The sequence below is a fragment of the Flavobacterium sp. Root901 genome (assembly GCF_001429765.1).
Lineage (GTDB): Bacteria > Bacteroidota > Bacteroidia > Flavobacteriales > Flavobacteriaceae > Flavobacterium.
In genome coordinates, this window is record NZ_LMJB01000001.1 from 288,357 (window position 1) to 519,042 (window position 230,686).

General features: G+C 34.4%; 188 protein-coding genes and 10 tRNA genes (1 of these 198 running past the window's edge). 120 read left to right on the forward strand and 78 right to left on the reverse strand.

Annotation, left to right across the window (positions count from 1 at the left end):
- Together pfkA and ASE21_RS01060 are read right to left on the reverse strand one after the other, a co-directional pair.
- Nucleotides 1-943 carry the 5' portion of a 6-phosphofructokinase gene (gene pfkA, locus ASE21_RS01055; protein WP_053470187.1) on the reverse strand. 44 nt of this gene lie to the left of the window's left edge, so only the first 943 of its 987 coding nucleotides appear in the window; it begins with the start codon at nt 941-943; its stop codon lies beyond the left edge, outside the window.
- Nucleotides 944-1,254: 311 nt separating this feature from the next.
- Nucleotides 1,255-5,739, reverse strand: coding sequence for a translocation/assembly module TamB domain-containing protein (locus ASE21_RS01060; protein ID WP_057120709.1), 4,485 nt, complete (start codon nt 5,737-5,739; stop codon nt 1,255-1,257).
- Nucleotides 5,740-5,945: 206 nt separating this feature from the next.
- Between ASE21_RS01060 and tsaD the strand changes: the two genes are divergently transcribed.
- The 8 genes from tsaD (at nt 5,946) to ASE21_RS01100 (ending at nt 13,304) form a co-directional block, all read left to right on the forward strand.
- Complete coding sequence (gene tsaD, locus ASE21_RS01065) at nt 5,946-6,968, forward strand: tRNA (adenosine(37)-N6)-threonylcarbamoyltransferase complex transferase subunit TsaD (RefSeq protein ID WP_057120710.1); 1,023 nt, start codon at nt 5,946-5,948, stop codon at nt 6,966-6,968.
- 2 nt (nt 6,969-6,970) lie between these two features.
- Nucleotides 6,971-7,675, forward strand: coding sequence for a 16S rRNA (uracil(1498)-N(3))-methyltransferase (locus ASE21_RS01070; RefSeq protein WP_057120711.1), 705 nt, complete (start codon nt 6,971-6,973; stop codon nt 7,673-7,675).
- 230 nt (nt 7,676-7,905) lie between these two features.
- Nucleotides 7,906-8,544 (forward strand): DUF4159 domain-containing protein, encoded by a 639-nt coding sequence (locus ASE21_RS01075; RefSeq protein WP_057120712.1) that lies wholly within the window; start codon nt 7,906-7,908, stop codon nt 8,542-8,544.
- Between the two features lie 10 nt (nt 8,545-8,554).
- The gene (locus ASE21_RS01080) at nt 8,555-9,046 is read left to right on the forward strand and encodes a TrmH family RNA methyltransferase (RefSeq protein ID WP_057120713.1); all 492 of its coding nucleotides are present in this window, start codon (nt 8,555-8,557) and stop codon (nt 9,044-9,046) included.
- Between the two features lie 333 nt (nt 9,047-9,379).
- A complete protein-coding gene (locus ASE21_RS01085) occupies nt 9,380-10,336 on the forward strand; it encodes a zinc metalloprotease (protein ID WP_057120714.1) in 957 nt (318 codons plus the stop codon).
- A gap of 124 nt (nt 10,337-10,460) precedes the next feature.
- A complete protein-coding gene (locus ASE21_RS01090; protein ID WP_057120715.1) occupies nt 10,461-11,552 on the forward strand; it encodes an AI-2E family transporter in 1,092 nt (363 codons plus the stop codon).
- Nucleotides 11,553-11,554: 2 nt separating this feature from the next.
- Nucleotides 11,555-12,736, forward strand: a complete 1,182-nt coding sequence (locus tag ASE21_RS01095; RefSeq protein WP_057120716.1) for a THUMP-like domain-containing protein — start codon at nt 11,555-11,557, stop codon at nt 12,734-12,736.
- Between the two features lies 1 nt (nt 12,737).
- Complete coding sequence (locus ASE21_RS01100; protein WP_057120717.1) at nt 12,738-13,304, forward strand: hypothetical protein; 567 nt, start codon at nt 12,738-12,740, stop codon at nt 13,302-13,304.
- Here the strand turns inward: ASE21_RS01100 and ASE21_RS01105 are convergent, their stop codons facing one another.
- Nucleotides 13,305-13,958 carry a M15 family metallopeptidase gene (locus ASE21_RS01105; RefSeq protein WP_057120718.1) on the reverse strand — a complete coding sequence of 218 codons (654 nt, stop codon included), beginning with the start codon at nt 13,956-13,958 and terminating at the stop codon, nt 13,305-13,307. It lies immediately after the preceding gene.
- Nucleotides 13,959-14,034: 76 nt separating this feature from the next.
- Here ASE21_RS01105 and ASE21_RS01110 point away from each other — a divergent pair, with 76 nt between their 5' ends.
- From ASE21_RS01110 to ASE21_RS01115, 3 genes are read left to right on the forward strand one after another with little or no spacing between them, the layout of a single operon-like run.
- A complete protein-coding gene (locus tag ASE21_RS01110) occupies nt 14,035-15,360 on the forward strand; it encodes a CocE/NonD family hydrolase (protein WP_242410204.1) in 1,326 nt (441 codons plus the stop codon).
- A 23-nt stretch (nt 15,361-15,383) separates the two neighbouring features.
- Nucleotides 15,384-15,782 (forward strand): hypothetical protein, encoded by a 399-nt coding sequence (locus tag ASE21_RS22165; protein WP_242410211.1) that lies wholly within the window; start codon nt 15,384-15,386, stop codon nt 15,780-15,782.
- 34 nt (nt 15,783-15,816) lie between these two features.
- On the forward strand, nt 15,817-17,109 hold the full coding sequence (locus tag ASE21_RS01115; protein WP_057121153.1) for a M20 family metallopeptidase: 1,293 nt from the start codon (nt 15,817-15,819) through the stop codon (nt 17,107-17,109).
- A gap of 16 nt (nt 17,110-17,125) precedes the next feature.
- Here the strand turns inward: ASE21_RS01115 and ASE21_RS01120 are convergent, their stop codons facing one another.
- On the reverse strand, nt 17,126-18,229 hold the full coding sequence (locus ASE21_RS01120; RefSeq protein WP_057120719.1) for a fatty acid desaturase family protein: 1,104 nt from the start codon (nt 18,227-18,229) through the stop codon (nt 17,126-17,128).
- 329 nt (nt 18,230-18,558) lie between these two features.
- Between ASE21_RS01120 and ASE21_RS01125 the strand changes: the two genes are divergently transcribed.
- Both ASE21_RS01125 and ASE21_RS01130 read left to right on the forward strand, forming a co-directional pair.
- On the forward strand, nt 18,559-20,331 hold the full coding sequence (locus tag ASE21_RS01125; RefSeq protein ID WP_057120720.1) for a glycoside hydrolase family 9 protein: 1,773 nt from the start codon (nt 18,559-18,561) through the stop codon (nt 20,329-20,331).
- 11 nt (nt 20,332-20,342) lie between these two features.
- Nucleotides 20,343-21,110 carry a ThuA domain-containing protein gene (locus ASE21_RS01130; RefSeq protein WP_057120721.1) on the forward strand — a complete coding sequence of 256 codons (768 nt, stop codon included), beginning with the start codon at nt 20,343-20,345 and terminating at the stop codon, nt 21,108-21,110.
- Between the two features lie 12 nt (nt 21,111-21,122).
- Here the strand turns inward: ASE21_RS01130 and ASE21_RS01135 are convergent, their stop codons facing one another.
- Nucleotides 21,123-21,944, reverse strand: a complete 822-nt coding sequence (locus ASE21_RS01135; protein ID WP_057120722.1) for a phospholipase A — start codon at nt 21,942-21,944, stop codon at nt 21,123-21,125.
- Between the two features lie 295 nt (nt 21,945-22,239).
- Between ASE21_RS01135 and ASE21_RS01140 the strand changes: the two genes are divergently transcribed.
- The 5 genes from ASE21_RS01140 (at nt 22,240) to ASE21_RS01160 (ending at nt 26,986) form a co-directional block, all read left to right on the forward strand.
- Nucleotides 22,240-22,692 carry a hypothetical protein gene (locus ASE21_RS01140; protein ID WP_128414639.1) on the forward strand — a complete coding sequence of 151 codons (453 nt, stop codon included), beginning with the start codon at nt 22,240-22,242 and terminating at the stop codon, nt 22,690-22,692.
- Between the two features lie 79 nt (nt 22,693-22,771).
- Complete coding sequence (locus ASE21_RS01145) at nt 22,772-24,205, forward strand: Dyp-type peroxidase (protein ID WP_057120724.1); 1,434 nt, start codon at nt 22,772-22,774, stop codon at nt 24,203-24,205.
- Nucleotides 24,206-24,364: 159 nt separating this feature from the next.
- Nucleotides 24,365-24,943 carry a Crp/Fnr family transcriptional regulator gene (locus tag ASE21_RS01150; protein WP_128414640.1) on the forward strand — a complete coding sequence of 193 codons (579 nt, stop codon included), beginning with the start codon at nt 24,365-24,367 and terminating at the stop codon, nt 24,941-24,943.
- Between the two features lie 63 nt (nt 24,944-25,006).
- Nucleotides 25,007-25,975, forward strand: coding sequence for a DUF4267 domain-containing protein (locus ASE21_RS21525; protein ID WP_082603428.1), 969 nt, complete (start codon nt 25,007-25,009; stop codon nt 25,973-25,975).
- Between the two features lie 324 nt (nt 25,976-26,299).
- Nucleotides 26,300-26,986, forward strand: a complete 687-nt coding sequence (locus tag ASE21_RS01160) for a hypothetical protein (RefSeq protein ID WP_128414641.1) — start codon at nt 26,300-26,302, stop codon at nt 26,984-26,986.
- A 455-nt stretch (nt 26,987-27,441) separates the two neighbouring features.
- Here the strand turns inward: ASE21_RS01160 and ASE21_RS01165 are convergent, their stop codons facing one another.
- From ASE21_RS01165 to ASE21_RS01185, 5 genes are all read right to left on the reverse strand, one after another.
- Nucleotides 27,442-27,750 carry a hypothetical protein gene (locus ASE21_RS01165; protein WP_057120726.1) on the reverse strand — a complete coding sequence of 103 codons (309 nt, stop codon included), beginning with the start codon at nt 27,748-27,750 and terminating at the stop codon, nt 27,442-27,444.
- 175 nt (nt 27,751-27,925) lie between these two features.
- Nucleotides 27,926-28,681, reverse strand: coding sequence for a tyrosine-type recombinase/integrase (locus ASE21_RS01170; protein WP_057120727.1), 756 nt, complete (start codon nt 28,679-28,681; stop codon nt 27,926-27,928).
- A gap of 4 nt (nt 28,682-28,685) precedes the next feature.
- Nucleotides 28,686-28,970, reverse strand: a complete 285-nt coding sequence (locus ASE21_RS01175; protein WP_057120728.1) for a hypothetical protein — start codon at nt 28,968-28,970, stop codon at nt 28,686-28,688.
- A 551-nt stretch (nt 28,971-29,521) separates the two neighbouring features.
- Entirely contained in the window at nt 29,522-30,529 is a 1,008-nt protein-coding gene (locus ASE21_RS01180; RefSeq protein WP_057120729.1) for a hypothetical protein, read from the reverse strand.
- A gap of 3 nt (nt 30,530-30,532) precedes the next feature.
- Nucleotides 30,533-31,516 (reverse strand): hypothetical protein, encoded by a 984-nt coding sequence (locus tag ASE21_RS01185; protein WP_057120730.1) that lies wholly within the window; start codon nt 31,514-31,516, stop codon nt 30,533-30,535.
- 382 nt (nt 31,517-31,898) lie between these two features.
- On the opposite strand from ASE21_RS01185, the gene ASE21_RS01190 reads away from it, so the two are divergent.
- Nucleotides 31,899-33,620: an FAD/NAD(P)-binding protein gene (locus ASE21_RS01190; protein WP_057120731.1), complete on the forward strand. Its 1,722-nt coding sequence runs from the start codon at nt 31,899-31,901 to the stop codon at nt 33,618-33,620.
- A 91-nt stretch (nt 33,621-33,711) separates the two neighbouring features.
- On the opposite strand, the gene ASE21_RS01195 is transcribed toward ASE21_RS01190, so the two are convergent.
- The 12 genes from ASE21_RS01195 to ASE21_RS01250 form a co-directional block, all read right to left on the reverse strand.
- Nucleotides 33,712-34,668 carry a polysaccharide deacetylase family protein gene (locus ASE21_RS01195; protein WP_057120732.1) on the reverse strand — a complete coding sequence of 319 codons (957 nt, stop codon included), beginning with the start codon at nt 34,666-34,668 and terminating at the stop codon, nt 33,712-33,714.
- 11 nt (nt 34,669-34,679) lie between these two features.
- On the reverse strand, nt 34,680-35,180 hold the full coding sequence (locus ASE21_RS01200; RefSeq protein WP_057120733.1) for a nuclear transport factor 2 family protein: 501 nt from the start codon (nt 35,178-35,180) through the stop codon (nt 34,680-34,682).
- A gap of 39 nt (nt 35,181-35,219) precedes the next feature.
- Complete coding sequence (locus tag ASE21_RS01205) at nt 35,220-36,593, reverse strand: alginate export family protein (protein WP_057120734.1); 1,374 nt, start codon at nt 36,591-36,593, stop codon at nt 35,220-35,222.
- Nucleotides 36,594-36,628: 35 nt separating this feature from the next.
- Nucleotides 36,629-37,648: an MBL fold metallo-hydrolase gene (locus ASE21_RS01210; RefSeq protein ID WP_128414642.1), complete on the reverse strand. Its 1,020-nt coding sequence runs from the start codon at nt 37,646-37,648 to the stop codon at nt 36,629-36,631.
- A gap of 33 nt (nt 37,649-37,681) precedes the next feature.
- Entirely contained in the window at nt 37,682-39,451 is a 1,770-nt protein-coding gene (locus tag ASE21_RS01215) for an amidohydrolase (protein WP_057120736.1), read from the reverse strand.
- A 36-nt stretch (nt 39,452-39,487) separates the two neighbouring features.
- Nucleotides 39,488-40,504 (reverse strand): alpha/beta fold hydrolase, encoded by a 1,017-nt coding sequence (locus ASE21_RS01220; protein ID WP_057120737.1) that lies wholly within the window; start codon nt 40,502-40,504, stop codon nt 39,488-39,490.
- Nucleotides 40,505-40,549: 45 nt separating this feature from the next.
- Nucleotides 40,550-41,338, reverse strand: coding sequence for an alpha/beta hydrolase (locus ASE21_RS01225; protein ID WP_057120738.1), 789 nt, complete (start codon nt 41,336-41,338; stop codon nt 40,550-40,552).
- Between the two features lie 165 nt (nt 41,339-41,503).
- On the reverse strand, nt 41,504-43,453 hold the full coding sequence (locus ASE21_RS01230) for a sigma 54-interacting response regulator (protein WP_057120739.1): 1,950 nt from the start codon (nt 43,451-43,453) through the stop codon (nt 41,504-41,506).
- A gap of 13 nt (nt 43,454-43,466) precedes the next feature.
- Entirely contained in the window at nt 43,467-45,077 is a 1,611-nt protein-coding gene (locus ASE21_RS01235) for a sensor histidine kinase (protein WP_057120740.1), read from the reverse strand.
- A gap of 394 nt (nt 45,078-45,471) precedes the next feature.
- Nucleotides 45,472-45,545 (reverse strand) — tRNA-Arg (locus ASE21_RS01240).
- 35 nt (nt 45,546-45,580) lie between these two features.
- A tRNA-Pro gene (locus ASE21_RS01245) sits at nt 45,581-45,655 on the reverse strand.
- A gap of 14 nt (nt 45,656-45,669) precedes the next feature.
- Nucleotides 45,670-45,753, reverse strand: a tRNA-Ser gene (locus ASE21_RS01250).
- 241 nt (nt 45,754-45,994) lie between these two features.
- Here ASE21_RS01250 and ASE21_RS01255 point away from each other — a divergent pair.
- Together ASE21_RS01255 and ASE21_RS01260 are read left to right on the forward strand one after the other, a co-directional pair.
- Nucleotides 45,995-47,173 (forward strand): acetyl-CoA C-acyltransferase, encoded by a 1,179-nt coding sequence (locus ASE21_RS01255; RefSeq protein WP_057120741.1) that lies wholly within the window; start codon nt 45,995-45,997, stop codon nt 47,171-47,173.
- A 62-nt stretch (nt 47,174-47,235) separates the two neighbouring features.
- Nucleotides 47,236-47,997: a C40 family peptidase gene (locus tag ASE21_RS01260; protein WP_057120742.1), complete on the forward strand. Its 762-nt coding sequence runs from the start codon at nt 47,236-47,238 to the stop codon at nt 47,995-47,997.
- Nucleotides 47,998-48,023: 26 nt separating this feature from the next.
- Here the strand turns inward: ASE21_RS01260 and ASE21_RS01265 are convergent, their stop codons facing one another.
- Nucleotides 48,024-48,869, reverse strand: a complete 846-nt coding sequence (locus ASE21_RS01265) for an AraC family transcriptional regulator (protein ID WP_057120743.1) — start codon at nt 48,867-48,869, stop codon at nt 48,024-48,026.
- Between the two features lie 117 nt (nt 48,870-48,986).
- Between ASE21_RS01265 and ASE21_RS01270 the strand changes: the two genes are divergently transcribed.
- From ASE21_RS01270 to ASE21_RS01280, 3 genes are all read left to right on the forward strand, one after another.
- The gene (locus ASE21_RS01270) at nt 48,987-49,973 is read left to right on the forward strand and encodes an aldo/keto reductase (protein WP_057120744.1); all 987 of its coding nucleotides are present in this window, start codon (nt 48,987-48,989) and stop codon (nt 49,971-49,973) included.
- 369 nt (nt 49,974-50,342) lie between these two features.
- Nucleotides 50,343-50,948, forward strand: coding sequence for an NAD(P)H-dependent oxidoreductase (locus ASE21_RS01275; RefSeq protein ID WP_057120745.1), 606 nt, complete (start codon nt 50,343-50,345; stop codon nt 50,946-50,948).
- A gap of 2 nt (nt 50,949-50,950) precedes the next feature.
- Entirely contained in the window at nt 50,951-51,229 is a 279-nt protein-coding gene (locus tag ASE21_RS01280) for a putative quinol monooxygenase (RefSeq protein ID WP_057120746.1), read from the forward strand.
- 80 nt (nt 51,230-51,309) lie between these two features.
- Here ASE21_RS01280 and ASE21_RS01285 read toward each other — a convergent pair whose 3' ends face one another.
- A complete protein-coding gene (locus ASE21_RS01285; protein WP_057120747.1) occupies nt 51,310-52,017 on the reverse strand; it encodes a class I SAM-dependent methyltransferase in 708 nt (235 codons plus the stop codon).
- A gap of 209 nt (nt 52,018-52,226) precedes the next feature.
- Between ASE21_RS01285 and ASE21_RS01290 the strand changes: the two genes are divergently transcribed.
- The gene (locus tag ASE21_RS01290; RefSeq protein WP_057120748.1) at nt 52,227-53,102 is read left to right on the forward strand and encodes a LysR family transcriptional regulator; all 876 of its coding nucleotides are present in this window, start codon (nt 52,227-52,229) and stop codon (nt 53,100-53,102) included.
- A 330-nt stretch (nt 53,103-53,432) separates the two neighbouring features.
- Nucleotides 53,433-54,716 carry a DUF2130 domain-containing protein gene (locus ASE21_RS01295; RefSeq protein WP_057120749.1) on the forward strand — a complete coding sequence of 428 codons (1,284 nt, stop codon included), beginning with the start codon at nt 53,433-53,435 and terminating at the stop codon, nt 54,714-54,716.
- Nucleotides 54,717-54,782: 66 nt separating this feature from the next.
- On the opposite strand, the gene ASE21_RS01300 is transcribed toward ASE21_RS01295, so the two are convergent.
- Complete coding sequence (locus ASE21_RS01300; protein ID WP_057120750.1) at nt 54,783-55,562, reverse strand: META domain-containing protein; 780 nt, start codon at nt 55,560-55,562, stop codon at nt 54,783-54,785.
- Between the two features lie 267 nt (nt 55,563-55,829).
- Here ASE21_RS01300 and nirB point away from each other — a divergent pair, with 267 nt between their 5' ends.
- From nirB to ASE21_RS01350, 10 genes are all read left to right on the forward strand, one after another.
- Nucleotides 55,830-58,343, forward strand: a complete 2,514-nt coding sequence (nirB, locus tag ASE21_RS01305) for a nitrite reductase large subunit NirB (protein WP_057120751.1) — start codon at nt 55,830-55,832, stop codon at nt 58,341-58,343.
- A 280-nt stretch (nt 58,344-58,623) separates the two neighbouring features.
- Nucleotides 58,624-59,001 carry a nitrite reductase small subunit NirD gene (gene nirD, locus ASE21_RS01310; RefSeq protein WP_057120752.1) on the forward strand — a complete coding sequence of 126 codons (378 nt, stop codon included), beginning with the start codon at nt 58,624-58,626 and terminating at the stop codon, nt 58,999-59,001.
- Nucleotides 59,002-59,328: 327 nt separating this feature from the next.
- Complete coding sequence (locus ASE21_RS01315; protein ID WP_057120753.1) at nt 59,329-59,913, forward strand: DUF4202 domain-containing protein; 585 nt, start codon at nt 59,329-59,331, stop codon at nt 59,911-59,913.
- 9 nt (nt 59,914-59,922) lie between these two features.
- Entirely contained in the window at nt 59,923-61,734 is a 1,812-nt protein-coding gene (locus ASE21_RS01320; RefSeq protein WP_057120754.1) for an ATP-binding protein, read from the forward strand.
- A 542-nt stretch (nt 61,735-62,276) separates the two neighbouring features.
- A complete protein-coding gene (locus ASE21_RS01325) occupies nt 62,277-62,936 on the forward strand; it encodes a response regulator (RefSeq protein ID WP_057120755.1) in 660 nt (219 codons plus the stop codon).
- A 96-nt stretch (nt 62,937-63,032) separates the two neighbouring features.
- Entirely contained in the window at nt 63,033-64,517 is a 1,485-nt protein-coding gene (locus tag ASE21_RS01330) for an MFS transporter (RefSeq protein ID WP_057120756.1), read from the forward strand.
- Nucleotides 64,518-64,611: 94 nt separating this feature from the next.
- On the forward strand, nt 64,612-65,871 hold the full coding sequence (locus tag ASE21_RS01335; RefSeq protein WP_057120757.1) for an alginate export family protein: 1,260 nt from the start codon (nt 64,612-64,614) through the stop codon (nt 65,869-65,871).
- A gap of 140 nt (nt 65,872-66,011) precedes the next feature.
- Nucleotides 66,012-66,377: a hypothetical protein gene (locus ASE21_RS01340; RefSeq protein ID WP_057120758.1), complete on the forward strand. Its 366-nt coding sequence runs from the start codon at nt 66,012-66,014 to the stop codon at nt 66,375-66,377.
- Between the two features lie 194 nt (nt 66,378-66,571).
- Nucleotides 66,572-67,285, forward strand: coding sequence for an endonuclease/exonuclease/phosphatase family protein (locus ASE21_RS01345; protein WP_057120759.1), 714 nt, complete (start codon nt 66,572-66,574; stop codon nt 67,283-67,285).
- A gap of 3 nt (nt 67,286-67,288) precedes the next feature.
- On the forward strand, nt 67,289-67,909 hold the full coding sequence (locus ASE21_RS01350; protein WP_057120760.1) for a class I SAM-dependent methyltransferase: 621 nt from the start codon (nt 67,289-67,291) through the stop codon (nt 67,907-67,909).
- Between the two features lie 67 nt (nt 67,910-67,976).
- Here ASE21_RS01350 and ASE21_RS01355 read toward each other — a convergent pair whose 3' ends face one another.
- Nucleotides 67,977-68,687: a Crp/Fnr family transcriptional regulator gene (locus ASE21_RS01355; RefSeq protein ID WP_057120761.1), complete on the reverse strand. Its 711-nt coding sequence runs from the start codon at nt 68,685-68,687 to the stop codon at nt 67,977-67,979.
- Between the two features lie 174 nt (nt 68,688-68,861).
- Here ASE21_RS01355 and ASE21_RS01360 point away from each other — a divergent pair, with 174 nt between their 5' ends.
- The 3 genes from ASE21_RS01360 to ASE21_RS01370 all read left to right on the forward strand — a co-directional run bounded on the left by ASE21_RS01360 (nt 68,862) and on the right by ASE21_RS01370 (nt 74,867).
- Entirely contained in the window at nt 68,862-72,377 is a 3,516-nt protein-coding gene (locus tag ASE21_RS01360; protein ID WP_057120762.1) for a nitrate reductase, read from the forward strand.
- 116 nt (nt 72,378-72,493) lie between these two features.
- Nucleotides 72,494-73,924, forward strand: coding sequence for a rubredoxin (locus ASE21_RS01365; protein ID WP_057120763.1), 1,431 nt, complete (start codon nt 72,494-72,496; stop codon nt 73,922-73,924).
- A 286-nt stretch (nt 73,925-74,210) separates the two neighbouring features.
- On the forward strand, nt 74,211-74,867 hold the full coding sequence (locus tag ASE21_RS01370) for a hypothetical protein (protein WP_057120764.1): 657 nt from the start codon (nt 74,211-74,213) through the stop codon (nt 74,865-74,867).
- 69 nt (nt 74,868-74,936) lie between these two features.
- Here ASE21_RS01370 and moaA read toward each other — a convergent pair whose 3' ends face one another.
- The 9 genes from moaA to glp all read right to left on the reverse strand — a co-directional run bounded on the left by moaA (nt 74,937) and on the right by glp (nt 82,517).
- Complete coding sequence (gene moaA, locus ASE21_RS01375) at nt 74,937-75,944, reverse strand: GTP 3',8-cyclase MoaA (protein ID WP_057120765.1); 1,008 nt, start codon at nt 75,942-75,944, stop codon at nt 74,937-74,939.
- Nucleotides 75,931-76,845, reverse strand: a complete 915-nt coding sequence (moaCB, locus tag ASE21_RS01380) for a bifunctional molybdenum cofactor biosynthesis protein MoaC/MoaB (RefSeq protein WP_057120766.1) — start codon at nt 76,843-76,845, stop codon at nt 75,931-75,933. The genes moaA and moaCB overlap by 14 nt, the downstream gene beginning before the upstream one ends.
- Nucleotides 76,845-77,276 carry a molybdenum cofactor biosynthesis protein MoaE gene (locus ASE21_RS01385; RefSeq protein ID WP_057120767.1) on the reverse strand — a complete coding sequence of 144 codons (432 nt, stop codon included), beginning with the start codon at nt 77,274-77,276 and terminating at the stop codon, nt 76,845-76,847. Before ASE21_RS01385 ends, moaCB begins: the two co-directional genes overlap by 1 nt.
- A gap of 188 nt (nt 77,277-77,464) precedes the next feature.
- The gene (gene moeB, locus ASE21_RS01390) at nt 77,465-78,532 is read right to left on the reverse strand and encodes a HesA/MoeB/ThiF family protein (RefSeq protein WP_057120768.1); all 1,068 of its coding nucleotides are present in this window, start codon (nt 78,530-78,532) and stop codon (nt 77,465-77,467) included.
- A gap of 9 nt (nt 78,533-78,541) precedes the next feature.
- Entirely contained in the window at nt 78,542-78,778 is a 237-nt protein-coding gene (locus ASE21_RS01395) for a MoaD/ThiS family protein (RefSeq protein WP_057120769.1), read from the reverse strand.
- 2 nt (nt 78,779-78,780) lie between these two features.
- A complete protein-coding gene (gene cobA / locus ASE21_RS01400) occupies nt 78,781-79,569 on the reverse strand; it encodes a uroporphyrinogen-III C-methyltransferase (RefSeq protein WP_057121154.1) in 789 nt (262 codons plus the stop codon).
- Between the two features lie 5 nt (nt 79,570-79,574).
- Entirely contained in the window at nt 79,575-80,144 is a 570-nt protein-coding gene (locus tag ASE21_RS01405; RefSeq protein WP_057120770.1) for a molybdenum cofactor guanylyltransferase, read from the reverse strand.
- Between the two features lie 203 nt (nt 80,145-80,347).
- Nucleotides 80,348-81,094, reverse strand: coding sequence for a sulfite exporter TauE/SafE family protein (locus ASE21_RS01410; RefSeq protein WP_057120771.1), 747 nt, complete (start codon nt 81,092-81,094; stop codon nt 80,348-80,350).
- 250 nt (nt 81,095-81,344) lie between these two features.
- Nucleotides 81,345-82,517 (reverse strand): gephyrin-like molybdotransferase Glp, encoded by a 1,173-nt coding sequence (gene glp / locus ASE21_RS01415; protein ID WP_057120772.1) that lies wholly within the window; start codon nt 82,515-82,517, stop codon nt 81,345-81,347.
- 919 nt (nt 82,518-83,436) lie between these two features.
- Here glp and ASE21_RS01420 point away from each other — a divergent pair.
- The 12 genes from ASE21_RS01420 to ASE21_RS01475 all read left to right on the forward strand — a co-directional run bounded on the left by ASE21_RS01420 (nt 83,437) and on the right by ASE21_RS01475 (nt 104,910).
- Nucleotides 83,437-86,562, forward strand: a complete 3,126-nt coding sequence (locus tag ASE21_RS01420; protein WP_057120773.1) for a SusC/RagA family TonB-linked outer membrane protein — start codon at nt 83,437-83,439, stop codon at nt 86,560-86,562.
- 17 nt (nt 86,563-86,579) lie between these two features.
- A complete protein-coding gene (locus ASE21_RS01425; RefSeq protein ID WP_057120774.1) occupies nt 86,580-88,055 on the forward strand; it encodes a RagB/SusD family nutrient uptake outer membrane protein in 1,476 nt (491 codons plus the stop codon).
- Nucleotides 88,056-88,060: 5 nt separating this feature from the next.
- Entirely contained in the window at nt 88,061-89,629 is a 1,569-nt protein-coding gene (locus ASE21_RS01430) for an arylsulfatase (protein WP_057120775.1), read from the forward strand.
- Between the two features lie 271 nt (nt 89,630-89,900).
- On the forward strand, nt 89,901-91,823 hold the full coding sequence (locus tag ASE21_RS01435) for an arylsulfatase (RefSeq protein ID WP_057120776.1): 1,923 nt from the start codon (nt 89,901-89,903) through the stop codon (nt 91,821-91,823).
- A gap of 331 nt (nt 91,824-92,154) precedes the next feature.
- Complete coding sequence (locus ASE21_RS01440; RefSeq protein WP_057120777.1) at nt 92,155-93,222, forward strand: sterol desaturase family protein; 1,068 nt, start codon at nt 92,155-92,157, stop codon at nt 93,220-93,222.
- Between the two features lie 89 nt (nt 93,223-93,311).
- A complete protein-coding gene (locus ASE21_RS01445) occupies nt 93,312-94,019 on the forward strand; it encodes a thioredoxin domain-containing protein (protein WP_057120778.1) in 708 nt (235 codons plus the stop codon).
- 89 nt (nt 94,020-94,108) lie between these two features.
- Nucleotides 94,109-95,728, forward strand: a complete 1,620-nt coding sequence (locus tag ASE21_RS01450; protein ID WP_057120779.1) for a sulfatase-like hydrolase/transferase — start codon at nt 94,109-94,111, stop codon at nt 95,726-95,728.
- A gap of 12 nt (nt 95,729-95,740) precedes the next feature.
- A complete protein-coding gene (locus ASE21_RS01455; protein WP_057120780.1) occupies nt 95,741-97,003 on the forward strand; it encodes a YeiH family protein in 1,263 nt (420 codons plus the stop codon).
- 454 nt (nt 97,004-97,457) lie between these two features.
- The gene (locus ASE21_RS01460) at nt 97,458-99,113 is read left to right on the forward strand and encodes an arylsulfatase (protein ID WP_057120781.1); all 1,656 of its coding nucleotides are present in this window, start codon (nt 97,458-97,460) and stop codon (nt 99,111-99,113) included.
- 112 nt (nt 99,114-99,225) lie between these two features.
- Nucleotides 99,226-100,146, forward strand: a complete 921-nt coding sequence (cysK, locus tag ASE21_RS01465) for a cysteine synthase A (RefSeq protein ID WP_057120782.1) — start codon at nt 99,226-99,228, stop codon at nt 100,144-100,146.
- Between the two features lie 377 nt (nt 100,147-100,523).
- Nucleotides 100,524-103,505 (forward strand): SusC/RagA family TonB-linked outer membrane protein, encoded by a 2,982-nt coding sequence (locus ASE21_RS01470; protein ID WP_082603429.1) that lies wholly within the window; start codon nt 100,524-100,526, stop codon nt 103,503-103,505.
- Nucleotides 103,506-103,515: 10 nt separating this feature from the next.
- Nucleotides 103,516-104,910: a RagB/SusD family nutrient uptake outer membrane protein gene (locus ASE21_RS01475; protein WP_057121156.1), complete on the forward strand. Its 1,395-nt coding sequence runs from the start codon at nt 103,516-103,518 to the stop codon at nt 104,908-104,910.
- 123 nt (nt 104,911-105,033) lie between these two features.
- Here the strand turns inward: ASE21_RS01475 and ASE21_RS01480 are convergent, their stop codons facing one another.
- On the reverse strand, nt 105,034-105,489 hold the full coding sequence (locus ASE21_RS01480) for a DUF1810 domain-containing protein (RefSeq protein WP_057120783.1): 456 nt from the start codon (nt 105,487-105,489) through the stop codon (nt 105,034-105,036).
- A gap of 183 nt (nt 105,490-105,672) precedes the next feature.
- Nucleotides 105,673-106,926: an ornithine--oxo-acid transaminase gene (rocD, locus tag ASE21_RS01485; RefSeq protein WP_057120784.1), complete on the reverse strand. Its 1,254-nt coding sequence runs from the start codon at nt 106,924-106,926 to the stop codon at nt 105,673-105,675.
- Between the two features lie 442 nt (nt 106,927-107,368).
- Here rocD and ASE21_RS01490 point away from each other — a divergent pair, with 442 nt between their 5' ends.
- The 7 genes from ASE21_RS01490 (at nt 107,369) to ASE21_RS01520 (ending at nt 115,384) form a co-directional block, all read left to right on the forward strand.
- Nucleotides 107,369-107,821: an Lrp/AsnC family transcriptional regulator gene (locus ASE21_RS01490; RefSeq protein WP_057120785.1), complete on the forward strand. Its 453-nt coding sequence runs from the start codon at nt 107,369-107,371 to the stop codon at nt 107,819-107,821.
- A 15-nt stretch (nt 107,822-107,836) separates the two neighbouring features.
- Nucleotides 107,837-109,318 carry a M20/M25/M40 family metallo-hydrolase gene (locus ASE21_RS01495; protein ID WP_082603430.1) on the forward strand — a complete coding sequence of 494 codons (1,482 nt, stop codon included), beginning with the start codon at nt 107,837-107,839 and terminating at the stop codon, nt 109,316-109,318.
- A 14-nt stretch (nt 109,319-109,332) separates the two neighbouring features.
- Nucleotides 109,333-110,181 carry a cyanophycinase gene (locus ASE21_RS01500; RefSeq protein WP_057120787.1) on the forward strand — a complete coding sequence of 283 codons (849 nt, stop codon included), beginning with the start codon at nt 109,333-109,335 and terminating at the stop codon, nt 110,179-110,181.
- Nucleotides 110,182-110,183: 2 nt separating this feature from the next.
- Nucleotides 110,184-112,382, forward strand: coding sequence for a penicillin acylase family protein (locus ASE21_RS01505; RefSeq protein ID WP_057120788.1), 2,199 nt, complete (start codon nt 110,184-110,186; stop codon nt 112,380-112,382).
- A 98-nt stretch (nt 112,383-112,480) separates the two neighbouring features.
- The gene (locus tag ASE21_RS01510) at nt 112,481-113,254 is read left to right on the forward strand and encodes a dienelactone hydrolase family protein (RefSeq protein ID WP_057120789.1); all 774 of its coding nucleotides are present in this window, start codon (nt 112,481-112,483) and stop codon (nt 113,252-113,254) included.
- Nucleotides 113,255-113,392: 138 nt separating this feature from the next.
- Nucleotides 113,393-114,361, forward strand: a complete 969-nt coding sequence (locus ASE21_RS01515; protein WP_057120790.1) for a DUF3667 domain-containing protein — start codon at nt 113,393-113,395, stop codon at nt 114,359-114,361.
- Between the two features lie 6 nt (nt 114,362-114,367).
- On the forward strand, nt 114,368-115,384 hold the full coding sequence (locus tag ASE21_RS01520; RefSeq protein ID WP_057120791.1) for a M28 family peptidase: 1,017 nt from the start codon (nt 114,368-114,370) through the stop codon (nt 115,382-115,384).
- Nucleotides 115,385-115,568: 184 nt separating this feature from the next.
- Here ASE21_RS01520 and rho read toward each other — a convergent pair whose 3' ends face one another.
- The gene (rho, locus tag ASE21_RS01525; protein WP_057120792.1) at nt 115,569-117,383 is read right to left on the reverse strand and encodes a transcription termination factor Rho; all 1,815 of its coding nucleotides are present in this window, start codon (nt 117,381-117,383) and stop codon (nt 115,569-115,571) included.
- 184 nt (nt 117,384-117,567) lie between these two features.
- On the opposite strand from rho, the gene ASE21_RS01530 reads away from it, so the two are divergent.
- The 3 genes from ASE21_RS01530 (at nt 117,568) to ASE21_RS01540 (ending at nt 119,731) form a co-directional block, all read left to right on the forward strand.
- Entirely contained in the window at nt 117,568-117,984 is a 417-nt protein-coding gene (locus ASE21_RS01530; RefSeq protein WP_057120793.1) for a DUF4293 domain-containing protein, read from the forward strand.
- Nucleotides 117,985-118,140: 156 nt separating this feature from the next.
- Complete coding sequence (locus ASE21_RS01535) at nt 118,141-118,803, forward strand: response regulator (RefSeq protein WP_057120794.1); 663 nt, start codon at nt 118,141-118,143, stop codon at nt 118,801-118,803.
- 7 nt (nt 118,804-118,810) lie between these two features.
- Entirely contained in the window at nt 118,811-119,731 is a 921-nt protein-coding gene (locus ASE21_RS01540) for a sensor histidine kinase (RefSeq protein WP_057120795.1), read from the forward strand.
- A gap of 5 nt (nt 119,732-119,736) precedes the next feature.
- On the opposite strand, the gene ASE21_RS01545 is transcribed toward ASE21_RS01540, so the two are convergent.
- Together ASE21_RS01545 and ASE21_RS01550 are read right to left on the reverse strand one after the other, a co-directional pair.
- Complete coding sequence (locus ASE21_RS01545; RefSeq protein WP_057121157.1) at nt 119,737-120,231, reverse strand: metallophosphoesterase family protein; 495 nt, start codon at nt 120,229-120,231, stop codon at nt 119,737-119,739.
- Between the two features lie 167 nt (nt 120,232-120,398).
- Nucleotides 120,399-122,327: an SPFH domain-containing protein gene (locus ASE21_RS01550; protein ID WP_057120796.1), complete on the reverse strand. Its 1,929-nt coding sequence runs from the start codon at nt 122,325-122,327 to the stop codon at nt 120,399-120,401.
- A gap of 484 nt (nt 122,328-122,811) precedes the next feature.
- Between ASE21_RS01550 and truA the strand changes: the two genes are divergently transcribed.
- From truA to ASE21_RS01725, 35 genes are all read left to right on the forward strand, one after another.
- Nucleotides 122,812-123,546: a tRNA pseudouridine(38-40) synthase TruA gene (truA, locus tag ASE21_RS01555; RefSeq protein ID WP_057120797.1), complete on the forward strand. Its 735-nt coding sequence runs from the start codon at nt 122,812-122,814 to the stop codon at nt 123,544-123,546.
- A gap of 51 nt (nt 123,547-123,597) precedes the next feature.
- On the forward strand, nt 123,598-125,352 hold the full coding sequence (locus ASE21_RS01560; RefSeq protein ID WP_057120798.1) for an ABC transporter ATP-binding protein: 1,755 nt from the start codon (nt 123,598-123,600) through the stop codon (nt 125,350-125,352).
- 17 nt (nt 125,353-125,369) lie between these two features.
- A complete protein-coding gene (locus ASE21_RS01565) occupies nt 125,370-126,944 on the forward strand; it encodes a histidine kinase (RefSeq protein ID WP_057120799.1) in 1,575 nt (524 codons plus the stop codon).
- An 86-nt stretch (nt 126,945-127,030) separates the two neighbouring features.
- Nucleotides 127,031-129,625, forward strand: coding sequence for a zinc-dependent metalloprotease (locus tag ASE21_RS01570; RefSeq protein ID WP_057120800.1), 2,595 nt, complete (start codon nt 127,031-127,033; stop codon nt 129,623-129,625).
- Between the two features lie 15 nt (nt 129,626-129,640).
- Nucleotides 129,641-132,979: a SusC/RagA family TonB-linked outer membrane protein gene (locus tag ASE21_RS01575; RefSeq protein ID WP_057120801.1), complete on the forward strand. Its 3,339-nt coding sequence runs from the start codon at nt 129,641-129,643 to the stop codon at nt 132,977-132,979.
- An 11-nt stretch (nt 132,980-132,990) separates the two neighbouring features.
- Nucleotides 132,991-134,310 (forward strand): RagB/SusD family nutrient uptake outer membrane protein, encoded by a 1,320-nt coding sequence (locus tag ASE21_RS01580; protein WP_057120802.1) that lies wholly within the window; start codon nt 132,991-132,993, stop codon nt 134,308-134,310.
- Nucleotides 134,311-134,459: 149 nt separating this feature from the next.
- Complete coding sequence (locus ASE21_RS01585) at nt 134,460-135,224, forward strand: LytR/AlgR family response regulator transcription factor (protein WP_057120803.1); 765 nt, start codon at nt 134,460-134,462, stop codon at nt 135,222-135,224.
- A gap of 224 nt (nt 135,225-135,448) precedes the next feature.
- The gene (locus tag ASE21_RS01590; RefSeq protein ID WP_057121158.1) at nt 135,449-136,033 is read left to right on the forward strand and encodes an NUMOD4 domain-containing protein; all 585 of its coding nucleotides are present in this window, start codon (nt 135,449-135,451) and stop codon (nt 136,031-136,033) included.
- Nucleotides 136,034-136,376: 343 nt separating this feature from the next.
- Entirely contained in the window at nt 136,377-137,765 is a 1,389-nt protein-coding gene (gene lpdA / locus ASE21_RS01595) for a dihydrolipoyl dehydrogenase (protein ID WP_057120804.1), read from the forward strand.
- A gap of 318 nt (nt 137,766-138,083) precedes the next feature.
- Nucleotides 138,084-139,037, forward strand: a complete 954-nt coding sequence (locus ASE21_RS01600) for an SPFH domain-containing protein (RefSeq protein ID WP_057120805.1) — start codon at nt 138,084-138,086, stop codon at nt 139,035-139,037.
- Nucleotides 139,037-139,279: a hypothetical protein gene (locus ASE21_RS01605; protein ID WP_057120806.1), complete on the forward strand. Its 243-nt coding sequence runs from the start codon at nt 139,037-139,039 to the stop codon at nt 139,277-139,279. Before ASE21_RS01600 ends, ASE21_RS01605 begins: the two co-directional genes overlap by 1 nt.
- 15 nt (nt 139,280-139,294) lie before the next feature.
- Entirely contained in the window at nt 139,295-140,230 is a 936-nt protein-coding gene (locus ASE21_RS01610; protein ID WP_057120807.1) for a hypothetical protein, read from the forward strand.
- A gap of 24 nt (nt 140,231-140,254) precedes the next feature.
- Nucleotides 140,255-141,217, forward strand: a complete 963-nt coding sequence (locus ASE21_RS01615; protein ID WP_057120808.1) for a DUF6620 family protein — start codon at nt 140,255-140,257, stop codon at nt 141,215-141,217.
- Between the two features lie 128 nt (nt 141,218-141,345).
- Nucleotides 141,346-142,092: a DUF2314 domain-containing protein gene (locus tag ASE21_RS01620; RefSeq protein ID WP_057120809.1), complete on the forward strand. Its 747-nt coding sequence runs from the start codon at nt 141,346-141,348 to the stop codon at nt 142,090-142,092.
- Nucleotides 142,093-142,278: 186 nt separating this feature from the next.
- The gene (locus ASE21_RS01625; protein WP_057120810.1) at nt 142,279-142,959 is read left to right on the forward strand and encodes a carbonic anhydrase; all 681 of its coding nucleotides are present in this window, start codon (nt 142,279-142,281) and stop codon (nt 142,957-142,959) included.
- Between the two features lie 116 nt (nt 142,960-143,075).
- A complete protein-coding gene (locus ASE21_RS01630; protein ID WP_057120811.1) occupies nt 143,076-143,588 on the forward strand; it encodes a TPM domain-containing protein in 513 nt (170 codons plus the stop codon).
- A 59-nt stretch (nt 143,589-143,647) separates the two neighbouring features.
- On the forward strand, nt 143,648-144,292 hold the full coding sequence (locus ASE21_RS01635; protein ID WP_057120812.1) for a suppressor of fused domain protein: 645 nt from the start codon (nt 143,648-143,650) through the stop codon (nt 144,290-144,292).
- A gap of 117 nt (nt 144,293-144,409) precedes the next feature.
- Nucleotides 144,410-145,312, forward strand: a complete 903-nt coding sequence (locus ASE21_RS01640) for an arginase family protein (protein ID WP_057120813.1) — start codon at nt 144,410-144,412, stop codon at nt 145,310-145,312.
- A 216-nt stretch (nt 145,313-145,528) separates the two neighbouring features.
- A complete protein-coding gene (locus tag ASE21_RS01645; RefSeq protein ID WP_057120814.1) occupies nt 145,529-146,209 on the forward strand; it encodes a DUF4919 domain-containing protein in 681 nt (226 codons plus the stop codon).
- Between the two features lie 66 nt (nt 146,210-146,275).
- The gene (locus tag ASE21_RS01650) at nt 146,276-146,662 is read left to right on the forward strand and encodes a GNAT family N-acetyltransferase (protein WP_242410205.1); all 387 of its coding nucleotides are present in this window, start codon (nt 146,276-146,278) and stop codon (nt 146,660-146,662) included.
- A gap of 178 nt (nt 146,663-146,840) precedes the next feature.
- Nucleotides 146,841-147,326, forward strand: a complete 486-nt coding sequence (locus ASE21_RS01655; protein ID WP_057120816.1) for an SRPBCC family protein — start codon at nt 146,841-146,843, stop codon at nt 147,324-147,326.
- 179 nt (nt 147,327-147,505) lie between these two features.
- Nucleotides 147,506-148,399, forward strand: coding sequence for an NmrA family NAD(P)-binding protein (locus tag ASE21_RS01660; protein WP_057120817.1), 894 nt, complete (start codon nt 147,506-147,508; stop codon nt 148,397-148,399).
- A gap of 12 nt (nt 148,400-148,411) precedes the next feature.
- The gene (locus tag ASE21_RS01665) at nt 148,412-149,326 is read left to right on the forward strand and encodes a helix-turn-helix domain-containing protein (protein WP_057120818.1); all 915 of its coding nucleotides are present in this window, start codon (nt 148,412-148,414) and stop codon (nt 149,324-149,326) included.
- Between the two features lie 61 nt (nt 149,327-149,387).
- Entirely contained in the window at nt 149,388-149,813 is a 426-nt protein-coding gene (locus tag ASE21_RS01670; protein ID WP_057120819.1) for a hypothetical protein, read from the forward strand.
- A gap of 15 nt (nt 149,814-149,828) precedes the next feature.
- On the forward strand, nt 149,829-150,044 hold the full coding sequence (locus ASE21_RS01675) for a hypothetical protein (RefSeq protein WP_057120820.1): 216 nt from the start codon (nt 149,829-149,831) through the stop codon (nt 150,042-150,044).
- Nucleotides 150,045-150,116: 72 nt separating this feature from the next.
- A complete protein-coding gene (locus ASE21_RS01680; protein ID WP_057120821.1) occupies nt 150,117-150,485 on the forward strand; it encodes a nuclear transport factor 2 family protein in 369 nt (122 codons plus the stop codon).
- A gap of 180 nt (nt 150,486-150,665) precedes the next feature.
- Nucleotides 150,666-151,715 carry a serine hydrolase domain-containing protein gene (locus ASE21_RS01685; RefSeq protein ID WP_057120822.1) on the forward strand — a complete coding sequence of 350 codons (1,050 nt, stop codon included), beginning with the start codon at nt 150,666-150,668 and terminating at the stop codon, nt 151,713-151,715.
- A 5-nt stretch (nt 151,716-151,720) separates the two neighbouring features.
- The gene (locus tag ASE21_RS01690; protein ID WP_057120823.1) at nt 151,721-152,143 is read left to right on the forward strand and encodes a DUF1801 domain-containing protein; all 423 of its coding nucleotides are present in this window, start codon (nt 151,721-151,723) and stop codon (nt 152,141-152,143) included.
- A gap of 2 nt (nt 152,144-152,145) precedes the next feature.
- On the forward strand, nt 152,146-153,249 hold the full coding sequence (locus tag ASE21_RS01695) for an MBL fold metallo-hydrolase (RefSeq protein WP_057120824.1): 1,104 nt from the start codon (nt 152,146-152,148) through the stop codon (nt 153,247-153,249).
- Nucleotides 153,250-153,284: 35 nt separating this feature from the next.
- The gene (locus ASE21_RS01700; protein ID WP_057120825.1) at nt 153,285-154,409 is read left to right on the forward strand and encodes a lactonase family protein; all 1,125 of its coding nucleotides are present in this window, start codon (nt 153,285-153,287) and stop codon (nt 154,407-154,409) included.
- 1 nt (nt 154,410) lies between these two features.
- Nucleotides 154,411-154,935: a GNAT family N-acetyltransferase gene (locus tag ASE21_RS01705; protein WP_057120826.1), complete on the forward strand. Its 525-nt coding sequence runs from the start codon at nt 154,411-154,413 to the stop codon at nt 154,933-154,935.
- A gap of 124 nt (nt 154,936-155,059) precedes the next feature.
- On the forward strand, nt 155,060-155,641 hold the full coding sequence (locus ASE21_RS01710) for a TIGR00730 family Rossman fold protein (protein ID WP_057120827.1): 582 nt from the start codon (nt 155,060-155,062) through the stop codon (nt 155,639-155,641).
- A 193-nt stretch (nt 155,642-155,834) separates the two neighbouring features.
- Entirely contained in the window at nt 155,835-156,302 is a 468-nt protein-coding gene (locus tag ASE21_RS01715; protein WP_057120828.1) for an SRPBCC family protein, read from the forward strand.
- Nucleotides 156,303-156,477: 175 nt separating this feature from the next.
- A complete protein-coding gene (locus ASE21_RS01720) occupies nt 156,478-156,813 on the forward strand; it encodes an iron chaperone (protein ID WP_128414643.1) in 336 nt (111 codons plus the stop codon).
- Between the two features lie 38 nt (nt 156,814-156,851).
- The gene (locus ASE21_RS01725) at nt 156,852-157,532 is read left to right on the forward strand and encodes a hypothetical protein (RefSeq protein ID WP_057120829.1); all 681 of its coding nucleotides are present in this window, start codon (nt 156,852-156,854) and stop codon (nt 157,530-157,532) included.
- Nucleotides 157,533-157,595: 63 nt separating this feature from the next.
- On the opposite strand, the gene ASE21_RS01730 is transcribed toward ASE21_RS01725, so the two are convergent.
- The gene (locus ASE21_RS01730; RefSeq protein WP_057120830.1) at nt 157,596-157,958 is read right to left on the reverse strand and encodes a VOC family protein; all 363 of its coding nucleotides are present in this window, start codon (nt 157,956-157,958) and stop codon (nt 157,596-157,598) included.
- Nucleotides 157,959-157,974: 16 nt separating this feature from the next.
- A complete protein-coding gene (locus ASE21_RS01735) occupies nt 157,975-160,122 on the reverse strand; it encodes a cation:proton antiporter (RefSeq protein ID WP_057120831.1) in 2,148 nt (715 codons plus the stop codon).
- Nucleotides 160,123-160,439: 317 nt separating this feature from the next.
- On the opposite strand from ASE21_RS01735, the gene ASE21_RS01740 reads away from it, so the two are divergent.
- The 8 genes from ASE21_RS01740 (at nt 160,440) to ASE21_RS01775 (ending at nt 172,308) form a co-directional block, all read left to right on the forward strand.
- Nucleotides 160,440-161,867 carry an L-serine ammonia-lyase gene (locus ASE21_RS01740; RefSeq protein WP_057120832.1) on the forward strand — a complete coding sequence of 476 codons (1,428 nt, stop codon included), beginning with the start codon at nt 160,440-160,442 and terminating at the stop codon, nt 161,865-161,867.
- 89 nt (nt 161,868-161,956) lie between these two features.
- A complete protein-coding gene (locus ASE21_RS01745; protein ID WP_057120833.1) occupies nt 161,957-163,153 on the forward strand; it encodes an SH3 domain-containing protein in 1,197 nt (398 codons plus the stop codon).
- A 50-nt stretch (nt 163,154-163,203) separates the two neighbouring features.
- The gene (gene panB / locus ASE21_RS01750) at nt 163,204-164,022 is read left to right on the forward strand and encodes a 3-methyl-2-oxobutanoate hydroxymethyltransferase (RefSeq protein WP_057120834.1); all 819 of its coding nucleotides are present in this window, start codon (nt 163,204-163,206) and stop codon (nt 164,020-164,022) included.
- Between the two features lie 205 nt (nt 164,023-164,227).
- Nucleotides 164,228-164,917 carry an RluA family pseudouridine synthase gene (locus ASE21_RS01755; protein WP_057120835.1) on the forward strand — a complete coding sequence of 230 codons (690 nt, stop codon included), beginning with the start codon at nt 164,228-164,230 and terminating at the stop codon, nt 164,915-164,917.
- Between the two features lie 76 nt (nt 164,918-164,993).
- Nucleotides 164,994-166,322, forward strand: a complete 1,329-nt coding sequence (locus ASE21_RS01760) for an aldehyde dehydrogenase (RefSeq protein WP_057120836.1) — start codon at nt 164,994-164,996, stop codon at nt 166,320-166,322.
- Between the two features lie 114 nt (nt 166,323-166,436).
- Nucleotides 166,437-167,231, forward strand: a complete 795-nt coding sequence (locus tag ASE21_RS01765; protein WP_057120837.1) for a hypothetical protein — start codon at nt 166,437-166,439, stop codon at nt 167,229-167,231.
- A 90-nt stretch (nt 167,232-167,321) separates the two neighbouring features.
- Nucleotides 167,322-171,371, forward strand: a complete 4,050-nt coding sequence (locus ASE21_RS01770; protein WP_057120838.1) for a PAS domain S-box protein — start codon at nt 167,322-167,324, stop codon at nt 171,369-171,371.
- Nucleotides 171,372-171,462: 91 nt separating this feature from the next.
- Nucleotides 171,463-172,308, forward strand: a complete 846-nt coding sequence (locus tag ASE21_RS01775; RefSeq protein ID WP_057120839.1) for a neutral zinc metallopeptidase — start codon at nt 171,463-171,465, stop codon at nt 172,306-172,308.
- Nucleotides 172,309-172,536: 228 nt separating this feature from the next.
- Here the strand turns inward: ASE21_RS01775 and ASE21_RS01780 are convergent.
- The 4 genes from ASE21_RS01780 to ASE21_RS01795 form a co-directional block, all read right to left on the reverse strand.
- Nucleotides 172,537-172,610 (reverse strand) — tRNA-His (locus ASE21_RS01780).
- Between the two features lie 66 nt (nt 172,611-172,676).
- Entirely contained in the window at nt 172,677-173,393 is a 717-nt protein-coding gene (bshB1, locus tag ASE21_RS01785; protein ID WP_057120840.1) for a bacillithiol biosynthesis deacetylase BshB1, read from the reverse strand.
- A 155-nt stretch (nt 173,394-173,548) separates the two neighbouring features.
- Nucleotides 173,549-174,607 carry a chorismate-binding protein gene (locus tag ASE21_RS01790; RefSeq protein ID WP_057120841.1) on the reverse strand — a complete coding sequence of 353 codons (1,059 nt, stop codon included), beginning with the start codon at nt 174,605-174,607 and terminating at the stop codon, nt 173,549-173,551.
- A gap of 4 nt (nt 174,608-174,611) precedes the next feature.
- Entirely contained in the window at nt 174,612-175,043 is a 432-nt protein-coding gene (locus tag ASE21_RS01795) for a PaaI family thioesterase (RefSeq protein WP_057120842.1), read from the reverse strand.
- Nucleotides 175,044-175,351: 308 nt separating this feature from the next.
- On the opposite strand from ASE21_RS01795, the gene ASE21_RS01800 reads away from it, so the two are divergent.
- From ASE21_RS01800 to purL, 3 genes are all read left to right on the forward strand, one after another.
- Complete coding sequence (locus ASE21_RS01800; RefSeq protein WP_057120843.1) at nt 175,352-176,860, forward strand: hypothetical protein; 1,509 nt, start codon at nt 175,352-175,354, stop codon at nt 176,858-176,860.
- Between the two features lie 466 nt (nt 176,861-177,326).
- Nucleotides 177,327-179,174 (forward strand): endonuclease, encoded by a 1,848-nt coding sequence (locus ASE21_RS01805; protein ID WP_057120844.1) that lies wholly within the window; start codon nt 177,327-177,329, stop codon nt 179,172-179,174.
- A 422-nt stretch (nt 179,175-179,596) separates the two neighbouring features.
- Nucleotides 179,597-183,268, forward strand: a complete 3,672-nt coding sequence (purL, locus tag ASE21_RS01810; RefSeq protein ID WP_057120845.1) for a phosphoribosylformylglycinamidine synthase — start codon at nt 179,597-179,599, stop codon at nt 183,266-183,268.
- Between the two features lie 170 nt (nt 183,269-183,438).
- On the opposite strand, the gene ASE21_RS01815 is transcribed toward purL, so the two are convergent.
- Nucleotides 183,439-183,723, reverse strand: a complete 285-nt coding sequence (locus ASE21_RS01815; RefSeq protein ID WP_057120846.1) for a hypothetical protein — start codon at nt 183,721-183,723, stop codon at nt 183,439-183,441.
- A gap of 240 nt (nt 183,724-183,963) precedes the next feature.
- On the opposite strand from ASE21_RS01815, the gene ASE21_RS01820 reads away from it, so the two are divergent.
- Nucleotides 183,964-184,395 (forward strand): hypothetical protein, encoded by a 432-nt coding sequence (locus tag ASE21_RS01820; RefSeq protein ID WP_057120847.1) that lies wholly within the window; start codon nt 183,964-183,966, stop codon nt 184,393-184,395.
- Nucleotides 184,396-184,574: 179 nt separating this feature from the next.
- Nucleotides 184,575-186,353, forward strand: a complete 1,779-nt coding sequence (locus ASE21_RS01825; protein ID WP_057120848.1) for an AMP-dependent synthetase/ligase — start codon at nt 184,575-184,577, stop codon at nt 186,351-186,353.
- 55 nt (nt 186,354-186,408) lie between these two features.
- Here the strand turns inward: ASE21_RS01825 and ASE21_RS01830 are convergent, their stop codons facing one another.
- From ASE21_RS01830 to ASE21_RS21815, 21 genes are all read right to left on the reverse strand, one after another.
- The gene (locus ASE21_RS01830; protein WP_057120849.1) at nt 186,409-186,954 is read right to left on the reverse strand and encodes a 3'-5' exonuclease; all 546 of its coding nucleotides are present in this window, start codon (nt 186,952-186,954) and stop codon (nt 186,409-186,411) included.
- Nucleotides 186,955-187,010: 56 nt separating this feature from the next.
- Nucleotides 187,011-188,108, reverse strand: a complete 1,098-nt coding sequence (locus ASE21_RS01835; protein ID WP_057120850.1) for a slipin family protein — start codon at nt 188,106-188,108, stop codon at nt 187,011-187,013.
- A 756-nt stretch (nt 188,109-188,864) separates the two neighbouring features.
- Entirely contained in the window at nt 188,865-189,650 is a 786-nt protein-coding gene (locus ASE21_RS01840; RefSeq protein ID WP_057120851.1) for a hypothetical protein, read from the reverse strand.
- A 62-nt stretch (nt 189,651-189,712) separates the two neighbouring features.
- Nucleotides 189,713-189,785 (reverse strand) — tRNA-Leu (locus ASE21_RS01845).
- Between the two features lie 5 nt (nt 189,786-189,790).
- Nucleotides 189,791-189,862 (reverse strand) — tRNA-Pro (locus ASE21_RS01850).
- A 98-nt stretch (nt 189,863-189,960) separates the two neighbouring features.
- Nucleotides 189,961-190,033 (reverse strand) — tRNA-Asp (locus ASE21_RS21805).
- Nucleotides 190,034-190,057: 24 nt separating this feature from the next.
- A tRNA-Ile gene (locus tag ASE21_RS01855) sits at nt 190,058-190,130 on the reverse strand.
- A 774-nt stretch (nt 190,131-190,904) separates the two neighbouring features.
- Complete coding sequence (locus ASE21_RS01860) at nt 190,905-191,963, reverse strand: DNA polymerase beta superfamily protein (RefSeq protein ID WP_057120852.1); 1,059 nt, start codon at nt 191,961-191,963, stop codon at nt 190,905-190,907.
- Nucleotides 191,963-193,954, reverse strand: a complete 1,992-nt coding sequence (locus ASE21_RS01865) for an AAA family ATPase (RefSeq protein WP_057120853.1) — start codon at nt 193,952-193,954, stop codon at nt 191,963-191,965. The genes ASE21_RS01860 and ASE21_RS01865 overlap by 1 nt, the downstream gene beginning before the upstream one ends.
- Nucleotides 193,951-194,706 carry a DNA polymerase beta superfamily protein gene (locus ASE21_RS01870; protein ID WP_057120854.1) on the reverse strand — a complete coding sequence of 252 codons (756 nt, stop codon included), beginning with the start codon at nt 194,704-194,706 and terminating at the stop codon, nt 193,951-193,953. Before ASE21_RS01870 ends, ASE21_RS01865 begins: the two co-directional genes overlap by 4 nt.
- A gap of 400 nt (nt 194,707-195,106) precedes the next feature.
- Nucleotides 195,107-195,793: a hypothetical protein gene (locus ASE21_RS01875; protein ID WP_057120855.1), complete on the reverse strand. Its 687-nt coding sequence runs from the start codon at nt 195,791-195,793 to the stop codon at nt 195,107-195,109.
- Between the two features lie 2 nt (nt 195,794-195,795).
- Nucleotides 195,796-196,512, reverse strand: coding sequence for a DUF434 domain-containing protein (locus ASE21_RS01880; protein WP_057120856.1), 717 nt, complete (start codon nt 196,510-196,512; stop codon nt 195,796-195,798).
- 42 nt (nt 196,513-196,554) lie between these two features.
- On the reverse strand, nt 196,555-197,352 hold the full coding sequence (locus tag ASE21_RS01885; RefSeq protein WP_057120857.1) for a TatD family hydrolase: 798 nt from the start codon (nt 197,350-197,352) through the stop codon (nt 196,555-196,557).
- A 333-nt stretch (nt 197,353-197,685) separates the two neighbouring features.
- Nucleotides 197,686-198,585, reverse strand: a complete 900-nt coding sequence (locus tag ASE21_RS01890) for an AAA family ATPase (RefSeq protein ID WP_057120858.1) — start codon at nt 198,583-198,585, stop codon at nt 197,686-197,688.
- Nucleotides 198,586-198,597: 12 nt separating this feature from the next.
- Nucleotides 198,598-199,782 (reverse strand): hypothetical protein, encoded by a 1,185-nt coding sequence (locus tag ASE21_RS01895; protein ID WP_057120859.1) that lies wholly within the window; start codon nt 199,780-199,782, stop codon nt 198,598-198,600.
- Between the two features lie 3 nt (nt 199,783-199,785).
- On the reverse strand, nt 199,786-201,063 hold the full coding sequence (locus tag ASE21_RS01900) for a hypothetical protein (protein ID WP_057120860.1): 1,278 nt from the start codon (nt 201,061-201,063) through the stop codon (nt 199,786-199,788).
- Nucleotides 201,064-201,234: 171 nt separating this feature from the next.
- A complete protein-coding gene (locus tag ASE21_RS01905; RefSeq protein ID WP_057120861.1) occupies nt 201,235-202,290 on the reverse strand; it encodes an RNA ligase in 1,056 nt (351 codons plus the stop codon).
- A gap of 56 nt (nt 202,291-202,346) precedes the next feature.
- Entirely contained in the window at nt 202,347-203,075 is a 729-nt protein-coding gene (locus ASE21_RS01910; protein WP_057120862.1) for a hypothetical protein, read from the reverse strand.
- Nucleotides 203,076-203,389: 314 nt separating this feature from the next.
- Nucleotides 203,390-205,630, reverse strand: coding sequence for a hypothetical protein (locus ASE21_RS01915; RefSeq protein ID WP_057120863.1), 2,241 nt, complete (start codon nt 205,628-205,630; stop codon nt 203,390-203,392).
- A 253-nt stretch (nt 205,631-205,883) separates the two neighbouring features.
- Nucleotides 205,884-206,008, reverse strand: a tRNA-OTHER gene (locus ASE21_RS21810).
- A gap of 178 nt (nt 206,009-206,186) precedes the next feature.
- A tRNA-OTHER gene (locus ASE21_RS21815) sits at nt 206,187-206,302 on the reverse strand.
- 203 nt (nt 206,303-206,505) lie between these two features.
- Here ASE21_RS21815 and ASE21_RS01920 point away from each other — a divergent pair.
- Entirely contained in the window at nt 206,506-207,123 is a 618-nt protein-coding gene (locus ASE21_RS01920) for a hypothetical protein (RefSeq protein WP_057120864.1), read from the forward strand.
- A gap of 154 nt (nt 207,124-207,277) precedes the next feature.
- On the opposite strand, the gene ASE21_RS01925 is transcribed toward ASE21_RS01920, so the two are convergent.
- Together ASE21_RS01925 and ASE21_RS01930 are read right to left on the reverse strand one after the other, a co-directional pair.
- Entirely contained in the window at nt 207,278-208,282 is a 1,005-nt protein-coding gene (locus tag ASE21_RS01925) for a type IX secretion system membrane protein PorP/SprF (RefSeq protein ID WP_057120865.1), read from the reverse strand.
- 18 nt (nt 208,283-208,300) lie between these two features.
- Nucleotides 208,301-212,665: a PKD domain-containing protein gene (locus ASE21_RS01930; RefSeq protein WP_057120866.1), complete on the reverse strand. Its 4,365-nt coding sequence runs from the start codon at nt 212,663-212,665 to the stop codon at nt 208,301-208,303.
- 324 nt (nt 212,666-212,989) lie between these two features.
- Here ASE21_RS01930 and ASE21_RS01935 point away from each other — a divergent pair, with 324 nt between their 5' ends.
- The 7 genes from ASE21_RS01935 (at nt 212,990) to ASE21_RS01965 (ending at nt 222,201) form a co-directional block, all read left to right on the forward strand.
- On the forward strand, nt 212,990-214,027 hold the full coding sequence (locus tag ASE21_RS01935) for a helix-turn-helix transcriptional regulator (RefSeq protein ID WP_057120867.1): 1,038 nt from the start codon (nt 212,990-212,992) through the stop codon (nt 214,025-214,027).
- 221 nt (nt 214,028-214,248) lie between these two features.
- A complete protein-coding gene (locus ASE21_RS01940; RefSeq protein ID WP_057120868.1) occupies nt 214,249-214,734 on the forward strand; it encodes a MarR family winged helix-turn-helix transcriptional regulator in 486 nt (161 codons plus the stop codon).
- Between the two features lie 50 nt (nt 214,735-214,784).
- On the forward strand, nt 214,785-217,175 hold the full coding sequence (locus tag ASE21_RS01945) for a 3-hydroxyacyl-CoA dehydrogenase/enoyl-CoA hydratase family protein (protein WP_057120869.1): 2,391 nt from the start codon (nt 214,785-214,787) through the stop codon (nt 217,173-217,175).
- 30 nt (nt 217,176-217,205) lie between these two features.
- Entirely contained in the window at nt 217,206-217,586 is a 381-nt protein-coding gene (locus ASE21_RS01950; RefSeq protein ID WP_057120870.1) for a four helix bundle protein, read from the forward strand.
- Between the two features lie 32 nt (nt 217,587-217,618).
- Nucleotides 217,619-218,800, forward strand: a complete 1,182-nt coding sequence (locus tag ASE21_RS01955; protein WP_057120871.1) for a thiolase family protein — start codon at nt 217,619-217,621, stop codon at nt 218,798-218,800.
- Between the two features lie 155 nt (nt 218,801-218,955).
- Nucleotides 218,956-220,761, forward strand: a complete 1,806-nt coding sequence (locus ASE21_RS01960) for an acyl-CoA dehydrogenase family protein (RefSeq protein ID WP_057120872.1) — start codon at nt 218,956-218,958, stop codon at nt 220,759-220,761.
- Nucleotides 220,762-221,106: 345 nt separating this feature from the next.
- Nucleotides 221,107-222,201, forward strand: coding sequence for a glycoside hydrolase family 18 protein (locus ASE21_RS01965; protein ID WP_057120873.1), 1,095 nt, complete (start codon nt 221,107-221,109; stop codon nt 222,199-222,201).
- Between the two features lie 64 nt (nt 222,202-222,265).
- Here ASE21_RS01965 and ASE21_RS01970 read toward each other — a convergent pair whose 3' ends face one another.
- From ASE21_RS01970 to ASE21_RS01980, 3 genes are all read right to left on the reverse strand, one after another.
- The gene (locus ASE21_RS01970; protein ID WP_057120874.1) at nt 222,266-222,751 is read right to left on the reverse strand and encodes a hypothetical protein; all 486 of its coding nucleotides are present in this window, start codon (nt 222,749-222,751) and stop codon (nt 222,266-222,268) included.
- A gap of 82 nt (nt 222,752-222,833) precedes the next feature.
- Nucleotides 222,834-223,355, reverse strand: a complete 522-nt coding sequence (locus ASE21_RS01975; RefSeq protein ID WP_057120875.1) for a DUF4251 domain-containing protein — start codon at nt 223,353-223,355, stop codon at nt 222,834-222,836.
- Between the two features lie 20 nt (nt 223,356-223,375).
- Nucleotides 223,376-223,810, reverse strand: coding sequence for an META domain-containing protein (locus tag ASE21_RS01980; RefSeq protein WP_057120876.1), 435 nt, complete (start codon nt 223,808-223,810; stop codon nt 223,376-223,378).
- A gap of 214 nt (nt 223,811-224,024) precedes the next feature.
- Between ASE21_RS01980 and ASE21_RS01985 the strand changes: the two genes are divergently transcribed.
- On the forward strand, nt 224,025-224,552 hold the full coding sequence (locus tag ASE21_RS01985; RefSeq protein ID WP_057120877.1) for a superoxide dismutase family protein: 528 nt from the start codon (nt 224,025-224,027) through the stop codon (nt 224,550-224,552).
- 108 nt (nt 224,553-224,660) lie between these two features.
- Nucleotides 224,661-225,863: an LETM1-related biofilm-associated protein gene (locus ASE21_RS01990; protein ID WP_057120878.1), complete on the forward strand. Its 1,203-nt coding sequence runs from the start codon at nt 224,661-224,663 to the stop codon at nt 225,861-225,863.
- Between the two features lie 49 nt (nt 225,864-225,912).
- Here the strand turns inward: ASE21_RS01990 and can are convergent, their stop codons facing one another.
- The 4 genes from can to ASE21_RS02010 form a co-directional block, all read right to left on the reverse strand.
- Nucleotides 225,913-226,548, reverse strand: coding sequence for a carbonate dehydratase (gene can, locus ASE21_RS01995; RefSeq protein ID WP_057120879.1), 636 nt, complete (start codon nt 226,546-226,548; stop codon nt 225,913-225,915).
- 112 nt (nt 226,549-226,660) lie between these two features.
- Nucleotides 226,661-228,307, reverse strand: a complete 1,647-nt coding sequence (locus ASE21_RS02000) for a SulP family inorganic anion transporter (protein WP_057120880.1) — start codon at nt 228,305-228,307, stop codon at nt 226,661-226,663.
- Nucleotides 228,308-228,391: 84 nt separating this feature from the next.
- The gene (locus ASE21_RS02005) at nt 228,392-228,670 is read right to left on the reverse strand and encodes a hypothetical protein (RefSeq protein WP_242410206.1); all 279 of its coding nucleotides are present in this window, start codon (nt 228,668-228,670) and stop codon (nt 228,392-228,394) included.
- Nucleotides 228,671-228,804: 134 nt separating this feature from the next.
- Nucleotides 228,805-229,284, reverse strand: a complete 480-nt coding sequence (locus ASE21_RS02010; RefSeq protein ID WP_057120882.1) for a Dps family protein — start codon at nt 229,282-229,284, stop codon at nt 228,805-228,807.
- Nucleotides 229,285-229,394: 110 nt separating this feature from the next.
- On the opposite strand from ASE21_RS02010, the gene ASE21_RS02015 reads away from it, so the two are divergent.
- Nucleotides 229,395-230,342: a LysR substrate-binding domain-containing protein gene (locus ASE21_RS02015; protein WP_057120883.1), complete on the forward strand. Its 948-nt coding sequence runs from the start codon at nt 229,395-229,397 to the stop codon at nt 230,340-230,342.
- Between the two features lie 29 nt (nt 230,343-230,371).
- Here ASE21_RS02015 and ASE21_RS22170 read toward each other — a convergent pair whose 3' ends face one another.
- Nucleotides 230,372-230,569, reverse strand: a complete 198-nt coding sequence (locus ASE21_RS22170; RefSeq protein WP_057120884.1) for a hypothetical protein — start codon at nt 230,567-230,569, stop codon at nt 230,372-230,374.
- Between the last annotated feature and the right edge of the window lie 117 nt (nt 230,570-230,686).

The following is a 230,686-nucleotide window of genomic DNA, read 5'->3' on the forward strand; positions in this document are numbered from 1 at the left end:
TTTCGGATTTACCTTTGATTGCCTGCTCAAGCGGAGTTAAAATAACTTTATCCTCCTTAAGACCAACCATGTAATTTGATTTTCCTTCAATTAAAGATTCTACTGCTTTTACACCAAGACGGCTTGCCAGAACACGGTCAAAACAAGATGGCGAACCACCACGCTGCATGTGTCCTAAAACAGATACTCTTACGTCGTATTCCGGTAAATTAGCTTCAACGTAATCTTTTAATTCGAATACATTTTTACCAATTTTATCTCCTTCTGCAATAACTACTATACTGGATGATTTTCCTGAAGCTTTACTTTTTTGAAGAGAGTCTAACAATCTGTCAAGACCTAAATCTTCTTCAGGAATAAGGATTTCTTCTGCACCAGCACCAATTCCGGCATTAAGTGCGATATGACCTGCGTCCCTGCCCATAACCTCTACAAAAAATAAACGATTATGTGAACTTGCAGTATCTCTAATTTTATCTATACAGTCAACAACAGTATTTAAAGCAGTGTCATAACCAAGAGTAAAACTTGTACCATAAATATCATTATCAATTGTACCGGGAATTCCCATAACCGGAAAGTTATATTCTGAATTGAAAATCAATCCTCCGGTAAAACTTCCGTCTCCGCCAATAACTACCAAAGCATCAATTCCGGCTTTTAATAGATTTTCGTGGGCTTTTTTTCTGCCTTCAGGTGTTCTGAAGTCAACCGAACGAGCCGATTTTAAGATCGTTCCTCCTTTATTTACAATGTTATTAACGCTTCGAGGACCCATTTCTTTAAAGTCTCCTTCGATCATTCCTTGATACCCTCTATAAATCCCTATGCATTCTATATTATGATAAGCACATGTTCGAACAACTGATCGTATTGCAGCATTCATTCCCGGTGAGTCTCCTCCTGAGGTAAGAACACCTACTTTTTTTATTGTTTTTGACATTATTTAAGTATTAAAGTTGTAAAATTAGCAAACATTCACCAGTTTTCTCGTTATGTTTATTATAAATTAATAAAATCTGTTAAATTCAAACGTTTTCGTTAATAAGTTTTTTGATACCAAAAATTTCATTTAAAATAATAAATACCCCTTTTTTTAATTAATTCTTTAAAAATAACAATAGCGAAACTAAGTGTTATAAAAATCTAAGACCTAACTCTTTAGCTATACAAAAAATAAAAACCCTAAATTTAAGCATAAAAAAACCATTCAAAGCAGCGAATGGTTTTTTTGTGTTATTTTTTAACAAGCGGTTAAAAATCGTTATCCGGAATCAGACCCTCGTTGTTATTCTGAGGTTTTGGCTTTTTATCATCCTCTTTATCCGATTTGTTTTTATTTTTTTCTGCCTCTTTTTTATTGTTATTGAAATTAATGTAATCCGGGTTTAAGTTAGAATCCTGAAAATCATCTGAACTTTTTATCGCTCTTTCCAATTTATGGCTTTTGAAAAGCTTGTTTACCAATTCTGTAAACGTATCAAAATCAACTTCATACGAAATACCAACGCCCTGCGTATACCCAATTCCCTGTCCTATATAATTAATATCATTTTCTTTGTTGAATAAACGAAGGTTCATCGATCCGTCTTCATTAACCCTATACAGAATTTCGATATCTCCAACAATAGCAGATTCGTTTACTCCTCCAACAGGAACCCCGACTTTTCCGTTTATCGAAATTCGTTCATTAATCTGCGATGAAATATTAGCCACAAACTGTCCGTCTGCTTCCTGCCCTATTCGTCTGTCTGCAGATATAAAGTTCAGGTTAATATCGATAAGGTCGTTATCTGATTTTATGATATTACCCAGTAAACTTGCTGCGGTTTCTGCAAAAGTTCCCGATAAATCGCTTTGATTAAATCCGTCCTGACTCATAAAGGAACCTGTAGATAATAAATACAAAGCTTGTGTCTGCCTGATATCTTTATCGTCTAACTTATATTGTATTTCCGATTTCAATACGCTGCTTACCGATGGAAACTGAATATCAAAATTAGGTTCCGGGCTGGTTAAATCCCCTCTTAACCCAATTACAACTTCAACAGGGACTTTTTTATTAAAAGAAGAATTATCCAGTAATACGGCAGGATTCGCCGAAGTTCTGTAAACGGCTTCTAAGTTCAGCTGCGCTTTCATCGGGTTTCCTTCCCAAATAATCGAACCTCCTTTTTTAACTGCGAATTTTTTATCAATTAAACCTCCGTATTTAAAATTATACGTTCCTTCGTATGCCTGGAAATCTCCCCACATATTAAATTTACCAAGCGTATTAATTTTAAATAATAAAGATCCGTATCCTTTTCCTTTCATACCATGGCCGGAATTTCGATCCAGAATTACTTCAACCTCTGCATCCGGAGTAATATCAAAATCAAATTCCAATTCAAGTCCGTTATAATTTCTGGTTTTTTCAACAATACCGTTTGCCAGATTGTATTTCTCTTTTGGCGTTACGAAATGAATCCAATTACTTTCTCCTGAATTTTGGACATTACTTATCGGAATTTTGACTTCGGTTCCTTTTTCAGATTTGGCATCCACTTTAATAAAAAGGCTTTCTGTGGGTCCTTTTATACTGGCGGTTCCGTTAATAAAGGCAGTTCCAAAATACGCAGCATCTTCGCTGTCTTTTGTATCAAGTGCCAGCAAACGTTTGGATGTAATTGTCAAATCTAATTTCCAGTCTCCAAAATTATGATGTTCAATAGTTCCGTTTAATAATCCTTTTGTTCCGTATTTCGTATCGGTCAACTGGTTATTTCTAAAGAGGAATTTTTCATCCGTCAAATCGATAACCGTTCTGTCGCTTAATTCGTAATCTGTGTTTAGGTACGGAATTGTCATTCCTGCTTTTTCAACATACAAACGTCCGTTGATTTCGGGTTTTTTCAAATTTCCGACTACCGCTGCATTTCCTGATACTGAACCTCTTACGTTTGACAAAACATCGCCGCCGACAGTTCCTAAAGTAGCCAGATTAAAGCCTTCTAGCTTTAAATTCAGGTCAAGGATGGTTTCTTTATTTTCGATTGCAAAAGTACCGTTGGCCCTAAATGATTCTGCAAAACCGTTTACAATCGAAGAATTTATGGTAAATTTTCTAAAACTCTGATCTCCGGAAATATCAAAATTTAAAGTCCCTAAATCGACCTTATTTAAATTTAAATGGTCCACAACAATACTCGCTGTGGGCTGATAAACATCTTTATTTTGTTTATAATTGATGTTTCCGTTTAAATTTCCGTTAAAAACAAACTTCGAATTAAAAGGCGTAATTTTATTAATATCGACATCTTCAAAATTGAGGACTACATCTTTATAATCCTTTCCTTTGATAACACCATTTAAATCAATTTTCTGATTCTCATGTGATAAAACAATATTATCAATCGTAAAATTTCTAAAATACTGATCGAAAACAATCTGATTATCTTTCTTGGCATCTTCATTTAAATACCATAAATAATCTTTAAACTTCATCTCAGATTTCTTGATTCCAACAATATTATTTTTGTTTTTATCTATCGTATGATACAAATCCAGATTAAAATAATCCTGTCCTTTGTCTCCGCCTTTAAATTCTGAACGAACAAATAACGTATCTTTTGAAGTTACATTAATTAAATTGAAATCACGGATTTTATAATAAGGCGTTTTAATACTGTCTAACTCAATGAAAGCATTATAAAGCGGATTTTTATTATCAATACTGATTCGGATATTGTCAAAAGTATTTTTTGCCGCGCTGATTTGCTTCGATCTGAATCCAAATTTAAACTCCTGAAGATCTGAATCAATTTTTCCGCGAACTACTGTACTAGAGTCAATTTGCATTTCCGGGTACAGCATTTCGACTACTTTATTATATACATGAAAGTTGAAACGCAGAAACTGGCCTTTTTTAACTTTAAAAGGTTTATAATTAGTATATAAACTTCCAACAGAATTCATGACAAGTTTATCTAATTGTGCAAACTGGAATTTACCCACAATTTTTCCTTCAACAATATCAGAAGAATTAATAGTGATGGTTCGAAGCCTGTCTGCATCAAAATTAGAGCTTACCGTAACATCGTCAAAAACATAAGTTGATTTTGGGTTTTGATACTCTGCATCTTTAATGTAAATGTTTCCCTGAAGATTTTCGATTGAATTTCCGGTAAGCTGTACAACGGCATCACCTTTAAAATGAGAAATAGAATCGCCTATAAATTTCAATTTTCGCAAATCTGAATTTTCTACATTGATATGAAAATCATAACGGCTTTCGCGTTTGCTTAAATCAACCAAACCATCAAATGTCAAATTAAGATTTGGATCGTTTATAGAGATTTCTCCTTTGTAATATGGAAGCTTAAAATTACCATTTACAACAATATTACTATACGTATATTTATTATAATCTAATTTTGCAATATCTCCTTTTACAATTGTATTTAAATACTTTTCAGTAAAACCAACACCTTCAACATCAATATTCAAAGTTGTTTTACCAATATCTTTCCTGCCTAATAAAACACCGACATTAAAATTGTTTAAAATGATATTTCCGGTATAAGAAGCCTTGTCGATAAAATCCATATTATTCATATGAAGATCAACTTTACCATCTCCTAAATCTGTCGCCATTCTAAAATCGGTTTCCAGATCTGTTGTCGAAACTTTTGCTTTTCCGACAATGTTGAATTTTCCGATTTTTCTCAATTCTTTCGGAAGTTTTTTTCCTAAAACGCCCGGTAGTAAAACGACAAGATTATCGTAACTCGAAATCAGTTTATCGAACTTCCCGTTCATAGAAAACTTTTGTTCTTTTGTTCCTAAAAGATTTCTAAAATTGATTGTCCCGAATATTTTCGAACCATTTGTATCGGTAAGTCTTAAATAATTTAAATTCAGGTTATTTAAAGTTCCTTTGATCTTAGTTTTAACTTTAAAATGCTGATTTTTGCCTAAACCGTCATAAAAATAACGAATATCATTTGAAGCAATGGACGAAGAATCTAATGCAACATTAAACTGAACCTTGTCTGTAAATTCCAGAAAATCGCCCACATTATAATTCAAAACTGCTTTTCCGTAAATTGATGATCTTTTGGTCTTTATGGCCAAATTTTCAACTTTAATCTGCTTTTTAGTGTAGCTTAATTTTCCGGTAAAATTTGAAACATATAACCCGCGGTGATCTAAAAAAGAAAACCTGTGAATTATCGTGGTAACATCTGGGCCGTATAATTTAAAATCACTGATGTAAGCATTCAGCTTTTTAAAATCAAGAAACTGGGGCGTTCTTTTATTTTCATCTACAACAGAAAAATTTCCTTTTTCGATGTAAGCGTTTTTGGCAGTAAATAAGAAGTGCTTATTCGATTTTTTCTTTTCTTCCTTAGTCTCAAACAATTTAATAAAATTATTAATATTGTTTTCGTTTTCGTTTTTATACGTTTTGATATTAAAAATCATTCCGGTTAAACGAAGGTCGCCAAAAAGCAAATCTCCATCAACAAGGCGTTTTATACTTAAAATATCGGTAGTTATAATATCAGAATAAATCATCGTTTTTTTATGATGATCTAAAATCAGGACTTTTTTGAGTTTAACGCCTCCAAAAATATTAATCGCAACTTTATCAATATGAATATCGGTTTTAAAATCAGTATTTAAAGTTTCGGTAATATATTGGGCGATTTTTGTTTGTACAATAGGCAGAGAAAGAGTGATAGCAAGTACCAGCAAAAGTAAAATTAAGCCAATCAGGGTTCTGGATACTATTTTCTTGATTCTTTTGATAACTGCTATTATTATTGTTTTTGTATAAATTTAATTTGAACAGACAAAGGACGGCTGTTTTGATAAAAATTCTTTAATTTTGGGGCTCTGCTTCAAATCAAAGAAATTCATCATTTGATTTGTCAAATATAATTCAAAATTCGTGCCTTTATATGCAAAATTCAGAGGTTTTTATTCTAGCCATCGAAAGTTCGTGCGATGATACCGCAGCTGCGGTTCTACATAACGATAAAGTTCTTTCAAATGTTGTGGCTAATCAATTAATTCACAATCAATATGGCGGTGTCGTTCCTGAATTGGCTTCAAGAGCACACCAGCAGAACATTGTTCCTGTAATCGATGCAGCGCTCCGTAAAGCAAATATACAAAAAGACCAATTAAATGCCATTGCCTTTACGCAGGGTCCCGGATTAATGGGGTCTTTGTTAGTGGGAAGCTCTTTTAGTAAATCATTATCATTAGCCTTAAACATTCCGTTAATAGCTGTAAATCATATGCATGCGCATATATTAGCACACTTTATAGATGAAGAAGGCTATGATAAACCTGAATTTCCTTTTTTGGCCTTAACCATAAGCGGCGGACACACGCAGATTGTAAAAGTAAACAGCTTTTTTGATATGGAAATTATTGGAGAAACTACTGATGACGCTGTTGGAGAAGCTTTTGACAAAAGTGCCAAAATTCTTGGACTTCCTTATCCGGGCGGTCCTTTGATTGATAAATATGCAAAAGAAGGAAATCCAAAAGCTTTTTCTTTTACAAAACCAAAAGTTCCCGGATTAGATTTTAGTTTCTCTGGCTTAAAAACCGCAATTTTATATTTTATTCAAAAAAATAGGCAGGAGAATCCAAATTTTATCGAAGAAAACCTAAACGATATCTGTGCTTCTATTCAGCACACCATTATCGAAATTTTGATGGACAAACTAAAACTGGCTGTCAAAGAAACCGGAATTAAACAAATTGCAATTGGCGGCGGGGTTTCGGCAAATTCAGGAATCAGGACAACATTAAAAGAAAGTGAAGCCAAATACGGCTGGAAAACTTTTATTCCAAAATTTGAATATACGACAGATAATGCTGCCATGATTGGAATTGTGGGGTATCAAAAATATTTATCAAAACGTTTTGAAACTTCTGCAGTCGTTTCTAAAGCAAGAATTGAATTTTAATTATGCAGTTATTTTATAATCCGGATATAGACGAAAACACAGAAAGTTTTTCTTTTGATAAAGAAGAAAGCAAACATATCATTAAAGTTTTACGCAAAAAAGATTCAGATATTCTGTATGTTACAAACGGCTTAGGTTTATTGTTTGAAACTGAAATTACACTGGCTTCAGACAATAAATGTATTGTTAACATTCGTTCTGTAAAAAAATCCCCGGAACCAAAATTCCGTCTGCATCTGGCTGTTGCCCCAACAAAAATGAATGATCGTTTTGAATGGTTTTTAGAAAAAGCTACCGAAATTGGAATTCAGGAAATTACGCCAATTATCTGCGACCGCTCTGAACGAAAGGTGATTAATCTGGACCGTTTTGAAAAAATCATTCTTTCGGCAATGAAACAATCCAATGAAATGTTTCTTCCAAAATTAAATGATGCCATTTCTTTTAAAGAATTCATCAAACAAAAAAACGAAGGATTACAATTTATTGCACATTGCGAGGAAACTGATAAAAAATCTTTGAAGGAAACACTAAAACCAAACGAAAATGTAACTTTATTGATTGGTCCTGAAGGAGATTTTTCTGAAAAAGAAATAGCTTTGGCAATTGAACATAATTACCAGCCGGTAACATTGGGAAATACACGTTTACGAACAGAAACTGCGGCGGTTGTAGCTTGTCATAGTGTTGTGTTTTTTAATGAATAAATTAACGCAGCTTTGTCAAAGTTTAAAACTTTTATAAGCTTGTTTGAATATTTAATCGTTTACTAACCTAATTAAGTTAGTTTTGTCATTTCGACGAAGGAGAAATCTCCGCAAGCAGCTCGACAAAGATTGGTGATTTTTCTGGGTGGAGTTTCTCGCGGAGATTTCTCCTTCGTCGAAATGACAAGAATGTGTATAAAAACTAAAAAATTATAAGAAATCATAATTACATGAAAAAAATATTCTTTCTGTTTTTACTTTTTTCCGTTTCTTCATTTTCTCAGGAAATTGCATTGCTAAAATACAGCGGCGGCGGCGATTGGTATGCAAACCCTACTTCTCTGCCTAACTTAATTCGCTTTTGCAATTCGACTATCAATACCAGAATAAAAGCAAAACCATCTACCGTTGAACCCGGCAATCCGGATTTGCTTTCTTATCCGTTTGTGCACATGACCGGACACGGAAATGTAGTTTTCAGCGATTCTGATATAGCCAATTTGAGAAATTATCTATATGGAGGCGGTTTTCTGCATATCGATGATAATTACGGAATGGATCAGTATATTCGAAAAGAAATCAAAAAAATATTTCCTAATAATGATTTAGTCGAAATTCCGGCGAGTCATGCTATTTTTCAAAAACCATTTCCTTTCCCAAACGGATTGCCTAAAATTCACGAACACGACGGAACACGTCCGCAGGCATTTGGAATTTTTATTGAAGGCAAATTGGTTTTGTTATATACTTACGAATGTGATTTAGGCGACGGCTGGGAAGATGCCGAAGTTCATAATGATCCTGCAAATGTTCGCGACAAGGCCTTAAAAATGGGCGCAAACATTATAAATTATATTTTTACCAATTAAAATTTACAAAGTGCAGCTTACCCACGAAGAAAATCAATTTGAGAGAAAAACATTTCCTATAACTTTGGTTTGCGATCATATTTATTTTCAGCAGAATATTGGCTCACTTTTTAGGATTAGCGAAGCCTTTGGTGTCGAAAATATTATTTTTCTTGGAAAAGATATTCCGCTTACGCCAAGAAAAATTAACAAAACTTCCCGCAGTACACATCTTCATGTACCGCACCAAATTATTGAAGAAACCTCAGAATTAATTGAATATCTTCAGCAAAATAACTTTGAAATTATTGCATTGGAAATTACAAGTAACAGCAAGCCTTTGAAAGAAATTGTAATTCCAAACAAAAAAACAGCACTTATAATTGGAAGTGAAATTGACGGAATTTCAAACGAGCTTTTACAAATCTCAAATCAAATTGTGCACATCAATATGTTTGGAAAAAACTCGAGCATGAATGTTGTGCAGGCTGCGAGTATTGCATTGTATGAAATGATTCGCTAAAAATAATTTTAAGCTGTTATTTTTTTAAACTTTCGATCATTCTTAACGTTTTTTAATTAAAAACTATCCACATTTTTGTAAATGCTTTTTCTTCAAACTTTTAAAAATCCGATTAAAGGCAAAAATTGTCGTTAAACTACATTTAAAAATACAAAGTAAGAAATAACATCATAAAAATAATTTTAACTTTTTTGTAGGAACTAGATTATATAAGGGTTTGTAAAATTCTCACAAATAATTCCATATAAAAATTTGGCTACAAAATGATTTTGTTATAAAATTGCGATCTGGTTAACCAAAACTAATATTTTATAACAAAAAACCCCGTTAATTATGAAAAAAGTTATTATTACCGCAATTGCAGCGTTGGTGCTGTTTGCATGTCAAAATGATCAGTCTGAAGCAACCAATTCAGAAGCTTCTGCAAAACCAACTCTTCGTACTTGCGCTAGTCAGGACGTTTTAGAAGCTCAATTAAAAGCTGATCCAACTTTAGCGATCAGAATGAACGAAATTGAAGCTTACACAAACAAAGCTTTACTTACAGGTAAACTTGTAAATGGAAAAATTCAAATTCCGGTTGTGGTAAACGTTTTGTACAGAACGACTGCAGAGAATATCTCAAACACACAAATTCAATCTCAGATTGATGTTTTAAACAAAGATTTTAATGCTTTAAACTCTGATTTTAACAATGTTCCTGCACTTTTTGCCGGTGTTAAAGCCAACGTAGGAATTTCATTTGTTTTAGATCAGGTAATTAGAAAATCTACAACTAAAACGTCTTGGGGAACTAACGATGCTATGAAAAAAACAGCTCAGGGTGGTTTAGCTCCAACTTCTCCAACAACAAAACTTAACTTATGGTCTTGTACAATTGGCGGCGGAATTTTAGGTTATGCTCAATTTCCTGGTGGAGCTTCTTCTACAGACGGAGTTGTAATTGATCCGAAATATTTTGGATTATCCGGTTCTGCAAATGCTCCTTATAATTTAGGAAGAACTGGTACTCACGAAGTAGGACACTGGTTAAATCTACGTCACATCTGGGGAGATGCAACTTGCGGAAGCGATTTAGTATCTGATACTCCAACTCATAATACAGCTAACTACGGTATTCCTGCTTATCCTCACTACAGTACTTGTTCTGGTACTCCTGTAGAGATGACAATGAACTACATGGATTATACTGATGATGCCGGAATGTACATGTTCTCTAACGGACAGAAAAACAGAATTGCAGCTATTTTCACAAGTGGAGGCGCAAGATATTCTTTTGCACAGCCTTAAGAAAAAATTTCTAATGAAAAGCGAGATGAAATCATCTCGCTTTTTTTTTGCTGATTATTTTAGGACAACTCAAACACTCGAATTTTAAATGCTTTTTCCTATATTTATAATCTAAAATTTAAATATGGTTACGTCAAAAACTATTTCAAACGGAATATTAAGAGCTCTCGCTACAATTTTAATAATTGGTATTGTTTTATATTTTTTATATGAAATACAAACCGTTATTGTCTATTTATGCATTTCGCTAATATTGTGCCTGATAGCAAATCCGCTGGTGATGTTTTTGAAAAACAAACTAAAATTTAGGGATTCATTCGCTGCGGCCGCTACCATTATAATTTTTATTTTATTACTAATCGGATTTATCTTTTTATTTGTACCCTTGATTATTTCACAGGCCAACAATTTATCCCTTTTAGATACCAATCAGCTGCAGACACAATTTATGCAGACAGAACAGAGTATCGAAGCTTACTTTAATATCCAGCACGTTGATTTAAATAAAATGCTGAAAGATTCTAAAATAACTTCAATGCTGAATTTTGGTTTCTTTACCGGTTTTATAAATTCAATCCTGAACTTTATGGCCGATATGGGAATGGGATTAGTTTCTGTATTCTTTATTACTTTTTTCTTTATTAAAGATCAGGAACACTTTAAAGCAACAGCCAGAAAAATTCTGCCCGACACCAATGAAGACAAGATTATAAATTCAATTACAAAAATCAATCATTTGTTAACGCGTTATTTTATTGGACTTTTACTTCAATTGACAGTTGTATTCATTCTTTATTTGATAGTGCTGGTAATTTTCGGAAATAAAAATGCTTTTGTTATTGCGTTTTTATGTGCTGTCCTGAATATTATACCGTATATCGGGCCGATTATCGGGACTATTCTGGCGGCAATTTTAACCATGATCAGTCTGATTGGACAAGATTTCAGATCTGAAATTCTTCCAACAACCATTTATATCGTAATAGGATTTTTATTGGTTCAGGCTATTGATAATAACATCAGTCAGCCGATAATTTCATCAAAAAGCGTAAATTCGCACCCGCTGGAAATATTCCTGATTACTTTAATCAGCGGTATAACTTTTGGAATTGTGGGAATGATTATCGCCGTTCCGCTTTTTACAATGATAAAAGTTATTTTAAAAGAATTTTTTCCTGATAATAAAATTATATCTGTTTTAACCGAAAGAATTTAGCATTGAACACTTCTGTTTTAAGTAAAAATATTCAAGACTTTATAACGCTGAATAGCAGTGAATCAATTATAAAATTAGCGCTTCAAAAAAATCCGTTTCCGGAAGTAGACTGGATTTTAATTTTGAATCAGATTGAAGCAAAGGCCAAAGCAAAAGACAAATTACCAACCTGGTTTGCCGCAGAAAATATTATTTATCCAGGCAAAATTTCTGTTGAACAGACTTCTTCTGAGAAAACGGCGGCTTATAAAGCTTCTTTAATTTCCGGAGAAAGTTTAATTGATCTGACAGGAGGTTTTGGCGTTGACGATTATTATTTTTCCAAAAAATTTAAAACTATAACACACTGCGAGATAAACGAAGATTTATCAGCGATTGTAAAACATAATTTTAAGCAGTTAAAAGTGGAAAACTGCAGTTTTTATGCCAATGATTCTGCAAGTGTTTTACAGGAATTAAATCAAAAATGGGACTGGATTTACATTGATCCTTCACGAAGAAATGATGCAAAAGGCAAAGTTTTTATGCTGAAAGACTGTCTGCCCAATGTGCCCGATTCCTTAGATTTTTATTTCGAAAAAACAGATTCAATTTTAATAAAAACCGCGCCGCTATTAGATATTTCTGCCGGTTTATCTGAATTGAATTTTGTAAAAAACATTCATATTATTGCACTTGAAAATGAAGTGAAAGAATTGCTTTTTGAAATTCATAAAAATTATTCGGGCGAAATAACTTTAAAAACAGCTAATATCTTAAAGGATAAAATTGAAATTTTTGATTTTGTTTTAGGAAAAGAAAATGAATTTCCATCGTATGCGCTTCCGCAAAAGTATCTATACGAACCCAATTCGGCCATAATGAAATCGGGCGGATTTGACGAAGTGAGCTCTTTTTTTCAAATCAATAAACTTCATAAACATTCGCATTTATATACTTCTGAGGATTTAATTGATTTTCCTGGGCGCCGTTTTGAAATTGAAAAAGTAATTTCATACAGCAAAAATGACATGAAAACGGAGCTTTTAAACCAGCAGGCAAATGTTACAACTCGCAATTTTCCTGAAACAGTGGAGAATATTCGAAAAAAATGGAAAATAAAAAATGGAGGAAATAAATATTGTTTTTTTACAACTGATAAAAATGACAACAAAATAGTTTTAATTTGCAGAAAAATAAACTAAAATGAAACAACTAATTACACTAACTCTTTTTTTATTAACCTTTACTGCATTTGCCCAAAAACCATGTGAATACAGCGCCAATGTTACCGATTCTATTGGAACCTATAAAGTAACGAATGAATATTTGATAAGTGAAAAAAACTTTGGCGGCACTTTTAGTTATGTTTTCTTTTCACTTGCGCAGACAGACGGTTTACCAACTTTAAATTTACAGCTTATTCAAAAAAGCAAAGATTTCCTTAAAGCTAATTGTTTTGATAAAAATTCCAAGGTTTATTTACAATTAGAAAACGGGAAAATCGTAACACTTCTTCATATCAATCAGGAAAACTGCGGAACTTTAATTCGCGATGACAAAGGTTTTGACAACCGCGTTAATACAGGAATTTTTATGTTTATGAAAGACAATTATGAAGACCTGAAAACGTCTCCTGTTTTAATTATGAGAATTAAATATTTAACTGATATTGAAGATTATATTGTAAAAAGAGAATTAGTGTCTGAGCTGAATGGAAAAACCTACCAGCCCAATACTTACTTCATGCAGAATATCAGGTGTGTTGAATAATTATTCGCAATTCCATTTCTGATTTGAAACAGCATCTTTCAATCCGGTTTTTAAGTTATAATGCCACCATTCTGAATCGAATGAATTAAAACCGTTTTGTATCATTATTTTTTTTAGAAATTTTCGGTTTGCCAAAATTTGTTTAGAAAACTTAGTATAGTTGTGACTGGCCTCAGGACCAAAAAAGTCAAAAGCGGTTCCCATTTCAACTTCTTTTCCGTCTGCGTCAACTATTGAAATATCAACGGCTCCTCCTCTATTGTGGATGGAGCCTTTTTTTGGATCGGCCACATATTCAGGGTTCGACACAATCTTCCACATTTTTTCCTGAATCGACAAAGGTCTGTAACAGTCATACAGTTTTATTTTATATCCTTTCTTTATAAAATCTTTATTGGCGGCGATTAAAGCTTTTACCGTTTTTAATCTCAGGAAACATTCTGCACAATCATACACTTTAGCTTTCAGGAAATTATCATCTGTTGCATATTTCATATCGTAAATAAAATCTTTGCTAAAATCTTTTAGGTTTACAAAAGTAGTATCGGCAATATTAGGTTGTACAGCTTCTGCATAAGCTTCATTTTGTGCTTTCGCGGAAATCATCCCAAAAAAGAATAATAGAAAAAAAGAAGATTTTATAAAATGTAACATAAAGTTATAATTTGAGTCTATTCAAGTAAATATATAAATTTATAATTAAATTCGTTTCACTCAAAACTAACTCATTATGAATAACAAGGCATTATTTTTATTTCTGGGTTTATTTTTAATGGCTTTTCAGCTTTTGGCACAACAGACAAAAGCCACGAAATCAGCAGATAAAGAGAGTGACTATGATATTCAGGACAGTGTCTCGATTACTACACGCGATGGTGCCATATTATCTGCAATGGTGGCCAGAAAGAAAAATGAAGCTGAAGCAAAACCTGTAATTCTGCAGTATACTATTTATGTCCGCGATAAAAGCAGAGATCTTAAAACCATAAAAGAATCTGTTGATAACGGCTATACAGGTGTGATTGTGTACACACGCGGAAAGCGTTTTAGCCCAGACGAAATTAATCCGTATGAAAATGAAGCCAACGACGTTTATGACGCTATAGACTGGATCAGCAAACAAAAATGGTGCAGCGGGAGCATTGGAATGTATGGCGGAAGTTATAACGGTTTTACACAATGGGCGGCCAGCAAAAAAATGCATCCGGCGCTTAAAACCATTGTTCCCTATGTTGCAAACAGACCCGGAATGGGATTACCAATGGAAAATAATATTTTTATAAACCCCAATTACGAATGGGCTTTTTATGTGGGAAATAACAAATATCTTGATACGGTGACCAACAATAACCGGCCGCGTTTTAGAGGATTAAAATTCAGATGGTGGGAATCCGGGGCAGCTTATAAAAAAATGGACAGCATTGACGGCGAACCAAACCGCTGGTTTCAGAAATGGATCAGTCATCCGTCATTTGATTCATACTGGCAAAAAATGGCGCCTTATAAAATTGATTTTTCGCAGATCAATATTCCGGTTCTGGCTTTTGACGGCTATTATAACGATTCTCAAAATTCAGGTTTATATTATTTAAAAGAACTTCAAAAATACAGTCCAAAAACACCTTTTTATCTTATAATTGGGCCTTACGGACATTTTGGAACTCAAATTGGCGGTGAAGCAGTTATAAACGATTACAAAGTCGATGCAGTTGCTTTAATCGACATTAAGAAAATTACCTATCAATGGTTTGATTATATTTTGAAAAAAGGAACTAAACCCGAATTTCTAAAAGATAAAATTAATTATGAAGTTATGGGAGCAAATGTCTGGAAAAGTGCTCCCTCATTTGAAAAAATGCATGACGATTTCCTCACTTTTTATATGACAAATACTCAATCAGGAAATTTTTATTCGGCAGATTCCAAAAAACCTAAGAAAAAAGAATTTCTGGTTCAGAAAGTAGATTTTGCTGACAGGCAGACGAGCAATAATAATTATTATCCAAGTCCGATTATTCAAAAAGAAGTGAATACTATGATGGATACTTTTTTATAAGTGAACCTTTAAAAGAACCTTTAATTGTAAACGGCTCTTTTTTAGCCGAAATTAAATGCAACATTAATAAAAAAGATATAGATTTGGGCGTAACACTTTATGAAGTGACTCCAAATGGCGAATATTTTCATTTATCGTATTACATTGGCCGCGCCAGTTATGCAAAAGATATTGAAAATAGGCAATTATTAGAACCTGATAAAATTGAAACGATCGATTTTTCGAATACGCACTTTGTGAGTAAACAATTAAGTAAAGGAAGTCGTTTGCTCATAGGACTCACAATAAATAAAAATCCTTTTTCGCAATTGAATTACGGAACCGGAAAAGAGGTAAGCGACGAAACTATTCTGGACGCAAAAGAACCTTTGCAGATAAAATGGTATAATGACAGCTTTGTAAAAATTCCTGTTTTAAAATGATTTTGAAATCTTATTTATGAAATACAACCAAAAAATGAATAGACAAATTCTGCTTGCATTCCTTATTTTTACTCTATTTTGTTCACAATATGGCAGTGTATACGCGCAAAACAAAAAGAGTGAAATTAATGTTCAGGAATCCATTAAATTTGAAACGGATAAAATTTTCGAAAAGCTGGTTCAAATTAGAAGAGAGCTTCATGAAAATCCTGAACTGGCAGGAAAAGAAAAGCGAACTCAGGAATTTATCCAAAAATATTTATCGGATTTAGGTTTTCAAATTGAAACCAATATTTACGGTTATGGCGTTGTTGGTATTTTAAAAGGCGCAAAAAAAGGCAAAAAAATTGGCTGGAGAGCAGACATGGATGCTCTGCCAAATGATTTTGAAGATAAATCTGATTTCAAATCTAAAATAAAAGGAGTTCAGCATGGCTGCGGACACGATGTGCATATGGCAATAGCACTTGGTATAGCGGAGATTTTGGCAAAAAACAAACAAGCACTCCACGGCACGGTTTATTTTATTTTTCAGCCGGAAGAAGAGACCTTTGTCGGTGCAAAAAAATTCATCGAAAATCAATTGTTTGCTAAATTAAAACTTGATGAAATTTATGCACTTCATGTAACTGCATTACCCGCTGGAAAAATTGTTGTAAAACAGAATGAAATGTTTGCTTACCAAACAGAAATCGGGATTGAATTAAAAAATGCATTATCTGCGGAAGAAGCAAAAGAACTTACATCAAAAATCCGTCATTCTTTAGTCAGAACACATAACGGAAGTAAACCCTGGGAAATCCAGTCTATTGTTGATCCACAAATTGGTATAACAAATCCAAATACAATTTTTAAAGACTATTTAATTGCTGATGAAAATTTTAGGACTTACACTAAAAACGGTACTTTTCACCTTAAAGGCGAAATATATGAAACAGATTCAGCCCGGTTAAAAAAAATTATTCCTACTGTTGAGCAGGTTTTAAAAGACAATAATTATGGTTCTCAAATCATTTCTGTTAAGTTCATCAAAGAAAATCCCACTGTTTTAAACAATCCGGACTTAACTAAGGCATCAATAAATACAATTAATTCTGTTTACGGAAAAGGATTTGTAGAAACAGATTATGGTCAGGTTCCTTATTTTAATGATGATTTTGCTTATTTTCAACAAAAAATACCCGGCGTTTATTTTTTGCTCGGAGGTTCTAATTTTGAAAAAGGAATTATAGCAATGAATCATGCTCCAAATTTTGATGTCGATGAAGAGTGCATGAGAACTGCTGTGAGAACATTTTCTTCGGTGTTGTTTGAAAGAGGTAAATAAATGAGGAACTGCAATATTAAATCTCTCCTGTCATTAAAATATTTTCTTTGATACCTTTGCTTTTCAGCATTCTAAAATGCGAGCGCACGGCATGATAAAAAGGATAGGAAGTATACGGAAGATCGTATTGCTTCGCATAACGCATTATAATTGGCGTTATATAAGGATAGTATGTATGGCCCACACCGGGAAAAAGATGATGTGCCACATGATGCGTAAAACCGCCGTATAAAAAATTAGCCAGCTTACTGTTGGTGCTAAAATCTTTTGTAACAATCATTTGATGAACTGCCCAGGTTTCCGAAAGATTTCCTTCAAGATCTGTACCGGGAAAATGTGCATCTTCATCGACATGGGTAGAAACAAGTGCCACCACTCCCAAAACACTTCCAAATAAATGCATCATAAACCAGCCTGCTAAAACCAAATACCACGGTTGATTTAGTACCAGCATTGGAATAAAAAGTATATAAAACAGGTTTATGATTTTGGCAGTAAATAATATAAAAATCTGCTTTCGCGGAATTTTTTCAACGACCTTTTTTACATAGTTATTTTTAGTTCCGAAAAAATCTTTAAAATCCCGAATATAAATCCAGTTAAGACTATAAAACGGATAAATAAACCACATATAAATATGCTGATATTTATGATATTTAAAAATGGGACTGTTTGGAAAAATCCGGATTATATCGCTTTGTTTTATATCGATATCCCAATCCGGAACATTTGGATAAGCATGATGGAGATTGATGTGCCGGCGCATCCAGAGCCAGTGATTGCTGCCAAAAAGTTCTAAAACATACAGAAACAATTCGTTGTGCGCTGCTTTTTTGAATAAAGCCCCGTGTGCAGCATCATGAAAGGCATTTATAAAAAGGACAATCATTGTAAAACCACACAAAATATAAAAGAGAAAAAGTAAAGGCGTATTATTTCCAAAAAACAAAATACAGCCATAAAATAAAAAAAACAAAACCAAAAGACCTAAGGACTTTATAATGTTTAAAAGGTATAAAGACGAATTTTGTAAAACAGTTTCGTTCACTTCTGTGCGTAACTTTTTAAAAAAATCATCAGTACCCGCTTTCAAATAAACCGGACGTTTTAATTTTTCCATAATCGCTATTGCTAGAAATTGTCATATCAAATTTAATAAAAAAAACTAAAACCTGATGATTTTCAGAATATTAAGACTAAAAACAAACTCCAGACAAATTATTTTTAAAATACTTAACCTCAATTATAAATGAGTTTTTGTCCTAAAAAGCACATCAAATACACATCATTTTTGAACAATTTTAACTCCGAAAAACAACAGTTATAAGCCCTTTCCTGATTTATTTATAAAATCCATAAAAACAGATAAGTATTATAAATTTTTACTTTTTTGTAATTTGCTTTGGCTAAATACCATTTTAAAAATTATTTTTCCCATAAAAACAGACTATGCTAAAATTACGTGCACTATTAATGTTTTTTATGCCAATGTTTTTCTCCTTTATGGCATACAGCAAACCTATCATTTATGTAAATCAGGTTGGTTTTGATCCTAAAAGTCCAAAAATAGCCGTTATTGGATATCCGGGTGATCTTGCTAAAGATGCCATTTTTAATATTATTGATACTCAAACCAATAAAACAGTATTTACAGCAGCGATAGGAAAAGCTGAAAATGTAAAGGACTGGAAACTCGATCAAAAATTTTATAAAGCCGATTTCTCGTCGTTTCAAAAACCCGGAAATTATAAAATCACTTTTAAAGCTGCAGACCAAATTTATACATCAGCAAGTTTTTCAATTGAAGAAGATATATTGGCAAAACGAACTATTTCTGCGATAGTTCATTACTACAATAAACAAAGAGCCAATACACCAGAAGAACTCGAAGCCGATAAAAACATGCTTTTGTTTGGCAGCACAAAAAAAGTAGATGTTCACGGCGGATGGTGCGATGCCTCCGGCGACGTGAGCAAATATTTTTCGCATTTAGCGTATGCTAATTTTGTGTCACCTCAGCAAACACCTTTAGTAACATGGTCGCTTATTAATACTTCTGAAACCATTTCGAAGAAACTCATACAATGGAAAATAAAAGATTCTCTTGATAATGAAGCCATTTGGGGAGCTGATTATATGATGCGCTGTCTATCTGATCAGGATTATTTTTACATGATTGTTTTCAGCTATTTTGATAAAAATCCAGCTGCGAGAAGAATTGTAGGTTTAAAGGCAAACAGCGTAACAACAGACGAATACCAAAGTGCTTTTCGCGAAGGCGCAGGAATGGCGATTGCTTCGCTTGCCAGAATTTCACAATGGAAAAAAAGCGGTGATTTTTCTTCTCAGCAATATCTGGACGGAGCCAAACGAGCCTATGCGCACCTTTTGGTAAATAATACAAAATATGATGATGACGGAAAAGAGAATATTATTGATGATTATTGTGCTTTAATGGCAGCAGCCGAATTATGGATTGCCACTAATGATAATTTTTATAAAGAAGAAGCCAGAAAATGGGCGCATAAACTTGAAAACCGAATGACCGATAAAGGCTGGTTTAGAAGCAATGATGGCAATCGTCCGTTTTGGCATGCTGCAGATGCTGGCCTGCCAATTGTAGCTTTGACGCGTTATCTCAAAAAAGAAAACGACAGCAATGAAATAAAGGCGGCAAAAAATGTTATAAAAAAAGCATTAGACTATAATTTGACCGTTACTAATAATGTCGAAAATCCTTTTGGTTATGCAAGACAGAGTTTTTTATTTAATGGCAGCGTTAAAGATGGATTTTTTATTCCGCATGATAATGAAACCGGCTGGTGGTGGCAGGGAGAAAATGCCAGATTAGCGTCGCTCGCAACAGCAGCAATTGAAGGCGGAAAAGCAGTTTCTGCAGCAAATAAAACGACTGAGAAAAAAACACTTGATTTATACGCTTCACAGCAGCTGTCCTGGATTTTAGGCTGTAATCCTTATTCGGTATGTTTTTTATATGGATTTGGAGAAAGCAATGTGCCTTATATGCATTCTAATTATGGTCATGGTTCAGAAAAAGGCGGAATTTCAAACGGTATTACCGGAAAAGAAGGAAACGGAGACGGATCTGGAATAGATTTCAAAATGGATGTTGAGGGAAATGATGAATGGCGCTGGACAGAACAATGGATTCCGCATTCTGCATGGTTTTTACAAGCTATAACTGCTTTGGCAGAAAAGTAAAATTTTAGACAATGAAAAATTTCTTAATTCTAATAATGGCAGTCTTGCTCTTTCAGGTAGATTGTACGGCTCAGAAATCAAAAAAATCAACGTTTAAAGTTTTGGTTTTATATGAAAACGGCGGTCATCATTTGGATTTTACCAAAGCTGCAAAACCGTGGCTGAACAAATTAGCCGCAGACAGCAGTTTTACAATTGATTACATCGAAAATACAAAAGCAATAAATGAGCCTTTTTTAAAACAATATAAAGTTTTTATACAGCTGGATTATCCTCCATATACGTGGAGCGAGGAATCTATGAACGCATTTCAGAAATACATGAACAGTGGAAAAGGCGGATGGATTGGTCTACATCATGCTGCTTTACTGGGCGAATTTGACGGTTATCCCATCTGGAAATGGTTTTCTGATTTTATGGGAGGAATACGATTTGTAAATTATATTCCAACTTTTGCAAATGGTAAAGTTAAAATTGAAGACAAGTCACATCCTGTAACAAAAGGAATTCCTGCAGATTTTTGGGTTCAGAAAGAAGAATGGTATATTTATGATAAAAGTCCACGACAGAATGTTCACGTATTGGCATCGGTCGACGAATCTACTTACGAACCAGATTCAGAAATAAAAATGGGCGATCATCCGGTTGTATGGACAAACGAACATTTTAAGTCCCGAAACATTTATATTTTTATGGGACATTCTCCTGAATTGTTTGAAAATGAGGCCTACACTACTCTTCTCAGAAACTCGATTTTCTGGGCCGCTGATAAAAAATGATAATCTGCCAATTTAAAAAATTCCCATATTTTCAGGTTTAATTGTAAAACCTAAACGTATCATACTTTTGTGTTCCTGATAATCTATTAAACTTTCGGTGTAACCCACAAACCATTGAAGCGTTAAATAATAGTTTTCATCTTTGTAAGGTTTCCAGTTTACCTGCGTCTGCAAAGATCCGTAATTAATAAGACCGCTTCCTTTTCTAAAAAGAATATCAGCACTCCATCGTCCCGGTTTTATCTGATAGGTAGCACTTGCTTCTCCGTAACCCACATATTGGGTAAGTCCGGGATTGTCTTCTTTATCAACAAGCGGAATCCAGCCTCTTATTCCAACTGTCCATCGCGGCGAAACCTGCGATTTTAGTGAAAACGCCAGCATGTTCCATGTTCTGGAATAAATAGAATCCCTTCCGTTTGATTCATGTTCAAGCGAAATTGCGCCATACGTGAGCCTTCCTCCTTTCAAATAAAACGGACGAACAATAGCAACGCCAGGATTAAAGTTAATTTCTGAAAATGGTTTTGAACTTGCATAAATATCCCAAAAGGCTTTTTGAGTATACATTAAATAAGGAAAAAATCCGCCCCATAAAGGTTTTGAATTTAATCGGAGTTTAAAACTCACCTGATATTTTACATCTGCAGAAGTGCGGGTAATGGGTTCGTTTATGGGCACACCGGTTAAAAAATAATTATCGCGGTGAACGGAAAAACTATGTTCTTTCAAAAGCGAATCTGCTGCTCTGAAATTTTTCTTTTCTTCTACTATTTGAGAATTTGCCCGCACCGAGAATAAAACGATACAAAGCAATAGGGATTTAAAGTACATTATAATAATTAAGCTGAGGGTTTGGTAACTTTTCTTTTATAACTAAAAATACATTGGAATAATGGATGGTTTTAACGCAATAAAAACAAGAGTTAACTCAATAAACTTTCAGTCGATAAAGAAATATCCTTCGTAAAGTCTCTCTTATGACCAATAATCTCCACTTGGTGTCATTTTTTTTAAATTCATTTTATAACTCTGCTACTTTCGGCTTAAATAATCACCTAAAAAAATAGCCCGCGATGCTGAAAACGGGATCAAAGAGTAAGCAAAAACCCAAAAAACAAAATCTGTTATGCAAACCGTAAACCCATTAACAATGTATGTGCCTATTTATCAAACTGATGAAGCACATGCAACAGCTCAAAAAGCTTATGAAGGCTTTAATAACCCCTTAACTAAGGAGGCTTTAGATAAAATGGCAATTGTGCATTATGCCAGAATTGCTCTTGTACCCAATACCGACGGAAAAGGTATTGCGGGAATTTTAATTATTACAGAATTTGACGGAAATATGAATTCTTACCTGGAAGCTTTTTACAATAATTCGACCACTATTAAAGCTGCATTTCTTTTGGTTATAAGCCTTTGGGCAAACAAACCTGCAGATTTCCCAACTAATCCTAACGATATTACGTACACGATTTTCTCTAATTTTATTAACGATCGTAATCTTAGCCAGTCTCAGGATCTTTATTATGCGTATCCACAATCAGTAAAACAGATTGTTGCTAAATTTTCTAAATAAGAAATAAGAAAAAGTATAAACAATTACAGCTGCATCATTTGATCCAGCTGTTTTTTTCTTTAATTAAAAACTTAATCTTATGAATTATACACAACAAACCGAAACTGTTAAGCCTGAATTAAACGATATACAGGGTCTTATTATAAATGGTTATACGCATCCTTGTTCTGTACACATGCTATTTAAATTTGATCATCAGGATTTCAGTTTACACGCTATTAAGGAATTTTTTAGAGATTTACTTCCTTACCTGCAAAGCGCTGAAGACTGGGGAGCTTTAAAACCCGAAATAATGCTGAATATTGGTCTTTCGGCAATTGGAATCAATATTGTGAAACCAGAGCTTAATGTTCTAAACTCAAGCTTTCCTTCTACATTTAAAAAAGGACCTTGGGATCCTAATAACGCCCAGCAATCTTTGGGAGATTATGGTGATGGCGCTCCTTCACAATGGTGGAACAAAAAATTTAATAATAAAGATGTTCATTGTGTTGTACATGTATATGCTATGAACCCGACTGCACAGGAAAAAATAGTTGGAATTGTAAATGATGCAGCCTTAAAAAGCAATGGCGCCGTTACGGAACTAAAACCATTAAATTCTGAAAGCGGCAGATTAGAGCAATATTTATTAGTCCCTTCAGATTATATCCACTTTCGCTACAGAGATTCTATTGACGAACCAGATTTAAACCAAAATTCGGCAGGCAGGGATCAGCAAGACCTCAACAACTTTTTGATAGGGTACAGTACGCTTCCAAACCCAATTCCGGGACCGCTTTCTGGTCCTGAAGCCGATTTTGCAAAAAATGGCTGCTATAATGCATTTAGGATTCTTTATCAGGATGTGGAAGCATTTAACGATTTTCTGGAAAAACAGTCAGAATTAATAGCTCCGCAAATTAAAAATACAAAAGAATATACTGCTGAATGGCTTGCGGCGAAAATGTGCGGCCGCTGGAGAAATGGTTCTCCACTTGTACTCTCGTCAGACGAACCTCAGCATGATACTTCTAAAAGTACAGATTTTGGATATTTAAAAGATGATATGCAAGGTCTTAAATGTCCGTTTTCAGCACATACCAGAGTATCGAATCCTCGTGATGAAGGCGTAGATGCAGCAGGTTCAGATACTGTCCCTCGTATTATCAGACGCGGTATGCCTTATGGACCGCCTATGTCAGTTGATCCGGATGCTGATCGCGGCTTGATTGGTTTGTTTCTTTGCGGTGACCTGAGCAGTCAGTTTGAAACGCTTTATGGCTGGATAAACATGAACAATTTCAGTAATGTTTTTAATCCTGCTGATAATACACCTCAGGATCCTTTAGTCGCCAATCGTATTGTTCCTTTACCCGGAAATGTCGATCCAGATTTTACAATTCCAATGGCAGATGGAAATAATATAGTAGTTCAAGGTCCTTTGCCGCAATTTGTAGTAACCCGTGGAACCGCCTATTTTTTACTGCCTTCAATTTCAGCACTTAAAGAAATTGCATTAAGTGAAATATAAAATTTGAAAACAAAGCCGCTCTAATGGAGCGGTTTTTTGTTTGAACTCACTTTGTGCAAAAAAGAAGCGTTAATATAATTTATAAAAACCTATTTAAAGTGAAATATTTATATTTTTGAATATTGATCAGCCATTATATTTCCTGAAAATAATATAAATATGAGAGCATCATTAATAGCCAGTATTCAATCTTTAATTACTCTTACCGCAAAAGAAATCGATGAAATCAACTTTCTTTTTAAGAAAAAAACCTTAAAAAAAGGAGAGTTCTTTTTGGCTGACGGTCAAGTATCTCAACATGTAGGCTTTATTTTAAAAGGATTAATGCGCTATTATATTAACATGGATGGGGAAGATAAAACATATGCATTTGCTCAGGAAAACAATTTCGTTTGTAATTATGAAAGTTTTGTACCGCAAAAACCATCAACAAAAATTATTCAGGCATTAGAAGATTGTGAAATGCTTCAAATTTCGTATGATGACTTAGAAATATTTTATAAGGTAATCGGCGAAGGTGAACGATTTGGCAGGCTTGTGATCAATCAGGTTTTTATAGAATTACTTCAGGACCTGAGCTCATTTTATACTGATACTCCCGAACACCGATATGAAAAATTCATAAAAAAACATCCTGATTTACAACAAAGAATTTCGCAGTACCACATTGCATCGTTTGTCGGAGTAAAGCCTCAGTCGTATACGAAAACGGATTTTTACTCAAAATTGATTTATTAACTCAGGTGCATAGATATCGGCAGCAGGTTATAGAATTTTGTATCATAATTTTTAAACAATATTATGATGGTAAAGAAAATTTCTATTTCATTGGCTTTCCTGACAGGGCTGGCATTGATTTTTTTGGGAGCAAGATTTTTCATTTCTCCTGAAAATGCAGAATCTGATTTTGGTATACACTTTAATGAGCAAGGTGATTATTCGTTTCATTACATTAAAGGCATCCGCGATATTTTTTCCGGTTTAGTACTTTGTATTCTGGTGCTGAAAGAAATAAAAGCACTTGGCATAGCAATACTGCTTGGTACAATAATTCCAGCCGTTGATCTGTTAATCGTTTTAAATAAGGATTATAATGATATAATTCCTGCTATCTCGCACATATGCGCAATTGCGGTTTGTTTTATTTCGGGGCTAATTTTAATATTGAATAAACCCGGTAATAATAGTAATATAAAAATGCAAGGCTATATTCATTTGATTAAATCAGCTGTTTCACAGAAAGACAGTGTATTAGAAATGAATATCCTGCCCGGCGAAAAGACACCGTGGCACCATCATACCTTGTTTTCCGAAACTTTCGAAATTTTAAAAGGAACGCTGGAAGTTGGAAAAGGAAATGATGTACTTAATTTAACACCGGGAGATACAGCAGTTATCCAGCCTAATGAAAAACATTATTTCCATAATATCTCAGAGGAAGAATGTCTCATTAAAGTCACTATCAGGCCCGGGAACTTAAACTTTGAATACTCTCTATTAATTCTAAAAGGTTTGTCAAACGATGGACTAGCAACTAAATCTGGTATTCCTAAAAATATCTCTGACTTAGCATTATTTATCTATTTAAATAATTCAAGGATGAACGGAATTCAAAAACTTGCTGAACCATTATTCAATTGGATCGCTAAGTCTGCTATTAAAAAAGGCCGTCTGGATGAACTGATAGGGAAATATTGCAAAGTTGAAAACTATTCTAAAGAGGAAATTATTGAACTAACAAATATTCAAAATAAAAAAATTAGGATGTGAGTTGATACTATTTTCCAATAGATGTAGACATTCTCATTTAATTTTGCAACTGGCAAAATTCTTAATTTTAAATAAAAACTTAAGAAAAACAGCAATTATAACATTATTAGTTGAAAATATAATTACCAATCTAAATACTTTACATTATATCTAAAATTATCAATATATTTGGATTAAATGTTAGAAGTTATAAATTATGATCATTTATATATTTATTAATCTCAAACACTTCAGATTACTATCCTTTTGGACAGTTAGTGCCTAATAGACATGGTTCTAGTGATTCCTATAGATATGGATTCCAAAAACAGGAAAATTAGAATAATGGAAAAAGAAAAAAACGTTTGGGAATTAATTAAAAGTAATCATTTTGAAGAAGCTTCTATTGTTGCAGATGAGCAATATTCTTTAACTAAAGATATATCTATTTTAAACAATAAAGTATTTGCACTTTTACAATTACAAAGATATAGTGACGTAATAGAATTATGTGATACAATTATTCACAAGACCGATGGCGAGACCGATGTAGATTTTATTCTATCAGGTATTGCTTTTTGGGCACTTGATAATAAGAGTAAAGCCATTGAATATTGGACAAAAGGAGAGAAAGCTAAGTACGCCGATATTGCGGGAGGAATAGATGTGTTGATATTTCAATACTTTGCAAGTGTAAAACTAAATGATGATAAATTATTATTGACAGTGAAAAAGAAAATGAAAAAACTGTTAAAGAATAAAATTGCTACTAATTTTTACGGGTTGCAAGGAAACTACCTTTTAGATGAAATTACAGAAACTGAATTATACTCATCAGTAACTATGACAAATATTTTAAGAGAAAGACAATTATGTTGTCTTGATTTTGTTTTAGGTATTAAAAAATTAGAATCGTCGAATTTAGATTTTTATAAAAAAAAATTAACTGATTGTATCAGTTATGGTGCTAATGCATATTTAGAGCATTTTTTTTATTTAGCTAAAGTTGAGTTGAATATGGGTTCATTGTAAGAAAAAAAATGATTAATTAAAATAAATAAAATTAGAATTATGATAAAATTTATTAGATGGATTCTGTATGTCGGCTTAGTTTGGCCAATAATATATTCTTGTTTGGATGTATTTTATAAAACTAAGTTCAATATAGAGCAAGTATATTATATTGGTAAAACTACAAGAAATGTTTTTTCATTTTTTGTTATACTCTTTATCTTATTGAGTGTTTATATGTTTAAAAAAGAGAAAAAGATTATTTACATATTTTTTACGTTGTATCATTTACTATTTTTGATAGTACTGAATTATTATTGGACTTCAGTATAAACACCACGCTCTGCGAAGAGTTCTTATCAAAAAAAAATCGTATGCGTTGTGCGAATGTCTCCTGACTTCGCACCCCACAATCTAAAGCAAACAAAAAAGCCACTTCATTATGAGTGGCTTTTGGCTAATAAGAAATGATGTTTTTACGGAATAGCCGTAAATGTACCTGTGGTGATATTGAATCTTTTTTCTACTATTTTAGTACCGTCACAGTAACCTAATGGAAAACCATTATCATTGGTTAAGTTACTAATATTGAATTCACCTTTTAAGGTTTTTCCATCAAAACTAGTGATTTTTATTGTTCCTGATGTTTCATCTGTATCCCAAAGATTAACTTCTTTATAACAAAGTGAGGAGTCATTTAGAGGTAAAAAGTAAAAGGTGTTCTTTGTGTATAAGTTGTATGTTTTATTTACAACTAAGACATTATCAGTTGTCCTGATTGTCAAACTAAATATCCCGATGGCTCAGATATATCAACACAATGATAGGGCAGATTTGCAATCTGTGCCTAAAGTAAAGCTACACAGCTATTGACAAAAACAAATCCAATAAATGAAACCTCGTATAAATACGAGGTTTTTTTATTCCAAAGCATATAACAAATTAAGGCTCTGTTTTTATTCAATAACTCTCCAATTTACTGTGCACCTTCTCAATCTCTTTATCCATATAAGCCTGTGCATAATGAACATATCGATTAAAAGAAGTACTGGCATGACTATGTCCGCTAATTTTGCGAACTAAATGCTCCGGCATTCCTAAAATAAGTAAAGTAGTAATAGCAGTTCTTCGCATCATGTGCGAACTCATTTTATCGCAAAAGCGATTTTTTGAAGTATCTGTTTTTTTAGTTATGGTTTGCGTTTTGCCTTGCTTTTCTCTCGAAACTTCAATCGGGGTTGTAAAACCTGCAAGTTCACCAATATGTTTTAAACTTTTATTAAAATTGAATAAACTAGTGTTTCCAAAAAGTGGCACTTTGTTATTTGAAGTTGTATAACGTTGAAAAATAGCAACAGCATAGGCAGAAAGTTTGATAAAACTAAAGGTTTTGGTTTTCTTAGATTTTAGTTTTAGGTACCATTCGCCATCTATTTTTTCGAAATTTTTATTGGTTAATAAAAAAATATCGGAGTAACGTAAACCTGTAGAACAACCAAATACAAAAATATCTTTAATGCGTTTGTAACTAGGTATTAGTGTTTGCTCAAATTCTTTGTCGTGAATTAAAAACTTAAGCTGTTCTGGTGAAAGAACAAATATTTCTATTTCTTCTTTTCGAACATAAAACAAACGTTGAAAGTCGCCTGTATTTAAATCTTTATCATTTTTTAAATAATTGAAAAACACACGAATTACTTTAATATTAGCTCCCACATAATTATCGTGACAGCCTTTTTATATAAGAACTCCGTAAACTTTTGATAGAACTTTTCCAGTAACTTTTCTCAGATCCTAATTCACGTTTATCCAATTTTGAAGCGTCGCAAATACGTAATTCAAATTTAGTTTCACTCGAAAACTGAATCAAATTATTTAATACATACTTATAGTTTTGTATAGAGTCTGGTTTTATTTTTTCTCCATTTTTTTTGAGTCGTTTTCCTGTTTCGGTTTCCTTTATAAATTGTTTGAATAAGGAAATAATTGGACTCGATTTTTTCATGGTTTTGTTTTTGACAAAAATATCATTTTAGTTGATAACATAAATTTTCTGAGTATGAATAAAAAGCTACAACTTTTTAATTTATTGCATGACAATCACCATCTTTAATTTTAGGAATGCCATAACATTTGGTACGCAAAATTAGCGGACATAGCCATGCCAGTACTTCTTTTAATCGTTATGTACATTATGCGCAAGCTTACATGGATAAGGAGATTGAGAAAGTCCATGGTAAATTGGAGAGTTATTAAATGTATATCTGCCGTATGTTCCGCTTATCTACACAATAAAATCTATCTCAGATACAGAGTTGGTATTGGTGTTAAATAGTTCAGGAGATACAAGTACTTATAGTAAGTATTATCCTCAATAATTTAGGCTACAAAAAAATCCAATATCACTAATTCTGAAAGACTTTAATAAGAACTTATAAAAGAAATAAGCGTTAATCCTGCGGAGCAGGATTAACGCTTATTTACTATAAAATGATTAAAAATATTATTGTTATTTTACCTACACGTGTGATGCATTAGAACACTTTGCAGAGCTGGTTATAATAAATCTAGTGTTTCTTTTTCTTTCTCAAAATTAAGATAACCACTTTCTATCTTTAATTTATCACCATCAACAAATACTTTGGAGAGAAATGAAGATTCAACCCCTCTATTATCCAAATGATAAAGAGCAATTTGTTTTTGTTTACTTAAAGTTCCATTTTTATTAAAAATTTGGTATCCAATTTCTTTGACAATTTCATAATTTCGGTAATTATAATCATTTAAGAAAAACACAATTACTTTGCCGTCTTTTAATTTTTTTGAATCTAAGAAATAGTTTTTCATGGAAACCTTACTTTCTTCTTCGATAGATGACAAAACTTGCGTGGTAGTGTCTATGCTACAATATTTATATGGAACTAAGTCAATTTTGCTTTTAAAAAATGTTTTGTCAAAATTCCAAAAGTTCTCTTTTCTATCTGGTAGACTATCTAGTTTGGGACAATAACTAGTACAAACTTGTAATTTTTCACAATCATAAATATCATAAGGAAATCTTTTTTGGGAATTATACTTGTAATAATTTGCTTCAGCATTAATATCATTTTTAGGTCTAAAACTGATAATAGAACTAGCATTTAGTAAACAAACTTTTTTGGTAGTTTTACTGTTGTTTTTTATCCTCCAAGCAATAATGTCATATCCAGAAAGTTTAGTATTTGAATAATAGTTCAATAAATAAACTAAAATCCGTTCTTCTTTATCATTTTTGAAGTGATGGAGTATTATTAAATTGAGTTTCCCATCATTATAAAATTTGCCTAACGAATATAATTTATTACTTGCAGTGTCGTTCAGTTTTATCTCAAACTCTTTATCATCGCTAACTAATAAATGACTCAATTCTTTATAGCTTAAACTTTTACTATTCATTACATTATTAAAAGTCAAATCATCAATAACTAAAGGTAATTCAAGATTGGGAAATCTTAGTAAAGCAGTATCATTTTTTTGAGACAAAGCACTAAGAGTAATAAAAAAAAATAAAAAATATCGTATCATAATTTAAGGTTTTTCAATAGTTTTACCTGATTCATCATCTGTTACTTCTATAACTTCATCACTTATCGGTTTACCTATCTTCTCTAACTTAAAGTTAGGAACGGCTATTGGAGTAACAATAATACCATTTTTATTTCTAGGGTCATTTATATGTAAAGTATTACCTGCTAGAGATTCTACATCTAATTGAGTTACATTAACTTTAAAACCTTTAGCTATAAATCCAGCTGTTAGTTCATTTATGAAATCCGTTTTTATATTTGTTGCTTGAATATCGACTTGAAGTTGATACCCTTTCAACAAATACTTCATTAAATATTCTTTTTGCTTAACAACTGTAAATGTTTTTGTTTTATCATACCCTTCAGAAGCATCAATTTTTACTTGGTAAGGTTTTGATTTTACAGGGTACACGTCTGTTGTTCCATTCTTTTGAGTAAATTCATTAATGTCATTAGTCAACATATTAGAACTCGTAACATCAAGTAAAAGTTCATTAGGTGAAGAATATTTTTTATTAGATATAAAACTACCAACATTAACGCTACCTACTCCAGGTTTTCTTAATGGAACTTCTTGATTAAGTTCAATCATTTTATAATTTGAATATCCACCAAATTTATTTGCATCGATGTTGTTATAACTTTGCCTTATTATACCTAATTTAATTTTTTCATCATAGATAACTTGTGTCGAATATTTTTTTGATACAGGGTCTTGATAAGTTTTTATTTCAAATTCTAATCCTTCTAGCTCTCCGCCATCAATAACTCTATTTTCGCTAAAAGCATACGGGCTATTGTGAGCAAAGTCTTTATATAGTGGGTCTCTTGTAAAAAACCTACCAATCCTCGGGTCATGCATCCTGAAAGTATAGTTAAGTGAATTCCCTTCCCCGTCTTTAATTTCATCATCTTTTTCCTGCCCCTGGAAATCATATCGGTATTCATGCGGGCTTACGCTTCCATGACGGTCGGGTAAGAGCATTCCAAAAGGATAGAAATGTTTACCTTTTTGAGATCAGCAAAAATAAGAACTTCAAATTATAATAAATGTGTAAAAATGCAATTTTATGCGCTTTTTGTTAATTCAAATGTATAGATAATTCTAGATATATAATTAAAAAATGAAATGTGCAATTAACAAAATCATTGGCAGGCTTTAAAAATCACAATAACCCACTTCACATTATTTTTCGCAGGTAATACATTCTGTTGAAACTTAATAGAATTAAAAGATAAGTTTAAAATCCATAAGCCGTCTTATACTTATTTAAATTCTGCAATAACCCTCGTATAATTCTGTAATAAATAACTCGGCAGAAAAATTTAAATTCGGTTAAAATTTAAATTCGGTTAAAATTTATAAAATGCAGCAGAATAAAAAACGAATAGCTATTCTGGGAGGCGGACCCAGCGGACTTTTCATGTACAAAAGATTAATTGAATCCGGCAGCACTGAGCTGGAAGTTACCATTTATGAAAGAAAAAGCATGCTTGGAGCAGGAATGCCCTACGGCTCAGAAGGTGCGAATGACGAGCATGTCACCAATGTGTCTGATAATGAGATACCGTCAATTGTAAATTCAATTGAGGACTGGCTTCAGACTGCACCATCGGAATTGCTGGACAGATTTAAGATTAATCCCGAAAAGTTTAATGAATTTAAGGTCCTGCCCAGAATCTTATTTGGTTACTATCTGTCTTCGCAATTTGAATTGCTGCAGGAAATTGCAGCTTTAAAAGGTATTACAACTGTAATACATTACCACACCAATGTGACTGATCTGAGATATAATAAAGAAGATAAAACAACTACAGTAGTCACCGAAAATAGAGAGGAAGAATTTGATTATGCGATAATTTGCACCGGTCATAAATGGCCTTTACGTTATGAAGGAAAAGTAAAAGGCTATTACGATTCGCCTTATCCTCCCTCAAAGATTGCCCTAAAATTAAACCATCCGGTTGCAGTAAGAGGATCATCGCTCACAGCAATTGATGCTATACGTACTTTAGCACGCTGTAACGGTAATTTCATCAGGGAAGAAAACGGCACCCTGCATTATGAAAAAGCAGAAGAAAGTGCCGATTTCAAAATAATCATACATTCCAGAAGCGGGATGCTGCCTGCAGTGCGTTTCCATCTCGAAGATTCCCATCTGCGACCTGACTCTCTGCTTACAAGAGAAGAAATAGACGCACATCGAAAAGAAAATGAAGGTTTTTTATCTCTGGATTTTGTGTTTAAAAAAAATTTCAAGGAAATATTCCGCGAAAAAGATCCTGACTTTTATAAGCGTATTAAAGACCTTACGATTGAAGAGTTTGTTGATGATATGATGGAAATTCGAGAACGTCTTGATCCTTTCGTTTTATTGAGAGCAGAATATACCGAGGCGGAAAAATCAATAAAAAGACAGCAGTCTGTTTATTGGAAAGAAATGCTGGCCGTTTTGAGTTTTGCAATGAACCATCCCGCCAAGTATCTTTCTGCAGAAGACATGCAGCGTCTCCAGAAAGTGCTGATGCCTTTAATTTCTATTGTCATTGCTTTTGTACCACAGCAGTCCTGCAGCGAGCTTTTGGCTCTTCATCATGCCGGTGTTCTGGATATTACAGCAGTAAACCACGAAAGTTCTGTAGAGCCGCAGCATGGAGGCGGAATAATTTACCGATATACCGACGAAAACGAAAACCAGAAATCAGAATATTTCAACACTTTTATTGACTGTATAGGTCAGCCTCATCTTTCTTATGAGGATTTTCCTTTTACTACACTGCTCAGCCAGAAAGCTGTAAGTCCCGCACAGTTAAAATTTCAAAGCAGCAGTGCTGCTTCCGACGCGATCGAAGCCGGAAATACATTAGTTGAAAAAAATCCTGATGGAAGTTATTCCTTAAAAGTTTCCGGAATTGCCATAAATGATAATTTTCAGATCATAGATCAGTATGGCGCTTACAATGAAAGCATCTATATTATGGCCGTACCGTATATTGGAGGCTATAACCCTGACTATTCGGGACTGGATTTCTGCGAAGCGGCTTCACTTGAAATTGTCGGCAGTATCTACTCAGAAGAAAAGGTCTGATTTAAAAACATATCGCTACGGCTTACAGCTCTTTGCATTCTCTGGACTATTTTTAAAAATGATATTGAGTTAACAACTTACAGGCGCATTATCATTCTCTAATGATATTTTTATCCTGATAAGCCATTTGAGCAATCTCATCTTTTCGCCTAAAACTAACTCCTTTATGCTTTTGAATATAGCTAATGATTTCTGCAGCGGCAGCAACGATTTGCGGTGTACCTCCTATGCGATCATGAAAACTTATTGACATTTGCCTGCGCTTTTTTTCAGATTCTTTATAAAGCTGATCAAATTCCATTATAACCTGGCGCGCAAACTGATCGGCACTAAAATTTTTGCCTTCTATTAATACGATGTCGTTGCAGCGAATCGTGTACGGAACCACCGCAAAATCATTTCCTTTTACTTTTAACAAAAATGGTTCATCGCGGCTTAAGTCATCGATATGGTATTTAAATCCCAGTTCCTGCAAAATTTCCAGTGTATTTGTTCCGCGTCTTAACCAATTTGCATTATAGCCGACAGGTTCAAAACCGGTAACATTTTTAATAGCTTCTGCCCCGTCTTTGATAAACTTTTTTTCCGTTTCATAAGGCATAGCATATTGGGAAGCCCAATCCATACCATGAGCAGCAGCTTCATGTCCTCTTGCTACAATTTCTTTGGCAATTTCAGGGTTTTTCAGCACTGCCGAACCAACCATATGCGAGGTAACTTTGATTCCGAATTTGTCCCAATTGTCGAGCATTCTGGGAATTCCTTCTTTGTATCCATATTGATACCAAGACTCACCCGGAAGGTCTATATATCCTTTCTGCATGTTTTGCGGAAATGGGCTTTCAGCATTTGCAGGCTGCCCGCCGGCTTCAAACTGCATTGATATCGATACTACCAGACGTGATCCGTCGGGCCATTGAGCAGCAGAACTCTCATCGCCTATAGATTTATCTGCATGGAAATCGCTTGCCAGCAATGGGCTGATCGGAACGAATCCCGCAAGCCCGGCAAGGCCTGTCTGCTTAAGAAATGTTCTTCTATCTTTCATATAAATTTGTTTTATTTGAGTACTTCCTCAATAATAAGCGTTTCTTCATAAAGTGAAAATTTACTTATCAGATTATTTTCCACCGTAATGTGAATTGCCAAAGGCATTTTAAAATGTTTTCCGTTTTTTTTCACAGTTCTTTCAACAAAACCAAATACAGCGGCTTCATTTCCTCTCAATAAAAAAGATTGGGCTTCGAGCTTTTCACTTCCGTCAACAAAATAACTAAAGAGGGTTTTGAATAACACTGAAATTTCTTCCCGTTTTGAACGATGCCCCGTCCATGGCATGTATTTCGATTCGAAAATATACCAATCTACTTTTTCTGAAACCATAGAAGCGATCCCTTCCGGATTTTTAGATCCTACATAACTAAAGAACTTGTCAACGGCTGCTTTGGTCTTTAATTCTTCATCGGAGTATACTTGGGCTTGTGCCGGGAAACCAATTAATAACATTGCTGTTATTAAAATAATGGCTTTCATTTTCAATTTAAATACTGCTTTTTTCATAATCAGATTTTTAATGTTCCTCATGCAGTTCATTTCAAACTAAAAATGAAGCTGCATTGTTATTCCTGAAAAGAATATATTTTTACCGGTTCCGGATGCTTTGATATAATCTTTGGCCTGAAACCATGTTGCTTCTACCCTAAAATATAGATATTGATTAGGCTCCCAGATGATTTCACTTTCTAATTGATTTCCGATTTTCTTTTCTGCAGTGGTATCTCCGGGATAAATCAAAGTTGTATTGGGTGCGTAGATACCATCATTACTGCTGTATCTCCAAAACATATCATAATCAATTACCCAATCGACATTTTTAGCAACTTCAAAACTCAATGAAGGATGAAAATCTATTAAATTCGATGGCCCGATTACTGATGCTAACCCAAAATAAGCACCTCGTGGAAAAAGTGGATTAAAGGTTTGCAAACTGTTATCACCTTCTGTTTTGTCTCCGCTGATTACTTCTGTCTTGAAACCAATTTCCGGACGAAACAGGACGGTATTAAAACGATATCCTGCATTAATCGAAGCCGTCCAGGCGCTTATGTTTTTGTCAGCAACATCTCCAAATTGGTAAACTGCTTCTGCGTCATAACGCCAGTTGTTTGTTTTTCCCCAAATTCTTGTTCCAACAGATTGTCTGTTTTCCCGGCCTTCTGCGTCATTAAATGCTGCTTTAGCCCGCTCATAACCAAAATAATAAACATCAATGTTTTTGATTAGCGGCACTTTGTTGAACACCAGATAACTTCCCCATAATTGCCGGTCGTTATTTGAAGCATCGTCAAAAATGCCGTCATGCGCGACAACATAATTTGTATAAAACAGATCTGTTGTGAAATTTTGTCCGGATATAATTGCTTTAAGACCGTCAAACGACTGCCTGTTATTGGGTCCCTCCCTAACAGCCACCAAACGTTGAGATCCATAAGTGAGTTCCTGCCTTCCTGCCCTTAAAATAAATCTTTTGCTGCCGTCATTTATAATATTGAAATCAGCAAAAGCCTGATGTACTTCCAACGGATTTTGTTCCACAGGATTCGGATCAATTCTGCCGTCTGCCATACTGCTCTGCATCTGAACAAATGTTCTGAAATACTTACCGGCATGAAAATCGGCATGAAACAAATATCTTCCTAAAACATAACCATCGTTATCCTGCGGACCATCGCCCCAATTTTCATTTTTAGCATAGAAGTACTGAAAACGTAGATCGCCCCCAAAACTGATATATGTTTTCTTTGAAGCAGAAACTGGCAGAAATTTCACTGTTTTATACCAGTCATCGCTTACAGTATCGTTTTCCAAAACACTATAATTCTCATCAAACCTGAGTAATTTAAAATCCGGATATCGTTGTGCAAATCCTGATATGGAAAGCAATAAAACCAATAATACTATCTTGTTTTTCATAAATGAATTTTAAATATTACCATCTTATTTACTTTCTATTTACCTGCGTTCTGCTTGATGTCCTTATATGCATTTGGAACATTAAAATTGAAATGAAGCCAGTTAAAAAGTTCATATCCTTTATCAAATTCCTTCATGGTCACGGCAGTTTTGGTTTCTTCTAATGTCAGGCCTTTTTTAACTGCATTTTCAACATTAGACTGCAAAGCCGTAACATAATCTATTGTATATTTAATTCCGGCTTTATTGGTAATCCTGCCATGTCCGGGAACCACAATATCTTTATCAGAAATCATATTATAAATTTTGTTCAGGTTTTTAACAGGCTCCAGAAAATACCCATCAAATAACCACGGAATTGCAGGGCTTTCAGCAATAAAAGGATTTCCTGCCCATAATACATTTCCTGAAGGCGATTTTAAATACACAAAAAGATCTGCCGGAGACTGTGCGGTTCCCACATTTATAACTTCAACAATATTGCCTTTTCCCATATCAATTTTCATAGTCTGGTTAATGGCGATTGTAATGTCGGCAGGTCGGTAAACACTCTCTTCAATTCCTCTTCCTTTTCCAAATAGCATGATCATAAACTGTTTGATATTGTCATAATTCTTAGCCAGATTGTCTTTGCAAAATTCATTCTGAATGACAATTGTTTCCTTTGGAAGCAGGTAATTTCCGAAACAATGATCGCCGTGATCACTTGTGTTTATGGCATAAATAATAGGTTTTGGCGATACAGACCTTATTAATTTATAAAGCTGATCGTATAATCCTTTGCTTAACATCGTTTCAATTAGCAAAATCCCTTTGTCTCCTACAATAAATCCTGCCGAAGTGGCTTGTGGAATTCCTTTTGTAGTTTCAGTTTCAGTTGTACTAGGAGATACGGCATAAACATTTTCTGAAATTTTATGAAGTTTTAAAGTCACTTTATCAGCATCCCAAATGGGTACGTGACTGGGCATTGGAAATTGTGCATAAGCCGTTGTAATGCTTAATTTACATAACATGATAATTGCCAATGCAGATATTATTTTATGAATTTTCATGATTTATATTTTATGAACTGTCTTCAGTTCGTTTTACCTTGTTTTGGCATATCCCCGGAAATATTTCACTGGCGACCAGTCCGGAATTACCGGAGCAATTGCAGGATCGAGTGATTTAAAATCTCGTGCCCCATAAACGATTTTGCCGTTTACCACTGTCAGATCCGATTCAATATTTCGAATTTTATCGGCTGAAAGAGTAAAATAATCCTCTGACAGAATCGAAAAATCGGCATACATACCTTTTATCAATTTTCCTTTTTCTTTTTCTTCTCCAGAAAACCAGGCACTTCCTGAAGAGTACAATTGAAGTGCTGTAAACTTATCCAAAACCTGATCTTTCGGCCAAAACTGCATCCCTCCTAGTGTTTTTCCGGTAATAAGCCAATGCAGTGCCATCCAGGGGTTATAGGTTGAAATACGTGTGGCGTCAGTTCCCATCCCGACAGGTATTCCCATCTCAAGCATTTTTTTAATTGGAGGCAATTGTGTTTTTGGAGCACCATACATTTTCTCATACAATTCTCCCTGAAAATACATTCTGAACTGAACTGCAATTCCCCCATTTAATGCTTTTACTCTTTCTAATTCCTTAGGAGTAATTGTTTCTGCGTGGTCAAAAAACCAGCGTAATCCGTTAAATGGAATTTCTTTATTCACTTTTTCAAACACATTCAGCATTCTGTCAATCGATTCGCCGTAAGTCGCATGTAACCGAAAAGGCCATTTGTTTTTAACAAGCAAGCGGATAATAGGTTCCAGATCTTTTTCCATTTCATCTGAAAGCACAATTCTGGGTTCGAGAAAATTTTCAAAATCTGCCGCAGATGCCACAATATTTTCTCCGGCACCTTCTTCCGTATAACCATTAGCTGTCAAAAGATTATCATTTTTATTGATGACTGTTTCGGCAACCCACTTTTCGTAATCCTGAAGTTCTCTTCCTTTTTGTTGTGCAAACAAATAGTACGAGATTCTAAGATTCAGTTTTCCTTGTCTGGCCAATTCCATTGAAGCAGCATAATCTGCAGGAAAATTTTGTGATCCTCCCGCAGCATCAATAACAGATGTCAATCCAAAACGATTCAGTTCACGATTAAATTGAAGCGAGCTGTTGATTCTTTCTTCGGGAGTCAGTTTTGTAGTTAATCCTAAAGTGGTATAAATGGCTTTCGGTGTTTCTTTGGCAAACATTAAACCGGTTAAGTTTCCATCTTTGTCTTGTTCCAGAACACTTCCTTCGTAATGCGTATCTTTAGTATAACCCAAAACTTCAATTCCTTTTTTGTTTAAAAAAGCTTTCCCATATAAATAGGTTATAAAGACAGGTTTATCAGGAACTGCGGCATTTATTTCTTCAATAGTCGGCTGTCGTTTTTCCTCAAATCCGAATTCATTCCAGCCTCCAATCACTTTGATCCAAACTCCCGGCGGCGTCCTCGCTGCTTGCTCTTTCAGCATTTCCATAGCTCTTTTCAGGGTTTTTACGCCATCCCAACGTAATTCTGAATTATAATTCAACCCTTCGCGAATGACATGAATATGGCTGTCGTTTAAACCCGGAATAACCGTTTTACCCTTTACATCAATACTTTTTGTAGTTGTGGCCTGATAACTTTCCAAGATGTTTTTTGAAGTGCCTGCTGCCAGGATAATTCCGTCTTTTACCGCCAGTGCCTGTACAAATTCGCCTGATTTTTGCATCGTTGCAATTTTTCCATTGTAAATAATCAGGTCTGCTTTTACCTGAGCCTGCAGTAAGAGGCTAAAGAAAAAGAATGGTATTGTAAATATTAGTTTCATTTTTAGAATAATAAGTCTGTATAATAGCATGCTATATTATTTTGACAGAAAAAATGCCAGCAGATCTTTTTGTACCTGAGCCGTATTTTCCTGAACCAGCCAGTGTCCTGAACCCGCAATTTTAGATTCTGTTACATTTTCGGCAACCAGCTTAGAATGATCTTTTAGAAATGCTGCTGCAAAATATTCCCCGCCCATTGCCAGTAAAGGCATTTTTAGTTTTGTTTTGGCAAAAACTAAATTATCTTTTCCGTCCTGTGGGAAATTCCCAAACCATTTAAAACTTGATTTTGCGCCGTCTTTTACAGCATATGCTCTCACAAATTCTGCAGTTTCTTCTGGTGTAAAAGGATTTTTTACATGTCCCACCATTGGCCAGAAATTGGTTAAAAATTCTTTCTCTTTTCCTTTAACAATATCTCCTGAAGCCGGCCATGCAAAAAAACCAAACCACCATGCAGAGGCTGAAACTTTTGACCATACTGGTTCAATACCCGGAAGAAGTGCATCCATTAAGGCTAATTTTTTAACTTCATTTCCGTATTGCGCCGCATAGGCATAAGCCACCATAAGTCCGATGTCGTGACCCGCAAGATTGATATTGTTGTAACCTAGCTTTTTAACCAGTTCATGAATATCTGCAGCCATTGTTTTTTTATCATATCCTGTTTCCGGTTTATCAGATTCGCCAACCCCTCTTAAATCAGGAGCGATTACTGTAAAATGCTTTGAAAGTTCAGGAAGCAGACGGTTCCACATATACCAGTTTTGTCCAAAACCATGCACCAGTACAAGTGGTTCTCCTTTTCCACCAATTACGTAATGGATGTTTACCCCGTTTACCATTGCTGTGGCATGTTTAAAATTTGACGGCGGATTTGCAGGTGCAGTCTCATCCTTTTCCGTTGTCACAGCAGTTTTTGTTTCTGCCGGAAGGTTATCTTCTGTTTTCTTATTGCAAGAAATTAAAGTCAGGAGGAATAGCGCGGCTAAAACCTGAAATGTTCTGCTTTTAAAGCTAAAAAACGTATTGTTTAATAAATTTGTCTTCATAATTAAAATTTTAATTGGTTATAGAATAATTGATTTTTATATTTTTTAAGCAGGTAAATTTCCTATCCAATCTTGTATAAAGACTGCAATTTCCTGCCATCCAGGCTGATTCAAAACAAAGTGATTTCTTTCGGGAAAAACCTTGAAATCTGTTATAGAATTTTTGTCCGTATATTTTTTATAATTGGAATAATTAAGTGATTCCGGAATAGTGTGGTCTGCTGATCCGGCAATTAAAAGCAATGGTTTGTGAGCAGCGTGAAAATCTACTTTTGCCGCTGAAGTAATAGTGTCCCGAACTATTAATTTAGATTCCGGAACAACAGAGTCACAATACGCTTTGTCCTGCCATTCTTCAGGCATACCATTCGTAAACGCATACTGCCATTGACTGAAGCTCATCAAAAAAGTCTTTTTTGAAGAAGTAAAAAAGCCCAAAGGACCCCAGCCAGCTTTAAAAAATGAAAATTTAAAAGTCATGATTCCCTGAGGAGGAACGGAATGTATGGCAATTGCAGCTGCAGCTAAATTGCGCTGTAAAAGTATTTGGGCTGTAAGTCCTCCAATAGAATGGCCAATCACAATAGGCTTTTGCGGAAGGTTTTTTGCGATATTTTCAAAATGATTTATCAAATCAGTTAATCGCAGACTGGCGATCTGAGGATCTGGATGACGATCGCGTAAAAGAGCTGCGGGAGCGTCTTTGTATGGCCAGGCCGGTGCCAGTGTTGTAAAACCTTTACTTTTAAAAAAGGTTTTCCATTCATCCCAGCATTTATTGCTTACAAATGCACCTGTAATAAAAAGTATTGTAGTAGGGTTTTCAGTCAGCATAATACATTTTTTAATGTTATGCCAAAGTGTAAACGAAAACCGAACCTTTTTATTAACTAGTTAAAAATCAACACTTTAATTATCACTATCAAAATTATAAGCAACTATATTTCGTTGTACAACGAAAATGAAGCAACTTAATATCGTTTGTTACAAATTAAAAATTTAAAAGTGGCTTCTCTTTATGCCCAATTTTTGCATTCTTGAAGCTAATGTTGTAGGAGGCAGTCCTAAGATTTCTGATGCACCACCCGCGCCTCTTATTCTTCCGTTGCATTTTTCAAGCACATTAATAATGTGCTCCCTCTCATTTTCCTGAATGGTTTTAAAGTACCATTCATTTGACATAGTATTTATTTTAGCTTCGTCAATAGCCGGAAGCGGAATGTGCTCAATGACATTAGTTTGTGCCAAAAGAATACTTCTTTCAATGAGATTCTCCAGTTCACGTATATTACCGGGCCATTGATAAGACAAAAGACTTTTTAATGCACTTTCTGCTATTTCGGTGACATTTTTACCCGTTTTAGAACTATAGACAGCAATAAAATGACGTGCAAGAAGTCCAATATCTTCTTTTCGCTCTCTCAAAGGCGGGAGCTGAATTGGAAATACATTTAACCTGTAATAGAGATCCAGTCTAAAGCGGCCCTCAGCAACTTCTTTTTCAAGGTTACAATTGGTAGCAGCGATAATACGCACATTAACTTTGATGGAAACATTACCTCCAACACGTTCAATTTCTTTTTCCTGTATAGCACGCAGTAATTTCGCCTGCATTTCTAATGGCATATCTCCAATCTCGTCCAAAAATAATGTACCATTATCTGCTTGCTCAAATTTCCCAATTCGTCTTTCTGCTGCACCGGTAAAAGATCCTTTTTCATGTCCAAACAACTCTGATTCTATAAGGCTTGGAGGAAGTGCGGAACAATTAATTTTAACAAAAGGCTGGTTTTTTCTATTGGAAAGCTCCTTAATACTATGGGCAATACTCTCTTTTCCTGTACCGCTTTCCCCCGTAATTAAAACGGTTGTATCGGCGGGAGCAACTTGCAGAATATGGTCAAATATTTTCAGCAATGCCGGACTTTTTCCAACGATCGATTCAAAGCCCAGGTCTTTAATATGTTTAGTTGTCAATGGATTTCCAGAAGGAGTACTTTTTTTATCCATTTTCTTGTCGTGACTTATTAAATTTTCAATTGCAAAAATTAATGGTTCCTGAAGCCTCTCGCACAACGTTAAATGATTTTTATTGTAGTTATCTTCCTGCCTGCTGAAAAAAGATAGATATAACCCGCCACTTCCTGTCAATGTTAAAGGAACCGGAAGCATCAGATTAGATTGCATATTCATAGAATTTGCTATCAGCTTTTTTATAGGGTTCTTATCACATATTTTTATAAAATCCGGTCCATTATAATAGGTCGCATCTGTTTCTACTTTACTTTTATTGCGTAATTCTGTAATCTCAGATTCTTTTAACGCAGTAATATTTTGCAACTCTTCAATTCCTATTCTCTGGTATTCATGCAGACCTGTTCTTGCATAACCTAAAACCCTGCTGGATAATTTATTTTCCATATAAAAAACAGCCATTACAAGATCAAAAGAAATGAGAGACTGCAACGCTTTAATGATATTAAGAACCCTTTCATCCCAAGTGCCGCTTTTTGTTACTATGGTTTTTAATTGTTTTTGAAACAGAAGCTCTTTTCTGATTGATGACTCTATGCCGTACTGCTGATGATATTCTGCAATTTCAATCGTCACTAACAAATCTTTTTCTCTAAAAGGTTTTACCAAAAAGCCCTGGGGATGAGTCAGTTTTGCTTTGCTCAAAACCTCCTCGTTTGAGTTTGCAGACAGATAAATAAAAGGAATATTGTCATCTTTCAATATTTCAGCCAGATCAATACCTGTTTCTTTTCCCGAAAGGAATATATCGAGTAATACCAATTCCGGCTTCTGCTCTGCAATATAATATTTAGCATCCGGAACTGATCGTGCCATTCCAATAACTGAGTGTCCGGCTTTTTTAAGCATAAGCCGTAAATGATTTGCCTCAACAAATTGATCTTCAACTATAAGTATTTTTAATGGTTTTGCCATTGCTAGAATTATATTAATAAAGATTACTATCGCTGGTACTAAATTCCAAAGTTATTTTTGTGCCGCTCTCACTAAAAATTTGAAATTTGCCTCTAATATCATCAGAAAGTCCATGCATTAATTTGATGCCTAATGAAGGACTGTTGTATGGATCAAAATCATTTGGAAGTCCAATTCCATTGTCCTGAATAATTAAAACATAGTTGATATTGTCTTCTGTTTTAAGGGAAATTTTAATTATTGCATTTTCATAATCTGGAAAAGCATATTTAATAGCATTTGTAACTGCTTCATTAAAAATTAATCCAATTGGTATTGAATGAGACAATGGCAGATTAAAGCTGTCAATATCCAGCACAAACCGAATTGATTTTCTGATTTCAAAAGAATCTTTCAAATATTCGGTCAATTCAAATATATAAGACGGCATATCAATTATTGACAAACTCTCAGACTGATATAATTTTTGATGTATCAATGACATAGCATGAATTCTATTCTGACTGCTGTTAATAGCCTGAAGCGCTTCGTCATTTTTTAAAAACTCAGCCTGACTGGCAAGCAGGCCAACGACCATATGAAGGTTATTTTTTACCCTGTGGTGAATTTCACGCAAAAGCCATTCTTTTTCAACAACCAGATTTTGAAGTGAATCATTCTTTTTATTGATTTCATTTTGCTGCGTTTCCAGTACCTTATTTGTTTTCTTCTTAAATATAAAACTTTTATAAAGCAGTGCCAGAATTATAAGTAAAAGCAAAACAAAGGTTACCATGGAATTACGTAAAAATATCTCATTTTTAAGTTTGCTTTGCTGCAAGAAGGTTTTATTTTTAAGCCGAATAATATCCATGGTTTTCTTCTCAGATTCATAAATAATATGCAGTCTGGAAGAAATAGGATAAATATCGCTTTCTTTAAGTTTGGCGGCCCTATAAAAAAATATCGCTTTTTTTAGAGCATTTTGAGAACTGTGAAAATCTGATATAGAGAAATACAATTCACTGATTTGACTGTAACAATCCCCGCTTCTTTTATTGTTACCAGACTTTTCAAATAGAGAAGCGGCCTTAAATATCGGGACTAACCGCTCTGGTATTGGTGCAGTCATACGCATTTTAGCTGACCAGATCATTACCCATGCTTCTGCTAAATCATCAACCTGATTTGTTTTTTTTAATATTTCTATGGCTTTTTTTGCTTCGACTTCTATCATTTGGTTATTGTTCCGGAGCTGCTGCAGCATAGAAAGCTGCAAGTAACATTTCCCAGAATAAATATCAGAATGCAGTCTCTGGCTAATATTCAGCGCTTTCTCAGCATATTCAAACGCCTTTACTAATGTTAACGGATTATGATAGGAACCTTCATACCAGTCACTTACTTTTAATAAGATTTTGATTTTGTTTGTGTTTTCGGGTAATTCCTTCAGCAGCTCCTCGGCTTTAGTTACCTGGAGTTCATTGTAAGGTTTTTGACGATCAAGATCCTTTATCAAAAAAGACAGGTCGCCTGCTGCTAATTCTATATACGTAATGTTTTTGCTGGCGGCAAATGCATTTACGGCTCCAATTGCAATATAGACAAGGAGTAACAGAAGTTTTCTGTAGTGCTCTGAGCGCATTTTTTTGAATTTATCAGCTTTACGAAGGTATTGATAATTATTAATTTAAATTTAAAATATTCGAAAATTGACTGCCGACGAAATATCGTTGCATAAGCTTTAATTCATCCTTACAGCTGTAAATTAATCTTTATTCCCGGAGGAAGTGTCAATAGTCCAAAAAAGAAATTTAAAGTTTTGGCACCTTCTTTCTTTTTGCTTTCCAAATTGAGATATATACACCACAAGAGGATAACCATTAGGTTATCATTCCTCATTTCTAAATAATTAATCCTGATTTTCATATGCAGTATTTATGCAAAAATGTTGTAAATGTTTTGCTTTGTGGGACTAATGTAGATGTGAAGAATGCATAAAAACAAGAAAACCCGCTAAAAATAGCGGGTTTGTAGTGTGAACGCAGAAGGATTCGAACCTTCGACCGCCTGCTTAGAAGGCAGGTGCTCTATCCAGCTGAGCTATGCGTCCATTATTTTTAAAACTTTATCGCTTAAAGTTTTTAGTCGGGGTGGCAGGATTCGAACCTGCGGCCTCCTGCTCCCAAAGCAGGCGCGATAACCGGGCTACGCTACACCCCGAGGCAAAAATTAAGCGGAGAGACAGGGACTCGAACCCTGGCGACGGTTACCCGTCGACAGATTAGCAATCTGCTCCATTACCGCTCTGGCACCTCTCCAAGCTCAAGGAAACGTGTCCTATTTTGCGGTTGCAAATGTAAGACAACATTATATTTCTCGCAACTATTTTTTCGCTTTTTTTAAATTTTTTTTCATCTTTTTTTTAAAACACTTCACAATCAAACGAATAGAATTAACAAAAATTTCATCTTAAATTTAAAATCCTTCCTATTCAATACAAAATTTGAATTTATTCAAATAAACAGTAAATTTGCTTGATTAACTAATATTAAACAGAAAATGAACAAAAGAGTTGTTATCGTTTCTGCCGTTAGAACACCTATCGGAAGTTTCATGGGAGGGTTATCTACCGTGCCCGCACCAAAATTAGGCGCTGCCGCTATAAAAGGAGCCCTTTCAAAAATTAACCTGGACCCAAAATTAGTTGATGAAGTTTTCATGGGCAATGTAATCCAGGCAGGCGTTGGACAAGCTCCGGCTCGTCAGGCTGCGCTTTTTGCAGGATTATCAGATGAAGTTGCTGCCACAACAGTAAACAAAGTCTGTGCTTCAGGAATGAAAGCTGTAATGTTTGGCGCACAGGCAATTGCTTGTGGTGACGCTGAAATCGTAGTTGCCGGCGGAATGGAAAACATGAGCTTAATTCCACATTATGTGCAAATGCGTGCAGGAAACAAATTTGGTCCGGCTACAATGCTTGACGGAATGCAAAAAGATGGTTTGACAGATGCTTACGATAACAACGCAATGGGAGTTTGCGCTGATTTATGTGCATCAGAGTATAAAATTACTCGTGAAGAACAAGATAATTTTGCTATTCAGTCTTATGAAAGAAGTGCAAAAGCGTGGGATGCTGGTAAATTTGATAATGAAGTAGTTCCTGTTGAAGTACCACAAAGACGCGGCGAACCCATTATATTCTCAAAAGATGAAGAATATACGAATGTAAAATTAGATAAAATCCCTTCATTAAGTCCTGTTTTTACAAAAGACGGAACTGTAACTGCAGCAAATGCTTCGACAATTAATGATGGTGCAGCCGCATTAGTTTTAATGTCTGAAGAAAAAGCAAACGAGCTGGGATTAAAACCTTTAGCCTTCATAAAAGGATACGCAGATGCTGCACAAGAACCAAAATGGTTTACTACAAGTCCGGCAAAAGCGCTTCCAAAAGCTTTAAATAAAGCGGGAATTGCAATTGAAGATGTTGATTATTTCGAATTCAACGAAGCATTCTCAGTTGTGGGTCTTGCCAATTCAAAAATCTTAAACCTTGATAACGATAAAGTAAACGTAAACGGTGGTGCAGTTTCATTAGGACATCCTCTTGGTTGTTCAGGAGCTCGTATCATTGTAACTTTACTAAATGTTTTAGAACAAAATAATGCTAAAACCGGAGCTGCAGCTATTTGCAACGGCGGCGGCGGAGCATCTGCAATTGTTATCGAAAGAGCTTAAATAATATTAAATCGGGAGTTGTTAAAAATCAACTCCTGATTTTCAACTAATACATTACCTAAATGTTCGGAATCTGCAATCTTGCCATAGTACCCGTTCGATCTGAACCAAGTGACAGAAGTGAAATTGTTACGCAGCTTTTATTTGGTGAACACATCGAAATTTTAGAACGTCAAAATCAATGGGCGCGCATAAAAATTCACTTTGATGATTATGAGGGCTGGGTAGATTCGAAACAATATCAGGTAATTTCTGAGCAGCAATACAATCAATTAAGTAAAGAAGCCATAATTCTAAATGCAGATTTAATTGATTATATCACAGCTCCGGATAATTTACTGCTGCCAATTCCGCTTGGCGCGTCTTTAACCTTTTTGAACAACAACGAAATCAATACTTCTAATTTTGATTTTGAAGGAACAAAAACCAGCGGTATAAAACCTAAAAGCGCACTTATAACCACAGCTTTTATGTATTTAAACGCACCTTATTTATGGGGAGGTAAAACACCTTTCGGAATCGATTGTTCCGGTTTTACGCAAATGGTTTACAAATTAAACGGATATAAAATTCACCGCGACGCATCGCAACAGGCATTAGAAGGCGAACCTTTAAGTTTTATTGAAGAAAGTGAAGTTGGAGATCTTGCCTTTTTTGATAACGATGAAGGAAATATCATCCATGTGGGAATTATTATGGAGAACAATTACATCATTCACGCAAGTGGAAAAGTACGCATTGACCGTTTAGACCATTTAGGAATTTACAATCCGGAATTAAAGAAACACACACACAAACTTCGTGTAATTAAGAAGATTATTTAATTGTTTTAAATAGCAAAATTTGTGTTTTAAGCACTAATACGAATCGTCTTTCTAAACTCAGATGGACTATTTCCTCTCTGCTTTTTAAAGAATTTATTAAAGTGGCTTTCATCTGTAAAACCGAATTCATACGCAATTTCGTTAATTCGTTTGTCGCTGAATTGTAAACGATGTTCTATAAGTTTTGTTTTATAATTACTGATATATTGCTGCATGGTTTCACTGGCATGTTTCTTAAAATAACGCCCTAAATACGTATTCGAAATCCCAAAATAATCACTGATAGATTCTGCTTTAATTTTTTCAGGATAATAAATATTCGTCTGAATGTATTGCAAAATATCCATCGCTCTTGCTTCAGAACCTACATTTATTTGTTCCGGTAAATATTTTGCAATATTTCTCGCCACTATAATAATCAGTGTATTAACTAGTTGCTGAATCAATTCCTGATTATACACATCTTTATCCTGATGTTCACGACAAATCGCTTCGATCATTACTTTCACCAAACATTTATCGGCATCATTTTTTAAAATACAACCCGGCTGGTGATTGGCATTTTGCAGAATATATTCTAAACGCTGGATACTTTCATTTTGCAGACTCGAATTTTTCAAGTAAATATCATTAAACCTCAAAAAGAAAAACTTGGTTTGGGTCTCAATTGTAAAATTATGACAGTCTTCCGGCGTCAGTAAAAACATATGACCTGCATCATATTCAAAAATATTTTTGTTAATACACTGTGTTCCGGTTCCGCTTAAAATATAAACGAGTTCAAAAAAATTATGACGATCTCCAACATCTGGATATTCCTCTAAAGTTTCAAATGAAACGGTAAATGGCTCGTATAGATTTTCTTTTTTCATAATCTGCAAATTAATTGAAGATGCAAATATACCTAAAAAAGACAAATATATACAATTTATCAGTTAATAAAATGGTATAATTTTGTCAAATAATTTTTAGACATCAATTTTAACATCATGGAATATAGAAAATTAGGCAGCTCGGAGCTTGAATTATCAACCATAACGTATGGCGCATTTGCCATTGGCGGAAACATGTGGGGCGGTAACGAAAAAAAAGATTCAATCGATTCTATTCATGCATCAATAGACCACGGCGTAACTACAATTGACACCGCTCCTTTTTACGGATTTGGTTTAAGCGAAGAAATGATTGGCGAAGCTTTAAAATCTCAGGATCGTTCAAAAGTACAATTGTTAACCAAATTTGGTTTGGTTTGGGACGGAAGCAATAACGGAAAAGGTGATTTCTTTTTTGATGCCGATGACAACGGAAAAAAATTACCAATCTATAAATACGCTTCGAAAAGCAACATTATAAAAGAAGTTGAAGAAAGCTTAAAACGTCTTCAAACAGATTATATTGACTTATTGCAAATTCACTGGCCGGACTCCACTACTCCAATTCAGGAAACTATGGAAGCTATGGAAATTCTTATTCAACAAGGAAAAATCAGAGCAGCCGGAGTTAGTAATTACAATGCCGAACAAATTAAAGAAGCACAAAAAACAATTCAGTTAGCTTCGAATCAGGTTCCTTTTAGTATGTTGAATCAGGCAATCCAAAGTGATTTAGTGCCACTTACGATTCAGGAAAACATCGGAATCATTGCTTACAGTCCAATGGAGAGAGGTTTACTAACCGGCAAATATTTCACGGACAGCAAATTAAAAGAAGACGATCACAGAAATGGTTATTTTAGTCAGTTTGACCTTCAAAAAGTAAAAACTTTAGTCGAAGAATTAACTTCTTTAGCCCACGCCAAAGAAGCCAGTTTATCGCAATTGGTTTTACGATGGACGACTTTACAAAAAGGAATCACAATTGTTTTGGCCGGAGCAAGAAACGCAGAGCAGGCAATTTCAAACGCCAAAACAATGAATTTCGATTTATCAGCTTCAGAACTTGATTTCATTAATCAGGCTGTTTCGAAATTAAAATAACATCTAAACACATAGAAACATAGTTTTTAAAGTTCTCAAAGTTTGTCATTCACAGGAACGAGGAATCTTCACAAGCAACTCCATATAGTGAATTGCTAATCTTTGTAGAGTTTCTCTCGAAGAGTCCTCGTTCCTCGGAATGACAAGATTACGCAGACTATGTTTGTTTAAATAAGTGAAGCGCCTTTACAGACAATGAAAATCTATGTCTCTATGTGTTTCAAAAAAAATCTCAAAAATTAAATAATTAGAATTTGGGCGTGTCCCTCCGGGTCGGGCTTTCGGCTATATCTTTTTTTTTCGTTCCTCAAAAAAAGGATACCGCCTCAATCCCTCACGCATCCATTTTCAAAAGAACAATCATATAAAATGAAAAAAATATTTATCATAAACGGAAGTCAGAATTTTGCACATTCAGGCGGAAAATTCAATGAAACCGTAACAGACTGGACAATCGAATTTTTAAAAAACAGCAAGCAATTCGAAATTAAAACAACCGATATCAAACAAGACTTCGACTTAGACGAAGAAGTCGAAAAATTCGTTTGGGCAGATGTTGTAGTATATCATACACCTGTTTGGTGGTTTCAATTGCCAAATCTTTTCAAAAAATATATTGATGATGTTTTTACAGCCGGGCACAATAAAGGAATTTACAAAAGCGACGGAAGAACCAGAACCAATCCCGACATTAATTACGGAACCGGCGGACTTCTTCACGGGCGAAAATATATGTTAACTACAAGCTGGAATGCACCGGCTGCAGCCTTTACACTTCCCGGAGAATTCTTCGAAGAAACTTCTGTAGATGAAGGAGCTATGTTTGGCTTTCATAAAATGAATAAATTTGTAGGGATGGAAAAACTAAACAGTTTTCATTTTCATGACGTTGAAAAAGGTGCAACTGCAGAAAACATTGTCATCTTCAAAGAAAATTACACCAAACATTTACAAGAAACTTTTAAAACCTTATAATTATGATTTCTATCACCGCCATCATAAAAAGCAAACAGGAAAACATTGATGAAGTTAAAAATCTGATTCAAAATCTGGTTACACAAACCCGAAAAGAAGAAGCCTGCATTCGCTACGATCTACACGCAGCAGATAATGTTTTTATTATCTGGGAAGAATGGAAGGATCAGGCTGGTTTGGATATACATAACAGCCAGCCTTACTTACAGGAATTTATTCAAAAATCAGAAAGTTTAGCTGCTGCTCCAATTCAGGTTTATAAAACTGCACAGATATTATAGTTTTTTCAGCCACGAATTTCACTAATTTTCTTTTCCTGATTCAAAAAAGAATTCGTGAAATTCGTGGTAAAAAACCTTTGTTATTTTATCCCGCCAAAAGCACCGAAACACATATTTTTATGCAAAATTTCAACACTTTTAAAACCTGTTTTCTTCATTAAATCCAACTGGTAATTCATGGATCTGGGCGTATCTTCCTTTTCGATATAATCAAACACATTTTGACGGTATTCAGGACCGCCAATTCCTTCTAAATATTCGCCATATCGCTGCCATGTATATTCATTTAACAATTCCGTATCTTGCGTAATCAGGTCTGAAATCATCAAACAGCCTCCGGGTTTTAATAACCGGAATAATTTGGCAAAAGTTGTTTCCCAATCCTTATCATCTCGCAAATGATGCAAAACTGCACCGGCCAAAATAATATCAAAAGTATTTTCCTTTAAATCCACTTCGCGAATATCTCCTTGTTTAATTACAACTTCTCCGCTTGTTACTGCCGAAACCCTTTCTAAAGCTTTCTCTAACATTGGCAGACTTAAATCAACCAGAGTACAGTTTAAATTTGGCAATTTAGACAACATCATTAAAGTATAATTTCCTGCACCACAGCCAATATCCAAAACATTCTGAGCATTTGGAACAATTCTTTTAGAAGCTTCTGTAATTAATTCCAATGATATTTTGGCATCTATTGTAGATAATTGCCCGGTTTCTAAATTTGAAAATCGTTCGACATCGTTGTCAAATCTTTCCTGGATTTCTTGTGTAGTTGATTTTTTCATAATTTTTTGTTTTTAGTCTCTCGCAGATTTGGCAGATAAAGAAGACTACAAGTTTTAATAAAAATCATTTTAATCTCTTTAATCTATGGCAAAAAAATATCTGCTCAATCTGCCAAATCTTCGAGAGAAATATTTTTTATCAAAACTATCTCTTTCATAAATACTTTAAAAATACTATTTTTATCATTTATCTATACTTTAAAAGTATCATGGAATTACGTCATTTAAAATATTTTCTGGCTGTAGCCGAAGAACTAAACTTTACCAAAGCCTCTGAAAAACTATTTATTTCGCAGCCGCCGTTAAGCCGCCAGATTATAGAACTGGAAGAAGAACTTCATGCGAAACTTTTTATTCGGAACAATAAAAAAGTAGAACTTACCGAAGCGGGAAAATATTTTAAAAAAGAAGTGACAGCACTTTTTCAAAATCTGGAACATATTTCTGTGAAAACAAAAAAAATTGCAGAGAACATTTCCGGCGAGTTCAGAATTGCTTACATCAGTTCTATTTATCCTGCTGTTATTTCAGAATTAATAAAACATTTAAAAGAACAATTTCCGTATGTAAATTTCAAGCTTTTTGAAGTTCCTACAAGCAGACAGATTACGGCTTTGGAGTTGGGAAAAATCGAAATGGGAATTATTCGTTCTCCGGTAAAATCTCTAAAAATAAAATCGCATTTATGGTTTCAGGATGGATTTTCATTGGTTTACAATAAAAATACAGTTCAGATAAAATCTGAAAAAGAAATTATAAATCTCAAGGATGAAACATTTGTATTTTTCAATAAAGATTACGCACCGCATTATCATGAAGTTTTACTGGAACTTTGTGCTTTTTATGGCTTTACGCCGAAAATCATTCACGAAGCCAATAATATAAATTCGATTGTACAATTAGTAAAAAATGGATTAGGAATATCGATTGTTCCTTCCCATATTGTCAAAAACAATCAGGATCCGGAAATTGGTTTTATCGAACTGAAAAAAGTAAAACTTCAGACCGATGTTTCTATTATTACCTCAAAAGACGATTATTCTGAAATTACTAAAACCGCAGTCGATTTTTTATTGCATAAGTAGTTCTCTCTAAAATTGCTTTATAATTTAATCTCGCAAAGTCTCAGAGACGCTAAGTTTTTTTTAATATAGCGATCATAAAGTCTGTCATCCTGAGCAAAGTCGAAGGGCACACATGCTAAATTAATACCGAATGATATATAGTACGTATCCTTCGACTTCACTCAGGGATGGCCAATTGAAAAAGACTTTACGTCTCTGCGACTTTACGAGATTTTTTAGAGACTTTAATACAAAAAATTCGTTACAATTTAGTACAGAAATCCACATTATAAAAACAGAACTTTTAAATACCTTAGCAAATTAAAATTCTACACAATAAAAAATAATAAAATGGCTGAGCAATCTTCAATTCAGTGCCCAAACTGCGGAACTCCTATCGATGTCAATGATGTTTTAAAACATCAGCTTGAAGATAGTATCCGTAAAGAATTTCAACAAAAAGCTACAATCCAAAATAGAGAATTAGAACTTAAAAACGAGCAGTTAGAAAAAGCAAAAGCCGAATTTGAAGCTAAGAAAAAACAGGAAAACGAACTTTTTGCTGAACGTCTGGAACGTGAGAAAAAAACAGCCGAAAAAGAAATTTCTGAAAAATTAAAAGCCAAACTGGAAGAAGAAAATAAAGATCGCTTGCTTTTAATGGAAAAAGAGCTCTCTGAAAAATCTGAAAAAATCAGGGAATTGAATAAAATGGAAGGTGAAATCGCAAAACTTCAACGCGAAAAACTGGAAATGAAAGAAGCCATTCAGGCCGAAGCCGAAAAACAGCTGAATACACAATTGGCTTTGGAACGCGAAAAAATAAGAAAGCAGGAAGACGACAAAAACGAGTTAAAATTTAAAGAACTTCAAAAGCAGTTAGAAGAACAGAAAAAATTAACGGAAGAGATGAAACGCAAGCAGGAACAAGGTTCTATGCAGCTGCAGGGCGAAGTAATGGAATTAGCAATTGAAGAATGGCTGGCCAATAATTTTCCGCTTGACAGTATTGATGAAGTTAAAAAAGGGGCAAATGGCGCCGATTGCCTTCAAATCGTAAATACGCGCGAACATCAAAACTGCGGGTCAATTTATTATGAAAGTAAAAGAACAAAAGCTTTTCAGCCTTCGTGGATTGAAAAATTTAAAAACGATATTAGAACCAAACGAGCCAATATTGGCGTTTTAGTAACAGAGGTCATGCCTTCCGGAATGGAAAGAATGGGCATGCGCGACGGAATCTGGATTTGTACGTATGAAGAATTTAAAGGTTTAAGTGCCGTTTTGCGTCAGTCATTAATTCAGGTCAGCCAGGCTGTTCAGGCGCAGGAAAACAAAGGTGATAAAATGTCGATGCTCTACGATTTCCTAACCAGCAACGAATTCCGTCTGCAGATTGAAGGTATTGTAGAAGGTTTTACTCAAATGCAAAACGACTTAGATGCCGAAAAAAGAGCCATGCAGCGAATCTGGAAACAAAGAGAAAAACAAATTGAAAAAGTCGTTCATAATACTTTAGGAATGTACGGTTCTATTCGCGGTATTGCCGGAAATGCGGTTCAAAGTGTGAGGGCTTTAGAATTGGATTTTATTGAAGATGAGGACAAGGACGAAACTAAAGAATTATTGGAGTAATTAAGTTAGTATTGTCATTTTCCCTTTCGCAGAAATGACAATACTATCGCAGCCTGAAACAAAAACTTAATCTACCTTCTTAAAAACCAAAAGTTTAGCAGAAGGATTAGACAATGTTAATCTGTTATTTTCAATAGAATAACTTGTAGTGCTTTGTAAAGCTTTTGTGAATTCCCCTTCTTTATTTCCGGGCGCACAAGCCATTAAAGTGGAAATTACTTTAGAAAACCGAAGTAAATCTTTTTCATAAAAAATGGAACCACTAATAGCATTACAACCTCCGTATCCCATAAATTTATTTTCACTGGAATTGATTTCTATTCGTGGTAATTCTCTTTGAAAATCAGTTACAAAAACTTTAAAACCATTCAGTTCTTCCAGAACCCAGATATCATGCAGACGGTAATCGGTATTGTATTTTCCACAGCCGTCAATTTTTTTAGGCTCTAATTCCGAATTATTTTTAATCTCTATTGAAACTTTATAAGGAGATATAGCACCCGACATGGAGTTTTGACAATCAACCTGTTGAATAGTTATTGTGGCTGATGAAGTTTCATTGGTTACTTTATACATTTTGACATTAGCATCCATAGCTTTTACTGCATCAACAGACGGAAAAATAAGTTTTTCTTTTCCCGGAATCAGAGAAGTAAAAATGATGTTATCATTTCCCATTTTTAAACCCCAAAATGGTTCATTTCCGGTTGCTGTAAAGTAATATTTCATCTCATCTTCCTGAGCGCCGTATTCTGATATTGCTTTTGTATCTGAAGTTTTGTCTGCGGTAGACTTACAGCCTAATATTACAGAAAGTAAAAACAAAAGTGCAAGTATATTTTTCATAACGTTTTATTTGAAATACTATATTTTAATAAAAATACATGTAAAATTCTTATGAATTTACGACATTTTTCTGAAAAACTTATTTAGAATCTTTTCAAATTTAAAATAATTATTTGCCTCACAATTGACACAAAACCGCAATACGTAAAAGATTACGAACAAATACGTAGCTAATTCAAAACATAATTATATTAAAAACAATAAAAATACGTACTTAAATAAGTATAAATACTTATATTTGTGAAATAATACTTAATTCAAGAAATCATGATTAAAGTTATAGTAGTTGGAAACGGAATGGTGGGTTATAAGTTTTGCGAAAAGTTCATTGCAAAATCCGGACATGAAAAGTATCAGATTACCGTTTTTGGTGAAGAACCAAGACGTGCGTATGACCGGGTTCACTTAAGTGAATACTTTGGAGGTAAAACTGCTGAAGATCTTTCCTTATCAACCAAAGACTGGTATTCAGAAAATAATATCATACTCAATACATCTGAATTAATTACAGATATTAATCGTGAAGAAAAAACGATCCATACTCATTTAGAAAAAACACATACTTACGACTACTTAGTTTTAGCAACAGGTTCTTCGGCATTTGTACCTCAAATTGACGGAATAGAAAAAGAAGGTGTATTTGTGTATCGAACTATCGAAGATCTGAATGCAATTATGGCATATGCAAAAAAAATAAAACAAAAAGGAGCTACAGAAGCGGCTGTTCTTGGCGGCGGACTTTTAGGTCTGGAAGCGGCAAAAGCAGTCAGGGATTTAGGATTGAATCCGCATGTAGTAGAATTTGCGCCGCGATTAATGCCGAGACAATTAGACCAAGGCGCAAGTGATATGCTTCAGTCTAAAATTGAAGAATTAAATATTGGCATTCACCTTAACAAAGCGACTCAGTACATTGACGGAAAGGAATGCATAACAGGAATGATGTTTGCCAATGACGAATTGTTAAAAGTAGACATGTTGGTTATATCTGCCGGAATTAAACCCCGCGACGAACTGGCCAGAGTTTCAGGGCTTGAAGTTGGTTTGCGAGGCGGAATTGTGGTTAACAATCAAATGCAGACATCAGATCCTTCTATTTATGCCATTGGCGAAGCGGCACTTTACAACCAAAACATTTACGGACTTGTTGCCCCGGGTTACGAAATGGCCGATGTTGCTGCTGAGCAAATCTTAAATGGTTCTAAAACTATGAGAGAAACCATCGATATGTCTACACAATTAAAATTAATTGGTGTTGAAGTGGCAAGTTTTGGTGATCCTTTTATAGAAAATGAAAATGTTACGGCTATTATTTATGAAAATAAATTAAGCGGTATTTATAAAAGAATCAATGTTACCAAAGACTCTAAAACCCTTTTGGGCGGAATTTTAGTGGGCGATTCAAGTGATTACGGAGCGCTTTTTCAGATTTACAGCAATGCAATGGCGCTGCCTAAAAATCCTGAAGATTTGATTTTAGGTTCACGCGACGGCTCTGAAAGCTCTTCTTTAGGAAGCGTAATGGATTTACCGGATGCAGCTGTAATCTGCTCCTGCGAAAATGTTACAAAAGGCGCAATCTGCTGTTCACTTTTAGACGAAACTTGTTCCAGTTTTTCTGATGTTGTCAAACATACCAAAGCTGCCTCTGGCTGCGGCGGCTGTAAACCAATGGTTTCAGATTTAGTTAAAGCAACGCAAAAATCTTTGGGAAAAGAAGTAAAAGAAGTTATCTGCGAGCATTTTAGCTACACGCGTCAGGAATTATTCGACTTGGTAAAAATCAATAAATATGAGAATTTTTATGACGTTCTGGATCATCACGGAAAAGGCGACGGCTGCGAAGTCTGCAAACCAGTTGTGGCTTCTATTTTCTCGAGTATTTATAATGACACCGCAAATAAACATGTAACAACACAAGATACAAATGACAGATTTTTGGCTAATATTCAGCGAAACGGAACATATTCTGTTGTTCCGAGGGTTGCCGGAGGTGAAATTACTGCCGAAAAACTAATTGTAATTGGCGAAGTGGCCAAACAATTCGATTTGTATACTAAAATTACCGGAGCACAAAGAGTTGATTTATTTGGAGCACACTTAAGCGACTTACCAAAAATCTGGAAAATACTAATCGATAATGGTTTTGAAAGTGGTCATGCTTATGGAAAATCGCTTCGTGCCGTAAAAAGCTGCGTTGGAAATGCATGGTGCCGCTACGGAATGGATGACAGCGCCGGATTTGCGATTGAACTCGAAAACCGTTACAAAGGAATTCGTTCCCCGCATAAATTAAAAGGTGGTGTTTCGGCCTGTATTCGCGAATGTGCCGAAGCCCGTGGAAAAGATTTTGGACTCATTGCTGTTGAAGGCGGCTGGAATTTATATATCTGCGGAAATGGCGGCGCGAACCCAAAACATGCCGTTTTATTAGCTGAGAAAATAGATAAGGAAACCGTAATTAAATACATGGATCGTTTTTTAATGTATTACATCCGCACGGCTGGTCCGCTGATTCGTACTTCAACCTGGTTAGAAAAGCTAGACGGCGGTTTAGAATATCTAAAAGAAGTAATTATTGAAGACCGTTTAGGAATCTGCGAAACACTGGAAGCTGAAATGCAGACTCTTGTAAATACTTTCGAATGCGAATGGAAACAAGTACTTGAAAAACCAAGATTATTAAAACGTTTTAATCATTTTATAAACTCAGATGAAAAAGATGACAATATTGCTTTTGTACCCTTGAGAGAGCAAAAAGCTCCAAAAGCCTGGTCATAATTTAATTTTTAAACATATAGAATCATAGAATTGCTAAACTCAAAAAGACGTTTCACTTTCATTAACATACGTAGACAGCTATGTGTCAAAAACTAGTTCTTTTAATTCTATTTCACAAAAAACAAAAAACCTATGTCTCTATGTGCTTAAAAGAACAGCTCCAAAAAAAGAAAAAATAAATTAAATGTTTGCTGGCCTTCTTACCTTCTTTTTACTGCGCCATCAACTCTCTTAATTGTAAAAAGAGGGATAAGAAACAGCAATTAAAACAAAAAATATCATGGAAGAAATCTTAAATCAATACGAAACGGTTCATGCGGACAATGCGACAATTTGGTTCAAAGCTGGTAAAGTAGAAGATTTTCCAACCAACCGCGGCGGGTGTATCAAATATAAAAACAAACAAATTGCTATTTTCAATTTTACACGCCGCAACGAGTGGTATGCGTGCCAAAATGCTTGTCCGCACAAAATGGAAATGGTCCTTTCAAGAGGCATTACAGGATCTGCAGATGATATTCCGAAAATTGCCTGCCCGATGCACAAAAAAACTTTTTCACTTGTTAACGGTTCCAACCTTAACGGAGATGATTTTAAAATAGCAACGTATCCAATTAAAGTTGTAGAAGATGAAGTTTTTGTTGGCTTTGTTGATTAGTTTATACACAATTTTGTCATTGCGAGGAAGGAAGCAATCTCACTAACAATAATACTAATCTTGTCATTTCGACGAAGGAGAAATCTTCGCAAGAAACTCTACAATCTAGATCCAAAACTTTGTCAAAGTTTGAAACTTTGACAAAGCTTAAGCACAACCCAACTTTACGGAGCTGCTTACGGAGATTTCTCCTTCGTCGAAATGACAAAACTGGCGTAAAAATTAAAAACTTCAACAAACGCGGCAAATTAAATTAGTGTAATTCGTGAAATTCGTGGCAAAAAAAACTTAATTCCGTATCTTTGAAATCTATTACTAAACCAAAAAATGACAACACCTTTTCAAAAAGCAAGCGAATGGATTGATGCCGAAAATGCTCAGGATCCAAACATTGAAACCGACCAAAACAAAGAATTTCCCAAAGAATTATTGTACTCAAACAGAATGTACGAAAGACTGATGCAGTTTGAACCCAATGCTTCAGAAGAAATTCAGATCGCTTCAAAAGCACAACACATCTGCCGATGGAAAGTGGCCCGTGAATCCTACCCTATGGATCGCGTTGGTTATTTGAAATGGAGAGAAGAATTAAAAAAATTCCACGCGAAAACTACGGCCGAAATTCTGGCAAAAGCAGGTTATAACCAAGATTTTATCGATCGTGTTTCTTTTTTAATTGAAAAAAAATTACTTAAAAAAGACCACGAAACACAGTTGTTAGAAGATGTAATCTGCCTGGTATTTTTAGAATATTATTTAGAACCTTTCGTTCATAAACATGATGATGAAAAGTTAAAAAACATCATTAAAAAAACCTGGGATAAAATGTCTGAAAAAGGGCATCAGGAAGCCTTAAAAATTAATTATTCTGAGGAAAATTTAAATTTAATAAAAGCTTCTTTAGGATTGTAAACTGATTATATGAAGAAAAGCAATCAGGAAACTGCAGATAAAATAACATTCAAGAATTTACGCCGTCTGTATTTTTTTGCACTTCTTACTATTGCCTTAACTATAATTGTCAGCCAGATATTAGTTCAATACAATCTGAACCAGCAGTTAAGCGATTCTAAAATCATTAATTTTTCAGGAAAACAAAGAATGCTGAGTCAGAAAATCGTAAAAGAAGTCCTGATCCTGCATTATGTGTCTGATACTGCTTCTGCAAAGCAAATTTTACATTTAGAAAACGTTTTGTCACTTTGGAAAAAAAACCAAAATGCACTTGAAAACGGAAGTGACTCCTTAGCATTTCCAAAAGAAAAAAGCGAAACACTAAACGGATTATATCTTGAAATAAATCCGATTTTTAATAAAATTGCCCAGACAACAGATTCATTTTTATTGAATTTAAAGCAGAAAAAACAAAAGGCCGAAAATCAAAAATTAGTTCAGGTCATTCTTCAAAATGAAGGCACTTTTCTATCAAAAATGAATCAGATTGTAACGCAATATGATCTTGAAGCGCACGAAAAAGTAACAGAACAGCGCAAAATAGAATACTGGATTTTTGGTTTTACACTTCTGGTTCTTCTGTTAGAATTTTTCTTTATTTTCAAACCCACAAACAAGAAAATCGAACGATTAATTGCCAGCCTTTTATCGTCAGAAAAAAAGGCTTTAAAACTGGCATACGATACTGAAATCCTCAGCGAAATCAAGGAGAATTCGGTTAAAGAACTAAAATCACTCAATTATGCAATGGAAAACACTTTACTCTATTGCCGCATTGCGCCTGATGGTTCTATTATTCATATTGGTGAAAAATTTGCCAAACTTCTTAATTATACCAAATTCTCATCTAACAAAAAATTCTCTGAAGTCTTAACTATTGATGAAAAAGAGCAAACGAATTTTGACCGTTTAATATTCGAAAAACAACGAAGCGGATGGCAGGGTGAAATTAAAATTGTAACCAAAGAGGAAACAGAGATCTGGCTGGATTTATCTATGGTTCCGGTCATGATAAAAAAAGATGAACTGGAACTTTTAATTGTTTGTTTTAATATCACCGAACGTAAAAAAGCACAACGCGAAGTCGAACGTTTAAATCTGGAAAATACAACCGAAAAAATTAATCAGCAAAAGATTATTTCGAGTAAAATTGTTGAAAATCAAGAAAATGAACAAAATCGGATTGCCAAAGAAATTCACGATGGAATTGGTCAAATGCTTACAGGTTTAAAGTTTAGTTTAGAAAGCATCAATTTGAATGACCGGGAAAAATCAGAACAAAAAATAGAATATTTAAAGAAGCTTTCTTTAGATATTATAAAGGGCGTTCGTACAGCAACTTTCAATTTAATGCCGCCAGAATTAAGTGATCACGGAATCGTTTCTTCTTTGGCAAAACTAACGCAGGAACTTTCGAAGTTAACCGGAAAAGAAATACTTTTTTACAACAAAACCAACTTCGACCAGCGTTTAGATTCCTTAATCGAAATCAACATTTATCGTCTTACCCAGGAAGCTATCAACAACGCCATAAAGTATGCCGAATCTACGCATATTATTGTTCAGCTTTCGCATAGTGAAACTCTGCTAAGCATTATTATTGATGATAACGGGAAAGGTTTTGACATTCATTCTGTAGACAAAAAACGAAACAGCGAATCCGGAATGGGGTTACTTTTCATGAAAGAAAGAATTCAATACATTAACGGCCGCGTTTTCATAAATTCAGTTCCGGGCGAAGGAACGAGAATCACATTTAATATTCCGATACTGAAGTAAAATTTCATTTTTTTTAAATTCCAATTTTTAAATTCCAAATTCCAATACTTTGGGACTAGAACTTTGACAAAGTTGAATAACCGCAAAAATAAAACAAATCAATTGCTTCCAGCTTTAGCTGGAGTTAACAAACAAGTTTTTAAAAGACTTTAGCCAAACACGCACATTTGACTAAAGCCTTTTACTTCATCTACAAAACCTCCGGCTAAAGCCGGAGGCAATTGAAAAGCAAACTTGTCAAAGTTTAAAACTTCGACAAAGTTGTACAATCGCTAAAGTACATTATTGTCAGGCTGAGCGAAGTCGAAGCCCTTGCAAAGTAAATTCTTAAAAATTAATCTTTGAATAGAGCTTCTATGCGCGGGCTTCGACTTCACTCGGCCTGACAAAAAATGACAATAAAAATTAAAATCTACCAAAAGATTTTAATGATTTTCTAATCTTAGAATTTGGAATTTAAAAAATTGAGATTTAATACGTATATTAGCATCTTCTTTATAGATGAATATACGTAAAAAATCGCACTAAAAATTAAGTAAACTATGAGTAATATCATTCGGGTAGTATTGGCAGATGATCATGTTTTTGTGAGAGATGGAATTAAATCTTTACTGGAAAACGAAGCAAACATCGAGGTTGTAGGCGAAGCAATTGATGGTGCAGATGCACTTGATGTTGTTGCGGCAGCTAAACCAGATTTACTTATAGCAGATATCCGTATGCCTAATTTAACCGGCATAGAATTAGTAGAAAAACTTAGAAGCGAAAATAACAATATAAAAATTATTATGCTTTCGATGCATGAATCAGAAGAATATGTATTGAAATCAATTAAGGCCGGAGCGGATGGTTATTTACTGAAAGGTTCCAGCAAAGAAGAATTTTTAAAAGCACTCCATAATGTTGCTGCAGGTGGTAAATATTTTAGCGGTGACATTTCTTCAATATTAATAAGTCAATTGACGAATCCTTCGAATTCATTGGAGCCCAGACAAAATTTAGGCGACGAAATGATGATTACCAAAAGGGAAAAAGAAATCCTTACTCTTTTATTATCCGGTAAAGGAAACAAAGAAATCGCCGAAGCACTTGAAATCAGTAAACGAACTGCAGAAGTACATCGTTTTAACCTGATGAAAAAGCTGAAAGTAAAAAATTTAATGGAACTTTCTAATAAAGCTGCGGAGTATTCGTTAATTTAAAATTAAGTATAAATACTTAATTATTTTAATAAAACTGCGTTTTCGCATCTTTTAACTAAGTTATAGTACTTATTTTTACATAAAAATATAAGTGCTATGAAAAATACAAACTCATTATCGCAATCACACAAAATTTTATTTTTAAACACTGTGGCCTTTACGGTGTGTTTTGCCTGCTGGACATTAAATGGGGTTTTAGTCACCTTTTTAGTCGATAACGGAATTTTCCACTGGAACGTGATTCAGGTTGGATGGCTTCTTGGCATTCCAATCTTAACAGGATCAATAATGCGTCTGCCAATCGGAATTCTAACAGACAAATTTGGCGGCAAATATGTCTTTTCACTATTATTACTCCTGAGTTCTGTTCCTTTGTTCCTTCTTCCCTATGCTGACAGTTTTTTAATGTTTGCCATACTTAGTTTTTTCTTTGGAATGGTAGGAACCAGTTTTGCGGTTGGAATAGGTTATACTTCAATCTGGTACCCAAAAGAATGGCAGGGCCGCGCACTCGGAATCTTCGGAATGGGAAATGCGGGTGCAGCAATTACAACTTTTCTGGCACCATCACTACTAAATCATTTTTCAGCTGACGATCCGCAAAACGGGTGGAAAATACTGCCTGTTATGTATGCCGTTTCTTTAGTTGTAATTGGTATTGCCTTTTTGATTTTCACTCAAAATAAAAAACCGGAAAATAATACCAAAACTGTTTCGCAAATGCTTGTACCTTTAAAATCAGCACGGGTTTGGCGTTTTGGAGCTTATTATTTTTTAGTATTTGGATGCTTTGTTGCTTACTCACAATGGCTTTTACCAAACTTTATGAACGTTTACCAAACCAGTCTGGTTATGGGCGGATTGTTTGCTACAATGTTCAGCCTGCCATCTGGCGTAATCAGGGCTTTTGGGGGTTATTTATCGGATAAATTTGGCGCACGAAAAGTAATGTACTGGGTTTTGGGTTCTTCGGTAATTTTAAGTGCTTTATTGTCAATTCCAAAAATGGAAATTACAACAACCGGCCCAGGCGTTCTGGCAACAAAAAAAGGAACAATTACTGCTGTTACAAACAACAAAATTAAAATGGGCAAAACAGATTTTACTGTTGCACAGAAAAAAGAAAACACAGCCGAAAACGCTATTTTTCCAACAAAAACTTCATGGCAGCAAGTCGTTGTGGAGCAAAATCAAACTGTAAAGAAAAAAGAACTTTTAGCAAAAGGAATTACTGTTATTAAATTTGATGCCAATATGTGGGTATTTTTAATCTTAGTTATCCTGATTGGAATTTCATGGGGAATTGGAAAAGCAGCCGTTTATAAACATATTCCCGAATATTTTCCAAATGAAGTTGGTGTTGTCGGCGGAATGGTCGGAATGATTGGCGGTCTTGGCGGTTTCTTTGGGCCGATAATTTTCGGATATTTATTAACCGCAACCGGAATCTGGTCCAGCTCCTGGATTTTTATTTTAATTTTTTCGACAGCTTGTTTAATCTGGATGCATTATACAATTACACAAGTAGCTAAGAAAAAACAACTTAGCCTAAATAAAATAAAACTAGAAGCTGCATATTAAAATTATATTAAAAAAAAATTAGAAACATGATTAAACAATAGTAAAAGACGGCTTTTTCTTATAAATTTGACCTCCGAAAAATACATAATACTTTATGAAAAAACTTAAACTGATTTTAATACTTATCGTAGGATTAAGTTTCAAAATCCATTCACAGGAATTAGATGTAAATCTGCAGCTTAGACCACGTTTTGAATACCGAAATGGTTACAAAACACTTTTACCGGAAGGCCAAAAAGGCACATCGCAGGTCTCTCAGCGTTCCCGTTTAAATTTCAATTATAAACAAGAAGATTTAATCGTAAAACTGACTCTTCAAAATACCAGAACATGGGGAGATGTAGTGCCGGCAGCAGCAGCTGATAAAAATGGAGTTGCTGTTTTTGAAGCCTGGGCACAATATAATTTTACCGAAAAATGGAGCGCAAGAATGGGACGTCAGGTACTTTCTTATGATAATCAGCGTATTTTAGGAGAACAGGACTGGGGTCAGCAGGCGCAAAGCCACGATGCGTTTACAGTGTCCTATCAAACTGAAAAACAGAAATTAGATTTTGGAGGTGCGTATAATTCTACTGCAGAAAATGTTTTTCAGACGCCTTATACCGTTGCGAGTTATAAAGCTTTGCAATATGCATGGTATCACAATCAATTGAGCAGTGATTTAGGTTTAAGTTTTTTAGCACTCAATACGGGTTACGAATATGCGAACGCCGATGCAAAATTATTGGTGGATTACAAACAGACTTTTGGAACTTATTTAACGTACAAAACGAGCAAAATAGACAGTAATTTTTGGGTATACGGCCAAACCGGAAAAAGCACAGATTTACAAGTAAGTGCCTGGAATGCCGCTGCCAACTTTGGTTACCAAATAACAGAATCTTTTAAGGCCGGTTTAGGATACGAATTTCTTTCGGGAAAAGATACAAATGACGGAAGTTCTGTTATTAAATCATTCAATCCAATTTTTGGAACTAACCACGGTTTTAATGGTTATATGGATTATTTTTATGTTGGAAATCACTTAAATAATGTTGGTCTTCAGGATGCTTTTCTAAAACTAAATTATAATATAAACAAATGGCAGTTTACTTTAAGTCCGCATGTGTTTTTATCAGCAGCAGATGTTGTTACACCTCTAAATGAAAAATTAGATTCTTATTTCGGTACTGAGATTGATGCTTCTTTTGGTTATAATTTCAAAAAAGACATTACAGTTACAGGAGGTTACTCTCAAATGTTTGGTTCTAAAACGCTGGAATTTAGTAAAAATGGAGATGCCGGCCACACTAACAATTGGGCCTGGTTGATGATTTCTGTAAATCCTCGAATTTTCAGCTGGAAAAAATAATTTTTCTTCAAAATTATCTTCTATATTTTACCCTTTTCCTATTTCGGAGAAAGGGTATTTTTTTTTATTCAAGAAAGTATTGTTATTTGTTTTAATTATTTATATTTGAAGCGATTACGAACCCCAAATTCTATCCCCAAATGAAACAATTTTTAAAACTGTCAATGTTAACTTTCATTGCCACCCAAACTGGTATTGCCCAAAAATACAATGATGCTTTAATTTCTAAAAACTCAGAAATTAATTTTGCCAAAACTCAGAAAAGAGGAATCAAAAAAAACAACATTATTTATTATGTTGAAAACGATTTACAAACAATTTCAGCTTACAAAAGAAGTAAATTGAAATGGCAGACAAACGTTATTTCTGTGTGCGGAAAACCAAAATTAGGAAGTCCTGAAATAAGATATGTAGGTTATAATTCAGATAAACTCCTTATTGTTATGGGAAAACATAATTTTGCAGAAATTGACATTAACAGTGGTGAAACAAAATTCGTTGGTTAAGATTTAAAAAGTAAAGAAATAATTCTTTCTAAAATATATTTTCATTTACCCTTTTTCAGATTTGAAAAAGGGTATTTTTTTGTTCATTTTTAAAATATATCCAATGTTTAATTATTAGTATATTTGAATTCTATCTCAAATTTTGCCAGCCTTATTATTCTTAAAAAGCAATAATTAATTTAGCCTTCTGAAAAATGAAAATCATAGCCTGGAATTGCAACATGGCTTTCAGAAAAAAAGCCGAATTTATTCTGGCCCATCATCCTGATATTGCCGTAATTTCTGAGTGTGAGAATCCCGAAAAACTCAAATTTTCTGCCGATACAAAACTTCCAAACGATATTATTTGGTATGGCACAAACCAACATAAGGGACTTGGCGTGTTTTCTTACAGCGATTATCGGTTTCAGCTGCTCGATTGCCACAATCCGAATTTTAAAAATATTCTGCCAATAGCAGTTACAGACGGAAAATTTGATTTTATCTTATTTGCAATCTGGGCCAATAATCCTGAAGATAAAGACGGACAATATGTAACTCAGGTCTGGAAAGCCATTCATTACTACGAAGATATTATTAAAGAAACCAAAACCATTTTAATTGGAGATTTTAACAGCAATACCATTTGGGACAAACCCCGAAGGGAAGGAAATCATACAACGGTTGTAAATAAATTGGCAGACAAAAATATTTTCAGCACTTATCATAAATATTTCAACCAGATTCAGGGTAAAGAAGAGCATCCAACTTTATATCTTTACAGACACGAAAACAAACCGTATCATCTGGATTACTGTTTTGTTTCAAATGATTTTATGGAAGTTCTGGAAAGTGTTCAGCTTGGAACTTATCAGGACTGGACAGCGCTCAGCGATCATAAACCGTTAATAATTAAATTTAATATATAAACTATGAACAACTGGACTCAGCGGTGGGATGACCGCTACAAAAATGAAGAATTTGTGTACGGCGAAGAACCAAACAATTACTTTAAGGAACAAATCGAAAAACTAAATCCCGGCACTATTCTTTTTCCTGCCGAAGGCGAAGGACGAAATGCTGTTTTTGCTGCAAAATTAGGCTGGAAAGCAGCTGCTTTTGATATTAGTGAAGAAGGAAAAAACAAAGCCATTCAGCTTGCAGAAAACAACAATGTTTCTATTGATTATCAGGTTGGTGAACTGGAAACTTTAGATTTTCATGAAAATCAATTTGATGCTATTGCTTTGATTTATGCTCATTTTCCGGCAGAAATTAAATCACAAATTCACAAACAGCTTGATACATTATTAAGCAAAAATGGGATTATTATTTTTGAAGCATTCAGCAAAAAGCATTTAGAATATCTTGCTATAAATGATAAAGTTGGCGGACCAAAAGATATTGAATCTCTATTTTCTATTGAAGAAATAAAAGCCGATTTCCCAAATTATGAAATCATCGAACTGGAAGAAAAAGAAATAGAACTTAATGAAGGTTTATTCCATAACGGAACTGGTTCTGTAATTCGATTTATTGGCAGAAAAAAATAAATTATACGACGTAGAGACGCACTGCGGTGCGTCTCCACAAAAAAATACGTATTATTACTTGAATACATTAAACTGTCAAATATTTATGCTCCATAATTTCAGAGCGTAATCCTGAAACATTTAAAATCCCAATACGTTTTCCAACTGTTTTAATCAGCGTTTCTTTCTTAAGACTTGAAATAATACGAATCGCCTGTTCTTCTGTAGTTCCGGCAAAATCAGCGATTTCCTTTCGGGAAAGTTCAATATCAACTACCCCATTGACCTGTCCAAACTTACGATGAATATAAAGCAGTAAATCAATCACACGTTCGCGAACATTCATGTGAGCAATTTTACGAATGTTATTTTCGCTTTTGTTTAATTCATCGGCATAAAACAGCATTAAAGCATATGTAAATTCGGGAACATGTTTTAAAATTTCCAGCATCGTTTCATTGCTGAAATTACATAAAACTGTATCTTCCAGAGCATAAGCGCCAATCAGGTATTTTTTACTGGTCCCAAATCCGCGAAAGCCCACAATATCTCCGCTTTTTGTCAAACGCACAATTTGTTCACGGCCGTTAATTCCTGTTTTTACTGTTTTAACTTTCCCGCTGCAAATAAAATAAAGTCCTTGCAGCGGCGCCCCTTCTGTAATAAACTGATCCGATTTCTTGCAGACTACGTTTTGTTTCTTCTCAACATAAGCCGCCATCTGCTCTATATGCAGGTGTTTCCTGATAAAGCAATTTTCATTAGCACAAGAATAACAAAGGGTTTGTTCTTCTTTCATGACTCCTGATTTTTATCGGATTAAAAACTAATTTGTTGTTTCTCATTTGTTTCAATCAAAAGTAGAAAAATAAATTTAAAAAATAAGTATTTATACGTAAAAATACTTATTTTTGTGTACGTGATTTATTTCCAACCAACAGATTCAAAAATTAGTATCTAAAAAAGAACTGTAATGCAAAATACCAAAATCAAAACTACTTGCTCTTACTGCGGCGTTGGGTGCGGCATAATTGTCACCAACGACGCTAAAAATGGCGTTATGGTAGAAGGCGACAAAGATCATCCGGTTAATAAAGGAATGTTATGTTCTAAGGGTATGAATCTGCATTACGTAGTCAACGATACTTCTGACAGGATTTTATATCCTGAAATGCGCGGTAGTAAATCCTATCCGCTGGAGCGTGTAAGCTGGGATACAGCACTCGACCGCGCTGCAGCTGTTTTTTCTTCCATTATAAAAAAACACGGTCCGGACAGTGTTGGTTTTTATATTTCGGGACAATGTTTAACCGAGGAATATTATCTGGTAAATAAACTGGTTAAAGGATTTTTGAAAACCAATAATATCGATACCAATTCCAGACTTTGCATGAGTTCTGCTGTTGTGGGTTATAAAAAAACTTTTGGAGAAGATTCTGTCCCAATTGCTTATGATGATATTGAACTGGCAGATACGCTTTTAATTACAGGCGCAAATCCGGCCTGGTGTCATCCAATTTTATTTAGACGGATCGAAAAACACAAAGAGAAAAATCCAAAAACAAAAATAATCGTAATAGATCCAAGGCGAACAGATACGGCAGCTTTCGCCGATTTGCATTTGCAGATTATTCCCGGATCTGACATTATATTATACCATGCAATCGCCAAACGTATTATCGAAAAAGGTTACGCAGATCATGATTTCGTTAAAAATAACACTGAGAATTTTAAACAATACAAAGATTTGGTTTTGGGGACTTCGCTTGAAAAAGCTTCAAAACTCTGCGGAATTTCCGTAAACGATATAAAACTCGCTGCCGATACTATCGGAAAAGCAAAAGGTTTTATTTCGTTTTGGGCAATGGGTTTAAATCAAAGTGCTGTAGGCGTCGATAAAAATACTGCACTGCTTAATTTGTCTTTATTAACCGGACAAATTGGGAAACCGGGTTCCGGGCCTTTTTCTTTGACCGGACAGCCCAATGCAATGGGCGGACGAGAAGTGGGCGGAATGGCAACACTTTTGGCCGCTCACAAAGATATCGCCAATCCGGAACATCGTAAAGAAGTTGCTGACTTTTGGGGCGTTGATGAAATTTCAGATAAACCGGGTCTCACAGCAACTGAAATGTTTGATGCTTTAGAATCAGGAAAAATGAAAGCCGTTTGGATTATCTGCACCAATCCGCTTGTCAGTTTACCGGATTCCAGAAGAATTGAAAAAGCGCTTCAAAATGCAAAATTTGTTGTCGTTCAGGATATTTCGCATAATGCTGATACGACAAAATTTGCCGATTTGCTTTTACCAGCTGCGGGATGGTTAGAAAAAGAAGGCACAATGACCAATTCTGAACGCCGCATTTCCTATCTTCCAAAAGGAATTAATCCGCCGGGAGAAGCACTTCCTGATATTGAAATTTTAATTCGCTTTGCAAAAAAAATGAATTTTCACGGTTTCAATTTCAACAGTGCCGAAGAAATCTATAAAGAACATTGTGCACTTACCAAAAATACAAACATTGATATTTCATTCTTAAATTACCATCGTTTAAAAACCGAAGGTACTTTTCAATGGCCGGTTCCGGATTACGGACATCCGGGCACTCCCCGCCTGTTTACTGATAAAAAATTCTATACGCCTTCGCAAAAAGCCATTTTTAATTTACCATTGGCGATTGAAAATACATCCGAACAGCCAACACCTCAATTTCCTTTTATTTTAACAACAGGAAGAGTTCGCGATCAATGGCATACAATGACTAAAACGGGAAAAGTATCCCGATTAATGACGCATACTCCGAGTCCGGTTTTAGAAATTAATCCAATTGATGCTTTTAAAAATGATATTAAAAACGGCGATATCGTAATTGTTGCAAGCAAAAATGGTGAAGTCAGAGTAAAAGCAAAAGTTACAGATTCTATAAAGGAAAAAGTAGTTTTCCTGCCGATGCATTGGGGAAAACAATTGGAAAATGATTTAAACCGAACCAATAATTTAACAAATACAGTTGTAGATCCGGTTTCTAAAGAACCTGATTTTAAATTTACAACCGTTTCGATTTCAAAATACGTAAAACCATTTCAGAAAATTGCGATTGTAGGTGCCGGAGCGGCATCTTTCCGATTTATTCAAAATTATCGGGAACTCAATACAACCGATGAAATTATCGTTTTTTCAAATGAAATAAATCCGTTTTACAATCGTGTTTTACTGCCGGAATATATGACGGGAGAGTTTACCTGGGAACAGCTTTTAAAAGTCAAAGACGGCGAAACTTTGAATAAGCTTAACATTACCATGAAAGCCGGAACTGCCATTGATAAAATAGATACTGGCCAAAAAACGATTAAGGACAGTTTTGGCGAAATCCATTCTTTTGATTCGTTGATTTTAGCCACCGGAAGCCGTCCTTTTGTTCCGGAAAATGCGCAGCTTCATCTTCCCGGCCGCTTTACCGTACGGCGTAAAGAAGATGCAGATCGTTTAAAAAAACATCTAGACAGTACCAATCTTCCTCCGGAAGAACAGCATGTTGTGATTATTGGAGGCGGTTTATTAGGATTGGAACTGGCGGCGGCTTTAAAACATAAAAAAGTTAAAACAACTATAATTCAAAGAGCTTCACGTTTAATGGAACGTCAGCTGGATCGAATTTCAAGTAAATTATTGGCCGAAGAAGTACAGCTTCGCGATATTCAAATTTATTTTGATAATGAAGTCAGCACTGTTTTTGAAACTGATAATCCGCATGAAATTGAAATTGCGCTGAAAAGCGGCAGAATCATTACCGCAAACGCAATTGTATATACGATTGGAACAATTCCGAATATTGAAATTGCCAGAGAAAGCGGTCTTGCCTGCGGACGCGGCGTGAAAGTAAATCAGTATTTACAAACTTCAAATCCGGATATTTTTGCTATTGGCGAAATTGCCGAATTTAATAATAAATTATTCGGAATCACTTCTGCAGCCGAAGAACAGGCAGCTATTTTAGCCAGTTATTTAGCGGGCGATATCAGCAGTTTTTATAAAGGTTCTGTTTTAATGAACATTCTAAAACTGGAAGATATTAACCTTTGCAGTATTGGCGATTTGACCATTCCGGAAAACGACGACTCATTTGAAGAAATTGTTTTTGCTGATCTTAAAAAACGTTATTATAAAAAATGTATCGTAAAAGATGATCTTTTGGTTGGTGCAATTTTAATGGGCGACAAAAATGAGTTTGCCGAATTTAAAACGATGATCGAAAGTAAAATCGAATTATCAGACAAGCGAAATACACTTTTAAGAGGAAGTTCAAATGCAAAACCTGTTTTAGGCAAATTAGTTTGTTCCTGTAGTCAGGTTGGAGCCGGAAACATCGAAGAGACGATAAAAAGCGGTATAAACGATTTTACCGAATTATGTAAAAATACCGGAGCCGGTTTAGGCTGCGGAAGCTGTAAAACAGAGGTTAAAGAGATATTGGCGAAATGGAAATAGTATTCAGTTTTCAGTCGCAGTTTTCAGTGCAAAACTGAGACTGAATACTGAGACTGAAAACTGAGACTGAAAAACTGAGACTGAATACTGAGACTGAAAACTGAAAACTAAAAAAAATGGAGCTAACAAGATTAATAGTAAAAGGAGGCGTGATTTCGCCGGGAGAATTGAAAGAAGTTGTTAATATGGCTGCAGATCAGGGTTTGGATTCTATTTCTTTTGGTTCCAGACAGGATATTATTTTTCCAAAAGGTTTTAAATCTCCACACAACGCTGTTTTGGGTAAACATCATTTTGTTTATCCCGAACAAAAAAGCGGTAATAATATTGTTTCCTCGTATGTTTCAACAGATATATTCAGGAATACTAACTGGCTTACCGGAAATAAATTCCTTTATATATTAGAACTTTTTAAAGAACAGCCAAAGCTAAAAGTCAACATAAATGATCCTCAACAACAATTGGTTCCCTTATTTACAGGACACTTAAACTTTATCGCTTCAGATCATGAAGATTATTGGTATTTGTACATTCGGCTGCCAAAATGGGAACGTATGGAAGTATATCCTGTTTTAATTTACAGCTGGGATATTGCCAAATTTTATTACGAAATTGAACGCATTACTACTGAAGAATCTATCGGGATTGATTTAATTTTTAATCTTGTCAGCGAAGCTTTAGACACGAATAACAAAACGATGGACAAACCTTTAAATATTCCGTTTTATCCTTTTCCATATTATGAAGGAATGAACAGAATGGGAATCGATCAATATTGGCTTGGCTTGTATTGGCGGAATAACTTGTATGATCTGGATTTTTTGAGAGAAATGTGCGATTTGTGTTTTGATTGTAAAATTGGGAAAATATGTATTACGCCCTGGAAATCTTTCATTATTAAAGGAATTCCAAAAGACAGAAAACTCGATTGGGAAAAATTTCTGGGTAAACGAGGAATAAACGTTCGCCATTCTTTATTAGAACTCAACTGGCATTTACCTGTTGCCGTGGAATGGGCTTTAAACCTTAAAACTTTTTTAGTCCGCACGCTGGATCAATTTGATATTAGTACGTACGGTTTAACATTTGGTATCTCCGAGTACAATCGTGACGGGCATTATTTTACTTCGATTGTAATCGAAAAAAACGAACTTCCAAAAGATCTCGAATCCATTAAAATTCGTGACACATACAATGTATTGTTTGCAAAGAATTTTGACCCTAATACACGAGAATATATTGTGCATTCGCAGGACATTGACAAACTGGAGCTTCCAACAATTTTAATTGAACTGAGCCGTAAATACTTTGATGAACTTGGTAATACATCGACAGATACTACAGGAAATCAACAGAAAAAAGAAAAACCTCAATTGGATGTTTATCAATGTCAGGAATGCCTGAGCCTTTATAAATCTGAGTATGGAGATGAAAGTCAGGGAATTCCAAAAGGTATCTTATTTACAGATTTAGGAGAAGATTACTGCTGTTCTTTATGCGAAGCTCCGAAAAGTAATTTCAGAATTCTGGAAATCGCAGAAAATTAATTCCCTGAAAATAATTTTCAAAAGAAATAAAACCAGACAACACCTGTATTTTCACATTTTAGTATTTATACAGCAATTTCCTCTGTTTTTTCATGTAGAATTGTTAAGAGATTTTGATTTTTATTTGAGGCAGAAAAGGCAAAAGTTTTAATTTCAGCAAGTTAAGTCAAAATTTCAGCTAAAAACTTAACATTGAGAGACTTGTTTTATAATTATCTTTACTTAACCGTAAATTAACAATTTAGTTACATTGTTAATCATAATCCTCATCTAAAAGAACATTTATATGGAAAACAAGACCGAAGAAACCACTCCGGAGAAAATTGACTCTCCAAAACCTGAAGCTGCCCAGCCTGTTGCAGAACCAGTAAAAACAGAAAATCCACCTGCTCAAAAAACGCCTGTTCGTAAAGCTCCGGCCAAACCAGCTGCAGCCACTCCGGTAAAAACTGAGACAACAAAAGCTCCTGCAGCTACCGTAACAAAAGCAGCAGCAGCAGCAGCAACAAAAGCACCTGCCAAAGCTGTTGTAAAACCAGCCGCGGTGACAACTCCAAAACCGGCAGTTAGAAAAGCACCTGCAAAAAAAGTACTGACTCCTGCTGCAAAATCAGAGGAAAAAACGGTTACTACAGCTGCAAATGAAGCAAACAAAAATACAAATGAAGTAGTTGCAACTGAACAAACTGCTAAAAACAAATCGGATAAAAAAGCGAAAAAAGTGAAAGACAAAGAAAAAGATAAAGCGAAAAAGAAATTAGCCAAGAAAAAAGATAAAGCTAAAAAAGACAAACAGAAAGAAAAAGCTAAAAAAGCTAAATTAAAAGCTGCTGCTAAGAAAAAAGAAAAAGCTAAAAAAGCCAAAGACAAAGCAAAAGCTAAAAAAATTGCAAAAAAGAAAGCTAAGTCTCAAAAGAAAGCAAAAGCTAAAAAGAAAAAATAATATTAGAAAAGGTTTGACTTTGAGAGTTAAGCCTTTTTGTTTTTACAGTTTTTTATAATAAACTATAAATTACCCTCCAATCGCAATCATACTGCGATTATCAAAATGAAGTGCAGGATCGTTAATTTCTGTGAAAGTTTCCATTCCAGAGCGGACTTTCTTTTTGCTCTGAATAGATCCTGAAATCAGATTCGTAATGGATTCACCATTTCTAAATGGCGTTAAAAGATCGGTTTCCGAGTTGGAAAAAAGACAGTTTTTTATCTTTCCGTCTGCCGTTAAACGAATTCGGTTACAGCTGTCGCAAAACGGATTTGTTATTGAACTTATAATTCCGAAATCACCCTGAAAACCTTTTATTTTGTAAGTTCTGGCTGTGAAGTTTTTTTCATCTTCGAGTTTTAAAATTTCTGAAGCTGAAAAAGTATCTTCCACTAAAGATAAAATCTCATTTTGCGAAACCATTTTGCTTCTGTCCCATTCATTTCCCGCAAAGGGCATAAATTCAATAAATCGTATTGAAACGGGAAGAAACTGCGTTAACTGAACAAAATCTACAATTTCATTTTCGTTAAAACCTTTCATCAAAACCACATTTATTTTTACCTGAAAATTGTTATTCAGAAGCAAATGCAGATTATCAATTACCTTTTCAAACTGATTTCGAAGCGTTACAGAATGAAATTTCGAAGCAATCAAAGTATCTAAACTTAAATTGATCTTTCTGACTTTAAACTGCTTTAAAACTTCTAAATGACGATCAATTAAAATTCCGTTAGTAGTTATGGAAATTGCAATCTCTAAAGAAGATAATTTTGAAATTATCTCCGGAAAATCTTTCCTTAAGAGCGGTTCACCACCTGTTAATCTAATCTTGTCAACACCATTTTGTACGAAAGTCTGAGCAATACCAAAAATCTCGTCAGCAGTCATTAAACTGGCCTTAGGAGAAAGCGTAATTCCGTCAGCCGGCATACAGTATGTGCAGCGCAGGTTGCATTTTTCCAGCAGTGAAATACGCAGGTAATTGTGTCTGCGCCCAAAATCATCCGTCAAAATTGTGTTAGAGGCTGTCATGGTTTTTTCCTTTTAAAATATGAAAGACATGCATTACATGCGGAAAAACAGCATCCATCGATTCCCTTACTCCGTTTGTTGAACCTGGAAGTGCCAGAACCAGGCTTTTACCCAAAGTTCCGGCCACACTTCTGGATAACATGGCATACGGCATTCTTTGTTGTCCGTAATTGCGAATTGCTTCTTCGATTCCCGGAATTCGGCTTTCTAAAATGGGCGACAAGGCTTCTGGTGTAACATCTCGTGGTGATAATCCCGTACCTCCGGTAAAAATTACCAGTTGATGTTCTTTAGCAAACGCTTTTGTTTTTTCCTGAATAATATCCAGTTCATCCGGAATAATTTCATAATGTGCTGTTTCTACTCCGTAAAACTCTAATTTTTCTACAATTGTTTTTCCTGAACGATCTTCCTTATCGCCTGCAAAAATTGAATCAGAACAAACAAACACAGCCGCCTTTATCGCGTTTGGAAATTTATTCTTAAAAGAAGATTTTCCGCCTTCTTTATTAATTAATTTGATGGTCGAAATTTCTATTTCCTTATCAATCGGTTTCAGCATATCGTACATGGTCAGTGCTACAATCGATGCGCCGTGCATAGCTTCAACCTCAACTCCGGTTTTGTAAACGGTTTTTACATTAAAGATAATCCTTATCTCCAATTCTTCAATTTTATAATCCACCGAAGTAAATTCAATTGGAATTGGATGACAATCCGGAATGGATAAATGCGTGTTTTTTACCGCAAATAATCCAGCGGTTTTTGCCATTTCAAACACATTTCCTTTCGGGACCAAATTATTTACCACAGCATCAATTGTTTCCTGCCTGCTGACCTTTACAATAGCGGTTGCGGTGGCTTTTCTTAATGTGCTTATTTTATGCGTAATATCTACCATTAACTATTTTGTTTCCAGGTGAAAGTATCATTTTCAAACATTTCTTTACCAAAAATCGGAACATCGGTTTTGATCCAGTTTACAATGGCTTCCGTTGCTTCATAAACTTGTTTGCGGCGTGTTGCCGAAACAAAAACAAATAAACAGATTTCGCCTGCTTTTACAATGCCCAGACTGTGGTAAATGTGCATACAGGTTAAATCAAACTTAGCAAAAGCTTTTTCCCGGATAGTATATAAAGCTTCATTGGCCATATCTTTATATGCTGAATAATCAATCGCTACGACTGTATTATCGTGAATCACATCCGCTCGAACCTGTCCTAAAAAAATATTATGTGCCCCAATCGTATGTTTTGACTGATGTTTAGCAATCGATTCGGCTATAAATTCAGGAGAAATTGGTCCTTCTACAAATACATTTTTACTCATTTTTCTATGTTTTTTTTGCTGTTTTTTGCCACAGATTAAAAGGATTAGATGGATTTTTTTCTTTTTCTTTTGTCAGGCTGAGCGAAGTCGAAGCCCACGTCCAATTGGGGCGCCCTTCGACTCCGCTCAGGGTGACATCTAAATTATAATCATTTTAATCTGTGAATCCCGATAGCCATCGGGAGTAGCTATATTTTTTCTTCTTTTAATAACTGCTTCATCGCCAAAATACCGCCGGCAATACTTTTTACATTTTTAAATTGATGTTGTTGAAGCAGTTCTGCTGCTATTTTACTTCTTATTCCGGATTGGCAGAAAATATAAATAATTTTGTTTTCATCCAGTTTTTCAATTTCATTTTCTAAATGCATTAACGGAATCTGAATTTGATTTTTTAAACTGATTTTAGGCAGTTCGTCTATATTTCTAACGTCTAAAAACAAAACCCCATCGTTGTTTATTTCTTCTAAAACCGATTCAAATTTCACTTCTTCAGCTTCCCATTTATTATATTTTTGTTCGAATGCTTCTCTGCTTAATAATTGAATATCGCTTTTTTCGAAATCATATTTTTGCTGCTCATTGTTCAGAATGTTATAAACCAATATTTTTCCGCTTAAAACTTCTCCTGTTCCGAGAATTATTTTCAGGACTTCATTGGCCTGAAACATTCCGATAATTCCAACCGAAATACCAATTACGCCGGCATCTTCACAATTTAATGCAGTATTATTTTGGTCCGGATATAAACATCTGTAAGTAGGTCCGTTTTGATAATTAAAAACCGAAACTTGTCCCTGAAATCTAAAAACAGACCCGTAAACCATTGGTTTATTAGTAAACAGACAAGCATCATTTATTAAATATTTAATCGAAATACTATCTGTAGCATCAACAATAATGTCGTATTTTTCAAAAAGGGAAATGGCATTTTTGCCTGATAATTTCTCTGAAACTGTATTTATTTTTATCAGCGGATTTAATTCTGAAATCATCAATTTTGCCTGTTCAACCTTCAATTTCCCAACAGCTGAACTTTTATAAATTACCTGTCGATGCAGATTTGAAATTTCTATTGCGTCATCATCTGCAATTCCAATTTCGCCCACTCCGGCCGCGGCCAAATAAGGCAGTACGGCAGCTCCCAAACCTCCTGCTCCAATTACCAAAACTTTAGAGTCTGCTAATTTTTGCTGGCCTTCCTCTCCTATTTCGGGCAGCATTATCTGGCGGTTATATCTTTGATTTTCATTCATATTTATAAATTATCCTCCGGCAAAAGGCGGTAATAATGCCACAATATCATTGGCCTGCAAAGTATAGTCTACTGTTTTTGGAACTATTTTTTGATTGACGGCTATACTAAATGTAAGGGATTCAAACTGGTATTTTTGGTTTAAACCATGCAGTAAATCCTGAAGTGATACTTCAGAAAAAGTAACTTTTTCGAATTCACATTTTGTTCGTTCAGCAACAGCGCCAAAATATTTAATCTCAATCATTTTTATAAATTTAAATTTTGAAAGATGAATTCATCATCAAAATGTTCCTGAAAATAGGAAATCCAATTGGATGTATTTCGTACTACTTCGCCGATTACAATAATTGCTGGCGATGAAATTTTACTTTCTGCAACCAATTTAGTAATTGTACTGATAGTTCCGGTTACCTTTTGCTCAGAATTTTTTGTTCCGTTCTGAATTATAGCAATTGGCAGATCATCTTTTCTGTTTTCTTTGTAAATAGAAATAATTTCGTCTAATTTATGCATCCCCATCAAAATTACAACGGTCGCAGCCGATTTTGAAGCCAGATGAACATCTTTTGACAATTCATGATTAGAAGTTGTTCCCGTAATTACCCAGAAACTTTCGGCAATTTTTCGTTGCGTCAGACTGATTCCTGCCGAAGCCGGAACGCCTAAAGCCGATGAAATACCCGGAACAACAGCGGTTTCGATACCAAACTTTTCTGCAAACTCGATTTCTTCACTTCCTCTCCCAAAAACAAACGGATCACCGCCTTTTAAGCGAACAACATGTCCGGAAGTTTTTGCCATCGAAACAATTAAATCATTAATCTGATCCTGTGTATAAGCGTGGCATCCAAGTCGTTTTCCAACAAAAACAATTTCAGCATTTGAGGCGTATTGTAGTAATTCTTCGTTGACCAAAGCATCATATAAAACGACATCGGCGCTTTTTAACGCTTTTATCGCTTTCATGGTAATGAGTTCAATGTCGCCCGGACCTGCACCTACAATCGTTAATTTTGGAGTTTTTAAGCTTTGCATCATCATTAACTTAAATTGATATTCAAATCGTTTAATTCGTCAGCTGAATTAATATTGGTCAAAGGAAAGTTTTCACTTTCTTCTATCCTGATAATCTGATGCGGGACTTTTGCTAGCAAATCCATCATTTTTAATTCATCAGCTTCAATTGCACTTTTTACAATGGGAAGAATTTTTTTTGAATAAATCCCAATCAGCGGATGAATCCTGCTTTCTGAAGCAAAAACTGTAATTCCGGCTTCATCTGTATGTTTTGATATTAATTCCGTTAATAATTCAGTAGAAATTAACGGAATATCACAGCTTAAAATCAAATTAAAATCTGTTTCAGTATGCGATAGAGCCGTGTATATTCCGCCTAAAGGACCTTTATCCAAAACTAAATCCGGTATTTTTTCATACTGCAGATAATCATATTCTTTTGATGTTGTAATCAATTTTATCTGATCTGTTATGGGCAAAATAGCCTGGATAATATGTTCTATAAATGGCTTTTCCTGAAACAGAACCAACCCCTTTTCTGATTCCATTCGGGAACTTTTTCCTCCGCAAAGAATAAATACTGTTGTTTTCATTGTTTTTTCGTTTCAGGTTTCAGGTTTCCAATCTTTGCATTCCAATGGTTGAAACCATTGGTTATGTCTAATATTTTGTTTTTAAATACAGCCCGAGGTTTCAACCTTGGGAACTCATCGTTGATTAATTCCGTTTTTCCAGAATCTTGTCGAAATGACAAACTATTTCAAATATCATCTCAATAAATAAAAATCAAATGATCTCAAGGAAAAATCAATTTGATGCTTGCCATCAGAATAACTGTTCCTAAAACCATTTTTAATGTTCTGTTGGAAAAATAGCCGCTGCCGTAAAATCCGCCCAGCATTCCTCCTACAACTGCAATTGGTATCAGATAGAAACTTTCCATCGGAATTGTTTTTCCTCCCAGGAAGAAACCTAGCATTCCGGCAAACGAATTCACGAAAATGAATAAACTGGAAATCGCCGCCGATTCTTTTACTGATGCCCATCCTAAGAACAATAAAATGGGACTTAGAATAATGCCGCCGCCAATTCCCAGCATTCCGGAGAGCAGCCCTATTGCAAAACCAATTGCTAAAGCTAAGGGCAGATTAATTTTTACTTCTTCTTTTTGTTTAAAATTAAATATCCCAAATAGTCTCAATGCTGCAAAAACTAAAACTATTCCTAAAATGATTTTATAAATCGTGCTTTCTAATGTAATAAATCCGCCGATAAAAGCTGCCGGTATCGATGCAATCGCAAAGGGATAAAAGAGCTTTGCTCTGAAATAATTTTTTCTGTAATAAAACAAAAACGAGATACTCGAAACAAACAAATTTAAAAGCAGTGCCGATGGCTTCATAACTGAAACCGGAAAAGCAAAAATGCTCATTAAAGCCAAATATCCTGAAGCTCCGCCGTGACCAACACTTGAATATAAAAACGCAATTATAATTAAGGCAAAACTGAATAGGATTATATTTTCGGAACTTAACAGGTTCATTTTTTCGTTTATTGTTATTGTTTTTTTATTTCAAATTTCAGGTTTGAGGCTTTCAATCTTCGTTCCCAATGGTTTAAACCATTGGTTATGTTTTGATATTCGTTCCTTTTTAAATGTAGCCAGAGGTTTCAATCTTAGGAAACGTTAGCTGATTAATTCACATTTATAAACTTTGCGTTTATTTGTTAATCGTTTAACCGGTATTATTTGCTGTGTGTTTTTACTAAATCTGAATTCTAAACCTAAAATTTTATTCAATTGGAAGTAAAACTACTTCCTGATCTTTTTTATATTCTTCTACATCATGCGGAACAATCAGTAAACAATTGGCAGCTGCAAATGTATTGAGCATTGCAGAACTCTGACTCTCTAAAATTGTTACGTTTGTTTCGTCATAAAGTGCTTTTAAAAACAATGTTTTTCCGATTTTGTTTTTGAAATCTGAATTCAGTTTCCGAACTAATTTTGGTTTATGAATTTCAGAAGATCCTACTCTGCTTTTAATCGCCGGCAGCACATAAATATAAAAATTTGTTAGTGATGAAGCCGGATTTCCTGGCAGAGCAAAAACCAAAGTTTCGTCTTTTGAACCAAAAAACATTGGTTTTCCCGGTTTTTGATTGATTTTATAAAAAAGTTCTTTCACTCCATTTTGCAGTAAAGCCTCTTTTACAAAGTCATAATCTCCAACGGAAATTCCGCCCGAAATTAAAACAACATCATACTTTTTTAAAATGTCTTTTAATATGTTTTTAGTAGCTTTGAGATTATCTTTAACCCGGTAAATTTTTGTTTTATGAATGCCGATAGTTTGAAGTGCTGCTTCAAGCATAACGGAGTTGCTTTCGAAAATCTTTCCTTTTTTTAGTTTTTTACCCGGCTCGGTTAATTCATTTCCGGTAACTAAAATAGCTACTTTAGGTTTATTATAAACGGTAATTTCTGTAATTCCCAAACTGGCTAAAAATCCAATTGCGGCAGGAGTTATTAAAGTATTGGCTTCAAATACCACCTCATCTTTAGTAATTTGTTCTCCTTTTGGGCGCACATTTGCCAGTTTTTCCGGCATTGCCGCAATAAGTATTGAATCTTTATTCGCCATTACATCTTCCTGCATTACAACTGTATCTGCATCATCCGGAACAAAAGCTCCGGTAAATATTCGTACTGCTTCAGTATTTTTTAGTTTTATATTTTCATGATCTCCAGCCTGAGAGGTTCCAACAATATCATATTGATGCCTTATGCTGTGTTTAAAGGCATAACCATCCATTGCAGACTGACGAAAAGGCGGCATATTAATTGGCGAAATAATTTTTTCTGCTAAGACATATCCTAATGCTTTACGAACCTTAATTTGCTTAACTGCCATTTTAGGGCTGTTTGCTTCAATTATTTCAATGGCTGTACTAACTTCTATCATTTTTTGGAAATAAACTAAGTATAAATACTTATTACAAATATAAGTATTTATTCAAAGGATGATTAATAAATTTTAATTTATTTTAATATCTATAAAATTACTGTAATTTATTCAAAATCAATTTTAAAAATGAAGCTAGTTTTTACTAAAATTTTTTATCAGAGAATTAAATTAAGCTTTATAAGCTTGTTTTCTTGCTTAAATTGATTTAAATCTATGGTTTAAAAGACAAAAAAATAAGTATAAATACTACAATTTTATTCTTTATTAAAAAAAATATTTAACATTTACAACTGCACAAAATAACACATAAAATACTAATTATCAGTTATTTAAAAATTAAAAATGTATTTTTAGTCCTCTAATCCTATACGAGATTTCAAAAAAAAGTAAACATTTTTTTGGTTTTTATTATATTAAAATTAACTTTGTCTATAGGATTAGTAGAGTTTATAAATGATATTTGAAACCAAAAAAACTATATTGTGAAAACAACCGAAAGCATATCGTATTACATTCTTCCTAAAAATGATACTTATAACAGTTGTTGTTATATGTGCTTCTGTTGTTAATTACCAACGCAATCCTTTCGTTATCAGATTGAATTCAAATCGAAACGAAATCTCAATTTCACCATCAAATTCCTTTTTACTGAAATAATACAATCATCTAATTGAGGCAGAACTGCAGCAAAAGGATTTTTGAACCTATCTATATTTTAAAAGAAAATAATTAACCAACTAAAAAAACTAAAATGAAAACAATGCAAAGCTGCTGCTGTAAATAAAAAAAGCCATTTCTGCGGCAACAGAAATGGCGAGGCTTAAAGAACATTTATCACTAAATCAAGGAAACAATCAGAGTGCTGAAAATTCAGCTCTCAGGGTGCCTTGTTAATTATTTAAACCATTACAAAGAAATGAAAAAAAATATAAACCTCATTTTATGGGTTACAATTTTGTTAACATCCCTGCAGATTCAGGCACAGAACACAACACCGCTTATTCAATCTAAACTCGACGGAACGATAGTCGATGATATTACAAATCAGCCAATTATAGGCGCGTCTGTAACCATTAAAGGAACAACTCACGGAGTTCAGACAGATGCAGAAGGAAAATTTTATTTTCAGACAGGTCAGAAATTTCCGTACACATTAATCGTAAGTTATATTGGATATAAAAAACTTGAAGTTATCGTAGAGAAAAATCCGGTAACGATTCATTTAAAAGAAGAAAGACAAGAACTTGACGAATTGGTTGTTGTGGGTTACGGAACTCAAAAGCGAAAAGACATTACAGGCTCTGTTGCTTCTGTACCAAAAGCAAATTTATCTCAGGTAACTTCATCGGCAGATAATTTATTACGCGGTGCGGTTTCGGGAGTGGTAGTTACACAAAGTTCAGGCCGTCCGGGTGCTTCTTCAAGCGTTCGTATTCGTGGAGGAAACTCTATTACTGCTGGTAACGAACCTTTATATGTTCTGGACGGAATTTTGATTTACAATGACAATGCAAACAGTTCTGCCGGAATAGCAAATGCCGGAGCCAGTCTGAACGTTTTATCCACAATCAACCCATCTGACATAGAATCAATTGAAGTTTTAAAAGATGCTTCTGCAACTGCAATTTATGGTTCTCGCGGTGCAAATGGTGTTGTCATTATTACCACTAAAAAAGGAACAAAAGGTCAGGATAACATTTCGTATCAGGGTTATTTTGGGTTTCAGAATATTTCAAAAAAACTTAGCGTAATGAATGCCAGCCAATGGGCAAGTTTACGAAATGATGTTCAGGCAAGTATTGGTCAGGCACCGTCTTTTACTGATGCACAAATTGAAGCTTTTAAAACTTCCGGCAACTACGACTGGCAGTCTGCAGCTTTTAGAAGAGCAACTCCGGTTCAAAATCATCAATTGTCATTTTCAGGCGGAGATGAAAGATCGAGATATTCTATTTCTGCCGGATACTTTGATCAGGAAGGAATTGTTTTAGGATCTGATTTTAAAAGAATTTCACTTCGTGTTAACTACGAAAAAAACTATTCTCAAAACTTTAAATTCGGCGTAAATGCCAATTACAGTAATTCTGTTTCAAATGGTATAGCAAGTAATAGTGCCGGCGGAAGAAACCCAAATCCTTTAGTGAGTGTTTTATTAACCGCTCCGGTTGTTCCTATTCGAAATGAAGATGGTACGTATAATGTAAAAAATAATATTTACGCCACTTCTGTTAACGGCTTTGTTCCAAACCCGATTAATGATTTGGAAAATACAATCAACGAAACTAAAATTAACAGAATTCTTACGAGCTTATTTGGAGAATACAAAATCACTAAAAAACTGACTGCAAAAGTTGCGGTAAGCGGTGACGTAATCGATACTAAACAAAATTATTACGCTCCTGCAAATACATCAAACGGAGCAGGAACAAAAGGTTCTGCTGCCATAGGTGACAGATTGGTGAGTTCTGTATTAAATGAAAATACACTGAACTATAATACTAACTTCGGCGAAAGCCATAAATTCTCAGCTTTAGGAGGTTATACACTTCAATACACTAAAGGAGAAGTCGTTACAGCAGGATCAAATACTTTTGTAAATGATGCCAATACCTATAATGCCTTACAAGATGGTGTCGCAGTAAAACCATACAGCGATGCATACGAAAGTGTTTTAAAATCATGGCTTGCAAGGGTAAACTATTCTTATAAAGGAAAATACAACTTTACACTTTCTGCCCGTGCCGACGGATCTTCAAGATTTGGTTCTGAATCGCGCTGGGGTTATTTCCCGTCAGCAGGTTTCTCATGGAATATTACCGATGAAGAATTTGCAAACAATATCAAAGGTGTAACTGAGGCAAAACTTAGAATTACTGCCGGAACAACAGGAAATCAGGAAATTGGAAACTATCTGGCGTTAGCTCAAATGGGTTCTGTGAACTATTCTTTTGGCGGAACATTATACACAGGACTTGCTCCTACCCGATTATCAAACCCGGATTTGAAATGGGAAAAAACAACACAGTACAATGTTGGTTTGGATTTATCATTATTTGAAAGAAAAATCAATTTTGTTTTTGATGTGTATTACAAAAAAACAAACGATTTGTTAATCAGCGTTCCGGTGCCGTTAACATCAGGATATGCAAGTGTACTTCAAAATATTGGAGGTGTTGAAAATAAAGGTATTGAGATTGGTTTAAATACAGAAAACCTAAAAACAGAAAATTTCTCATGGAATTCGAACCTTGTATTTTCTGCTAACAGGAACAAAGTTGTAGCAATTGGAAACGGAGTCAATCAGTTTTTTCCTGTAGTTCCAAACGGATCTTTATTGCAGCAGCAGCCTGTAACGGTAAAAGTTGGTTTGCCATTAGGAACTTTCTGGGGATACAGAACAAATGGAATTTTCCAGACTCAGGAAGAAGTTAACACACAGCCAAAAATCAATAGTTTAGCCAACACAAAAGTGGGAGACAGAAAATATGTTGATACCAACGGAGACGGTGTAATTACAGCTCTGGATAAAGGAAATTTAGGTTCTTCTCAGCCAAAATTTGTTGGAAGTTTCAGCAACACAATTTCTTATAATGATTTTGATTTGAATTTTTCTTTTCAGGGTTCTTATGGGGCTAAAATCTTCAATGCTTTAAATCAGCAGTTAGAAATTTCTACTCTTGGAACAAATGCGTCAACTGCTTTAGCTGACCGCTGGACACCATCAAATCCAAGTAATGAAATTCCAAGAGCAACAAGTTCTCCGTTAGGAATTGTTTCTGAGCGTTATGTAGAAGATGCTTCTTTCCTGCGACTAAAATTAATCACTCTGGGGTATACATTACCAAAAAGTACTTCTAAAAAACTGGGAGCAAAAAGCGTGAAATTCTATGTTTCTGCAGAGAATCTGGTTACATGGACCAAATACACCGGCTATGATCCAGAGGTAAGTTCATACGAACAAAACAACTTATATCCGGGAATTGATTTTGGTTCGTATCCAAACTCAAAAACATTCATCTCGGGACTGAACGTAACTTTCTAAGCAAAAAAAAATATAAAATGAAAAAGATAATCATAACATTACTATTGAGTGCCGGACTCTTTATATCGTGCACCGACCTTGAGGTAACACCAACCTCTTTTGTAACCGAAGACAATTACTTTATAACTCAGGATGATGCCGTGGCCAGTGTAACTGCGGTGTATGCTTCTTTAAGCCTTGATCCGGGAGAGCAGAGCTTATTTGGAAGAAACTTATATTTCTTAACCGATATGGGTTCTGATTATGCTGCGGCCGGAGTTTCTGCAACAAACCCGCAGGTTAGGGCAATGAGCAGTTTAACACACGACGCAACAAATGACCGTGTTCAGGTGGCATGGAGACAAATTTATGCCGGAATTAACAGAGCCAATGTTTCTATTGACAACATTCCAAAAGTAACCGGAAATGAAATAGTAAAAACAAGATTGATCAATGAAGCCAAATTTATCCGCGGATTGCTTTATTTTCAGGCAGTTCGTATTTGGGGAGGCGTTCCGATTGTATTACACGAACCAACTTCTATTCAGCTGGAAAGCTTAAAATCAAGAAGAGCAACTGTAGAGGAAGTTTATGCTCAGATTATTAAAGATCTGACAGATGCAGAAAGTTTACCGGCATCTTATACAACTGCTGATGCCGGACGCGCCACTTCCGGAGCTGCAAAAGCGATTTTGGCCAAAGTATATTTAACCCGAAAAGATTGGGCAAATGCTATTTTGAAAGCAAGAGAAGTAATCAACGGCGGATATGGATATGCATTATTCGAAAACTTTCAGGACATTTTTACGAAAACAAAAAAGAACGGAAAAGAGCATATTTTCTCTGTACAGTTTGAGCCAAACCAAGCCGGAAACGGATCTAGCGGAAGCACTTTTCAATCCACATCATTTACCGGATTTACGGCAACAGAACCGGCTGATATTATCTCAGATGTAGCTTTGTTCTATGATATTTATCAACCGGGAGACACTCGCAGAGATGTAAGTTATGCCAAACAACTGCTTAACCCCACTACAGGAACTCTTTATACTTTCCCGAAACCAATTTTTAAAAAATATCTGGATTTGACCAATTTGGCAACTCCGGCAAACGTAGCGATCAATTTTCCTTTAATTCGTTATGCCGACATTTTATTGTCTTTGGCAGAAGCCATAAACGAACAAAACGGAGCACCAACCGCGGAGGCTTTTGAATTGATTAATCAGGTAAGAAGAAGAGCTTACGGAAAAGCCATAACAACTCCCGATGCGACAGTAGATTTAGCCGGATTAAATCAAACTTCTTTCAGAGCTGCAATTCAGGAAGAACGAAAAAAGGAATTTGTTCAGGAAGGCCAGCGCTGGTTTGACCTGGTTCGTTGGGGAACTTTGGTTACTGAAGTGAAAAAAGTTACGGCAAAAAACTCTGTTTCAGAAAGAAATAATCTATACCCAATTCCACAAAGTGAAAGAAATATTGATCCAGTTGGTTTACCACAAAATCCAGGTTACTAATAAAAATGATTAAAAAACTGTTCATCCTTGCCCTATTGGCTGCTGCGCCATCTCACCTGTCTGCACAGGAAAAGCAGCCTAACATCATCGTCATTTTGGCGGATGATTTAGGCTTCTCGGATATTGGTGCTTTTGGGTCAGAAATCAATACTCCAAACCTGAATAAACTTGCCAGCAATGGAATAATTATAAAGCAGTTTTATAATGCCGGGCGCTGTTGTCCTTCGCGGGCTTCACTGCTCACCGGTTTGTATCCGCATCAGGCAGGTGTTGGCGATATGGTGCAGGACAAAGGTGTTCCGGCTTATCAGGGCTATTTAAACGAGCATTGTATCACCATTGGTCAGGCACTCAAACAGGCAGGATATCATACAGTTGTTTCAGGAAAATGGCACGTTGGTTTAGTACCATCAGCCTGGGCGGTTAATAGAGGATTTGATGATGCTTTTACTTTACAAAACAACGGAAGCAGTTATTTTAATTCGGAGCCTTTGTATAATGACGGAAGAAAAGTCACTTTTTTGAAAGGAGATAAAGAAATCATCCGTACGGATACTTCTGCTTATCTGACTCAGGAGATTACAAATTTTGCCATTCGTTCTTTAGAAAAACAGCGCAATCAGCAAAAACCTTTTTTTCTGTATGTTGCTTATAATGCGCCGCATTGGCCCATTCAGGCATTGCCGGAAGATATTGCAAAATATAAAGGTAAATACCTGGAAGGCTGGGACAGATTGAGACTAAGCCGTTTTAAAAAATTAAAAGAACTAGGAATCATTGATAAAAACTGGGACTTATCCAATCGTTTTGAAAAAGTGCCGGATTGGGAAAAACTAAATGCCGAAGAAAAAGACAAATGGGATACCCGAATGGCAATTTACGCTGCTATGATCGACAGAATGGATGCCGGAATTGGAGAAATTCTGCAGAAAGTCAAGTCATTAGGAGAAGAAGATAATACACTTGTTCTTTTTCTTTCAGATAATGGAGGAAGTGCCGATGATGTAAAAAACTGGAATTATGTTACACAAAAAAATGGAACACCAGGATCAGCCGCATCAATTGATAGTTACGAAAGTCCGTGGGGAAATGTGAGCAACACGCCTTTTCAATTATTTAAAAAGAACACTCATGAAGGCGGAATTGCTTCTCCTTTTATTGCCTATTATCCAAAACATATTAAGGCCGGAACAGTAAGCAGCAGGGTAAGTCATGTAATTGATATTTTCCCGACTTGTCTGGAATATGCCGGTTCTCAATATCCTGTTTTTTTTCAGGGAAAAAGTCTAACACCTTTGGAAGGAATTAGTTTAAAAAAGGAATTTGAAGGACAACAATCTGATGCACACGAAGCTTTGTTTTGGGAACATGAAGGCAGTAAAGCAGTAAGAAAAGGGCAATGGAAAGCAGTAGCCGAAAACAATCAGCCTTGGGAATTGTACAATCTTGCTGCAGATAGAACAGAAACAAAAAACGTGGCAAAATTAGAACCGAAACTACTCCAAACCTTAATTGACTTGCATGCGCAGTGGTCGGTAAAAGTAGGGGTCGAAGATTGGAATACAATAAAATAGTATAACCCGTTGGGTACAATTATATTTTCTATTTAGCATATGAAAATTATAACGCTGATAAAACAGATTTGCTTCGCAAAAACGCGTATAAAAACGGATTTATGTATTGAATTTAAAAAATCCGTGAAAATCCGAGTCTTAGTGATAACGAATCAGTCTAATCCTTGTCAAAATATACAATTTTTAAATTACACACAACGGGTTAGTACAGTAAAATAGTAATTACAGAAATTCTATTAGTAATAATAACAACCATAATAAACTATTAAAAATGAAAAACTTTAAAAATAAAACAACAATCAAAAGCTCCGGAAAAGGGCTATTGATTACTGCATTGCTGGCTGCACAATTTGGCTTTGCACAAGAACAGCAAGAATTTAAAGGAACTGTTGGTAAAACTTTGGCTGATTCAAAAGAATATTGGCCTGATCCTGTAAAAGCGCCAAAAGGTGCACCAAATATTGTGTGGATTTTATTGGATGATGTTGGATTTGGTGCTGCAAGTACTTTTGGAGGTTTAATCAATACGCCAACTTTCGACAATCTGGCTAATAATGGTTTACGTTATACCAATTTCCATACTACTGCTATTTGTGCCCCAACGCGTGCGGCATTATTAACCGGAAGAAATTCAGGAAGAGTTCATGTAAGCGGATTTTCCCATACCATTTTATCAGCAGGTTTTCCCGGCTGGGACGGAAGAATTCCTTCTGATAAAGGAACAATTGCAGAGATTTTACGTGAAAACGGATACAATACTTTTGCCGTTGGTAAATATGGCGTAACTCCGGATGAAGATGCTACAGATGCCGGACCATTTGACAGATGGCCAACAGGAAAAGGTTTTGATCACTTTTATGGATTTCTTGGTTCGCAGACAGATCAATACAATCCTGATTTAGTGGAAGATCAGGTGCATGTTAAGCCAGACGGACGCCACTTAAATGAATTAATAACTGACAAAGCGATCAGCTATATTCAAAAACAGCAAAAAGCCGCACCAGGAAAACCATTCTTTTTATATTATGCGCCTGGAGCAGCTCACGCACCTCATCAGGTGGCTGCAAAATGGAGTGATCCTTACAGAGGAAAATTTGATAAAGGCTGGGATGCATATCGTGAAGAGGTTATTGCCAATCAGAAAAAATTGGGCGTAATTCCTGCTAACGCTGTATTGCCGGAACGTAACCCTTTAATTACAGACTGGAAAAAATTAACTCCGGACCAAAAGAAAGTTTATGCAAGATTCATGGAAGTGTATGCGGGATTCCTGACTTATACCGATTATGAAGTTGGAAGAGTTGTAAATTATTTGAAAGAAAGCGGTCAGCTTGACAATACCTTAATTTTTGTGGCAATTGGAGATAATGGAGCAAGTAAAGAAGGAACAACGGAAGGAACAATCAGCCAAAGTTTATTTACTCAGGGTGTTTCTGACGAAGAAAATCTAAAGAAAAACTTAGCCAATATCGATGAAATTGGAACTGCAAAAGGTTTAAATACAAATTATCCATTAGGATGGGCACAGGCAACAAATGTTCCTTTTAAAAACTGGAAACAAGATGCACACTCTGAAGGAGGAACACATAATCCGCTGATTGTATTTTATCCAAACGGAATTAAAGAGAAAGGCGGAATCAGAAATCAATACAGCCACGTAACCGATTTACTTCCAACTACATTGGATATTGTAGGAATTAAAGCTCCGGAATACATTAAAGGAATTAAGCAGGATATTATTCAGGGATCTTCATTTCAGGCATCTATAGATAATCCAAAAGCAGAATCTTTACACAAAGTTCAGTATTACTATATCTTTGGAAACAGAGCTATTTATAAAGATGGATGGAAAGCGGCGGCAGCGCATTTACCAGATTCATTTGCTGTAAAACAGTCATTGGGTAAAAATGAAAAACCGGCTGCAAGTAACTTTGATACTGATGTTTGGGAATTATACAACTTAAACGAAGATTTTAACGAGCGTAATAATCTTGCTAAAAAATATCCTGAGAAGCTGGCTGAACTTCAAAAATTATTTGATGAGCAGGCAAAAGAAAACAATCTTTATCCCTTAATTGACTGGCAGGATGTTTACAACAGAAGAATTCACAATTCTGGTGCTGACAAAGGAAAAACACTTCAGGATTTAGTGAAACAAGTAACAAAAGCCGGAGACGCAGAAACTACAAAATAACAATAAACAGCCTGCAGGGTTTTGAAACCTTGCAGGTTTAAGTCGGTAATTTAGCATTGAAATGCTTCTGCTTTTAAAAAAACAAATGAAAACGGAAGATTTTAACAAATTACTTTAAAAATAAAAATAAAAACTCTACTATATCTATAGAACTAGAAGTTTTATTTTTATACTTTTACATTAAAGTACTAAAATTCAAAAAGATATGAAACGAGTAGATTATGAAATCATAGGAAAAAAGATTGTCGTTGGGATAATCCTGTTTTTAGTGCCGCTGGCCATTTTAGCCGGAGGATTAACAATAATTAATCAATTTTTAAAATAAGAAATCATGGCAATAGTTCAAAAAGAAAAATTAACAAGAGATTTAACGATAAGTTTTTTCATTTATTCGCTGCCTGTAGTGGCTATTTACCTTTATTTCCAATTAACCGGCGGAGCCGTAAGCGAATCGCATATTGCACTGCCTTCGTTTTTGGAATTTGCAAAACCTGCATTCGAAAATATCCGTACCTGGGGATTAACCGTTTTCATGGTAGTTTTGGGAATCATCGAGTTTGCAGCAGGTTTATATGATGACGAATGGACCGGCGAAGAACGCAAAATAGATATCATTAGTTTCTTAGCACCAAAATTAATTTTACCACCGGTAATTGCTTTTTTCAGTTTAACAGCCTTACCTTATTTAATTCCAAATTTGGCCAATTCATTATCCTGGGTTCCATTTTGGGGAGGCTTTTTTCTAATCGCCATTGCAGATGATTTAACACAGTATTGGTACCACAGGCTGCACCATCAGGTACCATTTTTATGGCGTTTTCACAGAACCCATCATTCTGCTCCTTACATGGGAATGGCGATGGCTTCAAGACAAAACTTTATTTATACCGTTTTCTTTTCTCAAATTTATCTGACTGCAACTTTAACATATTTAGGTTTAGGATTACCGGCTTTATTCGTTTTGGTTATTAAAAGTTTCATCACTTTGGGTGCGCATTCAAGTATTGCGTGGGATAAACCGTTTTACAAATACAAAGTTTTACATCCAATTGCGTGGGTTTTAGAAAGATTGATTTCTACTCCGGCCACACACCACGCACACCACGCAGATACAAGCGGAGACGGAGTTGGACATTTTAAAGGAAACTTCGGAAACATGTTTTTCATTTGGGACATGATTTTCGGGACTGGGTTAATCACACGTAAATTCCCGGAATCTTACGGAACAAAATCATACAAACAAGAAGAATGGTATGCGCAGTTTTTATGGCCAATATTTAAATCTAAAAAAGAAGGAAGCGCTCTTGCAGAAGGTGTTTTGGCATTTCCACTAAAAGCCAAACCTGTAGAAAAAGCAGTAGAAACTGTAGAACAAACTCCGGTTTTAGAACAGGCTTAATTTCAAAAATTATAATAAAAATATAAGTAAGGCAGTGTACTCAAATCAACATTGAATACGCTGCCGGCTTTTATCCAAACTATACCATTATGAAAAATAAAATAAATATTCTCGCTTTAACTGTACTGTTTACAATATCCGGTTTTTCACAAAATAAAAGCGCAAACACTGTGTCATTAGAGGTTTTTTACAGCAAAATTCAGGCTGAAAAAAAACCACAGATAATCGATGCCCGAGGTCCTGATGAATTTGCATTGAATCATCTTAATGGTGCAGTAAATTTCAATCTGGAATCAAAAGATTATGCAGAACAAATTGCAAAATTAGACAAATCTAAACCTGTTTTTACCTATTCTATTGGAGCAGGCAGAAGCGTTTGGTTAGCAGACGATTTATTAAAAAAAGGTTTTAAAGAAGCATATAGTTTAGAAGGCGGAATTGCCAACTGGATTGGAAACGGAAAACCTTTTTATGCCAATTCTAAAAGCAAGCTGACCTTAGCGGAATACAACAAAATTATTGCAGATAACAAAACCGTTCTAGTCGATATCGGGTCAAAATACTGCGGGGCATGTATAAAAGTAAAACCTGTTTTAGAAACTATCAGAACACAATACGGCGACAACTTAAAAATCGTAGAAATTGATCTCGAAACAAGCCCGCAGGTAATTGCCGACTTAAAAACCGTAAAAGTTTTTCCAACTTTGATTTTATATCAAAATGGTAAAATCGTTTTCAAAAAAGACGGTTTAGGCGATTTAAAAAACGATGTTGATGCGGCTTTGGCTTCTAAATAAATACATATAATTATTCTTAAGATAAACGAAAACTTTGTCAAAGTTTGAAACTTTGACAAGTTCTTCATTTCCAAAACCAAACTAACCAAATGGCAAAATATAAAAAAATAACCAAAATTATTCTACCCATTTTAATCGTGCTTCTTATTTTGACAGCATTTTTATTCTGGCCCATAAATACGGACGGAACGTTAATAAAACCTAATGAAAAATTAGCGCAGGGAAAAGCGGCATTTCTGGCACAAAAAGATACTTCTAAAACCAATGAAAAAAAACCAAATATTATTATTCTTGTTGCTGACGATTTAGGTAAATATGATATTTCTCTTTACGGAGGAAAATCGACACCAACGCCACAAATTGATTCGCTTGCAGCTTCAGGAGTAACTTTTACAGACGGGTATGTTTCTGCATCTATCTGCTCCCCTTCCCGTGCAGGATTATTAACCGGCCGTTATCAGGAACGCTTTGGACATGAATATCAGCCTGGAGATCGTTATCCAAAAAACAACTTAGAATATTATGCTTTTAAGTATTTAATAAATACAGACGGCTGGCGTTTGAATAATAAAATAAATTATCCAAATGAAGCTTCTATCGCCACTCAGGGCTTGCCGCAGTCTGAAATTACTTTTGCCGATTTAGCCAAAAAACAAGGTTACAATACTGCCATTATAGGAAAGTGGCATTTAGGACATAACAAAGGATTTTTTCCTTTAGAAAGAGGTTTCGATTATCATTACGGATTTTATCAGGCATTTTCCCTTTATACTCCCGAAGATGATAATCCTGATATTATTAACCATCATCACAAAGATTTTACTGATAAAACAATTTGGGGAAATGGCCGTGTTGGAACTGGACAAATTCGCCGCGATACTACCATTATAAAAGACAAAAAATACTTAACCGAAACCTTTGCTGATGAAGCAGAAGCTTTTATCGACAAAAATAAAAATAAACCCTTTTTATTATACGTTCCGTTTAATGCGCCGCATACGCCATTTCAGGTTCGCAAAAAATATTATGATCGTTTTCCAAATGTAAAAGACGAAAACAAACGTGTTTATTTTGCAATGATAAGTGCCTTAGACGATGCCATTGGAAGAATTAGACAAAAGGTTAAAAAAGAAGGTTTAGAAGAAAATACATTAATCTTTTTTATCAGCGATAACGGTGGTGCCGATTATACTTTTGCCACAACAAATGCTCCTCTAAAAGGCGGAAAATTTTCTCATTTTGAAGGTGGTATAAATGTTCCTTTTGCACTTTCGTGGAAGGGAAAAATTAAGCCGCATACCATTTACAAAACTCCTGTAAGTTCTTTGGATATCTTTAGCACAATTGCAGCCGTTACGCATTCCGGACTGCCAAAGGACAGGGTTTATGATGGTGTTGATTTAGTAGATATTGTTAACAGCAATAAAGAAGCCCACAAAAATTTATACTGGCGTTCCGGCGATGCAAAAGCCATACGAAGCGGAAACTGGAAATTAATCATCAGCGGAAAAACGCACGAAAAATGGCTTTATGATTTATCAAAAGACAAATCTGAAACTACAGATTTTGCTACAAAAAATCCTGAAAAAGTAAAAGAATTACAAACCGCTTTACAAGTATGGGAAAAAGGATTAATTAAACCGCTTTGGCCAAATCTTACTTATTATGAATTCGATTTTGGCAAACAAAAATACTTTGTCGATTTATAATCAATCAAAAATATGTCAACTCAACCTAAACAATTTAATATTCACGAAGACTGGACTGTCGTAATTCTGGGATTTCTAATAATTGGAATTTCCCTTTTTATATTTCTTCCCGAAGTTCCGGTTTTCAGCTGGTCAAATACATCTGATTTACCTGCCAAAGTATTGGATACCAATAACATTCAAATCATTTTTATTCAATTCTTGTATTTGGTTTCTATTGGTACGATTGGTGCATTTTTAATTGGAAAATCTGTAAAATATTTTCTGCTGACTTTTCCAATAGTTTACTTTTTAACGCTGATTGCCCTTATTTTGGCTGGCAATTCAGCAATAAAATCCATCAATTTAGAAGCTGTGATTTTTAGTCTCCTTATTGGACTGGCAATTGGAAATTTCTTCAAACTTCCGGAATGGTTTCGCGCTGCGCTTTCTACAGAAGTCTTTGTAAAAATCGGATTGGTTTTATTAGGAACCAGCGTTATTTTTTCCGATATTCTTAAAGCTGGTTCACTTGGGTTAATTCAGGCTTTGATTGTTGTTTTATCGGTTTGGTATTTTGCTTTTTGGCTTTGCCGAAAATTAAAAGTCGACGACGAATTAACAATGATGATTTCGAGTGCCGTTTCTATCTGTGGTGTTTCGGCAGCTATTGCAGCTTCGGGCGCTATAAAAGGGGATTCTAAGAAATTATCGTATGTTATTTCTATTGTTTTGGTAACTGCAATTCCAATGATGATTTTCATGCCGATGATCGCAAAATATTTCAATTTTCCTGAAGAAGTCACCGGAGCCTGGCTTGGCGGAAGTATAGACACATCCGGAGCTGTTGCTGCATCCGGAACATTAGTTGGAGAAACCGCTTTAAAAATCAGCACGATTGTAAAATTCTCCCAGAATGTTTTATTAGGATTGGCCGCTTTTGCAATTTCCGTTTACTGGACTTATTCCCATAATAATTCACCGGAAGCTGTTGCATCCAAACCAACTTTAAAAGTAATCTGGGAACGTTTTCCAAAATTTGTAATTGGCTTTATTGCTGCGTCTTTAATTTTCTCTTTTTTAATTACTTCCGAAACCAGAGACGGCATAAAAGACAGCTTAAAGAACCTTCAGACAATCTGGTTTGCATTAGCATTTACAAGCATAGGTTTAGAGACAAACTTCAAAGATTTATTGGCCAATAACAGCCGTAAACCATTGTATGCTTTTTTAATTGCACAATTATTTAATGTGATTGTTACGCTCCTTATTGCTTTTTGGCTTTTTGGTTCCTGATTTCTCTTTTTAAAAAATATAAAGATTAATTTGGATTTTACAATATTAAATATAACTTTGTCTATAGAATTAGTAGAATTTAAATATAAAAAACTACATTTTGAAAACAACAGAAAATAACATGTCTTATATTATTTCCCAAATGCACATTACTAACACCTTTTGTTATATGTGCTGCTGTTGTTAATTCCCGCCTTTGTTTTTCGTTTTATTCGATTCAGATTAAAGCTGAAATATATACCGAACTCCATTATTCTAATTTATTGAAATCTCTATTTGAAATATTCTGTTTGAGCATCTATTACGCTATAACTATAAATCAAAAATGAAATTGAGACGACAAACTAAGATTCTTTTTGATTACAAAGGGTCATTTCTGCGGCAACAGAAATGACCTGATTTAAAGAACATTTATCACTTACAAAAGCAAAAAAATCATAAAAAGTACAATACAATGAATACAAAAATTACGAAACTTCTTTTTTCTATTCTGATAACCGGAGCTTTTTTTTCTCAGGAATCCAATGCTCAGACGCAGTCAAAACCAAACATCATTTTGATTTTGGTTGACGATATGGGTTATTCAGATTTAGGAAATTATGGTTCAGAAATTAAAACCCCAAATCTGGATAAGCTAGCCACAGAAGGTTTGCGCTTACGTGAATTTTACAATAATTCAATCTGTGCGCCTACACGAGCTTCTCTCCTAACCGGTCAATATCAGCATAAAGCCGGAGTTGGTTTTTTTGATGTTAATCTGGGTTTACCGGCTTATCAGGGATATTTAAATAAAGAATCTTTAACTTTAGGAGAAGTTTTCCGTTCCGGGGGTTACAGCACACTTTTATCCGGAAAATGGCATGTTGGCTCTGAAGATCAGTCGCAATGGCCTAATCAAAGAGGTTTTGATAAATTTTACGGAATTTTAAAAGGTGCTTCTAATTATTTTGATACAAAACCGCTTTCGTTTGGAAAAACACCATATCCGGTAAAATTAATTCGCAATAATGAAGAACTCCACCCAAAAGATGATTCGTATTATTTTACAGATGAAATTGGAAATAATGCTGTTACTTTTTTAGACGAACAAAACAAAGAAAACAAACCTTTCTTTTTGTACTTAGCTTTTACAGCACCACACTGGCCGCTGCAGGCAAAACCAGTTGATATTGCCAAATACAAAGGAAAATTTGATGAAGGCTGGGATGTTTTAAGAGAAAAAAGAATCCAGAAACTAAAAGCCAGCGGCATTTTACCTGCTGATCAAACTATATCGACAAGAGATCCTGAAGTTCCGGAATGGAACAAATTAAGTTATGACGAAAAACAATTCTGGAAAGCCAAAATGGAAGTTTACGCCGCAATGGTCGACAATATGGATCAGAACGTTGGCAAAGTTCTCGACAAGCTAAAAGCGCTTAAAAAAGATAAAAATACACTGATAGTTTTTATTTCAGATAATGGCGCTCAGGGCGGATTCAATACTTACAATCCGCTTGGAAGAGGTTTGGTTAGAAATGACGGACCTGTTGGAACTTCTGGATCTTTTGACTATCAGGAACAAAACTGGGCTTATTTATCAAATACGCCGTTGCTTCAGTATAAAAATAATATGCACGAAGGCGGTTTTAGTTCTCCGTTTATTGCATGGTTTCCATCAAAAATTAAAGCGGGAAGAATTGATAAAGGAACCGGACATATTATTGACCTCGCTCCTACCTTTTACGAACTCGCCGGAATAGAATACCCAAAAGAATATAATGGTGTGACCACAAACGCTTTGGTTGGAAAAAGTTTGCTGCCTGTTTTATTTAATAATGTTTCACAGGTAGACAGAGGCGCACCATTATTTTGGGAAAGAGCAGGAAACAGGGCCGTTCGTGATGGAAAATGGAAATTGGTTTCGATTTATCCTTCTTATGAATGGGAATTGTACGATCTGGAAACTGACCGTGGTGAAACTAATAATGTTGCCCAGCAAAATCCTGGAATCGTAAACAAACTTTCTGCATCTTATTTTGAATGGGCCGAAAAAACCGGAGTTGTAGAATACAGTAAATTCAAGCTTAAACCAGAGACAATGCCAGGTGGTGCGGCTTTGAAAAAGTAAAATCTTTTTCTGACATAAATTATCCGTAAGAATTCATTTTATCAGTAAATTGCAAGTCGTGATTTTAAATGCAGAAACAGAAAGCTTTTTTATTCTTTAAAAATATCAATACATGAAATATCAGAACATTTTAGAAACCATTGGAAATACGCCCCATATAAGGCTGAATAAGCTTTTTAAAACCCACGAAGTGTGGATTAAATTAGAAAAATCAAATCCGGGATCGAGCATTAAAGACAGAATCGCACTGGCCATGATTGAAGATGCAGAAAAAAAAGGACTTTTGAATCCGGATTCCATTATTATAGAACCAACATCCGGAAATACGGGAATTGGGCTTTCGTTAGTCGCAGCCGTAAAAGGTTATAAAGTTATTATTGTGATGCCGGAATCGATGAGCGTAGAACGCAGAAAAATTATCGAAGCGTATGGTGCTGAATATGTTTTGACTCCCAGAGAAAAAGGAACTTCTGGTGCTGTTGAAAAAGCACACGAACTGGCCGCAACAATTAAAAACTCTTTTCTGCCTTCACAATTTACAAACCATGCCAATGTTGAAGTTCACGAAAGAACTACCGCACAGGAAATACTGGCAGATTTTCCGGATGGAATTGATTATCTGATTACCGGCGTTGGAACGGGCGGACATATTACCGGAGTTTCTAAAATCCTGAAACAGCATTTCCCTAATTTAAAAACTATAGCGGTTGAGCCTGCACTTTCTCCTGTTTTAAGCGGAGGTATTCCTGCACCTCATCCATTGCAGGGAATTGGTGCCGGTTTTATTCCCGAAGTTTTTAACAGGGAATATATTGATGAGATTGTTACAATCGAAAAAAATGATGCTTTTAATTTTGCTAAAAAATTAACCAAAGAAGAAGGAATTTTTGGAGGCATTTCAACCGGAGCAGCATTAGCCGCGGTTTCAAAAAAACTGAAAAATATTCCTGAAAATGCCGTAATCCTTACTTTTAATTATGACACTGGTGAGCGCTATCTTTCTGTAGAAGAATTATTCGATTTTTTCTCTTAAACAGTACCATATTATTTTATTGAACATTGTTTTTAAAATAAAAAGTTAGATTTTAAATAAATCATATATACTCGAAATGATAATTACTTTTTTTGATATTTTAGTAATTATGCCTAAAAAGCGATTGTTAAACAATCGCTTTTTTTATAAAACATCTTTTCTTTCTCTAAAAAATAAAGGCGTTTTTTTAACATAAATATTCTGCCTTACATTTTTATCAAAAAATCAAGATTTTTTCACGGAAATATAACAAACACGCACCTAAAAGTTATCAATATCACAAAACACGCTATAATTGTTATTTTTAGTGTTAAAAAACCATTAAAAATTAACATTAAATTAGGATATTTGAGAGACTAATTTAAACGAAAATGAATATGAAAATTAAATTAAAACATTTTTTGTGGCTGTTTTTACTATTTGTGCAAATGGTGGCAGCACAACAGGAATCTATCTCCGGAAAAGTAACAGATAAAAAAGGATTACCAATTCCGGGAGTAAATATTGTATTAAAAGGTACAAGTGTCAGCGCTCAAACTGATTTTGACGGTATTTTTAAAATTGCTGCCAAAAAAGGTGACCTTCTAGTTATAAGTTATGTAAGTTACAGAACAGTCGAAGTTCCGGCTTCCAATAAAATGAATGTTGAATTAGTTGAAGTTCAAAATGAGCTGGAGGCTGTTGTAGTTGTGGGTTATGGAACGCAGTCTAAGAAAAATTTAACGGATAATATTGCGCGTGTAACGGCAAAAGATATTCAGCAGATTCCGGTTTCAAACGTACAAAACGCTTTGGTTGGTAAACTGGCCGGGGTTCAAATTACGCAGACAAACGGTAAAGTCGACGGAGGCATTAATATTCGTGTGCGTGGTGCAGCGAGTATTAGTGCGGGAACGCAGCCTTTGTATGTACTTGACGGAATTCCGTTAATTAATGATGATGAGTCAAGCAACGGCGCACCAACAAACCCATTACTGACTTTAAGTACGAATGAGATTGAGTCTATTGACGTTTTAAAAGATGCTTCTTCTGCTGCTATTTACGGTGCACGTGGTGCAAACGGTGTGGTTTTAATTACAACCAAAAAAGGCCGTGAAGGAAAAGGGACTTTTACGGTAAATCTTTCTCAGGGTGTTAGCGAAGCTACACATAAAAGAAAATGGCTGAATGCTAAACAATATGTAGAATTATTACAGGAAGCAGGAAGAAATGTTAATGATTTAGAATCTGTTGAGGATGAATTAGAATATTTATCTCAGGGAACTGACTGGAGAAATGGTGCCGTAGATACAGACTGGCAGGATATTGCTTTAAGAACCGGTTATACTACAGATGCCGATTTTTCTGCTTCAGGAGGAGACGAAAAAACAAAATATTTCTTCTCAGGTGCTTATAATAACACAACCGGTATTGTTGACAGTAATACTTTAGAAAGATTTACGGCCAGAACAAACGTATCGCATAAAGTTACAGATCGTTTGACATTAGGCATGAACTTAGGTTTTTCGAGATCTCTTATTCACAGGGTTCAGGATGATAACTCCTTCTCTTCACCATTACAATCTGTTGCGCAAGCGCCTATTTCGCCGGCAAGATTAGAAGATGGAAGCGCAAATCCGAATACAGAATATTCAAACTATCTTCTGGCAAAAGACAATACGTTCTGGAAAACCATTATGCGCAGGCTTACAGGAAAAGTTTTTGCTGAATTTAAAATCCTTTCCTCATTAAAATTCAATTCTGATTTTTCATACGATCTTTTATCACAAACTGAAGATTACTGGCAGGGAAAAAATGCTCCTTTTATGGCAACAGACGGAGCCGTGTTTGCCTCTTCTGTAAACACAGAAAATTATGTTTCAAGTAACTATTTTACATTTGATAAAACTTTTGCCGAAAACCATAGCTTTAATGTTGTGGCGGGTATGGAATTCAATAAATACAACAGAAGATATCAGGATGTAAACAGTATTTATTTTTCAAGTGATGATTTTCAAACCGTTGACGGTGGTGCTGAAGTAAATGAAGGTCATGGAAGTGAAACAGATTATGCTTTTGTTTCTCAATTTGGAAGGCTGAATTATGCTTATGCAAATAAATATCTTATTAAAGCCAGTATTCGTCGTGATGGTTCGTCCCGTTTTGGTAAAAATGAACGATTTGGAGTTTTCCCTGCGTTTTCTGCCGGATGGGTTATTTCTCAGGAAGAATTCTTAAAAGACAATAATGTACTGACTAATTTAAAAGTTAAAGGAAGCTGGGGTAAATTGGGAAATGCCGAAATTGGAAATTTTGCTTCCCGTCAGCTTTACAGACCAAACCCATATAACTTAAAATCGGGTCTTACTTTTGATCAGCCGGGAAATGACGATTTGACCTGGGAAAAATCAGCCCAGACAGATTTTGGTATCGAAGTTGGTTTCTTAAACAGATTTACACTTGAAGCAGATTATTACCAAAAAGATACTGACGGATTACTTTTTGAGGTTCCGTTACCAATTAGTTCAGGAGCAGGTTCTATCAATAAAAATATTGGCAAAATAAGAAGTAATGGTTTTGAGGTTACTTTAAACACTAAAAATATTGATACTGAAAACTTTAAATGGAACACAAGTTTTAATATCACAACGAATGAGTCAAAGGTAAAATCGCTTCCAAACGATAACAGAGACATTATCGTTTCATACAACATTAACAGAGTTGGAGAAAATATTTCTTCTTTCTATTTAGTTGAATATGCGGGAGTTGATCCTGAGACAGGAGATGCTTTATTTTACAAAAACACTAAAAAAGCAGATGGTACAATTGACCATTCTACAACAAACAATTATAGTGAAGCACAGCGTATTATTGCAGGAAATCCTTTTCCAACATTAATGTCAGGTTTAACCAATACTATTCTTTACAAAGGTTTTGATTTTACTTTTACATTTCAGGGAGAATGGGGCGCAAGTATTTATAATTCAGCGGGAATTTATCAATCGACTGCTGCTGATTATTTTGACAACCAAACAGCAGATCAGTTAAACAGATGGCAGAAACCGGGTGATATTACCGATGTACCGCAAGCGAGATTTGGAGGAGGAAATGGTACACAGGATTCTTCCCGCTATCTTGATAAAGCCGATTTTGTTCGTTTAAGAAACTTAACTTTAGGATATACACTGCCTAAAGATGTATTAAAAGATTTAGGAATGAGCAGTTTAAGAGTTTATTTTACAGCAGTAAACCTATTGACTTTTACAAATTACGAAGGTAATGATCCTGAAGCAAGAAGAGATGATACAGGAATTGGAGAAGATTTTTATTCAGCACCGCCGGCTAGAACAACTGCAATTGGTGTTAACTTTAATTTTTAAAAAGAACAAGATGAAAGCAAATAAACTAATCCTATTTATATTTTTCGCTGCATTTTTTACAAGCTGCGAAAATGAATTAGACATAGAACCTAAACAGAGAGAAGATGCTAACACAACATTAAGCACGGAAACCGGCGTTACCAATGTATTGACCGGAACTTATGCTCTGGCAGCAAATGGAAATGCTTACGGCGGAAGAGTTTTACTTTATGCTGATTTACTAGGCGTAACCGGAGTATTAAGTACAACCGACTTAAGATGGCGCGGTACTTTTGGCGAATTAAGACAAATGTACAACAAGAACATGCTGTCTGATAATGTGATCATTGAAGGAACATATGCCAGATTATATGAAATTATAAACGCATCGAATACCGTTATCGAAAATATCGACAAAGTAAAAGATCCCGACAGACAAGCGGTTATGATTGGTGAAGCTAATTTTTTAAGATCTTTAGCTTATTTTGATTTGGTTCGCTTTTTTGCAAAACCATATGAACAAGGTAAGACCAACAATCAGTTAGGAGTTGTAATACGACCAAATGCAATTTATGATTTTAGTGTAGATCTTTCAAAAGAAAGAAGTACGGTAGAAGAAGTATATAAAGTTATAATCGACGGTTTAAATCTGGCTTACACAAACCTGCCGGAAGAGAATGGTTTTTATGCCGATAAATATGCTGCTCAGGCATTATTAGCGAGAGTATATTTGCAGCAGGGAAAATATGATTTGGCAAGAGATGCCGCAAATGATGTTATTGAAAACAGCGGGCACAATCTATCAACAAGTTATGCGGCCGCTTTTAATCACGATACAGATCAGGCAGAAGACGTTTTTTCTATTCAAATTACAAAACAAACTGGCGTAAACGATGCCGTAACTTTTTATGCTTCTGAAGGCAACGGAGGCCGTGGCGGCGATTTTTCTATTAGAGATACTTATTTAAATAAATTTAGTGTTCCGGATGACAGAGCTGATTTTATTTATGAAAATGAAGACAATGGCCGAATCTTGACTTCTAAATTTACAGATCAGTTTGCAAATGTTGGAATTATTCGTCTGGCAGAAATGTATTTAATCAGAGCAGAGGCAAATTTGGAAGAAGGTACTGCGATAGGAAATGCGCCTCTTGGTGATATTAACATTATTCGAAGCAGAGCGCATGCAGACGCTTTAACTTCGGTAACAATTGATGATGTTCTGTTAGAAAGAGAATTAGAACTTGGAATGGAAGGATTCCTGATTCACGATATCAAAAGAACAAAAAGATCTATCCTGACTGAAACTCCCGACGGCGATCCGTTATTGTTAACTTATGATGCAGATAAACTGGTATTTCCAATTCCGTTGAAAGAAACTGATGCCAACAAAAAAATTACTCAAAATCCGGGATACAGGATTTAATTGATTTTAAAACTTTTATAAAACAGAAAAAACCATTCCCCCCAAAGAATGGTTTTTTCATTTTAACAGATTCTATATATAAGTAAAATTAAAGGTAAAATTCTAATCGATAATCGGTCACGATTATGCTTCAACAGGCACTTTCGTTAATTGCTGAGCGATGGTTAAAGTAACAGGATCTAAACTTCCGGAATAAAAAGTATCTAATAATTCCTGAAATATCGGATTTGCATTTTCGACCTGAGAAAACAAGCTCAATGACGAACGAAGTTTACGTGCATCTAAATCTCCAAGAATACTTTCAATAGATTTTTTATTTTTAAAATTTAAAAGAAGCTGTGCAATTTCAACTAAATGTTTTGCCAAAATTGGGTGATTTAAATATGCTGTCGCTTCTTCAAGGTCGGCAATAGCATAATATTTTGCAATGTCGCTTTTTCCTAATCCTTTTATCTGAGGAAAAACAAACCACATCCAGTGTGTTTCTTTTTTTCCTTTTTTTAATTCAGAATAGGCCGTAAGATAAAGTTTGTTCTGTGCATCTAAAAATCGCGTTAAATCATTATTTGAGTAAGCCATCTGTAATAAATTTATAAGGTTTAACCAATCTTTGTTATTCTAAATTTGGTAGTCAAAACTACTGAGGAAGTTTATTTTTAAATTATATAATTACGTTCGTTTGTTATATAATTCATATTTGTTAAAACAAAACAGCTGCAAAATTTGCAGCTGTTTTAAAGTTATATATTGCTAATGAATGATTTACAATTTAAATTCATTCAGTGATTTTTCTATAATATGTAAACATTCGTTTATTTGATCTTCAGTCATGACTAATGGCGGCGCAAATCTGATTTTATTTCCGTGAGTTGGTTTTGCCAATAAGCCGTTATCTCTAAATTTTAAACAAATTTCCCAGGCCAAATCAGAATCTTCTCCGCTGTTAATAACAATGGCGTTCAAAAGGCCTTTCCCGCGAACAAGTGTAATTAAGTTGTTTTTTTCTGCAATCTTGTTCAATCCTTCTCTTAAAATAATCCCAAGACGTTCTGCATTTTCGGCTAGCTTTTCTTCTTTTACAACTTCAAGAGCTGCGATTGCAACTGCCGCGGCTACAGGATTTCCTCCAAAAGTAGAACCGTGCTGCCCCGGTTTAATGACATTCATAATTTCGTCATTACATAAAACAGCTGAAACCGGATAAACACCTCCTGAAATTGCTTTTCCTAAAATCAAAATATCAGGCTGTACATTTTCATGGTGAACGGCTAATAACTTTCCGGTGCGCGCAATTCCGGTTTGAACTTCATCGGCGATAAATAAAACATTATGTTTTTCGCACAATGCTTTTGCCTTTGCCAGATATCCTTCTGAAGGAACATAAACTCCGGCTTCACCCTGAATTGGTTCAACTAAAAATCCGGCAATATTTTTTGATGATTTTAAAGCTTTTTCAAGAGCGTCAAGATTATCATATTCAATTTTTATAAATCCGTCTGTAAAAGGCCCAAAGTTTTTACGTGCTGTTTCATCATTTGAAAATGAAATAATAGTTGTCGTTCTTCCATGAAAATTATTTTCGCAGACAATTACCTGCGCCTGATTTTCAGGAATTCCTTTTACTTCATACGCCCATTTTCTGCAGACTTTAAGCGCCGTTTCTACCGCTTCGGCACCGGTATTCATTGGCAGTACTTTATCAAAACCAAAATATTGGGTTATGTATTCTTCATAATTTCCTAATTTATCATTGTAAAAAGCACGGGAAGTAAGCGTCAATGTCTGCGCCTGATCAACCATTGCTTTTACGATTTTAGGATGGCAGTGCCCTTGATTAACTGCTGAATATGCCGATAAAAAATCATAATATTTTTTCCCGTCAACATCCCATACATATACACCTTCTCCTCTTTCTAAAACCACAGGAAGCGGATGATAATTATGAGCTCCGTATTTATTCTCTTTTTCTATTAAAACTTCTGATTTTGACGAAAGTGTATTTTCTGTATGTATCATGATAGGTTATTTTTTCAGGTACAAAAATATCAAAAAATATTAAAATAAAGCATTTTATGATATGATTTAACTTTAAAAATAGATCATATAAGTCAAAATATATTTTTATAGTAGTTTTTAAAATCAAATTTAAACTTCATTCATCTTGATTTATTCTATTTTATTGAAAAAAATAATTACTTTTATCATGATGTAGTTCCTACGGAACATTGTTTTTAGGGCGTGTTATTTTTTTTGCTGCCGATATTTAATCTCTACGAGATATTTTATTAGGAGTTACATATCGGTAAAAAAGATAGAAATAAAACACAGCATAACCCCGTTAGGGTTTACAGGTCGGTAGAAAAATAATGAGACAACGTTCAAAATGTCCTTTCGGGACATCTGAAAAACACAATTTATTTCAAATTAAACATTTGAAAAATAAAATTAATTTTAAAACATGGATAATTTAGACGACTTTGATATTAGTATAATTAAGGAATTGGAAAAAGACGGCAGAATGGCTTTTTCTGCTATTGCAGCCAATTTAAAAATATCAAACACGATGGTGCATCAAAGAATTAACCGATTAATGGAACAGGGAATAATTGGAGGGATAAAACCCATTATTCAGGAGAAAAAAATTGGTTTTGACTGGGCGTCTTTTACCGGAATTACGTTAAACAAAGATTCTGATTCTGATCGAATTATCGAAGAATTAAAAAATATTCCTGAAATTACCGAATGTTATTATGTTACAGGTTCGTTTACGCTTTACATTAAAATTGTAGCAAAAAATCACGAACACATGCGAAAAATTCTTTACGAGAAAATCGACAATATTCCCGGAATCGCAAAAACCGATTCGATTATTGAACTGGGCTGCGCTTTTAAAAGAAATATCATTTTATAATTAATTTTAAGTGAAATGCGTTTACGAATATTAACCTTTTTTACATTATTCTTTTGTAAATCAATACTTGTTTCGCAAACGACGATTCCAAATCCCTCTAAAAAAGATTTTTCTGAAACCTTAACTATTCTAGCTTCAGATTCGATGCAAGGCCGAAAAGCCAATCAACGAGGCGGTAGCTTAGCTGCTTCTTATATAGAATCTAAAATGCAGTCTTACAAGCTGAAACCTTATAACAAACTTCAACATCATTTTCAGATATTTAAAATTCAGGAACATACCGTAAAAAAAACAACTTTAGAAATCAAAAAAAGGAATCATAAAACTATTTCCCTTTCGTCGGAAAAAGATTTTGAAGTTATCCCAACCACACGTTCAATTAAGAAAAAACAAGCCGAAGTGGTTTTTGCATCTTACGGTTTAGATGTATCAAAAGAAAATCATAACGATTACAAAAACTTAGATGTTAACCACAAGATTGTTGTGATTTTAAGCGGATTTCCAAGCGATCAGGACAGCACTTCTTCCACTTACAAAAAATTCAAAATCCTATTTCCGGAAGAAAATGATTTAGAAGAAACTAAAGTAAAAACAGCCATTAGTAAAGGCGCAGCGGCATTAATTATTATTGAAACAAAAGAAAATTTTAAACCTCGAAATAGCAAAGAAAATGAAGTCTTTCATTCTTTAAAAAATACCGTTTCAACATCGATTCCTATTTTTATAATAAGTAAATCAATAGCAGAAAATCTTTTTTCAGGAAGTGATATTTCATTAAAAAGTGCTCCAGCTTCTATTCCATCAAAAAAAATAAAAATCAATTTTTCGATAGAAATTAAATCTGAAACTTTTGATACTGCAAATGTTTTGGGAGTTATTCCGGGAAAAGACACTACAAAAACCATTATTGTCGGCGCGCATTACGATCATTTGGGAATTAAAAATGATTCCATCTATAATGGTGCAGATGATAATGCCTCCGGAACTTCGGGAATGCTTGCGCTGGCAAAAAACTGGTCTGAATCTAATATCCAGCCAAAATATAATGTACTCTTTGCGGCCTGGACTGCAGAAGAAATGGGACTTTTAGGAAGTGAATATTTTGTTCAGAATTTGAATTTAAAAGATCAAAAAATCCTGCTCTGCATTAATATGGATATGATTTCCAGAAGTGCTCCAGAAGATAAAAACCATAAAATTTTAAGTATTGGGACAGAAAAAGAAACCCCATATTTGAAGAAAATTGCCGCTGAAAGCAACAGTAAACTTCAAAATCCGTTTGATTTGGATTTATGGGAAACCAATGGGCATTCGGGAAGCGATTACGCATCGTTTACGGCAAAAGGAATTCCGATTATGACTTTTTTCAGCGGTTTCCATAACGATTATCATACACCGCGCGATATCGCATCAAAAGTAGATTTAGATAAAATGCAAAATGTATTATTTATTGTCAACAATTCTCTTTTAAAATTTATTGAAAATCAGCAAAACTAAACCAAATCAAAACCATGAAAAATCAGTTCATTTTTAAAACATTTACGTTCCTAGTATTTTTAGTTACGAGTTTAGTTCACGCGCAAAATCCAAAAGGAAAATTATTTATTATTGGCGGTGGAGACCGTTCTGATGAATTAATGAAACAGGTTCTGAATACAGCAGAATTAAGTAAAAAAGATTATATCGTGGTTTTGCCTATGTCCAGCGAAGAACCGGACAGTTCGTTTATATTTTTTAAAACGCAAATGGTAAAACTAACCACAAACCCAATTGTAATGCTGAATTTTAATAAAGAAACAGCGCAAAACAAAAAATTAACGGACTCGGTTCAAAATGCCAAATTGATTTTTATAAGCGGCGGCGATCAGACCCGTTTTATGTCGGTAGTTCATAATACTCCCATAAAAACAGCTATTCAAAAAGCTTATCAAAACGGAAGTACAATTTCCGGAACAAGTGCCGGAGCTGCCGTAATGTCTGAAAAAATGATTACTGGAAACCAAAAATTACAAAAAGAATATACCGGAACTTTTTCCAGCATTCGATACGATAATCTCGAAACTTCCGAAGGTTTGGGATTATTAAAAACAGCCGTTATCGATCAGCATTTTTTAAAGAGAAACCGATATAATCGTCTGCTTTCTGCCTTGATTGAATTTCCTGCTCTCACCGGAATTGGAATTGACGAAGCTACCGCCATTATTGTTCGAAATAATCAAATAGAAGTCGCCGGAGAAAGTGAAGTTATTGTCGTTAAAAATCCAAAAGGCATTTTAAAATCCAAAAAAGACAATCTGGTTTCGGTTGAAAAATTAAAAATGAGTATTTATACAGCCGGACAAAAATTTAATATAAAATAAACATGTTTAATTCTTCTGCAATATTCAAAATCACGTTTATTATCTGCTGTAGTTTTCAGATCTCGGCACAAAAAATAAGCACAAAAGAAATTAACCGTTTAGAAAAACTGGCTGAAAAAGTTACTATTATCCGTGACAATTGGGGGATTCCGCATATTTATGGAAAAACCGATGCTGATGCTGTTTTTGGATTATTATATGCACAATGTGAAGATGATTTTAAAAGAATCGAAATGAATTATATCGAAAAACTAGGGCGGCTTTCTGAAGTGAAAGGCGAATCTGTTCTTTATAATGATTTAGAAATTAAGCTTTTAATTGATGTTGATGAAGCAAAAGCAGATTATAAAAAAGCTCCTTTGTGGCTAAAGAAACTTTTAAATAGTTATGCAGATGCCATCAATTTTTATCTATACAAACATCCAGAAGTAAAACCGGTACTTTTAACGCATTTTGAACCCTGGTTTCCTTTGCTTTGGACAGACGGAAGCATCGGCGCTATTAGTACCGCAGATCTCTCTACAGGAGAATTAAAAGCGTTTTATTCGGGAAATAATGATAAAGTAGCCTATGTAGAAAGAGAAAAATATGTACAGACGGGATCAAATGGTTTTGCTTTTGCACCATCAAAAACAGAAAGCGGAAATTCGATTTTATATATTAATCCACATACAACATTTTACTTCAGGCCTGAAGTTCAGGTTTCAAGCGAAGAAGGGTTAAATGCCTACGGTGCTGTAACCTGGGGACAGTTTTTTGTATATCAGGGATTTAATGAAAATTGCGGCTGGATGCACACTTCTTCAAATGTTGATGTTGCGGACATGTATGCTGAAAAAATCACCAATAAAAACGGAAAACTTTTCTATGAATTCGACACAAAATTTTTACCTGTGGGCGAAAAAGAAATCACAATAAAATATCTTGAAAACGGAAAACTGGTTCCAAAGAAATTCAAAACCTATTTTACAAACAACGGCCCAATTATGGCCAAACGAGACGGAAAATGGATTAGCCTAAAATCAAATAACCGCTCGATGGCAAGTTTAATTCAGAGCTGGGTTAGAACAAAAGCTTCGGGTTTTGATGATTACAAAAAAGGAATGGATTTGAAAGCAAACACTTCCAATAATACGGTTTATGCAGACAATAAAGGAAATATTGCTTACTGGCACGGCAATTTTATTCCAATTCGGGATAAAAATTTAAACTGGTCAAAAGTAATCGACGGATCTATTTCTTCAACACAATGGAAAGGGCTTCATGATGTTAATGAAACCGTTCACTTATATAATCCGATAAATGGATGGCTTCAAAATTGTAATTCGACACCTTTTACTGTCGCAGGAAACAATAGTCCAAAAAAGGAAAATTACATTCCGTATATGGCGCCGGATGGTGAAAATTTCAGAGGTGTAAATGCGGTTCGGATTTTCAGCAAAGGCGAAAAATATACTTTAGACAAAGTTATTGCCGATGGGTACGATTCAAAATTATCCATTTTTGAAATATTAATACCAAGACTGATTGAAGTTTTCGACAAGAATATAAAACCTGAATCTCCGGAATATGCACAATTGTCTGAACCTGTTTCGATGCTGAAAAACTGGGATTATTATGCCAGAGAAAATTCTGCTGCCACGACATTAGCGGTGGAATGGGCTTATAAATTAGACCCCATTATTCAAAAAGCTTATATTGATGAAGGAGAACCTGATCAGGTCGAAAACACTAAAAACTTTGCAAAAACTGCTGGAGCATCGCAAATGATTCCACAGCTGCAGACAGTTTTAAAAGAACTTACTTCAAAATGGGGAACCTGGAAAGTAGAATGGGGAGAAATTAATCGTTTCCAGAGGTCAAACGGCGATATTGACTTAAAATATGATGACAGCAAGCCAAGTTTGCCAATAGGTTTTGGTCCCGGTTCCTGGGGAAGCCTGCCTTCTTTTAGAAGCAGTTATCAAAATAACTCTAAAAAACGTTACGGCTATAACGGAAACAGTTTTGTGTGTGCGGTTGAATTTGGCCCAAAAATAAGGGCAAAATCATTGTTGGCGGGCGGCAACAGCGGCGATGTAAATTCAAAACATTTTACAGATCAGGCAGAAATGTATCGAAAGGGTCAATTTAAGGATGTATTATTTTATAAAGAAGACGTCCTAAAAAATGCAGAACGGACTTATCATCCCGGAAAATAATTTTGTTTAAAAAAATGTGTTAAATAAACCTCGTGAAATAGCTTCCGAGGTTTTTTTGTAACATAATATTTCTGATATTTGTTAAAAATTGTAAGAAAATGAAAAATTCAATCACACTCTTTTTTGCTGTAATCTTGTTTTCAACTACTATGAATGCGCAATTAAAACCCGTAAAATATTCTGAAGGAAGCCAGGCACTGAATGGTTTATTTATAAAATCTGCTAAAAAAAGCAGCAATAATCCTGGAATCCTCCTTTTACCAGCCTGGTTAGGAATCGATAATGCTTCAAAAGGTATTGCCGAAGAATTGTCGAAACTGGGTTATCATGTTTTCATTGCTGATATTTATGGAGAAGGAAACTATCCGGCAAATACTTCAGAAGCCGGAAAGCAAGCCGGTTTTTACAAAAGTAATCCTGAAGCTTATCAAAAACGAATTAATGCTGCTTTACAAGAATTGGTAAAATCCGGTGCAAATGCAGATAATATTGTCGCTATTGGTTATTGCTTTGGAGGTACCGGAGTTCTTGAAGCCGTTCGCGGACATCTTAACATTAAAGGAGCTGCTTCGTTTCATGGCGGCTTAGGCAAAGATGCAGCGAGAAAAACAGAATCGGCTGCTGCAAAAATTTTAATATGTCACGGTGCTGACGATCCGTTTGTTCCAAAAGAAGAAATTGCATCATTCCAGCAGGAAATGCGTGATTCAAAAGCAGACTGGCAGATGATTTATTATGCTAATTCTGTTCATTCCTTTACAAATCCTGAAGCCGGAAATGATAATTCAAAAGGCGCTGCTTATAACCCAGTTGCGGCAAAAAGATCTTTTGAGCATTTACAGCTTTTTTTAAACGAAGTTCTTAAAAAATAATGCTTTTTATGGTACACTAATGACACGGGCTAAACGGATTTGTACGAATCAATTTTATTATAATCATTAAAAATCCGTTTAACCCGTGTCATTCGTGGGCCAAAATAATAACAAAAATCAAATTAACCAAAATAACCAATGTCACACAACAAAATTAGGGAAGACAAAACCTGCTTGAACTGCAGGCATGTTGTTGAGCAAAAATTTTGTCCAAATTGCGGACAGGAAAATTCAGATTCCAGGAAAACATTTCATCATTTGTTTATTCATTTCTTTGAAGATTTGACACATTATGAAAATGCATTTTGGAAAACCATCAAAAACCTTCTCTTTAAACCTTCAACCTTAACTAAAGAGTACCTTTCCGGAAAGCGTCTATCCTACCTTGCTCCTGTCCGACTTTATATTTTTATCAGTTTTATTACTTTTCTTCTAATTGCTATTTTTCCAAGTAAAGTAAGTGACCAAATCAATAATGGCGAAAAGGAACTTTCTACATCGCTTATTAATCAGGACAAAAAAGGAGTCAATAAGGCCTACAAAACCCATTTTGAATTAAAAACGATGAAGGAAATCGATTCGATTCAAAAATATGGTAAAGAAGATGAAAAGCTTTCCGAATTCCAATATTGGCTATACGAAAAAGCAGTTCACGTTACAGAGCATAATACTAAAAAACAAATCGTTGAGAAATTTATTGAATCCTTTTTTCATAATATTCCCAAAATCCTTTTTATAATAATGCCGTTTTTTGCGTTCTTTCTTTGGATTTTTCACAATAAAAAGAAATGGTATTATTTTGATCACGGAATTTTTACCCTGCATTATTTTTCGTTTCTGCTGCTTATTTTCCTCATTATGTTTATCATACAAAGGGTCATAGGATTATTTGGCGAAGATAGTCCGCTTAGTTTTATTTCCGGTATAACAAATTTCGTTGGTACAATATGGATGTGTTATTATTTTTATCCGGCACATCATCGATTTTATGGCGAAAGCAGATTTGTTTCATTTGTTAAAAGTGTAGCATTATTCTTTATAAACTTCTTTTTTATTCTATTTTTACTCACATTTTATGTTTTATATACATTCATCAATTTACACTAATACACAATGAAAAAAATTGTAATTCTATTATTAATCGCTTCGGCTTTTTCATGTAAAAATGCACAGTCGACGGCATCCAAAGACAATTCAGACCCAACGAAATACGTGAAATATATTTCTGAAAAAGACTTAAAAAAAATGCTGTACGTTGTTGCTTCAGATGAAATGGAAGGGCGCGAAACAGGATCAGCAGGACAGAAAAAAGCAGGTCTTTATATGATTGAGCAATACAAAAAAAGCGGTGTATCATTTCCAAAAGGCGCATCAGATTATTATCAGCACATTCCTGCATCTTATCTAAATGCAAAACGCAATCAAAATCTTCCTGACTCTGAGAATATCTGGGCTTATATCGAAGGTTCTGAAAAACCAGACGAAGTTTTGGTGATTTCTGCACATTACGATCACGTAGGAATTAAAAATGGCGAGGTTTACAACGGAGCTGATGATGACGGATCTGGTACTGTTGCAGTTATGGAAATGGCAAAAGCTTTTGCTAAAGCAAAAAAACAAGGCCACGGACCAAAACGTTCTATTTTATTCCTGCATGTAACGGGTGAAGAACATGGTTTGCACGGTTCTCGTTTTTATTCTGAAAATCCTTTGTTTCCAATTGCCAACACAATTTCAGACATCAACATTGATATGATTGGCCGTCGTGATGTTGAGCACGCTAATACAAACAATTATGTGTATGTGATTGGTGCCGACAGATTATCATCTGACTTACACAATGCAGTCGTTGCTCAAAATGAGAAATACATCAAAATGGACTTAGATTTTAAATTTAATGATCCTGCAGATCCAAATCACTTTTACGAGCGTTCTGACCATTATAACTTCGCAAAACACGGTATTCCCGCAATCTTTTTCTTTAACGGAGTTCACGAAGATTACCACGGAAAAGGCGACGAACCTCAAAAAATCGAATACGACGCTTTAACTAAAAGAACAAAACTTGCTTTTGTACTAGCATGGGAATTAGCCAATAGAGAAAACAGACCTGTGGTTGATAAAAAATAGGTTCTAAGGGGCTAAGGTTCTGAGGTTCTGAGGGACTAAGATTCTAAGTTAATTTTAGATTTTAGATTTTAGATTTTAGATTTTTACCTATAAAAAAAACGGATGAGATAAATCTAATCCGTTTTTATATATATAGTTGATAAAACCTTAGAATCTTAGCACCTTAGTCCCTCAGAACCTTTCCTTAGTCATTCATAGAAATCAAAAACTCTTCGTTGTTTTTGGTTTTCTTGAAGCGGTCGTTTACAAAATCCATAGATTCAACCGGGTTCATGTCTGATAAGTATTTGCGCATGATCCACATTCTTTGTAATGTTTTTTCGTCTAATAACAAGTCATCACGACGCGTACTTGACGAAGTAAGATCGATTGCAGGGAAAATACGTTTATTTGCAATTTTACGGTCTAATTGAAGCTCCATGTTACCGGTTCCTTTAAACTCTTCAAAAATAACCTCATCCATTTTAGAACCAGTTTCTGTTAATGCAGTTGCAATAATACTTAACGAACCTCCGTTTTCTACATTTCTGGCCGCTCCAAAGAAACGTTTTGGCTTTTGTAATGCATTAGCATCAACACCACCGCTTAAAACCTTTCCTGATGCCGGCTGAACTGTATTATAAGCTCTTGCCAAACGTGTAATAGAGTCTAATAAAATTACTACATCATGTCCGCATTCTACTAAACGTTTTGATTTTTCAAGAACAATATTAGCAATTTTCACGTGTTCCTGCGGCTCTCTGTCAAAGGTTGATGCGATAACTTCACCCCTAACACTTCGCTGCATATCTGTAACCTCTTCAGGACGTTCATCAATTAAGAGAACAATTAAATAAACTTCAGGATGATTTGCAGCAATTGCGTTTGCAATATCTTTTAAAAGCATTGTTTTACCCGTTTTTGGCTGTGCAACGATCATTCCACGCTGTCCTTTTCCAATCGGAGAAAACAAATCGATAATACGGGTTGATATAGAACTGCCTTTTTCGGCTAATTTGAATTTTTCAGAAGGAAAAACAGGCGTCAGGTGTTCAAAAGAAACTCTGTCACGAACAACCTGCGGATCATGTCCGTTAATTTTTAACACACGAACAAGAGGGAAAAACTTCTCGCCTTCTTTTGGAGGACGAACCACACCTTTTACAGTGTCTCCGGTTTTTAAACCAAATAATCTGATTTGTGAAGTTGATAAATAAATATCATCTGGTGAAGCTAAATAATTATAATCAGAAGAACGTAAAAATCCGTAACCGTCAGGCATCATTTCAAGAACACCTTCACTTTCGATAATTCCGTCAAATTCAAAATCTGAATCTCTGAAATTATTATTCTTTTTATTTTTATGATTTTGGTTTTGGTTTTGATTCCCGTTATTTCCGTTTCCGTTCCCATTTTGATTAGGGTTTTGGTTTTGATTCGGATTTTGGTTTTGGGCAGGATTTTGGTTTTTATTCTGATTAGGATTAATCTTTTTAACCGGAGCAGTATTTTCAGTCTTTTCAGCAGCTGGTGCTGTAACAGTGTTTTCTATAATTTCTTCAGCAGGAACAACAGCATTCGGTGTTTCTTTTTCCTTTTGCAGTGCGACTTTTTTCTCATAAGCCGACTTATTAAATTTTACAGCCTTTGTTGCTGCTTTTTTCTCCGGAGTCTTATTCTCAGATGTTTTCTCAGCTGCAACAGTTTCTTTTTCTTCTAAAGCCTCAGAAGTTTCAATTTCCTTTGGAGCTTCTTCCACTGTATCAAATTCAAGGACCGGAGCACTTTTACCGGCCGCTTTTTTGACCGGAGCAATTCTGGCTCTTTTGGGCTTATCAGTATTTGTTTCCTTTTCTGCAATAGCTTCTGCAGGCGGTGCTGATGCCGCCTCCTGATGCGCCAAAATCTGAGTAATCAGGGTGTCTTTTTTAACGCCGTTAATCTTTATAGTTTTAGCTAACTTAGCTATTTCTTGAAGCTCGGAAAGCTTCATTTCTTTTAATGCAGAAATATCAAACATGAATGTTCTATGAGTTTAATTATTTTAAAGGAAATACTGTAAAAAGAATAGGTAGATATTTTTTTTTCGATTGACCGCAGTATGAAGTGCTTACGGTATTATGATGCAATAATACGAATAAAATTTTATCATACAATAGTATTTTAAAAAAAGAAAATATATTTTTGTAAAACATTTTTAGATCATGATACAACGAATTCAGACTGTATATTTAATTCTTGCGTTTATAGCAACAAGTGTTTTGATGCTATTTATTCCTTTGTGGACATTAAAGACAGGAGATCCATTTTATTTTAATCAGGATCCGATATATAATATCATAGTTGGTTTAAGTACAATGCTTACGATTCTTAGTATTATATCATACAAAAAAAGACAAAATCAGTTTGTTATGAACAGACTGAACATAATATTAAATTTAATTTTATTAGGATTATTTGTTTATCGTTCTCTAAATTTATCTGGAGAAACAGTTAACGCTGTTTCTGAGAAAGGTATTGGGATGTTTCTTCCTATTGTTTCTATCGTATTATTAGTTCTTGCTAATAAGGCCATCAAGAAGGACGAAGATCTTGTAAAATCTGTAGACCGATTGAGATAAACCTATAAACTTAATTTTTTTGTGCGAAGAGAACCCGAATATAAATTCGGGTTTTTTTGTGCCTGAATATCAGATAGTGTAAGGATATCGCAAATCATTTTAAAAATCAATTTTGTAAGATATTTTTTTCATAAATTTGCATTTCGTTTAAGAATTATGGCAGATAAAATAAAAATACATCTTGCAGATGATCATCAGGTACTTATTGATGGGCTCTCCAATTTACTTCAGACAGTTCCAAATTTTGAAATCGCAGGAAGTTCATTGAATGGCACGACTATATACGACGATGTTGTTCAGAATCAGGCCGATGTATTAGTTCTGGATATAAGTATGCCTCAAAAAGACGGAATCGAAGTTTTGAAAGAATTCAGTCAAAAAGGTTTTCCCTGCAAAGTTATTATTTTATCGAGCTACGATGATTTGAAAATCATAAAAGAAGTAATGAAATTAGGCGCTAAAGGTTATTTAACCAAAAAATGCGCCGGAGAAAATATCATTGAAGCTATTGATGCCGTATATCAGGATCAGGAATATTACTCTGATGCTGTCCGGGAAAAAATCTTTAGCATATTTTCTAACAACAACCCGAAATTAAATAAAAATATTTATGCTGAAAATCCCATTTTAAGTCCTAGGGAAATTGAAGTGGTCACTTTAATTTGTTTGGAATACAGCGGGAAAGAAATAAGCGAAAAACTTTTTATCAGCATCAATACAGTCGAAACGCATCGAAAAAACATCTTGAAAAAACTAAATATAAAAAACACTATAGGCTTAGTGAAATATGCATTAAAAAACAATTTAATAAACCCTTAGCACTGATATGTTTTTTATTAGGATTTTCATATTGTTTATCATTTTTACTTTTAATGGAAATAAGGTTTTCTGCCAGCAAAATATTTCTTTTAAAAACCTGCATATTTCTTCTGCTGAAAGTATCAAAAAAACGAATAATCCGGAACAGTTTATCTCTGAACAATTGAGAAATAAACGGCTTATCAGCTTGTTTATAGTTTTAATTATACTGCTGTTTTTCCTTTTCTATTTCGTTTATCAAAACAATAAATTAAAACAGAAAATTAAAAGAAAAGATGCCAAACAAAAAATACTTCTTAATGTAATAAATACCGGAATTGACAGTCAGGAAACTGAACAAAAAAAAATCGCTTCCTTTTTGCATGACAATGTCAATTCTCTGTTGTCTTCTGCAGGATTACATCTCAATGTTTTCACTGCAAAAAATAATATACAGTCTGAAGAAATTCAAAAAGCAAAGGATATTTTAGTACAGGCACACGATCTTCTGCGTGATATCTCTCACGATCTTGTACCGGCTCTTTTAGTGCGTTTTGGATTAATTTATGCTTTGGAAGATTTATGCGAAAAAAATTCAAATTCTAGTCTTCACTTTAAATTTTCAAGTTCAGTTTCAACAGAAACCCGATATTCTGAAAAATTTGAAACCAAACTTTATTTCATCGTTTCGGAATTATTCAGCAATATCATAAAACACAGTGAAGCAAAAAGTGCTCAAATTTCACTTCATGAAAATAAAAATCAGCTAATTCTTATTATCCATGATGACGGAAAAGGTTTTGATGCTGAAAAACTTAACGAAATAGAAGGTTTTGGCTTAAACCGGATCAGGGTCAGAATTAAAAAGCTAAAAGGAAATCTTTCTATCGTTTCAAGACCGAATGAAAACAGCGGAACATCAATTAAAATTAAAGTTCCCATTTCGTAGATATTCTATTTCTTTCCTATTTCTATAATTTCCAAATCTTTGATTTTATCATCGTCAATCACAAATCGGAGCATGGTGCGCATTTGATGGAAACCGCTTTTTCCTGCTGCACCCGGATTCATATGCAAAAGATTATGCTTCTTATCAAACATTACTTTTAAAATATGGGAATGTCCGCAGATGAACAGTTTAGGCGGATTCGAAGCCATTTCTTCTCTAATATTCGGATTGTATTTTCCCGGATAACCACCAATATGGATTATCCAGACTGAAACATTTTCGCATAAAAATCTGTTATGAAGCGGAAATTCTAATCTTGCCTTTGCATCGTCAATATTTCCATAAACACAACGAAGCGGTTTTAGTTTTTTTATAGTATCTGTAACATGCAAATCTCCAATATCTCCCGCATGCCAGACTTCATCGGCCTGATTGACATATTTTAAAATTGTATCATCGATATGACTGTGAGTATCGGAAAGAAGGAGGATTTTTTTCAATTCTTTAAGGTGCAAAGGTTCAGAGAGTACAAATGTACAAAGGTTTTTTTTATGTAGAGATACACTACAATGCGTCTTTCCTAAGATTTTCATTTCTTTAAACATAAAAAATCCGATCTGTAAAAACAGATCGGATTTAAATTAAGCACAACCTTTGAGCTTTGCTTCTATGAACCTTTTTTAATATTTTTAACTTCTTTCAAGTCTTTCGTTTCTTTTGTATCCATCATTTCCATTAGTTTTAAACCTAATAAACCGCTGATAGAACCATCAGATCCGCCATTTCCTGAAATTAATACATCCGGAATTACTTTGATATTTCCTTTTCCGATTTCCTCGGTTACTTTGTATCGTGTAAAGTTATCTCCACCCATTGCACTAACCTGAAGCTGATATGCTTCGGCAGTCGACTTACCAATTGCCATAATTTTTTCAGCTTCGGCAAGACCGGTTTTTGAAATTCTTTCAGCTTCTGCACTGGCATTCAGTTTCGTTGCTTCTGCCTGTGCTCCTGCTCTTGCTTTTGTAGCTTCGGCTTCTGCATTGGCACGCATTTTTGTAGCTTCAGCTTCTGCATTTACATTGAGCTTCAGACTTGTTGCGTCTCCTTCTGCTTTTTTAACTGTTGCATCTGCAGTTCGTTGTGCGATTTCAACACTTTGCGATGCACGTACAATTTCTTTCTGCATGTCTGCAATAGCGGTTTCTTTTTCCATTCCCTGACGCTGTTCCTGCGCCATTCTTTGGGTCTGATACGTTTTTTGTTCTTCTTCAGCCAGTTTTCTGTCTGTTAAAGTTTTCATTAAGGAATCTGGCGGAACAATGTCTCCAATTAAAGTATCAACGGCATTTACATTATACTCATCCAAAACCAGTTTAATATGATTTTTTGCTGATTCCTGACGTTCTTTTCTCGTAGTAAGGAAAGAAATCACATCGCTGTCCTGCGCCGAGTTTCTGAAATAGTTACCAATTGTAGGCTCCAAAACCTGAGAAACAAGGTTATTCATGCTTCCAAATCGTGCAATTACTTTTGGTGCTTCAGCAGCCGGAACGTGAATAATCTGCGCAACGTCAAGGTTGAATGGGAAACCGTCTTTTGAACGAACGGTAATTGTCGATAAGTTTTTATCCAGATCATGTGATTCGCTTCTTGCATTTGCCCAGTTTAAAACTAAGTTAGTGGTTGGAACTGCTTCCAGTTTTGTGGTGTACTTATTCAGCGCATATTTTCCTGGTCCAAAAGGCTCCATCCACACGCCTCGCTGTCCTTTTGAAACTATGTTTCCATGTTTAAAAGTATCTCCGGTTACATCTTGTCCGTCTTCGCCAATGTATGAAATCACAACTCCAACATAACCAATTGGCACATCTGTCATTGGATTTTGTTCGATCAGTATTCCCCATGTATTAATGTAGTATGAACCTGCCAGCATAACCTGAGGCTGTAATCCACGATTTCCTCCATGCTCCAGAAACTTGTCAAAATCCTGAAAGTTATTGTGATCATCAACAAATTTACCTGCAATTTGTCCCTGCGGAATAGGTTCTCCGTCCAGTGCTGTTACGATACCAATCATGTTTTCGTAAATCTTGATCTGATCTGTAATGACGATTTCAAACAAAAAAGTATTTATACGATACGATCCTGTTGTAATAAAAGCAGTCTGACGTCCTTTTTGACCGCCATTGTCCAGGAAAGCTGTTGCATCCTGAAAGTTGTCGCTTTCTACTTTTCGGGCTAAAATTCTTCCGGTTGGAATTTCTTTTCCGTCTTTACTTAAAACCAGTCCGATTTTTCCTTCCGGAATCAATGTAAAACCAGTCATGTCAATTGAATACTGCCAAATCCACATTCCCCAGTATAGTCCCGGCGCCAGTGTTTTTGCCTGATAACCTGCTTCGCCTTTTGTTGCAATAATTCGGCCGTCAGGTAATGATTTGTCTGTGCCAAACAAAACGAATTTCTTGGTAACCAAACCAATTTTATCCTCAGGAACGATCACCATTCCGAAGAAAACACGCAAAATAAATTTGTAAAAAAGAATGGCAAATACAATTAAAAGTATCCACCAATAAGAGGTAATTTCATTCATATTTTTTGAGATTTAATAGTACAAACATAGGAGAAATATGAAGTGTTAAAATGGAAAATTTTTAAAATTAACATTTGCATTTTTCATCCTAAAAATGTTAAAAAACAATTTCAATTATATCGTTGGAATTGTCAATTTCTGACACGATTTTTAGCTGGGCAAACTATGATTTGCATTTTGAGATTTGAAGGGTTTTAACAAAGATTATAAGATTCTGAGCTGCTGAGGTTCTAAGTTTTTCTTTTGATTTTTTATGATAATGAATTTAAACTTATTCTAAAGATTATACCTATATATAATAGCAAATTGCTAATCTGGGGTTAGATGCACTGCAGTGCATCTCTACAGAATATAAATGCTGTAAAACTTAGAACCTTAGTACCTCAGCATCTTTAAAAAAATCTTAGAACATCAGCATCTTAGAACCTTAGCAACTTTTAAAAAACCTTTGTACCTTTGCACCTCAAAACCTCTACACCCCACAATGAGATATTTTATCCATCTTGCTTATAACGGAACCCATTATCATGGCTGGCAGTTTCAGCCTAATGCATCTTCTGTTCAGGAAACTCTAAATAAATCACTTTCTGTTTTATTAAATTCTGAAATAAATGTGATGGGTGCCGGAAGGACAGATACAGGTGTTCATGCGGAGGAAATGTACGGTCATTTTGATTTAGAGAAATCAATTGATATTCCGGTTTTGGTGCATAAACTAAATTCGTATCTGCCAAAAGATATTGCGGTTTACAATCTTATTCAGGTACATGATGATGCACATTGCCGATTTGACGCTGTAAAAAGAACCTATGAATATCATATTAATACCATAAAAAATCCGTTCTTAGAAGAATTGAGCTGGTATGTAAATCAAAAGTTAGATATTGATTTAATGAACGAAGCGGCAAAAATTTTATTAAAGCATACCGATTTTCAATGTTTCTCTAAAGTAAATACAGATGTAAATACTTTTGACTGCACGATTTTTGAGGCTTATTGGAAACAGGAAAACAATAAATTAGTTTTTACAATTTCGGCCAATCGGTTTTTACGAAATATGGTGCGCGCAATCGTGGGAACTTTAATTAATATAGGTCTGCATAAAATTACGCTGGCAGATTTTGAAGATATTATTGCCAGCAAAAACAGAGAAAAGGCCGGATTTTCAGTTCCGGCACATGGTTTATATTTAACCAAAATTTATTACGATTACCTATAACTGTAAGTTGTATGTAATGGCTGTAGAAAGCCTAAAGTCAAAAAAAAATAAATGAAAGCAAAAGCATTTGATACCGATTTATTTAAACGAATTTTAAAATATACCAAACCTTATAAATGGCGTTACTACGGCGTTATTATTTTTGCGGTTTCGCTGTCGATATTTGCGGCACTAAGACCATATCTATTAAAGCAAACGGTTGATGGTTATATTAAAACACACGACAAAGCAGGTTTGTTATTGTATATTATTTTAATGGGAGCTGTACTTTTAATGGAAGTTTTCTCCCAGTTCTATTTTGTATATTGGGCAAACTGGCTGGGTCAGGATATTGTAAAAGACATTAGAAACAAACTTTTTAAACATATCTTAAGTTTTAGAATGAAATATTTTGATTTGGTTCCGGTTGGCCAATTGGTTACCAGATCAGTTTCAGATATTGAGTCAATAGCACGTATTTTCAGTCAGGGATTATTTATGATTATAAGTGATTTGATGAAAATGCTGGTCGTTTTGATTTTTATGTTTTATATGAACTGGAAACTTACCTGGATTGTAATAGTTGCCATGCCGGTTCTGGTATATATTACAAGAATTTTTCAGCGTAAAATGCAGGTTGCTTTTGAAGAAGTCAGAACACAGATCGCCAATATGAATTCATTTGTTCAGGAACGTGTTACGGGAATGAAAATCGTTCAGCTATTTAATCGTGAAAAAATTGAAGCAGAAAATTTCAGGATTATAAATGATAAACACAGAGTGGCCTGGATTAAAACCATTCTTTATAACTCAATCTTCTTCCCTATTGCCGATATAATTTCATCTATTACTTTGGGAATGGTTGTCGTTTTTGGCGGATTCAAAATCCTGAACGGCGATAATTTTACCACTTTTGGAGATTTGTTTTCTTATACTATGTTTATAGGAATGCTTTTTAATCCGCTGAGACAAATTGCAGATAAATTTAATGAGATGCAATTAGGGATGATCGCCGCCAATCGTGTTTTTGACATTATTGATACGCAGGATCATATTCAGGATACGGGAACCATTGAAGCTCCAGTTTTTAACGGAAGCATCGAATTTAAACAAGTACGTTTTAGTTATATTCCCGAAGAAGAAGTTATAAAAGGAATTGATTTATCTGTAGATTCCGGGCAAACGGTGGCAATTGTTGGATCAACCGGAGCGGGAAAATCTACGATTATTAATTTACTGAATCGCTTCTACGAAATTAACAGCGGCACTATCTGCATTGATGGTCAAAACATCGAAAATTACACGCTGGCTTCTTTAAGAAAACAAATTGCAGTTGTTTTACAGGATGTCTTTTTATTTGCAGATACTATTTACAATAACATTACGCTTCATAATCCTGAAATTACCCGCGAGCAGGTTCTGGAAGCTGCAAAGAAAATCGGCGTTCATGACTTTATTATGAGTCTTCCGGACAATTATGATTTTGATGTAAAAGAGCGCGGTGTTATGCTGTCATCCGGACAAAGACAGCTGATTGCTTTTTTACGTTCATATGTGAGTAATCCTAGTATTTTGATTTTGGATGAAGCAACTTCATCAATCGATACTTATTCTGAAGAACTGATTCAGCGCGCAACAGAAACTATTACAAAAGGAAGGACTTCTATTATTATTGCGCATCGTTTGGCCACAATCGTCAATGCCGATAAAATTGTGGTAATGGATAAAGGTTTAATTGTAGAACAAGGAACACATCAGGAACTATTAACAAAAACTGATGGCTATTATAAAAACTTATACGATTCTCAATTTTCGGTTGCGAATTAGATTAAACCTATACATTTTTGAAATTTAAATTAAAAAAAATAACATCACAGCGAGCATTCGTAATTTACGTAATCATCTCTATCCTTATTACCGTTTGTTCTGTTTATGTATTAAGTAATCTTATTACTGATCTTACCGAAAAAGCGAATGAAGATGAGGCGCGCCGTAACTTTGTTAAAAAACAGGAATTTATGTCGCAGGAGTTTTCTAAATTTCTGGAACATGAAAACCGAATAAAACATGTTTTAAAAATAAGCAAACCAGAAAATCTGGCTTCTAACTTACTTGTTTTGTCTTCGGTACAAAACACTAATTTATTAATCGCCGATAACTGGTTTCAGATTAACGACAATAAAATTCAGTTTGGGACAGATTCTATTTCTGATGCCGAAAAAAAAGATGTTGGAAATTTTATTCTCAAATACAAAAACACAGATCATATCAGCACTGTTTTTCTACAGGAAAAAAAATGGGTCTGGAGAATTTATTTTAAACTCATTTCAAAAAATACAATAGTCCGTTATGGTTATGACATCAATTTAAACAAACTGCACGACTATTTTTCTAAAGTAGATAAGTCTAATACGGCTACAAATTATGCCTTCATTTTTGATAAATCAGGAAGATGCATTTACCATCCGGAATCTGATTTTATAGGAAAAAATATTTATGAAATTTCTTCGACCCGTTCAATTGACACGATTTTTACAAAAAAGCAGGATTATGTAAAAAGAGTTACAATATCTGAATATTTAAAACTGGATGTTATCAGGTTTACAAAAAAATTAGACCTTAAAAATTCGCATTGGTTTATATGTGTTAATTTCCCAAAAAATGTTGCCGACGAAAATGTAACGCTGATAAAAAAATATTCAACCTGGATTTACTCGATTACAACTGTAATGTTATTATTGATTTTCTATTTATTTTCTTATGCCAACAGACGTGCCTACAGGGAAAAAGGAATAGCTATTAAGGAGAAAAACAGACTTTTGGTCGAAAATGAAAAAATAATCAAAGAGAAAGCGTTAATCCAGCTTCAGCATTTAAAAGAGCAGATTAATCCGCACTTTTTATTTAATTCGTTAAACTCACTTTATATGTTAGTGGGAAGCGATGTAAAAACGGCGCAGAAATTTACGCTGAACCTTTCCCGTATTTACCGCTATTTAATTGATCCGCCAGAAAAAAATATCGTTCCGTTGAAGGATGAATTATTATTTATAGAAAAATATATCTTTTTGCAGCAGACCCGTTTTAAGGAAGAATTAATCTTTTTCATAAAAATTGAAGATCAGGAAGCATTAGAAAAATTTATTCCCTATCTGGCATTTCAGGTAGTGGTCGAAAATGCTATTAAGCATAATATGGCGACACAGGAAAGTCCGTTAACAACAGAAATTCTGATTCAGAAAGATCAGGTGATTATTAGTAATAATCTTCAAAAAAAGGCCCACAGCGAGCCCAGCACTAATTTTGGGCTAAAATATCTGTCGAGCATTTATAATTTTTATTCCAGAACCAATTTAAAAGCCTCAGAAAAAGACGGTAATTTCGTATGTATTCTGCCATTAATATCCATTCACTCCTAAAAAAAAGCCTTTCACTCCTTTTTGTTTTTTTTCTGCACTATAATCCAATAGTTTCGATGAAAAATTAACTTAAACTTAACACCAAAATGAGGGAAAAGGCATTCCTGCATAATGTAAAATTACTTTGCTTACTAATTTTATTATTATTCATTCCTGTTACAGTTCTTTCACAAAAGAAAAAGAAAAAAGAAACAGAGACTGAAATCGTAAAAGATTCTACTGACTCCAAAAAAGGAAAAAAATATAATGACCTTGTAAAAAAGGGTACACTAAAAAAAGGACTGTTCAACATCATTCAGGTTAAAACCGATGTTTATTTTGAAATTCAGGACAGTTTATTTAAAAGAGAATTTCTGGTTGTAAACAAATTATCGCAGGTTCCTTTTCAGGTTAATGAAGCCGGACTTAATAAAGGAATGAATTATGAAAACAAAATCATTTCTTTTTATAAAGATACAATTGCAAAGAAAGTCTGGGTAAAATCATATGTTCCTAAAGTTTCTTCGCCAAAAGAAGATGCGATTACGGCCTCTGTAATTGATAATTTCTCTGAATCAATAATTGAAGTTTTTGATATCGAAACCAAAAACAACGATTCGAGCGCAGTTGTAATTAAAGTAAATAAGATTTTTGACGGAAAACAAAAAAGTTTCAATGATGTTTTGAGCAATATTGGCTTTGGAGGTTCTGTAAAATCTGATTTATCGTATATAGAAGGCTTAAAAGCTTTCCCAAAAAATATTGTAGTAAAATCGCAGCTGACAACTTCAGTCAGTGAAGGCGGGCCGGCATTATCGGTAACGCTTGGCGTAACAAGTAATATTATTTTATTGGATAAAACTCCAATGAAACCTCGTTTTTCTGACAACCGAATTGGTTTCTTCTCTGAAAAGCATTGGTATTTTGCCGATGCACAGCAGGCAATGCTTGAAAAAGAATTGATTACACGCTGGCGTTTAGAACCTAAGAAGGAAGATGAAGAACGATATTTGAAAGGTGAATTAGTAGAGCCGAAAAAACCAATCGTTTATTACATCGATCCGTCGACTCCAAAACAATGGAGAAAATATATCATTGATGGGGTACACGATTGGCAGGCAGCTTTTGAAAAAGCGGGTTTTAAAAATGCAATTATTGCAAAAGAACCTACTGAAAATGATTTAGATTTTGATATCGACGATGTACGTTATTCTGTTATCACTTATGCTGCATCTCCAAAATCAAACGCTATGGGACCGTCGGTTGTTGACCCAAGAAGCGGCGAGATTATTGAGGCAGATATTATCTGGTGGCATAATGTGATGACTTCTCTACAAAGCTGGATGCGCATTCAGACCGGGCCAATCGACCCGAAAGCGAGAGGAAACAAATTTAGCGATGAACATATGGGAGAAGCTATTCGTTTCGTATCGTCTCATGAAGTTGGACATACTTTTGGTTTAAAACACAATATGGGTTCTTCATTTGCTTATGATGTGGAGTCATTGAGATCGAAGGAGTTTACGGCAAAAATGGGCGGAACAGCTCCGTCAATTATGGACTACGCACGTTACAATTATGTAGCGCAGCCGGAAGATGATGTTACCGTTATTACTCCAAAAATTGGAGAATACGATAAATATGCTATAGAATGGGGTTACAGATGGTATTCGCCTAACGAAAACGAAACAGCAAAACTAAACGCCTTAATTACAAAACATCAGGATGACCCCATTTATTTTTATGGTGAACAGCAGGAAAATGTAATCGATCCTCGTTCGCAGTCTGAAGATTTAGGAAACGATGCGGTTAAAGCCAGTGAATATGGTTTGAAAAATTTAAAACGTGTTGTAGATAATATCCTAAACTGGACTTACGATAAAGATAAGTCTTATTATGAAACCGGTAAACTTTATATAGGAACTATCGGCCAATGGCAAATGTACAACCGACATGTAATGAACAATATTGGCGGTGTATATCTTAATTCGACTGTTCATGGAGATAATAAACAAAGTTATATTCCGGTTCCGGCAGCAATGCAGAAAAGAGCGGTTGATTATTTGACTAAAAATCTAATTACAATTCCGCAATGGTTGTTTTTTAATGACATTTTAGACAAAACAAATCCGTTGAAAGATTCGCCTCTTGGGCCTTACGAATATACGCCGTATACACTTTCAAGAGAATTACAGTACAGTATTATGTATGATTTATTGAGTGACGATCGTTTGCTTAGAATGACGGAAAATGAATTATACCAGCGAAATAAAATCGATGAAAAGGTTTTTACCGTAAATGATTTATTCCAAAAATTACATCAAAGTGTATTTGCAGGAACAATTCAAAACAAATCGCTGAGCATTTTAGAACGAATGACACAAAAAAATTATGTTGATGTTTTAATTGTTTCGACGAATAAATTGTTTGAAAAAACAGAACCAAAAAAGACAATTGAAATTCAGGAAACTTTAAATATGCCGCATTTATGCAGTTATTTAGATCATGAACATATGGCCAGAAATATCAACCAGTCATCTTTAAAAAGAGTTACAGAAGTAACCTCAGACAAAAAAGGCGAACTGAGCAAAGTGTTACAATTATTAAGAACAAAAAGAAGTACAGGAGATCAATCAACCCAAAACCATTACCGCGATTTGATACAACGAATCGACAAAGCCCTAAATAATACAACCTTTTAATACATAACCCAAAACATGAAAAAAATTCTACATGCCTTACTGCTGTTCCTGGCCATCGCAGGATACTCGCAGGAATCCCGAACTATTACAGGGATTATTCAAGATGAAGCTGACCTTTCGCCAATTCCTGGTGCGTCAATCTTCGTTGAGAACAATTCCATCTCAAACAAAACTGCCATGGCAGGTATTATTCAAAGTGAAGGAATCGGAACTACTACAGATTTCGATGGTAAGTTCACATTGAAAATTTCAAAAAATATTACTTCATTGAGAGTTACCTTCATGGGATACAAATCGTATACTCTTGAACTTTCTGCTCAAAAAAACTATACGATCAACTTAACATCTGAAACAGCAAAACTTCAGGAAGTTGTTGTAACAGGTTACCAAAAAATTGAGAAAAGAAAACTTACTGCTGCCGTTACGAAAATTGATATGGCGGCGATCCAGCAGACCGGGGTTTCCAGTATTGACCAATTATTGGTTGGACAAATTGCCGGGGTTGCGGTAAGTACACCATCGGGAGCACCTGGAGCACCAGCAAAAATCAGAATCAGGGGTACAGCTTCTCTTAATGGTACACAAGATCCTTTATGGGTTCTTGATGGGTTGCCATTAGAAGGAAATGAAGTTCCTAAAAACTATGACAAAGACAATATTGATGTATTAAATAACTATTCTATTGCAGGTTTAAACCCGGACGATATTAAAGATATTACGATTTTAAAAGATGCTGCTGCAACTGCAATTTACGGTGCGCGTGCTGCAAATGGTGTAATCGTTGTAACTACTAAAAAAGGACGTGCTGGTAAAATGGTAGTAAGTTTTAATACAAATACTTTTATCACGCAAAGACCTGAGTTTTCTAAATTAAACTTGATGAACGCAAATGAAAAAGTTGATTTTGAACTTGGTTTAGCAAGCCGTGCTGATTTAACTTACAGAGATTCTGGCGGAGATATTTCTCGTATCTTAAACGGATCAGGTGAATTGAATGCTTACAGAGCTGGCGGATTCTCTGCTTTAAGCCCTGCAACACAGCAATCTATTAACTCTTTAAGAGGAAACAATACAAACTGGGGCAACTTATTATACCAAACTGCAATCAACACGCAGCACGGTTTAAGTTTATCCGGAGGTGGAGAAAAATCGGATTACTATTTCTCTTTAGGATACTATGATGAAAAAGGGGCAACTATTGGAACTGGTTTCAAACGTTACAACTTAACATTAAAAAACAACTACCAAATAACTGATAAATTTAAAGTTGGTGTTGGAATTTTTGGTTCAGAAAATAAAACTACATCTTACTTAACAGATACAGATGCGTTTACAAACCCATCGAACTATTCAAGAAATGTAAACCCATATTTAACTCCATATAATGCAGATGGAAGTTACAAATATGACCCAGACATTACTGGTTATTCTGGTCGTTATGTTCCTTTTAATATTATCGAAGAAAGAAATAATACTTCTTACGATTTAAAAACCAGAGCTATTAAAGCTTTGTTAGATGCAGAATATAAACTTACTAATGACTTAAAAGTAACCTCTCAATTAGGTTTACAGTTAGACAATACTGCTAGTGAAAAATTTGCTGGAAAAGACACTTATTACACCAGAAAACAAAAAGAAAAATCACGTTATTTTACTAACGGAGCTTACAATTATTTCCTTCCTGAAGGTGGTATTATTCAAAACTCAAATACAGACTTTTTTCAGTATAACCTAAAAACAATGGTTAACTATAAAACTGAAATTGCGGAGAAACATGAAATTGAAGCAATGGTTGGTAATGAGTTAAGAAGAAACTATACAACATCTGTTGCAACAAAAGGATTTGGCTTTGATGAGAAAAACCTAACTACTCAGCAAATTGTTTTTCCTAATGCAGGCTGGGCTAAAGAAGCTGATTACAAACAATATGCTAAAAGTGAGAATGAAAATGCTTTTGCTTCTTTCTTCGCTACTGCTTCTTATACTTATAACAGAAAATACAGTGTATTTGGAAGTGTGAGATATGATGGTTCAGATTTATTTGGTGTAGATCCAAAATACAAATATTTACCACTTTGGTCAACATCTGCATCTTGGGCAGTATCTGAAGAAGATTTCTTAAAAGATAACTTAACACTTTCAAACTTAAGACTTCGTGCATCTTACGGTTTACAAGGAAATATTGACAAAAATACTTCTCCTTACGTAATGGGTACTATTGGAACAACTGTTATTCTACCAGGACAAAATGAGCAAATTATTACTGTTGACAGCCCGCCAAATGAAAAATTACGTTGGGAAAAAACAACTAATACTAACATTGGTGCTGATATAGGTTTATTTAACAATCGTATTAGCCTTGTAACGGATTTATACGGAAGAAAAAGTTCTGACTTAATTGGTTTAAGAGCGCTTCCTTTAGAAAATGGTTTTGAATATACTAACATGAACTGGGCACAAGTAACGAATAAAGGTTATGAAATTACGTTGTCTACTAAAAACATTGACCGTCCAAACTTTCAATGGAATACAAGTATTAACTTCTCTCATAACAAAAGTAACGTAGATCGTATACAAGTTCGTGATACTGATTACCTGCCAAACAGAGAAGGTCGTCCGGTAAATGCGGTATTTGGATTTAAAACAAACGGAATTGACGAAAACGGATATCCATTATTCATCAACAAAAAAGGAGAAACAGTAAACTCTCAGGCATTCTTTGGTTTATACGATCCGTTTGCTGACTTTTTCCCTGGAGAATTGGTGCAATCAAACTTATCAGCTGCTGAATTTAGAGATTTGTTTACATACTTAGGAGACAAAGATCCTAAATTTACAGGAGGTATTACCAATACATTCAAAGTAAGTAATTTTGATTTAACAATTGCAGCTTCTTTCAACATCAAACAAACGGTTACAAAAACGCCTCCATATAATGGAACAACTGTAGACAGAGGACAAAATTACAGCAGAGATATCTTAGATGCATGGTCGCCAACTAATACATCTTCTAATTTACCAGCAATTAATGGTAAAGATACCGGAACAGGAGATTCTTATATGCCATATTTATGGTATTCAGGAGGAAATCAAATCCCTACATATAATTATTTAGATACATGGGTTAGCGAAATGAGCTATATGAGATTAAGCAGTATGCGTTTAGGTTATACATTCCCTAAAGCGTTTACAGATCAAATTAACATTTCAAGCATCAGACTTAATGTTGAAGCTAGAAACTTATTCGTAATCAGTTCTGATTACAAAGGTTACTTTGACCCTGAAACTTTCGGAAACATTTATGCACAACCAGTTCCTAAGTCATTTACTTTAGGATGTAATGTAACTTTCTAATAAAATTAAAGATGAAAAAATTCTCAAAATATATACTACTTTTTGCTGCAGCACTTGCTGTAACAAGCTGTGATGATTATCTGGACATCCAACCTGTTGGTCGTGTTATTCCGGAAACATTAGAACAGTACCGCGCAGTTTTAACAAAAGGATACGATGTATATCCTGAGCACAAATCATTAACGGCAGTTCGTACAGACGAATTAACGATGAATGAATTTAGTGATGACGTAACCTACTATAGAGATGTTTACATTTGGAAAGATGCAAATCCGGATCGTATTACCACTACTTTTCAATATGCAGATTTATACAAAACTATTTTTTATACAAACGTAATTATCAACGAAGCGTCTAAAAAATTAGACGTATCTGAAGAAAGAAACCAATTAATTGGAGAAGCGTATGCATTAAGAGCAATGGCTTACTTCGATTTAATTAACCTTTTCGGAAAACCATATAATGCTGCAACAGCTGGTTCAGACAAAGGAGTTCCTTTGGCTTTAGAAATTGATTTAGAGCAGGCTTATGTTCCTCAAAGTGTACAAGTAATTTATAACCAAATTATTTCTGATACTCAGGAAGCTGAAAAATTCATCAACAAAGATTCTCAAACAAAAGGTCTTAACTACCGTTTCTCTAAAGTTGCTTTATACAGTTTAGAAAGCCGTATTTATTTATACCAGCAGCAGTGGCAAAAGTCTCTTGATGCTTCAAATAAAGCTTTAGCGATTAACAGCACTTTAATTGATTTAAAAGCTACGCCTGTTTTTGCTACAAAATACGATTCTAAAGAATCAATTTTAGCTCTTGAAGACGGTTTAATAAACAACTTAAAAGGAACTGTTTATGCTTCACCAGATTTAATTGCTGCTTATAGCAAAACAACTGATCTACGTTTTCCTCTTTACTTCTTAGCAAGCGGAAGCCGTTACAGAATACAAAAAGGTGGAAATATTGATCAAAAATGTTCTTTCAGAACTTCTGAGTTATACTTAACAAAAGCAGAAACTTCATTAAAATTGAACAATATTGCCGATGCTAAAACAACGGTTTTAAACTTCATCAAAAACAGATATACAGCAGCAGCTTATGTACAACTTGAAATTGAAGTTAATGCAATGAATGCTGCAGATTTAACAAATTTTATTTACGAAGAAAGACACCGTGAGTTTGCTGTTGAAGGACAGCGCTGGTTTGATTTGAGAAGAACATCTCAAAAACAAATCGTACACACATTTGATGGTGATAATTACACATTGATACAAAACGATCCGCGATATACGATTATTTACCCGGCAGACGCGAGATTAAACAATCCCAATCTATAATTACCTATTGTTTTTTTTAAAAAGGTCCAGTTTTTACAACTGGGCCTTTTTTGCTTTCAAAATGTTGTATAAAAACCGGAGACAATTATATTTGCAAAATTATTTAAGTATTATACTTAAAAATTAAACTTTTTTAATTTTATCTCAAGATGAAAATCGCCATTGTCGAAGACGAATATCTTGCTTCCAGTTATCTAAAATCAATTTTAGAACAGCAGGACATTTTACAGATTGCCGAAATTGCAGTTTTAAAATCTGTAAAGGAAGCTGTCGGCTTTTTTAAAGAAAACAATGTCGATTTAGCTTTTATGGACATTCATCTCGGCGACGGAAAAAGTCTTGAAATTTTTGAAAAAGCAGCAATCTCCTGCCCTGTTATTTTTGTCACGGCTTACGATTCATATGCAATTTCTGTTTTCAAACACTTTACAATCGATTATCTTTTAAAACCTTTTGAAGAACAGGAATTATTAGAAGCTCTGAGCAAATTCAAAAAAATAAAGGAAAGTTTTAATGCCGATGCAACCCTGCAGTCCTTAGTGGCAATTGAAAATCCGGAAACAAGTAAAATTCAGCGTCATTTTCTGGTAAATCATGGTTATAAATTAATTTCAGTCAACGAATCAGAAATCACGTATTTTGCCGCGTCGGGAAAACACCTTTTTATTTATGTAAAATCCGGTAACAGTCATTTGTACAACAGCACCATTACGGATATCATAAATAGTCTGGATCCTTTTATCTTTTTCAAAATAAACAGAAAATATATCGTAAACAGAAATACGATAAAAGAAGTTATAAAACATTCACATCAAAAAATCGAATTGATTCTGAATGTCCCTCCTATCGAAAATGATCCTATAATTATCAGTAAAAAAGAAATTAATAATTTCAAAAACTGGCTTGATCAATAACTTTTTAATCAAAAAATGTGAAAATTACGCTTTTGCAGAAAAATATAATTCTGCATAATCCACAATTTGAAGTTTTAAACTGACCAAATAAGTGTAAAAATCATTTTGAAAAGTTAAAATAGCGTTATAAGAATCATAAAATTGATATTATGTAACTTACAGTATAACTTTCTTCATTTCATAATTCTTTATCTTTGAGAGACAAAATTTAAATGAAAAAGAAAATGCCACATAATAGATTTTATCCTAACGAAGAATTCAAAGAAATAGAAATAAATGCATCATTACAACTTAAATACGCAATTTCAAACAGAGGAAGATTAATAAGTTTTACTGATAATATTGAAACCGGCCGAATCCTTAAAGGCGGTTTAAGCGATGGATATCCAACTTTTAGATTTAAAGTTAAAAAAGACGACAAAATCATCAACAAATATTTATTTCTTTACAAATTAGTTGCCCAATATTTTATTCCAAAAGAATCTGAAGACCAGACATATGTACTTCATCTTGATTATAATAGAAGTAATGACGATGTAAGCAATTTACGCTGGGCGACAAAACAGGAAATGATGGCGCACAGCCGCAAAAGTCCACGTGTAATTCAGGCAAAAAAGAACCTGATTGAACACAACCTTAAAGCAGACGGAAGAAAATTAACGACGACAAAAGTCATGTTAATCAAAAAGATATTAGCGAGACCGGAACAAAAAACGCGTCTTAAAATGATCGCCAAACAATTTGGGGTAAGCGAAATGCAGATCCGCAGAATTGCCAGCGGCGAAAACTGGGGACACGTAAAAGTTTAATTGTTAGTTTAAATCGTTTTTGTCAGGCTGAGCGAAACCGAAGCCGCACAAAGCTTTTTAATCTAACATTAGAATAAAAAAATACCACAAATTACAGGATTAACACTGATTTTAATAATCTTTTTAATCCTGTAATTTGTGGCATTCTTTTTTAGCTGAAATTTGAATCGGGAACCAGTATCCATTTTTTAAAGATTCCACATTTTACCTTTTTACTTTTTTACTTCTTACTATTTTAAAATAAATCATTAAATTCGCAAGCACAAATAACAAAAGAAATCGGTAAGTGAGTTTCGGAATCTATAACCCTCATTTTCGATAGTTAATACTAAAAACAAAAAAAATGAAATACGACGTTATTGTTTTAGGAAGTGGTCCTGGAGGATATGTAACAGCAATTAGAGCTTCGCAATTAGGCTTTAAAGTAGCTGTAGTAGAAAAAGAAAGTCTTGGTGGAGTTTGCCTTAACTGGGGATGTATCCCAACAAAAGCATTATTAAAATCTGCTCAGGTTTTTGATTATTTGAAACACGCTTCTGACTACGGATTAAAAGTTTCTGAATTCGATAAAGATTTTCCTGCTGTTGTTCAAAGAAGCCGCAGCGTTGCTGACGGAATGAGCAAAGGAGTTCAATTCTTAATGAAAAAAAACAAAATTGACGTTATCGAAGGTTTTGGAAAACTAAAACCAGGAAAAAAACTTGACGTTACAGATAAAGATAATAAAGTTACTGAGTACAGTGCAGATCATATTATCATCGCAACCGGAGCTCGCTCACGTGAATTGCCAAACTTACCTCAGGATGGTAAAAAAGTAATTGGGTACCGTCAGGCAATGACATTACCAGAGCAGCCAAAATCTATGATTATTGTAGGTTCCGGAGCAATTGGGGTTGAATTTGCTCATTTCTACAACTCAATGGGAACTGAAGTTACTATTGTAGAATTTATGCCAAACATCGTTCCTGTTGAAGACGAAGACATTTCTAAGCAAATGGAACGTTCTATGAAAAAAGCAGGTGTGAAAATCATGACAAACTCTTCTGTAGAAAAAATTGACACTACTGGAAACGGAGTAAAAGCAACTGTGAAAACTGCAAAAGGAGAAGAAATTCTTGAAGCAGACATCGTACTTTCTGCAGTTGGAATCAAAACAAATATTGAAAACATTGGTTTAGAAGAAGTTGGAATCGCTGTTGACAGAGATAAAATCTTAGTAAACGCTTACAACCAAACCAACATTCCGGGATATTATGCCATTGGAGACGTTACTCCGGGTCAGGCTTTAGCTCACGTAGCTTCTGCAGAAGGAATTAACTGTGTTGAAAAAATCAAAGGTTTACACGTTGACCCAATTGATTACGGAAACATTCCAGGATGTACTTACGCAACTCCGGAAATCGCTTCCGTTGGTTTAACTGAAAAACAAGCAAAAGAAAAAGGTTACGAATTAAAAATTGGTAAATTCCCATTCTCAGCTTCTGGAAAAGCAAAAGCTGCCGGTGCTGCTGACGGATTCGTAAAAGTAATTTTCGATGCTAAATACGGAGAATGGTTAGGATGCCACATGATTGGTGCTGGTGTTACAGATATGATTGCTGAAGCAGTTGTAGCCCGTAAACTGGAAACTACAGGTCATGAAATCCTTAAATCTATCCACCCTCACCCAACAATGAGCGAGGCAGTTATGGAAGCTGTTGCTGATGCTTACGGCGAAGTAATTCACTTGTAAAAATATACCGTTTACGGTTATATATAATTTTCAATTTAAAAATCCGGTTTGCGAGAGTGAATCGGATTTTTTTATGCAAATTATTCAAGAAGCATTTTTTGTCATTTCGACGAAGGAGAAATCTTCGCAGAAACTCGACAAAGATTGGCGAATCTATATACGGAATTTCAAGTTACGAATCCTTTCCTGGTAATTTCAAACTTTATTCAAATTACATTTTCTTAAAATTTATTAAGAAAAATTTGTTAAAAACTTGACATAAAAAAACATTGTAATCGTCTTATAATTCTTATTTTTAATCTTTATAAATAAGAATTCATGAAACTACCTTTTATAGAAATAATCGAATCCACAACAAGTGACCCTAATTTACTAATGTGGAAATTCTACGATGAAGATAAAGAAATTAAAAACGGTGCAAAATTAACGGTTCGCGAAAGCCAGCAGGTAATGCTTTTAAATGAAGGACAACTTGCAGATGTCTATCAGCCGGGACTTTATACTTTATCCACAGAAAATATTCCTGTTTTAAGCAAACTAAAAGGCTGGAAATACGGATTCGAAAGTCCGTTTAAGGTTGATGTTTATTTTTTCAATACACATCAATTCATCAATAATAAATGGGGAACTCCTGCTCCTATCCTGCTTAACGATCCACAGTTTGGACAAATCAGAGTTCGTGCTTTCGGAAGTTTTGATATTAAAATTGTCGACGCTGCTAAATTCTTTCGTCAATATGCCGGAACCTATCAGCAGCTTACGATTTTCGAATTACAAAACCAGTTAAGAGATTTTGTTGCTCCAAAATTTGGTGAAGTTCTGGCAAACGAAAATATAACCGTTACAGATATTGCCGGAAATATTACACAGCTGGGTCAAAAAATCGAACCGTATTTAAAACCGTATTTTCTTCAATTCGGAATTGAATTAACGCAGTTTGTAATCACAAGCGTAACACTGCCGGAAGAAGTCACTGCACATTACGACAAAATCACCAATATGAATATGGTAACTGATATGGATAAATTTACCAAATTTAATACTGCTGCGGCTATTGGCGATAAAGGAACGGCACTTCATGATGCTACTCAAAATGCATTAAGTATGGGAATTCTTCTAAATCAAATACAGCAAAACAAAGAAACTCCTAAAGAAGAAATTAAAGATGATTTGACATCGAAACTTCAAAAACTAAAATCTTTGTTTGACGCCGGTTTAATAGATGAAGATGAATTCAAAGCAAAAAAATCTGAATTATTAAGCCAATTATAATGGAAGAGAAAAAAGTCAGTTCGTTTTTAGATAAACTAAAACAAAAAGCTCAAAATCAGACCAATTATGGCGGCGAAACAAAAATGACAGATGCCAAAATGGATGTCAAAGATTGTCCAAACTGCGGAGCCGGAAGAGCAAAACAAGATGGCTTAACGCATTGTGCATATTGCGGATTTGAATTTATAACCGTAAAACTAACAGACGGAGTTTATATTAAAAAAGAAGATAATTCAATTTAAAAAAATAAAAATAACGTGTTCGGATTATTTAATAAACAAAAAGACGATGAAGCTATTCCGGGATGGTACTCGGAACTGCAGGAATCACAACAAAGATGGTTTTCATTCTTAGAAAAACTAGAAGCAAAAATGGAGGAATTTGCTGTAGCAGCAATTCCTGAGCTTAAAGAAATACTGCAAAGTGATGACGATTTGTACAAACGAACTTTTCACAGAGTTTACTCGGGTGTTAACGGACAATTAAACAATACAAGAGAAAAAGCCAGAAATACTTACGAAGAAAAAATACTTAATGTTTACTACAATTACAATGCTCAGATTTCGGTTTTAAGTAAACATCACGATTTAGTTTCTGATTTTAGAAATGCATGTTCGGATCGTTACGAAGAATTTGAAAACAAATACGAATATTGGAGAAAACAAATCGAAAAAACACAGGAACGCGATCTTGAAGCTGAATATCAAAAAATACTGGATGAATATGATGCTATAAAAAATAAATTCAATTGTACGCAATGCGGCGGAAATATAGAGATCGAAAAGATATTTTTAATCGAAACTTACATTTCATGTCCGTACTGCAAAACACAAAATACATTTGCGCCAAGCACACAAGCCAGAAACCTCCAGAATATTGCGCGCGGACTTGCAGAACAGAGAACATCTCATTTGTACGAAGCTTTTGAAACTGAAGATAAAAAAGAACGCGAACTCTATCACCAGCGGCATGAATTAAGTCTTAGTAAAATACACGAGTCAGATAAAAAAGCCCTGAATGAAATTCAGGCTAAAATGGATGAACTGGAAGAACAAAGACAGTCTGCTATTAAAAATGCTCCGAAATTATACCAAATTTATCTGCGTGCCATGTACGACGAATGGAATAAGATTACACCGGATTTAAAAGAACACAACGAAAAAATGTATCAAAATCAAATACAAAATAAATAATTATTAATCCCTAAAAATCAACAAATGTTTAAGAAACTTTTTGGAGCTCTAACTGGAGACAGCAAACAAGAAAATCAGAATTACGAGCAGAAACAAACATCAAATGACAATTATGAAGATAGTTATGCAAATGATTATAAGGAAGTAGAATATGATCCTGAAACTTTGCACGGAACTCATTATGATGTAGAAGATTTTGATGCCGAAGTTGCAAAAAGAGCCGAAGCATGGATCGCAGATGAGCGCGCAAGCGGAGAAAACCTTGATGAAAAAGACATTCAAAACATATATTTTAATTATAGAAGAAGCGTTTACACCGAATGGAACAATTGCGATTCTGACCAGATGATTCGATTCGAACACGCAAATTCCCTAAAATACAGCGGAATCCAGACTTCAGGATTTGTGAAGGTCGAAGACAACAATCCGTTTCTTGAGCCTGTACACGGTGTAGATTTAAGAACTTATACGGCAATGTGCCTTAAAATAAGCGCAGGAATCGATTATCTTGAAGTTTGTAAAGCAATGGGATTCGAGCCGGTAATCTGGGAAGAATTAAATACAATCTGGCCGCAGCGTATGGGCGAAGATACTTCGTTTACCGTTACCACATTGTTTGGACAGTACTATGCTGAAAATGTTACAGTGCCACAATTAGAAAATCTTAAAGCTGAAATTTCAGAAGAAGGCGCTGCGAATTTAGAAAAAATAAAAACTGACCGTTATTTTTACGAAGAACTTGCCGGAGCGAGACAAGCAGCGTACGAATATGGAATTGACGGGGCTCAATGGATTTTAGAGAATTTCGGAATCAATCTTGCAGATTTTCAATCTGCAGCAATGCAATGGATGACAGAACAAAACCAAAACTGGAACTCTGAAGATATTATCGAATTCTCTAACTATCAGCAGGAAAAACAAAAAGAATATGCTGCAAAATTTGCCGCTGAACAAGGTGGAAATATTGCAGATGATGTGAATTTCTAAACCATATTTTATTTCATATTTAAAAATCCGATTTGCAGTAAGCAGATCGGATTTTTTCAATTTATAATGCAAATTATGTATAAATGTAAAAATAATACTACTTTTATATTCATTAAAAGTTTTGAAAAATGGAACAAACAACAATATTTTTTGCAGACGGCGAAAACCCAAAAATGATCGAAGCGTTCAAAAAAGCGCAGGAAACCTTTAAATATTTCTGGAGAGAATTATCCTGGGAGTACCGAAGAATAATTCCGGGACTTGATGTTGCCTGTGTTAAAGTGGCTTTTACTCAGGACATAAATGGTGAAACAGTAGTAGAACACATGTGGATTAATGATGTAAACTTTGATGGCGATACTATTTATGGCGTCCTGGTTAATCAGCCAAATGACTTAACGAATGTAAATAACGGAGATGAAGTACAAATTCCAGTCAATCAAATCAGTGACTGGTTATTTGCAATTGATGGAAAAACCTACGGAGGTTACACAATTCAGGCAATGCGCTCAGAAATGAGCAATGACGAAAGAAAAGATCACGACGAAGCTTGGGGATTGGATTTTGGGGATTTCAATGATATTTTAGTTGTAAACGAACAAAAAGAAAAACCGGAAAACCTTATAGAACATCCTATGAGTAAAAACATGAAACAAAGTCTGATTGATTTCGTAAAAAATAATCCGGAAGAAATAACGGCAAAAGACGAATTGGGTTATACTTTTTTGCATAGAGAAACAATCGCAGGAAATCTTACTTCAATTGAAATATTATTAGAAGCAGGAGCAGATAAAAATGCTAAAACCGTAAGCGGAAAAACGCCGCTCGATTTTGCAAAGCAATTAAATTGGGAACATTTAATTCCTGTATTATAAAATTCTGAAGGTCTGATTTAAAAAACAAATCAGACCTTTTTGTTTTTTCCAAATCTCTTTCGTCGGAAAAAATTTATTCTGACAGAAAAAAAACTTTTACTGGCTAACAAAAGATTTTTGACAAAATAATTTTGTCTGTTGCTTTCTGGCAATAAACAATTATTAATTCAATTTTAAAATAAAAAAATGAAAACAAAAATCATAATAATCTGTTTAGTCTTTTTTTCCTTATTGGGATGTAAACAAAACAAAGAGCAGGAAGCTGTTGTCACTACTGAAAATGATAAAGCAAACTGCACAGAACAATTAATATCAGGAAATCAGCGCTTTTTAAGTGGAAAATCAATTCATCCGCATCAGGATAAAAATTCAGTTCTGGCCAATCAGGACGGACAAAAACCATTTGCTGTTATTGTTACTTGTTCAGACAGCAGGGTTTCGCCGGAAATTGTATTCGACCAGGGCTTAGGCGATCTGTTTGTAATACGCAACGCCGGTAATTTAATTTCTGATATTGACATGGGAAGTATTGAATATGCCATTGAGCATCTTGACGCTAAATTAATAGTTATTTTAGGCCATACAGAATGCGGGGCCATAAAAGCATATATCAACGATAAAAACGGAGCTTACAAAAAGCATTTTACTCATATCGACGATATTGTAGAAACAATTGCCAAAGAAAATGAAGAAATTGAAGCGGATAAAGTTTTACCAAAAGCTAACAATTATTCAGGCGCAATTGATGCTAATATTCAACATTCTGCAAAATTAGTTCAGGAAAATCCAATTGTAAAAAAGCATAACATCAAGATCATTTCGATGCGATATGATGTACACACAGGAAAAGTAACGCAATTAAAATAACTTAAAGACCTCTGCAAGACTGCCACTTTTTTTCTTTGTTAAATATGCAGCTTATCTTTTCATCCTAAAACAATAATGTGGTATTTTTGCGGCACCAAATCTAATCTTCGCATGCGATGAAAAAATTATTCTTCATTATTATAATTGCCTTGTTTTCACCCGGTATATTACTTTCTCAGGCAAAAAAAGAAAGTCCTGTTTCAGATCCGCAAAATGTTTTTTCAAAACCTTACGATTATGTAAACGATTTTGAAAAAATTCTAAATTCCGATCAGATTACAGCATTAAGTAATACTTTAAAAGCGTTTGAAAAGCAGTATTTATACAAAATTACCGTAGTAACAACTTCATCTATACAGCCTTACACAACCTTTCCGGATTACGCTTTAGAATTAGACAAATATCTGGCAAAAGATCCAAAACTTGATCCGACTATTTTAATCGTAGTAAGCAAAGAATTAAGACAAATTCAGGTTCAGAGTATTGATCTAATTCGTTATAAATTAAGCGACAGCGACACGCAGAATATTATAACAACTTATGCCGTCCCTGAATTTAAAAAAGGAGATTATGGCAAAGGTTTACAACTTGCCGCAGAGCAGATTATGAATAAATTAAAAACATATTAATATCTTCTTTACATCGGAAACCTTATATTGTATTCGATTTAATTTAAAACTAAATACTGATGACAGTAGAAGAATACAAAAAACAATTTTCTGAAGATGATGCTGTTGGATGGCTAGAAATAGACAAAGAATTTGAACAGCTTTATCCCGACCAGGAGCCCAAACATTTTGCTCCGGCGATTAGTTATATGCTTGGGGGCGAGTACCCGCTTGATGGTGTTAGTTTTTACGAAAGTAAAAAACAGGAAGATCATTTTCATTTCGTAACCTACGGATTTTCTGAATTGTATTATAATGAAGAAAAAGCCGGCGGCGAATTCAGTAAATGGGGATTTGAACTTACGTTTAGATTAAAGCCTTTTGAAGCAGATAACGGGAATCCGAGCTGGGCAATTGCTCTTTTGCAAAACATTGCCAAGTACGTATTTGACAGCGGAAACTGGTTTGAAGAATTTCATTACATGCCGGCAAACGGGCCAATCAGGCTGGATACAGATACTGAAATTGTCGCATTACTTTTTGTGAACGATCCCGAAATTGAAAAAAAACAAACTCCGCATGGAGAAGTTTCTTTTTTGCAGATTGTTGGAATTACCGCTGCTGAGTTTGAATCAATTAAAGAAAATCCGGAAACGGTTGAGGAATTGGTTACTAAACTAAAGAAAAATAATCCGTTACTAATTACAGATTTAAACAGGAAATAAATTTATACTTAATGAAATCCGATTTGTAAAAAACAAATCGGATTTTTAATTTTCATCTGTTAAAAAATAGCCGCTTCGGAATTAATTTTAATAACTTTATCAGTAAATAATAACGTTATGAAAGAAATATGCATTGTTGAATTCACTTCTAATTTAGGTTTAAAAGAACCTCATGCAGGAAAAGAACCAGGAGTAAATCGCTTGCCCGATTGGTTATGGAAACACAATTTGCATAAAATAATTAATCCTAAAAATATTGTACGGGTAGATCCTCCAAAATATTCAAACAAAAAAGATCCTGAAACCAATATTTTAAATGCAGATTCATTAGTTACGTATGCCAGAGAACAAGCCTATTTAATAAACAATTTATTGAGTGCCAATAAATTTCCGTTTGTACTGGGCGGTGATTGCAGCATACTTTTAGGAGCGGCAATGGCTTTGAAACAAAAAGGCAATTATGGATTATTTTATCTTGACGGACATACTGATTTTATGGACGTTTCATTATCTGAAACCGGCGGCGTTGGCGGAATGGCAGCTTCTATAGTTACCGGAAACGGACCTGAAAAATTGACCAGTATTCTTAATTTATCTCCTTATATAAAAGAAGAAAACCTTTGGTGTGTCGGCAATCGGGAATACGATGACGAATACGAAAATGAAATCAGGAAATTTTCGGCACGATATATTAGTCTCGCAGAATTGCGCAAACAAGGAATTGCAAACTGTGTAAAAACATTTCTTTCAGAAGTTGAAAACAAAAACTTAGATGGTTTTTGGCTGCATATCGATGTCGATGTGTTAAACGACGATATAATGCCGTGCGTTGACAGCAGAACTCCTGATGGTTTATCTTATAATGAATTTAACGAACTTACCTCCTATTTGTTTGAAAGTCAAAAACTAAGCGGACTCGAAATCACAATTCTTGATCCTGATTTAGATCCAACCGGACAATACACAAAAGATTTTGTTTCTAATATAACTACTGTTTTCAACACACATTTCCATCGGTAATTTAAAACCATAGATATCAAATATTCAATGTTTTAATTATTTTACTACTAATAAACCGTTGTAACAAAACCATTTTAATTTTACTGAAAATAAAATTTATGAAAACTAAAGACAGAAACTAGCATTGCATGTCGAAAGAAGAGCAGAAATGATCGTTTTCTTTTTTCTGAAACATCAGCATTAATTTGTAATTTAGTTCGACCAAATCCTAAAAACATGATCAAAAAAATTCTTTTTCTGACAATTTTCATAGTTGCCATTAAAACTTCTGCACAGGAACTTACGTTCGTAATCCCAGATTACAAAACCATTGAAAAAGAAATTCAGGACAAGAATTCTAGTTTTTACTACCCTGTCTTAATGGAAAGATTGGTAAAAAATGATACTCTTTTAACCCATGAAGATTACAGGCATTTGTATTTTGGCTATGCTTTTCACCCAAAATACAATGCATTTTGGAGCTCACCTGAAGATGAAAAACTTCGTACATTTTATGATAAGGAAACCCTGGATACAAAAGATTATGATAAAATCATTACTCTTATAAACAATTCCTTAGAAAGCTTTCCATTTGATCTTAAACAGATTAATTATCTAAGCTACATCTATCACTTAAAAGGTGATGAAGACTTAGCGAAAAAAACTTCTTTCAAATTCGACAATATTGTGGGCGCTATTTTATCATCTGGTGACGGTAAAAATTGCGAAACAGGATTTCATGTTCTCCATATTGATCATGAATATATGCTTTTGAATATTTTCGAAATTCCGTCAAAAGGACAAGCGTTAGTAGGAAACTGTGATTATCTGAGTTTTGAAAAAGGAAAGTACAAAGTCGACGGCATTTATTTTAATATCGAAAAGATGCTTGAAAATGAGGCCAAAATGCTAAAATAATTTCAGAATTGCCTATTCATGATTGTCATATCCAAATTTCAGAACAAAGACCTTAAAGAACTGAAAATGTTATTTTTAAGAGAAAGAAAAAGAACTTTTTCATGGCTTGACACATCAGAATTTCAATTAGATGATTTTGAAAAACAAACAAAAGGCGAAGACATTTTTGTAGCACATATTAATGACATTCCCGTTGGTTTTATTTCGATCTGGATGCCCAATAATTTTATTCATCATTTATATGTTTCCGAGGAATTTCAAGGCCAAAAAATCGGAACCGAATTATTGAAGGCTGCCATTCTGGAAACAAAATTTCCAATTACATTAAAATGCTTAGAAGAGAATGTAAAAGCCGTTGCATTTTATAAAAGAATTGGATTTATTGAAAAGGAAAAAGGACGCTCTGAAAACGGAACTTATATTTTATTTGAGCTTTCAAAAGAAATTAATTAAAATCAAAATCAGCCACATTACAGTTAAATATTCTGGAAAATTTACTTAGATGGACATACAGCTCCAATCATAATAATTTAAACTTTGTCCGAAATCACCCTCAGAATTGTCTTATAAGAACCTGACTTATTGATTTTTAAAATATAAATTTGATATTCAACTTTTAAAAATTACAAAAATGAGTGCAGCAGATTTTACAACAACAATACTAGTGGATCAATCCCGAGAAGAAGTTTTTAATGCCGTTACCAATGTCCGCGGCTGGTGGTCAGAAGAAATTGAAGGAAATACTACCCAGTTAAATGATGCATTTGATTATCATTATGAAGATATTCATCGTGCTAAAATTAAATTAGTTGAAGTAGTTACGAATCAGAAAATTGTATGGCTGGTCGAAAAGAATTATTTCAAATTTACCGAAGACGAAACCGAATGGACCGGAACAAAACCAACTTTTGAAATTTCTGAAAAAGACGGAAAAACGGAACTTCGTTTTACTCACGTCGGACTAAATCAGGAATATGAATGTTTCGAAATCTGCCGTGATGCGTGGACAAATTACATTCAAAACAGTCTTAAAAAACTAATTGAAACCGGAAAAGGCGAACCAAATGCAACCGGAAAACCACAAACAGAAAACGAAAAAAAGTTATCTAAAAGCTGAGATTGATTTGGACCTGATTTTACTGATTTAAAAGTTCTTCACCGTTTAATCTGTCACTGCCCAAAAAAAACTTAGAACCTTAGCATCTCAGAACCTTTTTTTGGATACAAGAATAATAGATTTGGCTACAGTAAGAGTTTTGATGTTACGCAACTTTGTATCATCAAAATTTAAAACTTATGAAAATTATAATTACAGGTTCTCTAGGAAACATCAGCAAGCCTCTGGCTAAAGAATTAATCCAGAAAGGACATGACGTTACGGTAATTACCAGCAGTACCGAAAGACAAAAAGAAATTGAAATATTGGGGGCAAAAGCAGCTATTGGTTCTGTAGAAGATTTGAGTTTTTTAACCCAGACTTTCTCCGGAGCAGATGCCGTTTACTGCATGATTCCTCGTGCCAATTATTTTGACCCAAATCTGGATTTAGACACTTTTACACGCAAAATTGGCAGCACTTATGCCGAAGCAATTCAACAATCCGGCGTAAAACGAATTGTATTTTTAAGCAGTATTGGTGCACACTTAAAAGAAAATTCAGGAATTATCCAGCGTTATAACGAAATCGAAGCCGTTTTAAATCAGCTTTCAGATGTATCGATTACATTTATGCGCCCAACTTCATTTTATTACAATTTACTGGCCTATATTCCGGCTATAAAAAATCAGGGATTTATTTCGGCAAATTATGGTGCAGATTCAACAATTCCCTGGGTTTCGCCAGATGATATTGCTGAGGCAATTGCAGAAGAAATCACCACTCCGGCTGAAGGAAAAAAAGTTCGTTATGTAGCAAGCGAAGAATTAAACGGACATGAAACGGCTCGTATTCTGGGCAATGCCATTGGTAAACCAGATTTGGAATGGAAATTTATCAGCGATGAAGAAGTACTAAACGGATTAATCTCTGTAGGGATGCAGCCTAAAATTGCTGCAGGTCTGGTCGAAATGTACGCTGCACTTCACAACGATACACTGGGAGAAGATTATTATAAAAACCGTCCTGTATTAGGAAAAACAAAACTGGCAGATTATGCGAAAGAATTTGCTTCAATTTATAATCAAAATTAGGTAACTTAGGCTATGGCAAATCTACAACCACATCGAATAAAAAGTATCAGCGAATTTCATGAATTTCGGGATTTGCCAAAGCCTGAGCATCCGCTTGTAAGCGTTTATAATTTTGAAGATTTAAAATATCTCAATGAACAAGAACCTAAAAGCCTTATTCTCGATTTTTACTCCATTGCACTCAAAAGAAACGCCAACGCCATAATGCGTTACGGCCAGCAGGAATATGATTTTAAAGAAGGCGTTTTATTGTTTATTGCTCCGGGTCAGGTTTTTTCTATCGAAGGAAATTCTGAATTACAGCATACGGGATATTCGTTATTAATTCATCCTGATTTTTTATGGAACACACCGCTTGCGCAAAAAATTAAACAATACGAGTATTTTGGCTATTCGGTTTATGAGGCGCTGCATCTTTCTGATAAAGAAGAAAAAATGATTATTGATATCATGAAAAACATTCAGCAGGAATATCAATCTAATATTGATAAATTCAGCCAGGACGTTATTATTGCACAAATAGAATTATTACTCACTTATTCTGAACGTTTTTATAACAGGCAGTTTATAACAAGAAAAATAAGCAATCATGAAATTCTGGCTCGTTTAGAAATACTGCTGGAAGATTATTTTACCAATGATTCGCTTTCAAAAAAAGGACTTCCGACAGTACAGCATATTGCCGAAAATTTAAATGTTTCTCCTAATTATTTAAGCGGATTATTAAAACATCTTACTGGTCAAAGCACGCAGCAGCACATTCATGATAAACTGATTGAAAAAGCAAAAGAAAAGCTTTCGACTACCAATTTATCCGTCAGCGAAATTGCTTTTGAACTGGGTTTCGAACATCAGCAGTCTTTTAGTAAACTGTTCAAAACAAAGACAAATAGTTCTCCCTTAGAATTCAGACAATCTTTCAATTAAAAAAATCCAGCACTAACAATCATAATTTTCCTATATTCGTAAGATTAAAAATTTTAAAATTATGAATCCTGTTTTAAGGAATACTTTAGCCGTAATTGCCGGAATTATTGTTGGAAGTCTGGTTAATATGAGTATAATTACCATAAGCGAATCTATTATTCCGCTTCCTGAAGGAGTTGATAATACAACAATGGAAGGACTTCAAAACACAATGCATTTGTACGAAGCAAAACATTATCTTTTTCCATTTCTGGCTCATGCCGTCGGAACTTTTGTTGGTGCGGTTATAACGGCTTTAATTGCTATTAATCATAAAAAGAAACTGGCACTGCTTATTGGTGCTTTTTTCCTGCTTTGCGGAATCGTTATGGTCTGCTCTCTTCCATCGCCAATGTGGTTTACGTTTGTAGATTTGGTTTTTGCTTATATTCCGACAGCTTATCTGGCTTTGAAGCTGGTTTGCAAAAGACAGAGTAAAACAGAATAATTTAAATTTAGCAAAATGAACGAGAAACCGCCAAAGCAAAAACCTGCAAAAACATGTTACGAACATATTGGCGGAAAACTCGGTCAATTACTCGCCATTACATTTGCTGAAAAAGGATGGATTGCTAAAAAAAATCCAAATGATAAACACTTTTATATTACCGATTTAGGAGAAAAAGAATTCACTAAACTTGGTATCGACATATCTCAAATTAAGCCTGAAGATTTATAAATTTTCAGGCTTTTTTTATTAAAAATCTACTTTGAAATTTCATAACTTAGTTTCTCTTTAATCCTTTAAATTATGACTAAGAAAGAAATTGCCCAAAACTTCTTAAAACTTGCTGCAAGCGGGCATTCGCACGAAGCGTTCCGATTGTATATGGGTAAAAATTTCAAACATCATAATGCTCATTTTAAAGGAGATGCCGATACTTTAATGCTGGCAATGGAAGAATCTTCAAGAAAAAATCCAAACAAAATTTTTACCATTCACCATATTTTAGAAGATGACAATCTGGTTGCCGTACATTCGCATTTAAAGCAAACGCCAGCAGATATAGGTTTTGCAGTTGTTCATATTTTAAAATTCAAAGCAGATAAAATCATTGAACTTTGGGACTTAGGGCAGCCAGTTCCGGGTGAAACAATAAACGAAAATGGAATGTTTTGAATTAATTAGTAATGGTGAATTATAAATTTATGAGTTCCAGTCGCAGTTTTCAGTCTCAGTGTTCAGAAACTTTGTCAAAGTTTTAAACTTTGACAAAGTGAGTAATACCGAAAACTGAGATTGAAAACTGAGACTGAAAACTGAGACTGAAAACTGAGACTGAAAACTGAAAAAAAAAAAATGAACTTTAAACACAAAATCCCTGCTATTTTACTTTTTATATCTCTATTAGCAAACTGCAATTCATCGGCACAAAAGAAAGATGATTATAGTGCTCAAATTGACAGCGTTATTGAAAATAGTACAAATCCGGTTTTTAATGGCGTGGTTTTAATTTCAAAAAATGGAAAAACATTGTATTCTAAAGCGAAAGGATTTGCCAATTTTGAAACTAAAAAACCTTTAACTATAAACTCTCAATTTGAAATTATGTCAAACAGCAAACTAATTGCTGCAGTGCTGCTTTTATTGGAAGTTGAAAAAGATAAAGTCGATTTGAATGCCCCAATAAAAAAATATCTTCCGGAATTAACACAATCCTGGGCAGATTCTGTTACGGTTCATCAGCTGTTGAATCATTCACACGGCATTATTGATTTACAAAAACCGCTGGCCTTTAAACCCGGAACCGAATTTAGATACGGGAATTTAAGTTTTAGCCTTGTTGAAAAAATTGTGGAACACAGCACTCAAAAAAATTATACGGAAATTGCCAATGCGTTGTTTAAGAAACTTAAAATGAATAATACATTTTGTTATTCTAAAGATAAAATTCAAAATCTGGCAACGGGATATTACAATGTAAAAAATGTTCCGGAACCTGTAACTTCTACCCAAATTACTCCACAAAGTTTAGGTGCTGATGGAATTGTTTCTACTGTAAATGATTTATCGATCTGGAATAATAATCTTCACAAAGGAAAAATTCTAAAACCGGAAACCTATAAATTGATGTTGAAATATACTATTTCTGCGCAGCACGATTTCTTTGGAAAAGCAGCAGAAGGATATGGGTACGGAATTAAAATTATTGAAAATGAAGCCGTCAACTATATTGGGCACACCGGTTTAGGCGACGGATTTTCTTCAGTAAATTTATATTTTCCTCAAAGCGGCGTCACTTTAGTTGTTTTAGAAAATCAGATGAATGAAAATCGTGATTTATTCTATGCTTCTGAATTTAAGATTAAAAATATTCTGCTGAAAAGTGATTTAGTACATCAAAAATAAAAAAAATGGCAAAGAATAAAACCACAGAAACTGAAAACAGTGTTACTGATTTTATAAATACTGTAGACAGCGAAGCAAAAAGAAACGATGCCTTTGAACTGGTAAAAATAATGACCGAAACTACCGGTTTAAAACCAAAAATGTGGGGACCATCCATTATTGGTTTTGGAAGTTATCATTATAAATATGCAACCGGACATGAAGGCGACGCACCGCTGGCGGCATTTTCTCCCAGAAAAGCGGCTACGACCGTTTATTTCTATTTACCCGAAGAACAAAGAGAAGAACTTTTTTCAAAACTAGGAAAACACAAAGTTTCAAAAGCATGTATTTACATCACGAAATTAGCTGATATTGATACCGAAATATTAAAAAAAATAATTTCGCTTTCGATAGAATATACCCAAAATCTATATCCCTCAAAATAAAAATGATCACATCCTTAATTGTAGTATTAGTAATAGTTCTTATCGTTTACATTTTTTTACAGCATCCAAAATTCGGAAAAAAACCTTCCGGTGAAAGATTAGCCTTGATCGAAAAATCGCCGCAATATAAAAACGGAAAATTTGAAAATCAGACTTTCACACCAGATCTTGCCGAAGGAGCTAGTTTTATTGGCGTTTTGTTTGAATTCTTTTTCAAAAAAGTAGACAGAAAAATTCCAACGGATTTAATTCCTTCCATAAAAACCAATTTACTCGAACTTCCTATTAATCAGGATGCTTTGGTTTGGTTTGGACATTCCTCTTATTTTATTCAGCTTGAAGGAAAACGGTTTTTAATCGATCCGGTTTTTAGCGGTAACGCTTCTCCTATTGCGGGCACCACAAAATCGTTTAAAGGAACAGATATTTATACTGTCGATGATCTTCCCGAAATTGATTATTTACTGATTACACACGATCATTACGACCATTTAGATTATAAAACCATTCTTAAATTAAAACCGAAAACCAAAAAAATAATTACAGCTCTTGGTGTTGGTTCTCATTTTGAATTCTGGGGATTTCCAAAAGAAAATATTATTGAAAAAGACTGGCATGAAAAAATAGAATTAGAGGAAAACCTGACGCTTTATACAACGCCGTCCAGACATTTTTCCGGCCGCAGTTTTAAACGCTGCAACACGCTTTGGACTTCTTTTGTTCTTGAAACTAAAGATTTCAAAATGTATTTGGGCGGAGACAGCGGTTATGACAGACATTTTGCAGAAATTGGCGAGAAATTTGGCCCTTTTGATATTGCTTTGCTCGATAATGGACAGTACAATAAAAACTGGAAATACATTCACAATATGCCCGAAGATGTTATAAAAGCAATGCAGGATTTAAAAGCAAAGAGAGTTTTTCCGGTACATTCTTCTAAGTTTGCACTGGCTTTGCATCCCTGGGATGAACCTTTAATAAAAGTGACAGAATTGAATGCTCAATCAGCAGACCCAATTCCATTAATAACTCCAATGATTGGAGAATTAGTCGAACTGAAAAACGAAAAACAGGAATTTAAACAATGGTGGAAAGGAGTTAATTAAACGATTAATTGTGAATTTCTAATCTAAAATTAAAAATGAAACAAAAAATAAACTTCTTAATCATAACGCTTTTCCTTGTATTAAATGGTTTTGCCCAAAATACTTACGTTTTTTTGGGATCATATAACCGGGATAAATCGGCAGAAGCAATTCAGGTTTATCAACTGGATACAGTTAGTGGAAAACTGAACAAAATAACCTCAGCAAAAAACATTATAAATCCATCATATTTAACTGTTTCTCCAAACGGAAAATATGTTTATGCCTGCACAGATACCAAAACACCAAATGCCGGAAGTGTAAGCAGTTTTGAATTTAATCCTGAAAATAAAAGCCTGACTTTTTTAAACAGCCAGAGAAGCGGCGGCGAAAACCCCGTGTATGTTTCTGTTCATAAAAGCGGAAAATGGCTCGCCAATGCCAATTATACAGAAGGAAGTGTTTCGGTTTATCCTCTCTTGGAAAATGGAAAAATTGATTCGATTGCCCAGAATTTTCACTATACAGACGGAAGCACTCATAAAGAAAGACAGACAAAATCCCATGTGCATTCGGCGGTATTTTCTCCGCAATTCGACTATTTATTTTTACCGGATTTAGGCGCCGATAAAATACGCTGCTATGCTTTTGATGAAAATCAAAAACAACCGCTGACGGAAGCGAAAATTCCATTTACAAAAACCGATTTAGAAGCCGGACCGAGACATTTTACTTTTCATCCCAATCAGAAATTTGGTTATTGTATTGAAGAAATGGCAGGACAAATAAGTGTTTACAATTATGAAAATGGCACTTTAAATAAAATCCAGCGCATTGCGACGCATCCGGATAAAACAAAAGAAGGTTTTGAAAGTTCTGACATTCATATTTCTCCGGACGGAAAATTTCTATATGCGGCGAATCGCGGCAAAGAAAATAATATTGCCATATTTTCTGTTGATGAAAATGGATTATTAAAAAACATTGGTTATCAATCGACTTTAGGAAAACATCCGAGAATTTTTGCGATCGATGAAACCGGTAATTTTTTAGTGGCATCCAATGTGATTACAGGAAATATTATTGTTTTTAGAAGAAATCCTAAAACAGGATTACTTAAAAAAACAGGAAAAGAAATTAAAATGGAAAACGTTTCGTGTGTACAAATAAAAACATTCTAAAATGACAACATCATATTTCAATTTACAGCCTGATTTTCTGGAAGATGAAATCACAAAATTAATTCCGCTGCAAGAAAGCCACTTTGAAGAATTATACAAAATAGCTTCAGATCCTTTAATCTGGGAACAGCACCCAATGAAAGACCGATATAAAAAAGAAGTTTTTCAATCGTTTTTTGAAGCAGCCATAAATTCAAAAGGTTCTTTTTTAATTTTAGACAAGCAGACCAGCGAAATTATGGGAACAACACGTTACTATGATTATAATGCCGAAAAATCAAGTATTGGGATTGGATACACTTTTATTGCCAGAAAATTTTGGGGAGGACCTTATAATAATTCAACCAAAAAACTATTGATTGATTATGCTTTTCAACACGTCGATTCTATCCTTTTTCATATTGGAACAGAAAATTTCCGTTCGCAAAAAGCAGTTTTAAAACTAGGAGCAAAAAAGATTAACACGCTGGTTTTTACACACAATGGCGTTAGTTTACCTCATTTTGAATATGAACTTACGAAATAGTTACGAGTTTTTAGTCGCAGTCTCAGTTTTCAGTCTTGGCACTCAGAAATTTTGTCAAAGTTTAAACTTTTACAAAGTTATAGCAACTTATGTCGTAACCCATAATCCATAAATTAAAAACTCTATGAAAAAAATAACCGTTTTCTGCGGATCGAGCTTTGGAAGCGAAGAAATCTATAAAGAACAAGCCGAACTTCTGGGAAAAACTTTAGCAAAACAAAATATTGGCTTAGTTTATGGCGGCGCAAATGTTGGTTTAATGGGCGCTGTCGCTGATGGTGCTTTGAGCGAAAACGGAACTGTAATTGGTGTTCTGCCCAATTTTTTACGTTCAAAAGAAATTGCGCACAAGGGTTTAACCGAATTAATTTTGGTTGAAAGTATGCATGAACGCAAAACCAAAATGAGTGATTTATGTGATGGTGTAATTGCGCTTCCGGGTGGTTTTGGAACTTTAGAAGAACTTTTTGAAATGCTGACCTGGGCGCAATTAGGCCTTCATAAAAAACCAATCGGAATTTTAAACATCAACGGATTTTATGATGCGCTAATTGAACTTCTTAAGGTCATGGTCGAGAAAGGTTTACTAAAAGATGCGAATAAAGAAATGCTTTTAGTAAGCAACAACATCGAAGATTTATTGGAAAAAATGAAAAATTACATTCCGCCAACAGTTGGAAAATGGATCGATAAGGACAAAGTTTAGTTATTTATATCAAACCTTTTTAAACGGTTTTTTTATGAAACTGCTATAAGGAATAATACTTAAATCTCAGATTATAAATCTATAGAGATAAAAAATTGTATGTATTTTTTTACTTATCGTTATTTTAAAATTTCTTTCTTAAATTAGAAGTCAAAAAAACACTCACTTTACCTCTCACATTTATAAATCAATCATGAAAACAGAAAACAACAAATATGCAAAGGCCGAAATGCTGATTAGGAAACCTGTTTCAGAAGTTTTTCAGGCTTTTATTGATCCGGAGATCACTAATAAATTTTGGTTTACAAAGGGTTCCGGAAAATTAGAAGAAGGCCAAAAAACCGAATGGACCTGGGAAATTTACGGTTTTTCGCTTACGGTTACAACGCACGTTTTACACGAAAATAAAAAGATTGTTATTGAGTGGGGAAATCCAGATGAAACAACCTTAGTAGAATGGGTTTTTACTCCATTAAATGAAAATGAAACTTTTGTCAGTATAATAAATTCAGGATTAAAAGGAGACGCAGACCAGATAATCGATCAGGTTCGTAATTCGACTGAAGGTTTTACACTGGTTTTAGCCGGAGCAAAAGCTTATTTAGAACATCAGCTGCAGCTGAATTTAGTTTTAGATAGATTTCCAAAGGGATTGGCGTAGGGAGGAAGTTTTCAGTTTTCAGTTTTCAGTTTTCAGTTTTCAGTCACAGTCTCAGTTTTCAGTCTCGATGCTCAGAAAACTTTGACAAAGTTACTAGTACTGCAAACTGAGACTGTGACTGAAAACTGAGACTGAAAACTGAGACTGTGACTGAAAACTGAAAACTAAAAAAAACATGGAAATTAAAAAACCCGAAAATATCGACGAATACATTGGCGGATTTCCAAATGAGGTTCAGGAAATTTTAGAAAAAATCAGAATAACGATTCAGAAAGCGGCGCCGGATGCCAAAGAAAAAATCAGTTATTCGATGCCCGCTTTTGAGCAAAACGGAATTGTAGTTTATTTTGCGGCATTTAAAAATCATATCGGATTATATGCTTTACCAAGCGGACACGAAACTTTTAAGGAAGAACTTTCAAAATATAAATCAGGAAAAGGTTCTGTTCAGTTTCCTTTGAAAGAAAAAATGCCGTATGATTTAATTACTAAAATCGTAAATTCAGAGTAAAAGAGAATCTGGAAAAAGCCAAAAAGAAATAATTGTAAATGAATTTAACCGAGCATTACAATCAACTTTATAAATCTTCTTCTGAAGGGATTTTAAACGAAAATTATAATTTAGATTTCAAAATAAATGACGTTTCAGATTCGAGATTTGGCATTACTCTTCTCCTCCGCCCCAGCGAAAAAATCAAAACCGAAATTCAGTTTTTTTTAAAGGAATTAAAAAGTGCTGAACCTTTTCAATATTATTACCCGGATTCTGATATCCACATAACTGTAATGTCGATTATTTCTTGTTATGAAGGTTTTAGTTTAGAAAAAATTAATGTTGAAGATTACGCCAAAGTCATCAAAAAAAGTATGGAAGATTTAGGAGAAATTAAAATTGATTTCCGAGGTGTAACGGCTTCAAATTCTGCTGTAATGATTCAGGGATTTCCATCAGATGAAACTCTGAATATTTTACGGAATAAGCTTCGGGAAAATTTCAGGAATTCAACTTTAGAACAAAGCATCGACAGTCGGTATCCCATCGCAGCAGCGCATTCGACTGTAATGCGTTTTACGGAAAAACTACAAAATCCTGAAAAATTAATTCAGGTTACAGATCAGTTTCGCGATTATAATTTTGGCGGATTTAAAGCTGAAAAATTAGAATTGGTTTTTAATGACTGGTATCTAAGAGAGAAAAGTACAAATCTATTATACAATTTTGTCTTGTGATTTTTTTGCCGGGAATTACACTAATTTCACTAATTTTTTTAAGTGATATCAATTTTGGCAAACTTATTTTTTAAACGTTCCAAAATGCCATAAAACACCAGAAGGATCATGCAGAAAACATTCGCTTCCCCAGTCTAAATGTCGGGTTGGCGTTAATTTCACTCCATATTTTTCGGTTAAGTTTAAAGCTAAAAGTTCATTGTAATAACGATCAGCATCATCAACTTCAACAAAAATCATGGTATTTTCAATCCAGTTTTTATCGTAATAGTCTTGTAGATAAAAAGCGGTTTCTCCTGATTTGAAAACCGAAAAATTAGATTCTAAAACAACTTCTTCAAATCCTAAATCATGATAAAAACTTCTCGAAACTTCGAAATTTTCAGCACCAATAAATGGACGAATTGATTTAATATTATGATTCATCTTTAATACTTTTTCTTTATCCTTTCTTCAAAATACTTCCCAGACCACGGCCAATCTGCTCAATTGCTTCCAGACTTTTGGTTAAAGGCGTGGCGGTAAAATCTTCATAAGCATCCATCGAAGTAATTTTGCGATCGTCCTGCGGATACACCAAAATGATATTATTATCGCTGAAGAATTTTTCGAATTTCTGAGGCAGCCTGTCAAAAATAGAATGATAAGAAACAGAACCTTTTCTGGATAAATTAAAAACAATTAAATCCGTCGGGCGAATTTCATCAGAAATGGCTTCAAAATCATCCCATTCCGTAACCGCTTTAAAACTTAATTTGGCATTTAGTTTAAGATTGTTAGCAATCTGCTGAATGGTCTGATGCGTTTTATATTCGGCATGAACCACAATCGGAATACTTAATTCCTGCGATAATCTGCAGATTTTCTGCAATAAAAGCTGAAATCCAATTCCTCTTTCAGAAAATGGCGGACAAATAAATATGAGTCTTTTTTCTTCAATAAAATTTCTATGAAATTTACAGATAAACAAACTCTTATCTACATTGTTAATAATTGAATCCACATTTTCTCCAAAGATTTTATCTAAGAAACCTGTTTTTTTCGGCCATCCAATAATTACAATGTCTGACATTATTTCTTTGGAAGTTCGTGCAATTCCACTCGCCGGATTATGATCAATTCTAGCAATAGTATTTATTTTTACTTCAGAAGCAGAAGCCTGAATAACAAACTTGTCAACCGTTTTTCTGTATTTTAAAATATTTTTTTCTGCCTGATCGTTATTAGGTACGATAGTTAAAAGCGTTACCGGATTGGAGGATTTCTTATCTTTTATTAAAAGAGCAAAATCCAGCAGACTGGCTGCTGCAGAGGTTTTGGCCAGCGGAATTAAAATATGTTCGTCTAAAATTTGATCTTTTCCCGTATCGGCATGTGAAATTTCTTCTTCACAAATTGCAATTTTCTTTGCCGCTTTTTCAGTTGCAAAAGAAGCTACAATACAAGTAATCAGGATTAAGATAATAGTTCCGTTTAAGATATTCTCATCCAGAATTTTAGCCTTAAACCCAACTAAAATTACCGCCAGAGTTGCTGCAGCGTGCGCACTGCTCAAACCAAAAATAAGCTGTCTTTCGGTTTTACTGTATTTAAAAACAATTTGTGTGAAAAAGGCAGCAATCCATTTTCCAAAAATAGCCACAACACTTAAAGTTCCAGCCACAATTAAAGCGGTAGGACCACTCAAAATAACGCTGATATCAACAAGCATTCCAACAGAAATAAGGAAAAACGGAATAAACAGTGAATTCCCTATAAATTCAATTCTATTCATTAAAGCTGATGACTGCGGGATTAAAGGATTTAATGCCAAACCGGCAACGAAGGCACCAATAATAGGCTCAACTCCTGCTGCTTCGGCCAAAAACGCCGCAAAGAAAACGACAGAAAGAACAAAAATATAATGGGCATGTTTTTCACTTTCCAGTTTTTTGAAAAACCATTTGGCAATTCTAGGGATCAATAAAAACATGATGGCAGAGAAAATAGCCAGCGAAACGCCCAGTTTAATCCAAAAAGCCTGATTTAGATTTCCCTGGCTGCTTCCCATAATTACGGCCAGAATGATCAAAACTGCGGTATCGGTTAAAATTGTTCCTCCAACTGTAATAGCAACAGCCTGGTTTTTTGCGATTCCAAGCTTGCTGACAATTGGATATGCCACCAGCGTATGGGTTGCAAACATACTTGCGGTTAAAAAACTGGCGTTAAAATCGTATTGCAGCAAATAAAAACAAACCGGAAAACCTATGGAAAGCGGAAAAATAAAAGTAAAAAATCCAAACAATAAACTCTTGTTTCGATTTGCCTTAAACTCATTCATATCCAATTCGAGACCCGCAATAAACATAATATACAAAAGTCCAATTGTCGAAAATAAATCGACTGCAGAGCTTTTTGCCAAAATATTTAATCCGTGCGGCCCAATGATAACTCCCGAAATAATTAATCCGATAATGCCGGGAATATTTATTTTTTTTAGTAAAATAGGCGACAGCAGGATAATGAAAAGTATTAAAGAAAAAATTAATACCGGATTGTTAAGAGGCAGTTCGAATTCGTGTAAAAAATGCTTGAAAAATTCTATCATAATGTAATTTTATCTTTTTGTGGTATTCTAAATTTTCGTAAAAAGACATTGCTAGAATTAAAACGAAATCACCTGAAGCTTCGGTTAATTCACATTTAGATAATTAAAAGAAACAGCAGATTAAGATAGTTGCATCTTTACAAAAATACCTAAAAAAGGTTAACTTTTGACGAAAACCACATATTAAGGAATTAAATTTATTTCGTTGCCAAATTATTAAAATTTAATACCTTTTTTAACAAATATGCAAGATTAACATTCAAAATTAATTCATCATTGCATTATTCAATTATCTTTGTCTTACCAAAACTTGAACAATGGAAGAATGTATCTCTGTTTTTGATATGCTTAAAATTGGCGTTGGCCCTTCAAGCTCACATACTTTAGGTCCGTGGAGAGCCGCCGAACGTTTTTTAGAAGAGTTAAAAAACGAATCGATTTTAGATCAGGTTACAAGAGTAAAAGTCGATTTATACGGCTCTCTTTCCTTAACCGGAAAAGGCCATGCAACCGATTTATCTGTTATGCTTGGATTAAGCGGACAGGATCCTGAATATATACCGGTCGAAAATATTGCGGGAATCATCAAAACAATTGAAGATACAAACGAAATTAATCTTGCGGGTCAATACAAGATTCCGTTTTATTTTCTTCAGGACATTGTATTCAATAAAGATTTTCTGCCTTTTCATGCAAATGGATTAAAATTCACGGCTTATAAAAATGATGGTTCTGAGTATGAATCTACTTTTTATTCTATTGGCGGTGGTTTTGTTGTAAAAGAAGAGCGTGAAAATGCCAAAATTAAAGAAGTAATCAAATGTGCTTTTCCCTTCCCGGTCCAAAATGCGGTTGAGCTTTTAAATTATACGGTTTCAGAAAACAAATCAATTTCAGAGATTGTTTATGAAAACGAAAAATCGATGCGCTCTGAAGAAGAAATTCATTCAGAATTAATGCGTATTTGGAAAACCATGTTAGAATGCATGTACATTGGCTGTCATTCAGAAGGGATTCTTCCGGGCGGTTTGCATGTCCGAAGACGTGCCTTCGATATGCACCAAAATCTAATTGGTTTATCAAATTATACAGATCCGCAATCCTGGCTGGAAGAAATTAGAAAGACGGAAGTAAAATTTCGCCAGATTTTAAAATGGGTCAGCTGTTTTGCACTTGCCGTGAATGAAGTAAATGCTTCTTTAGGCCGTGTTGTAACTGCCCCAACCAATGGAAGTGCAGGCGTAATTCCGGCCGTTTTAATGTATTATCTGGTTATTGAAAACCATAATGCGGGAGAAAAAGAAATCAAACAATTTTTAATGGTTGCCGGAGAAATTGGAAGCATCTTTAAAAAAGGATCAACAATTTCTGCTGCAATGGGCGGCTGTCAGGCCGAAATTGGCGTATCATCATCTATGGCTGCAGCGGCACTTTGTGAATTAATGGGCGGTACTCCGGCTCAGGTTTTAATGGCTGCCGAAATTGCAATGGAACATCATTTAGGACTAACCTGCGATCCAATTGGCGGTTTGGTTCAGATTCCGTGTATCGAAAGAAATACGATGGGCGCCATAAAAGCCATAAATGCTGCAGAACTGGCACTTGAAACCGATTCTAAAAATGCCAAAGTGCCTCTAGATAAAGTAATTAATACAATGTGGCAGACGGCAAAAGATATGAATTCAAAATATAAGGAAACGTCAGAAGGCGGTCTGGCAATTGCCGTTAACATGGCAGACTGCTAGTTTTTTTTAACAAGAATTTTCACTTTTTTTTTAGCAATAATACAGAAAAAAATAATGAAATTTGCGCCTGAAAATAAATGAAAATATTTATGAAAAAAATCTATATTCTAACTGCACTATTTTTGACAGTTATATTAAATGCGCAACAACGTTACTTTGTTAACTCAGACACGAGGCTTTATACCTCTGCCAGTACTTCTGCTGATTTTTTGGGATACTTTAAATACGGCGCAGAAGTCCAGTTATTATCCGAAAATAAAAACGGCTGGTATAAAGTAAAAGCGGATAATTTAAATGAAGGCTTTATTCAGGGAAAATTTATTGCTTCAAGTTTAAATGCCAAAGATGAAAAAATAAAAGATAAAGAAAACCCTATAATTGAAGGTGGAGATAATTACAACGGCGGAAATCACCTTTTTGTTTTGGCTGCCGGACTGAAAGCAAGAGCATTACCGGATAAAAATTCAAAAATAAAAGAAATCTTCTTTACCGGAGATGCTGTTACTGTTAATTATCTTCCTAAAAATCCGGAAGAATGGGTTAATATAAATGGTAGTTTTGATCCGGAATATGCACAATATACGCTCCGAAAATTTATTGGCAAAAGACCGGATTTTGATTCTCTTCTAAAAGATTTTGACAAGCTGGATGTAAACGCAGTTTCTGATCGTAAAACTCTTGGAGAAAGAATTGTTGAGCTGGCATGGAACAGCGAAAATTCTAAACTTGCTCCCGCCTATCAAAGATATTATGAAGTTGTAAAGCAATTAAATGATCCTAAACTTATTACTGATACTGAATTGAATATGGCTATTGCAAAAGGATTGGCAAGCCATAAAACATCTGAACAAATTATTGCTTTCTTCAAAAAGGCAGAGTTTAGCCTAAAAGGATTGAAAACAAAATCTCTTTATTCTACCCAGAAAAATATACTAAGCACTTTTGGCAAACCTTCAAAAAAAGCGAATGTCAGCGATGAATGCGGACTATATTTAAGCGACCTTTTTTATTATTATCCGGATTTAGAGGTTTCTGTTAACGAAAAGAAAAATCAGGCAGAAATTATCAAGGTTTTTATTAATGAAAACAACAAATTTATTATTAATGCGAACGCAGTTTTAGATAATTCGCTATCAGAAAAAGCTTTCATTGAAAAATATGGAACTTATATTGATGCTTCCATAAAATCACCTCATAATTATTCTATTATAATGGACGACAGTCAATTTAAAATAGAATTTAAAGACGGTAAACTTTTTTCTGTTGAAATATTCTTTTATTGCTGATTCCCCTTTTACAATTATTCAATACTTTTACAGTATCAAAAAAATATAAAATGTCAGTAGCAAAAAAAGATTATAAAAGAATCACCACAAAGTCATTAATTGAAATGAAAAGCAACGGAGAAAAAATCTCTATGCTTACCGCGTATGATTATACAATGGCTAAAATTGTTGATACCGCCGGAGTCGATGTGATTTTAGTAGGAGATTCTGCTTCAAACGTAATGGCTGGTCACGAAACGACGCTTCCAATTACTTTAGATCAAATGATATACCACGCTTCATCTGTAGTCCGCGCTGTAGAAAGAGGTTTGGTTGTGGTTGATTTACCTTTCGGAAGTTACCAGTCAGATCCAAAAGAAGCTTTGCGTTCTGCTATCAGAATCATGAAAGAAAGCGGCGGACATGCTGTAAAATTAGAAGGCGGGAAAGAAATAAAAGAATCAATCAAAAAAATATTAAATGCCGGTATTCCGGTTATGGGACATTTAGGTTTAACACCTCAATCGATCTATAAATTTGGAACTTACAGTGTTCGTGCAAAAGAAGAACAAGAAGCTGAAAAATTGATCGAAGATGCCCAAATGCTTGAAAAAGTAGGCTGTTTTGGAGTTGTTCTTGAAAAAATCCCTGCAGCTCTGGCTGAAAAAGTAGCAAAAAGTATTTCAATTCCCGTTATAGGAATTGGTGCCGGAGGCGGCGTTGACGGTCAGGTTTTAGTTATTCATGATATGTTAGGAATGAATAATGAATTCAGCCCGCGTTTCTTGCGTCGTTATTTAAATCTTTATGAAGAAATGACAAAAGCAATCGGCCAGTATGCTGCTGATGTTAAATCCAGCGATTTTCCTAATGCTGGAGAGCAATATTAATTTCAAGATGCTAAGGTTCTAAGTTCCTGAGATTCTAAGTTTTCAGGGGCAAAAATTTAAAAAGCTTTTTTTATAATTATAAAAATCTTAATTGCCTCCAGCTTTAGCTGGAGGTTCATTTTTAAGTATGTTCAAAAGCTTTAGACTAATACATAAACTATTGGAATTAATCTAAAAACAGAATTCTAAATTCCCAAGTATAAAAATGAAAATTCTTTCAGATAAAAATAATCTCCAGATATTACATGAGGATAATCACATTATTGTGGTTAATAAACGTGTTGGTGATATTGTACAAGGTGATAAAACAGGTGATAAGCCTTTGTCTGATATTGTAAAAGAATATATCAAAGACAAATACAATAAACCGGGCGATGTTTTTTTGGGAGTAATTCACCGATTAGATCGTCCCACAACCGGAATTGTGGTTTTTGCCAGAACAAGTAAAGCATTGTCACGTATGAATGAATTGTTCAGCAATCGTGAAACTCAAAAAACGTATTGGGCAGTTGTAAAGAATAAACCAGCCGATGCAGCTGCAAAACTGGTTCATTATTTAAAACGAAATGAAAAAAATAATACATCAAAAGCACATTTAAAAGAAGTTCCGGACAGTAAACTGGCCAGTCTTGATTATAAAATTATAAAAGAACTTCAAAATTATACAGCCCTGGAAATCAATCTCCATACGGGGCGTCATCATCAAATTCGTGCACAATTATCTGCTATTGGTTCACCAATAAAAGGAGATTTAAAATACGGCTCTGACAGAAGTAATCCTGATGGAGGTATACATCTTCATGCCAGAAAGCTGGTTTTTGTCCATCCGGTATCCAAAGAAAATATTACGATTATTGCCCCAACTCCTGACGAAACGATTTGGAATGCCGTATGATTTTTATGATTAAATTGTTAATTTTTTAATTTTTATCGATTAACTTGCATATCCTAAAAAACAAGCTAATCAAAAAATGGATTTCAAAAACGACATTGGATACAGAAAAGAAACGCTCAAAAAGTTATTACATAACATTCAGGAAAGCGAAGATTTAATTGTAAAAGCGCTGTACGATGATTTTAAAAAACCTGAATTTGAAGCTGTTTTAACCGAGACAAATTATGTCATTTCAGAATTAAAAGACACAATTAAAAATATTAATTCCTGGGCAAAAAGAAAACGTGTTTTTCCATCCCTGCTGAATTTTCCTTCTAAAGATTACATTTACAAAGAGCCTTACGGAAATGTCTTAGTAATTGCTCCGTGGAATTATCCGTTTCAATTGGCTTTATGTCCGTTAATTTCTGCAGTCGCTGCCGGAAACAGAGTAGTTTTAAAACCATCAGAACTTACGCCTCACACCTCTTCTGTTATTGCTAAAATAATACAAAAAACATTCCATATCAATCACGTTGAAGTCTTTGAAGGCGGAGTTGAAGTTTCGAATAAATTACTGGCACAGCGCTGGGATTATATCTTTTTTACCGGAAGTGCTGCTGTTGGAAAAATCGTTGCAAAAGCTGCTGCTGAAAACCTGACTCCGGTTACATTAGAATTGGGCGGGAAAAATCCGTGTGTTATCGATGAAACTGCCAACTTAAAATTAGCTGCAAAAAGAATCGTCTGGGGAAAATTTATAAATGCCGGACAAACCTGCATTGCCCCTGATTATATTTTAATTCAAAAAAATATGAAAGTTAATTTCGTTTCATTTTTAATGGAAGAAATTGTAAAAGCATACGGTAAAAAAATAGACAAATCCCCAGATTTTGCCCGAATCATAAATACTAAAAACTGGGTTCGCCTGGATCAGATGATTGAGAAGGAAAAAGTAATTTTTGGTGGAGAAACCAACCACGATAAACTTTATATTGCTCCAACATTAATTGAAGATCCAAGTTTAGACAGCCCGGTTATGAAAGAGGAAATCTTTGGACCAATTTTACCAATTTTGACTTATGAAACTGAATCTGATATACATAACGTAATTAGTAAGTACGAAAAACCTCTCGCGTTTTATATCTTTAGTGAAAATAAATCATTTGCTAAAAAATTAATCCTAAATTATTCATTTGGAGGCGGCTGCATAAACGATACAGTAGTTCATTTTTCTAATAAAAGACTGCCTTTTGGCGGTGTCGGTCACAGCGGAATCGGAGCTTATCATGGTAAATTAAGCTTTGATACTTTTTCTCACCATAAACCGATGGTAAAAAAGGCAAACTGGCTCGATATGCCCATGAGATATGCACCTTATAAGGATAAACTGGCTTCAATAAAACGCATTTTAGACTGGCTTTAAATTAGAAACAATTTCGTAATGTTTTTTAGATTTTTATACGGAATTGATTTTAAATATTATATTTACGTCAACAATTATTAAGACTAAGAATATAATACAACTCTACTTTTTAAAATGAAATCTACACCTGAACAAATTGAGGACATCAAAAAAGATGGCTATTCGATAGATTTTTCTAATGTTTTTAATTACGCTTTTGAAAACTATAAAAAAATAGCTGTTTACTCTGGGATAATAATGTTAATCCTTACAATTGTTTTCTTTATACTATTTACTTTATTAGGAACAATTTACGGCGATTTAAAGGGCTTGTCTGATAACCTTGTAAAACTTTTGGGAAATCAGGATACTGCATCGACTGAATTTCTAATCCTGACAATTTCAATTACATTTATAACGGCTTTATTTACCCCTTTTGGTGCCGGTTTTCTTAAAATGGCACAATATGCAGATAAGGATCAGAAATTTAATTTTTCATCCATTTTCAGTTATTACAACCCACCCTATGTATTTCCATTATTTTCTGCTGCTTTTATTTTGGGAGTTGTAAGTACTGGAATTAATTATCTTTTAGAAACCCTTGGAGTTAGTTATTTAGGATCTGCATTGTCATTATTCATTTCGTATTTTACTTTTTTTACAATTCCATTAATTGTTTTTGGAAACCTAAGTGTTTTTGATGCGATAAAATCAAGTATAATTCTTGTGAGCAAAAACCCTTTAACAATTTTTGGGCTTTTTATAATAGGCTATATTGGCTCAGTCGTAGGTGTTGTGGTTTGTGTAGTCGGAATATTTTTTACGGCTGTATTTAATACTTCTATAACTTATGCTGCTTATTTTTCAATTTTTGATGATGAAGAAAAACGAGATCCTATTGATTCAATTGGAAGATCGGATTTAGAATAAAAAACTGAATTCTAATATCAACAAGAGCCTAACCAACTCTTTATTAGAATTTTAAACTATTTTTACTAAACCAAATTACGCTCAAAATCTATGGTAGAAAACTATAGTTTTTTCAATCTATTGGTTTCAGGAATTGCCAATTATGGTAATACCCTGAAATCAATTATGACAAACTGGTACGTTTTCAATTCAGATATCATTTTTTACAATAATCCAAAATTTATTATTCTTGGCCTGTCTTTATTTGGCTTTTTGGGTTTACTCGTTTATCAGTTTTTCCGAATTAAGGCTAAAATTGGAAATTTCATTGAAAAAAAGAAAGAAGCAGATACAGCAGGAAGAGAATATCAGCTTTATATTTTGTTTTTTGGTATTGCGGTAATTGTAATCGAAATTATTAATGAAATTTTCAAAATCAGGCCAAAGAGCTTATTAATTCAAAACGTTTCAATTGGTTTTGCTGTCCTTATTTGTTATATAATTACTGATAAAATAAAAGAACTGAGAGATAAAATCCAGCAGATTTTTATTTTTGGCTTCTTCATTTACATGACTTATGTATGTTATAACATTCTTGCTTTTAATGATGATGTTGTACCTGTTATTGTTTTTTTAATCTCCTTTTTCTTTTCATACAATATTTTAAAACCAATAAAAATTTACTGGATTTTTGTGGCAGCAGTTTTTACATTTCTAACATTAACAGTTGTATTTCAATTAATTCCTGTAAAATCTTCTATTTTACTGATTAATTTCTGCATTCTGATTTTCATTATCAATCAGGTTAAATATGCCGTTTTACAAAACAATCGGGACAACTTCAGGTTTGCCAACGAAATTGTCCATAAAGGAAACTCACTAACAATTGCAACAGACCAAAAAGGCGAAATACTATTTTGCAGTGAGACTATAACTTCTATTTTAGGTTATCAGCCCGAAGAAGTAATGGGACTGAATTTCTGGAAACTCACAAAAGGAAACGAATACAACAAAAATATTTCTTTGACACATCATGCAGAAAATAAAATTTATACCCGAAAATTAAAAACCAAAAACGGAGAATACAAATACATTCAGTGGAAAGATAAAAAATTCTCTGATGATCTCATTATAAGTATTGGCCAGGATGTTACGGAGCAGATTATAGTACAGGACCAATATAAAAACCTGATTCAGACTGCAACCGATATTATTTTTGAAGTTGATGCCGACGGCTATTTTACTTTTGTAAATGAATTTGCATACTCACTTTTGGGTTATTCAGAAGATGAAATAATTCAAAAGCATTATTCAAATTTCATTCATGAAAAATATACAATGGGTGCAGTTGATTTTTATGAAAATTTTGAAAGCAACGGAAATAAATTTCCTATAATAGAACTTCCAATTTTAAAGAAGAACGGACAGGAATTATGGATTTCGCAAAAAATTATCATTCGCAAAAATGATTTAGGTCAAACCATTGGTTTTGCGGGAATCGCAAGAGATATTACCGAAATTAAAAACGCTGAAAACGAGAAAAAAAGGCGTCTGGAAAAAATTGAAGCTTATAATAATTCAACCAAAAAATTATCAACTACAGATTTCAGCACTTATGACAATTTAAACACTGTTATTGATTATATCATAAAAGAAGCTTCGACTGTCAGTAAATCAAACCGGGTTAGTTTTTGGAAATATTATAAAGATCTTATTACCTGTAAAAATTTATACAGCATTGATAATCAAAACCTGTCAGACAAAAACATTCTGGACAAAGCATCGTATCCCATTTATTTTGAAACATTAAAAAACAAGGCCATTATAAATGCTCCGGATGTTTTTAACAAACTGGAAACGTCAGAGTTTCAAAACCTTTATTTTACCAAAAACAAAATAAAATCAATGCTTGATGTTCCGATATTTTTAAGCGGAAAACTCGCAGGAGTAGTTTGTTTTGAAAATACCGAAGAGAAAAGAGAATGGGACAATGAAGATATTAATTATGCCAGAACAATTTCAGACGTTATTTCTCTTGCCATTTCAATGCAGATGCGTCTGGAAACAGAACGCCGCCTGGAATTTAAAAGTCAGCTTTTATCGGCACTTTCACTTTGTACAGAGAAATTTTTGCTGAGCAAGTCTACAGAACAAATGTTTCAGGAAACATACGATTTAATTGGAAGAGCTTCTAAGGCAGATCACATGTTTTATTATGAAAGAGACTTTACCTCCAATACTGTTGTGCAAAAATACAAATGGTCCAGAAAAGGGATTCCGCATCAAATTACACCTCTGCGCCACATGACAGAAGAGAATCTGAAAGAAATTTTTGAAGCCGCAAAAAACAAACGAATTGTAAATACTTATACGCGAAAACTCGAAAATAAATTTTTCAAACAATTACTGATTGATAATGAAATAAAATCAATTTTAATTTTACCGCTGTATATCAATGATATTTTTACGGGATTTATTGGCTTTGATGACTGCAGTAAAGAACGAAAATGGTCTGAAGAAGAAGTTTACATTTTTCAGGTTCTGGCCAATAATATCTCATCGGCATTAGAAAGAAACCGAAACGAAAGTAAGATTATTGAAAGTGAAGAAAAGTTTAAACTAATAGCCAATAATATTCCGGGAACTGTTTATTTGTCGAAATTTGATGCTTTTTCAACTAAAATTTTCCTAAATGACGAAATCCAGAATTTAACCGGATATTCAAAAGCGGAGTTTATTGAAAACAACCTTTCATTCCTATCACTGATCCATAATGAAGACCGCGACGAAGTGATCAACAACCAAATAGATAACCTTCAAAACGGTATTCCTCTGCATAATGTTTACCGAATTAAAAGAAAAACCGGAGAATATATTTGGGTAGAAGAATTTGGAGACGTGATTAAAAAAGGCGACGAAATTGAATTTGTGGGAGGAATTTACTTTGACATTACCAATAAAAAAGAAACTGAAGACGCTATTAAAGCCAAACAATTAGCAGAAGCGGCCAATAAGTCAAAATCGGATTTTCTTGCTAATATGTCGCATGAAATCAGGACTCCATTAAATGGAATCATAGGTTTCACGCATTTACTCATGAAAACGGAACTGGAGGAAATTCAGGAAAAATACATGACAACCATTAATCAATCAGCTCATTCACTGCTGGAGATTATCAATGATATTCTTGATTTTTCTAAAATTGAAGCGGGAAAACTAGAGCTTTTTATTGATTTATATGATATTAAAAAAGTACTGGGTCAGGTTTTCGATTTGATCGTTTTTGAGTCCAATCAAAAAAATCTGCAGCTGGAACTAAATGTCGATCAGGATGTTCCAAAATATATCTGGACTGATATTGTCAGGATAAAACAAATCCTGATTAACCTGCTTTCAAATGCTGTAAAATTTACCAACGAAGGTTCCATAAAATTGAATGTTTCTGTTTTGGCAAAAAACAAGAATAACAATTGTACAATTCGTTTTTCTGTAATTGATACTGGAATTGGAATTATGGAGAAAAATCAGAAGAAGATTTTTAAAGCTTTCTCTCAGGCAGACAGCTCTACAACAAGAAAATTTGGAGGAACCGGTTTAGGATTAACCATATCAAATCAGCTTTTGGCTTTAATGGAAAGCCGCTTGCAGCTTGAAAGCAAAATTGGCGAAGGAAGTAATTTTTTCTTTGATTTAAACTTAAAAACCAGCAATCAGAGCATCAATGAGAAATACAATAACGAATTAAAAAACCTGGTCTCACCTATTGATAATAATATTGAAACAAATAACAAAAATATTCGATTCCTGATTGTAGAAGATAATAAAGTAAATATGCTCCTTTTAAAAACTATTGTAAAAAATCTCTACAATAATGCTTTTATTTATGAATGTGAAAATGGTTATGAAGCCGTAAAACAATTTGAAAGCATTAATCCAACACTTGTTTTTATGGATATTCAAATGCCAATTATGAACGGTTACGAAACCACAAAAGCGATTAGAAATACTATTACAGGAAAAAATATTCCCATAATTGCCGTAACTGCGGGAGCTGAAAAAGAAGAACGCAATAAATGCATTTCTGCCGGAATGGATGATTATATTTCGAAACCAATTATGAAAGGCACTGTCGAAGAAACTTTGGTAAAATGGTTAAAATAATTAAAACTAATCAACTTAAATCATAACATATTCCCAAAATTTGTATAAATTCGTACAAGAAAAAACATAAAAAGCTTAAATATACTTTACAATGAAATGGTTAGGAAGAAGACAAAGTGATAATGTTGAAGACAGAAGAGGAGTTTCTGGAGGAAAAGTAGCCGTTGGAGGCGGTGTTATTGGTATTATTATTTTGTTGCTGAATGTTTTTGGAGGTGAAACCGGTCAAACGGTAGGATCTGCATTAGAACAACTTCAAGGCGGACAAACCCAAACCGAAGCAGCTGCACCATTGAGTAAAGAAGATAAAGAGCTCGGAGATTTTGTTCGTGTAAATCTTGCTGATAACGAAGATATTTGGGGAAAGATATTCAGCGAACACGGAATGACGTATAAAAACCCAAAATTAGTGCTTTTTAGAGGTTCTGTTCAAACTGCCTGCGGCGGAGCATCTTCTGCGTCAGGTCCGTTTTATTGTCCTGCAGATCAAAAAGTGTATATGGATCTTGATTTCTTCGAAGAACTAAAAACAAAATTTGGTGCTAAAGGCGGTGATTTTGCCATTGCATATGTTATTGCACATGAAATTGGACATCACGTTCAGACCTTACTAGGAACATCTGAAAAAATGCATCAGGAACAGGAAGGAAAAAGTCAGGCCGAAGCCAATAAACTTTCGGTTGCTTTAGAACTTCAAGCCGATTTTTATGCAGGAGTATGGGCTCACTACAATCAGCAAAATTTAGATGAAGGTGATATAGAAGAAGCTTTAAGTGCTGCAAACGCTGTTGGAGACGACGCAATTCAGAGTAAAATGCAGGGACAAATTGTTCCCGATTCTTTTACTCACGGAACATCAGAACAAAGAATGTACTGGTTTAAAAAAGGTTTTAAAACCGGAGATATAAAACAAGGCACCACATTTGAAGAAATTTGAAAATACAATAAGCCAAATATAATAACCACCAAAAAAGCACAACTTTTCAGTTGTGCTTTTTAATTTTTAAAATCTAATATTTAAATCCAAAATCCTTTATAATTTACTCCGAAGGAGAAATGACACACACTATACAGGAATTGGAATTTGGAATTTTTTTAAAAATTTGGAATTTACTTTTTTTTGGCCACAAAAAAAGCCTTGAATTTCTTCAAGGCTTTAAATCTGGGTGGCTGACCGGGTTCGAACCGGCGACCCGCGGCACCACAAACCGCTACTCTAACCAGCTGAGCTACAACCACCATTTTTGCTTAGCGAGTGCAAATATATAACAAAGGTTTACTTCTACAAAGAAAAAAATGAAAAATTTACATCAAATTTTCTAAGCTATTGACTGCCAAACACCTTTCAACAGTAAAACCTTCTGCAAAATCTTTCCCAACTAATCTTCCTAAGTCCTGAGCACGATAATTTAAACTTTCGAAAAAGTTTTTACTCGTAATTGGCGTAGCGGGTTCTTTTGAATTCGGATCATAAAACTGTGTTTTATAAGCGGAAATCGCTTCAACTTTCTTTTTCTCAAAACCGGTAATATCAACTACAAAATCCGGAGTAAGATTTTTCCACTGAATGTAGTGATAGACTACTTTCGGCCTCCAGGCTTCCTGGTTTTCTCCATCAATTGAAGTTTCAATTTTCATTAAACCGGATAAAAAGCAAGCGTCAGAAACCAATTTGCTTCCTTTTCCGTGATCGATATGGCGATCATCAATAGCATTGCACAGTACAATTTCAGGCTTGTACTTTCGAATCATTTTAATGACCTCCAATTGATGCTTTTCATCGTTTACAAAAAATCCGTCACGAAGACCTAAATTCTCCCGAACCACAACTCCTAAAATCTTTGCAGCAGCTTTTGCTTCTTCATCTCTGGTTTCAGCTGTTCCGCGTGTACCTAACTCACCGCGTGTTAAGTCAACAATCCCAACTTTTTTCCCCAGAGAAACTTCTTTTAAAATTGTTCCGGCACAACCCAATTCTACATCATCCGGATGTGCGCCAAAAGCTAGTATATCTAATTTCATTTTTTTTTTTTGTTTTTCTTTTTTGTTTTGCTTTAAGTTTTCAGTCGCAGTTTTCAGTCGCAGTTTTCAGTCTCAGTTTTCAGTCTCAATAACTTTGACAAAGTTTTCTTAGTACCGAAACTGAAAACTGAGACTGCGACTGAAAACTGATAAACTCATAAAACTCTTTTCATCGTCATCGATTTATTGACACTTTCCTCCCATTCTTTTTCAGGAATACTTTCTTTGGTAATGCCGCATCCCATATATAAAATGGCTGTTTTATCCTGAATCTGCATGCTTCGTAAATTTACGAATAAATCAGAACTTGTCTGGGTTCCTGCAAAACTGCTGTTTAATTCTCCCAAAAAACCCGTATAAAAGGTTCTGTCGTAATTTTCATTTTCTATGATAAAAGCTTTTGCCTTTTTCTTTGGAAGTCCACACACAGCAGGAGTTGGATGAAGCGTATCGATAACTTGTTCCAAAGTTGAATTTTCATTTAATACTCCAGAAATATCTGTTTTAATATGCCAGATTGAACCTGCTTTTAAACTGTAAGGTTCTGTTACAACAACCGAATTGGCTACTTCGCGTAAGCGTTTTACAATAAAATCCGTAACATATTGCTGTTCGTCTTTTTCTTTCTGTTCCCAGCGGATTTCGGTTTCCAAATTCGCTTTTTGGGTTCCGGCCAAAGCTGTTGTTTCAAAAACATTTCCGTTTGCTTTCAGCAATTGTTCCGGCGTTGCCCCCATCCAAAATCCAATTTCAGGATGAAAGAAACAGTAACAAAAAGTTGCAGGATATAATTGAATCAAATGCTGAAAAGTATTGATAAAGTCAAACTCAGAAAGTACTGTTTTTTCACTTCTTGATAAAACTACTTTTTTGAATTCTTCATTTTTAATGGCCTGAATTCCTTTTGAAACCAAATCTTCATATTGGCTTTTAGCAGCTGCATCAAAATTTAAATCCTCAATTTCTGTTGTTTCAAAAGCAGTAATTTCTTTTTCGGCAGTAATAATTTCAGATTCATTTTCAGGAATTAATACAAGTTGTTTTTCATCAAAAGAAGCAAAAACAAATCCTTTTTCACTATAATCCGTAATTTTATACAAAGTACCATTTTGCTGTAAAAGCCCAAAAACAGTTGAAGTATTAGGTTTCGAATAAATTACAAAAGGTAAATTCTGATCGTAGTGTTTTTTAGTTTTAGAGAAAAAATTATTCATTTCCTTATTCTGTTTTCTTCTTTTCTAAAACAATATTCGTCAGTTTACAAAGCGAAATCAAATTTCCGGCTTCATCCGTAATTTTAATTTCCCATAAATGAAGACTTCTTCCTTTGTGAATAATTCTGGCTGTACCAAAAACCTCTCCTTCGCGAATACTTTTTAAATGATTTGCAGAGATTTCGATTCCGCGGACTTCCTGTTCTTTTGCATTAATAAAAAAGTGCGAAGCTGCGCTCCCTACACTTTCTGCCAAAGCAACAGAAGCACCTCCGTGCAGTAACCCCATTGGCTGATGAACGCTTGGATTTACGGGCATTTTGGCTGTCAGAAAATCTTCTCCAGCGTCGATATATTCTATTTTCAGCGTTTCCATCAAAGTGTTTTTAGAAAACTCATTGCAGTACGCCAAAATTTGTTCTTTTGTATAATTCATTAAAATGGTCTTTAAAATCGTAAAATTAAAGAAGATAATAACACAAATTGAAAAATCCTCTGCGAAAATTAAAATCGAACTTTAAACATGTAAGTTTTTTGCTATTTTTACAAAAACAATTAAAAATCAATCTTTGGCCGGAAGTTTTTTTTTGCCACAGATTGCACAGATTAAAAGGATTTAAAAATACACAATCACAAATTTCCGCGAATTTTAATTTGTGAAAATTTGTGAAATTCGTGGCAAAAAAATCTTTTTAATCCTTTTATCCCGATAGCTATCGGGAGTGGCTAAAAAACAAAACAAATATGCGTCGATACTTTGCTCTCTTTATTTTCGGAATAATTCTAGCTTTTAGTTCCTGCCGAACTGATTTTGATACCGTTGCCAGTACCGGAGATTTAAAGTTTTCAAAAGACACCGTTTATTTAGATACTGTTTTTAAAAATATCGGCTCAAGTACTTATCAGCTAAAAGTTTACAACCGAAGTAAAAACGATATTTCAATCCCAATTGTACAGCTTAAAAAAGGTTTAAATTCAAAATACCGAATGACGGTTGACGGAATGAGCGGTAACAACGGAAAGATTTTTAAAGATGTTACGCTTTTGGCGAAAGACAGTCTTTATATTTTTATAGAAACGACGGCAGATATTACAGATGCAAATCCTACTGATTTTTTGTATACCGATGAAATTCAGTTTGACAGCGGCGCCAATCTTCAGCAAGTCGCTTTGGTAACCTTGATTCAGGATGCGGTGTTTTTATTTCCAAAACAAAATGCTGACGGCACTAAAGAAAAAATCAAAATTGAAGGCAAAGATACAGACGGATTTTATCTCGATGAAAATGATCCTGAAAATGGAAACGAACTTATTTTTACCAAACAAAAACCATATGTAATTTACGGATATGCAGGAGTTCCTGAAAATAAAACCGTAACTTTTGAAGCCGGCGCGAGAGTTCATTTTCATACCAATTCCGGTTTATATGTTGGTGATAAAGCCACGCTCGAAATTAACGGAACCGCTTCGACAACAGATAAACTCGAAAATGAAGTTATTTTTGAAGGCGATCGTCTCGAATCGCTGTATGATAATATTCCCGGACAATGGAAATCTGTACTTTTCGCAAACGGAAGCACCAATCACACTATTATTCATTTGACTTTAAAAAATGCCGTTGTTGGTTTAGATTTTAAAAATCCGTTAAATACAATTGAAATCAAAAATACACAGATTTACAATTGTGTTGAATATGGAATTTTAGCCCAAAATGCTCACATCAACGGTGAAAATATCGTAATTAATTATGCCGGAATTGCAGGTTTATCTTGTGTGTATGGTGGAAATTACAGTTTTACACATTGTACTTTTAATAACAGCTGGCAAAGCAGTTCGCATTTTGCAGTGAATTTAAGTAATAGTTTAGCCGGAGCAGTTCCGGAAACAAATCCTTTGACGCAGGCGATTTTTAATAATTGTATTATTTATGGTTCGAGTACGAATGAATTCAATTTAGAAAAAAATACAAGTGCTGCTTTTGTTTATCAATTAAACAATTGCCTTTTGAAATTTGGCACTACATCAAATCCTGATTATCAATTTAAAACAGATACAGAACATTACAATAACATTATTCTGAATGAAAATCCGAAGTATTTTAATGTTTCTAAAAACCAGTTGAATATTGACAAAACTTCATCCGCTTTCGCGAAAGGGAATCCGGCCTATATAATTCCACTGGATATTTTAGGAATTACAAGAACTTCTCCGCCTGATTTGGGTGCTTATCAGAGTAAAGATTTTCCGAAGTAAAATTTTTAAATCATATAAAAAGTCCGTTAGAAAATAGTTCTTCTGTATAAAATCAGTGCCGTTAGGCACTAAATATCGGTAGAAAAACATAAATGGAGAATAATTAACTGTGCCGTAGGTACGCGATATTATCTTATTGCGTACCTACGGCACGCCAGCGAATTTTAAATCCATATGCTACCGATTTTATGTGCCGAACGGCACATTTACTTCATATTAGAATTATCTATATGCCGAAAAAATTTGATTAAATTTTAAACTCAATTTTTCAGATACTTTGCAGCTTCATGTCTATGCGAGATTGATTCAATTAAAAAACCATCAGTAAGAAAATATACCTAAAAATTAAACATCACTTAACGTTTCGTATTCATAAAAGTAATAGATTTGCTACAATACTCGTTTAAGATTCTAAAATTCAGAACTTTAAAATAGTATTAGAACAAAAACTTAAAACCCCTATTTTATGAAAAAAAACTACTTTTTGCTGTTATTGCTGTGTGTTACGATGGGCTTTGCCCAAATTCCGTCCGGTTATTACAATACCGCGACCGGAACTGGTTATACTTTAAAAACTCAATTGTATAACATTATTAAAGGACATACAGATAACGGTTATGCAGGTCTATATACTACTTACCAGACTTCTGATGTTGACAATTTTTATGAAAACGACGGAACTGTATTAGACATGTATTCTGAAAATCCATCAGGAACAGATCCATATAATTACAGTACAGGAAGTACACAGAGATGCGGCAATTATTCTGCTGAAGGCGATTGCTACAACAGAGAACATATTATTCCGCAATCTGTTTTTAATGAGCAGTCACCAATGGTTGCCGATGCACATTTTATAACTCCAACCGACGGGAAAGTAAACGGAATACGTTCGAACTATCCTCATGGAACAGTAGCTTCTGCAACTTATACTTCTCAAAACGGAAGCAAATTAGGATCAAGTTCTGTTTCCGGATATTCAGGAACTGTTTTTGAACCTATTAATGCGTTTAAAGGTGACATTGCCAGAATGTATTTTTATTTTGCAACACGTTACGAAAATACAGTTTCCGGATATTCTTATGCAATGTTTAATGGTACCAGCAGCCAAGTGTTTACAACTGCTTTCCTGAACATGCTTTTAGCGTGGAATGCACAAGATCCGGTAAGTGCGAGAGAAATTGCAAGAAACAATGCAGTTTATGCCCGACAAGGCAATAGAAATCCTTATATCGATCATCCTGAATATGTGAATCAAATCTGGGGCGGAACTTCCGGATCCGGAGATACTACAGCTCCAAGTGCGCCGACAAGTTTGGCGTCGACTTCAAAAACAGCATCTTCCATTACACTTTCGTGGAATGCTTCGACAGATAATGTTGGCGTAACAGGTTATGATGTTTATGCGAATAGCGTTTTAAAAACAACTGTATCTGGCGTTACAGCTACAATTACTGGCTTAACAGCTTCTACAGCGTATTCTATTTATGTAAAAGCAAAAGATGCTGCCGGAAATGCTTCTGCTTCAAGCAATACTATTTCTGTTACAACAAACAGCAGCGGAACAGGGACTGCAACAGATTTAATTTTCTCTGAATATATCGAAGGATCAGGAAATAACAAAGCTTTAGAAATTGCCAATAATACCGGAAATTCTGTTAGTTTATCTGCCTACACTATTAAAAAACAAACCAATGGTGCCGGATCCTGGAGTACAGGTTTGCCTTTAAGCGGAACATTGACTACAGGAAGTAAATTTGTGATTGTAAACAGTTCTATTTCTTCAACTTGTTTTTCTACAAGCGCGGCCAACATTTCGACAACAGCAACCGAATTGACTTTTAACGGAAATGATGCTGTAGGTTTATTTAAAAATGGCGTTTTAATTGACATCATCGGGACTTTTAACGGCGGAACTGCAAATTTTGCTATTGATGTTACTTTAAGAAGAAAATCGACTGTGACGTCTCCAAGTACCACTTTCAATTTGAGTTCGCAATGGGATTCGTATACAACTGATACCTGCAATAATTTAGCGAGCAAAATCAGCAGACCAATTCAAGAGAAAGTTGTGGAACTTTCAGATGAAATTGTTGTTTTCCCGAATCCTTCTAATGGAATTTTTAATATTGTTTTAGACAATTCTAATTCTCTTTATTCAATAGAAATTTTCTCTTTTTCAGGTCAAAAAGTTTTCGAAAAACAAAACACAACAGATTCTGTAGTATCTGTAAGTCATCTTTCGAGCGGAATTTATTTCGTCAAAATCGAAAAAGATTCAAAAACTACATTTAAAAAGATAGTAATCAACTAAATATTTTTTTCACGCATTTGGCAGATAAAAACAGATAAGAAACTTAAAAATTAATTGACACAGATTTTTAAAAACTCTACCAATCAAATCTGTTCAATCTGCCAAATCTGCGTGAAACAAAAACTCTGCATACGAGAAGACGCACTGCTGTGCGCCTCTACAAAACATTGATACCGATTTATCAGTAACCCTAGCAAATTAAATCTGCCAAATCTGCATGAAACAAAAACTTTGCGTCTTAGCGTCTTTGCGAGATTAAATATATTTTTGCGAGAAAACCCTGCGTATCAAAAGATGCACTGCTGTGCACCTTTACAGATGGCGAAAAAATACCCTTTTTTCAAAAGAGTTTGTTATCAAATTTGCGCTTACTATTTATTTACATTAAATTTGCAGCTCAATACAACAAACTACACATCACAATGATCCATTTCTTTGAAAACCAAAGCAAAACTGTTTTTGCCGTACAAACGCAAAACGAAATTTCAGCTCAAGACATTTCAAAATTAAACTGGCTTTTTGCCGACTCTAATAAGATCGAAAAATCCGCACTGACGGATTTTTTTGTTGGTCCACGCGCCACTATGATCACACCATGGAGTACAAATGCTGTAGAAATCACTCAAAATATGGGTATTCCGGGCATTATCAGAATTGAAGAATTTTTTCCGGCTGCGGAAGATTTTACCGATTTTGATCCAATGCTTTTCCAAAAATTCAATCAATTAGATCAGGAGATTTTTACAATCAACATTCAGCCGGAACCAATTCTGGAAATTGATGATATTGCCACTTACAACAAAGTTGAAGGTTTAGCTTTAAGCGAAGAAGAAGTAGATTACTTAAACAACCTTTCTACTAAACTTGGAAGAAAACTAACTGATTCTGAGATTTTTGCTTTCTCACAAGCGAATTCAGAACACTGCCGTCACAAAATTTTCAACGGAACTTTTGTGATTGACGGTGAAGAAAAAGAGACTTCTCTTTTCAAATTAATCAAAAAAACATCACAGGAAAATCCTAACGATATTGTGTCTGCATACAAAGACAACGTTGCTTTTGTAAAAGGACCAAAAGTGCAGCAATTTGCACCAAAATCTGCTGACAAACCAGATTTTTACGAAATAAAAGAATTTGATTCGGTTATCTCATTAAAAGCCGAAACACACAATTTCCCAACAACAGTTGAACCTTTCAACGGAGCAGCAACAGGTTCCGGAGGAGAAATTCGTGACCGTTTAGCCGGAGGACAAGGTTCTCTGCCATTAGCCGGAACTGCAGTTTACATGACTTCATATTCTCGTTTGAAATCCTTCGACTCCGCTCAGGACGACAGAAAATGGGAAAACGCTGTTGAAGAAAGAAAATGGTTGTACCAGACTCCAATGGACATTTTGATCAAAGCTTCAAACGGAGCTTCTGATTTTGGAAATAAATTTGGACAGCCGCTTATTACAGGTTCTGTTTTAACTTTTGAACACGAAGAAAACAACCGTAAAGTAGGTTACGATAAAGTAATCATGCAGGCGGGTGGAATTGGTTACGGAAAATTAGATCAGTCAATAAAAAAGAAACCACAAGAAGGCGATAAAATCGTAATTCTGGGTGGCGAAAATTATAGAATCGGAATGGGTGGTGCTGCGGTTTCGTCTGCAGATACAGGAGCTTTTGGCTCAGGAATCGAATTAAATGCCATTCAGCGTTCGAATCCGGAAATGCAAAAACGTGCTGCAAACGCGATTCGTGGTTTGGTAGAAAGCGACAATAATCCAATTGTTTCGATTCACGATCACGGTGCGGGCGGACACTTAAACTGTCTTTCTGAATTGGTGGAAGAAACCGGAGGTTTAATCGATTTGGATAAATTACCGGTTGGTGACCCTACTCTTTCTGCAAAAGAAATTATCGGTAACGAATCTCAGGAAAGAATGGGATTGGTTATTGGTCAAAAAGATATCGATACTTTACAAAGAATTGCAGACAGAGAGCGTTCACCAATGTATCAGGTTGGAGATGTAACAGGCGATCACCGTTTTACTTTCCAGTCACATTCAAATGGTTCAAAACCTATGGATTATGCTTTGGAAGATTTCTTTGGAAGTTCTCCAAAAACGGTAATGACCGACAAAACAATCGACAGAAAATACGCTGACGTTTCGTACTCAGCAAATGATTTTGAAAGTTATTTAAAAGACGTTTTACGTTTAGAAGCGGTTGCTTCAAAAGACTGGTTAACGAATAAGGTTGACCGTTGTGTTGGAGGAAAAGTAGCAAAACAACAAAATGCAGGTCCGTTACAATTGCCATTAAACAATGTTGGTGTAATGGCTTTGGATTATTTAGGAAAAGAAGGAATTGCAACTTCTATCGGGCACGCTCCTATCGCGGCTTTGATTGATCCTGTTGCGGGATCCAGAAATGCGATTGCAGAATCTTTATCAAACATTATCTGGGCTCCAATTAAAGACGGAATAAAAGGAATTTCTCTTTCTGCAAACTGGATGTGGGCTTGTAAAAACGAAGGTGAAGACGCTCGTTTGTACGCAGCTGTTGAAGGCTGTTCTGAATTTGCAATCGAATTGGGAATCAATATTCCGACAGGAAAAGATTCACTTTCGATGAAACAAAAATATCCAAATGACGAAGTAATTGCACCGGGAACGGTTATTATTTCTGCAGGAGGAAATTGTACAGATATTAGAAAAGTAGTTGAACCGGTTTTACAGAAAAACGGAGAATCAATTTATTATATCAATTTGTCTCAGGATGATTTCAAACTTGGAGGTTCCTCTTTTGCACAAATCAGAAATACAATCGGAAACGAAACGTCTACCATTAAAGACGCTTCTTTCTTCAAAAATGCTTTTAACACGATTCAGGAATTAATCGGCGAAAGCCAGATTTTAGCCGGACATGATATCGGAAGCGGTGGTTTAATCACTACTTTATTAGAAATGTGTTTTGCTGATGTAAATCTTGGAGCAAAAATTGATTTCAGCGCTTTCGCGGAAAAAGACTTATTGAAAATCCTTTTTGCAGAAAACATCGGAATCGTATTCCAGGCAAAATCAGATGCAGCGGTTGAAGCTAAATTAAAAGCAAACACTATCGAATTCTTCAAATTAGGTTCAGTTCAGGAAACTGCAAGTTTGGAATTTGGAATTTACAATTTGGATATTGCAAAATATAGAGACATCTGGTTCGAAACTTCATATTTATTAGATCAGAAACAATCTAAAAACGGAAGAGCTCAGGCACGTTTTGAAAATTATAAAAATCAGGTTTTAAATTATACTTTCCCTGCTCATTTTACAGGAAAAAAACCAGAAATCGACAACTCTAAACCACGTCCAAAAGCAGCAATTATCCGCGAAAAAGGAAGTAATTCTGAGCGTGAAATGGCAAATGCTATGTACTTAGCAGGTTTTGATGTAAAAGACGTTCACATGACGGATTTAATTTCTGGTCGTGAAACTTTAGAAGATATTCAGTTTATCGGAGCAGTTGGAGGTTTCTCTAATTCAGATGTTTTAGGTTCTGCAAAAGGCTGGGCCGGAGCTTTCTTATACAACGAAAAAGCAAAAACAGCTTTGGATAATTTCTTCAAAAGAGAAGACACTTTATCTGTCGGAATCTGTAATGGCTGTCAGTTGTTTATGGAATTAGAAGTGATTAATCCAGAGCATGAAGTTCACGGAAAAATGCTTCATAACGAAAGCCAGAAACACGAAAGTATCTTTACCTCTGTAAAAGTTCAGGAAAATAATTCGGTTATGCTTTCTACTTTGGCAGGAAGTACTTTAGGAGTTTGGGTTTCTCACGGAGAAGGTAAATTTAAATTACCTCTTGCAGAAGAAAACTATAACATCGTTTCTAAATATGCTTACGAAGGATATCCTGCAAACCCTAACGGTTCTGATTACAACACGGCAATGATGTGTGACAAAACCGGAAGACATTTGGTTATGATGCCTCACATTGAGCGTTCGACTTTCCAATGGAACTGGGCGCATTATCCAAAAGACAGAAATGATGAAGTTTCGCCTTGGCATGAGGCTTTTGTTAATGCCAGAAAATGGATTGAGAAAAACTAATCTATTTCTACCATTAAGAGATTAAGTTTTTCATTTCTTAATGTGATTTTATATCATCATTTCCATTAAAAAATTAAGTTTAAATCTTAATTAACTTAATACCTTAATGGTTAAATACTAAAAAAAAAATGCCTCGACGCTATCCCTAAGTCGTGGCATTTTTTTTATTTTCAGCCTTTGAGTGCTGATGCAATTCCGGTTACGACATTGGCCGTACCAAAAGCAAATAACCCGGAGGAAATTGTGTTTTGACCTGCAAAAAAATGATTTTCTGCAATTGCATTCCTGAAGAATAATCCGCCGGCTGCTCCCGCAGTCAAACCAATTACAATTAAGGCGATGGCCCACCAGTGTCCCGGATCCGGAGGCGGCGGAGGACTTCTCCAAAAACGATTCCACCAGCCTGGGTATTTTGTTCTGCGCCAGCCCGCTGCTAAATAGAAATCAGTTTCCATAATTTTTAATTTAGTTAATGCCTACTCTGTCGGCTTTTCGGCTTCCGCATTTATTTCGGTAAAAATAAAAGATGCATAATCCAAATGAACAAGGCTTTATACTGTTTTTGAAAGGGGAAAAACACGGTATTTATTAGTTGGAGCAAATCTTCTTTTTTAATTAAAATTTACGTTATATTCGCTACATAAAATCTGCCGCTGATTTTATAATGCCAAAAACATTTTAAACCTATCATAGAAATGAAAGCCGTACATTTATTCCTTATTACGTTATTTTTTATTGCCTCAAAATCATATTCACAAGTTGAAGTAAATGTAATTACTCATAACTCAAAAGAGCGTTACATTACAACTAATATTGGTTATCCTGTTCAGGGAACTTATGCTCCTATTGGCCTTAAACAGCCTGTTACTATTCTAAATCCTGACGGAACAGGTTCTATACAGGCAGATGATTTAAGCAAGCAGAAAATCAACTGGGGAATTGAATGTACAGAAGAGGGAACTCCAATTTTTAAGGAAGGATTCAACAGTAAGTCTTTTACATTTTGGTACAGACCAAATGATAGCGAAGAGTGGTTTTATTCTCAGTTTTCGATTCATTTTGCCAAGAAAAAAATGTTCTTAATGGGAGAACGGGTAAAAGAATACGAAGATTATAACGTACAATAATCCTTTTAAAAATACCCTGCAGATTAAATATTTCTCGCTTTTTAAGAAAATTTACTACAAAAAAGAAAACGATTTCGTTGATTTTTAAAAGTCTCTGTAAATTTTCCCATAAAATTCCATAAAATAAAAAATCGTACCTAAATTTTATTTAATTTGCAGTAAAATTCAATATATTAAACATGGTTTCAATCACACGCCTTTTTGATTTTCCCTATTATCAACAAGAAACTTATAACCTTCCTGCTGCTCTTGCAACCAAAAAAAATGGAGTCTGGGAAAAAACATCCACCGAAGAATATATTGCAAAAGCTAATGCCGTTTCGAGAGCTTTATTGCGTATGGGTGTTCAAAAAGATGATAAAATTGCCTTAATCACTTCTAATAACAGAACCGAATGGAATATAATGGATATTGGTATTTTGCAGACTGGTGCGCAGAATGTTCCAATTTACCCAACCATTGCTGAGGAAGATTACGAATATATTTTAAACCACAGCGGAAGTATTTACTGCTTTGTTTCTGATGATGAGGTTTATCAAAAAGTACAAGCCATTAGAGCTAATGTTCCTACTTTAAAAGAAGTGTATTCTTTTAATGAAATTCCGGGCTGTAAACACTGGTCTGATTTATTATTGGCAGGTGAAGACCAAAGCAATCAAAATGAAGTAGATGCCAGAAAAGAAAGCATCAAAACAGATGATTTAGCAACCATTATTTATACTTCAGGAACTACAGGAAAACCTAAAGGTGTTATGCTTTCGCATCAAAATATTGTTTCGAATGTTTTAGACAGTGCACCAAGAATTCCGTTTGATCCGGGAAAAAGTTCTGCTTTGAGCTTCCTTCCTATCTGTCATATTTTTGAAAGAATGATTTTATACATTTATCAATATTATGGTGTTTCGGTTTATTTTGGAGAATCGATTGATAAAATCAGTGATAACTTAAAAGAAGTTCGTCCAACAGTTATTACAGCTGTACCAAGACTTTTGGAAAAAGTTTACGATAAAATTTACGCAAAAGGAACTGAATTAACCGGCATTAAGAAAAAATTATTTTTCTGGGCTATTGATTTAGGTTTAAAATATGAACCATACGGAGCAAATGGCTTTTGGTATGAGTTCCAATTAAAAATTGCCCGCAAACTTATTTTCAGTAAATGGAAAGAAGGTTTGGGCGGAAATTTAGATTTAATGGTTTCCGGAAGTGCTGCCTTACAGCCTCGCTTAACCCGTGTTTTTGCTGCTGCAGAAATTCCGGTTATGGAAGGTTACGGCTTATCTGAAACTTCTCCGGTAATTGCCGTGAACGATCAGAGAAACAGAGGTTTTAAAATTGGAACGGTTGGAAAACCAATTCGTAATATTGAGGTAAAAATTGCCGAAGACGGAGAAATTCTTTGTAAAGGACCAAATGTAATGCTGGGTTACTATAAAGATCCCGAAAAAACAGCTGAAGCTCTTCAGGATGGTTATTTCCATACAGGGGATATTGGAGAAATTGACAGCGAAGGTTTCTTAAAAATTACCGATCGTAAAAAAGAAATGTTCAAAACATCAGGAGGTAAATATATCGCTCCGCAAATGATAGAAAATGCCATGAAACAATCCCGTTTTATTGAGCAGATTATGGTTATTGGTGAAGGCGAAAAAATGCCTGCAGCTTTTATACAGCCGAATTTTGAATTTGTAAAAGAATGGGCTAAAATCCATAAAATTACTTTAGGAAATTCTAATGCTGAAATTGCTTCAAACTCTGAAGTAAAAAAACGTATTGATGAAGAAGTAGAATCCATCAACAAAAAATTTGGACACTGGGAACAAATCAAACGTTTTGAACTTACTCCGGACGTTTGGTCTATAGATGGCGGACAGCTGACTCCTACTCTAAAATTAAAACGTAAAATCATTAAAGAAATCTATAAAGATCTTTACGCTAAAATCTACGGAAACAATTAATCAAAATAATTTTAACCAAATGAAAAGGCTGTCTTAATAAGACAGCCTTTTTTAATTAGTTATGAAGGCACCAATGCAAAATCTTCGCAATGTTTTTGGCGTCGTCTATTCCGCGGTGATGCGTTCCTTCCAATGGAATATTCAGCAATTGCAAAGCACCATTCATTCCGGTTGGTTTTTGTAAACCAAACTTTTCGGCAAAATGCTCTTTTACATTAATATGCTCATCGCCCATTGGATATTGAACCCCAAACGATTTACACTGTTTTTTCAGCATATTCAGATCGTACTGACCGTAACTTGCCCAAGTGTATAAATCCGGATTATATTCGTCGATTAAGTCGTTAACAGCTTCTTCAAAACTTACTCCATTTTTATCCAGTAAATCCTGAGTTATAGTAGTCAATTCAGTACAAAACGGACTCACACTGGAACGCTGAGGCTTGATTAAAATGCCTTTATTTTTGGTAATTTGTCCCGTTTCCGAATCTAAAACCGCTAATCCGATTTCTATAATTTCATTTTGCTGGCCTTTCGGAACCGCGCCCTGCCAGCATGTGGCTTCTAAATCGATAATAATAATTTTATCTGTAGTTTTCATTTTTTGTTTAAATTTTATAATTAATTATAAAACCACCAGAGTCACTGGCAGTTTCCTTATTTAACGAAGATTTCCTTCAATTGACTGATTACGTTTCCGCTTCCTGAAATCGTGATTTCTCCAATTCTATCAGCAATTTTCTCTACGTATTCCATCTCTTTCAATTTCCACAACATTTCGTTTTCTTCCATCAGCTTCGCTGTGTTTAATAAACTTCTTGTTGCAGCGGTTTCTTCTCTTCTCATAATACTGTTAGCCTGTGCTTTTTTCTCGGCAACTAAAACCTGATTCATAATTTCTTTCATATCACCTGGTAAGATTACATCTCTGATTCCCGCATCGAAAATTACCAAACCTAAATCATTTGTTTTAGAAGTAACTTCTGCTAAGATTTCAGTTGCAATTGTATCTTTTTTGCTTAATAATTCATCTAAGGTCAAACCTCCTATAAATGCTCTTAAAGCCAGCTGCATTAAAACGTACAATTGTTTTTCGAAATCCTTGTTTTCGATCAAAGCTTTCATAATATCAACAACCTGATATTTCACAAAAAAGTTGATTCTTAATCCTGCTTTATCTTTAGTCAATAATTCCTGTCCGGAAATTTCTACTTGCTGTTGTCTCATATCAATCGTTTTTACCTCAATTGTAATAGAGTTGTTCCAAAAGTAGTGCGTTCCGGATTTCAATTCTTTAACGAAAGTTCCGTTCACAAACAGCAAAGCTTTGTCGTTGCTTGCTACAATAAATTTTCTAACAAAGTATTTCAATTGATTATGTTCCAATAAATTTACCGGAATACCTTCAGTAATTTCAATTTTAGAAAGATCTGCTTTTTTGAATTCGTTTTTTACAATCCCTTTCCAGAAAGGATGTCTTCCCGGAGTCAGCGTTCCTTTAAAGTTTCCGTTTACGAAATGTAAAACAATCTCGTTATCGGCAACCTCAACAACTTCAAGCATTGAAGCTAAAACTTCATTCTGTAATAAAATGTTTAATTCAAAAGGGGCGTGAAAAATGGCATTCATATCATAGATCATCACATTTTTGTCTCCAAAAATCCAGTACCAACCTTCTTCTACTACTTTTACTAATTTTCTGTTTTCGAAAACCAAACCTACTTGGTAACCTTCGATTTTAATTCTTTTAATCATAATATCTTTGTTTCAGGTTTTTCTTGTTTCAGGTTTCAGGTTTGAAACAGTCGAAAAACTTTATTATATTTCACTTCTAACATTTAACATACTTAATAAAAAAACCTCTTTGCCTTTCTCCTCCGAAAAAAACGGATGAAGAGTTTGTAATTTGTTTACTTGAATTGTTTTCGATTGTATTTTGTATAAATAATCCCCAAATCATTTTAACAATCAAATCGAGAAGAAAACAAGTATTTCAAAAAACATTGCTTTTCGCACTGGCTTTATCATGAGTGTGAAATTTTAGATTCGAAAATCTCAGTTTCACTGACAAAGACAAATCAGCTTTTTTTCATGGTCATCTTTTTAAGAGTGATGGTCTCTCTTCAACAGGTTTTTGAGACCCGCTTGACTACCAATTGTCAAACTGAGCGTATCAGTACAGGATTCGAACCTGCAAATTTCTATTGCTCTAACCGGACTGAGCTATCGCATTGCTGCGAATGGGAGTCGAACCCATGACCCATAGAGTGACGGATAATTTTTTGGAAAACCATCCCAAACCTCCAAACGAAGCTGCATAGAAAAACATAATTCGCTTTCGCGGAAAGTTCGCTACAATGGTGCTATACAGAAACACGCAACTGGGCTTGTTTGATATTTTTAATCAAAGCCGAAACTTTGATGTATTTCATTTTATTAAAGAACTTGTTTTTATTCCTGAACAAATATTCAAATTACACTGCGCAGTAATTTTGCGCAGTGCAAAAACTTTTATTTAATCCATTCTATTACAGTCGATAAATAGACTTGTCTAACCTCTTCAAATCGGGTTATGTTCGGAATATGATTGACTTCTAATAAATTTTTAGAGCCATCTTTTGCAACGATGTAATCATTTCCTATCATATCCATCTGTAAAACATTCTTGATATAAAGCGTGTCTTCCAGTAAATCCTGATCGACAGGCATAAAATTGGCATTATCAGGATGAATTGATTTTAACCAATCGTCACCTTCTAGTTTTATCTGCCAATAAGTTTCTCCAATCATCATGATACGAACAGCATCGCCTTCAAAATAAGGCTCGATGGTTGCGGTAAATTCGCTTTCCCATTCTCCGGTAAAACGATGTTTGTTTTCACCACAATGCCAGTTTCCCCATTTTGCAATCGTATTTCCGGTTGTGTTTACAGAAGCGCCTGCACTTATAAATCCGCGTGGTACACTGAATCTTGAAAGAGACAAAGCTTTTACCAGACATGGAATTTTAAAACGGCAGTCGAGCATTGCTGAAGCTTTTGGATAACAATCTCCGTTCCAGATCGCAAGACCCGTAATGAAATCAAAATCATTATCATAAATCCCGTAATAAACCACCTTATCTACAGGAAGCATTCCAATTCCGTTTGATTTTTCCATATAAAGCACCTGATCCTTAACTACAATCTTCGGAATAGCCTGATGCCAAATAATATGTCCTGAATAACTAGCTTTTATACTATCATATTCTTCCTGTTCGATACCAACTAAGGCTATTCGATTGTAATCTTGTTTCATAACTTTTGTTTTATATTGTTAAACTTCATTTTTTTGAAAGTTCAATTTGAACATTTCACTTGTACAGGAAGAGAGACTCGAACTCTCAGAAAACAGATCCTAAATCTGCCGCGTCTACCATTTCGCCATTCCTGCATATGTCTGGGAAGCAGGATTCGAACCTGCGACCTCCCGCGTCCAAGGCGGGTAAACAACCACCGTTATCTTCCCAGATTGTTTTTTTTTAGGTTCTGAGGGACTAAGATTCTAAGAGACTAAGTTTTTATCTTAGAACCTCAGCATCTCAGCATCTTAGAAGCTTTAAAAAAAGCGGCCCATACGGGAGTCGAACCCGTTTCTCCCGAGAGACAGTCGGGAAGGTTAGCCAGTAACCCCAATGAGCCAGTTCCTTCTAGAGAACATTTCTTTGATTTTGGAAGGAATCGAACCTTCAGCCTATTGGGTATAATCCAATTGCTCTGCCAGTTGAGCTACAAAATCACTTTATTTTTGGACATAAAAAAAGCACCCGGTTAAAGGTGCTTTACAAAATTCAACATGATATAACTATCCTATTGCCTGTATATGTGCACCAGCCTTGCAAAACATCCAAGATCGAAACCTGGGTTTAGCAGTTGTTTGTTATATATGTTATTTTGTAAAGCCATTTTTATTATGTTATTATATTTTGTTTTATGTTTGAAATTCTATGTTCTGATTTTCTTCGGCAAAGATAAAGTCGAAAAAATCAATTCTCCAAATTTATTTTTAAATTATTTTACTGATTATCAATAACTTAAACTTAAATTATAAGCATAAGGGTCCTTGTCCGCAAACGTGTGCAGATTTATTTTTGTATCAAATGACTGTCTCTCATCAGATTACTTTTCAAGATTATATTTCAATATTTAGTTTATGCATTAAACATTTGTTCGGTTATTTTTTTAATTATTTTTAGTTAAGCTTTAAATTTTATCATTTAGAGTCTTTTTTTATCATATTTATCAAAATCGAAAGAGCCTTAAAACAAAAAAAGCGTCCCAATATTAGGACGCTTTTTATATTTTATGCTGAATTAAATCTACATTTTACATTTCAATTCTACAAAATACATATTACGCCTGTAATCGTCAGCAGGAAATTTCCCTATCAGAAGATCATTATTGTGTATTGCAGACAGTTTCATAAGTATGTATTTTATTTTTATTTCGGTGGCAAATGTAATTATTTTAAATAAAAAATTAACAATTTGCTTTGAATTTGTTAGATAATATTTTATTGATACAATTCTTCTCTAATTTTAATTAAAGTCTGAATTGCTTTTTCTTCATTTGGTTTCTCTGGCAGACTTGATGTCAGGTAATGATTTTCTATTGAATCGATTAAACTATCTGCCATTTCGAGTAAATCATCGTATTCTTTATTTCCGGCTTTTATGTCTAATAATTCTTCGCGGTTAGAAACTCGAATATTTAATTTTCCTGTTGAAAGAATCTGCTCAGCCGTTTGCAAAAGCCTGATCGTGTGCATCATGTTTTTGCTGTCGTAATTTTTTCCGTGTTGTTGGTTCGTATTATAACGTTCTTCGTTGCGTTTTTCAATCCAACTCCAATATTCGGTGTATTCTTTACAATATTTCGAATAGCCATCCTGATTGCAGGATAAATAACCAATCAATCTTTCGTTTTTCGGAATCGACGAAAGCGAAACTTCATTAGAGGTTTCTTTCTGAATTATTCCTTTGTAACCCAACGTTTTTTCGGCATCGTAAAACATTGCAAACATTCCTTTTGAATTGGGCATATCGACCAAACCAATTTTTTCTTGCTCCAAATTATTTTCTACCAGAAATTCTAAAACCGAAACCGTTTTATAATCTTTTAAAACATAACAAAAATCCAAAAGGCTTTTCTTTTCTTTCGGCAACGGATTTACGATTTTCTTGTTTAAACCTCTCGCCTTTTTGATCTGCGTAACAGCATAACCCGCAAAAGAATCTTTGCAGAGTTTAGATAAAAAATCTTCGATTCTAAGCTTTTCCATCAACGGATGTTTGTACAAAATACAATCTTCCGGTGAAGCCAAAATCTCCAATATATTTGGATTATTCTTGATCAATAATTCTACAAAACGACCAATCTCATAATAAACCTCATCATTAGTTTCATTAGCAACCTGCGGAATATAATCTAAGCCAAAGAATTTTTCTTTTGGAAGATAATAAACACCTTTTATATCCGTGTCTGATGTCGGTGTATTTAACCCAAAAGATCTACTTCCTGAAATTACTTCAAAAAGGATTAGGTTTTGGGATTTTAGGGTTTGGATGGTCATTATTTTTGTGTAATAAAATTATAAATTTCAATTGTTAAATTTTTAATTTCTTTATTCTTAGAAAAAACGATCCAAGGAAAATCTGCTTCTAATACTTTTTCACTTAATCCTCTTTTATCTATAATAGTACCATAAGTACCATTTTTTTTAGTTTCAAAAAATGATTTATTAAGAATATAAACCTTTCCTTTTTTGCTAATTTCTTCTCTCAAATTATATAAAAAATTACCAATATATTCTTTTTTAAATTTATCAGCATCAATTTTCCCCAGTGCTAATTCTATTTTATTTTGAATTTCTACTGCATATTGATTTACTAATTTTTCATTACAGAAATTAATCATAACCTTTTTCCAAATGTCATTGGTAAGCAAATTTTCAATTTCTCTAACGTTCCAAATAATTTTAGGTTTAAAATTATCTGATTCAGCATTTTTTAAAGCTTCTAATCTTTCAAACTTTTGTTTATTTTTCGTTTTATTTACTGCATCTGAATCTGCTAATAAAAATATCCTATTACTAAGAGATAAAGATTTAATATCTTTAATAACAAATTCTTTTTTTTCATCTTCTATTTCATCTTCAAAAATATAATGATCAATATTAGATCCTGCATATTCAAAAAATGCAAAATCTATATCCTCTTTTGGATAAGATTTTCCAATTGAATCACAGTATGATTTTAAGAATGCTTTTATATAATTTCTATCTGATATTCCTTCTACCCAAATACTACAATTTGCCATGAAAACAGATGAATTATTCACTCCCAATTCCTTAAGTAATTTGTTATCTCCTCTATTTACATTTTTAATAATAAAATGTTTATCGTTTAATTTATTATTTCTTGGAGAAAATGAATAAATTGAAACATTATCTTTCTCAATCGTTAGGTCTAAAAAATGATTTGAATGAGTGGTAATTACATATCTTAGATTTTTCTTTTTTAAATCTTCATTATTAGTTATCTGTTCTAAAAACAATCTTTGCATTCCTGGATGAAGATTCAATTCTGGTTCATCAATAAAAATAAATGATTCAGACTCCGCCATAAAAATTTTATACATTAATACTATTAAAGCTTGAATTCCATCTCCTAAGTCATACAATTTTCTATCTTTATCTCCAGCTACATGAATAATAATCAGTTCTGATTCATTAATTCCCTTTTCATTATCATTTTTATCAAATTTAGCTACTATATCAATCTCCTTGCCATCAAAAAAATTGTCACGTAAAAAATTTTCAAATTTTTCAAATTGTTCTCTTACAGATTTCTCTGAATTTCTAGAATTTAAAATTTCCTTATATAGATGTAAACCTGTAAAAACATCAACATCAATTTTATCTAACTGATAATTATTATTTAAAGTCTCCAAATAAATATCACTTTCAATTTTAGAATATTTTTCTGAAACGAAATTAAACAATGAATGAGCTGTTCTTAATGTAGGTATATAATACTTTTTAAAATCTCTGAATACATAAATGAAGTCATTATTAATTGTTGAATAGTTTGACAAATAATAACTCTGCAATTGAAAAATTTTTAAATTATTAATATTTATTTTATTTTGATTAATTGTTTTAGTAATATTTTCAAAATCATCAAAATATAGTTCCTTAAGTCGATTTTCATATAAAATTTTAGCTTTCTGTGCATCAGGGCTTCCTCCTCCAACATAAATTGTTGTTTTTGATTTTTGATCATAACTCTCATACTGGCTATCTATCAAGTTATTAATCTGTGAAATTTCGCGATTATAATCCTTTACTTCATTTTTAAAAAGATGTAAATCTTTAACTCCCGCAAAATAATTATTAGACATTAATCTTCTAATAAACCTACTTTTACCACTATTGTTTGCTCCTATAATTATATTAATAGAATTAAATTTTGGAAAAAAAGAAATATTTTCTTCCTCTTCATTTAAAAAATAATCTTTTAGATTAATATCCTTAGAAAAAATTAAATCAAAAACATTTTTCATATTTTAACTTTTATAAACTCCCTAAAAAACAAATCCAACTCCTCATTCAACTTCTTCCCGCTTCCCAATTTACTTGCGTTTTCCTGATTAAATTTTATCGTTTCCAATAAAAAATCAGTTATTAAAGTTTCTTTTGGGTGTAAGTATTTTTCGTCCTGAGTTGCTTTTATTTGTTGTAATTCCAGTATTTTTTCCTGTATGTTTTTGGGTGCTATTGGCAAAACTTCGGCAAAAGCAACGGGCGGAAAAGTATTGTTTTCTATAATCCATTTTCCTGCCAATGCGGTGCGGAGGGCGTAGAAATAACTTTTTAGTTTTACTTCTTCCATTTCGCAGACCTCCATAAAGTTTTTTGTTGTTCCCAAATAATGGTGCAAAACTGCTATGGGCGAAAAACATTCTAAAGCTATCTCACGCATTTGTTTGGCGAAATCTTCGTTCTCAAAATACACTACAGGCGAAAACAACCATTCCAACAAAGATGCATTAGATTTTGCTAACATTTTTACGGATTTCCTTAAATCCCAGCCGGAACCGTCAAGATCGTCTTCGGTCATAAATTCGATTACATCAGGTTTTTCCCAAAGTGATAAATAATACTCGGGTTTGTGTTTGTATATAAAACGAATATCGTAGTCACTGTCGGGAGAAGCAAATCCCCAGGCACGGCTTCCAGATTCTACAGCAAAGAGTATTTCTACGTCTTTCTGTTTCTCAATTTCTTTTAATTTTTGAAGTATTTTTTCTTTCATGACTGGTTTCAAATGTAAGTAAACGGGAAATGTTTTAACTAAGTAATTACACGGGTTTTTTAAAGATTCTGAGGTGCTAAGGTTCTAAGCTTTGCTGCGAAGATGCTAAGGCGCAAAGTTTTTTTATTCTTCGCATTTAATGATCTCGCAAAGTCGCGGAGGCGCAAAGTTTTTTTGCCACAAATTCACGGATTTTTCTTTTTGATAAAATTTATTACAGATAATTCGTGAATTCATGTTTGCCACAAATTCACGGATTTTTCTTTTTGATAAAATTTATTACAGATAATTCGTGAATTCATGGCGGCAAAACTTTATAGAGCTGCTTGCGGAGATGTCTCCTTCGTCGACATGACAAAAAACAGCCTAAACTGTGTGTGGCTTTGCGATAAAATAAAAGCTATTCTTCCAAAAAATCTTCTAAAAATCCGATGAACTTTTTTCCATCAGCAGACCATCTTAAACCTTGTCCGTTTGCTAGTCTTATTTCGTAAACCAAACCGTGTTTGTAATGGTAAAAAATATTCCACCATGTTTTATGAGCTATAATGTACTCGATGAGTTTTTCTACTTTTTCTTTTTTTTGAATCGTGTTTCCTTTTACTTCTCCAAAAATACTGTTTTTATTTCTGCCCACATGTTTTTCCCAAGCTCTGACTACAATAGAAATTTCTTTGTTAAAAGGCTCAAAACAACTTTCTAAAAGAGTTACTCTGGCAGGCGGAATTCCGTTTTGATCACGCACGCTGGCGGGAGTTAAACGTTGTCCTAAAATAAGTAACAGCTTTTCAAACGGCGTTTGCTCAAAAGCCTGAATTAAACTCGTCTGCAACTGTTGGGAATCCTTTTCTAAATCTTCTAAAACGGTTTTAAAATAAGAAACGGCATCCTGCACCGAAACGATAATTTCGTCTTTGAAATAAGGAAGTCTCGAAATTTCTCCTTCCTGATGGTAAAATACAATCAGGTTTTCTGAAAAAAGCTGCAGGTTCTCATCCGTCAAAAACAAAGCATATTTTTCTTTCCAGCTTTTATTAAGAAGCGGAATTACAGCTTTTATTTCATAAAAAAGTAGATTTGGTTTCATCTTTATTCACAGCTAATTACAGTTCCCTCTACACTCATTTGTGATAGAATATATTTCATTAAATTAAAACTAGCTGGTGCATTATCCAGAATCCATGCATCAGAAGTTATGGCAATATAATCACTTTCGGCAATGACCTTATCTGGATTGTTTACTAATTGCACTTCCCAGTTTAAATTATTTCCGAAAGCGGTTTCTTCTATTATTTGTTTCAATTTTCCGCTGTTAGAAACGGGTTTATCAAATAACCAGACCGCTTTTTTAATTTTTTCTTTTATAAAAAAATCCATTATAATTTCAATCGCCTGCGAAGTCTGTTTTACCTTTTTATAAGTTCCGTAAACACTTGACAAATCGCGAATAAAACCATCCTGTCCTTTAAAAACATAACCGTTTGACAAAGTACTTTCGAGTAAAATGAGAGCATTAAATCCATCAATACAAATCTCTTTTCCTTCCAGATCCTGCCTTTGAACTTCTTTTGACTTTCGGTCTTCAATTTGTTGTTGAGAAGCACTCATTCCCCGAACGGCCTGCTGCTGACGTGCATTCAATCTGTAACGGTTTCCAACTAAAGACAGCGTAGATTTTTCACCATACCCTCTGCTCAGGAAATAGTGCATATCGGTTACAGCTTCTTTTAATTTTAACTGCATTTTTGCGGTTCCAAATAACGCATCATCGCTGGCTTCTTTTCCTCTATTTTTAAGATTTGTCATGATCTGAAATGTTTTTATTCTAGCAGTTGTTAAGAACTGAGATTAAATATTGAAAAAACTTTTAGCATTCCTCGTCGTTTCCTCCGCAACTTTATCTAGAGAAATTCCTTTAAACTGTGCAATAGTTCCCGCAACATAAGGCAGGAAAGCAGGTTCGCATCTTCGTTCGTGGTACTTTTTCAAAAGGCTGCTAGGAACATTTTTTGGGAGCATAAACGGCGCATCGGTTTCGATCATCATTTTGTCGAGCGGTACGTATTGCATGACTTCTTTTAAATGTGCAAAACGTTTACTGTCTGAAATCGCTCCGGTAAAACCAAGATATAATCCATTATCGAGATAGGTTTTGGCTTCTTGTAACGTTCCGGTAAAACAATGCACAACGGCTTTTGGCAATTGCGGTAAATAGTCTTTTGTGATATTCATAAAACTATTGAAAGCAGCCCTTTCGTGTAAAAACAAAGGTTTCTCAACTTCGATTGCCAATTCGAGCTGGGCTCTGTAACATTCTTCCTGTTTGTTTCGGGGCGAAAAATCACGATCAAAATCGAGTCCGCACTCGCCTACCGAAACGACATGTTTCTGTTCTAATAATTTCCGAAGTTTCGCAATACTCTGCCCGTCAAAACTCTTCGCATCATGCGGATGTATTCCCGCTGTCGAATATAATACACCCGGATATTGCCTGGCTATCTTTGCCGATTCTTCGCTGTTTCTTACGCTTGTTCCGGTAAGGATCATTTTGGTTACGTCGGCATCTACCGCTTCTTGTATGATATCGTCTGTATCGTTTTGAAATTGTTTATTGGTTAGGTTTATACCTATGTCTATGTATGTCATTTTTTTTTAAGTTGCTAAGGTTGTAAGGTTCTGAGATGCTAAGCTTTTTTTCCTCAGAACGCTTATTTTTTTGCCACTAAGGCGCTATTTATTTTTTCTTTGTATTGAATTAATCGCAAAGTCGAAGTGACGCAAAGTTTTTTTGCCACTAATTGCACGAATTACACTAATTATTTTTTGCCACAGATTAAAATGATTGTTTCACGCAGATTTAAAAGGATTTAGCAGATGTTGCAGATAATTAGACAATCAAATTAAATCTGCGTGAAACAAACTTTGCGTAAGACGTACTACCTTACGTCTCTAAAGTAAACCTGAAACAAAATCAGGCTTCTAGAAATCCCCATAATATACCTGAAAGCACGGTAATTTCAATTCATTTCTCCATGTATCAACTACTTGATTTCTATCGTCTAACACAAATTCTACAAAGTATTTATCTTTTATAAACTCATTATAGATTTCAGTTTTGATGATAGAATCTTTTCGGCTGTCTTTGGTTTTTCTCATGATCAAATCGTCGTATTCGATTCCGTGCGTTTGAAGAAATCGCAATGTTGGTTCTTTGTATCGGTCTTCTCTTCCGGAAACCAAAAGTATATTGTAACCCAATTTCTTGTAATTTTTCAGCACATTTGCTACCGGATTATTCAGTTCGTCGAGATCACATTTGCTGGCGTCGAATGGGTTTCTTCCGTTCATTAAAGCCAGTGTTCCATCAAGATCGCAGATTATTGCTTTTGGCAGGTCTGGGTTTTGATCACAGTATTCTAAGTTTTTATTCACTTTCTTAATGGGTTTAAAATCAAACTTTTCTTTGGTTTTCTGCAATTGATAAAACATGTTTTCGATCACTTTTTTAGGCACTTTTCGGTCTCTTTTTTCATTTCGGTTAAAGAGATCTTCAAGTGGTAAATCGAATACTTTGAACTCAATATTTGCCATTTCAGAAAAATCGGCTATTGGCTGTTTGATATAATCCAGCTTTACATTACAAGTATCCAAAAGCACGTTCCATCCGTTTGAAATCAGGGTTTTGATCTGAACACTGATGATTTTAGAGATCATACTTTCTACAGAATTATCCATCACTTCCTGAAATTGCGAAAAACGGATTTCGTCACGGCTTATTCGCATTGTTTTGGCTTCGGTACGCACTTTCCATTCGGCAAACGTACTTTTTCCAGATGCGGGGCAACCTACTAATATCGTTAATGTTGGTGTCTTTTTCATTGTATAATCTTGTTATAATCTTGGATCTAATGTTTTTTCAATTTCTTCGTTATTGATTCTTTTCAAAAGCAATAAACGCATCAAATAATTTTCTTCTTCTAACTCTTTGTACGGAATCTGAAGCATTTTTTGGTTGATTTCCCAGCCGTTTATCGATTGCTCCAATTTCTTTTTTATGTTTCTTTTGTCTAAATAATGGTCAAAATCCTGATGAAAATTAACGCCGTAAATCATCGTGAGATAATTATTGTTTCTTACTTTAAAACATGGCGGAAGATGTTTTATATAATTCTGAACCGGTTTAATCATGATGCCTTCTTCGTTGGCGTCTGTCAGTTTTTCGAAAAAAGAATAGATTTCTGCAAGCTTTTCTTCTTTGTCAGCATCTGTAATTTCCAAATGTAAAAATGAATCTTCATTTACCAATGCGTAAGTCAAATTACTGTTCGGAATCGATTCTTCGCCAGAAACTCCAACTACTTTTAAAATCGTAAAAGGTTTAAAATGTATTTCGCCTTCGTTGCCAAAAGTTTCAATCTGTTTTTTAAAAACCTCCAATGATTCTTGTTGTTTTTCTAAATCCGGAATTTTAACGGCATTCAAAGCTTCATACTGACGTACAATATGGGTTTTGTGTTTACTATTAAACTCTTTTCGGCTCAGCTTATTTTTATCCGAAACGTATTCGGTAAACAACGTATCTTCTTTTACATTTTCTAATTTTTCGAGCAATCCTGACGTTTTCAAATAATCGTTGTGCGTTTGCAAAGCATCAAAATATCCTGTAAACTCTTTGTCTATCAATCCTGCGCCCAAAACTTTCCAAGGCAATAATTCTGAAGCGATCAGAATCGTATCAAATTCCGGAAACGTTAAAAGCATTTTGGCATGTAATTCTTTTAAACTATTTTTAGCTTTTTCTAGATCGATATGGTCCATTTTAAACCCATTTCTGGAAACAAAATAGGTTTCGTCGAGATTTCTTTTCAAATAAATTGTGCAATAGGACCCCATGTATTTCTTTTGAATTACAAATTCTGTCACACCTTTTTGCAGGTAATAATTTACAGCTTCTTCAATACTTTCGATTTCGTTTTTGGCTTTACTTTTTGGAGCCGGAGAAATGGTTGGCGAAAAATCATTGATCTTATTTTTACAAAACCATTCTATCCTGTTTCTTACTTTATAGTCTAACATTTTTTACTTTTTTTGAATGATTACGGCACTCGTTGGATAAACTCCTTTTACACAATCTCCTACTCCGTGAAATGTTTTTTGATATGGAAAAATTTCATCGATAAGATTTCTAAATTCCCTATTTGATAATTCGAAATCATGATCGTCATGTCTAAATTCTTCTGTCAATTCGTAATTTACATTAAAATCTTTGTCTGGTGTTGTGACAAATAATCTTGTAAAGTTGATGTTGTCGCGAATCCAGATCATCAAAGCTTTTGCTTCTTCTAATGAATTATGTTCGATAACTTCACTCAAAATTACTTGTCCTTCAAAATCTTTAAGTTCTTCTAAATTCTCAATCCAAGACAGATTTTCTATTCTTTCGGTTTCCTGAATTTTGTCTGCAATGTGTTTAAAATCGACCTCATCGTATGCCCAATATTCCTGTGTAAATCCTCTTTTTTGCAATAATTTGTAATATTGTAATTCTCCGCATCCAAAATCTAAAACCGATTCATCAAAATTGATTTCTTTACAAATAAATTCTTTTCTGGATTGATGTGTATCGGTAAAAACAAACTGAACTTCGTTATTAAAATACGCTTCTAACTGCGGTTTAAATTTCTCAAACTGCACCGGCGAACGCATGATTCTTTTTATAAAAAGATAAAATACGAAGTACGGAATGCCCGTAAGATTGGTAAACATCGTAATATGTTTTTGGATGAAATAATCATCTATAAAGGTGTAAACGACATACCTGTTGGTAAATTGGGTAAATAAAGCGACAAGCGAAAATTTCTGAACTGCTTCTCTAACCGTTGCTCCATCTATCTTTAATTCGAAATTATTACCGATTTTATGTTGTAACGAAATACCATCGATATATTTTGATAAAAGATATTTCTCGTTTTTATACCAATTTGAATCGATAAAAAAAGTGGGAACTTCGATTGTACATTTTTCAGTATCAACATTATTATAGCTTTTTTCTAACCAGAAAATTACCGTTTCGTTCAAAACTTCGTTCTCTTTGTACAAATGATTAAAAAACTCGGTCATCATATTTAAGGCTAATAACGGACTGCAGTAACTTTGAAAATCGATCTGATTTCCTTCTTCCGGCAGATAACTTTTTTTGCCGTCAAGGAAAATACAGTGATATTCATTTTCAGAAATTACGTTTCCAATTACAATTCCGTTTTTTAATTCTTTCAAATATAATCCCTGGTCCGTATTTGGATTTTTGTACAGAATATCTAAAATGTATTTATTGTCTGATTTCAATTTTATAATCATGGCTTTTATTTTGCTTTGACAAATATAATTTTATGACTGCGCAGTTATTTTGCGTAGTTGTGTTTTTTTATGCTTAAGTATATTTAAACGCGGATGAAACGGATTCGCTATCGCGAAGACGCGGAAAAAAACCGGATTTCTTTTTTTTATGTATAATAAAATCTGCGTAAATCAGTGTCTTCGCGATAGCGAATCCGTTTTATCCGCGTTCCAATTCTTCTTCCGTGTTAAAAGGTTTTTCGAATGTTGGGCGGTCATTCTCCAGATTGTTTCTGAGTAATCTTTGTTATCAAACATACCAAATAATACTGATGGATATTGGCAGGTTAGAAAATACAAAGCGGTTTCTTTACGGGTTTCCAATACTTTGAAATCCAATTTACATTGATTTTCAATTATTTCGTATTGATTCTCTAAATCTTTTTTGGTTTGTTTTACCCAATTAAAAAACTCATCAGGAACACGCTCCAAAATCTCATCAAACGGCTGATTGGTTTTTAGATATTCCCAAATATTGAGATTAGAAACCTGTGTAATAATCCGATGCAAACGAAAGTATTCGTCAAATTTAATTTTTACCCGAAAGTTGTCCGCATATTTAATGATAAAACCTTCTTTATTAGTTAAATTCAATTCTTTTAAAAGGGAAATATCATTTATTCCGTCATACTTTTCAACCACTGGAAAACCAATGTTTTCAAGCGGAAATTCCTCTCCCGTTTGGGTATCAATAATCGCCAGCAAAACCAGTTCTTCATTGGCACCGTAATCTAAAACGATTCGGTTTTCCGGATAAATAATTTCGAACAAATACGTTTTTGATTTATCTAAAAATGACCATGAATTTTTGTATTTGCCATGAAGCATTTCATTTGCTTTATCTGATTGTTCGCTGGAAAATGAACCACGGCTTGCTATAAAAGGCTTATCTTCTACCCAATACAGAATTCCAAGCGAACCGTCCATTTTATCGTAGACTTCAAAAGTTGTTTTTGGAAGGATTTGATTTTCTATTTCACCCAAATTAAAAAACTTAGCGAATGGTCTTGCGACAACATTTCCGTTTCCGTCTAAAATAAGACCGCGACAGCTTAACGTAACTTCGTTCCAAATTCTCTCGAATTGCGCATTTTGAGTATAGTTGTAAATATACAAATCATGTTCAGGGTGTTTGTTTACTCTGACATAGTTTTTTGAAATCATCTCGTTTAAAAGTGCTGTGTTCATGTGTTCTAATCTTTAAAACAAAGATTCAAAAATTACTGCGCAGTTATTTTGCGTAGTTAAAATTTGTTTATTTCTTCGTATTTGTATTCTGAAAACCTTTGCATTTTTGGCATTCTGGTTTGAAGTATTTCGACAAATTTCATCAGCCATTTCTCCAAGTTTTCACAATCACTTTTCTCTTCCCGAAACAAATATTTTTTTAACTCTGGAAAACTTTCTGCAATTTGATTTTTTGTATAAAGTTCTTTCCCTTCATCAAGCGAAATAGACTGTCCCAACTGAAAAGCAATTGATTTTAAAACATCCTGATAGTTTGTATTTTTTCCGAAAGAAGAAATTTTGTTTAAATCGATATTTTCTAAAATTTGCATTTTTTCATTTAAATTACTTTTTAAAGCATTTTTTATTTCAACACGATATTCTGTTTTACTTAAAAATGACAAAATCATTCTGGAACTTCTTAAAAATTTCAAATCAACATCTCTTTTTAAAAGTATATCGATCTGATTTTTAAATTGCTGTTGATGAAAATCGTAAGTATAAAACAAGGAATTATTCAACTCATCGGTTGTGCCTTTATAAACTTCCGTTAAATGACCATTTTTGCAGACAGCAAGATTGGCGTTCACTACTTTTTCAGGAAAATTTATTTTTATAAAATCCGTAAGTTCTTTTGATAATGAAAGTTTTTCTAAGATCGTTTCTGGCATTTTTTCAATGAAGAAAACCAAATCGACATCGAGCGAATTTTCAGAACCGAATATTTGATAGATTGGTGTTTTCATGATTAAAATCTTAAAAATTCATTATTTAAATATGTTTTGAAATTCTTTTCGGCTTTGTATTTATATCTTTGATTGTCATAACACTGTTTATTACTTTATTATTTCAACGGATTAAAATCCGTTGCTACAACATAAATCGTTTCTCCGAAACTTTTCTATATTAAACCTGACAGGTTTCCGTTAACTTTTATATTTTTAAAATTCCGTAGGAATGCGAATATTGTAGCAAGGGATTTTAATCCGTTGAAGATAATCGAACCGAAATAATTTAATCCAAAAACCACGAACCCAATTAAGAATCCGTGGTTTTAAAATTAATCTATTAATAATTGTGTCACCGCAGCAGCGTTCATTGCCCATTGCGCGTTGTACACCTCATCAGCATTTTCTTCTTCTATTATTGTTAAACCTTGAGCTTCCGCTTTTAGTTGTAACAAACTACCGATGTTTAATTTGCTGTTCAATTTTGCCAATAAAGCCTGAACTCCTTTAAAATCTAAACCTTGTACAACCTGACCTCCGAAAGTCATCTCTAACCAAACGATTTCTCGTTTTGCTACATCCAACACTCCAAAAACCAAACCTTTGGCAACATTCTGCGTCACACGAACCTGATGATCTACACACGACGGATCGTACGCAACACCTGTTCGTTCCGAAATTTTCATCGGATATTTGCTGTTCATCCAACCTACAACCAAGTTTGGCGTGATACTTCCGTTGCTGTACGCATTGCAGGTAAAAGTCACAAATTTTGCGTTGGCTTTCGCCAATTCGTCGATATTGATGTTGATATATTCAGCCGTTCCAATTTTATTTGGAATACTTCTTATATCACCACTATGCTGACAACCTGTAGTCGTCAATCGGCTGAAAGAACAAATATCTGAACGTGTTTCGTATGCGATATGACAGCTTAAATCCATATCCAGATGTTGTGCCGGAAGATCTTTTCCCCATTGCATAAACAATCGCACTTCATTTCCTTCAACTGGGAAACGTGTTCCCATCAAAGCAACCGGCAGATCCTGAACAGTCTCACTTCTATCACCAATTGAAACTGGCATATTATACAATTGCGGATCGATATAGATTGTTTTGTTGGTGTTTTTCAACCCGGCAAAACGTTTCTTCATCGCCAAAATACACAAATCTTCTACTTTAGATTTCATATCATTCAACATAAAATCTTCATACAAGTTTAATAATGCATTTGGTGCAACACGTTTGTTATTTCCGCCCAAGGGTTTTACGCTTCGTTGTATATTTTTATCAAAATAATTTTGTGCATACATATTCAAAGTAAAAATCAATCTCGCCGGAACTTTATCGATAATCTCAGAAAAATGTGCCACAGTTTCTTCTGCACCAAACCAAAGCATATTCGAGAATAAGGAACGAGCAAATAATCCCGGACGCTGTTTTAACAACGCAAATGTTTTATCGGCATCAAATTTCAATCTTGACGAATTCACTTTGCTCTGCCAAACATCATACACCTGGTTGTAGAATACATCCATTAAAAAACTCAATTTCTCGAATCCTTTTCTTTTGCTGTATTCTGCCAAACGTAAGGCACGGATAAAACGAACCCACATTCCTCTTTTTGGATGCATGATTTCGCACATTGTTTCTACATCCATTTCCATGTTATTCAACCAAGATGCAGCCATCAAACATTCTTTTCGGGAATATTTTAATTTTAAATCTTTTTGAGATGCAACTTTTGCCTGCGCGCTTGTATCCATAAATTCATAAAAATGAGAATGATTTTTCATCGCTCTTTTTACAATCGTTTTTGGCTCAATAATCTGCAATAAACCCGTGTTTTTAAACCATAAATATCTTAAGATATCTGTTGGTGATTTAAAATATTGAGACGCATTTTCGGCCTGACCGTTTTCAATCAAAACATCAATTACAAGCATTAAAGTTTCCTTCATTGCAACATCTGTTTTTGGCAACGACAAGTATTTCAAAGCGATTTTTAAACTATCTACCTGAGTTGCGTCTAAAGCTGTTTTTGATTGTAATAATGAAATATAAAAATCCTGTAAATCGTTCTCACTCCATAATTCCAGGACTTTCAATTTACTTCCCTGACCTACTTTTTCCAATTTACCAAATTCAAATGGAGTTCCGCAAAACGGACAACCATTATATCTTTCTAAAGGAAAAGTATTGTCCGGAATTGTATGTCCGCATTGCAAAGTTGTTCCGTTTTTAGTTTTAAAAACGTTTGTAAAATAGGTTATAATATGATCTACAACATTTTCTCCAGTTGGAATATTCCATTCTTTTACCAAAGGCGTCCAGTTTTTATCTGTTCCTAAAACTTCTCTTAAGATTTCTAAAACTTCGACTTTATATTTTGGATTTACATTGTTTAGCGCCTGCAATAATGATTCAGAAAACGTAAATCCAAGTTTAGAAACATTGGCCAATAAAACCGATGTTGTTCCTGATAAATTTTTAGTATCATTCGCAATCATTTCTGTTGGAATAAAAATGGCATTTTGACGTAAACTGATTTTTAATAATTCTTGTGTTTTCATTTTTTTTAATTTTTAAAATTTAGATAATGGTGCTTCTGAGTTCTACCTAAAAGAGTTTTGAAGTAAGAAACACTTGACCTGAAATTGGAGTGTAATGAATTAGCTGTTTCAAAGTGACTGTTTGGTGGGTTTTCCCCAAGAAGTAAGCTAATTTTGACCCTCGTTTTTTTTTAGTAATGATGATTTTAAAACTTGCTGGACTCAAACCAGAAAAACCAATTTCTAGAAGTAAGTTTTAATTGACCAATACTAGTAAAGCAGATGGGATTTGAACCCATAACCCCAGGATCCCTGATTGAAGTAAGTTTAGATTGACCTCCAATAAGATAATTTCGAAACTAATATGTCCTGTGCTCTATCCGTTTGAGCTACTGCTTCAGATTTTAATAAAGAGATAATCGGATAAGTGTGTACGTGGAAAGTGTTTTCGAAGTAACTTAAACTTGACCTGCTTTATTTAATTTTTATTTCTATGAACGTTTTGTTTTTATTTCTTGAACAAAGGTTTTAAAAGTACTGCGCGGTTATTTTGCGTAGTAAAAATTTATTCAAATTGTGGAGCAGACGGGATTCGAACCCGCGACCTGGACGTTAAAAGCGTGAGAAGTAAATTCTGATTGACCTCTTAGGATAATTTCAAAATTACCTGCTCTACCACTGAGCTACTGCCCCAATTATAATTTGAGTTTAAAAGGTAATGGTGAAAGTGTGTACATTGGAAAGTGTTTTCGAAGTAACTCAAACTTGACCTGTTTAAAACTCAATTTCTATTTATATGAACGTATTGCTTTATTTCCTGAACAAAGATTTCAAAACCACTACGCAATTATTTTGCGCAGTAAAATTTAATTTTTATTTTTGAGTAAACTTCACTTATGAATCTACAGGAAAAGTATTCAGAACTCCTAGCTAAAACCGGATTTAATTCTAATGAAATCAATACTTTATGGTTTAATTTAGAAAAACAATATTCGGGTAAATCAAGGTATTATCATAATCTAAAACATTTGCAAGAAATGATCGAATTATCTGATCAATACAAAAATTACCTTCAAAAACCAGATGAAATTCTATTTAGTATTTTTTACCATGACATTATATATAAGGTAACCCGAAAAGATAATGAACTTAAAAGTGCTGAGTTTGCAGTAAAGATTTTAAATCAAAATTCGATTCTTGATAAAGATTTCATTTTTGAAGCGATTTGCGCCACACAATTGCATCAGCATGATAAAATTGAAGATATTAACTGGCTTATCGATTTTGATTTGAAAATCCTTTCTAAAGACTGGGAAGATTATAAAATCTATTTTGAACAAATTAGAAAGGAATATCGCCTTTATCCTGAGTTGCTTTACAAACCCGGACGCGCCAAAGCTTTGAAACATTTTCTGGAGAATGAATTTATTTTTCAAACAAAAGAGTTTAGAGTTTTGTATGAAGACAAAGCGAGAGCAAATATTAACAAAGAGATTTCTTTATTAACAACATAACACGTGAGGAATTGAGGCAGTATCCTTTTGTGAAGTGAAACAAAAGATATAGCCGAAAGCCGGCCACGGAGGGACAAGTCCAAAGATTATTATTCAAAAGACTTAATAAAAAGAAAAATCCCTAATGTTCAGAACAGCATTAAGGATTTTGAGTTTAATTTCTTCCTTCGTAATTCGGACAACCGAAGCATTTTCTGTCGAGATTGAACTGATAAGTCAGAAGAAGTTCATAAACACCTCCGGTTTTTCCGATGCCGGAAGTATTTATATCGTATGACATTCCTAATCTAAGATGTTCGTACTGCAATCCGGTAAAAAGATTTACGGAAGTCAGCAAGGCACCATTGGCTCCATTTTTAGATGGATTTGTAACAGCAGTTGCACCAAAGAACATTTTCTGAAATAATATTGAACTCCCTATATCAAGTCTGTTGTAGCGGCCTTGCTGCATATAATTGGTCGTTACAAACATTTTTGTTTCGTACGGAAAAAGCTGCACATCAATATAATCTGCCAAAAGAAATTCATATCCTGCACTTAGGGACATGAAAGTATCTAATGGAACATTTCCATCGCTGCTGAAGGAAATATTTGGCTTGTTAAGGTGTTTCATCGATAAACCGATCCAAAGATCATCGGTATTAAAAACCATTCCGGCAGAAAAATCAAAAAATGTCATTTTTTCGTTTCGGATCAACGGATCTATTGAACTGTTGTTTACGACTCCGGTTCTGATATTAATCTGATCTTCTAGCAATAAATTTTGAAATGCAAAAGATTTTAATCCAAAACCGGCTTCTATTCCGGGTCTGAAATCCCAATCGTCGTTTATCCTTACTTTGTAAGCATAATTTCCGTTGACTTGCGTGTAATTATACTTCGTTAAATTCTCTCTTTGATTTAGAATACTTAATCCGAAACCACTATTCAGGCTTTCGTTCCAAGTGTTTATAAAAGCATAATCGGTATCGATTCTCAAATCAAGATCAGGCCACTGTTCGCGATGAACAACACCAGCATAAGTTGTTTCCATAAAGCCAGAAAAACCGGGGTTTAAGGTTTCGGGAATCAGGAAATATTGTGTAAAAACCGGGTCTTGTGCCCTTACATTAGAATAAAAACAACATATAATAATTATGATAAGTACTTTTAATTTCATTTTGTTAATCTGTTGCTTTTATTTAATTAATGTAAATGCTCCTTTTTCGGTTACGGTATGTTTATAGAAAGTTTTAGCAGTGATTTTAAAGTAATAATTACCATTTTCTGCTAATAAATCTTTTACTTTTCCGTTCCATCCGCTGATGTTCGTTCCGGTTTCAGAATAAACCATACCTCCCCATGTATCAAAAACTTCTAATGTTATATCATCTAAACCAAGAAACTGAGGTGCAAAAGTATCATTGAAACCGTCATTGTTTGGAGTAAAGGCATTTGGCATAATTAGACTGTACCCTTTTTCTACCTTTATTGTTGTTTTATAAACATATTGACATCCAAAAGGATAAGTTACAGTTTGTGTAACAGTGTAAGTCCCTACCCTTGTGTAAATATGTTGTGGATTTACTTCGTCTGAAAAATTACCATCTCCAAAATCCCAGGAAGTGAGTGTAAAATCTCCAGTTGCTAAATTGGTAAATGAAATCGGATCATAGATAGAATACAAATCATAAACATCTTTTCCGTAAGAAGTTGTAGTGAAGTTGGGTATCCCCAAAACAGGTGTACTTACATTGTACGGAACCTCTGCTTTACAGCCAAAACTGTCAGTCACGGTAAAAATTACTAGACCGTTGTTTACTGTATTCATGATTTCGCCATTAGCGCCACTGACATCTCCGTCTGACCAATGCAGTGTGTATGGCGGTATACCACCTTTTACATGTCCGATAAATGTTTGTTTTACAGATTTTGTATCACAATTAAAATCTGTCACAACCTCTATAGTTGGTGTTAATTGTTCGAATCTGATAATTTTCCACGAAGCCGACTTTGTGCAATTGTTAGCATCGGTTACTTTTACAGTATAATTTCCCGGAATAAGATTTGCTAAGTCTTCAGTCGAAGCTCCATTTGACCATGAATAGGTAAACGGTGGTGTTCCGCCTGTTACAACTAAATTTATGGCACCTGTATCGGCTGTAGCACAACTTAATGGATTTGTTACATCCGCATTTAATTCTAACAAAGGTGGTTCAACAATTAAGAATTCTTTTTTAATTTCGCATCCCTTTGCATCGGTAATTTTGACTTTGTAAGTTCCTTCTGCAAGATTATTTCTTTCGATTCCTGCTGTGGCATCGTCTTCCCAAACTAAAACTACAGGTTTTTGACCTCCAACAAGATTTAATCGGATATGAGCATCTTTTTCTCCAAAACACGAAATTTGTTTTACATCGGGATTTATTGTAAATACCGGTGCATTATCAATAATAATTGGAAACTCTCTTGTACAGCTTAATGCATCTTTAATTGTAATAATATAAGTTCCTGCAGATAAATTATTCTGTATATGACCTGTACCCAGATTACTCCAATTTACAATATATGGTTCACCTGTTGTAAAGGGAATTCCTCCGATAATTTTATTGATAGTTATAGACGCATCTGAATAATTATAGCAGGCAATTTCTGTTTTGGTATAATCTAATTTTATTTCATCATTTTGAAGTAACGTGACCTGCAGATTATCAGTACAACCTGAATTATCTGTAACCGTCAGATTATAAACTCCGGCTGCGACATTGGTCAGGTCTTTTTGATAACTTGAATATCCGTTTGGACCTGTCCAGTAATAATTATAATTGAAAACACCCGGACTTACTTCTGCAGCTCTTCCTCCTGTTACATCAACATAAATTTCTCCGGTGTAAGCTCCATAACAAAGGATATCGACCTGACTTTTAAGGCTGACTTTTAATAATGGCGGTTCTACAATTGTATATTTTCCGTTTAAAACATTACAATTATTAAGTTCCGTAACGGTTACTTCATAATCACCAAGCCCCAAATTGTTGATTGTTCCTGTATTGGCCGTATATGGATTTCCATTTTTTGTCCACACGTACGTGTAAGGTTGTGTTCCTCCCGTTACAGACAAATTGATGTATCCGTCATTTTTACCAAAACAGGTTATGTCATTTTTATATCCGCTGAATTGAAATAAACCTGGTTCTTCTACATAAAAGCTTCTGGTAAAAGGACAATTACCGTTATCTGTTATGGTCAAATAATAATATCCGGCTTTTAAATTCGAGATATTCTGATCTGTACTTGTAAATCCGTTAGGACCAGTCCATGCGAATGTGTAAGGTTTTCCGGTTGCAAATGGGATTCCGCCCGTAACATTTAGATTTATCGCTCCGTCATTAGCACCATTACACGTAATTTTTTTGATCGTTTCTCCTGCATTAATTAATGGATCTACGGTAACTGTAATTGTAAAATCAGGTCCCGGACAAGCTTTTGATATTGGAGAAATTGTATACGTTACTGTAGCCGGACTCGAAGTAGTATTTGTTAATGTCTGAGAAATGCCCGTTGTAGGTGAAGATTGGCCATAAGCACCGGTCACAGCTCCAGGAGGTGAAATTACAGGATTTGACCACACAAACGTAGTTCCGGCCGGTACGTTGTCAACTCCATTAGAAACTGGCGTAAACTGAAAGCTGTTTCCACTACATATCTTAAATGTTTTTGCTGCTATAACTGGTGAAAGCACCATATCAACAGAAAAATTCCTTGATACGCTGGTTGTTCCACAACTATTTGTTACACTAAAAGTGGCTGTATAATTTCCGGTTTTGGTATAATTGATCGATCCCGGATTCAGCGATGTAGATGTTGAAGGCGTACCTCCTGGAAAATTCCATAAATAACTTATTTCAGAACTTGGGGAACAAGTTTCTACAACAGTTCCCACAGGCCTAATTGTTGCCGATTTACAAAAATCAGAAATAGGATCTAATTTAATTACTGGTTTCTTTTTTACCTCTATAGATCTTGAAGTGTATTGGTATATACCACATGAATTGTAGGTTCTAAGTCGTAATTCATAAGTTCCCGGATTGCTAAAATTAATAACAGGATCTTTTGCGTATTGCCCATTTACGAAATAGTATTGTCCCGTACCTTTTCCGCAAAATCCTTCATAATAACCCAAAACTTCCCAATAGTAACTTTCTGCAGCACAGCCTTTACTTGTATCTGTTGTATTGGTTATCTGAACATTTTCTGAAGCACAGGCTTTTGCATACGTAAAACTCGGCTGCAATATTGGTTCTACACAAATTGTTTGTGTGGCAGTATTTCCGATTCCACAAGGTGTTTGTGCAGATAATTTGATGGTGTAAGTTCCCGGCTTTGTGTAAGCATGATAAGGGTTTACATCTCTAGAAACCGGTGTACCATCTCCAAAATCCCAAGTATACACATTGTATGTACTACAGTCATTAGTATAACCTGCCTGTGTGGTATTATTTAAAAGTACTCCTGTATTAACACACGCAATAGAATTTACATAAAAACTTACAACTGGTACATCCAGAATAATAATTGGACCCGCCGTAAGATAAGTAGTTCCGCAAGAAGTTGTGATAGTTAGAGAAACAGTATTTCCCGAAGGACAGTTAAACCTTGTAAATTTATGCGGAATCGGATAATTTTGAGATGCTTCCGGATTAAGACTATTATAATAAATCGAACTCTCCAATTGAGCTTGTGTAAAATTCAAAATAGTTCCATCGCCATAATTAACCTGATAATTAGTATCTGAAGGATTAAGAGCCCAAGAACCAATTGCAAAATCCATCGGGGCAACCGGAGTACAAAAATTGGTTGTGTTACCCGGAGCTATCAATGCACCAATCGGGTTATTAGAATTTTTTACAACATAAGTAACCGAATTACTGCAGGTCCCATTTCCTAAAGCTGTTACAACCATATTAAAAGATCCCAATTTCATGTAAGTATGAGATCTCGGGAAAGTCACATTGGATTCTACATTACCATCCCCCCAATCAATGCTGTAAGATGAAATACAAGCTATCGATGCAGAACTGTTTCCAACGTTTATTGTATATTTTAAATCCGAATTATTATCTCCGCATTTTTCAAAAGGAGCGCTGGATCCCGCAGGAGCATTAAGGTTTACAAACTTTAAATCTGGTTTTTGCTTTACTGAGACATTCTTTGTTATAGAATTTATTTCCCCATTGGCATCAGTAACAGTTAGCTTCACACTAAAATTTTGCGAACCACATCCCAAAGCATTAAAGTCATGACTAGGATTAATAGCGGTAGAAGTTGTCCCGTCTCCAAAACTCCATAAATATTTAAAAGGACCTGCCCCACTTACTACTGATGTAAATGTAACCGGAGTTCCAGAACAAGCGCCATCATTTGTAAAATTAAAATTGACTGTTGGTGGTGCCACTACATCTTTATAAGGTTTGTTGATACTATTTTCTTCGACATTAAGCCCGAAACCAGCAGTCGTTATTAATAAAAGAAAATATAGTGGCAAGAAGTAAAGTTTCCCCATATGGCATTTTTTAATTTGGCACCAAAAGTATATTTTTTTTTAATCAAAGAAAGATTATAAATAATATTTTTTCATCTTAAAACAAGTTATTTAAAAATATAATTCGATTAAGTGTTAAATAATTAGTTATTAAACAATTACAAACTGAAATTTTCTTCATAGCGAGCTTTCAAAAAACAATTGATAATTAGTGCGCAATTATTTTGCGTAGTTTTATTAAAAGTTTAATTTTAGATTCATGATAATGAGGTTACAAAAGACATTTTCAAATTAAATTAGGGAGAAATATTTACTCTATTTCTTCAGGTATCTAAAAACATAACCATGTCACAAAATAAAAATGCCCTAATCCGCTATAAAACAATTGATAAATGTCTTCAGAATAAATACAGGCAATGGACATTAGAAGACTTAATTGAATGCTGTTCTCAGGCTCTGGAAGAATATGAAGGCCGTCAGATTCCGATTAGCAAACGAACGATTCAGATGGATATCCAGATGATGCGCAGCGAAAAGCTTGGTTATAACGCGCCAATTGTCGTTTACGATAAAAAATATTATAAATATGACGATGAAGATTTTTCGATTACTGATATTCCACTGACTGAAACGGATATGAATGTTTTGACCGAAACGGTTTCGATGCTGAAACAGTTTAAAGATTTCTCTTTATTTAGTGATGTGTCAGACATTTTACAGCGTCTGGAAGACAAAATCTATTCTGAAAAATCGAATACAAATCCTGTAATCTATCTCGATAAAAATGAAAATTTAAAAGGATTGCACTATTTAGACGAGATTTATCAGGCGATTATAAAAAAAGTTGTTCTTATTATTACCTACAAATCATTTAAATCTACAGAGGAAAGTAAGTTTAATTTTCATCCTTTTATTTTAAAAGAGTTTAATAACCGATGGTTTTTAATCGGGAAGAAAAAAGCTTCGCAGCCTATTACAAATTTAGCTCTCGACAGAATTATTGGGATTGATTATGATTTTAATATTTCTTATCTGGAAGAACAATTTGATGCCGAAAATTTTTATAAAGATGTAATTGGTGTTACCGTAAATTCCGGTTTAAAGCCCCGACGTATTGAACTTTGGATCGATGCAGCAAATGCGCCTTATGTGATAACAAAACCCTTACATCCTTCTCAGCAACTGATTGCTGAAAATGAAGATAAAAGTATTATTGTACACCTATTTATTATCCCTAATTATGAAATGGAACGGCTTTTATTGGGTTTTGGAGATTCTATTGAAATTTTACGGCCTGAAAACCTAAGAAACAGGATGAAAAAAACACTGCAAAAAGCTATTTCGAGATATGAACCTGAAAATAAAAATGATATTACCGCATAATTTTTTGCAGAATTTCCAATTATAGCCAGTTTAAAAACTAAAAAAGGATTTTTACATTATCAAAAATGTTAAAATACAAAAAAAGAATAGTATATTTCCCTTTAAATAAACGACCAAATCACTCTAAATCAGTGACATTTTCTAACTAACCAAAAAATTATTAAAAAATTATATGCATGCATAGTATTTTTTAATTATATTTGAAATCGATATAGTTACCTATGAAAGACAAAACAATAGATTATATTTTGAGAGCAACATGGCAGGCTGTTTCAAGAATGTATAATGAAGAGGCTGCAAAATATGATGCTACCATGGCAACAGGATTTGCTCTTTTAAGTATGGATAAGGAAGAAGGAACTCCGTCAACCGCTTTAGGTCCGAGAATGGGCATGGAAGCAACCAGCTTAACAAGGACGTTAAAATCTATGGAAGAAAAAGGTTTAATTGTTCGCAAAAAAAATCCAAGTGACGGACGCGGGGTTTTAATTTACCTAACCGAATTTGGAAAAGAAAAAAGAGATTTATCTAAAAATACAGTTCTGAAATTTAATGAAACAGTTAGAAAGCATGTTTCTGATGAAAAACTGAAACATTTTATCGAAGTTTCTGAAATCATAAATGAATTAATTCAGGACAAAAACATATTTAATCACACGAACGCCAGCGAACTGGCGAATCAAACAGAAAACACAGAAAATGAATAATCTTTTTTAAAGAAAATTCAAATTCTCCTACAAACAAATAGTAACAAATTATGAAACGCACAATTAAAAAAGTTGCTGTAATTGGATCCGGAATTATGGGTTCAGGTATAGCTTGTCATTTTGCTAATATTGGTGTCGAAGTTTTACTTCTTGACATTGTACCTCGCGAACTGACCGAAGCTGAAGCTAAAAAAGGATTAACACTTGAAAGTAAAGCCGTTCGTAACCGTGTAGTAAACGAGCATTTGGCGAATTCATTAAAATCGAAACCCTCTCCTATTTACAGCCAAAAATTCGCAAGCCGAATCACGACTGGAAATACAACAGATGATATGGCAAAAATTGCCAATGTAGACTGGATTATTGAAGTTGTTGTAGAACGTTTGGACATTAAAAAATTAGTTTTCGAACAAATCGACAAATTCCGTAAGCCGGGGACTTTGGTTACTTCAAACACTTCGGGTATTCCAATTCATTTTATGAGTGAAGGAAGAAGCGAAGATTTTCAACAACACTTCTGCGGAACACACTTTTTTAACCCTGCGCGTTACTTAAAATTATTCGAAATTATTCCGGGACCAAAAACTTCAAAAGAAGTATTGGATTTCTTAACAGAATACGGATCTAAATTCTTAGGAAAAACTTCGGTTGTTGCTAAAGATACTCCGGCATTTATCGGGAACAGAATTGGTATTTACGGGATTCAGAGTTTATTCCATTTAGTTAAAGAAATGGGATTAACGATTGAAGAAGTCGACAAATTGACTGGTCCGGTAATTGGACGTCCTAAATCGGCTACTTTCCGTACCGTTGACGTAGTTGGATTGGATACTTTGGTACATGTTGCCAATGGTATTTATGAAAACTGTCCAAACGACGAACAGCACGAATTGTTCAAGCTTCCGGATTTCATCAACAAAATGATGGAAAATAACTGGTTAGGTTCTAAAACCGGTCAGGGCTTTTATAAAAAAGTAGATAAAGACATTCTTTCTTTAGACTTAGATACATTAGAATACCGCGCTGCAAAAAAAGCAAATTTTGCAACATTGGAATTAACTAAAACTATCGATAAACCAATTAATCGTTTTAAAGTTTTAGTAAAAGGAACAGACAAAGCGGGAGAATTCTACAGAAAAAGTTTCGCCGGAATGTTTGCTTACGTTTCAAACAGAATTCCTGAAATCTCAGACGAATTATACAAAATTGACGATGCTATGAAAGCTGGTTTTGGATGGGAAAATGGACCATTCGAAATCTGGGATGCCATCGGCGTTGCTAAAGGAATCGAAATCATGAAAGCAGAAGGTTTAGAGCCTGCTGCATGGGTAAACGAAATGTTAGCTTCCGGAAGCGAAAGTTTCTACACTGTAAAAGAAGGCGCTACTTATTTCTATGATATCCCTTCAAAATCTCAGACTAAAGTTCCGGGACAAGATTCATTTATTATTCTGAACAACATTCGCGAAAGCAAAAAAGTTTGGAGCAACAGTGGTGCAATTATACAGGATTTAGGAGACGGAATCTTAAACTTAGAATTCCAGTCTAAAATGAATACAATTGGCGGCGACGTTCTTCAGGCCATCAATAAAGCAATTGACTTATCGGAAAAAGAATATCAAGGTTTAGTTATTGGAAATCAGGCAGCGAATTTCTCTGTTGGTGCCAATATCGGAATGATATTCATGATGGCGGTTGAGCAGGAATACGACGAATTGAACATGGCAATTAAATTGTTCCAGGACACGATGATGCGCGTTCGTTATTCTTCAATTCCGGTTGTAGTTGCGCCTCACGGAATGACTTTTGGCGGTGGATGCGAAATGAGTTTACACGCTGATAAAGTGGTTGCTGCTGCAGAAACGTACATGGGATTAGTTGAATTTGGAGTTGGCGTAATTCCAGGTGGTGGTGGTTCTAAAGAATTGACTTTAAGAGCTTCAGACTTATTCCGTAAAAACGATGTGGAGCTGAATGTTCTTCAGGAATATTTCTTAACTATCGCTATGGCTAAAGTTTCGACTTCTGGTTATGAAGCTTTTGACACAGGATTATTACAACACGGAAAAGATATTATCGTAGTAAACAAAGACCGTCAGATTGCGGAAGCCAAAAAACATGCATTGTTAATGGCAGAAGCGGGTTATACACAGCCAATTAGAAGAACTGATATTAAAGTTTTAGGAAAACAAGCTTTAGGTATGTTCTTAGTTGGAACGGATCAGATGGAAGCTGGAAAATACATTTCTGAACACGATAAGAAAATCGCTAACAAACTGGCTTACGTAATGGCTGGTGGTGATTTATCTGAATCGACTTTAGTTTCTGAACAGTATTTATTAGATATCGAACGTGAAGCTTTCTTGAGTTTATGTACAGAGCGTAAGACTTTAGAAAGAATTCAATACATGTTGACAAAAGGAAAACCTTTGAGAAACTAGTATCAAGTAATAAGAATTAAGTATTAAGAAATGCATCAGTTTGAAAAATTGAAAATTTGGCAGAAAGCAATGGACATTGCAGTTCATGTTTATGAAATCTCTGCATTGCTCCCAAATGATGAAAAATTCAATTTAATTCATCAAATTAAAAAATGTGCTGTTTCTATTCCTTCAAATATTGCCGAAGGATCTGGAAGAAATTCTGATAAAGAATTTATGCACTTTTTAGGAATTGCAAATGGCTCAACTTTTGAATTAATAACACAATTAATACTTGCAAAAAGACTTAAACTTGTTAGTGAAGATTTAATTCAACCAACTATTAATCAATTAGTAGAGGTTTCAAATATGAATTTTTCTTTTCAACGATCATTAAAAGATAAAATCAACAAAACAATTGGAAAATCTTAATACTTAATTCTCCAATCTTAATACAATCATTTATGAAAACAGCATATATAGTTAAAGCTTACCGTACAGCGGTAGGAAAAGCACCAAAGGGGGTTTTTAGATTTAAAAGACCTGATGAATTAGCTGCAGAAACCATTCAGTTTATGATGGATGAACTGCCTGATTTTGACAAAAAACGCATTGACGACGTTATGGTTGGAAATGCCATGCCGGAAGCAGAACAAGGACTTAACGTTGGTCGTTTAATCTCTCTTATGGGATTAAAAGTTGAAGACGTTCCCGGAGTTACCGTAAATCGTTATTGTGCATCAGGATTAGAAACTATCGGAATGGCGACTGCTAAAATCCAGTCTGGAATGGCAGATTGTATCATTGCCGGTGGTGCAGAAAGTATGAGTTATATTCCGATGGGAGGTTACAAACCAACTCCGGATTATAAAGTCGCTGCCGCAGGTCACGAAGATTACTATTGGGGAATGGGTCTTACTGCCGAAGCGGTTGCGAAACAATATAATGTTTCAAGACAGGATCAGGACGAGTTTGCTTATAACTCTCACATGAAAGCTTTGAAAGCGCAAGCAGAAGGAAAATTTGACAAACAAATTGTTCCAATTACGGTTGAGCAGACTTTCATCAATGAAAATGGTAAAAAAGAAACCAAATCATACGTTGTTAATAAAGACGAAGGACCAAGAGCCGGAACTTCTATTGAGGCTCTGGCAGGTTTAAAACCGGTTTTTGCTGCTGACGGTAGTGTAACTGCTGGTAACTCTTCTCAAATGAGCGACGGAGCTGCATTCGTTTTAATCATGAGTGAAGACATGGTAAAAGAATTAAATCTTGAGCCAATCGCACGTTTGGTAAACTTTGCTTCTTCTGGAGTTGAACCAAGAATTATGGGTATCGGTCCGGTAAAAGCAATTCCGAAAGCGTTGAAACAAGCAGGTTTAACATTAAACGATATTGAACTAATTGAGTTGAACGAAGCATTTGCTTCACAGGCTTTAGCGGTTACTCGCGAATTAGGTTTAAACCCAGATATCGTAAACGTAAACGGTGGTGCAATTTCGTTAGGGCACCCTCTGGGATGTACCGGAGCTAAGCTTTCTGTTCAGTTATTTGATGAAATGAAACGCAGAGGTAATAAGTACGGAATTGTGTCTATGTGTGTGGGTACTGGACAAGGAAGTGCTGGAATCTACGAAGTATTATAAAAAAAGTATTCTCTCCTGTTTGTCATTTCGACGAAGGAGAAATCTCCACAAGTAACTCGACAAGATTGAAATACTATGTGGATAATCGTGGCGGAGATTTCTCCTTCGTCGAAATGGCAAGATTGGACAAAAACAAAATATAAAAAAACATAATCATGGCAGATACTATCGAAAAAAACGTGACTCGTGGTGGTCAGTTTTTAGTAAAAGAAACAAAATGCGAAGACATCTTCACACCAGAAGATTTTTCAGAAGAGCAGTTAATGATGCGTGACTCTGTAAAAGAGTTCGTTGACAAAGAATTATGGGCGCATAAAGATCGTTTTGAGAAAAAAGATTATGCGTATACAGAAGCTTCTATGCGTAAAGCTGGAGAATTGGGACTTCTTGGAGTTGCGGTTCCAGAAGAATACGGCGGATTAGGAATGGGATTCGTATCAACAATGTTGGTTTGCGACTATATTTCCGGAGCAACTGGTTCTTTCTCTACTGCTTTTGGAGCGCATACAGGAATCGGCACAATGCCAATTACACTTTACGGATCTGAAGAACAAAAGAAAAAATACGTTCCGAAATTGGCTTCTGGAGAATGGTTTGGAGCTTATTGTTTAACGGAGCCAGGTGCAGGATCTGACGCTAACTCAGGAAAAACAAAAGCAGTTTTATCTGAAGACGGAACGCATTATTTAATTACAGGGCAGAAAATGTGGATTTCGAATGCAGGTTTCTGCAGCTTATTCATTGTTTTTGCTCGTATTGGTGATGATAAAAATATTACAGGTTTCATCGTAGAAAACGATCCGTCAAACGGAATTTCTATGAATGAAGAAGAGCATAAATTAGGAATCCGTGCTTCTTCTACTCGTCAGGTTTTCTTCAACGAAACAAAAGTTCCGGTTGAAAATATGCTGTCTGAAAGAGGAAACGGTTTCAAAATCGCTATGAATGCGCTTAATGTTGGTCGTATTAAATTAGCGGCAGCTTGTTTAGATGCACAAAGAAGAGTGACTTCTGGCGCTGTAAAATATGCTAACGAAAGAATCCAGTTCAACACTTCTATTTCATCTTTTGGAGCGATCCGTTCTAAATTAGCTGAAATGGCAACTAGTGCTTACGCTGGAGAAAGTGCTTCTTACCGTGCTGCAAAAGATATCGAAGACAGAATCGCTGCCCGCGAGGCAGAAGGAACTTCTCATCAGGAAGCAGAATTGAAAGGTGTTGAAGAATACGCTATAGAATGTTCTATCTTAAAAGTTGCTGTTTCTGAGGATGTTCAAAACTGTTCTGACGAAGGAATTCAGGTTTTTGGAGGAATGGGATTCTCTGAAGACACTCCAATGGAAAGTGCCTGGAGAGATGCCCGTATCGCACGTATTTATGAAGGTACAAACGAAATCAACAGAATGCTTTCTGTAGGTATGCTGATCAAAAAAGCAATGAAAGGTCACGTTGATTTACTTGGACCAGCGATGAAAGTTCAGGAAGAATTAATGGGAATTCCATCTTTTGATACTCCGGATTTCTCTGAATTATTTGCAGAAGAAAAAGTAATCGTGGCTAACCTGAAAAAAGTTTTCTTAATGGTTGCCGGAAGTGCCGTTCAAAAATATGGTCCTGAATTAGATTCTCACCAACAATTATTGATGGCTGCTGCCGATATCTTAATCGAAATCTATATGGCAGAAAGTACAATTCTGAGAACTGAAAAATTAGCAAAATCTCAAGGTGTAGACAAAGTTCAAGAGCAAATCGCAATGGCAAAATTATACTTGTACAAAGCGGTAGATATCGTAAACTTAAGAGGAAAAGAAGGAATCGCTTCTTTCGCTGAAGGAGACGAACAGCGTATGATGTTAATGGGATTAAAACGTTTTACAAAATACACGAACCTGCCAAATGTTGTGGCATTGAGAGAAAAAATCGCAGAAAAATTAGTTGCAGAAAATTCATACTGTTTCTAATTCAAAAATAGTTTTTAGCTTTTAATTTGTTTAAACCCGCACAAGTCCGAAACTGTGCGGGTTTATTTTTTTGTTTTTTGAATCATATAAGTTATATAAGTTCATTTAAAAAGAATGTGTTTTTGTAGAGACGCACATCAGTGCGTCTAACATAACGTAGACGCACTGCTGTGCGTCTCTACGGAAAAATACTATTAAGTCCAGTCTAAAATCAACTTATATTATTTATGGTTTACCCCCATTTCACAAATCTTTATTAAAATTGCGGTTATGTTACAGGATTAATGGCAAAATTTAGATTCTAATGTTTTATATTTAGCGTTTTAAATCTTCAACAAACATAAAATGAAAAAAATTAGCCTAATTACCTTTTTATTTATCTGCCTTATTTCTACAAACATTTTTGCGCAGAAGAATAAAAAATTAGATATCATCGCATATTATACTGGTGATTCTAACCTGATAAACGAATATGAAGTAAGTAAACTGAATCAGATTATTTTTAGTTTCTGCCACTTAAAAGATGGAAAACTAAGCGTAGATTCTACTAAAGATTCTCTTACTATAAAAAATTTAGTTTCCCTAAAAACAAAAAATCCACAATTAAAAATAGTTCTTTCTCTGGGCGGCTGGGGCGGCTGCGAACCTTGTTCTAATGCTTTTTCAACAGCTGAAGGAAGATTAAAATTTGCCAAATCGGTAAAAGAAGTAAGTAACTATTTTAAAGTTGACGGTTTAGATCTTGACTGGGAATATCCAGCAATTGAAGGACTTCCGGGACATTTATATCAACCGGCAGACAAACCTAATTTCACTGAATTAATCAAAATATTACGATCGACTTTAGGTAAAAAATATGAATTAAGTTTTGCCGCAGGAGGTTTTCAAAAATATCTTGATGAATCTATTGACTGGAAAGCTGTAGCACCGCTGGTTAACCGCATCAATATTATGAGTTATGATTTAGTAAATGGATATTCTAAAGTTACCGGACATCATACACCATTGTACAGTACAAATCCAAAAGAAGAGTCTACAGACAGAGCGGTTACATTTTTATTAAATCAGGGAGTTCCTGCTGAAAAATTAATTATTGGAGGTGCATTTTATTCCAGAACATGGAAAAATGTTGAGAATGTAAATAACGGTCTTTATCAGTCCGGAGAACATATTCAGGGTGTTGATTTTAAAAACTTTGCGGCAACTTATACTGAAGCTAACGGCTGGAAATATTTCTACGATGAAAAAGCACAGGCACCATATTGGTATAATGCTCAGACTAAAACATTTGCTACATCTGACGATCTTAAATCAATAAAAGCAAAAACAGAATATGTTAAGTCTAAAAAACTGGGCGGAATCATGTTTTGGGAATTAACATTAGACAGTTTCCGTGATGGAATGGTAAACGCAATTTATAAAGTTAAAACAGCAAAATAATTTTAATTAAACAAACAAAAAACGGCAGTTACCTCAAATAACTGCCGTTTTTGTTTTATGAAATTTATTGAACTTTTGATTTATCTAATTCACCAATAAAGGGAATTGCTTCTAAAGTTTCAGATCGAATTATAGTTTGTAAATACACTTCTAACTGAATAAACTTAGCTGCATTTATAGCTCCAATTGCTTTTTTTGCCTTACTGTAGGTTTTGCAATAGAGCTTTTCATAAGCAATATGATTTTTTAAAGTTCCTTTCGCCAGCTCATCAGCTTTTGCATCTGTGAGCGTTTCATAATTAGCAGCATAATCATTAATCAACTGAAATTTAGTTTGTCCAAGTGCTTTACGCTGCGCTTCATAATCATCATAAACTTTTGTAAAAGCAGCAGACTGTGCATCTGATAAATTCATATACTGTTTAACCAAATCACTTTTAGATTTTCCGTAAACACTTTGTAAAACTTCAACATCTTCCTTAAATGAAGATTGTGCATAAGATGAAAACGTGGTTATCATCATAATAAAAATAAGAGTCAATTTTTTCATAGTTATGATTTTTAATTTGTTTTAAATAATATGCATTTTAAATACTTGATATTAAATGTGGGGATTCAATACATCAAAAATTCTATTTTTTATTTTCATCAGATTTTGGAGCGCTGATTTCTCCATCATAAAATATTGGAGCACGATTATTACTATTTACAGAAAGTGAAGCTCCGCCATTATAAAAAACAGTAAACATTAAGTCATAAACATCATCTTTGCCTTTAACTGTAGCTTTGACATTATAACTTTTTTTCCTGTTCTCAATTTTTATATTTTCCGGGATTCCTTCAAATTTAATTCCGCCATCACTTCCATAACCAATATTATAGCCACGCCCAAAAAAAGGAAGATCGCAGGTTGTTTTATCCGTGTTAAACTTTAAAAAATAGGTATTGTAATCTAAAATAATTAACCGCCCGCCCTGCGGGGTAACTTTCTGGGCTTCAAAAACAAAATTTTCAGAATTAATTAAAGTTTCAATTTCTTTTTGTTTCTGAAGCTCTCTTTCTGCTTTTAGTTCTTTTTTGCTTTTTTCCTGTGCCAAAACAGAAAAATTCAAAAAACTGAGCAACAGCACACACAAGGATAATTTAGGTTTCATCTTTATCCAATTTAAATTATTTATAATTTACTTTTAGTAAATCTCATCATTGCAATATCATCTGAAATAAGATTAAGCGTTTTGCCGTCATCTGTAATATTGTAAGAATTAATTTTCTGAAGCGTACTCATATAGGTTTGTTCACCTTGTTGTCCGTCGGGACACATCATTTTGGTAACTGCCATTGGTTGTGTAAAATCAATTTTATTTCCATTTACGGCCAATTTCCCTGTATAGGAGTTGCAGCTGTTATTGCCAGAAACCTGATTATCTTTTGTATTAAAAGTTATAATTGGTTTTTTATTAGGATATAATCCATCAAAGGCAATTTTTGGTCCGGTAATATAATTAAGTTCCCAAGTTCCGTCAAGTTTTGCAGCTGAATCGATTTTTTTGCACTTGCAGGAAAATAAAATCAAACTAATAAAAACGAGAATAGAAATCTTTTTCATCATAACTTTAAGAATTAAATACGAACGAATTAGAGAATTTAGTTTCAGAAAAATACCGTTAAAACTACTACGAATTTAAGCAATATTTTTGGGTTTTGTGCTCTATCAATCTTAAATTACAACGTATAGTTTGACTTTTTTTTAACTTATAGAGTCAATTTATTCCGTTATTTTACGTTAAATTTACTCAACCTTTAATTTAAAATATCGTCATATTATGAAAAAACTCATTGTATCTTTCGCTATAATTACAGCTTTAATCATTGGCTGTAAGACCAATACAAAATCAAATGATGCCAAAACCCTGACTGTAGCTTTAGAACCTAAAAGCAACAGCACAGTAGCCGGAACTGCTACTTTTACAGAGAAAAATGGTAAAGTTACTTTTACAGCAAAAGTTTCTGGTTTACAGCCTGGAGTTCACGCTATACACATTCATGAAAAAGCAGATTGTACAGCTGCAGATGGAAGTTCTGCCGGAGGACACTGGAATCCTACTTTTAAGAAACACGGAAAATGGGGAGTTGGAGAATATCATAAAGGTGATATTGGAAACTTTACCGCTGATGATAAAGGTAACGGAACTATCACATTGACTACTGACGAATGGTGCATCGGCTGCGGAGATGCTGCCAAAGATGTTTTAGGAAAAGGCTTAATTGTGCATCAGGGAACAGATGACTTTACAACTCAGCCAACCGGAAATGCCGGCGGAAGAGTTGCCTGTGCGGGAATAATTAAATAGTAAAATATTAATAACCACTATATTTCACAAAAATCTAGTGGTTATTTTATTTTTAATTCTCTCTAAAACAAGAAAAAGGCATAGCTTTGCAGCTATAAATTTAATGTAATGATTAACCCATCAGCACACGGCTGGATAGATAAATTTTTTAGTGAGCAGAAGTTTTCAGAAGCAATTCCTTTTGAAACTACGGATTCCTTTTACTATAAAGTAAGGGAAACCGGCTTTATCTATGGTCATATCATTGCCATTGATTCTCAAATACCAATTCCTATTAAAGGCTGGTTTAAAACCGAAATTTCTAAAGTTGCCTTATTAAATACCTTATATCATGTTTTTTGTTTAGAAAAAAGAAATTCTGAACCAAAAAACTTTATTGCAGAAGCAGTAAAATTCTATAAACAAATGAATCCCGAAGGTTTTAATTTATTTAAGATCCTGCTTCCTAAAGATACTCCCTCTCATTCTTTAGAAACTATAATTGATGAAAGAGTACAGACAAACGACAGCATCATTAGTAAAAACTTTTCGCATTTAGTAACAAATGCGCTTTTGTTTATTGATGTTCTGGCATTCAGACAATATTTACAGCATGGAGAAATTCCTGAAAAATATTTAAAACGAATTGAAGAAACTGTTTTAGGGATTGTTGGTCTGGCTTTGAAAACCAAAACGATTAAATCTCAGCACGACGATTTATTAATTAAACTTTTTGAAGCTTCAATACGTTATTCTAAATTATCAAAAGTTACGGTTGAGACATTAGAAACTATACCGCTGGATTATTTTAAAAACACATTAGAGCATTATTATTTTATCGACATGGCCGGAATGGCGTTGTGGAGTGATGGCGTTGTAGAAAATGAAGAATCGTACTTTTTGTATTCTTTAGGTTCAATGATGGGCGTGTCTGATGATTTTGTAAAAACAAGTATCGACACAACTCATACTTTTATTACTACGCATAAAAAGAAAATTCCATATTTTAATTATTCAAATCCTGTTAAGCATTTTTATGATCAGATGACGCACAGCGTTGTAAAACTGATTATAAGAAACAAAAACAGATTGATTAAGGAAATTATTCAGAGTAAGGAATTAATGGTTTTATTAGCGTCTTCTACAACCAGAGACCTGGATGCTAAAGAAAAGAAAAAAGTAAAAAAACAACTTTTAGATATCTGCAAAACAATTCCGTCGTTAACTATATTTTTATTACCCGGAGGAAGTTTATTACTGCCAATTCTGATTAAGTTTATCCCAACGATGCTTCCATCTGCATTTAATGAAAATCTGGATGAAAATGAATAAAAAAAATCGCCTTGTAAAAAAGGCGATTTTTTTTTGATCTATTTATTTTTTAAAATTTCAATTGATAAACTTCATCAAGTTCTTCATTTGAAGCAATGTTTACATTTAAATCTGTTACAAAACCAGAATTAAGACCATAAACCCAGCCGTGAAGCATTAAGTCCTGGCCGTTTTTCCAAGCGTTCTGAACGATTGACGTTTTAGCCAAATTGTAAACCTGTTCTTTAGCATTAATTTCTACAAAAGCATTAAAACGCTCTGTCTCATCTTCAATAGAATTTAAATATTTATCGTGCAGACGGTATTCATCCTTAATGTGACGAATCCAGTTATCAATAATTCCAACAGATTGATTTCCCATAGCTGCTTTTACACCACCGCATCCATAATGTCCGCAAACAATTACGTGTTTAATTTTTAATACATTTACAGCGTAATCTAAAACACTCAGCATGTTCATATCAGAGTGAACAACCATATTTGCAATATTACGATGAACAAAAACTTCTCCCGGCTTAGCACCAACAATTTCGTTTGCAGGAACACGGCTGTCAGAACATCCGATCCATAATAATGGCGGCGACTGACCTTTTGCCAAATCAGCAAAATAATTTGGATCTAAAGCCAATGAATTCTCTACCCATTTTTTATTATTCTCTAATAACTGCTCATAAAATTTTCTCATTTTTTTTATTTTTTGTGGTAATTTCTATCTTAGGAATGTCTCAAAAAAAGAACTTAATGTAAAGTTACCTAAATTTTGACATTTTTTATCCTTTAAAAACACCAAAATTTAATTATTCTTCTTTTATAACTTCTTTTTGAACCACTTGTCTTTTTGCAACATCATAATAATGTTCAATTGTAACGTGATTATTGTTTTCAGGAGTATTTTCTAATTGATATGCCTTTTTAAAACCTTTTAATTTCACTTTGATATTCTCATCAATAGCGCGAGTTTCTTTAAATTCACGAATTAAATCCAAAACGTCATGCGCGATGTATTCCGTATCATGTGCATTGATAATTACTTTAGAATTTTCCGGAATTTCACTTAATGTTTGTTTTATTGCAGCTTTATTTAAGAACGAAACTTCCTGCGCTAAATCGATATGAATGATATCGCCATCTTCATATTGTTCTTTTTTAAAGATATATGCGCGTTTTAAATTTCCTCTTAAAACGAAAATGATACTAATGATAATTCCCAAAGCAACTCCTTTAAGCAAATCTGTCGCAACGACAAAGACCAAAGTTGCAATAAAAGGGACAAACTGGTATTTCCCCTTTTCCCAGAAATGCATAAAGGTTGCTGGTTTGGCTAATTTGTATCCAACCAAAATTAAAACCGTAGCCAAAGTTGCTAATGGAATTTTATTTAAAATTGCCGGAATCGATAAAACACTTATCAGTAAAAGTAAACCGTGAATGATTGTCGACATTTTAGATTTTGCACCCGCATTATTATTTGCAGATGATCTCACAACTACAGATGTCATGGGTAAACCGCCCAAAAGCGAACTCGCAATATTACCAATACCCTGCGCTCTAAGCTCTACGTTAGTGTCTGTATAACGTTTTTGAACATCCATTCTGTCTGAAGCTTCGATACACAAAAGCGTTTCTATAGAAGCTACAATGGCAATTGTAACAGCTACTACCCAAACCTGCGGATTTGTCACCGCACTAAAATTTGGTGTAATTATAATGGATTTAAATTCATCAAAAGATTTTGGAACTGGCAATGAAACCAAATGTTCTTTTGCAATTGCCAATGAGCTTCCTGTTGCTGTAAAAAATTCATTTAGTAAAACTCCTAAAATAACGGCTACAAGTGCACCCGGAACTAATTTTAATCGTTTTAAAAATGGAACCTTGTCCCATGAAATTAATATTACAAGTGAAATTGCAGAAATTACAACTGCTCCTGGCTGAATATGGTTTAAAACATCAAAAAGAAATGAAAATGAATTACTTCCATCATTTTGAATAAAAGCCTGATCACCTTCAAAATCAGCATCGTAACCAAAAGCATGCGGTATTTGTTTCAGAATAATAATAATTCCGATACCCGCAAGCATTCCTTCAATTACGTTAGTTGGAAAATAATTGGATATACTTCCAGCTTTTAAAAATCCTAATGCCAATTGAATTATTCCTGCAATAAAAACAGACAGTAAAAACACATCAAAAGCACCAAAATCAGTAATAGCAGTTAAAATAATTGCTGTTAATCCAGCCGCCGGACCAGAAACGCTAATATGTGACTGGCTTAAATAACCAACCACGATACCGCCAATAACACCCGCAATAATTCCAGAAAATAACGGCGCCCCAGAAGCCATTGCAATACCTAAACACAATGGAAGAGCCACCAAAAAAACCACTAAACCTGAGGCAAAGTCAGACTTAAGGTTGCCAAAAAGATTGATTTTTTTTGTCATAATACAATACTAAAAATTGATACATTAGAATCCTGCCGTATTTGTTTTTAAAATACAGTTGGTTCTTTCAAATTATCGGAAGTATTATGCCACGTTGGGAGGTGGAGCAAATATGCTCGGAGAAATATTTTCCAGTCTTACGATGTTTTCAGAAACTATCGTTTTCTTTTCAATGTAAACAGGAACTGGTGCTTCATGCTCTAAAATTAAAGGATGAACCACAGATTTAAGTTCTTTATGAACTTCTTCTTCAGAAAAATTAAAAGACACGCAGGTACTGCCCTTCTTTATCGCCTGAACAATTGTCGGGGTCGATAAAAAGGCAATAAAAATGAATAATAATATGCGGGCAATTAATTTCATCGAAGCAAAAATAGCGTTAAACAAATAAAATCAAAGCGACAAGCTGAAAATTTTATAGAATTTTAACAAAAATATAAAAGCAGAATAATCAAAGTCGACTATTCCGCTTTTTTAAGACATTAACAAACAACTTATTACAAAGTTTCATCCAGCCATGCATTCATCATCCAGATGGTTTTTTCCTGTTCAGAAATAAAGTCACTCATCATAGAATTTGTACCTTCATCATTAATTTCAGCTGATTTACTTAAAATTTCTCTTTCAATTTTTAACAAATCTGATAAAGAATTTACAATTAATTGCACTGCTTTTTCGTCGTTTGAAATATTTTTTCCAACTGTTAATTTATTATTTTCAATATAATCTTCAAAAGTATGAAGCGGAGTTCCTCCAATGGTCAAAACTCTTTCAGCTATCATATCAATTTTTAACTGAGAATCTGTATATAATTCTTCAAATTTTACATGTAAATCAAAGAAACGTTTTCCACGAATATTCCAATGAATTCCTCTTAAATTTTGATAATAAACCTGAAAATTTGATAATAAGACATTTAGTTCTTTTACCAGCAATTCTGATTCTTTTACAGGTAATCCTAAAATATTTGTTTTCATAATCTGTATTTTTTATAACTAAGTTTACTACAAATTTAAAGGAACTTATTCAAAAAAATTATAAAAAAAAATTATATTTACTTATTTTTGCATCAAAAATTATTATCACGATGACGATAACCCAATTACAATATGTGTTAGCTGTTGCAGAACACAAAAACTTTACACTTGCTGCCGAAAAGTGTTTTGTCACACAGCCAACATTAAGTATGCAGATTCAGAAAATTGAAGAAGAACTTAATATTTTAATTTTCGACAGAAGCAAAAAACCAATCCAGCTTACAGATATTGGTCAGAAGATTGTTAATCAGGCTAAAAATATTGTAAACGAGGCAGACAGAATTAAAGATATTGTCGAACAGCAAAAAGGATTTATTGGCGGAGAATTTCGATTAGGAATTATCCCCACCATTATGCCGACTCTTCTGCCTATGTTTTTGAATAATTTTATTAAAAAATATCCAAAAGTGAAGCTTTTGATTGAGGAATTAAATACAGATGAAATTATTGTAAAACTAAAAAATGGACATCTGGATGCTGCAATTGCGGCAACTCCGCTTGAAGATGAAAAGATAAAAGAGATCGTTTTGTATTTTGAACCTTTTGTTGCCTATATTCCGGAACATCATGCTGTATTTGAAAAACAGGAAATTGAAGTTGCCGATTTAAATATTAATGAAATCCTTCTTTTACAAGACGGACATTGTTTTAGGGACGGAATTTTAAATTTATGTAAAAACGGAACAGATATTGACCAAAATAATTTTCAGATTCAAAGCGGAAGTTTTGAAACCCTTATAAAATTAGCCGATGAAGGTTTGGGCACAACATTACTTCCGTACTTGCACACACTTGATTTAAAAGATTCCGATAAACTGAAATTACGAAACTTTAAGGAACCAAAACCTGCCCGTGAGGTAAGTTTAATTTACCCAAAAAGCGAATTAAAAATGCAAATCATTGATGCAATTCGATCTACAATTGCCGGAGTGGTAAAAGGAGCAATTGTTTTTCAAAATGTTCAAATCATTAGTCCGCTGCAAAAAAAGCCAGCATAAAAAAAGGAGCCAGTTTTGGCTCCTTTTTTTTATACTTTAATTAGTAGTAGACTTTGTTTTAATTCTGGTTTTTCAATAATAAAATTTAATAACCATTCTTGTAATTGTTCCATTTCGTATGGTAACAGTGTTTTGATAGCTTTTTCTAGCTCTTTGCAGAAAAGTACCGGGTCGAAACTTACTCTTTCAAGTATTGATTTCGTGTAATCAAACATCATTTTTGACATAATAAAATAAGATTTTGGGGGTTATCTATATTTTTAAACTCGCACCAAATGTAAACATAAATCATATATAAAGTTTCTTTTTAACTTATTTTTTTCAAAAATTTATCTACGAATACG

Excerpts from the sequence above, each read along its gene's own strand:
- ASE21_RS01370 (WP_057120764.1), top strand. The coding sequence starts at position 74,211 with ATGGAAAACAAGACCGAAGAAACCACTCCGGAGAAAATTGACTCTCCA.
- ASE21_RS01935 (WP_057120867.1), top strand. The coding sequence starts at position 212,990 with ATGTCACAAAATAAAAATGCCCTAATCCGCTATAAAACAATTGATAAA.
- ASE21_RS01365 (WP_057120763.1), top strand. The coding sequence starts at position 72,494 with ATGGAGCTAACAAGATTAATAGTAAAAGGAGGCGTGATTTCGCCGGGA.
- ASE21_RS02015 (WP_057120883.1), top strand. The coding sequence starts at position 229,395 with ATGACGATAACCCAATTACAATATGTGTTAGCTGTTGCAGAACACAAA.
- ASE21_RS01210 (WP_128414642.1), bottom strand. The coding sequence starts at position 37,648 with ATGAAAATTCATAAAATAATATCTGCATTGGCAATTATCATGTTATGT.
- ASE21_RS01865 (WP_057120853.1), bottom strand. The coding sequence starts at position 193,954 with ATGAAAAATGTTTTTGATTTAATTTTTTCTAAGGATATTAATCTAAAA.
- ASE21_RS01285 (WP_057120747.1), bottom strand. The coding sequence starts at position 52,017 with ATGAAAAAATCAACTACACAAGAAATCCAGGAAAGATTTGACAACGAT.
- ASE21_RS01175 (WP_057120728.1), bottom strand. The coding sequence starts at position 28,970 with ATGAAAAAATCGAGTCCAATTATTTCCTTATTCAAACAATTTATAAAG.
- ASE21_RS01430 (WP_057120775.1), top strand. The coding sequence starts at position 88,061 with ATGATTAAAAAACTGTTCATCCTTGCCCTATTGGCTGCTGCGCCATCT.
- purL (WP_057120845.1), top strand. The coding sequence starts at position 179,597 with ATGATCCATTTCTTTGAAAACCAAAGCAAAACTGTTTTTGCCGTACAA.
- ASE21_RS01520 (WP_057120791.1), top strand. The coding sequence starts at position 114,368 with ATGAAAAAAATTGTAATTCTATTATTAATCGCTTCGGCTTTTTCATGT.
- ASE21_RS01480 (WP_057120783.1), bottom strand. The coding sequence starts at position 105,489 with ATGGCTTACTCAAATAATGATTTAACGCGATTTTTAGATGCACAGAAC.
- ASE21_RS01945 (WP_057120869.1), top strand. The coding sequence starts at position 214,785 with ATGAAACGCACAATTAAAAAAGTTGCTGTAATTGGATCCGGAATTATG.
- ASE21_RS01965 (WP_057120873.1), top strand. The coding sequence starts at position 221,107 with ATGAAAAAAATTAGCCTAATTACCTTTTTATTTATCTGCCTTATTTCT.
- ASE21_RS01585 (WP_057120803.1), top strand. The coding sequence starts at position 134,460 with ATGAAAATCGCCATTGTCGAAGACGAATATCTTGCTTCCAGTTATCTA.
- ASE21_RS21525 (WP_082603428.1), top strand. The coding sequence starts at position 25,007 with ATGATGGTAAAGAAAATTTCTATTTCATTGGCTTTCCTGACAGGGCTG.
- ASE21_RS01340 (WP_057120758.1), top strand. The coding sequence starts at position 66,012 with ATGAAACAATTTTTAAAACTGTCAATGTTAACTTTCATTGCCACCCAA.
- nirD (WP_057120752.1), top strand. The coding sequence starts at position 58,624 with ATGGAAGAAATCTTAAATCAATACGAAACGGTTCATGCGGACAATGCG.
- ASE21_RS01715 (WP_057120828.1), top strand. The coding sequence starts at position 155,835 with ATGAAAACAGAAAACAACAAATATGCAAAGGCCGAAATGCTGATTAGG.
- ASE21_RS01270 (WP_057120744.1), top strand. The coding sequence starts at position 48,987 with ATGGAATATAGAAAATTAGGCAGCTCGGAGCTTGAATTATCAACCATA.
- ASE21_RS01695 (WP_057120824.1), top strand. The coding sequence starts at position 152,146 with ATGATCACATCCTTAATTGTAGTATTAGTAATAGTTCTTATCGTTTAC.
- glp (WP_057120772.1), bottom strand. The coding sequence starts at position 82,517 with ATGATAGAAGTTAGTACAGCCATTGAAATAATTGAAGCAAACAGCCCT.
- ASE21_RS01435 (WP_057120776.1), top strand. The coding sequence starts at position 89,901 with ATGAAAAACTTTAAAAATAAAACAACAATCAAAAGCTCCGGAAAAGGG.
- ASE21_RS01770 (WP_057120838.1), top strand. The coding sequence starts at position 167,322 with ATGGTAGAAAACTATAGTTTTTTCAATCTATTGGTTTCAGGAATTGCC.
- ASE21_RS01420 (WP_057120773.1), top strand. The coding sequence starts at position 83,437 with ATGAAAAAAAATATAAACCTCATTTTATGGGTTACAATTTTGTTAACA.
- ASE21_RS01330 (WP_057120756.1), top strand. The coding sequence starts at position 63,033 with ATGAAAAATACAAACTCATTATCGCAATCACACAAAATTTTATTTTTA.
- nirB (WP_057120751.1), top strand. The coding sequence starts at position 55,830 with ATGATTAAAGTTATAGTAGTTGGAAACGGAATGGTGGGTTATAAGTTT.
- ASE21_RS01755 (WP_057120835.1), top strand. The coding sequence starts at position 164,228 with ATGAAAATTCTTTCAGATAAAAATAATCTCCAGATATTACATGAGGAT.
- ASE21_RS01575 (WP_057120801.1), top strand. The coding sequence starts at position 129,641 with ATGAAAAAAATTCTACATGCCTTACTGCTGTTCCTGGCCATCGCAGGA.
- ASE21_RS01635 (WP_057120812.1), top strand. The coding sequence starts at position 143,648 with ATGACAGTAGAAGAATACAAAAAACAATTTTCTGAAGATGATGCTGTT.
- ASE21_RS01515 (WP_057120790.1), top strand. The coding sequence starts at position 113,393 with ATGTCACACAACAAAATTAGGGAAGACAAAACCTGCTTGAACTGCAGG.
- ASE21_RS01840 (WP_057120851.1), bottom strand. The coding sequence starts at position 189,650 with ATGAAACAAGATTACAATCGAATAGCCTTAGTTGGTATCGAACAGGAA.
- ASE21_RS01570 (WP_057120800.1), top strand. The coding sequence starts at position 127,031 with ATGAGGGAAAAGGCATTCCTGCATAATGTAAAATTACTTTGCTTACTA.
- ASE21_RS01295 (WP_057120749.1), top strand. The coding sequence starts at position 53,433 with ATGGCTGAGCAATCTTCAATTCAGTGCCCAAACTGCGGAACTCCTATC.
- ASE21_RS01790 (WP_057120841.1), bottom strand. The coding sequence starts at position 174,607 with ATGAATAATTTTTTCTCTAAAACTAAAAAACACTACGATCAGAATTTA.
- ASE21_RS01140 (WP_128414639.1), top strand. The coding sequence starts at position 22,240 with ATGCAAACCGTAAACCCATTAACAATGTATGTGCCTATTTATCAAACT.
- ASE21_RS01930 (WP_057120866.1), bottom strand. The coding sequence starts at position 212,665 with ATGGGGAAACTTTACTTCTTGCCACTATATTTTCTTTTATTAATAACG.
- ASE21_RS01590 (WP_057121158.1), top strand. The coding sequence starts at position 135,449 with ATGCCACATAATAGATTTTATCCTAACGAAGAATTCAAAGAAATAGAA.
- ASE21_RS01980 (WP_057120876.1), bottom strand. The coding sequence starts at position 223,810 with ATGATGAAAAAGATTTCTATTCTCGTTTTTATTAGTTTGATTTTATTT.
- ASE21_RS01920 (WP_057120864.1), top strand. The coding sequence starts at position 206,506 with ATGAATCTACAGGAAAAGTATTCAGAACTCCTAGCTAAAACCGGATTT.
- ASE21_RS01705 (WP_057120826.1), top strand. The coding sequence starts at position 154,411 with ATGACAACATCATATTTCAATTTACAGCCTGATTTTCTGGAAGATGAA.
- ASE21_RS01990 (WP_057120878.1), top strand. The coding sequence starts at position 224,661 with ATGATTAACCCATCAGCACACGGCTGGATAGATAAATTTTTTAGTGAG.
- ASE21_RS01740 (WP_057120832.1), top strand. The coding sequence starts at position 160,440 with ATGGAAGAATGTATCTCTGTTTTTGATATGCTTAAAATTGGCGTTGGC.
- cysK (WP_057120782.1), top strand. The coding sequence starts at position 99,226 with ATGAAATATCAGAACATTTTAGAAACCATTGGAAATACGCCCCATATA.
- ASE21_RS01200 (WP_057120733.1), bottom strand. The coding sequence starts at position 35,180 with ATGAAAAAAGCAGTATTTAAATTGAAAATGAAAGCCATTATTTTAATA.
- ASE21_RS01720 (WP_128414643.1), top strand. The coding sequence starts at position 156,478 with ATGGAAATTAAAAAACCCGAAAATATCGACGAATACATTGGCGGATTT.
- ASE21_RS01215 (WP_057120736.1), bottom strand. The coding sequence starts at position 39,451 with ATGAAACTAATATTTACAATACCATTCTTTTTCTTTAGCCTCTTACTG.
- ASE21_RS01090 (WP_057120715.1), top strand. The coding sequence starts at position 10,461 with ATGGTTACGTCAAAAACTATTTCAAACGGAATATTAAGAGCTCTCGCT.
- moeB (WP_057120768.1), bottom strand. The coding sequence starts at position 78,532 with ATGAATGAAAATCAAAGATATAACCGCCAGATAATGCTGCCCGAAATA.
- ASE21_RS01530 (WP_057120793.1), top strand. The coding sequence starts at position 117,568 with ATGATACAACGAATTCAGACTGTATATTTAATTCTTGCGTTTATAGCA.
- ASE21_RS01300 (WP_057120750.1), bottom strand. The coding sequence starts at position 55,562 with ATGAAAAATATACTTGCACTTTTGTTTTTACTTTCTGTAATATTAGGC.
- ASE21_RS01605 (WP_057120806.1), top strand. The coding sequence starts at position 139,037 with ATGGAAGAGAAAAAAGTCAGTTCGTTTTTAGATAAACTAAAACAAAAA.
- ASE21_RS01820 (WP_057120847.1), top strand. The coding sequence starts at position 183,964 with ATGAAAGCCGTACATTTATTCCTTATTACGTTATTTTTTATTGCCTCA.
- ASE21_RS01910 (WP_057120862.1), bottom strand. The coding sequence starts at position 203,075 with ATGAAAACACCAATCTATCAAATATTCGGTTCTGAAAATTCGCTCGAT.
- ASE21_RS01895 (WP_057120859.1), bottom strand. The coding sequence starts at position 199,782 with ATGTTAGACTATAAAGTAAGAAACAGGATAGAATGGTTTTGTAAAAAT.
- ASE21_RS01640 (WP_057120813.1), top strand. The coding sequence starts at position 144,410 with ATGAAAGAAATATGCATTGTTGAATTCACTTCTAATTTAGGTTTAAAA.
- ASE21_RS01315 (WP_057120753.1), top strand. The coding sequence starts at position 59,329 with ATGACAACACCTTTTCAAAAAGCAAGCGAATGGATTGATGCCGAAAAT.
- ASE21_RS01540 (WP_057120795.1), top strand. The coding sequence starts at position 118,811 with ATGTTTTTTATTAGGATTTTCATATTGTTTATCATTTTTACTTTTAAT.
- ASE21_RS01220 (WP_057120737.1), bottom strand. The coding sequence starts at position 40,504 with ATGAAGACAAATTTATTAAACAATACGTTTTTTAGCTTTAAAAGCAGA.
- ASE21_RS01725 (WP_057120829.1), top strand. The coding sequence starts at position 156,852 with ATGAATTTAACCGAGCATTACAATCAACTTTATAAATCTTCTTCTGAA.
- ASE21_RS01360 (WP_057120762.1), top strand. The coding sequence starts at position 68,862 with ATGCAAAATACCAAAATCAAAACTACTTGCTCTTACTGCGGCGTTGGG.
- truA (WP_057120797.1), top strand. The coding sequence starts at position 122,812 with ATGAGATATTTTATCCATCTTGCTTATAACGGAACCCATTATCATGGC.
- ASE21_RS01070 (WP_057120711.1), top strand. The coding sequence starts at position 6,971 with ATGCAGTTATTTTATAATCCGGATATAGACGAAAACACAGAAAGTTTT.
- ASE21_RS01455 (WP_057120780.1), top strand. The coding sequence starts at position 95,741 with ATGTCAACTCAACCTAAACAATTTAATATTCACGAAGACTGGACTGTC.
- ASE21_RS01510 (WP_057120789.1), top strand. The coding sequence starts at position 112,481 with ATGAAAAATTCAATCACACTCTTTTTTGCTGTAATCTTGTTTTCAACT.
- ASE21_RS01880 (WP_057120856.1), bottom strand. The coding sequence starts at position 196,512 with ATGACAAATCTTAAAAATAGAGGAAAAGAAGCCAGCGATGATGCGTTA.
- ASE21_RS01760 (WP_057120836.1), top strand. The coding sequence starts at position 164,994 with ATGGATTTCAAAAACGACATTGGATACAGAAAAGAAACGCTCAAAAAG.
- ASE21_RS01225 (WP_057120738.1), bottom strand. The coding sequence starts at position 41,338 with ATGCTGACTGAAAACCCTACTACAATACTTTTTATTACAGGTGCATTT.
- can (WP_057120879.1), bottom strand. The coding sequence starts at position 226,548 with ATGAGAAAATTTTATGAGCAGTTATTAGAGAATAATAAAAAATGGGTA.
- ASE21_RS01120 (WP_057120719.1), bottom strand. The coding sequence starts at position 18,229 with ATGGAAAAATTAAAACGTCCGGTTTATTTGAAAGCGGGTACTGATGAT.
- bshB1 (WP_057120840.1), bottom strand. The coding sequence starts at position 173,393 with ATGAAATTAGATATACTAGCTTTTGGCGCACATCCGGATGATGTAGAA.
- lpdA (WP_057120804.1), top strand. The coding sequence starts at position 136,377 with ATGAAATACGACGTTATTGTTTTAGGAAGTGGTCCTGGAGGATATGTA.
- rho (WP_057120792.1), bottom strand. The coding sequence starts at position 117,383 with ATGTTTGATATTTCTGCATTAAAAGAAATGAAGCTTTCCGAGCTTCAA.
- ASE21_RS01470 (WP_082603429.1), top strand. The coding sequence starts at position 100,524 with ATGAAAATTAAATTAAAACATTTTTTGTGGCTGTTTTTACTATTTGTG.
- ASE21_RS01395 (WP_057120769.1), bottom strand. The coding sequence starts at position 78,778 with ATGATTGAGATTAAATATTTTGGCGCTGTTGCTGAACGAACAAAATGT.
- ASE21_RS02000 (WP_057120880.1), bottom strand. The coding sequence starts at position 228,307 with ATGACAAAAAAAATCAATCTTTTTGGCAACCTTAAGTCTGACTTTGCC.
- ASE21_RS01745 (WP_057120833.1), top strand. The coding sequence starts at position 161,957 with ATGAAAAAAATCTATATTCTAACTGCACTATTTTTGACAGTTATATTA.
- ASE21_RS01280 (WP_057120746.1), top strand. The coding sequence starts at position 50,951 with ATGATTTCTATCACCGCCATCATAAAAAGCAAACAGGAAAACATTGAT.
- ASE21_RS01625 (WP_057120810.1), top strand. The coding sequence starts at position 142,279 with ATGAAAACAAAAATCATAATAATCTGTTTAGTCTTTTTTTCCTTATTG.
- ASE21_RS01230 (WP_057120739.1), bottom strand. The coding sequence starts at position 43,453 with ATGGCAAAACCATTAAAAATACTTATAGTTGAAGATCAATTTGTTGAG.
- cobA (WP_057121154.1), bottom strand. The coding sequence starts at position 79,569 with ATGCAAAGCTTAAAAACTCCAAAATTAACGATTGTAGGTGCAGGTCCG.
- ASE21_RS01290 (WP_057120748.1), top strand. The coding sequence starts at position 52,227 with ATGGAATTACGTCATTTAAAATATTTTCTGGCTGTAGCCGAAGAACTA.
- ASE21_RS01500 (WP_057120787.1), top strand. The coding sequence starts at position 109,333 with ATGAAAAATCAGTTCATTTTTAAAACATTTACGTTCCTAGTATTTTTA.
- ASE21_RS01950 (WP_057120870.1), top strand. The coding sequence starts at position 217,206 with ATGCATCAGTTTGAAAAATTGAAAATTTGGCAGAAAGCAATGGACATT.
- ASE21_RS01630 (WP_057120811.1), top strand. The coding sequence starts at position 143,076 with ATGAAAAAATTATTCTTCATTATTATAATTGCCTTGTTTTCACCCGGT.
- ASE21_RS01675 (WP_057120820.1), top strand. The coding sequence starts at position 149,829 with ATGAACGAGAAACCGCCAAAGCAAAAACCTGCAAAAACATGTTACGAA.
- tsaD (WP_057120710.1), top strand. The coding sequence starts at position 5,946 with ATGCAAAATTCAGAGGTTTTTATTCTAGCCATCGAAAGTTCGTGCGAT.
- ASE21_RS01355 (WP_057120761.1), bottom strand. The coding sequence starts at position 68,687 with ATGAAAGAAGAACAAACCCTTTGTTATTCTTGTGCTAATGAAAATTGC.
- moaA (WP_057120765.1), bottom strand. The coding sequence starts at position 75,944 with ATGACAGCCTCTAACACAATTTTGACGGATGATTTTGGGCGCAGACAC.
- ASE21_RS01730 (WP_057120830.1), bottom strand. The coding sequence starts at position 157,958 with ATGAATCATAATATTAAATCAATTCGTCCATTTATTGGTGCTGAAAAT.
- ASE21_RS01835 (WP_057120850.1), bottom strand. The coding sequence starts at position 188,108 with ATGATTAAAAGAATTAAAATCGAAGGTTACCAAGTAGGTTTGGTTTTC.
- ASE21_RS01690 (WP_057120823.1), top strand. The coding sequence starts at position 151,721 with ATGGCAAAGAATAAAACCACAGAAACTGAAAACAGTGTTACTGATTTT.
- ASE21_RS01815 (WP_057120846.1), bottom strand. The coding sequence starts at position 183,723 with ATGGAAACTGATTTCTATTTAGCAGCGGGCTGGCGCAGAACAAAATAC.
- ASE21_RS01325 (WP_057120755.1), top strand. The coding sequence starts at position 62,277 with ATGAGTAATATCATTCGGGTAGTATTGGCAGATGATCATGTTTTTGTG.
- ASE21_RS01460 (WP_057120781.1), top strand. The coding sequence starts at position 97,458 with ATGAATACAAAAATTACGAAACTTCTTTTTTCTATTCTGATAACCGGA.
- ASE21_RS01650 (WP_242410205.1), top strand. The coding sequence starts at position 146,276 with ATGTTATTTTTAAGAGAAAGAAAAAGAACTTTTTCATGGCTTGACACA.
- ASE21_RS01320 (WP_057120754.1), top strand. The coding sequence starts at position 59,923 with ATGAAGAAAAGCAATCAGGAAACTGCAGATAAAATAACATTCAAGAAT.
- ASE21_RS01860 (WP_057120852.1), bottom strand. The coding sequence starts at position 191,963 with ATGACCATCCAAACCCTAAAATCCCAAAACCTAATCCTTTTTGAAGTA.
- ASE21_RS01075 (WP_057120712.1), top strand. The coding sequence starts at position 7,906 with ATGAAAAAAATATTCTTTCTGTTTTTACTTTTTTCCGTTTCTTCATTT.
- ASE21_RS01960 (WP_057120872.1), top strand. The coding sequence starts at position 218,956 with ATGGCAGATACTATCGAAAAAAACGTGACTCGTGGTGGTCAGTTTTTA.
- ASE21_RS01550 (WP_057120796.1), bottom strand. The coding sequence starts at position 122,327 with ATGAATGAAATTACCTCTTATTGGTGGATACTTTTAATTGTATTTGCC.
- ASE21_RS01900 (WP_057120860.1), bottom strand. The coding sequence starts at position 201,063 with ATGATTATAAAATTGAAATCAGACAATAAATACATTTTAGATATTCTG.
- rocD (WP_057120784.1), bottom strand. The coding sequence starts at position 106,926 with ATGATACATACAGAAAATACACTTTCGTCAAAATCAGAAGTTTTAATA.
- ASE21_RS01085 (WP_057120714.1), top strand. The coding sequence starts at position 9,380 with ATGAAAAAAGTTATTATTACCGCAATTGCAGCGTTGGTGCTGTTTGCA.
- ASE21_RS01940 (WP_057120868.1), top strand. The coding sequence starts at position 214,249 with ATGAAAGACAAAACAATAGATTATATTTTGAGAGCAACATGGCAGGCT.
- ASE21_RS01795 (WP_057120842.1), bottom strand. The coding sequence starts at position 175,043 with ATGAATTATACAAAAGAACAAATTTTGGCGTACTGCAATGAGTTTTCT.
- ASE21_RS01670 (WP_057120819.1), top strand. The coding sequence starts at position 149,388 with ATGAATCCTGTTTTAAGGAATACTTTAGCCGTAATTGCCGGAATTATT.
- ASE21_RS01925 (WP_057120865.1), bottom strand. The coding sequence starts at position 208,282 with ATGAAATTAAAAGTACTTATCATAATTATTATATGTTGTTTTTATTCT.
- ASE21_RS01335 (WP_057120757.1), top strand. The coding sequence starts at position 64,612 with ATGAAAAAACTTAAACTGATTTTAATACTTATCGTAGGATTAAGTTTC.
- panB (WP_057120834.1), top strand. The coding sequence starts at position 163,204 with ATGTCAGTAGCAAAAAAAGATTATAAAAGAATCACCACAAAGTCATTA.
- ASE21_RS01450 (WP_057120779.1), top strand. The coding sequence starts at position 94,109 with ATGGCAAAATATAAAAAAATAACCAAAATTATTCTACCCATTTTAATC.
- ASE21_RS01975 (WP_057120875.1), bottom strand. The coding sequence starts at position 223,355 with ATGAAACCTAAATTATCCTTGTGTGTGCTGTTGCTCAGTTTTTTGAAT.
- ASE21_RS01105 (WP_057120718.1), bottom strand. The coding sequence starts at position 13,958 with ATGTTACATTTTATAAAATCTTCTTTTTTTCTATTATTCTTTTTTGGG.
- ASE21_RS01265 (WP_057120743.1), bottom strand. The coding sequence starts at position 48,869 with ATGAAAAAAGAAAATCTATACGAGCCATTTACCGTTTCATTTGAAACT.
- ASE21_RS01135 (WP_057120722.1), bottom strand. The coding sequence starts at position 21,944 with ATGTACTTTAAATCCCTATTGCTTTGTATCGTTTTATTCTCGGTGCGG.
- ASE21_RS01620 (WP_057120809.1), top strand. The coding sequence starts at position 141,346 with ATGGAACAAACAACAATATTTTTTGCAGACGGCGAAAACCCAAAAATG.
- ASE21_RS01615 (WP_057120808.1), top strand. The coding sequence starts at position 140,255 with ATGTTTAAGAAACTTTTTGGAGCTCTAACTGGAGACAGCAAACAAGAA.
- ASE21_RS01660 (WP_057120817.1), top strand. The coding sequence starts at position 147,506 with ATGAAAATTATAATTACAGGTTCTCTAGGAAACATCAGCAAGCCTCTG.
- ASE21_RS01505 (WP_057120788.1), top strand. The coding sequence starts at position 110,184 with ATGTTTAATTCTTCTGCAATATTCAAAATCACGTTTATTATCTGCTGT.
- ASE21_RS01260 (WP_057120742.1), top strand. The coding sequence starts at position 47,236 with ATGTTCGGAATCTGCAATCTTGCCATAGTACCCGTTCGATCTGAACCA.
- ASE21_RS01890 (WP_057120858.1), bottom strand. The coding sequence starts at position 198,585 with ATGAAAAAGACACCAACATTAACGATATTAGTAGGTTGCCCCGCATCT.
- ASE21_RS01345 (WP_057120759.1), top strand. The coding sequence starts at position 66,572 with ATGAAAATCATAGCCTGGAATTGCAACATGGCTTTCAGAAAAAAAGCC.
- ASE21_RS01440 (WP_057120777.1), top strand. The coding sequence starts at position 92,155 with ATGGCAATAGTTCAAAAAGAAAAATTAACAAGAGATTTAACGATAAGT.
- ASE21_RS01985 (WP_057120877.1), top strand. The coding sequence starts at position 224,025 with ATGAAAAAACTCATTGTATCTTTCGCTATAATTACAGCTTTAATCATT.
- ASE21_RS01710 (WP_057120827.1), top strand. The coding sequence starts at position 155,060 with ATGAAAAAAATAACCGTTTTCTGCGGATCGAGCTTTGGAAGCGAAGAA.
- ASE21_RS01405 (WP_057120770.1), bottom strand. The coding sequence starts at position 80,144 with ATGAAAACAACAGTATTTATTCTTTGCGGAGGAAAAAGTTCCCGAATG.
- ASE21_RS01235 (WP_057120740.1), bottom strand. The coding sequence starts at position 45,077 with ATGCGCTCAGAGCACTACAGAAAACTTCTGTTACTCCTTGTCTATATT.
- ASE21_RS01775 (WP_057120839.1), top strand. The coding sequence starts at position 171,463 with ATGAAATGGTTAGGAAGAAGACAAAGTGATAATGTTGAAGACAGAAGA.
- ASE21_RS01110 (WP_242410204.1), top strand. The coding sequence starts at position 14,035 with ATGAATAACAAGGCATTATTTTTATTTCTGGGTTTATTTTTAATGGCT.
- ASE21_RS01130 (WP_057120721.1), top strand. The coding sequence starts at position 20,343 with ATGAAAAATTTCTTAATTCTAATAATGGCAGTCTTGCTCTTTCAGGTA.
- ASE21_RS02005 (WP_242410206.1), bottom strand. The coding sequence starts at position 228,670 with ATGAAATTAATTGCCCGCATATTATTATTCATTTTTATTGCCTTTTTA.
- ASE21_RS01190 (WP_057120731.1), top strand. The coding sequence starts at position 31,899 with ATGCAGCAGAATAAAAAACGAATAGCTATTCTGGGAGGCGGACCCAGC.
- ASE21_RS01495 (WP_082603430.1), top strand. The coding sequence starts at position 107,837 with ATGCGTTTACGAATATTAACCTTTTTTACATTATTCTTTTGTAAATCA.
- ASE21_RS01800 (WP_057120843.1), top strand. The coding sequence starts at position 175,352 with ATGCGTCGATACTTTGCTCTCTTTATTTTCGGAATAATTCTAGCTTTT.
- ASE21_RS02010 (WP_057120882.1), bottom strand. The coding sequence starts at position 229,284 with ATGAAAACAAATATTTTAGGATTACCTGTAAAAGAATCAGAATTGCTG.
- ASE21_RS01765 (WP_057120837.1), top strand. The coding sequence starts at position 166,437 with ATGAAATCTACACCTGAACAAATTGAGGACATCAAAAAAGATGGCTAT.
- ASE21_RS01905 (WP_057120861.1), bottom strand. The coding sequence starts at position 202,290 with ATGAACACAGCACTTTTAAACGAGATGATTTCAAAAAACTATGTCAGA.
- ASE21_RS01580 (WP_057120802.1), top strand. The coding sequence starts at position 132,991 with ATGAAAAAATTCTCAAAATATATACTACTTTTTGCTGCAGCACTTGCT.
- ASE21_RS01425 (WP_057120774.1), top strand. The coding sequence starts at position 86,580 with ATGAAAAAGATAATCATAACATTACTATTGAGTGCCGGACTCTTTATA.
- ASE21_RS01185 (WP_057120730.1), bottom strand. The coding sequence starts at position 31,516 with ATGCTCTTACCCGACCGTCATGGAAGCGTAAGCCCGCATGAATACCGA.
- ASE21_RS01160 (WP_128414641.1), top strand. The coding sequence starts at position 26,300 with ATGGAAAAAGAAAAAAACGTTTGGGAATTAATTAAAAGTAATCATTTT.
- ASE21_RS01805 (WP_057120844.1), top strand. The coding sequence starts at position 177,327 with ATGAAAAAAAACTACTTTTTGCTGTTATTGCTGTGTGTTACGATGGGC.
- ASE21_RS01830 (WP_057120849.1), bottom strand. The coding sequence starts at position 186,954 with ATGAAAACTACAGATAAAATTATTATTATCGATTTAGAAGCCACATGC.
- ASE21_RS01600 (WP_057120805.1), top strand. The coding sequence starts at position 138,084 with ATGAAACTACCTTTTATAGAAATAATCGAATCCACAACAAGTGACCCT.
- ASE21_RS01150 (WP_128414640.1), top strand. The coding sequence starts at position 24,365 with ATGAGAGCATCATTAATAGCCAGTATTCAATCTTTAATTACTCTTACC.
- ASE21_RS01680 (WP_057120821.1), top strand. The coding sequence starts at position 150,117 with ATGACTAAGAAAGAAATTGCCCAAAACTTCTTAAAACTTGCTGCAAGC.
- ASE21_RS01145 (WP_057120724.1), top strand. The coding sequence starts at position 22,772 with ATGAATTATACACAACAAACCGAAACTGTTAAGCCTGAATTAAACGAT.
- ASE21_RS01350 (WP_057120760.1), top strand. The coding sequence starts at position 67,289 with ATGAACAACTGGACTCAGCGGTGGGATGACCGCTACAAAAATGAAGAA.
- ASE21_RS01535 (WP_057120794.1), top strand. The coding sequence starts at position 118,141 with ATGGCAGATAAAATAAAAATACATCTTGCAGATGATCATCAGGTACTT.
- ASE21_RS01255 (WP_057120741.1), top strand. The coding sequence starts at position 45,995 with ATGAACAAAAGAGTTGTTATCGTTTCTGCCGTTAGAACACCTATCGGA.
- ASE21_RS01875 (WP_057120855.1), bottom strand. The coding sequence starts at position 195,793 with ATGAAACCAAATCTACTTTTTTATGAAATAAAAGCTGTAATTCCGCTT.
- ASE21_RS01385 (WP_057120767.1), bottom strand. The coding sequence starts at position 77,276 with ATGAGTAAAAATGTATTTGTAGAAGGACCAATTTCTCCTGAATTTATA.
- ASE21_RS01655 (WP_057120816.1), top strand. The coding sequence starts at position 146,841 with ATGAGTGCAGCAGATTTTACAACAACAATACTAGTGGATCAATCCCGA.
- ASE21_RS01125 (WP_057120720.1), top strand. The coding sequence starts at position 18,559 with ATGCTAAAATTACGTGCACTATTAATGTTTTTTATGCCAATGTTTTTC.
- ASE21_RS01825 (WP_057120848.1), top strand. The coding sequence starts at position 184,575 with ATGGTTTCAATCACACGCCTTTTTGATTTTCCCTATTATCAACAAGAA.
- ASE21_RS01885 (WP_057120857.1), bottom strand. The coding sequence starts at position 197,352 with ATGACATACATAGACATAGGTATAAACCTAACCAATAAACAATTTCAA.
- ASE21_RS01915 (WP_057120863.1), bottom strand. The coding sequence starts at position 205,630 with ATGAAAACACAAGAATTATTAAAAATCAGTTTACGTCAAAATGCCATT.
- ASE21_RS01645 (WP_057120814.1), top strand. The coding sequence starts at position 145,529 with ATGATCAAAAAAATTCTTTTTCTGACAATTTTCATAGTTGCCATTAAA.
- ASE21_RS01195 (WP_057120732.1), bottom strand. The coding sequence starts at position 34,668 with ATGAAAGATAGAAGAACATTTCTTAAGCAGACAGGCCTTGCCGGGCTT.
- ASE21_RS22170 (WP_057120884.1), bottom strand. The coding sequence starts at position 230,569 with ATGTCAAAAATGATGTTTGATTACACGAAATCAATACTTGAAAGAGTA.
- ASE21_RS01205 (WP_057120734.1), bottom strand. The coding sequence starts at position 36,593 with ATGAAAAACAAGATAGTATTATTGGTTTTATTGCTTTCCATATCAGGA.
- moaCB (WP_057120766.1), bottom strand. The coding sequence starts at position 76,845 with ATGGTAGATATTACGCATAAAATAAGCACATTAAGAAAAGCCACCGCA.
- ASE21_RS01445 (WP_057120778.1), top strand. The coding sequence starts at position 93,312 with ATGAAAAATAAAATAAATATTCTCGCTTTAACTGTACTGTTTACAATA.
- ASE21_RS01100 (WP_057120717.1), top strand. The coding sequence starts at position 12,738 with ATGAAACAACTAATTACACTAACTCTTTTTTTATTAACCTTTACTGCA.
- ASE21_RS01115 (WP_057121153.1), top strand. The coding sequence starts at position 15,817 with ATGAATAGACAAATTCTGCTTGCATTCCTTATTTTTACTCTATTTTGT.
- ASE21_RS01700 (WP_057120825.1), top strand. The coding sequence starts at position 153,285 with ATGAAACAAAAAATAAACTTCTTAATCATAACGCTTTTCCTTGTATTA.
- ASE21_RS01685 (WP_057120822.1), top strand. The coding sequence starts at position 150,666 with ATGAACTTTAAACACAAAATCCCTGCTATTTTACTTTTTATATCTCTA.
- ASE21_RS01870 (WP_057120854.1), bottom strand. The coding sequence starts at position 194,706 with ATGAAAGAAAAAATACTTCAAAAATTAAAAGAAATTGAGAAACAGAAA.
- ASE21_RS01735 (WP_057120831.1), bottom strand. The coding sequence starts at position 160,122 with ATGATAGAATTTTTCAAGCATTTTTTACACGAATTCGAACTGCCTCTT.
- ASE21_RS01665 (WP_057120818.1), top strand. The coding sequence starts at position 148,412 with ATGGCAAATCTACAACCACATCGAATAAAAAGTATCAGCGAATTTCAT.
- ASE21_RS01970 (WP_057120874.1), bottom strand. The coding sequence starts at position 222,751 with ATGAAAAAATTGACTCTTATTTTTATTATGATGATAACCACGTTTTCA.
- ASE21_RS01490 (WP_057120785.1), top strand. The coding sequence starts at position 107,369 with ATGGATAATTTAGACGACTTTGATATTAGTATAATTAAGGAATTGGAA.
- ASE21_RS01180 (WP_057120729.1), bottom strand. The coding sequence starts at position 30,529 with ATGATACGATATTTTTTATTTTTTTTTATTACTCTTAGTGCTTTGTCT.
- ASE21_RS01560 (WP_057120798.1), top strand. The coding sequence starts at position 123,598 with ATGAAAGCAAAAGCATTTGATACCGATTTATTTAAACGAATTTTAAAA.
- ASE21_RS01955 (WP_057120871.1), top strand. The coding sequence starts at position 217,619 with ATGAAAACAGCATATATAGTTAAAGCTTACCGTACAGCGGTAGGAAAA.
- ASE21_RS01275 (WP_057120745.1), top strand. The coding sequence starts at position 50,343 with ATGAAAAAAATATTTATCATAAACGGAAGTCAGAATTTTGCACATTCA.
- ASE21_RS01410 (WP_057120771.1), bottom strand. The coding sequence starts at position 81,094 with ATGAACCTGTTAAGTTCCGAAAATATAATCCTATTCAGTTTTGCCTTA.
- ASE21_RS01475 (WP_057121156.1), top strand. The coding sequence starts at position 103,516 with ATGAAAGCAAATAAACTAATCCTATTTATATTTTTCGCTGCATTTTTT.